This is a genomic window from Gluconobacter sp. (assembly GCF_047722525.1).
In the GTDB taxonomy this organism is placed as follows: Bacteria; Pseudomonadota; Alphaproteobacteria; order Acetobacterales; family Acetobacteraceae; genus Gluconobacter.
The window spans coordinates 112,729-343,414 of sequence record NZ_JBDNYY010000001.1; the positions used below are offsets into that span (position 1 = coordinate 112,729).

Below are 230,686 nucleotides of genomic sequence, written 5' to 3' on the forward strand. Positions count from 1 at the left end.
CTTCTCGCCGTCCGCATCATCGCGTCCGGGTCGCAGCGTCTTGCCGAGCCGCCCTTCATTATGCGCAATCAGCCCCGCCGCAGCCGCAAGGATCTGCGCCGTCGAGCGGTAATTCCGCTCCAGACGCACGACTTCCGCCCCCGGAAAATCCTTCTCAAAGCGCAGAATGTTCTCAACTTCCGCCCCGCGCCAGGAATAGATGGACTGATCGTCATCCCCCACGCAGGCAATGTTGGACGGTCCATGCTCGCGCTTGGCCAGCAGACGCAGCCACAGATACTGGACCGTGTTCGTGTCCTGATACTCGTCCACGAGAATATAGCGGAAAATCCGATGATACTGCGCCAGCACGTTGGGCTGGTTGCGCAGGATCTCCGTCACATGGAGCATCAGATCGCCGAAATCGCACGTATTGAGTGCAATCAGACGCTCCTGATACGCCCGGTAGATCGCCAAGGCATGACCATTCGCAAAATCAGAATCCTCGGCCGGCGTGACCCGGTCAGGCGTCAGTCCGCGATCCTTCCAGCGCTGAATGATCCCCATGAGCTGGTTCGGCGGCCAGCGCTTGGTATCGATCTTCCACGGCTCCATCACCTGCTTGAGAAGCCGGATCTGATCATCCGTGTCGAGAATATTGAAGCTGCTCGTCAGACCGACATATTCCGCATGACGCCGCAGCATCCGTGCGCAGATCGCATGGAACGTCCCCAGCCATAGTCCCTCGGCCGGCTCGCCCAGAATCGCACTGACACGCTCGCGCATTTCGCGCGCGGCCTTGTTGGTAAACGTCACGGCCAGAATCTGGCTCGGATAGGCACGGCCCGTCAGAAGAATATGGGCAAACCGCGTCGTCAGGACGCGCGTCTTGCCCGTTCCCGCCCCAGCGAGAATGAGGAGCGGCCCTTCGGTTGTCTCGATGGCACGTCTCTGCTCCGGATTAAGGCGGGAGAGATACTCGGGGGTGGGGGAGGGTAGGTCTTGCGGCACCCTCCCGATATAGAGTGAGATACCGTCATGGCCAACACATATCCCCGGATCGATCTTACGCGTGGCACCGGCCCTCAAGGGCATCGCGCCAGAATGCGCGCCCGCGTGCTGGCCAACGGCGCCCACACGCTCGCCGATTATGAAATCCTCGAAATGCTGCTGTTCGCAGGTGTGCCACGCAAGGATACAAAACCGCTCGCCAAGGGACTGATCGGCCATTTTGGCAGCCTGGTGGACGTTTTCCGCGCGCCCACACACGCCCTCCGGGCTGCAGGACTGAAAGATGACGCCATCCGCGTCCTGCGCCTTCCCGGCGTCGCCGCCGAGCGACTGGCGTCTTCAGAACAGCGCGAACGCCCGACCCTGAGCAACTGGGAGCAGCTCATGGCCTATCTCGAACAGGCGCTCGAAGGCGGCATCCCGGGACAGTTCCGGCTGCTCTATCTCGACAATCGTAACCGACTGCTGGCGGATGAAGCCGCACCCGATGCTGACAGCCTTCCCGCACTTAACCGCGCCATTGCCATCCGGGCCCTCGCACTGCATGCAACGGCCCTGATCGGTTTCCATATCAGCCCCACGCAGCGTCCGGCCAATCTTTCACAATCAGCACGGCAGCTCGATTTTGCCATGCGCCCCCTGTCCATCACGCTTCACGACGTACTCATCACGAGCGAAGGGCAGCCAACCAGCCTGCGTCAGGAAGGGCTGTTGTAAGATGGATGACAAAGACGCCAGCATGAACGGATTTTCGGATGGCGTGACGGGCCTTTCCTCAGCCGATCTGCGACAGATCACGGCGCTGACGGAGGTTCTTCCCGAAATGGAGCCCCCGCTTGCATTGCTGACGGGACGGGGGCGGCATCTGGACGATGAGACCCTGCTGCATCTCCTGACAATCCTGTTCACCGGGCGTGAAACGGGCAGCGTCGCACTGTCACACAATCTCTTTGCGCGTTTTGGCTCTCTGGCCGCCGTCCTGTCCGCTACCGATCGGGAACTTGAAGGCGTCACGGATATGGGCACGCATATGCTCCCCATGATCCGTGTGCTTCAGGAAGCGGCCCTGCGCTACAATCGCGCGCGCCTGCCGCCTGAGGATGTTCTCGACAACGAGCAGAAACTCCTCGACTATCTCACGGCACGTCTGGCCCGGGAGAACATCGAGCAGTTCCGCATCCTGTTCCTCAATGAAAAAAACAGCCTGATCGCCGACGAGGCGCAGGCCAGGGGCACGGTCAATCATACGCCCGTCTATCCACGGGAAGTCGCCAGACGCGCCGTGGAAATTGGCGCCACCGCACTCGTTCTGGTCCACAACCACCCGAGTGGCGATCCTACGCCTTCGGAAGCCGATCTTCAGATGACCATGCAAGTTCAGGCGGCACTCGAAGTGGTTGGCGTCACAATCGCGGACCACTTCATCATCGGCAATGGCCGCCACACCAGCTTTCGCCGCAACAACCTGCTCTGAAGCCTCAGGCGCGCGGCGGAAGAAGCCCCTCAAGTGCCAGTTCGCCCGGAAGAGCTCCGCGTGGAAAAATGGTGTTCACATGCCCCATCTTCCGGCCCGGACGGGCTTCCGACTTGCCGTAAAGATGAAGTGACGCCCCATCCGTCGCAAGAATGGCCGGAACACGCCCCATGTCTTCGGGGCCAATCAAATTGTGCATGACCGCATCGGAATGCCGACGTGCGGGCGGCAACGGCAGACCCGCAACCGCCCGCACATGCATCTCGAACTGGTCCACCAGACATGCATCCATGGTCCAGTGTCCGGAATTATGCGGGCGAGGGGCGATCTCGTTCACCATGAGACTGCCATCGACGGCGTGGAACATCTCCACACCCATGATCCCGACCAGACCCAGCGCCTCGGCAATCTGCGCCGCCATATCCTGCGCCTGCTGCGCAAGATCGGGCATCACGCGGGCAGGGGCCAGCGTTACGTCCAGAATGCCGTTGCTGTGCCGGTTCTCGACCGTATCAAAACACCGTACGGTCCCGTCCAGACCACGGACCACCATCACGCTGAGTTCGCGCTCGAAATCGATCATCTTTTCCGCAACGAGCGGATAGGGCAGGTCTGTCAGCGCACCAAGGGTCTCGGCATCCGGTACGCGGAACTGACCCTTGCCGTCGTAACCAAAGCGCGTTGTCTTCAGGATAAGTGGAAAACCGAGCGTCTCAAGCTCCCCCAGATCCTCCGGCCCGCTGACCGCCCGCCAAGGTGCCAGACTGACCCCGATCCCGGACAAGCGCGTCTTTTCCGCAATCCGGTCCTGACTGATCCGCAGGATCTCGCCCCCAGGCCGCACCGGCCGGTGTTTCTCCAGCAGAGCCAGTCCTTCGGCACTGATATTCTCAAACTCGAACGTCACGACGTCACAGCGCGAGGCAAAATCCTCAAGCGCCGCCGGATCGTCATAGGCCCCTACGGTAACTGACGCCGCAACTTCCGTGGCCGGACTCGTGGTCTTCGTGCTGAAGACATGTGCATGATAGCCGAGCTTGGATGCCGCCACGGCCGACATGCGACCAAGCTGGCCGCCCCCGATGATCCCGATCGTACTGCCGGGAGCAAAAACCTTCTGGTCCGTCATTCGACCGGAACATCCGCGACAGCCGCAGTCTGCGTCGCCCGCCACGCATCCAGCCGCGCCATGACTTCTCCATCCGAAACCGAGAGGATTGACGCGGCCAGAAGCCCTGCATTGATCGCCCCGGCCTTGCCGATCGCCAGTGTCCCCACAGGCACGCCACCGGGCATCTGCACGATGGACAGGAGGCTGTCCTGACCACTCAGAGTCCGGCTCTGCACCGGAACACCGAGCACGGGCACGCTCGTCCAAGCGGCACACATTCCCGGAAGATGGGCCGCACCGCCAGCGCCGGCAATGATCACATGCAGGCCCCGCTGCCGCGCCGTCTTCGCATATTTTACGAGACGGTCCGGCGTCCGGTGCGCCGATATGATCCGGCGCTCATGCGCAATTCCCAGATCATCGAGGATTTCACAGGCATGACGCATGGTATCCCAGTCGGACTGGCTTCCCATGATCACACCGACCCGGATCGGCATGTCGTCCTGGAGGGTTTCGTCGTCGGCAGAGAGGATCTGGCTCATCAGGCAATGTTATCCGGGATGAGACGGGTCTCGATCCAGGAAATCTCATCTTTGAGCTGAAGCTTGCGCTTCTTGAGGCGCTGAAGCTGGAGCTGGTTGAGGGGATGATGGACGAGACGCTCGATGACGGTATCAAGGTCGCGATGCTCGCTGCGCAGTTCGTGCAGACGTTTCAGCATGGCATTGTCGTCAGTCATCATGGCATCCGGTCCCGGAGAACGGTCAGGCGTCGTGGAGAGACTGATTCTTTCCACTCTTTTCATTGCAGTATCATGCCTGACGGGCACCGGACCAGTACCCCTCAGGTATTCATCCGGACCAAGCCCTTCCAGGCCTCGTCCGGAAGCTGCAATCAGCCGTGACTGTCGCTGTCGGCTACATAGGCTTCCACGACCGGAAGTGCATGGCCTTCGCGTGCCAGACGGTCATTGGCAGCCGTGACGGCGGCGTGCAGATCGGTCTGGGTGCACAGGCCCAGAATGACGGGATCACGCGGCTTGATGTTGGCGCTGTTCCAGTGCTGGCGGTCACGGACCTTGGTGATGGTGTCCTTGGTCGTGCCCAGCAGCTTGACGATCTGTGCTTCGGACAACTGCGGGAACTGGCGCAGGACGAAGGCGATGGCATCCGGGCGGTCATTGCGCTTGGCAACCGGCGTATAGCGGGCACCCTTGGCGCGACGCTTCACCGGACTGGCCGTCGGCATGATCTTCAGCCGTGCGTTTGTATCCGCTTCACAGCGTTTGATTTCGGCTTCGGCGAGCTGGTGGTTCTTGACCGGATCATAGCCGTTAATCCCGGCAGCGACTTCGCCGTCTGCAATCGCCTGGACTTCAAGCGGGTGCATGCCGCAGAACTCTGCGATCTGGGTGAAGGTAAGACCAGTTTTCTCGATCAGCCAGACGGCCGTGGCCTTGGGCATCAAAGGCAGGGTCATGTCGGTGCGTTCCTTGTGGGACACGGATGGAGCCAGCTTCCGCAGGCACCGATCGGGCGTATCCGGCGAGGAACCGATCCCGCCCGGGATATGATCGCGGCACCTGCTGGATGCTCTGCGATAATGCAGACGGGTATGGGCCACTGACACTGCGGCGGTCAAGCACCAAAAAGGAACGGGCGTGCTTTTAAGGCACGCCCGTTCCAGTTCTCAGGCCGCCTGAGCGGCCTCAGCGTGAGCAACGGATTCCGTTCCGCTGCGCACGGGGATACGGCGCGGCCTGCTTGCTTCGGGCACAACCTGACGGACGGCAATGGACAACAGGCCATTCACCAGATCCGCCCGATCGATTTCTGTATGATCGGCCAGAACAAAACGACGTTCAAACGCGCGGGTGGCGATGCCACGATGCAGCCATTCCCGGTCGCGACTGTTCTCGGGCACGCTGCCACGCACGACGAGCGTGTTGTCTTCCTGAAGAACTTCCACGTCTTCGGGGCGAAAGCCCGCAAGAGCCATCGTCAGGACATAATTCGTCTCGCCGGTTTTTTCGATATTGTACGGGGGATAGCTTGGAATTGCCTGGGCATTGGCAACATTGCCAGCCATGGTGGCAAGTCGGTCGAAACCGATCGCGCTGCGAAACAGCGGGGTAAAATCGTAAGTCATTGAAACCTCCTTCTGGCAGGAATCATCTGGCGCATTTCCCGGTAAGGCAAAATGCTATGGTCAAACCAGCCGCGACCCGAACGGCATCGCGGCTGGTTTTCCAGATAGGTTCCGACCCGACCGTCTTCAAGAGGAGACGGCAGGGAGGTGCGCCGAATTACTTCGTGCGCGTACCGATACCAGCAAAGCGCTTGTTGAACTTTGCAACCTGGCCTCCGGTATCCATCATGCGCTGGACGCCCGTCCAGGCCGGATGGGACTTCGGATCAACGTCGAGACGCAGCGTCGCGCCCGGTTCGCCGTAGCAGGAATGGGTCTTGTACTCAGTCCCGTCGGTCATGATGACGGTGATCTCGTGGTAGTCAGGATGGATGCCGGATTTCATGAATTTCTACTCCATAAAGAAAGCCCCGATGCCGACCGGAGCGAATCATGAGGCGCGTATAACGGAAACCGCTCCCGGATGAAAGTGGCCTTTACTGGATCATGCAAGTCCGTTTATCCCTTGCAATGAATGCGGGCTCGAATGTCAGGCCTGCGACCGTGGTTCCCACGGATACCGAGAAAGGTTTGATATGAGCGAAACCAAACACAAGCTGCACACCCCGGGCTGGGTCAGCGATTTCCAGAAATTCATCATGCGCGGCAACGTGCTCGACCTCGCCGTCGGTGTCGTGATCGGTGCGGCGTTCAGCGCGATCGTCGGCAGTGCTGTCAAGGACATCCTGACGCCCTTCATCGGCCTGCTCACGGGTGGCGTCGACTTCTCGAACCTTTTCATCACGCTCAAGGGCCCGGTCAAGGATACGCTCGCCGAAGCCCAGAAGGCTGGCGCAGTCACCGTGAACATCGGCGTCTTCCTCAATGCCGTGATCCAGTTCCTGATCGTTGCGTTCTTCATCTTCTGGCTGACGCGCATCCTCAGCAAACTGAGCCGCAAGCAGGAAGCCGCTCCTGCTGCGCCGCCGCCGCCGAGCAAGGAAGAAGTTCTCCTGACGCAGATCCGCGACCTGCTGGCTCAGAAAAACTCCTGATGAGCGATATGAAAGCATCCCGTCCCGCAGTGTGGCGCCCTGTCCTTGCGCTGCTGGTGGCGGGAGGCTTTCTGGCTGGATGCGTGGCCCGCCCTGCAATGACAGGGCTGCCACCATCGCCAAACTCCCGGCTTTATGCGTATCTGATCGCACACGGCATGGCCCGTGGTGCGCTCATGACTGGCCAGATTGGCCCTGAGGGGCTTACGCGACTGGTCACTCTGGACAGGGCCGCGCAGCAGGCCACAGTGAATGCCCTGAAGCTGCAAAGTTCTTCGGCCAATCGTCAGGCCGATCAGGCGCTCTCCAGTCTTCTTGCGGACCTTCCCCAGAAGACGCCCTCTGCACCACCATCGAATCCATCAGAGCAGACACAAAAAAACCGGCTCCCCTGAGGGACGCCGGTTTTTTTTGTGTCTGAGACCGGCCCTGTCAGCCTGCCTCCGTTTCCTTGCGCAACCGCTTCTCGCCCATCAGGAGTAACAGCGGAGCCGCAATGAAGATCGAGGAGGATGTTCCCACAACAATCCCGAACAGCATGACCGTCGCAAAACCGGTCAGCGTGCTGCCACCAAACAGGGCCAGCGGCAGGGCAGCCAGAAAGACCGTCATGGACGTGCCAAGCGTCCGGTTCAGGGTTTCGTTGATGGACAGATCCAGCAGTTCCCGCAGCGGCATCGTACGATACTTGCGAAGATTTTCGCGGATCCGGTCGTAAACCACCACCTTGTCATTGGTGGAATAGCCCAGAATCGTGAGAAGGGCGGCAACCATCACCAGATCAAACTCGAAGCGCGTGATAGCCAGAAAACCAACCGTCTTGGTCAGATCCAGAATAAGCGTCACCACCGCACTGATGGCGAACTCACGTTCGAAACGGACCCAGATATAGATCAGGATCATCGCAAGACTGAAGCCCAGCGCCAGCAGACCATCACGGAACAGCTCGGACGATACCGAAGCGCCGACGGCATCGGCCCGCAGAACCTGTGTGCCGGGTTCAGCCGCTGCAATCGCGGTCTTGACCCCGTCAACCAACTTCTGGGTCTGGGCTTCCCGATCCGCACCTTCGGGAGCGTTGATCGAAATGCGGACGTCCCGCGGTGATCCGAAAGCCTGCACGGCATCCGGATGGATGCCGGCATGATCCAGAGCCGCGCGGAGCTTTCCGAAATCAGCAGGGCCGGGGGTCTGGGCCTCGACGATGATACCACCCCGGAAATCCAGCCCCAGCTTCAGGCCGGGCTGGAAGAAGAGGATGACGGAAGCAATGGAGAGGACCGCCGAAACGATCAGCCCCATGTGACGGCCGCGCATGAAATTGATGCGCCGATCGTCACGGACAAAACGGAAAAGGGGACGTGACAGCATGACGATCAGACCGGAAGTTCTTTGGGACGGGCGAGGGCGTACCACCGCACGACCAGAAGGCGTGACAGCAGGAGGGTCGTAAAGAGGGTCGTGGCGATACCGATGGTGATCGTCAGGGCGAAGTTGCGGACTGGCCCCGTTCCGAACACGAACAGCATGACATGCGCCAGAAACGCCGTGGCGTTACTGTCGATAATCGTGCCGGTCGCGCGGTCAAAACCGGCCTGCAGAGCCTGAAGCGGACCACGGCCGCGCTTTACTTCCTCGCGGATACGCTCGTTGATCAGGATGTTGGCATCAACGGCCATACCCAGGGTCAGCAGCATACCCGCCATGCCCGGCAGGGTCAGTGTTGCCTGGAACAGCGAGAGGATCGCCACCATCAGGATCAGGTTCGCAAACAGGGCGACATCCGCATACAGGCCGAAGCGGCCGTAGAACAGCACCATGAACACGATGACCAGAAGCAGTCCGGTCAGCAGGCTGATGACACCGGCATGAATGGAAGCCGCACCAAGGCTCGGGCCGATGGTCCGCTGCTCGACGACCGAAAGCGGGGCGGGAAGAGCGCCGGCACGCAGCAGAAGCGCCAGATCCGAAGCACTGCGGGCATCGAAACCACCCGTGATCTGGCCGCTTCCGGCCGTGATCGGGTTGATGATGTTCGGAGCCTCAATGACCTTATTGTCCAGCACGATTGCAAAGCGCTTGCCGACATTGGCCCGCGTGACGTTCGCAAATGCCGTCGCTCCCGCGCTGTTGAGCTGAAACGTGACAGCCCAGCCACCGCTCTGCTGATCAATGACAGCACCTGCGTTGGTCAGATCCGTCCCATCGACATCGATGTGATCCTGAACCGCGACCTGCGTGTGAACGCTCTCGTCCTCCAGCATCGTCGAGCCGGGGCTTGCGACACTCGGGTTCGGGGCCAGCAGGCGGAAGGTCAGACGGGCCGTCGTTCCCAGCAGGCTCTTGATACGCTCGGGATCGCTGACGCCCGGAAGCTCCACGACAATCCGGTCATCCCCCTCGCGGGCAATGCTCGGATCGATCGCACCCGTTGCGTCGATACGACGGCGGACGATCTCGATCGATTGTGCCACGGCCTCGCGCGCACGGGCGAGCATGGCCTCATGCTGAAGCGTCAAAACGATCCGCCCGTCCTTTTCGGACGTCGTGAACTCGTTCGGCACGACAGGAGGCAGGGACTGCATGGCCTTGAGGGCTGCATCACTCTCGGCATCCGAACGTGGCACGAAGCTCAGGCTGGCCGTCGCATCGTCCCTGGCGAAATCGCGGTATCCCAGCGAGCGATCCAGAAGGGTCTGGCGCGCCTGATCCTGAAGGGACTGGAGGCGGTCATGCTCAAGGGATTTCAGATCAAGCTGAAGGAGAAGGTAGGACCCACCCCGCAGATCGAGCCCCAGATGAATCTGCCGCCAGGGCAGGGACGGTGCGGGAGAACGCATAAAATTGGGCAGACACAGGAGCACGCCGATCAGGCAGATGCCCGCGACGCCCAGCAGTCTGAGCCGGCTGTAATACATCATATCAGGTCGAGACGTCCTCGGCGGATTGGGACAGATCGTTTTTCAGATCATTTTCAGGCCGGGACCATGCCGTTTCCGCCATGCCGATGCAACCTTTTGCCTGTTTGAAGGGCGCCTGTCTTTGCGGAGATCGCTGTGCCTGATAAGCGTGTCAGCATGAATACAGCGCAACAGCTTCGCGTCGGCATCGTCGGAGCAGGACATTTCGGACGGTTTCATGCCCTCAAGTCTGCCGCAAACCCGGCGGAGCATCTCGTTGCGCTCTTCGACCCCGATCCGGCCCGCGCAGCGATTGTGGCGCGTGAAGCTCGTTGCGGAATTGCCACAAATTACGAGAATCTTCTGCAGGAGGTCGATGCGATCATTGTCGCAGCACCCGCAGAGTATCATTTCGCCCTGACAAGTCAGGCGCTCAGGGCCGGGCGACACGTTCTGGTTGAAAAGCCGATCGCTGCCACCCTGGACGAAGCCCATGCGCTTGCAGATCTGGCAGCGCAGACGGGCAGGGTTCTTCAGGTCGGCCATCTGCTGCGCTATTCCGCCGAGCATCAGGCCATTACTGAACGGATCAAGGCCCCTCTGTATATCGAGGCCACCCGCATTGCGCCTTACAAGCCACGCGGGACAGACGTTTCGGTCATTCTGGATCTCATGATCCATGACCTCGACCTCGTTCTGGCAATCGTGGACAGCCCGATTGCGGAAATCGATGCGCTGGGAGCGGCTGTTTCAAGCGCGCATGAGGATATTGCCAACGCTCGCGTCCGGTTTGAAAACGGATGTGTGGCTGCCATTACCGCCAGCCGGATTTCGTTGAAAACAGAACGGCGTATGCGGCTCTTCTCACAGGATGGTTATCTTTCCGCTGATTTCGTGGAACGCAAGCTGAGCTTCATTGGCCGCGAAAGAGGAATGCCTCTTCCAGGGACAGGCGGCTTCCGGCGTGAGGCCATAAGCTGGAAAGATCATGACAATCTGGCCGTAGAGCATGAGGCCTTTGCCGCCTCCTGCCTCCATGGCGCACCGGTTCTGGTGGATGCTCAGGCGGGCATCAGGGCACTGGATGCGGCCATCCGGGTGACGGACAGCATTCAGCGATCGCGGCAGATCATGGAACTCTCAGGTCTGATTCCAGCATCAGACCCAAGATGACATTTTCCTCTTAAATCACTGATTTTCGAGAATTTCTTTTTTCATTTCCAGTTCAAGCCATTCTTCTTCCGACTGGGTCAGGTCCCGCTCGGCACTTTCCAGAAGCTGGGTTGTCTTCTCGAACTTCGCTGCATCCCGGCTATACAGACCCGGATCGGCCAGAACATCACGATACATCTGGATCTTCTTTTCCAGATCCGCCATTTTCCTAGGAAGAAGATCCAGTGCACGCTTGTCGTTATAGCTGAGCTTTTTCGCCTTTTTCTCTGTTTTCAAAGCAGATTTCGGCGCGATTTCTTCTACTTCCGCGGATGAAGTTTCACGACCTGCCGGAACATCCCCGCGCTGGATGAGCATGTCGGAATAACCACCGGCATACTCGATCCAGTCTCCACCACCATCGGACACCAGAACCGAACTTGCGACCCGGTCGAGGAAGTCACGGTCATGGCTCACCAGCAGGACCGTGCCGGCATAATCAGCCAGCATGTCCTGAAGAAGATCCAGCGTCTCAAGGTCGAGATCGTTGGTTGGCTCATCGAGCACCATGAGGCTGGACGGCTTGGCCAGAGCACAGGCCAGCGCCAGCCTTCCGCGCTCACCGCCTGAAAGTTTTCCGACGGGTGTCCGGGCCTGTTCCGGACGGAAAAGAAAGTCCTTCATATAGCCGATGACGTGACGCTTTTCGTCCCCGACCTGCACCATGTCCCCGCTGCCCCCCGCCAGGGTTTCGGCAAGGGTCTTTGCCGGATCGAGACTTTCACGCTGCTGATCCAGCGTAACCATTGCCACGGAAGGACCCATCTTGATGGTTCCCGACTGCGGCTCCATTTTGCCTGTCAGCAGCCTCAGGAGGGTTGTCTTTCCCGCTCCATTCGCACCAACCAGACCAAGCCTGTCCCCACGCAGGATCCGCAGGTCAAGATCCCGGACGATGGCGCGGTCATCATACGCCCAGTTTACACCCTCGGCAGCGATCGTGATCTTGCCTGCGCTCTCGGCATCCGTTGCAGCCATGCGCAGCGTGCCCTTGCTACGTGAGGCAAGCTCCCTGCGCTGTGCCCGCAGCGCCGCCAGTTCTCCCACACGCCGGACGTTGCGCTTGCGCCGCGCCGTCACGCCATAGATCATCCAGTCTTCCTCACGCGCAATCTGGCGGTCCAGCTTGTGCGCATCACGCTCCTGCTGTTCCAGCACCTCGTCACGCCAGGTTTCATAACGGGAGAACCCCTGATCCAGCCGACGCGTCACGCCGCCTTCCAGCCAGACCACACTCCGGGACAGGGTCTCCAGCAGCCGTCGGTCATGGCTAATGACGATCATGGCACAGCGACAGGCAGCCAGTTCCTTTTCCAGCCATGTGATGGATGGCAAATCCAGATGGTTGGTCGGCTCGTCGAGCAGCAGAAGGTCGGGCTCGGCCGCAAGAGCGCGGGCGAGGGCGCAACGACGGACTTCTCCGCCGGAAAGGTTCTGACAGCTTTCCTCGCCCGTCATGCCGAGTTCGGCCAGCATGGAGCGGGCGCGATAGGTCTCGGTCTCATCCAACCCTTCGGAGGCATAATCGAAGGTCGTGGCGTAGCGCGAAAGGTCCGGCTCCTGCGCCAGATAATGAACCTTCGTTCCCGGCTGGACGAAACGCTTTCCGGAATCCGCCACGATGTCGCCGGAGGCGATCTTCAGCAGCGTGGATTTTCCGGAGCCGTTGCGTCCGACCAGACAGATCCGCTCACCGGGCAGAACGCCCAGTTCCGCCCCGTCGAGGAGCGGGCGTCCGCCGAGAGTGTAGGTAATGTTCTGCAGAGAGAGAATGGGTGCCGACATGGCTCCCTATGTGTCGCAGCCAGACGTCCGCTGCAAGCCACCTCCAGCCCGAAATGCCCTCAAACGGGCGTAACGCCGCCCGTGACGGCCTGATAGGTGGCGACGGCCAGCGTCATTGGCTCGAACGGTTTCGTGATGACGAAGGACGGTTCCTGCGTTTCGCCTGTCAGAAGGCGCTCCGGATAGGCCGTGACAAAAATGACCGGGGCTTCGTGCGTACGCAGGATACGCCCCACGGCCTGCATCCCATCACCGCCGCCGCCAAGATTGATGTCCGCAAGAATGAGACCGGGCTTTGTTTTTGCCGCAAGCGCAACGGCATCCGCCTCAGTATGGGCGACACCTGCGATTTTGTGGCCACAGCGCTCCACCAGATCCTGGATGTCCATCGCAATGATCGGTTCATCCTCGATGATGAGAACACTGGTCTGCGCGATCCCCTGAAGACCTTCGCGCGCCCTGTTCAGCTCAGCCGCAGCCTCTTCCTCCGTAATCCCCAGAGCCTGCGCGCTGGAAGACAGGGACTGCTCTTCCAGAGACGTCAGGAGCAGGAGCGCGCGCTGACGCAGCGGCATGCCGACCGAAGCATCCGCGCCGTGCCGGTCCACGAAAGCACTCACGAGCAGCCCGTAAAGGGCCTGCCGTGCGGAAAGACCGCTCCTGCGCGGTGTCTCCATCAGTTCTTTCAGGGCCACGGCCACCAGTTGATCGCCCGTTTTCTGGTCCCCCACCAGGGCGCGGGCAAAACGGCGTGCGTAGGGAAGCGCCTTGACGAGGTCCTGACGTGCCAGATCAGTCATGAGTCCATGGCCTCCTGAAAAGATATCTGCCGACCCATCCCGGACGGGATGCATCCTGTTATGAAGGTTGAATAGTCATGGCACGATGCCCAATCTCCGTATAGTCTTTGTGGCCGCTCCGGTCGTCTGCAATGTCGCGTGAAGGATTCTCTTCTGAGCACACCAGCGCCCGAGGGCCACCCGGTCCACCCGCCTTCCAGAAAGGCAAGCTTCCACCGCGGCCTGCTTCAGACCCTTCCGGATCTGCGGGGTTTCGCGCGCTTTCTGACGCGGGATACTGCGGCGGCGGATGATCTGGTGCAGGACACGATCGTCCGTGCCCTGGCGGCACAGGACCAGTTCCAGGAAGGAACGGTCCTGAAAGCGTGGCTGTTCACAATCCAGAGACATGCCTTCTACGAACAGACGCGCCGACGGAGCCGCGAGCAGGAAATCATGCTCGATATCGAACTCGACATGCAGCCTTCCACCGCCGTGCCGTCACGTCAGAATGCCCGCGATGCCGTCCAGGATCTGGGGGAGCTTCTGTGGAAGCTGCCGGATCTTCTGCGGGAGGCCCTGATTCTCGTCGGAGCTCAGGAACTCTCCTATGAGGATGCAGCCCGCGTCTGCGATGTGCCGGCTGGAACAATGAGGGCCCGCGTTTCCCGTGCCAGAACGCAACTTGCGGAGCTTGCAGCGGGAAATACGGCTGAGCCGGCAACAGATCCAGAAAAAAATACCGCCTGATTTTTGGCTGTTTTCTGCGGTTTTCATTCAAGAAAATATCTTTTCCGGCAAATTTCTTGCGTCCGGATGCAACATTTTCTCCTGACCGTTCATTGATCCCATGAAAACAGAACGAAATCAGGAGTCAGTTCCATGACGTTCCACGATCAGGTCATTGCCATTCTTCCGAAGCTGCGTGTTCAGGCTCTTTCGCTGACCCGCAACCGCGCCGCCGCCGAAGACCTCGTACAGGACGCCGTGTGCAACGCTCTGGCCGCCCAGAACAGCTTTATCCCGGGAACGAATTTTTCGGCCTGGATGCATCGCATTCTGCGCAACCGCTTCATTTCCGACCTGCGCAAGCGTCGTGAGACGACCGACATTGATGATGTGCCGGCCTCCTCGTTTGCCAGCCCGGCAACTCATGAAGACAGTCTCGCCCTGAAGGACCTGTCGATGGCGCTCTCCCGCCTTCCGGCCGATCAGCGCGAAGCACTTGTCATGGTCGTGATCCAGGGCATGAGCTATGAGGCTCTGGCCGAAGCAACAGATTGTGCTGTCGGGACGGCCAAGAGCCGCGTCTTCCGCGCCCGTCGTCAGCTGGAAGCCTGGATGAGCGGAGAACTGCCAGCCAACGACAAGCTGCGCGTCAAGGTCAAGGCTCTGCGCGATGCCATGGATGCGCGCCGTCGTGCAGGCCAGTCATCTGACGATCTGCTGCTTTCCTGACATCAGCTTTCACAGTGAATGGAATCTGCGTCCATTGCGGATTGGTAGCGATTGCAGAAAACGAGTTGTTTCCGTAAGACTGGATCAGCAGTTCATCCCACAGCGGCCTCTTCAGGAGAGCTCGGAGTTCGCGTCACAGTCAGTAATCAGGGGTGCAGGATGTGCATCTTCTGACGTCACAGGAAGGTTCAGGACCAGCCAATGACCGCAGGAGACAAGCGGAAGTCCTCAGCGAAGGATACCAGGGCGGAGGAACAGGATTCGCCTTTTGGTATCTGGCTGAGCCGGGGCCTGCATCAGCTTTTTGATGATGTTGCAAACGAGCCGATCCCCGATGAGCTTCTCCGACTGATCGAGGAAGATCGAAACAAGTGACTGTTAGCCGGTCTGGTTTCCCAGACCTGAATCCGCGGCGCTGGCGCCGTCTGTGGTACAGACGGGACGCTCTGCGCCATATCCGGATGCTTGATACCGTCGGCGCCCGGGTCATGGCGCTCATCGTCGCAACAACACTTCCCCTCGCAATCATCGCCTCCCTCCTCGCATGGCACAGCTATCAGCAGAATGTTGGTAACGGTGCCATGCGCACCGAAGGCGACATGCAGCTTGCGATTTCGGAAATCACCACGGATCTCGACCAGACCCATACCCTTCTGGACATGCTTGCGGACGGAGACATCTCCTCCGGAAATGCCCTGCGGGAATTTGCCCTGGTCCAGACGGTGTCCCAGCATCATTACTGCCTGCTGATGTTGACGGACGTGGCTGGACGGCCCTCTGTCGTGCTGCCCCCGGCCTCCACGCAGGACGCAGCCATCTGCCATTCTCCGGAACTGGCGACTCCTTCGATGATGTCCCCGTCTGCGAAGCTTCCCGTTGTCGGCGTTGATGTTTTGAAGGGGGACCGTGGCCCGCTCCTGAAATTTGTCATTCCCATTCTCAGCAACAATTCTGTCTCCGGCTACATCATCGCCGTCCGCACCCTCGGCTGGCAGCGCAGCCATCTTCCCAAAGGGGACAGCCGCCTTCTTTTCGGGACGACTGACAATGCACGGCATTTTCTGGCGATGCCGGATGGCTCCCTCTACTCGCTTTTCCCCGATCGGCCTGTCGTTGCGAATCTGCCTCCGAAAGCGCTGGCGCGTCTGAAAAGAGACATCTCCTCTCTCAACCTGCATGATGTCTTTACGAGCCAGGGCATCACATATGCCTTTCAGAACGCCTATGGGCCGGTCAGTCTGATCGTTGCGACCGAGCGCACTGCCGAAGAAAGCCACGCGCTCAATGTCTTCCTGATTCGGGTCAGCCTGATCGTCGGTCTGCTGGTTCTTGAACTGATGGCCGTTGCACTGGGCGCACGGCTTTTTCTGGTCGATCCCCTGGAGAAACTTGCCCATGCCGTTGCGGACTGGCGGCGGGGAGCTCCGTTCGCACCGAGAAGCAGTCATGCGATCCCGCTCGAAATCCGGCATCTGGAAAAAGCATTTCTTCGTGCCACACGACGGCTGGGCCAGCATGAGCAAGACCTGGAACAGTCGGCGCGCAACCAGGACATGCTGATCCGCGAGATCCATCACCGCGTAAAGAATAACCTGCAGGTCGTCGCATCGCTGCTGAACCTTCAGGCAAGCCGTATCCGTTCCCATGAAGCCCGGGAGGAATTCCGGCTTGTCCGCGACCGGGTGAGGGCGCTCGCAACGCTGCACCGCTATCTCTATTCCGAAAGCGGGCTTTCGGCGCTGGACGTTCAGAGTTTTCTGGAAGAACTCTGTAGTATCCTGCTTTCGGCGAACGGCATGAATGCCCAGACCCGCATCAGGCTTCAGCTCGATATCGAGCATGTCCTGATATCACCCGATCAGGCTGTCCCGATTGCCCTGATCGTGACCGAAGTCGTCAGCAACGCCCTGCGCTATGCCTTTCCCGAAGGAAGGACAGGCCATATCGCGATTGGCCTGCACAAGGTCGTCCCGGCCCCCGCCGAAAAGGAAGGGCTGGTGGAACTGAAGCTCGGTGACAACGGAATCGGCATTGATGCCGGTCAGGCCACCGAGTCCCGGACACGCCGGGAAGGGATCGGGATGCAGCTCATCCGCGGGTTTGCACGGCAGATCAATGCGGAGATGACGGTCAGTAATGAAAACGGGACGTGGTATACCCTGCACTTCATTCCGGAGCGTCCGTCCCTGACGGCACTGGCGATGGCGCGCAAAGCCATCAGTCACGGCAAGGACTCGGGCGTGTAAAGGCAGGAGCGCGTCAGGTTCCACCCGCAAATCCACGAAAAAACCTAAATAAGCGGCAAGAATTGCTCGAAGCACTGTCTTGTGAAGCTTTTGCGACCTATATGCAGGGGTCATGAAGGCCGACAAGACAATCGCAAAAGCGTGGGTAAAGGCACAGGGACGAGCAAGCCGCTCCCGGACCTCTGTCGTGGTATTGTTAGGGTTGCTCTCGACCCTGCTGGGACTCCTGCAGGCCTGGGCACTGGCCCGGACACTCGCATCCGTTCTGACGCACGATACGGACAGCACCGGACCGGCAATCGCCGTCTTTCTTCTCGTCTGTGTTCTCAGGGTTGTCCTCTCCACCGTGCAGGACATGACGGCCGCATCAGCCGGAATCCAGGCCCGTCGCCGCTTGCGCGCGGAAGTTCTGAACCGGATCATCGGGGAGGGACCGGCCCTTCTGCGACGTCATCACAGCGCGGCCATTGCAGCCACACTGGTTGACCGTATCGAGGCGCTGGATGGGTATTTCGCCCGCTGGCTGCCTGCCGCATCGCTCTGGCTGGTGTCGCAGTGGCTTGTCGTGATCGCGCTCTATGTGGAAAATCATCAGGCGGGTCTTATCCTTGCTGCCTGCTGTGCTGCCCTTCCCATCCTGCAGGCCGTTTTCGGAATTGCCACCGCGGTTGCGTCCCGCAGGCAGTTTCTGGCCATGAACCGCCTGCAGACGCGCTTTCTCGATCGGGTGAAGGGCATTGCCACCATCGTCCTTTCAGGGGGAACCGAACGCGAGACACAGGCTCTGGCAAAAAGTGCCGATGATCTGCGTCAGCGCACAATGAAGGTCCTGCGGATTGCCTTTCTGGCCTCGGCCACCACGGATGTCGCCATGGTCGTGGCCCTCGTGCTCATCGTTGTGACACAGGCTCACACCCTGATGGGGCACCCTACTGACGCCGTGCTGACCCGCGCGCTCTATGCCGTCCTGCTGGTGCCTGAAGCCTTTGCCTCCTTCCGAGCGCTGTCGGCTGCCTATCAGGATCGTGCCCATGCGACTGCTGCCGCAGAAGCCATGCACGAACTGGCACCGCTGACCGCTCGGACAGCGCAGGGGCCTGAGCTCATTCATGTCGAGGGCGGCATTTCCGTCACGGCAGAGCATGTCTCTTTTGCCTGGAATGAGCAGCGCGGGACCGTCATTCATGACGTCAGCTTTGCCCTGCCCGCAGGTGCGACACTGATCCTTGAAGGCGCATCCGGAGCGGGGAAATCCACACTCTTGGAACTGCTGCTCGGCTTCGTGTCACCATCACAGGGCCGCATCCTGTTTGACGGACAGGACATGCAGGACCTTTCCCCGCGCCAGATTTCCTCACGGATCAGCTGGATCGGGCAGAAACCCGTCCTGTTTGCGGGCACCATTCGTGAGAATATTCTTTTTGCACGTCCTGACGCCTCGGCAGAGGACATGAAGCGCGCGATTGTTGCCGCGGCCGTCGATCAGTATCTGCCTTCCCTGCCAGACGGGCTGGAAACGCGGATCGGTGAGGGAGGGTTCGGTCTTTCTGGCGGTCAGGCCCAGCGCATCGCCATCGCCCGCGCCTATCTCAAGGATGCGCCCCTTCTGCTTCTCGATGAGCCGACATCCCATCTCGATCCTAAAACCGAGGCCGAAATCCTTGTCAGCCTGAAAGAGCTGGCCAAGGGCCGGACCGTCATCCTGTGCAGTCACTCCGCGCAGGCCCGTCAGTTCCAGGGACGGCATCTTGTCCTTGATGGTGGGCGCGCCGTCGCCTTTACGGGAGAAGCCGCATGAGCACCCCGCTGCCTACAACCCCGGTCGCAGAAACGAATAGCGAAACGGCGCTCTCCCGCATCCTTCAGGTCTGGCGTCCGCAATATACACGCCTCATCACTGGCATTGTCATCGCAGAACTGGCTGTCTGTGCCGGACTGGCCCTGATGGGGCAGGCAGGGGGACGAATTACCGGCGCGGCCGTCGGGGCAGGAGCTGCCTATCTTCTTCTGCGTCTTTCAGGTGTGGCTCAGATCGTTCTGCGTTATTGCGAACGCTTTTATACGCATGACGCCATGTTCCGCGCCTTGGCGGATCTGCGGGTCTGGTTCTATCGCAAGCTCGCAGGAGGCGCCGCGGCAGGACTGGGTTTTCAGCGTTCGGGAGACCTGCTGACACGTCTGGTGTCAGACGTGCAGACACTGGACAACCTGTATCTGCGCATCCTTGTTCCACTGATTTCGGCACTGCTCACACTCCCGATTGCAACGCTCGTCTGGATACGGGCGGGAACCGAAGCGGGCCTGCTGACCGGCGCATTGTTTGCTGTCCTCGCGTTCTTACTGCCCCTGATGGGCGCGCGTCTGTCGCGCCGCTTTGGCCCGGATATTCTCCGGGCGGAATCAGAACTTCGTGTGGCCGCACTCGACCTCACCTCCGGCCTCCGCGAGGCCCGGGCCTTTGGCGCTGAAGATGTTCTTGCCGCAGCCGTCACGGACCGTCAGGAAACGCTTTTCAGAGCCCAGCGCCGCCAGCAGACCCGCATGGCGCTCATGCACGGTTTCGCAGGTCTGATCGCCAAGGCCGGAATTGCTGTTATCCTTTGTGCCGTGGCGGGCATCCTTTTCCCTCAGGCCCCCGCCATTGCTGGCATTACCGCGCTTTTCGTGGCGATCACTGCCCTTGAAAGTGTTACGGGCCTTGCGCGGGCGGGTCTGCTGAGCGGGCAGGTCAGTCACGCGGCGCAACGGATTGTCGAAATTGCCGACCGTGCTCCCCCCGCGCCGGAGGGCAACGCACCGCTACCGGCCGGTCGGGATCTGCGTCTTGAGAATGTGACGTTCCGCTGGACGCCGGACCGGGCCCCGATCTTCCGGGATCTGAACCTCACGCTCCGACAGGGTGAACGCGCGGCCCTGATCGGCCCTTCGGGTGCCGGAAAGTCCAGTCTGGCCGCCCTGATCCTCAAGGCCGCATCGCCGGAGCATGGACGGATCCTGCTGGGTGGCACGGACATCACTACCCTGCGCGACAGCGATCTGCGGTCACAGGTTGCATGGCTGTCGCAGGCCAGTCACCTGTTCGATGATACAGTGCGTGGGAACCTGCTGCTCGGCCGGACAGACATTCCGGACACCTCTCTGTGGGCCGCGCTTGAGCAGGCCAGGATCGCGGATGTCGTGCGTGACCTCCCCGATGGGCTGGACACCTGGATCGGGGAAGGTGGCTCGAAACTTTCCGGCGGCCAGGGACGACGCATCGCGCTTGCACGTGTGCTGCTGTCCGATGCACCCATCCTTGTTCTTGACGAACCGGCAACCGGACTGGACGCGGAGACCGAACGCGCTTTCCTCGAAACACTCAATAATGCAACCGAGGGCCGCAGCGTCCTGCTGATCGCCCATCGTCTGACTGGCGTGGAAAAACTTGACCGCATCTGGCGCCTTGAGGACGGACAGGTTATTTCCAGTTCGTGCTGAACGGCCCGCGCCGATCCAGCTTCACGCTTATTCATCCTGACAGGACGCTACGCCATGGCACGTTTCCTTTCCCTCATCCGCATCGCGGCCCCGGTTGTCGTTCTGTCAGCTACGCTGGCAGGATGTGCCGAACAGCCGTCACGTGACAGCTACGTCGTTTTCTTCGAGCGTGAGTCCGTGACGCTCAGCCCGGTTGCCCAGGCTGTCGTCACAAAGGCCGCCACGGCAGCCCGCGCAGAACATGCAAGCGTCGTCCGCGTCTCGGGCTCCGCCGGTGCAAACGGTGATGCCGCAGTTCTGAAAGAACTGGCCACGAGCCGGGCCCAGACGGTGGCCACGCAGCTCAGCAATGACGGGCTCAATGGTGCACGGATCGAAATGACGCCGTACAAGCCCAGCGAGCTTGAAGACTCCCACGTCGCCCTGCGTCGCGTCTCCATCACCATCGTTCCGGGTCACTGATCCGGGGCCCGGGATGACGCAGGCGCAGAACAGCCCTCCCGTCGCTCCGGGATCGAATCAGCCTCCGACGCCTGAAGGCGTGCTGGCGGAAGTTTTCGGCTTCCCCGGCTTCCGCGGCCTTCAGCAGGACGCCGTTGAAACGGTCATGCGGGGCGAGGACGTGCTCGTCCTCATGCCGACGGGTGGCGGCAAGAGCCTGTGCTATCAGGTTCCCGCCCTCTGCCGGGATGGCATGGGGCTCATCATTTCGCCCCTGATCGCCCTGATGGACGATCAGGTGGCCGGCCTGCGACAGCTTGGCGTCCGCGCGGCCGCCCTGCATTCCGGACTTGAGCTGGATGAACGCGACGCGCTTCAGAGCGACCTGCGGGATGGCAGGATCGACATTCTCTACATTTCTCCAGAACGTCTGCTTCAGCCCGCAACCGCGAATTTCCTGTCAAAACGCCAGATCTCGCTGATTGCGATTGATGAAGCGCACTGCATTTCGGCCTGGGGGCACGAGTTCCGGCCGGAATACCGTGCGCTGGCAAGTCTTCCGGAAATGTTCCCCGGCGTCCCGCGCATTGCCCTGACCGCCACGGCGGATCCCCGCACGCGAGACGATATTCTGAATGCCCTCGGGATGCCGGACGCGCGGGTTCTGATGGCGAGCTTCCATCGTCCCAACCTGATCGTGGAAGCCCGGGCCAAGGCAAGTGAGAGCCGTCAGCTTCTGGAAACCCTTCAGAGCCACCGGGAAGGGGCCTCCATCGTTTATTGTGGCAGCCGCAACAAGACGGAACGCGTCGCGACCATGCTGCGCGACAAGGGCCTGACGGCCCTGCCATTTCATGCCGGTCTCTCATCGGTCGAAAAGCGGGCGACCCTGCTACGTTTCCGCTCTGGCGAAGAAATGGTGATCGTCGCGACAATCGCGTTCGGAATGGGAATCGACAGGCCTGATGTGCGGTGTGTGGTTCATCTGGACATGCCTTCGTCTCCGGAAGCCTATTACCAGCAGATCGGGCGGGCAGGGCGCGATGGCGAACCTTCCGACACGCTTCTGCTCTATGGCGGCGAGGACATGGCGCGGGCGCGCTACTGGCTCGAACAGTCCAGCGCGCCAGACCACGAAAAGCGCGTCATGCAGGCCCGGCTGGAGAGCATGATCGCGCTCACGGAAACCACGGGCTGTCGCACTCAGGCGCTCCTGGCGTGTTTCGGGGAGAACCTTCCTCAGCCCTGTGGCCATTGCGACAACTGCATCAGTCCGGTTTCGACATTCGATGGCACCCAGGCGGCCCAGAAAGTGCTATCGGCGATCTATCGCACCGGGCAGCGACTTGGTGCCGTCCAGCTCTCCAACGTGCTGCGGGGAAAGCTCAACGAAACGATCGAGCGCAACGCCTATCAGCATCTTTCCGTGTTCGGGATTGGCAAGGACCATAGCGAACAGTGGTGGCGTGCCGTCATTCGCCAGCTTATTGCACGCGGGGCTATCCGGATGCACGGCGAGTACGGTAGTCTGGCACTCCAGAGCGAGATTGCCCGCCCGATCCTGCGCGGCGAGGAGCGCGTGGCCCTGAGGCTTGAAGCCAAAGCTGCCCTGACCGCCAGCGCGGGATCGGATGGCAATACGGAAAATGATCGTCTGTCACCGGACGAAAAGCTGTTTTTCGACGCCCTGCGCCAGTGGCGCCTGTCCGAAGCGCGGGAGCAGGAAATCCCGCCTTACGTCATTTTCCACGATTCGGTTCTGCGCGATATCGCCCGCGAACAACCTGCCAGTCGTGAGGAACTGGGCGGCATCAAGGGTGTCGGCGCATCAAAGCTGGATCGTTACGGGGCAGCGGTCCTGACCGTGCTGCGCGAAATCCGCGAACCCGCCGCAGCCCGGTAAAAACCTGCCCCCCGGGTGCCTAGTCGTGGGTCAGCTCGTCAGGAGTCGTCACGATGAAGCTGACGGTGATGCTGCCGCCATTGAGAATATCGAACGTGAACGGCACCCTTGTACCCGGAGCGGGCATCTGCCGGATTCCCATGCACATCATGTGATATCCTGAGCGCGGAAAGATCATCGTGGAATCGTGAGGCAGGGCCAGATGCGTAAAAAGGTCGTTCGCCCCGTCGGTCTGCTGCTGGTTCGTATGATGCGCGACGACATTCTGGCAGAGCGGGGACGTGATGCCCTTCAGCAGATGATCGACACTGTCGTCGTTACGAATCGTGAAATAGCCGGCGCCACGGTTCGGAAAATAGGCTGAGGGGCGAAAAGTTCCGTCCATGACCACAACCCGCTGCGCATTATGATCGGCATCCGGCGCCACCGTCTGTGGAGCAGGCTGCTGGGCCATCGCCCGCGCAGTGGAAAGAGCAAAGAGGGCGGTCAGGACAGTTACCCGTTTCAACGACAGTCTCCCGGTATTATGCGCGATCTCACGGGCCCCGTTTGGGCCGGAACGCATCATCCGGTAAAGTGCTCCCATTTCCCCGGCCGCGACAAGGCCCGAACACTCAGGATCGCGAATGCGTTGCCCTTTTTGCGGACATGATGATACCCAGGTCAAGGACAGCCGCTCCACGGAAGATGGCGTTGCGATCCGCCGTCGACGGGTCTGTTCAGCATGCACGCAGCGTTTCACCACGGTCGAACGGGTGCAGCTCCGCGAACTCTCCGTTACCAAGGCGGATGGCCGACGTGTTCCCTTCGACCGAGACAAGCTTGCCCGCTCCATCCGCGTCGCCCTGCGCAAACGCCCGGTTCCCGAAGAACGTCAGGAACGTCTGGTCAACGGACTGGTCCGACAGCTCGAAGCCTCCGGGGAACACGAGATTTCTTCCCACCGCATCGGCCAGTTGGCGATGGACGCATTGCGCGAAGTGGACGGTGTGGCCTATGTCCGCTTCACCAGCGTCTACCGCGACTTCCGCGAGGTCGAGGCGTTCTCGAAAATCCTTGCCGACATGAAACCCATTCCCGGGGAAACGGACACACCGTCCCCCGACGACTCCCAGGAGACACCATGACCGTCACCGACGCCCCCGCCGCCAACCCGACGCGCCGCAGCCGGACCGTTGCCCGCGTTGCTGCCGTTCAGGCTCTGTTCCAGTGCGAACAGTCCGGTGACACGGCGGAAACCGTCATCAGCCAGTTCATCCGGCACCGTCGCGTGAGTTCCACGGCTTCGTTCGAAGATGGCCATATTCCCGATGCCGACCTGAAGCTGTTTCAGGAAATCGTTCTTGGCGTCACCCGCCGTCAGGACGATATCGATGCGAAGCTGAGCGATGTCCTCCCAGAGCAGTGGCCTCTCCCGCGTCTGGACCCCGTCCTGCGGGCTCTGCTGCGCGCTGCCGTGTTCGAACTGATCGGTACCGATACGCCAGACCGGATCATCATCAACGAATATCTGGATGTTGCCCACGGCTTCTTCTCCGGCGATGAACCCAAGATGGTCAACGGCATCCTCGATACCCTCAGCCGCCGCGGCAACGACGGCAACGTCTGATCCGTGACGGGCGCGTCAGACGACAAAAAAGCCGGATCAGGCGAATTCGGCTTCATCGCCCGTCATTTCCGGCCCCTGGCCGGAGCGGAAAGCCTCGACCTGCGGGATGACTGCGCCTTGATGCGCTGCCCCGAAGGCGAGGAATTCGCCATCTCGACCGATACCATGGTCGAGAACATCCATTTCCTGCCCGATGACCCACCGGAAACGCTCGGGCGCAAGCTGCTGCGCTGCAATCTGTCGGATCTGGCCGCCATGGGGGCACGACCCCATGCTTACACGCTGAACGTCACGGTGCCGCGCGGTGGCCGACACGATGAAAACTGGTTTGTCGCATTCTCACGCGGGCTCGCCAAAGACCAGCAGCGCTACGGTATCCATCTGATCGGCGGCGATACCACATCCATTTCCGGACCGCTGGTCCTCTCCGCCACGGTATTCGGATTACTCCGGCAGAATACGGCTCTCCGCCGAAACAACGCCCGCCCCGGAGACGGGATCTGGGTCACGGGCACCATTGGAGATGCGGCGCTAGGGCTGCTTGTCCTGCAAGGCAAGCTGAAAGACCCATCAGGCTTTCTGGCGCGACGATATCATCTCCCCCAACCCAGAACGGGTCTTCAGCTTCATGGTATCGTCAGTGCGGCGATGGATATTTCAGACGGCCTGATTCAGGATTGCGGCCATATCGCCGAAGAATCTGGCGTTCAGCTTGTCATTGAAGCGGACGCCGTCCCGGCGTCGTATGCTGCGGCATCGTTAGGGCACGACTGGCTCATGCAGCGGCTTTGTGGTGGCGATGACTACGAACTGCTGCTCACATGTCCGCCAGAGCGTTCCGAAGCCCTTCAGGCTGCGTGTCAGACTGCGGATATCCCCGTTCATCGCGTTGGAACGGTTCGAACCGGGACGGGTGTCAGGCTTCTGAATGCAGACGGACGCGAAACTATCCCGCAACAGGGCGGCTGGCAGCATTTCTGACAGCTACCCCGTGAGGGCCGGGATTCACGCCGGATCGTCGATGGGACGTTCGTAGAGCCGGTAGCGCTTGTACGGCTCGGGCACGATGCTTTCGGCGAGATTACGCATGTTGGAATCGGAGGCCTGGATCCAGCCCAGTTCCACCCAGGAATAGGGCAGGGACTTCCGCCGGCGCATCAGTTCCGCAATCGCAAGCGAGGGCAGCAACGCACCCAGAACCGTCCCGCGAAGCCTCTGTGTCACACCAAGAAGGATCACGCGGGCCGAATGGAAGCGGTGCGTGGTCAGGCGGGCTGCCAGTTTAACCCAGCCCAGAGGCGAAGGAGCGCCGCCGAGATCGCCTGCGATATCATAAAGATTGGGCACAACCAGTGCCATGGCGACGGGTTCGCCATTCTGGTCGATCTGGACGTAGTGTTCAGGGCGAAGGACCGGACCAAGCTGCTTGATCATGGCCTTCATTTCATAGTCCTGCAGCGGTACGAAATTGAACTTGTCGCTCCAGGCATCATTATAGAGCTGACGCAGGATCTCTCCCTGCTGGGCAATCTGCTTCTTGGAGAGACGGCGGATCGCAATGGCACCAAGCCGTCCCTCACCAATCTTGAGATCGCCGGGAACCTTGAAACGCGACTCCGTCTGATCATCCAGATCGAGCTTGTAGCTGAGAAGATCCTCGACCGGTGTATAACCCGCCTCTTCAACCAGCCTGCCAAGCAGACGTGGATGCCAGGGCATGGCAACCATCAGCGGCTGATCCTGCCCCTCGATCATCAGGCCGGATTCGCCATTGCCGCTCAACGTGACAGGCCCGCGCATCGTCTGCATGCCCTGCAGGCTCAGCCAGTGCCGCGCGGTCTCCAGAAGGGCGCTGACAACGCTTCCTTCAGGAACGGCATCCAGCGCACCGAAACAGCCGATCTTCATACCCCAGTGCTCGATGGCACGATGGTCCACGATCGCGGCGATACGCCCTACAGCCGTTTTGCCACGCCAGGCCAGAAAATACCGGATGCTCGCATGGCGGAAAATCGGTGCTTTCTTCGGATTGAGCAGCTCATCCTGTTCCATGTCGAAAGCCGGGACAAAGCCCGCCATTCCGGCATAGATCCGACGCGGCAGCGTCATGAACAGCTTGAGGTCAGCCCGCGTGGTCACTGGCCGGACCACAAGATCATCATGCGGCGCAGGGATGTCAGTCCTGTCGGGCAGTGTCATAATGGCAGGTGTACCTCTGATCGAAAAAAACATCCCGTCCGGCGGGGTGATGTGCCAGTACGGCACGGGGTCGCATCTTGTTGCATGGGAGGGCTATACCCTTCCAGCCCCGATCCGACCACGAATAAAGCGGTTTTCCATGCCAGATGCTTCCGTTTCCCGTTCCCGCGCTTCATTTCACGTCCTTATTACCGGAGGATCCAGCGGCATAGGCGCCGCACTGGCCCTCCAGTATGCACGCCCGGGGACGCATCTGACGTTATGGGGACGTAATGCCGCCCGTCTTCACGATGTTGCCGCGCAGGTTGTCCGCAGAGGAGCCTCGGCAGAGATCCTGTCCCTCGATCTGTGTCAGACCGACGACGCCCTGGCAGCGCTTCGCAGAACGGATGATGCACATCAGATCGACATCCTGATCCTGGGAGCGGGACTGGGAGACATCCGTCCCGAAGGCGCGCTCACCGAAACAGCCGAACAGGTCCACAACATTTCCCTCGTCAACTTCACGACCCCTGTCACCCTTGCGACCGAAATGGCATCGCGCATGGCGGCCCGCAAAGGGGGGCGGATCGCACTTGTAGGCTCAGTGGCCGCATTTCACGACCTGCCGGTCGCCACGGCCTATAGTGGCTCAAAAGCCGGTCTGGCCCGGTTCAGCACGGCACTTCACGCCGCCATGACCCCACACCATGTTTCCGTGACCCTCATTTCTCCGGGCTATGTCGACACCCCCATGAGCCAGCGTCTTGAAGGAGCGAGGCCATTCCTCGTCTCATCCCAGCGCGCAGCACGCATGATCGCGCGCGCCATCGGGCAGGGAAGGGCGCATCTTCTCTTTCCGTGGCCTTTCGCCATTGCCCGGTTTCTTGAAATGATCGTGCCACGCGCCATCGTTCACCGACTGCTCAGAACAGCAGAGGTGCGGCAGCGTCCCGCACGCTGAAGCCACCACAGAGGCATCAGGAACTTGACGCGACGGAACCGGTAGGCAACTCCTGCGCATGGGAAAAAGCGCGGGCCACCAGCCAGCATTGCAGAGGATTTGAGGTGCCATGAGGGAAATCGTAGCCGTCGATATCGGTGGAACGCACGCAAGGTTTGCAATCGCGACCATCGAGGATGGCAAGGTCGTCACGCTGGGTGAGGCCACGACGCTGAAATGTGCGGAACATGGCAGTCTCGCTCTGGCGTGGGAAACATTCGGTCGATCCCTGAACCGCACCCTTCCGCGCGAAGCCGGGATTGCGGTGGCCTGTCCGGTGAGTGGTGAAATCCTCAAGCTGACCAACAATCCCTGGATCATCCAGCCCAGTCAGCTTGCTGCGCGCCTGCATCTCGACAATTTCGTACTCGTCAACGATTTCGGCGCTGTTGCTCACGCGGTGGCGCAGGTCGATTCGTCTCATATGAAGCATCTCTGCGGCCCGGACATCGACCTTCCGACCGAGGGGGCCATCACCATCGTCGGCCCCGGTACCGGGCTGGGAGCGGCCTGCCTGCTCCGTCGCAGCGACCGGTATTTCGTCATGGAAACCGAAGGCGGCCATCTGGACTACCCACCTCTGGACGAACTCGAAGACAAGATCCTCAGCGCCCTGCGCCTGCGTTTTCGGCGTGTTTCGGCAGAACGGATCGTATCGGGTCCGGGTCTGACCAACCTGTATGAAGTCATTGCTGAAATGCAGGGCTGGCCCATCACCCTGCGTGACAATCGCACATTGTGGAAAAACGCCCTCGACGGCTCCGACACCGTCGCCGCTGCCGCACTGGAACGCTTCTGCCTCAGTCTGGGCGCCATTTCCGGCGACCTGGCTCTGGCGCATGGTGCCCGGGGCGTTGTGATTGGCGGAGGTCTGGGACTGCGTCTTGCGGACAGCCTCGGCCAGTCCGGATTCGCTGAACGCTTCGTGGCGAAAGGCCGTTTCGAGGCGATGATGACCGAAATGCCGGTCAAGATCATCACCCACCCACAGCCCGGACTCTTCGGAGCTGCCGCGGCATACGCGGAAGCTCATCCGTAAAAACGGAAACAGGCCTGGATTTTCGGAGAAATCTCTGGAGGTCCGGGCGGGAATCGAACCCACATACGCGGATTTGCAGTCCGCTACATCACCATTCTGCCACCGGACCTCGATGGAGACAGGGGCTATATCCTCTCTGCGGCGCGATGGGTCAAGACCGATAATTGATCTTCGGAAGGATTTTTCTTCTTCCTCCCAACAGGCTATTAAGGACTGATTCACATAATGCTGTGATATGGTGCATACTTAAAGAGCAGGAAAACCCATGACTTCAGGATGCAATGGCGCGATGAAACTGACAGCCCCACTGGGGCTCGGTCTGCTGTCGCTTCTCCTGAGCGGAACTGCTCTTGCACAGAAATATGACGGCAGCGGTTCACCGAATTTCGTCCCACATACGCTTCAGGAAGCTCTCGCCACAGCGTATCAGACCAACCCGACGCTTCGTGAAGAACGGGCTCATCTGCGGGCAACCGACGAACAGGTTCCCACCGCTCTCGCCGGCTGGCGTCCCACCGTCCAGACCAGCCTGAACCTGACTTACTACGATGGCAGCACCAATTACGCTTCAAAAGGCGGCTATCTCGGCAGTTCCCGCCGCTATCAGACGCCTGGATACATGGGTAGCGTCGCCATCACCCAGCCGCTCTATCAGGGCGGCAAGACTGTCGCCAGCGTACATGCCGCAACCAATCAGGTCATGGCTGAACGTGCTCACCTGATCCAGACGGAGCAGGAGGTCTTCACCAATGTTGTCAACGCGTATGTCGGAATCATTGAAGACGAGCAGTTGCTGCAGATCGCCATCAACAACGAACACGTCCTGCAGCAGCAGGTTGAGGCGACACAGGAACGTTTCCACGTCGGTGAAATTACCCGGACTGATGTCGCGCAGGCACAGGCGGCTCTCGCCAGCGCCACGGCTGAACGCCAGCAGGCCGAAGGAACACTGCAGAGTGCCCAGGCGACCTATCTTCAGGTCATCGGGATTGCCGCACCCTCCAACCTTGAAGCGCCTCAACCTCTCAATCTTCCTGTGCATACTGAGCAGGAAGCCGTGTCCATCGCTGTTCAGAATAATCCTCAGGTCGTCAATGCGCTCTTTCTTGAAGCCCAGCGCAAGGACAATATTTCCGTCCAGATTTCACAGATTATGCCCAAGGTTTCTGCAAGCCTGAATTACCAGCATCAGGTCAACCAGGCGTACGGCGACTCACTTCAGGACAACAAATTCGGCGAAATCGAATTTTCTGTTCCCCTATATCAGGGTGGATCGGAATATGCGTCGATCCGCGGTGCGCGGCAGGATGCACAGGCCGCGCACCGCGAAGTCGATGTCCAGCGCAGAACAGCTCTTCAGAAAGCTGCATCAAGCTGGCAGCAGATGGTCTCCTTCAAACAGTCCATTTCCAGTGACCGTATGGCCATTTCGGCTAACGTGATCGCCTTGGACGGTGTGGAGCGGCAGGCCCTTGTTGGAACAAGCACAACGCTCGCAGTCCTTCAGCAGCAGCAGACCCTGTTGCAATCCCAGCGGACGCTCGTTCAGCATCTTTCAAATCTCGTGACCACTTCCTATGCGGTTGCGGCCGCGATCGGGCGTCTGACGGCTGTCGATCTCAAGCTGGGCGTCCCGCTTTATGACGAAAAAGCCTATTACAATGCGGTAAAGAACAAGCTCTGGGGCTTGAGCGACTATGCCATCAACCAGCCCGGTCGATAAATTTTTTCAGTAAATACGGAATATTCAAAATCCATGACTTCTTCTGATCCGGCCCAGCACGAACACCATAATGATGAAGCCGTAACAGATGTCCTGAGTTCAATCAGGCGCATTCTTCATGACGATCCTTCCCCTGCACAGCCTCCAGCAACCGAGGAGACATCAAGCGTGTCACCCCAGGAAGAAGAACTGACACTGGATAATTCCATGATGGTCGCACCTCCTGCGCCGTCTGCAGTCGCCGAAACAACGCCCCCTTCGGCAGCGCCGTCTTCTGTGACCTCTTCCGCGGGAAGTGAGCAGACCAGGGATGATCTCATGAATGCCCAGACAGTGGCAGCGGCGGAGCGCTCCCTGGATGAACTGCATGCAGCGTTCACCGGAACAACGCCACTTGCATCGGATACGGTCATCAGCCGCAGCAGCGGCCTTACGATTGAAGACATGGTTCGGGGCGAAGTCCGGAGCATGGTTCGCACCTGGTTGGATGCCCATCTGCCGTCACTGGTTGAAATTCTTGTCCGTGCGGAAATTGCCCGTCTGCGTCCACGAGAGTAAGAAGGGCGGTGGAAGCACATTCTTCCACCCGCTGTACTGACTGTCCTGGATAACCATGCTCGAAAAAAGCTTCGTCCCCGCCGACCATGAAAATGCCCTTTACAACGCGTGGGAGAAAAGCGGCGCTTTCCGGGCTCATCCGGAAAAGCCGGGTGAGCCTTTCTCGATCATGTTTCCTCCGCCGAACGTCACGGGAACTCTGCATCTCGGTCATTCCCTGAATTTCGTCCTTCAGGACATGCTGATCCGCTGGAAACGTCAGGAGGGGTTCAACGTCCTCTGGCAGCCCGGGACGGACCATGCCGGCATCGCAACGCAGATGGTTGTGGAACGTGCTCTCGACAAGGAAGGCACCAGCAGGACCGCTCTCGGACGCGAAGGTTTTCTCGAACGTGTCTGGGACTGGAAGAAGGAATATGGCGGCACCATCGTCCAGCAACTCCGCAAGCTCGGCGCTTCAGCGGACTGGGAGCGTGAACGCTTCACAATGGACGAAGGATTGTCCCGCGCCGTCCGCAAGGTTTTCGTCACTCTTTACAACGAAGGCCTGATTTACCGCGACCGGCGTCTGGTGAACTGGGATCCCAAGTTCCGTTCGGCCATTTCGGATCTGGAAGTGGAAAACCACGAGACCAAGGGGTCCATGTGGTACATCCGCTATCCGCTGGAAGACGGCCGGACTATCACGGTGGCCACAACACGCCCTGAAACCATGCTGGGCGATGTCGCCGTGGCCGTTCATCCCGAGGATGAGCGCTATGCCGACATGATCGGCAAAACCGTGATCCTGCCGCTCACGGGACGTCGCATTCCCGTTGTCGCCGATCTGCATTCCGATCCGGAAAAGGGAACAGGTGCGGTCAAGATCACGCCTGCCCATGATTTCAACGACTTTGAAGTTGGCAAGCGTCACGATCTTCCTGCTCCGACTGTTCTTGATGAAACAGCGTGTCTCTGGATTGACGAGATCCGCCCCGAACTGCGCGATGTGGAAGGGCTGGCCTCGGTCGCATTCGTCGAATCCATCAACGGACTGAGCCGCGAAGAGGGCCGCAACCAGGTTGTTGCTGAGCTTGAGCGTCTGGAATGGCTCGAGAAGATCGAGCCGCACAAGCTTCAGGTTCCCCACGCGGAACGCGGTGGTGCCATTGTCGAGCCGCGCCTGACCCTTCAGTGGTACTGCGACGCCAAGACCCTCTCGCGCCCTGCTGTGGAAGCGGTCGAAAGCGGAAAGATCGCTTTCGAGCCACGCCAGTGGGAAAACACGTTTCATGCCTGGATGCGCGACATCCAGCCCTGGTGCATCAGTCGGCAGCTCTGGTGGGGACACCGGATCCCGGCCTGGTACGGGGCGGACGGCAAGGTCTATGTCGCCGAAAATGAACAGGATGCTCAGGCGCAGGCGGGTGAAGGCGTGAGCCTCTCGCAGGATGAAGACGTTCTGGACACATGGTTCAGCTCAGCTCTGTGGCCTTTCACCACGCTGGGATGGCCCGACAAGACGGAAGAGCTCGCCCGCTACTACCCGACCAGCGTGCTGGTGACGGGCTTCGACATCATTTTCTTCTGGGTCGCCCGGATGATGATGATGGGGCTGCATTTCATGGACGATGTTCCGTTCCGAACTGTCCTGATTCATGGACTGGTCCGGGACGAAAAAGGGCAGAAGATGTCCAAGTCCAAGGGCAATGGTCTTGATCCGCTGGATCTTGTTGCAGAATTCGGTGCCGACGCGACGCGGCTGGCGATCTGTGCGGGCACGGGGCCGGGGCGGGATATCAAGCTTGGGCGCAAGCGCGTCGAGGAACACCGGGCGTTTGTGACCAAACTCTGGAACGCGGCACGTTTTCTGGAAATGAACGGCGCCACGCCGACAGAGGGCTTCGATCCGGGCAGCGTCAAAAGCGCGCTTGGACGGTGGATCCTGACGGAAGCAAACGATGCCATCGCGGAAGCGGGACGAGCACTTTCGGTCTATCGTTTCGATGAATATGCCAACTGCTGCTACCGTTTTGTCTGGAGCCGGTTCTGTGACTGGTTCGTGGAGTTCTCCAAACCCGTTTTTGCGGCAGACAATGAAGAAACCATCGAACTGCGGGCTGTCAGCGCGCATGTTCTGGGACTGATCCTGCGCCTGATGCAGCCGGTCATTCCGTTCGTGACGGCGACGTTGTGGAAGGAACTCGGTTACCCGGGTACATTCGAGGAGATCCGCTGGCCGGAGATCATGACCGTTTCCCAGGCCGATGAAGCCCGGGCGGAACTGGACTGGGTCATCCGGCTGATCGGGGATGTGCGGACGGTGCGTTCGGAAATGAACATTCCACCATCGCAGAAAGCGCCCCTTCTGCTGCGCGATGCCACTGCGGAAAATCTGGAGCGTGCAAAGACCTGGGCGGAAGCGATTGGCCGCATGGCCCGTGTTTCCGAAATCGGCGTTGTGGGAGATGAACTCCCGCGCAACGCGGCCCAGATCGTCCTCGACGAGGCGACAGTCTTCATTCCGCTTGAAGGACTGATTGACCTTGATGTGGAGCGGGCGCGCCTTGCCAAGGAAGCCTCCCGTATCGAAGGGGAGATCCTCAAGGTGACGCGCAAACTGGACAATGCGGACTTCGTTGCCCGCGCCAAGCCGGAAGTCGTGGAAGAAAACCGTGATCGTCTGGCAACGTTCCAGAGCGATCTGGCCCGGCTCAGGGCCGCTCTGGGGCGTCTTGCCTGAGTTGAAAAAGATTGTCCGTCTTGGCGGAGCCATCCTTGTTTTCGTAACGGGAGTGGCTCAGGCCAGGGGGATACCCGAAGGTCGCAGCCTTGAAAAAGCTGCTATCGTCGGTGAACAACTGGACGTTTCGGTCTTTCGACCTGCGGCCTGTCAGATCCGTGCGATCCTGATTGTGCTCGCCGGGAAGGACCGGAACAGTGCCTCTTACCGCGACGATGCCATTCCGCTCGCCCGGCATGAATGTGCTCTGGTGTTCGCACCTGATTTTCCCCTGTCGCGTTTCCCCGTCCAGCAGTATCAGCGCGGCGGTTTTCCCGCCTCGCAGCAGACAACGCCTGCCGCTGCCTATATGAGGCCGCTGGAGCAGTGGGCCCGCATCGTGTCCGATGAGCCGCGCGTGCCGATCATTCTGGTGGGGCACTCGGCCGGAGCGCAGTATCTGGAACGGGTCGCGGCCTATGCTCCGGGGGAGGAGATCATGACGGTCATCATGAATCCCTCGACGTATGTGGAGCCGGAAACGGACACTGCTGTCCCCTATGGGTTCCGCAACTGGCCCGAGCCGGCCAGTCTTCCGGATCTCAGGCGTTATCTTTCAAGCAAAATCGCGGTCATTCTGGGGGCGGACGATACTGAAACGTCGTCAGCCACCTACCATAGTCCCGCAGCCGCGGAACAGGGCCGCAATCGTCTTGAACGGGGCCAATGGGCCTATGCGCAGGCCCGGGAACAGGCTGACAAGCTCGATGTTCCCTTCGGCTGGACGATTACGCTCGTCCCGGCGACCGGGCATAATGCCTCAAAAATGCTGGCGTCCGCCGAATTGCAGGACGCCGTTGAGGCTGCAATCAGGTCCGCGTCTTCACGATGATCTGCGAGAGATCACGGACGGCGCCGTGTGCCGCACTCGTGGTCATCGCGGCATAGGCCTGAAGCGCTCGGGATACGACGCGCTCACGGTTCGGCTTCCAGGCGCTTTCACCGCGCGCGTTCATGCGCTCACGCCGATCGGCGATGTCTGCGTCCGACACTGCGAGGTGCAGGCTGCGGTTCGGGATGTCGATCTCGATGCGATCACCTTCCTCGACCAGACCGATCAGGCCGCCTTCGGCGGCTTCAGGGGACATGTGACCGATGGACAGGCCCGAACTTCCGCCTGAAAAACGGCCATCCGTGATCAGCGCGCAGACTTTGCCAAGACCCTTCGATTTCAGATAGCTCGTCGGGTAAAGCATTTCCTGCATGCCCGGGCCGCCCTTGGGGCCTTCATAGCGGATGACCACGACGTCTCCGGCCACGATGCGGTTGCCGAGAATGGCCGCCACGGCGTCGTCCTGGCTTTCGAACACCCGCGCCGTTCCCGTGAAGGTCAGGATGCTGGCTTCGACGCCGGCCGTTTTGACGATGGCTCCGTCTTCGGCGAGGTTGCCGTACAGCACGGCCAGACCGCCATCCTGCGAGAAGGCATGGGCCTTGTCACGCAGGACGCCGGCTTCGCGGTCCTGATCCAGTTCATGATAGCGGCTGGACTGGGAGAAGGCATGGACGGTCCGGACATTGCCGGGAGCGGCCTTGAACAGATGGGCGGCTTCCTCGTCGCCGTTCAGGATGTCCCATTTCTTCAGTGCATCACCGAGTGTGGGCGCATGAACGGTCGGAACATCCGTGTGGATCAGGCCCGCGCGGTTCAGCTCACCCAGAATGGCGGGGATGCCACCTGCGCGATGGACGTCTTCCATGTGCACGTCGTTCTTGGCGGGTGCGACCTTGCACAGATTGGGCACACGGCGGGACAGGCGGTCGATGTCGTGCATATGGAAATCGATCTCGCCCTCACGGGCGGCCGCCAGAAGATGCAGGACCGTGTTGGTGGAACCACCCATGGCGATGTCGAGCGTCATGGCGTTCTCGAAGGCCGCGCGTGTTGCGATGCTGCGGGGCAGGACGGATGCGTCATCCTGTTCGTACCAGCGGCGTGCCAGTTCCACGACCAGACGGCCGGCGCTCAGGAAGAGTTCACGGCGGTCGCTGTGTGTGGCGAGCAGCGAGCCGTTTCCAGGCAGGGAGAGGCCCAGGGCCTCGGTCAGGCAGTTCATGGAATTGGCGGTGAACATGCCCGAGCAGGAGCCGCAGGTCGGGCAGGCGGAGCGTTCGATCTGTTCGGACTCGCTGTCCGAAACTCCCGGATCGGCGGCTGCCACCATCGAATCAACGAGGTCCAGCTTGCGTGTCACACCCGGGCCATTGATCTTGCCGGCTTCCATCGGGCCGCCCGAGACGAACACAACGGGGATGTTCAGGCGCATCGACGCCATCAGCATGCCCGGCGTGATCTTGTCGCAGTTGCTGATGCAGACGATGGCATCGGCGCAATGCGCGTTGACCATGTACTCCACGGAATCCGCGATCAGTTCACGCGAGGGCAGGGAATAGAGCATTCCCCCATGGCCCATCGCGATGCCGTCATCCACCGCAATCGTGTTGAATTCCTTGGCGATCCCGCCCACTTCCTCGATCGCGGACGCCACCAGACTGCCCATGTCCTTCAGATGGACGTGACCGGGGACGAACTGCGTGAAGGAATTGGCAATGGCGATGATGGGCTTGCCGAAATCGCCGTCTTTCATGCCCGTCGCCCGCCAGAGCGCACGTGCGCCAGCCATGTTGCGGCCATGTGTGGTGGTGCGGGAACGATAGGCGGGCATGGAAGATACTTTCATGACAGGAGAAGGCCCTGATCCATAGCGAATCAGGCGCGGAGAAGCCAGTGCGGGAAAGATGTGAAAACCCGGCGCCGCTCCCCTTGCCCGAAAGACTCCGTCCGGTCCAAACTTGCAACAAAGATCAGGAGCCTTTCGTGAGACGTCATTTTCTGAGCCTCGGCACCGCTCTGGCCGTGACCTGCCTGTGTGCAGCCCGGGCCGCCGAACCCGCAGCCTCCACCCCTTCGGTCACACCTGACATGATCCAGACGGGCAGCGACATTCCCGCCCATGTCAGCATGCCAACGGATCAGCGCGACTACATCAAGCGTGACGTGATGATCCCCATGCGCGACGGGATCAAGCTGCACACGGTCATCGTGATCCCCAAAGGTGCGAAAAACGCGCCGATCCTGCTGACGCGTACGCCTTATCACGCCAGCGAACGCGTCAATCGTATTCCCGATGCCCCGACCATGCGTGCCATCCTGCCGCAGGGTGACGGCGTGTTCGTGGAGGAAGGTTATATCCGCGTCTTTCAGGACGTGCGCGGCAAGTATGGCTCACAGGGCGACTATGTCATGACGCGGCCGCCGATCGGGCCGCTGAACCCGACCAAAACGGACGACACGACCGATGCCTGGGATACGATCGACTGGCTGGTGAAGAACCTGCCCGAAAGCAACGGTCGTGTCGGCATGACGGGATCGTCCTATGAGGGCTGGACCGTCGTCATGGCACTGCTTGATCCGCATCCGGCCCTGAAGGTCGCGGCTCCGGAAAGCCCGATGGTCGATGGCTGGATGGGCGATGACTGGTTCCATTACGGTGCGTTCCGTCAGCCGGGTCTGGACTACTTCACGGCCCAGATGACGGAAGCGGGGTCCGGTCCATCCATTCCCCGCCCGGATGCGGACGACTACACGACGTTCCTCGCGGATGTCTCCACGGGCAATTTCGCAACAAAAGCCGGGCTGGATCAGTTCCCCTGGTGGCGCCGCATGAAGGCTCATCCGGCCTATGATGCCTTCTGGCAGGAGCAGGCACTCGACCAGCTGATCGTGAAGAAGCCACTCAAGGTTCCGACCATCTGGGAGCAGGGGCTGTGGGATCAGGAAGACATGTGGGGCGCGATCCATTCGTGGATGAACCTCAAGGCACATCACACGCAGGTTCCGAACATCCTCGTCATGGGGCCATGGCGTCATAGCGGCGTGAACTACGATGGCTCCACGCTTGGTCCGCTGCATTTCAATGGCGATACGGCACTGTGGTATCGCGCCAATGTCATGCGTCCGTTCTTCGATCACTATCTGATGAACGCGCCCGATCCGCATCTGGATGAAGCCATCATCTACAATACGGGCGAGAACCACTGGGATCATTTCCGTAACTGGCTGAGCGACTGCGGGACGACCTGCATGCAGAAGGGCGAGCGGCTGTATCTCCAGCCGGGTCATGGCCTGGCTTTCAAACGCACGCTGCCCGGCACGGACAGCTATGTCTCCGATCCGGCCCATCCGGTGCCCTTTGTCGAACGTCCTTACACGATGGGCGAGGATCCGCGCTGGAAAGCCTGGCTTGTCACCGACCAGCGCTTTGCCGAAAGCCGCCCGGATGTCCTGACCTACGAGACGCCCGTGCTTGATGCTCCGGTTACGGTGTCGGGCGTGCCGACGGCCGATATTTTCGCCAGCACCACGGGAACGGATGCGGATTTTGTGGTGAAGATCATTGACGTCCAGCCGGGTCTGACGCCCGATAATCCGCAGATGGGCGGGTACGAACTGCCGATGTCGATGGATATTTTCCGGGGCCGCTACCGGCAGAACTTTACCCATCCGTCCGCCATTCCGGCAGGGCAGGTGCAGGAATACCGCTTCACGCTTCCGGCGATGAACCATGTGTTCCAGAAGGGGCACCGGATTATGGTGCAGATCCAGTCGAGCTGGTTCCCGCTCTATGACCGCAACCCGCAGACCTTCGTACCGAACATCTTCGACGCCAGGGCCTCGGACTATCATGTCGCGACCCAGACCATCCATCGCGGTGGCGATCATGCCAGCGCCATCTGGCTGCCGACGGTGACGCCGGCGCCGTAATTGCAGCCCATAACTCGTCAAACTGAGGCAGCCTTCCCATATGGGAAGGCTGTCTTTTAACGGAGCATCATCATGACGACCCAGTCCCCCAATCTGTCGTCCATTCTCCTTGGCGGCGGCTGCTTCTGGTGCGTGGAAGCCGTCTTTACCGGTCTGCGCGGTATTATTTCGGCCGAGCCAGGCTATGCCGGCGGCTCCGTCGATCATCCCAGCTATGAAGAGGTCTGCACTGGCCGGACGGGTCATGCCGAAGTTGTGAAAGTCGTGTTCGACCCGGCCGAAATCGGACTGGAGGACGTCCTGCGGGTTTTCTTCACGACCCATGACCCGACCCAGCTCAACCGTCAGGGCAACGATGTCGGCACGCAATACCGCTCTGTCATTTTTGCCGATGCCACACAGCAGGAAACGGCACGGAAGGTCCGCGATGAAATCGCAGCGGAAGGGATCTGGGCCGATCCGATCGTCACGCGGATCGAGGGACCGGTCCATTTCTGGCCGGCTGAAGAGAAGCACCACGACTATTTCGCCCGCAATCCGCAGACCGCCTACTGTGCGGCCGTCGTAGCCCCCAAGGTCGCCAAGGCCCGCAAGCTCTATCGGGACCGGCTTAAACAGCCCGACTGAGACGAAAAGGGGAAGCTTTGTTCCGGGGCTTTTTTCAGCTATCGTGACAAATTATGACAAAAGCCCCTTCATTGCCGCCACTCCGGACACGTCAGGACCGCTATGACGCCGGTGTCGCGCTGCGCAGGACCGTCAGGCGCAGCAGCCATGCCCTGTGGATGCCGCCAGCCGAACGCCCCGATCCGGTCGGCATCCTGCTGGAGCAGGGCCAGAGCCGGATCGCGGATCTGCTGCCCATCCGTCATCAGCGCATGAAAGCCTCGCCTCTGGCTTTCCTGCGGGGGGCTGCGGCTGTCATGGCTTCGGATCTGTCTTTCACGCCGCAGACGGGCCTTCGCGTCCAGTCCTGCGGGGACTGCCATCTGGCCAATTTCGGGTGCTATCCGTCGCCCGAAGGTCTTCCGGTCTTTGATATCAATGATTTCGACGAGACGGCCCCGGCGACCTTTGAATGGGATCTCAAGCGTCTGGCGACCAGTCTTGTTCTGGCCGGACGCGAGGCGTCTCTGGGCAGAAAGGCGTGTCATCGCCTGGCAGCTTCGGCCGTGCATCGTTACGTCGCGGAGATTTCCAGACTGTCAGAACTTCCACCGCTTGAAGCCTGGAACGAGCGGATTGATCTGCGTGCGGTCATTGATGGCATCGAGGATGACAGAACCCGCACGGGCATGATGGAGAAAATCCAGTCCAATCTGCGGGCCATTTCGGGTCATTTCGGCATGATTGATCCGAAATCGGCAGGGCGGCTGAAGGAGCATCCGCCGTTCGTCACGCGCCTGCCGCAGCACAATGACATCGTCCGCGCAGCCTTTGCGCGTTATGTCAGCGATCTGCCGCCCGAACGCAGGATCGTTCTGGAGCGCTATGCACTGCAGGACGTGCTGTTCAAGGTCGTGGGCGTCGGGAGTGTGGGGACGTTCTGTGCGATCGGACTGTTCACCACAGCCGATAACGAGCCCCTGATCCTCCAGATCAAGGAAGCCCAGAGCTCGGTTCTGGAGCCCTTTCAGGGAAAGGTGGAGATGCCCAATCATGGCGAGCGGGTCGTGACCGGGCAGCGCATCATGCAGGCCAGTTCGGATACGTTTCTGGGCTGGACCCATACCACCGGCAAACGCACCTCCGCCCAGACGGGCCGCAAGGCTGGCGGAGGCCGGGACTTCTACGTCCGGCAGACCAAGGATGCCCGTCTTGCCATGATCGGCGAGAAAATCGAGGATGATCTGCTGCCGGAATATGCCGCGTTATGTGGCCGGACGCTGGGGCGTTCGCATGGCCGTTCCGCTGATCTGCCTCTGCTGGCGGGCTATCTGGGGAAAGGGCATTCCTTTGGCCGCGCCATTGCCGATTTTGCCGTCCTCTATGCAGATCAGACCGAAAAGGACTGGAAAGCCTTTACAAAGGCCATCGCGGACAAGCGGGTCTGCTGTGCCTGACAGCGCGTCTTATTCCTCGTTTTCCAGATGGAAGCGGTCGGATTCCTCGTCATAGTCGAACAGTTCGGCGTATCGGGCCCAGCCAATGGCCGTTGTGAGGGTCTGGCGCGCATAGTCGGGCGACATGCTTTCTTCCATGGCCTTGCGGAAGCGGGCGGCGTCCACGACATGGCTCGAACGCTCGTCCAGTGTGCCGCGGATGGAGCGAAGCAGAGGCAGGTGATGCAGCAGGGCCGTCCGCATCAGGTCCTTGCGGGTGTCGGCATCGCCCTCGACGAACGCCTTGCCATCGGGTGTGAGGAGAATGTCGCCATCTTCCAGTTCGGCCAGATCCAGAAGCTGAAGCGATTCACCCAGCGGCAGAAGGTCATCCAGCGTCATCTGAAGTCTCTGCGCCAGTTCGGGCAGGTCGGCCCGACCCGAGAGCGGCTCGCTTCCCAGAACCTCCATGAGCCCGACCAGAACCTCGACGGCGAGATCAGGCAGGACGATGGAAAATGGCGGAAGGGCCATGCCTGAAGCCGACGAGGGCTGAACCGGTTCCGCCTCGGACACGATCGGCGCGCGGCGTGTCATGAGCGTGTAGATCTGGTCCACGAAGCGGCGGAAATCCTCGTCCTCGCGGTTGCGTGGATGGGGGAAAGGCACCGCGATCTCGTGGGTTACGCGGCCGGGGCTGGAGGAGAAGATGAGGATGCGGTCGCACATCAGGACCGCTTCCTCGATCCCGTGCGTGGCCAGCAGCATGGCCTTCAGCGGGAGGCGCTTTTCGTCCCACAGTTCGATCAGATCCGTCCGCAGGTTCTCCGCACTCAGGACATCCAGAGCCGAGAACGGTTCATCCAGCAGAAGCAGGGACGGCTGGAGCGCAAGAGCGCGGGCGAAGGAGACACGCTGGCTGAGGGCGTCTGACAGTTCTTTCGGATAGGCGTTTTCGTAGCCCTCAAGGCCCATGACCTCAAGGGCGGCATCGGTCATGGCCTCGCGTTCAGCGCGGGGCAGGCGGCGCATTTCCAGGCCCAGAGCCACGTTCTGGCGCAGGGTCAGCCAGGGGAAGAGTGCTCCGGACTGGAAGACCGTCGCAACGCCATCCAGAGGACCGGTCACGGGGGCACCCTGCCAGAAGACCTGTCCCGACATTGGCGGGGTCAGTCCGGCCATGATCCGCAGCAGGGAGGATTTCCCGGACCCGGAACGCCCGAGAAGACCGAGGATTTCTCCCGTTCGTACATCGAAGCTGACGTGATCGAGCACGACCAGATCCGTGCTGCTCTCCTTGAGATAGGTCTGGCGACATTCGCGAAGGGACAGGAGGGATTTCATGGGTCTGTGGTTTTCAGCCTGAGGTTCAGATCGTGTATTTCTGGGCCGCGTTCACGGCGAGAGGCTGGAGAACCAGACGGTCCAGCAGCATGGAAAGCAGCGTCAGCAGCATCAGCGAAAGGATCTGCGCGCCCACAGCGCCGCTCAGGGCCTCGGAGAGCAGGCGGGCACCCAGTCCACTATCGGCTGGCACAAAGGCTTCCGCCACCATCACGGCATTCCAGACGGGCACAACGGCCGTCAGAAGGCCGCCACAAAGCTCGGGGGCGATGGCGGGCAGCAGAAGCCGGCGCCATAGCAGGACGCCACGAAGCCGAAGGCCTGCCGCAACCTGTCTCAGGCCCGAAGGAATGGCTTTGGCCGCGTCCAGAACGACGATCCCGACCAGCCAGTGCGCGCCGAGGAACAGCAGCACGATGGCGGAATCCAGCCCGAGTTCCCGACACAGCGGATAGAGCAGCACGGCAGGAAACAGCCCGCAGGCCGCCACTGTCGCCCGGCACAGGTTCCGGAGGGAGGATCGGCTTTCGCTGAGGAGAAGACCCAGCGGAACCCAGACCAGCACGCACAGGACCAGCGTTCCGCAGACATGGAAAAGTGTCAGGACACTTTCGGCAAGATCCGAAGGAAGAAGTCGAAGAAGCCCGGCATGATAGATCGCATAGACAAGCAGGCCCAGCGACACGACAGGCAGGACAGCCTCCGGAATCTGTCGGGCTACCACATTCTGTTCGGAAAGAATGAGACGCGGACGGCCGATCCGCCAGTTCCCGATCCATGTCAGCGCGTGCCCCACGGCCCCGCTGATCCAGAGCATGGGTTTCGTCCGCCGCCAGACTGTCAGAAGCCATGACTGCGGGCGCGGACGCTCGTCGAAGGGGCCTTCGGGACGATAGCGCTGCGCCCAGCCCGTCATCGGCCGCATGACAGCCTGATCGATCAGGAGGATCAGCAGGAGAATAAGGAGGGAGACCTCGATGATCCGGGCCGGGTGATGCTCCAGCGTGGCCCGCAGGACCTCCGCACCACATCCCCCCGTTCTCTGATGGCTCATCAGCATCATCAGGCCTTCGGCGGACAGCAGCCGGACCCAGAAAGCCGGCATGGCCTGCATGGCCCGGAACGTCGTCAGCGGGACGGCGACAGGGATCTGCAGGCGCCAGAAACGCTGCCACCCCGTCATGCGCAGGCCGGTCGCCACCTCGTCGAGGGCAGCGGGGAGCGTATCTTCCGCGTCCAGAACGGCTGTCACGATGCGCCAGATCATGCTGGACGCGGCAACCAGCATGATCGTCAGGGCGGCCGGAAACATGACGGCCAGTATGCCGATCAGTCCAAGGCCGGGCACGGCACGCGCAACCGACAGGGCGGGGACCAGAAAAGCCCTGAAACGCGGCCACTGACAGGCCGCGCCGGACAGAAGGAGCGAGGCGGCCACGACAATCGCCAGTGACAGTGCAACATGCAGGAATGTCTGCGCCGCCACGTCCCACAGCGGAGCGTCGATGCCCGGATGGACGGCGGCCAGAACAGGCGCGACCGGACCGCGACGGACGACGAGGAGGGCAAAAGCAGTTACGCAGAACAGGATCGAAAGCTCGACGCCGCTCATGCGCTGGCGCCAGCGATGCATGATCCGCATGGGCATGGCCATCGGGCTGCCCGTCATGATGACTGCTGTCCTCGTTCCTGATGAAAACCAGAGGTTAGAAAGAGACGTCTGGAAGGCTCAAGTGTTTTCTGCATGTCCGAGAGCGGGATCAGTGCCCGGTGCTGCCAAAGCCACCCTGACCACGCGCCGTCTCGTCCAGCGTCTCGACTTCCGTCCAGCGCAGGCGCGAGACCGGGGCCAGCACGCCCTGGGCGATCCGGGTGCCACGCTCGACGGTGAAGGGTTCGGTGCCCGCGTTCATGACGATGATGCGGAGTTCGCCGCGATAATCCTCGTCGATGGTGCCGGGAGAATTGGGGAGTGTGATGCCGTGCTTGAGGGCCAGACCCGAACGCGGGCGCACCTGAAGCTCGTAGGCCGGCGGCAGGGCGATGCACAGTCCGGTGGGCACCAGAACGCGCTCACCCGGAGCGATCGTCATGGGGGCGTCCACAGCCGCAAGGAAATCGAATCCCGCGGCACCGGCAGTGGCATAGGCAGGGAGGGGAAGCCCCTCGGAATGAGGCAGGCGCGTGATGCGCACATCAATCAGGTCTGTCGTCATGACACCTGTCTTATCGCGGATCGTGATGCCTATGAAGACGGATCAGTAAAGAAGGCTGCGATCCGCTGGACGAGTTGCTCCGCAACATCCGTCTTGTCCATTTCCGGCCAGCTCTGAACGCCATTGTCGTCGATCAGGCTAACGGTATTGCGCATGGCACCGAAAACACCCTGACGCACATCATTGGCCACCAGCCAGTCGCATCCCTTGCGAAGACGCTTGGTCCGGGCGTTTTGCAGAACGTCATCCGTCTCAGCCGCAAACCCCACGACGAGACGCGGGCGTTGGGGGGCGCGGCAGAGGGTCGCCAGAATGTCCGGATTTTCCACGAGTTCGAGTCTGGGGGGACCCTCACCGGTCTTTTTGATCTTGCCGGGCGCGAGGTCCTTTGCACGCCAGTCGCTGACCGCTGCCGTACAGACGGCCGCATCGACCGGCAGGGCGGCTTCACAGGCTGCCAGCATTTCACGGGCCGTCTGGACGGAAATACGGTGAACACCTTTCGGCGCAGGGATCGAAACTGGCCCACTGACCAGCGTGACGTCCGCTCCCCGTGCTGCCAGAGCGGCCGCGATGGCATAGCCCTGTCGGCCGGAGGAGTGGTTCGACAGAAAGCGCACGGGATCGAGCGGCTCCACCGTCGGGCCCGCCGTCACCAGAACGCGGCGTCCGGCCAGAGAGCGGTCCGGCGTCAGGATGCGCAGGATGGCGTCGCGGATCACGGAGGGCTCGCTCAGGCGGCCAGCGCCGACTTCTCCGCAGGCCATGCTGCCCACGTCTGGCCCGACGACCGAGACGCCGCGTGCTTCGAGAGCTTTCAGACTGGCCTGCGTCGCGGGGTGTGCCCACATCCGCACATTCATGGCCGGAGCCAGCAGGATGGGAGATGTGGTCGCGAGCAGAAGCGTGGTCGCCAGATCGTCCGCCAGACCATGGGCCATACGCGCCATGATGTTGGCGGTGGCTGGACAGACGACTACGAGATCCGCGCTCCGGGCGAGGGCGATATGGCCGATCTCGCTTTCCTGCGTGGGTTCGAACAGCGCATCATGCACGCGCTCGCCTGCCAGCGTCTCAAGGCTGAGCGGGGTGACGAAGGCCTTGGCGGCCTCGGTCATGACGGGCGTGACGGCAATGCCCTCAGCCCGCAGCAGCCGCACCAGCTCAAGCGCCCGGAACGCCGCGATGCCGCCCGAAACGATCAGCAGGACGCGGCGCATGGTTTACAGACGCCAGCCGGAATGGATGGCGGCAATGCCACCCGACAGGTTGCGGTACTGGACCTGCTCCAGCCCGGCATCGCGCATCATCTGCGCCAGCGTTTCCTGATCCGGGAACATGCGGATGCTTTCGGCGAGATACTGGTAGCTCTCGGCATCCTTGGCGATGATCTGGCCCATTTTCGGCAGGACCTGGAAAGACCACATGTCATAGATGGGTGCGAGGGCTGCGACCTCGACCTGCGAGAACTCCAGGCAGAAGAAGCGCCCACCCGGCTTGAGCACACGACGCGCTTCACGCAGGACGGCCGACTTGTCCGTGCAGTTGCGCAGGCCAAAGGCGATGGTTACGCGGTCAACGGAGCAGTCGGGCAGGGGAATGGCTTCCGCGTCCACAACGCAGACCTCGATCTTGCCGATCAGCCCGGCCTTGATGGCGCGGTCACGCCCGACAGAGAGCATGGCGGCGTTGATGTCGGACAGGATGGCGGGGCCACCGCCGGCACGGAGCCAGCCGAAGGTGATGTCGCCCGTACCACCGGCAAGGTCGAGCAGCTTCATGTTGGGACGCGGATTGAGCATCCCGACAAAGATGCGCTTCCAGACGCGGTGAATCCCCAGCGACATCACGTCATTCATGATGTCGTATTTCCCGGCGACGCTCTCGAACACCTCCCGAACCATCGTTTTCTTCTGGCCGCGCGGAACACTCCGGTAGCCGAAATCGGTGGTGTCCTCGGTCTGGGCGGAGGACTGGAAGGGCGAGGCGTTGTGTTCTGCGCTATCGGTCATGGGGCAATCGATATATCTTTGCGCCCAGCCATGCCAGAGCTTCCAGAAGTCGAAACCGTCATGCGCGGATTTCGTGATGCCTTCGAAGGGCATCGAATCAGCCATGTTTCCGTCAACCGTCCAGACCTTCGATGGCCGTTTCCCGCAGATCTTCGGGAGAAGCTGGAAGGTCGGCACGTTCTCTCATTCCGCAGGCGCGCGAAGTATATTCTCATGCGTCTTGAAGGCGGGTGGAGCATGCTGCTGCACCTGGGCATGTCGGGCCGACTCACGATCAGCAGAGCCGGGATGAACGCGACTCCGCCCGCTCACGAGCATCTGGTTCTTGAAACGGAGAGCGGTGCGCGGGCAGGGCTGGTCGATCCCCGCCGCTTCGGCATGGTCGATCTTGTACGCACCTCCGAAGAAGAGAAGCACCGTCTTCTCGCGCATCTGGGGATGGAGCCGCTTTCCGACGCCATGACCGGCCCTGCACTGGCGGAACTCTTCCGGGGCAGGCGTACGCCGGTCAAATCCGCGCTGCTGGATCAGAAACTGATTGCGGGCCTTGGCAATATCTATGTGTGCGAGGCGCTTTTCCGCTGCGGTATTCATCCCGAACGCGCGGCCTGTACCCTGACGGGCGAAGAGTGTGAAGCGCTCGCAGAGGCCATTCCGCAGATCCTGCAACAGGCCATTGCCTCCGGAGGGTCTTCCCTGCGGGATTATGTGCAGGCTGATGGCACAAAAGGCGGGTTTCAGGACCTGCACCTCGTTTACGGTCGCGAAGGGGCTCCGTGCCCGAACTATGGAACCCACAGCCCGATCCGGCGCATCACCCAGTCGGGCCGTTCCACGTTCTTCTGCCCGACCTGTCAGAAATAGGCATGGCCGCAGGAAGATGCCCCCATCCTGTGTAAAATGTGCAAAACGCTTGACGGGACCCGCCCGGGCGGAGTAGAGGGCGCCAACCATTTACGCGATCAAAACGCAAACTGAACCGAAAGATCCATGGCAAACACAGCTTCTGCCCGCAAGCGTATCCGTCAGAATGAACGTCGCCGTGAGCGCAACATGGCCCGCGTGTCCCGTATGCGCACGTTCATCAAGAAGATCGAACTCGCCATCCAGGCCGGTGACAAGTCCGCTGCAGCCGAGGCCTTCAAGGTTGCACAGCCGGAAATGCAGCGCGCAGCAGGCAAGGGCGTGATTGCCAAGAACACGGTCAGCCGCAAGCTGTCCCGTCTGTCCGCTCGCGTGAAGGCTCTGGCAACCGCCTGAGCTTCACCTTCGGGTCGGAACTGAAGAACGCGCTCCCTTCCAGGAGCGCGTTCTTTTTTGAGCGCCTTTTCTCCTGAACTTCCAGCCCCGGTGGCTTATGGGGAACACCCTCATGAGATCCCGGTGAACCCTTCGTGTTCCAGCTTGCCTCAGGCAGGCCGGGCGCCTATTCTGGGGGTTCGACAAAAAAGTATCGGATGCTCTGGCTTCTCCGGAAATTCGCCAGCTTTTCTGCTGCAGATTTTCTGTCGAGAACACAATCGCCCTGCGCGCAGGGTAACCACAACTGATGCCCGCAGGTGCGGGGATGGATATGAAAGGGGGTACAATGGTGGAAAACGCTCAGTATCTGGACGCCAGCGCCTCCGCCCCCGGTTCGACGACACCGTTGGAGACCGCCTGGGTCCGCGTGCGTGAGAAACTGAAGAGTGAGGTCGGCGAGGTCGAATACCGGACGTGGCTCCGGCAGATCGTTCTGGGGCCGCTCGACGAGGATGAACTGACCCTCTATCTGCCCACGCGCTTCCTGCGCGACTGGGTCCGCAGCCAGTATGAGGAGCGTCTGCAGACACTCTGGCGTGCCGAGCGCGAAGACATCAAGGGCGTGGAACTTCAGGTCAAGCGTGGACTGCCGGAAGTCTCCATGGGCGATGGAGACGAAGCGGAGGAGGGGATCGGGGAAGCCGGCGAAATCGCACCACAGATTGCCGCCCCCGAGAATCGCAGCGATCTGGCTGTTCCGCTTGACCCGCGCTTCACGTTCGACACGTTCATCGTCGGCAAGCCGAACGAATTCGCTTATGCCTGCGCCCGTCGCGTCGCGGAAAAGCCATCGAGCCCCGGCTTCAACCCGCTTTTCCTCTATGGCGGCGTTGGTCTGGGCAAGACCCATCTGATGCACGCCATCGGAACGGAGCTGACACGGACAGGCAAGGTTTCCGTCGCCTATATGTCTGCGGAAAAGTTCATGTACCGCTTCATCGCGGCGATCCGCTCGCAGTCCACGATGGAGTTCAAGGAGCAGCTCCGTTCCGTTGACGTGCTGATGATCGACGATCTGCAGTTCCTGATCGGCAAGGACAATACGCAGGAAGAGTTCTTCCATACGTTCAATGCCCTGGTCGATGCGGGCCGTCAGATCATCGTCAGCGCCGACAAGAGCCCGTCCGACCTGTCGGGCCTCGAAGACCGCCTCCGCACCCGTCTGGGCTGCGGTATGGTCGCCGACATCCACGCCACGACCTTCGAGCTGCGCATCTCCATTCTGGAGGCCAAGGCCAAGGCATCGGGGACGCATGTGCCGTCCAAGGTTCTGGAATATCTCGCCCACAAGATCACGACCAATGTCCGTGAACTCGAAGGCGCGCTGAACCGCCTGATCGCCCATGCTGATCTCGTTGGACGCCCCGTTACGCTCGATACGACGCAGGATGTCCTCAAGGACATGCTGAAAGCGCATGATCGCCGCGTCACGATCGAGGAAATCCAGCGCAAGGTTTCCGAGCACTGGAATATCCGTCTGACGGACATGTCCTCCGCCCGTCGTGCCCGTGCCGTCGCACGCCCGCGGCAGGTGGCCATGTATCTGGCCAAGCAGCTCACGAGCCGCTCGCTTCCGGAAATCGGCCGCAAGTTCGGTAACCGCGATCACACGACCGTCATGCACGCCGTCAACCGCGTGACCGAGCTAATGGATCAGGATACATCCTTCGCCGAGGACGTGGAACTGCTGCGCCGGATGCTGGAAGGCTGACCGGGCAGGACCTCCGATCCCTCTCTTTCCCGAGGGGCGGGGGTCTGCTAGGTTCTCTCAATTAATTCAAGATCTTCGCCGAGGCTCGGAATGAAATTCAAGGTTGACCGTACCCTGCTGCAACGGGCTCTGGCGCATATTCACGGCGTTGCGGAAAAGCGGAATACCATTCCCATTCTGGCCAATGTCCTGATGAGCTATGAAGACGATGTGCTTCGTCTGACAGCGACGGACATGGAGATTGCCGTCGTGGAAGATGTTCCCGCGACTGGCGAGCGTTCCGGTTCCACGACCGTACCGGCTGCGGTGCTCTTCGAAATCGTGCGCAAGCTGCCCGATGGCGTGGCACTGGAATTCGATCACCAAGACAGTGAAGCGCCGCTGGCTCTCCGTGCGGGGCGGTATGCCACCAGCCTGAACGTGCTGCCCGTCGATGATTTTCCGGCCATGGTCGCAGGCGATCTGCCGCATCGCTTCACGATCCCTGCCGCGACTCTTCGTGGCCTGATCGACCGGACCAAGTTCGCCATTTCGAACGAAGAAACCCGCTATTACCTGAACGGCATCTATCTGCACGTTGCGGAAAACGGGTCCGTTCCAATGCTGCGTGCGGTTGCCACCGATGGCCACCGTCTGGCCCGGGTCGAGACGGATCTTCCCGAAGGTGCGCGCGGCATGCCGGGCGTCATCATTCCGCGCAAGACTGTCAACGAACTGCGCAAGCTTCTTGATGAAGGCGCGGCGGATCTGGAAGTCTCCCTGTCCGACACGCGGATCCAGTTTCAGGCCGGCCCCGTCCTTCTGACCTCCAAGCTGATCGACGGAACTTTCCCGGAATATGAGCGCGTCATTCCCAAGGGCAATGATCGTATCCTGCGCGTCGGAAAGCGCGATTTCGCTGCTGCCGTAGGTCGCGTCGCAGCCATCAGCCAGGAACGTTCGCGCCCGGTCAAGCTGTCCGTTACGCACAACATGCTGAACCTCTCCGCCACCAGTCCCGATCAGGGCGTGGCACATGAGGAACTGGACGAAAACACCGTCACCTACGATGCCCCTCCGATCGAAATCGGCTTTCAGGCCCGCTACCTGACAGACATCACCGATCAGATCGACGTGGAAGTGGAGTTCGCGTTTTCTGACAGCTCCGCCCCGACCGTCGTTCGTGACACGGCATCGCCTTCGGCGCTGTATGTCCTGATGCCCATGCGGGTCTGAACACGAGCCACGATTGAAACTGACCCGGCTCGCGCTGACGGATTTCCGGAACTACACCCATACTGTCTGGACACCGGATGCTTCCATTCTGGTTCTGACGGGGGATAATGGCTCCGGAAAAACCAATCTGCTCGAAGCCGTTTCCCTTCTGGCCCCGGGCCGGGGGCTTCGGGGGGCTTCGCTCCCCGCACTCTGTCGCAATGGCGCCGAGCACTGGGGCGTTGCAGCAACGCTCCGGTCAGGGCTGGATGAGTTCCGGATCGGAACCGGTAGCGACCTGACCCAGAAGCAGCGCCGGACCTTTCGTCTTGATGGCGAAAATGTCCGCTCCCAGTCCGCAATCGGGCAGAAATTTTCCTGCGTGTGGCTGACCCCGCAGATGGACCGGCTTTTTCAGGAAGGCTCCAGCGGCCGACGCCGTTTTCTGGACCGGCTGGTCATGGCACTGTCTCCCGATCACGGACGCCAGATTGCGGCCCATGACCGATCGGTGGTGAGCCGCAACCGGATCCTGGCCGAACGTCCCGCCGAAACCGCCTGGCTCGCGTCCATAGAAGATTCCATCGCCCGCCATGCGGTTGCGGCTTCGGCTGCACGGCTCGCCCTCATTGAGAGCATGAACAGACATCCTTTTGAAAATGAGGGATTTTCTTCCAGCACGCTTCATCTGGACTGTGTCATTTCCAGCCGCCTTGCCATTCATTCGGCTCTGGAAGTCGAAGACTGGATCAGGGACAGTCTGCAACAGACCCGCAGTGAGGATCGCCATCGCTCGACGACGTCGGTTGGCGCCCATCGGGCCGATTTCACGCTCTCGGATACCGCAACGGGACGGTCTGCCGAACTGTCGAGCAGCGGGCAGCAGAAAGTCATGCTGACCGGTACGATACTGTCCCATGCGCGACTGATGACACAGGAACGGGGGCATGCTCCGGCCATCCTGCTTGATGAGCCCCTTCTTCATCTGGACGAGAAGAGACGTTGTGCCCTCCTTGGCAGTCTCGAAGGACTACAGGCGCCCGTCCTGATTACCGGCACGGATATCGAACCGTTCTCGCCTCTGGCGGGGCGTGCCCAGTTTTTTTCCGTCAGGAACGGCACCATATCTCCGTCCTGACACAGCGCCGCCGCTGGCCTAACCCGACGGCGCAGGTTATACTGACCCAACAGTTTTTCAGAGTACCACGGAGACCGTCACGCGCATGTCAGAGACCCAGAACCAGCCCGAGATTCCAGGCGCAGACGGTGAAGATTACGGCGCTTCCTCCATCTCGGTACTGAAGGGACTGGATGCCGTCCGCAAACGTCCGGGCATGTATATCGGCGATACCGACGACGGTTCGGGTCTGCATCACATGGTCTTCGAGATCATTGATAATGCGGTGGATGAAGCGCAGGCCGGTCACGCCACGTACTGCATCCTGACCCTGAACGGGGACGGCTCCGTCTCGGTGCGGGACAATGGGCGCGGCATCCCGACGGACCTTCACCCCGAGGAAGGCATCAGCGCAGCCGAAGTCGTGCTGACCAAGCTCCATGCCGGCGGCAAGTTCAACCAGAATTCCTACAAGGTTTCCGGCGGTCTGCATGGCGTGGGTGCGGCTGTGGTCAACGCCCTGTCCGAATGGATGGAAGTGCTCATCTGGCGCAACGGACTGGAGCACAAGATCCGCTTCCAGCACGGTGAGCGCGACGAAGCCCTTCATGTCATCGGGCCGTCCACCGAAGACCGCGGCACTCTGGTCACGTTCAAGCCCAGCAAGCAGACCTTCACGAAGGTCGATTTCGATCTTTCCATTTTGGAACGCCGTGTCCGCGAGCTCGCATTCCTGAACTCTGGCATGCTGATCATCCTGCGTGACGAGCGTCATGCGGAGCCGAAGGAACTGCGCTTCCACTATGATGGCGGTCTGAGCGCATTCGCGGAATGGCTTGATTCTTCAAAAACTTCCATCGTCACTCCGCCGATCACGGGAGAGATCGACAATCCCGAAAGCGGTATCCGTGTCGAGTTCGCGCTGACCTGGAATGACAGCTATCACGAGACGATGCTGTGCTTCACCAACAACATCCCGCAGCGGGATGGTGGCACGCATCTGGCCGGTTTCCGTCAGGCCCTGACGCGCGTTGTGGGCAAATATGCGGAAGGTGTCGCCAAGCGGGAGGCGGGATCGTTGACGGGTGAGGACATGCGTGAAGGCATGACTGCAGTCCTGTCCGTGAAGGTGCCGGATCCCAAGTTCTCTTCCCAGACGAAGGACAAGCTCGTCTCGTCCGAAGTCCAGCCGGTCGTTCACGCTGCCGCTTCCGATGCGATTTCCCACTGGTTTGAGACGCACCCCAAGGAAGCCAAGGCCATCGTCGCCAAGATCATCGATGCCGCCAGCGCCCGTGAGGCTGCCCGTCGTGCGCGGGAGCTCACACGCCGCAAGGGCGTGCTGGATGTTTCGTCGCTTCCGGGCAAGCTTGCTGACTGTCAGGAACGCGATGCCTCCAAGGCCGAAATTTTCATCGTTGAGGGTGACTCTGCAGGTGGTACGGCGAAGCAGGGACGCGACCGACGCTTCCAGGCTATCTTGCCGCTGCGTGGCAAGATCCTGAACGTCGAGCGCGCCCGTTTCGACCGGATGCTGGGTTCAGCCGAAATCGGCACTCTGATCACCGCACTCGGCACCGGAATCGGTCGGGGTGAAGTCGATCAGGGCGGTTTCTCGGCTGAAAAGCTGCGCTACCACAAGATCGTCATCATGACCGATGCAGACGTCGACGGCTCGCATATCCGGACGCTGCTGCTGACGTTCTTCTTCCGTCAGATGCCGGAGCTGATCGAGCAGGGCTATCTCTATATTGCCCAGCCGCCGCTCTATCGCGCCAAGCGCGGTCAGGAAGAGCGTTATCTCAAGGATGATGCTGCTCTTGAGCAGTATCTTCTGGACAAGGCCCTGGCGAATGCTTCCCTGCGCTTTGCGGATGGTCGTGAGCTGACAGGCGAACCTCTGGCCGAAGAAATCACGTTCATGTCTGCTGCAGCTCGTCGCCTGCAGAGCATTGCCTCCAAAGTTCCGGTGTGGGTCATGGAGCAGGCCGCCATTTCGGGTGTGCTCGACAGCGATATCGCGGTCGCAACATCGCGGATGGCTGACTTCCAGCAACGTCTTGACGGTGCTTCACTGCCCAACGAGCGCGGCTGGAAAGTCTCGATTTCGGAGACTGGTCTGGAATGTGCCCGCTCTGTCCGTGGGGTGGGCGAGGTCTACCGGATCGAACCGTCGCTTCTGCGCTCGGCGGAGGCCCGCTGGCTGGTTTCGGAGTGGGAGCGTCTGGCCCGCGACTTTGCAAAGCCCGTCACGCTCACGCTCGACCCCACGGCTTATGAACTGTTCGGACCGGCAGCCGTCATGGAGCGCATCCTGCTTCAGGGTCGCCGCGGCCTGACCATCAACCGGTTCAAGGGCCTGGGCGAAATGAACGACGAGCAGCTGTGGCACACCACGCTTGATCCGGCGACCCGTACCCTGCTTCAGGTCCGGGTCGGGGATGTGGAAGATGCCGGGCAGGTCTTTTCGACACTGATGGGCGACGTTGTGGAACCCCGCAGGGACTTCATCGTCGGGAATGCCCTGAAAGTTGCCAATCTTGACGTTTAAGGCTCTTGCTGCTGGGGCGGCGCTTGTCCTGATGGCCGGACTGGGCTGTGGGCCGGCCCGCGCCGAAGGGCAGGTCAATGCCTCATATGCCGTTTACCTCAAGGGTTTTCATGTCCTGAACGCTCAGGCCTCTTATCAGGTTCAGCCCTGGGGGTATGGGGGCAGCACGCAGATCAAGCCGGCGGGTCTGATCCGCTGGTTCGTGACGATGGACGTAATCTCGCGCGTTCAGGGGCACTTTGCGCCCGACGGTAATGTGCAGCCGGTCCTGTTTGACAGTGGTGGCATTTCCCGTGGCAAGCACCGGCATGTTCGGCTGGAGTTTTCGAACGATACGCCCCGGGTCACGGATCTGCAGCCCCCTGAAAATGACCGGGAGCCCATTCCTGAAAGCTCTCTGCCACATACGGTCGATACCCTGAGCGGTATGGCACATCTGCTGCACTCGCTTGCGACAACAGGAAAATGCGACGGATCCCAGATTGTTTTCGACGGGATCCGGCTGAGCGAAATGGTCGTTCATGGCCCCGTCATGACGGATATTCCACAGGGGCAGGACGAGGCCTATTCCGGGCAGGCGCTGCGCTGCGATTTCATCGGCCGCCAGCTTGCCGGGTTCGTGAAGGATTCCCCGAACAGGGCGAAACTGGCCTCTCCCCAGCCGGGAGCGGTCTGGCTCAGAAAGATCGATGGTCTGGGACTGGTTCCGGTCCGGATCGAGTTCAATCACCCCAAGCTGGGACGTGTTCTGGTCGTCATGCAGCATCCCGTGACTCCGTGAACAGAGTATTCGAACGCCTTGCAATAATTGGCAATTCGAAGTGATGACACAGTCTGCGGGCTCCGTTTGACGCGGACCCGCGGTTTGGATACCCCGGGCAGGACATGACCGACAGCACCCCTCGCACCACTGCCATCATCCTTGCAGCCGGCCTCGGCACACGCATGAAGTCCCGTCTGCCAAAGGCGCTCCATCGTCTGGGGAACCAGCCGATGATCAACCATCTCATCGCAACCGCTCGGCAGGTCTTTGATGATGTGGTCGTCGTCACGGGGCCGGACATGCCGGAACTTGAAAAGGCCGTCCGTCCGTTCAGGGCCGTCACACAGGTCGAGCGGCTTGGAACGGCCCATGCTGCCAATACGGCACGGGATCTGTTTGGAAATGGCGATGTGGCCATCCTCTACGCTGACAATCCACTGATCACGGCAGACACGATGCAGCGCCTGCTTGAGGCGCGCAGGCAGGGGGCCAGTCTGGCGCTTCTGGGGATGCGACCAGCAGAACCGGGGCGTTATGGCCGGATTGTCGAGGACCACGGCAGGGTCGTGAAAATCGTCGAGTTCAAGGATGCCACGGAAGAAGAACGCCGGATCACGCTCTGCAATGCGGGGGTCATGTGTGCGGGTGCGGACGACTTCCGGACCTGGCTTGCCAATGTTCGCGATGACAACGCACAGGGCGAATATTACCTGACGGACGTTGTCGAAATGGCTGCGAAAGCCGGACCGGTCATTTGCGTGGAAGCGCCGGAAGCTGAACTGGCCGGGGTCAATTCCCGCTCCGAACTGGCGCGCGCCGAGGCGACCCTTCAGACCCGGCTGCGAAATGCAGCCATGGATGCCGGTGTCACGCTTGTCGCGCCCGAGAGCGTATTCCTCAGTACCGATACCGTTCTTGAAGCCGATGTGACGGTCGAACCGAATGTTTTTTTCGGTCCCGGCGTGACTGTCCGGTCAGGAGCCCTCATTCGTGCGTTTTCACACCTTGAAGGGTGTGAAGTTGGTGAAGGCGCCATGATCGGGCCCTATGCCCGACTGCGCCCTGGCACACTCTGCGCCGCACACACGCATGTCGGCAATTTCGTTGAACTCAAGAATGTGGAACTGGGTGAGGGCGCCAAGGCCAATCATCTGACCTATCTGGGGGATGCATCCGTCGGTGCAGGCACGAATGTCGGAGCGGGGACAATCACCTGCAATTACGATGGCGTGTTCAAACACCGGACCATGATCGGCGAGCGCGTTTTTGTTGGCTCGGATTCCATTCTCGTAGCTCCCGTAAGCATCGGAGACGATGCCCTTATTGCGGCCGGGAGCGTCATTACTCATGACGTTCCTGCGGGTGATCTGGCTCTGGGCCGGGCAAGGCAGACGCTGAAAAGCGGACGGGGCCTTCAGATCAAACAGTCTCTCAAAGCTCGGAAGGAACAGGGCTGATGTGCGGTATCTGCGGTATTGTTGGACACCAGCCTGCCAGTCCGATTGCGTTCGAGGCGTTACGACGGCTTGAATATCGTGGATATGATTCGGCCGGGATCGCCACGCTGACGGCCTCTGGCGATATCGAACGCCGCCGCGCAGCCGGCAAGCTCGACAATCTGGAGCATGTTCTAAAAGAGCATCCGCTGCCAGGCACGACTGGCATCGGCCATACGCGGTGGGCCACGCATGGCGCGCCGACGGAAAATAATGCCCATCCGCATGAAGCAGGCCGCGTGGCGATTGTCCATAACGGGATCATCGAGAACTTTGCCGAGCTCAAGAAAAAGCTTGAGGCGAAGGGACGTGTTTTCCGGACCGAGACGGACTCAGAAACCGTCGCCCATCTGGTCGATGACTATCTGGGACAGGGGCTGGCGCCCCGGGATGCAGCTTTTGCCGCGATCAGGCGTCTGGAAGGGGCCTATGCCATCGCCATGATCTTCAAGGATCATGAAGGTCTGCTGATCGGCGCGCGCCATGGCGCTCCTCTGGCGGTTGGCTATGGCAATGGTGAAATGTTCCTCGGGTCCGACAGCATTGCGCTGGCCCCGATGGCCCGCAAGATGACCTATCTGGAAGACGGCGACTGGTGCGAGCTTACCCCCGGACATGTCACGATTTTCGATATGACCGGGGCCGAAGTCAGCCGCCCGGTTCAGGATCTCACCTTCATGGCGGGGCAGGTCGGCAAGGACGGCTACCGGCATTACATGGAGAAGGAACTCCATGAGCATCCGGTTGCGATCGGGCAGACACTGAAACGGATCACGGACCCGGCCTCAAAACGCATCGCCCTGCCAGAGATGCCTTTCGATCCGGCAGAGGTGCCCCGCATCACGATCACGGCCTGCGGATCCGCCTATTACGCCGGCATGGTTGGCCGGTACTGGCTGGAATCCCTGGCGCGTATTCCGGTGGAAATCGATGTCGCGTCCGAGATGCGCTACCGCGAGCCTCCCCAGCCCGACAAGGGCGTGGCGCTGCTGATTTCCCAGTCCGGCGAAACTGCCGATACGCTTGGGGTTCTTCGGAGCCTGAAGAAGGCCGGACAGAGCATTGTTTCGGTTCTGAATGTCGAACATTCGACGATGGGACGTGAGAGTGATCTTGTGCTTGGTATGGATGCCGGGCCGGAAATCTCGGTTGCTTCCACCAAAGCCTTCACCGCCCAGCTCTCCGTGCTGGCTGCGCTGGCGATTGAATTTGCCCGTGCCCGTGGCACCATGGATCAGGCGCGCGAAGAACGTCTGACGGCCAGTCTGCTGGATCTGCCGTCCCGGGCGGCGGAAGTCTTCACGCGCACCAAAGATATTCAGGCGATGGCGGCTGTTGTCGCCCAAGCCCGGGATGTCCTGTATCTGGGCCGTGGCATCTGCACTCCGATCGCTTTTGAAGGTGCCTTAAAATTAAAGGAAATCAGCTACATCCACGCAGAAGCTTATGCTGCGGGTGAACTGAAGCATGGCCCTATCAGCCTGATCGACCAGACCGTTCCGGTTGTCGCCATCGCGCCGTCCACGATCCTGTTCGACAAGACTTTGTCCAATCTTCAGGAAGCAAAGGCACGCGGCGGACGCATCCTTGCCTTTACGGATGCCGAAGGGGCGAAGCGGCTTGAAGGCGTGGCGGAGCAGGTTGTCATCATGCCGGACGTGGATGCTTTCGTGGCTCCGATCCTCTACGCCATTCCTGTTCAGATGCTGGCCTATGAAGTCGCCCTGCTGAAAGGCACGGATGTGGACCAGCCCCGCAACCTTGCCAAATCCGTCACGGTGGAATGAAGGATTTTCCTATAGGAGGAAATCTTTTGCATACATTATAACAGCATTGAGAATAACATGCTGAAGGAGACGCAAAGATGGGTGGAGACGCAATATCCGGAACACTGACCGGAAATTCAGGCCTCTCTCCCAGCGCCTCCGAAATTGCCGTGCGTGAAGCTTTTGTCAGACGACTGGACGAGCAGGGCTTTGAAGGTGATATCGGGCTTCAGGTTTCTTCCCGTCTGGTCTCTTCCACCGATAACAGCATCTATCAGCGCCTTCCGGCCGCTGTCCTTCATCCACGCACGGGCGAGGATCTCAACCGGGCCGTCCGTGCCGCCGCTGATGGCCAGTTGACCCTTGCGATCCGGGGTGGTGGAACGGGGACCAATGGTCAGTCCCTGACGGACGGCGTGGTGGTTGATGTCTCGCGCCATCTGGACCGGATTCTGGATTTCGATGCTGCGGCAGGGACCGTCACGGTCGAACCGGGCGTCATTCTCGCGCGTCTCAATGCCTTCCTGAAACCTCACGGATTTTTCTTTCCTCCTTCCGTCTCGACAGCCACCAGAGCCACGATCGGTGGCATGATTGCAACCGATGCCTCCGGGAAGGGCTCGCGTATCTATGGCCGGACGTCCGATTACATCGAGACGATGGACGTTGTACTGGCGGACGGAAGTGATCTGCAGGTTGGTCACCTGACGGCTGCACAACTGAAAAATGCGATGGACGGGACGGGGCTGGCAGCGCGGGCGTACCGTGAAGTCCACCGCGTCGTCACCGGGCAGGCGGACGAGATCCGCCGCGTCTTTCCGGACATGAACCGCGGTCTGACGGGGTACAATCTCCAGAATGTCCTGCTTGAGGACGGGAGCTTTCATCTCGCCCGGCTTCTGGCGGGATCGGAAGGCACTCTGGCCCTGACCAAAAAGGTCGTCCTGCGCGTCAAACGACTACCCAAATACCGACAACTCATCGTTGTCCGCTATGCCAGTTTCAATGACACCCTGCGGGACGTTCAGACACTTCTCCCCGCCGATCCATCGGCGGTGGAAGTCCTGGATGATCGTGTTCTCGCCAAAGCCCAGCAGGACGTGACCTGGCACGCGCTGGAACGCGTCCTCGGCAACAGATCCGCACTCCCGGTCAAGGGAATGAGCTTCGTCGAGTTCGTGGGGGACGATCTGGAGGTCCTTCAGGCCCAGATGGTTCAGGCGGTTAATCTTCTTGAGAACTCTCCCCACCAACCAATTGATCATAAAGCAGTTTCAGATCCGGGGGTCATTGCGAACCTCTGGACGCTACGGGAAAAATCCGTCGGATTGCTGGGGCGCCCGGATGGCCACCGGCAGGGTGTGCCTTTCGTAGAGGACACTGCCGTTCCTCCGGACGTCCTGCCTGAATATGTCAGGGAGTTCCGGGATATTCTTGATGGTTACGGACTGTCTTACGGCATGTTCGGTCATGCCGACGTTGGCTGTCTGCACGTCCGGCCTTTTCTGGACATGCTCACTCCAGAAGACCGCGCGCTGATCCGTCCGATTTCGGACGCCGTTGCCAACCTGACGAAGCGCCATGGGGGTCTGCTCTGGGGAGAACATGGGCGCGGTTTTCGCGGCGAGTTCTCGCCGCTGTTCTTTGGTGAGACGCTGTTCGCGGAACTCTGCCGGATCAAGGATGTCTTTGATCCCAAAGATATTTTCAACCGCGGCAAGCTGGCTCCCGGCGGGGCGGGTTTTCCCGTGGACCGGATCGATGGCATCCCGTTCAAGGGTGGTTTCGACGAGGATATCGCGCCTGCACTGCGTGAGCCTTACGCGCTGTCGGTGAGTTGCAACGGAAACGGGGCCTGCTTCAACCGTGAGCCGGACATGGCCATGTGCCCGTCTTACAAAGCCACGAAGGACAGGTCACAGTCTCCCAAAGGCCGCGCACTGCTGATCCGGAGCTGGGCCAGACTGCGCTCCCTCCCAGAAGAGGCTCCCGACCGGGGAATGCTGGCGGCCCTGACGGACGAACTCAAGGCCTCGCTGGACACCTGCCTGTCCTGCAAGGCCTGTGCGACCCAGTGCCCGATCCGCGTGGACATCCCCTCCATGCGCTCGAAGTTCCTTGCCAGCTATTTCCGCCATCATCGCAGGCCCGTCCGGGATTATCTTGTCTACTGGCTGGAGCCGCTTCTGGCCGCGGGCCGGACGGTCCCCGCCCTGAGCAATCTCCTGATGCATAATCCGATCTCGCAGGCGGTTCTGTCCCGGATCGGACTTGTGGATCTCCCGCGCCTTCGCCCGGCACATCTGGACGCTGGCAGTCGGGTCAGTCGGTCATGGCTGCGTCGCAACCGTGGCAATCCTCGCGCGGTCGTCCTGATGCAGGATTCCTTTACCGGGAGTTTCGATGGAGGCCTTGTCGAGAAGGTTCATGCGCTCCTCACGACCCTCGGGCTGGAGGTGAAGGTCACACCCGTCTGGGACAACGGCAAGGCCCGTCACGTTCTGGGGTTTCGCAGGGGCTTCGGGATGACGGCCCGGCAGACACTGCGCAACCTGCGGACACTGGCAGCGTTCGATATTCCGGTTGTTTCGCTGGATGCCGCGACAGGACTCATGTTCACGCAGGAATACCGGGAGATCGCGGGAGACAAGCCCATCCCGGCCGTTATTCCGCTGGAGACCTTCCTGCGCAGGCAGATAGAGCAGGGGACGTTGCACACGCGCCAGACCGCGAGCGCGGCCCCTTCCATGACCGTCATTTCCCATTGTACGGAGCAGGCTGCGCGGCCGGAGAGCGCCGGAGACTGGGCCTTTATCCTGAGCCATTTCGGAGTTCAGGTCACAGCGGGAAAAGCGGGATGCTGCGGTATGGCGGGGCTCTTCGGGCACCAGAAGGAGCAGTCTGGCCTGTCACGGCAGATTTTCGATCAGAACTGGGCCGCGAAGGTTAGGACGCCTGTTCTTGCCACCGGGTTCTCATGCCGCTGCCAGACCGAGCGTATGGCCGGGTACCGTCCTGCTCATCCAGCGGAGGCCCTGATCTCAGCCCTGCAGGAACGGTCCTGAAAACAGGGCGTTGATATAAGGTGCCGTCCCTCTGGACGCACCTGGTCCAAGCTGTAACAGTGTTGCCCCGTCTGATGAGGCACGCTTCTGCGTGTCGGTCCCGTGGAGTACGAGCGTGATGTCTGCCCTTCCGTCAAAGATCTATGCCGTGGTCGATCATCCCCGCTGGGTGGAACGGCTTGGCGGAGCGGGTCTACGCTTCATCGAACTCTATCTGCGGGACCTTCCGGAGGAGGAAATCAGGGCCCAGGCTCTGCTGGCCCAGGAACTCGCAGCGCGTTTCAATGTTTCACTGGCTCTGAACCGCTACTGGCAAACGGCTATCGAACTGGGCTATGAATGGCTGCATCTTGGTCCTGAAGATCTGGAAACGGCCGATCTCGATGCGATCCGGACCGCTGGCATCAGATTTGGCATTTCGACCCATAACCATGAGGAACTGAAGACGGCGCTGGCCTGCAGGCCGGATTACGTTTCCTTCGGGCCGGTCTGGGCAACGCAGCTTCGGGGGGTACCACTGACGGGCCGGGGTCTCGAGAAGCTGGCGGAATGGCGCGGGCTGTGCGGAAACGTGCCCCTTGTCGCAATTGGCGGCATCACGGTCGCCCGTCTGGCGGAATGTCTGGAAGCAGGGGCCGACACGGTTGCCATCATGAGCGACTTCATCGGTCATCAGGACCCTGAAGGGCAGGTCCGCCGCTGGCTCGACGCCGTCTCTCAGGAGACCGCACCAACTTGAAACACGCGACGTCGTCCACGGACGATCTCATGAAGGGACAGAAGCAACGATGATGGTGACAGGACTGGCAGCCGTACTCCTAGCGCTTGCGTTCCTGCTCACGCTTGTCAGCATCATTCAGCCTCTCGCAAAACGTCTCGAGATTTCCGAAGCCGTCCTGCTGGCGCTGACGGGGATCGCGATCGGTCTTGTCGCGTCCCTTATCGTCCGCTCTTCCGCGACCGATCTGCTGGACGGGGCTGCCGAGGCCCTGATCTATTTCCCGGTCAACAGTGAAGCCTTCCTGCTGATCTTCCTGCCAGTCCTGGTCTTTCAGGGGGCGATGGCCATTGATGTGCGCCGTCTCGCCCATGAGACGGCCACGGTCCTCCTGCTGGCCGTGGTGGCGGTCGTCGTGTCCACGGCCACGATCGGCTTTGCGCTCTATCCCTTCGCCAAACAGAGCCTCGTCGTCTGCCTGCTTCTGGGCTCGATCGTCGCCACGACCGATCCTTCTGCCGTGGCGGGTATCTTCCGGGAAATCGGTGCGGCCTCCCGCCTGACGCGTCTCGTCGAAGGTGAGGCCCTCCTGAACGACGCCGCGGCCATTTCGATCTTCTCGATCCTTCTGGCGGCCGTCACTTCGCATCATCATATCCATCTGGCGGACGCGCTGATGGACTTCCTGACGGCCTTCATCGGAGCGATCGTGGTCGGCGTCTGTCTTGCCCGTCTCACGCTGCTGCTGATTGCCGGGCTGGGGGGATCCGCGGCTTCCGAAGTTACGCTGACGCTAGCCCTGCCGTATGCCGTCTATATCCTGTGCGATGAAATGCTCGGGTTCTCGGGCGTTGTCGCAACGGCAGCCGCGGGTCTGACGGTTTCGGCTTACGGACCATCCACCTTCCGCCCGCAGGTCTGGCGCTTCCTGAACGAAATGTGGGAACAGCTCGTCTTCTGGGCGGGATCGCTTGTGTTCCTTCTGGCCGCGATGCTGGTACCCCGGCTGCTGATCGGCATGACGAAATGGGATTTCGTGCTGATCCTGATCGCCAGTGTCGCCGGCCTGATCGCACGTTCAGCCGTGATCTTCGGCATGCTGCCGCTTCTGGCCATTACCAAACTGTCTCCGCCCGTTCCCAATCCCTTCAAGGCCACCATGGCCTGGGGTGGGATCCGCGGGGCCATCACGCTTGCCCTCGCTCTGGCCGTGACCGAAAACCAGAGCGTCTCAAGCCCCGTTGCCCATTTCGTGGGTATCATCGCAACAGGCTTCGTCCTCATCACCCTTCTGGTTAATGGGACGACGCTGCGGGCTCTGGTGCTGTTCTTCAAGCTGGATCAGCTTTCCCCCATCGATCAGGCCATCCGCCAGCAGATCGTGGGGATCGGACTGGGCGAAGTTGCGGAACGGACACGGGAACTCTCGGAGGAACTGGGCTTCAGCGAGCAGACACGCGCTGGTGTCATCAGTCGCCTCGAACGTCGTGCGGAGCAGGAGAGGGCAGCCAACAATTTTGAATCTGCCCTGAATGACCGCAACCGCGTCAATATCGCCCTGATTACCATCGCCAATCAGGAACGCTCCCTGCTGCTGGACCTGTTCCGGATCCAGGGGCTGTCCCGGCGTGTGATGGAAACGCTGCTGCGGACGGCCGAAGCCATGGCGGACGGCGCCCGTCTGGAAGGGCGTTATGGCTATGTCCGTGCCCTCAAGCGCCGCCTTCAGCCCTCCTGGCGCTTCCGGATCGCGCAGGAACTGCACAGCCGCCTGCATATCGACGAGCCACTGACGAACTGCATGATGGAGCGTTTCGAGATGCTCATCATCGCGCATCTCGTCTCACTTTCGCTGCAGCGCTTCATTCGCCAGCGCATGGAACCGACACTCGGCCCGCGCATCACGGAAATCGTTTCCGAAGTTCTGGGCCGTCAGCGCAAGCTGCTGGATGATGCGCTGGAAACTCTGCGCCTGCATTATTCCGGCTATTCCGAGGCTCTGGAGAGCCGGATCCTCCGTCAGATTGCCCTGCGTCTGGAGGACGAGGAATATGACGCGCTTGAAGCCGACAACCTGATTTCGGAAGAACTGCACCGCGAACTGCACCGCGAGATCGAACGCCAGCGCGCCCGGCTCGATGCGCCGCTGCGTTTCAACCTCAAGAGCGGCATCGAACAGCGCCTCAGGGCGTTTCCGGCCTTCAACGGTGTGCCTGACAGTGTCCTTCAGAAACTGTCAGGCAAGGTGTCCATGCATTTCGTCTCGCCCGGAGAGATCCTGTTCAAACGCGGGCAGCGGGTGCGTGTTGTCTATGCGCAGGTGGCGGGACTGGCGGAAGTCAATCTGGCCGAACGGGACCTGCTGTTCGGGAGCGGAGATCTGATCGGGGCGGCCTCCGTCATTCGTAACGAGGTCATGCCGGGAACCGTCCGTTCGTTGCAGTTCAGTCATCTGCTGGCCATCCCGCGCCCGGTGTTCGAGAAGCTGCTGAAGGAATATCCCATCGTTCAGCGCCTCATTATCCAGCGCAGCAAGAAAAGGGCGGATGGGCTGCTTACGCCCATCACGGTCCGTACGCTGGACGGCGATGCCGTTTCAACGGCCTCGGCTCCGGAAATGCGTCGTCTGGTTGCGCCTCCTTAAGAAACAGGCGGCGCAGTCTCTTTCACGGGGGCCAGAAGGTCACGGAAGCGCACGGCACAGAAGCCGAGGATCACGGCCGCCAGCAGGGCCGCTCCGGAATGCAGCAGCCAGAACGAGACATCCGAAATACGTCCCAGCAGCGTTGCCAGCTTTCCGATCAGAAGATTGGACAGGAACAGATGCAACGAGAAACACGCCACGAGGATCGTATTCAGGCTCACAGGCGCGGCCCGCGAGAAGAGGGCCATCCCGATCGCGTAGTTCATCGAAAAGCCGATATCATTGATGATGTGAAAGGCCAGCCCCCAGAACAGGCTGACCTCATGTGGTCCCGGACTGAACCATGCTCCGAAAGCCAGCATCAGCGGCGCAAAAGCCGCGATGAAGGTTCCAAGTGCCACCTTGGCAATCTCGGACAGATCCTGCCGGTGGCGCGCATAGACTTTCCAGAACCAGAGCACACCCGCAGCGCACAGGGTACTGATGAAACCATCCAGAGAAATGAGATCGCTCACCGGCATCTCATATCCCAGAAGGTGAAGCTGGAAATGCTCACGGCCCCATAGCAGATAGCCATCAAAGATTTCCGAATTGGGGACAGCACCGACAGCCAGGACGGGAACAAGCGCCAGAAGGAGCGCCGTCGTTTTCTTTTCCTGCGGGGTCAGGGCAGGGCGTATGGGTTTTTCTTTTTCAATCGCTGCGGATAGCGGCCGCGCAGAGAGAGACGGGACGGGGAGCCAGCGACGTCCCAGGAGATAGACGACAAGCCCGATCAGCATGCCCGTGCCAGCGGCCAGAAAGCCCCAGTGCCAGGCGACCTGCGCGAGGCTCGCACACAGGACTGGCGACACGATGACAGCAATCTGGAGGCCCATCATGTAAATCTGGTAGGCATCCGAGCGTCGGCGGTCGTCCAGCGCATACAGGGCTCCCACCTGCGCACGGAGGCCACCCGCCATACCGATACCCACCAGCAGCAACACAAGCGCCAGCACGAAGCTCCAGTCAAACGACAGGAGGAAATGCCCCGCCGTCATCAGAACAGCCCCAAGCAGGATGGTCTTTGTCTGGCCGAGGATGCGGTCCGCCAGAAAACCGCCGAGGAGAGGGGTGGCATAGATCAGGGCCAGAAACAGGCCCGTGATGGCGCCGGCGAGGGCCTGGGGCCCGACAGGCGCATAAAGCGCTGAAACCAGAGACTGAAGCGGTTTCAGACCCAGAACATGTCCCGCATGGTCCGGCTGCAGCAGATAATCCGTCAGATAGAGCGCGAGGATGGCCTGCATCCCATAGAGCGAAAAGCCAACCCAGCCTTCGGTCAGCGTCAAAACCCATAGGCCGATGGGATGCCCCCAGAGTTCGTGCTGTCTGTTTTGCGGGAGAACAGGCCGTTCAACAGCGAGGGATTCAGGAACGATCTCGGTCATGCGGCCTCATTGACGCAGGGGAAGACCATCCTGCGTAAAGGGAGAAACCTGGCGAGGTAAAGGGGCAGGGAAGAGAGATGGCAAAATGCCACAATCGCTTGGTGATGGCATTTTGCCATTGACCCACAGACTCTCTGTCGATCCAGGGCAAAATGCCATAGACCGGGCTTAGTGGCATTTTGCCATAGAGGTTCTGGTTTTTGGAAACTAGAGGGTTCATGTGAATGCCAATAGGTTATGTGGAAAGCTATTCAGCTAAAGAAAGAGCGTTAATGGCATTTTGCCATACGAAAGAAATGGCTGAAAACTGCGGCTATTAGCCGGTTCAGGCAATCCTGACGAACTGAGATCGGATCATGGATCACGAGGCAGGGTTACCCACACACGCATGTCGCATAAGATATATTATGCCAACTTACATATCACGAATGACCGAAGCCTCTGACGTTTTTGTGAGAACACATCCTATTGTGGCGAAGAATGTCTCCATTCACGCTAGGAAAAGCATTGTAGTCCATTCTACCGGTGAGAGCCCGCATTGCGATCACCGGCATATCCGCGGGAGCGGCTGTTTATATGCCATCTATGTCCCTGTACCGACTGAGTCTTCTGGGAAGCACCTTCTGCATTGCCGCACTCTCCGTTCTCCCGACTGTCGCACGGGCTGATGATTATACGGAACTGCTCGACATTCTCCGTGCCAAGGGGAGCCTGAGCCGCTCCGAATACAACGTGCTGCTGTCCCATCATCAGCATCACTCCCGTCCCTCGCTTCAGCGTGACGAGGATGGGTCGTCTCCGGCTCCCTCACGACATCGCAACCGCTACATGCGCTATGGCCCCCAGAACGAAGGCAGCAGCCTCGAAGCCCCCCCGGATGTGACGACCATTGCCGCTGTTTCCGCCGCGCGCCGCGCCGCCATGGAAGCCTCCGCCAGCGCGCAGGACGCGCGCAACTCCCTGATGGAAGCCCGTCGAACCTACAACCCGGACAGCGTCGTGCGCGTGAAGCCCTATGTCGCGGGCAAAGGCGTCACCATTCAGGCGGGCCAGATCGACATCAATATCTCCGGCTTCGTCAACGCCTACTATACCTACAACAGTCCGGGCGGCGGTCGTCCGGTGGCCGGTGGTGTCTCGACCGGCAGCAGCGGTTTTGACTCCTCCTCGGTTCGTAACGGACTGCTGCCGGGTGGCCTGATCCTGAAACTGAACACCGTCCAGAGCGGGATCAAGCTTGGCGCGGTCTTCGGCATGTACCCAGGCATCAACAACAACAATCCCAGTACCTTCAACGCCAATTCCGGCGGCAGTCCGGTCGGCCTTGGAACGGCCGGCCTCGATTTCCGTCAGGTTTACATGACCGCGGGCACCGATGATTTCGGTACGGTCAAGCTCGGCCGTGACATCGCGCTGTTCGCGTCTGACGCCATTCTCAATGATGCAACGCTCCTCAGCGTTGGCAGCACCGGCAGCAATGCCAACCCCGCCAACACGTCTCTCGGCCGCATCGGCGTGGGCTACGTGTATACGGACTGGCTGCCGCAGATCACCTATATCTCGCCGAAATGGAAAGGCTTCCAGGCTTCCGTCGGTATCATGACGCCGCTGGACGAGTTCAACTTCGCCGGCGGGGGCCTGTCCGCGACCACGAGCCAGCACAGTTCACCCATGCTTCAGGGCAAGCTCACCTATGACGGCAAAATCGCCGGCTTCACGACCCGCTTCTGGACCAGCTTCCTCGTCCAGCACCAGCAGAACCTGACCAGTTCCACTCTCGGCAGCAACAGTCGCAAGGGCACGACGGTTGAAGCCGGGGACGTTGGCGTAAAACTCTCCCGGGGCCCCTTCGAAGGCGTGGCCTATTACTATTACGGCAGTGGCCTTGGTACGACCGGCATCTTCTTCGACGGCGTCTCGCCCGACGGGCGCAAGCGTGATTCCGAAGGCTATTACGTTCAGGCCGCTTACAAGATCCTGCCGAAGCTCAAACTTGTTGGCAGTTACGGTGTCAGCAATCTCTATCAGGCGCCCGGTGAGGACAATCCCTCACTGGTCCGTCGTAATCAGTCGGAAGTCGGTGCGGTCTATTACAACGTGACGGACTGGTTCACGATCGTGGGCGAATACGCCCATACGGAATCCGATTCCCACAGTATCGCCCATGAGAGCGACCACACCATGTCCGCCGGTGCGATGATGACGTTCTGAGCCTGAAAGACCGGGCGGCCTCCCTGCCCGGTCCTTCAAAAGGAAGTGTCCATGAAAATGTCTGTCGTCTCTGTCCTGTGCATCCTGTTTGCGCTTCATGGGCAGGCTGGGGCGGCACCTTCCGCCAGAGTGCAGAAGATCATAGCGTCGACGCTCGGAGTATCCCGTTATCAGGGAGCAGATGTGGCGCTGGACGCGACCGGTGCGACACGGCAATATCTTGTCTATGCCCGGGACAGCGAGTGGTGTGGAGCAGCCGGGGGCTGCACGCTCTTCATTCTCACGAACGCTGGCGAGGGCCGGCGCGTCGTGTCGCGCATGACGCTGGTTCACCTGCCCGTTCGCGTCCTGCCTTATCTCTCACATGGCTGGCACGATCTCGAAGTTTCCTATTCCGGACAACTGTCGGATGGGCGCCCTGCCCTTGTCACCAGTCGCATGCGGTTTGACGGCGCGCGGTATCCGCTCAATCCATCAGTCCCTCCCGCCGAACCGGTCATGTTCCCGTCAGGAGATCGTGTTCTCGCACCCGACAATCCGATACAGAGCAGCGTCATGCATTAACCCGGAAGATCGAGAACCATCCCGTCATAAGCAGGTTCAACACCGTTCGGCAATGTCCTTCGCAGGGACTGGTAATCCATATCCGGGCCCATATGAGTCAGGATCACATGACGCACGCCGAGCCGTTCCCGCCATTCCAGCACCCGTTCAAGCCAGGCATGGGCCGGATGCGGATCGTACTGGAAACAGTCCACGATCCATGTCTGTACGCCTTCAAGGTGCGACAGCGCCTCGTCTGAAAGTGTCTCGACATCCGTGCTGTAGGCGAAGGTTCCGCAACGGACGCCGAGAGACGTGATCCGTCCGTGTCGCTGTTCGAAAATCCGTGCGGTCAGACCCGGAAAGGTGACTGTTTCTCCAGCCTGAACGATCCGTTCGTCAAAAACCGGCCGGTAAAACTCCGGGCCATTCCAGGGGGCGAACGCATAGGCATAACGCAGTCGCAGCTCCTCCAGAACCTCCGGAGTAGCCAGCAGTGGCAGGGGCGTACCGATCACGCGGTTGATGGCCCGCAATTCGTCCAGACCGCCGATATGGTCGCTATGCGGATGCGTGTAGAGGACTGCATGGACATGGCTCAGGCCACAGCCCAGCATCTGGTCCCGAAAGTCCGGCCCTGAATCCACCAGAAGCCGGAAACCGCCCTCACCTTCTATGATGACTGATGCGCGCGTGCGCCGGTTGCGTGGCTCGGCCGGGTCACACGCGCCCCAGATCCCGGTATGTGGCCCCTCCTCGCCCCCGATCATGGGGACGCCGGCAGAGCCGCCACATCCAAGGACCGTTACCTTCACGCAGCGATCCTCGTGAACAGACGACGGGCGTTTTCAGTGGTGATCCGCGTGATCTCATCGAGCGACACGCCCCGCTCTTCAGCCAGCCGAGCAGCCGTGTGCGCGACGTAACCCGGCGTGTTGGGCTTGCCACGCTTCGGGACTGGCGCGAGGTACGGACTGTCTGTCTCGACCAGAATGCGATCTTCCGGCACCATCCGCGCGACTTCACGGATTTCCTCGCATTTCGGGAAAGTTAGCAGGCCGGAGAAGCTGATATAGCCCCCCAGTTCCAGAGCGGCTTCTGCCAGTTTCAGACCGGACGCAAAGCAGTGGATCAGGAACGGAAACGCTCCCCTGGCATGTTCCTTACGCAGGATGGCGATCATGTCATCATCGGCGTTGCGGGTATGGATGACCACCGGCAGCCCCGTCTGGCGCGCGGCCGCGATATGGGTGCGGAATGCGGCGTGTTGGGCGGGCTTGGCTTCATCTCCGCTATGGAAATAATCCAGCCCCGTCTCCCCGATTGCCACGACGGAAGGCGCCTCGGTCTTGGCAACAAGCTCCTCGACCGACGGCAGACGCTCCTCGCCCGCATAATCCGGGTGAATGCCGATTGCGCACCAGATCCGCAGATCCGGCATGTCATGCTGCGTCAGGGCAATTTGCGTATCCGCCTTGGAAAACCGCGTCCCGATCGTAATCATGCCAGACAGGCCGGACTCCCGCGCCAGCTCGAAAGCGGGCGCGAGATCGTCCAGCTTGTCCAGATGACAGTGGGTGTCGATCAGTCCTGTCATGCCTCTTCCTCGACAAAACGCGGGAACAGACCTTCCGGCTTGGGAAGAGTCCGGCCAGCGGGGATCAGCGTCTCAAGGGCTGCGAACGTCCGTTCGTCGTCCCGCACGCCGAGCTGTGTCAGCATCCGGTCCATCGTGTTCGGCATAAAGGGCTGAAGCATGGTTGCGATCCCACGGATCATGTCCACGAGAACCCGCAACACGTCCGCCATACGCTCCGGATCGGTCTTTTTCAGGGCCCAGGGAGCCTGACGGTCGATATAGGAATTGGCGGCGCGGATGACCTTCCAGACTTCTTCCAGCGCATCCGTGATCGCCTTGCGCTCGATCTGTTCGGACATGATCGTCGGCAGCAGCGTCACCATTGCAAGCATGGCCTGATCGTCTTCGGTCAGCGTGCCACGCTCGGGCAGAATGCCATTCAGATTGCGGGCAACCTGGCTCAGCGTGCGCTGGCACAGATTTCCGAGATCGTTCGCCAGTTCGACATTCGTACGCGTGATCATGGAGCGGCGGCTGAAATTGGAATCGCCGCCGAACGGCACTTCCCGCATCAGGAAGAAGCGCAGCGCATCCAGTCCGAATTCGTCAGCGAGTGCTTTCGGGTCGAGGACGTTGCCGAGAGACTTGCTCATCTTCTCGCCCTCGACCGTCCACCAGCCATGGGCAAAGACGCTCTTCGGAAGGTCGATACCAGCCGCCATCAGGAAGGCCGGCCAGTACACGCAGTGGAAGCGTGCGATTTCCTTGCCCACGATATGGACATCCGCCGGCCAGAACTTTGCCCGCGGGTCATCGAGGTCGGGATAGCCCACGGCCGTCAGATAGTTCGCCAGCGCGTCGAACCAGACATACATGACATGGTCCGGATCGTTCGGAACCGGAACGCCCCATTTGAAGCTCGTGCGGCTGACGGACAGGTCGCGCAGGCCCTGACGCACGAAGCTTTCGATTTCACGACGCGGGCCGACAGGGCCGATGAAGTCGGGATTGTCTTCGTACAGCTTCAGAAGCCGGTCCTGAAAATCGGACAGGCGGAAGAAGTAGGATGGTTCCTTGACGCGCTCCACCGGTGCACCGGACGGCGCCACGAGCGTTCCGTCAGGCTTCTTGACCAGTTCGTCCTCGCCGATGAAGGCTTCATCGCGTGTGGAGTACCAGCCTTCATAGGCGCCCAGATAGATATGCCCGTTCGCCGCGACCTTCTCCCACAGCGCCTTGGCCGCGCCCTTGTGGCGCTCTTCGGTGGTGCGGATGAACTCGTCGGTCGAGATCGCCATGTCCTTCTGCATCTGGCGGAAGGAGGCCGAAACCTCGTCGGCATAGGCCTGCGGATCCATACCCTTGGCGACGGCCGTCTGCTCGACCTTCTGGCCATGCTCGTCGGTGCCGCTGACGAACAGAACCTCTTCGCCGTTCAGGCGATGGAAGCGGGCCAGAACGTCGGCCGCGATGGAGGTATAGGCATGCCCGATATGCGGAGCGCCGTTCACATAGAAGATCGGGGTCGTGATGGTGAAGCGCCGCGTCATGTCCACTCGTTTCATAACGCCCGGACCATCTCAGCTGCCGGAAGCGAGTTCCGCTGCCTGACGGATGGCCTGGGCCTTGTCCAGGTTTAAGCCTTCGGTCTGACGCCTCAGCGTGTCCAGTTCGGAACACTGACGCGCCGCCAGATCGGCCTTTGCAAGATCCCCGCGCCGCGCTGCCGAGCGCGCACGGTCTGCCAGTCCCTCGCCTAGCAAATCGCAGAGCAATGCGAAACCTTCAGCCTCTCTCGCAATACGCTCGCTCAGGGCCATGGTTTCCGAAGCACGCACCTGTCCAGCGAGGATTTCCGCCACAAATGACGCAATCGCGCCATCCCGGTCGTGGGACAGAAAGAGTGCCCGGCCCGGCGATCCGTGGGCCCGCGCCAGCACATCCGCAGAGATGCCAGGCAGCGCGGCGCGCATATCCGCATCGGACAGCGCGGACAGCGTCAGCATCCGGCACCGGCTGCGGATCGTGGGCAGGAGCGCGCCGGGAGAAGACGTCGTCAGCAGCAGGACACAGCGCGGCGGAGGTTCTTCGAGGATCTTGAGCAATGCGTTGGCCGCGAAGCGGTTCAGATATTCCGCCCCGTCCACGATTACCATGCGCCAGCCCCCTTCGGTCGCCGTATGGTGCAGGAACGTCTGGACCGGGCGGACATCCGCCGCCGTGATCTCCCCGCGCAGACGGCCTTTTTTCTCGTCCACGGCCCGCGAGATTTCCAGCAGGTCCCCGTGCGTTCCGGCTGCAATGCGACGCGCCTGCGACGAGTCCGGATTTTCCGCATTCAGAAGCAGTCTGGCCAGACGGAAGGCCAGCGTTGCCTTGCCGATCCCCGCCGGGCCGCAGATCAGCCAGGCATGATGCAGCTTGCCACTGGCCAGCGCCTGCCGGAACGTCGCTTCCGCCTCACCGTGACCGTACAGGTTCAGAGTATGCCGCGGATCGCTCACACGCCCTGAACCGACAGGCTTTCATGCACGGCCTGCAGAAGTGCCGCACTAACGGCCTCCGGCGTCTGGCCCGCATCCACACGTTTCACCCGCGCCGGATCAGCCGACGCAATCGCCTCGAACCCGGCCAGAACGCGTTCATGAAACGCTTCCGCCTGACCTTCATAACGGTCCGTCTGGCCGCCACGCGCTTTCAGACGCGCGAGCGCCTGCGTCCGGGGGAGTTCCAGCATCAGCGTCAGATCCGGCTCGAAATCCACGAGTTTGCGGGCGCCCTTCAGGAACGCCAGAACCTCCGGCGCCCCCTGCCCGACGCCATAGCCCTGATAGGCCAGTGTCGAATCATGGAATCGGTCACACACCACGATTGCCCCGCGCTCAAGCGCCGGCAGAATGGCGTTGTCGAGATGGTCCGACCGGGCGGCCATGTGCATCAGGATTTCGGCCCGCCAGGAGAGATCGACTTTCCCGAACAGCAGCAGGTTACGGATTTCCTCCGCGCCCGGCGTGCCACCGGGCTCCCGCGTCAAAAGGACGTCGTGTCCTTCCGCGCGCAGGGCTTCAGCCAGAAGGCGGGCCTGGGTGGATTTTCCAGCACCCTCTCCGCCTTCCAACGTAATGAACAGTCCTTTTCCAGCCATGCCCTTACTGCGCGGGGCCGTGGCCCAGACGCGTCATGGCGCGGGCGACCAGTCCAAGTTTCGCAACCGATTCGCCTGCCTCAAGCGGCACGCGGATATCGGCCATGTTGGGCGCAGAAATCACCAGCGCGCCGCAGACCTGCCCTTTCGTCACCGGCGCGATCACCGGAGAGGCATAGTCCACTCCGATATGGGAACGCTGCTGCCAGCCGACGGGTAGCGTCATGACGATATCGGCCCCTGCGACCAGCGGGACCTGACGGTGTTCGCCCATCCAGACGGGTGCAGAATCCACGACCTGACCGCGACGGAACAGCGTGGCGTTCTCGAAATTCGCAAATGCCCAGGACATCAGACGCTCGCCTTCATGGGCACGCTCGTTGCTCGACGACGTGCCGTTGATAACGACAATGACGCGGTTGCCGTTGCGCTTGGAACTGGCACAGAGGCCGAAGCCGCCCGCATCCGTATGACCGGTCTTCAGACCGTCAGCGAGGCCCTTGTCCACCAGCACGTTCCGGTTGCCCTGACGGATCCGGTTATAGGTGAACTCAAGCTCACCGAAATAATGATAATACTGTGGGAAATCGCGGATCAGATGCGAAGCGATCGTCGCGACATCGCGCGCCGTCATGTAGTGCCCGTCTGCCGGCAGACCCGTCACGTTGACGAAATGCGAGTTCATCATGCCGAGTTTCGGCGCTTCCTCGTTCATCATTGCAACGAAGCGCTCTTCGGAACCCGCAATACCTTCCGCGAGGACGATGCAGGCGTCATTGCCGGACTGGATCAGCATGCCCTGAATGAGGTCGGACACCAGAACGCTCTGGCCCAGCGGCACGAACATCTTGGAACCCTGCGTACGCCAGGCCTTTTCGCTCACCGGCAGGCTCTGCTCCAGACGGATGCGACCCGTTGCCAGCATGCCGAACACGATATAGGCGGTCATCATCTTCGTCAGCGAAGACGGGGCCATGCGCTCGTCGGAAGCCTTGTCGAGCAGGACAGCACCCGTGTCGTAATCGACGACATAGGCCCAGCGCGCGACCGTATCGAATGGCCCGATCGGCGTGTTCGCAGGTGTGCCTACAGGAGCATCAGCCGCAGTGGCAGCAGCAGCCTTTGCTGCATGGGCTGCGTGACGGTGCGGGCGCGCAAACGCCTTCAGGGGTCCCGCAAAAGAAGCACAGGCCGCAATGCCTGCCACCCCACCGAAAAGAGAGCGTCTAGTCCGCACGTTCGTCCCCAGTTCCACGGCCTTCATACAACCGGCCGTCATTCCACAATGATCCGCGCGCCCTCTACCCCGCACAGGCGGGTGTGGTCCAGTGCCGCATCAGCCTGTGCGATGTCGGCATAGGGTCCACCAAGAACGCGCCACTCAAGCCCTACGGTCTCCCGGGCATGCAGGACGGTGCCGCCACAGCGCGCCGCAACACCTGCCGCGGTTGCCCGGCCAGAAAATATTCCCATCAGGATATACAGCCCCGAAGGCCCCGGACTGCCCTGCATCCACGTCGCAGGCAATGGCCCGATGGCGACAGAGGTCGTCGCAGCGGACGAGTCGTTGCCATAGACCTGCGAGGAACCATCACTCAGCGATGTCGCCCGGACTTCACCGACCGGCGCTGCCGAGATGTTCTGTGCTGGCGCCTTGACCAGCCCTTCCGCGAGCGAGCGGCTGGCCGCTTCGTCTTCGGTAACCTCGATGGGCGTGTCCGCCGTCATGCCCAGCAGGTCTGCCGCCTTCGGAGACAGGGCGATGATGCGCCCCGGATCAGCCGGTCCGCGATCCGTCAGGCGGATGCGCACGATGCGGCCGTTCACGAGATTGCGGACACTGACGATTGCCGGAAGCTGAAGCGTCTGGTGCGCGCCTGTCATCCCGTCCGCAGACCAGGCTTCGCCATCCGCTGTCAGACCGGAGGCAGGTGCCTGCTGGCGTGTTGCCAGTCCTGTTGCGTGATAGTCGAACTGCTCGTTCGGATAGAACCATCCATGCGTTCCATGCCACGCATCCCCAAGTTCGTAATGCGGATGGACGACAGGCGCGGGTTCATCGCGATGGCAGGCTGCCAGAAGCGGCAGGAGAGCCAGAGCGGCCCCGTACTTACGCAGAGACAATTCCGCTCCCCAGAAGCCCGACACCGAGCGCATAGTAGTCCGACGGGTTGTAGCGGCGGATCACGTTGAAGTTGTGGTAGACCATGAAGGCCTGTGTTCCCGGCCCATCCGGCTGTACGACAGCGCCCTTCACGTCCGGGCGCGAGAACGCCGTCCCGTCGGCCCGGCGCACGCCCAGCGCCATCCACTCACCCAGCGTCCGCTGATGGGTCCGGCCGATTTCCGCCTTGTCGAGCGCCCTGGCCAGCGTGATTTCCTGCCCCCACGGTTCATTGGGCTGCCAGCCACATCTGCCGAGATAATTGGCGATGGAGGCGAACACATCGGCCTCGGAGGTCCAGATATTGCGCTTGCCATCTCCGTCCCCATCCGCCGCATAAGGCAGATAGGCGCTAGGCATGAACTGCGCCTGCCCCATGGCACCGGCGTAGCTGCCAATCATGGCGGCAGGTGCGATATCGCCGTCATTGAGGATCTGAAGGGCCTTCATGAGTTCGTTGCGGAAAAAGGCAGATCGACGTCCGTCAAAGGCCAGCGTCGCCAGCGCGTCGATGACGGAATAGGTCCCGTCATGCGCACCAAATCCCGACTCGAGCCCCCAGATCCCCATGACGGCACGATCGTCACATCCGAAGCGCGCGCTCACGGGAGACATCACCGCCTGCTGGGCCGCATAGACGGTCCGCCCTTTCGCAAACCGCGACTCCGGCAGGACACGATCACGATACTGCGCCCAGGTCAGGGTGAACTCCGGCTGATGACGGTCCAGCTTGAGGACGGAGGCGTTAGGCTGCGTTGTCAGGCTGAGCGCCTGCGAGACGATCGAGGGGGAAAGGCCCTGCGCCAGGGCCTGCGCCCGGACACTGGCGAGAAAACCGCTGTAACTCTGCACAGAGGCCTGCGCGCGGGCGGACGAGGACCCGACTGCCGCCGAGCCGGCAACGGAGGTCAGGGCGGCAAGCAGATGGCGTCTTTGAAGCACGGTCAGGATCAGTCCCTTACGGGTGAAAATGGCAGAACATACGCTAGCAATCCGCGACACGGATCACCAGCCTCCGCAGGAGTGTCGCAGGTTATTCGCACCGAAATATGGCAGGGCAAGATTGTCGTTGGCGCGCTGGCGTGCGAAACCGGCGCCTCAATGTTCATGGAACCTCCCCACTCGTGATCGCCATCGGCCCCGCCATGGCCTCGCAGCCAGCCTGGCTGAAGGCAGCCACCATCGTCGTTGGCACCTTCATTCTCGAAGACGTGGCAACGGTGCTCTCCGCCATTGCAGCCCGTGCCGGTGAGGTCAGTATTCCCCTTGCCCTGGGCGCACTGTATTTCGGCGTGGCGGTCGGAGACATGGGGCTGTATGGCCTCGGTGCCGCCGGAGCCCGCTGGCCCTTTCTCAAGCGGTTCCTGACCCTTCCCAAACGCGAACGCACACAGGACTGGTTCAGCACGAACGTCATCCGCGTCGTGGCCATCTCCCGCTTCGTGCCCGGCGCCCGACTGCCGCTTTATACCGCATGCGGTTTTTTCCGCGCGCCGTTCCTTCCCTTTGCCATGACCGCAGTTCTGGCTACGCTGGTCTGGACGACGTGTCTTTTCCTGCTCGCCATGAGAGTCGGGGGCTGGCTGCTCGCCCATCAGGGCGGCTGGCGCTGGGCCGGGCTTGCGGGGTTCGTCCTGTGTATCGTTGTCGTCGGGCGCCTGATCGCCCGTCTCCAGACCGTGAGCCAGTAACAGCAATGTCCAAGTCAGAAGCCGACCAGAACCCGCTCTCCCTTTTCGAATTCTGGCCTGGATCCATCTTCTACACCCCCATCGTCCTGTACTGGATCGCCATGGGGATCAAATACCGCGACCTCAGCATCTCGACCGCCGCCAATCCGCGTATCGAAACGGGCGGCCTGTGCGGCGAGAGCAAGTCCTCCATCCTCGACATGGGCGGTTCCACGGCACAGTCCTATATCGCGCCTTACGTTGTCTTCCGCAGCGGCAAGGGTTCCGTTCGCCGGGCGCTGGACGCCATGGAGCGCAAGGGCCTGTCCTTCCCCGTCGTCATCAAGCCCGATATCGGCTGCAATGGCACGGGTGTGAAACTCGTCCAGTCCCGCGAACAGCTTGAAGCCGTCCTGCCGCAATTCCCCGATGACGTGGACATGCTGGTTCAGGAACTCATTACCTATCCGGTTGAAGCGGGTCTGTTCTACATTCGCCACCCCGACGAAACCCGCGGGCGCATCACCTCGATCACCTACAAGGAAGCGCCGGTCCTGACGGGTGATGGCGTGTCCACGATCGAGGAACTGATCCTGCGGGATCCCCGGATGAGTCTCGTCCCGCAGATCTATCTTCCGCGCCTGGCCGGGCGGGAGAAAAACGTTCTCGCCAAGAGTGAGGAAATGCCGCTGGTCTTTGCCGGGAACCACTGCAAGGGGTCCGTCTTCCGCGATGGCCGCGCCGATACGACGGAGGCCCTGACCGCCCGGCTCGATGCGATCATGAAGGATATTCCCGACTTCCATTTCGGACGGGTGGACGTCAAGGCGGCGTCCATCGAAGATCTGCGCCGGGGTGAAAACTTCCAGATCATCGAGATCAATGGCGTCGGATCCGAAGCGACCCATATCTGGGACCGGCGGACGACGCTCTGGGAAGCGTATCGCGCCCAGTTCTCACATTACCGTCAGACCTTCCTAATCGGGGCTGCCAACAGGGCGCGCGGCTGGAAGACATCGGGCGCGTTCTCGATGCTGCATTCCTGGCGCAAGCAGCGTCGGCTTCTGGCGTCCTATCCGCTGAACGACTGAACCCGAAGCGGCAGGCGGGCCTTACTGGCCCAGCTTGCCGCCGCCAAAGATGTAGTTGCTGACCTGCTGTTCCAGCGAAAGCTGATCGCGCGTGTCGGTGATCTTGCCCTCGCTGGACAGTGTCGTGTGAGAATGGCCCGGCTGGATCTGCAGGGCATTATCCGCCGTCATAGTTGGCGCCCCGATGCCCACGGCCGTATCAACGGGCAGATGCAGGCGCTGATCCACCGTAAAGGCCACGTCAGCCATCTGCGTTCGCGGATCAAGCGTGATGGACACGACACGTCCTACCGGCACCCCTGCGAGATCGACATTGGCACCCGCATGAAGTCCGTTCGCGGAATTGAAGGCCGCATGCAGGGTCGCGCCCTGAAAGTCAGGTCCCTTGCGAAGCGCATTGCCATAGACGAGGAATGTCCCGGCGATCGCCAGAACGAGACCACTGGCCAGGATGGCGCCCCCACGGCCGCTCAATGTTGACTGCATGCCAGCCTCGCCTTCCGGAAAATCTTGAACAGAACGGGAGTTAGTCCTCCCATGACCGCCCGGTCAAGGCGGAGACCAGGGTTACCTCCAAGGTTGCGTCCCCTGCCGCCATCAGGCAAGTGATCTGCTTTTCCGCCTTCGTGACGAAGGCCACCACCCGATACAGGCTCCATGACGCTTCTTCAGGCCCTCATCCTCGCAGTCGTTCAGGGTATTACCGAGCCCTTTCCCGTAAGCAGCCTCGGCCATGCCGTTCTCCTCCCCGCGCTCCTGCACTGGGATCTGGATGAACATGCTCCTATGTTCCTGCCGTTCCTGACCATGCTGCATGTCGGCACGCTCCTCGCGCTGGCTGGTGTGTTCTGGCGGGACTGGATGGCCATTCTGGGCGGCATGTTCGGCCGTTACGGGCGCTATGCACAGATAGAAGCGATTCGGATCTTCGGACTGCTCGTTATCGCGACCATTCCCGCCGTGCTGGTCGGCTGGCTGCTGGAGCACCGCCTGCGTGCTGTATTCGGCACGCCTCTCGCCGTCGCCGGGTTCCTGATCCTCAACGGTTTCCTGCTCATGGCGACGGAATGGCTCCGGCGCCAGAAAGGGCATCGCGATCACAAGCCCATCGCCACCCTTGCTCCTAAAGACGCAGTCATCATCGGCATCTGGCAGTGTCTTGCGCTTCTGCCTGGCCTGTCGCGTTCGGGGGCAACCATGAATGGTGGCCTGCTGCGCGGTCTGGACCATGAAACGGCAGCCCGCTTCTCCCTACTGATGGCCCAGCCCATCGTGCTGGCAGCCACGGTCCGTGAAGCCTGGCAGATGCGCCATATGACGATTTCGCACGACATCATGGTGCAGTGCGTCGCCGGTGCCGTCGTCGCAGGACTGACCGCGCTGATCTGCTCGCTGCTGATGCTGCGCTTTTTTCGCAACCATGATGGCTGGGCGCTGACACCGTTTGGAATCTACTGCGTCGTGGCGGGCCTTTTTGCCGGTGCCGTCATTCTTCTCTGACCTTTCCAGCCGCCGTTTTTCGCGGCACATTGCGGATCATGCCAGCTTCGATACAATCTTCTCCCGATGCCTCCGGCCCCAGTCGTCGCAAGACCCTTGAACAGGTCCTGTTCGAGAACGACACGAATGGCCTCAAACGAAGCCTGACGGCAACGCAGCTTATCATCCTCGGCGTCGGTTCCACGATTGGCGCTGGCATTTACGTCATGACGGGAACGGCGGCCGCGGAGTATGCGGGCCCCTCCGTCCTGATCTCGTTCGTCATCGCTGCCCTGGCCTGCCTGTTTACGGCATTCTCCTACGGGGAGCTGTCCTCGACCCTTCCCGTGTCAGGCTCGGCCTACTCCTATGCCTATATCTCGATGGGGGAGAAAGTCGCCTGGATGGTCGGCTGGCTGCTACTGCTGGAATACGGCATCTCGTGTTCAGCCGTCGCGGCCGGTCTGTCGGGTTATGCCAGTTCCCTGCTCGACCTCACGGGCCTCCACCTGCCCGCCGCATTGACTCATGCGACACTCCAGCCCGTTCCGGACACCGCAGGCGCACGGATCAGCGCCGGATGGCGGTTCGACCTGATCGGCTTTACCGCGACGCTTCTTGTGACCGCCCTTCTGGTGCGGGGCGTCGAGGAATCGGCCCGGGTCAACACCCTCATCGTCGCACTCAAGGTCGGGGTGCTGTTCGTATTCGTGGCGCTGGGCATCGGTGCGGTCAATCCGGCGAACTGGCACCCGTTCATCCCCGCCAGCGAAGGCGGGTTCCATTACGGGGTCCGCGGCATTTTCCGCGCCGCATCAGTAATTTTCTTTGCCTATGTCGGGTTCGAGGCCGTCTCCACGGCCTCGGCCGAAGCGCGCAATCCCACCCGCGACGTCCCGATCGGCATCATCGGCAGCCTGCTGATCTGCACCGTCGTCTACATGATTGTGGCCACAGTCCTGCTGGGTATCGTGCCCTATCGCGAGCTTGATGTGCCGGATCCGCTCGCCATCGCTGTGAAGATCATGCACACGCCCTGGCTGTCGCTGCTGGTCAATATCGGCGCGACGATCGGTCTGTGCTCGGTCCTGATGGGCCTGATGTACGCCCAGTCCCGCGTTCTTCTGACCATCAGCCGCGACGGGCTGATCCCGGGGATCTTCTGCCTGATCCATCCGACATTCCGCACGCCCTGGATCGGGACGATTGTCCTCGGTCTCGTCGTGGCCCTCATCACCGCCACGCTGCCCATCGACATCATCAGCGATCTCGTGTCCATCGGCACGGCCGCCGCCTTCGGGATTGTGTGCTTCACGGTCATCTGGCAGCGCAACACGCGCCCGGACATCGTGCGCCCCTTCAGTGTTCCGCTGGGCGGCATCCGCATCCGGGGTTTCTGGATCGGCACCACACCCGCGCTCGGGATCGTGTTCTGCCTGATCATGACCATTCCACTGATCTCGGACATGGTTCACGCCGTCACCAGCGGCAACCCGGTCCCGCTGATCCTTCTGGTCACCTATCTGGCACTGGGAACGGCCACCTACGTGTTCTACGGCCGACACCACTCCAGGATGCGCCCCGAACTTCCCTCAGCCTGACGACATCGACGAACTGCCGGGCCCCATTCCGGACCCCATTCCCGGGCCCATATAGCTTCCCGGTGGGGGACGTCCGATCGGAGGGGCCATCCTGTCCCATGGCTCCTGCCCTCCCGCGCCGGGCGGCATCATGGAAAAACGGGCCCGCGGCAGAGCTTCGGGGCATTCATCGCGGATCCGGGCGATGATCTTCTCGCGGATGTCACACCGCAGATCCCAGCTCTGAAGCGCCGTACGCGCGCTGGCGATAATCCGGATGGACATGACATGCGCGTCGCAATCGGCCACCTGCACGTCGAACACGCGCCCGTCCCAGAGCGGACAGCCCCGCACGATCTCGTTCAGCATCTCGCGGATTTTGTCCATCGGCGCCTGATAATCGACCCACAGGAACACGACGCCGATGATGGCCGCCGAATTATGCGTCCAGTTCTCGAACTGGTTTTCGAGAAAATACGAGATCGGCACGATATGCCGCCGCCAGTCCCAGACCCGCAGGACCACATAGGTCGCGTTGATTTCCTCCACCCAGCACCAGTCGCCATTGATGATGATGAGGTCTTCCATGCGGATCGGCTGGGTCAGCGCAATCTGCACACCCGCGATCAGGTTCGTCAGCAATCCGCGCGCCGACAGGCCGACGATCAGCGAGGCCGCACCGGCGGACGCAAACAGCGATAAACCGTACTGCTTGACGGACGGGAACAGCATCAGCGCTGAGGCCACCGTCACGATACCCACGAGGATTTCCGTCAGCCGCCGCAGGACGCGGATCTGCGTCTGGTGCGAGCGGATCATGATGTCGTCGGTCTCCTCGCGCGCTGCGAGGCGGTTGAGATAGACCTCCGTCATGATCCGGAAGACCATGATCGCCGAAAACCCGAATGTCAGGATCAGCAGGAACAGGAAGAAGAGCTGAAGATCGTCTTCCTGCGCCGCCGTGAACCCCGTTGCAGCCGGCAGGGCGGACAGCATGGCCAGAAGAGCCACCATCAGGCGCGTCGGCCGTCTCAGGGACGAGACGATACGCCGGATCAGCGCGGCCTTGCGTGAGCCCGGGATGCGCAGAAGCTGCGTCGTGACAAGATTGCCGCAATAAAACGCCAGCACCCCCACAACCACCAGCATCAGCACCGAAACAACGGAAGCCGGCAGCCAGGTGAAATAGGACCGTATGGCAAACAGGGTGCTGACGAAATATTGCGTCACCAGATGAACGACTCCTTGCATCGGGAGGAATTGAGAAAAGGCGGAAGAGACCGGGCACTATGGAAAATGGTGATACTCCAAATGCCATGAGCACCCACGCCAGCGCGACCCGAAAAAACATCTTATTTTCCCGGGACTAACGTGTTGACACCCTGAAAGATCCCCCTTAAAACCCCGCGACAACGCCGGTTAACCCCGGCTGGATGGCGGTGTAGCTCAGTGGTAGAGCAGGGGAATCATAATCCCTTGGTCGGCGGTTCAAATCCGTCCACCGCTACCATCTTTAGGGGATCGTTTCCTGTATTCTGCCGGATATGATCAAGAAACCCCTCGCCGTCGTGACGATGGTTTACAACGAGCCGGAACACCTTCAGGTGTGGCGCCGTCACTACGGTGCACAGGTTGGGGAAACCGCCTGCTATGTCATTGATCATGGTTCGGATGATGGCTCGACCGCGCATCTGGGACAGGTCAATGTCGTCCGGATCCCCCGCTCCCCGCAGGATGACGAACGCCGTACCCGTGCAATCGGCAAGTTCTGTGACAGTCTGCTCGAATGGTATGACAGCGTCATCTATACGGATGTGGACGAAATCCTTCTCGCAGATCCTGCTCTCGTCCCTTCCCTGACGGAATTCGCACTCCTGAACCGCAGCCCGGTGGTCACGGCCACCGGCTTTGACGTCATTCATGTCCCCGACGAGGAAGCGCGGTTCGACTACAGCCGCCCCTTTTCCCTGCAGCGCCGTCACCTCCGCTTTTCCAGCGCGATGTGCAAACCGGTCCTGACCCGCATTCCCGTCACATGGGCCCCTGGCTTTCACTGCTGCGAAGAAGCCGTTCCCAGTCTCGAAGCGCCTCTTTTCCTGTTCCATCTCCGTTACGCAGACCTGCCTTCGGGGCTGGAGCGTCTGGAGCGCACTCGCAGACAACCCTGGGTCTCAGACGAGGTGGGGCGTCACCAGCGCCTTGAAAACACGGACTGGGAGAACATGCTGCGCGCCATGGCGGGCCTGCCCCGGGTGGACAGCACCCTCGACAACCGTGATGGACGCCTGACGCAGTGGCGTCAGCAGGTGGAGGACAGCGCCCAGATGCGTCTGCATGAGCGCTACCGTCTCGATCTGCATCTGAGCGGAAGCGAGTTGTGGCGCCTGCCCGACCGCTTCGTGGGCCGCGTCTGAGGCATAAAAAAACCGGCCCTTCTGCGGGGCCGGTTTTCCTTTTTTCGAGCTGAAGCCTCAGTCTGCCTCGGCTTCCGCCGTGCGACGATCCTGATCCTCATCGGAAGAGCGTTCGGAGCCGTAATCCCCCTCCGGCTTCTCGTGCTCCTCCTCGCCACGCGGCTCCCGGCGATCCTCGTAGGCCCGCTGACGCTGCTGCTGGCGTTCGTTGCGCTCCTGCTGGCTTTTCTCGGCGGCCTGGTTCATGGCGTTGAGAATACGGAAGTAGTGCTCCGCGTGCTGGAAATAGGCTTCTGCAAGAATGCGGTCGCCAGTTCCGGTCGCGTCGCGGCCAAGCTGGAGATACTTCTCGAACAGCTGCTGCGCCGTACCACGAACCCGGAGATCGGGCCCGTTACTGTCAAACACATGGTTGCGGTTCAGAGGTGTCTGGGCATTGCTGCTGCGTGATGGCCCACTGCCCGCACGATGATGCCGGCCTCTTATGCGCTTCATATTCATCGACCCGTGATGCACTTTCATGATGACGTGGACCGTTCTGCAACCGCAGAAAGTTCCGACCGCCGCTGTCGGAAAAGACGTCTGTCTGTTCCGCTATGGCTGAACCCGGCTCAGCCAGTCTTCCATCGTCAGTGCATGATGACATGAGCGATGGGCAAAGATGCGTCTGACAGTGCTGGTAAAACACCCTCAATTCGCATGCATTGGCTTTAGCAATACCAAGTTCCGTCAGTCAAGCCAACGGTTTTTCGGCAAAATCCATCCTCACCTGCCCGATTGCAGCACCAGGGCTCTTTCAATGCCGCCGAGATCCGTCTTATGCGCCACATCCCGCAGCCCGTTCGCGGCGCCGAGCGCAGAGACCGCATTGATCTGCCCGATCCCCATCTCCAGGATCGCATGTCCGCCCGGAACCAGAAGATCCGGCAGCGCAGCGCAGAGGATGCGATAGGCTTCCAGACCATCCGCCCCACCATCCAGAGCCCGGGCGGGCTCATACTGCACGACTTCAGGCATCAGCCCGGCCAGATCCCCGGTCTCGATATAAGGGGGGTTGGACAGGACAACATCGAACCGGCCCGTCAATGCATCCGCCCAGCTTCCAGCCAGAAAGGCGCTGCGTTTTGTCAGTCCGGTGCGGATGGAGTTGCGCCGGGCCAGAGCTGCCGCCTGGGGGGACAGATCCACGCCCACACCTGTGGCCTGCGGATATTCCGACAGGGCCGCCAGCAGCAGACAGCCTGTTCCCGTGCCAAGGTCCAGAATGGAGAGCGGTGCATTGCGGTCCGGGCAGACATCCAGCAGCGCTTCGATCAGGGCTTCGCTGTCGGCACGGGGGATCAGCGTGTCACGCCCCGTCTCCAGATCCAGCGTCCAGAAGCCCGTCTCGCCCGTGATGAACGCCAGAGGCTCCCGATCAAGACGCCGCTTCAGGGCTCCGGCGAATCGCGAAGCCTGCGCAGGCTCCACACCGTCCAGAGACAACAGGCCGCCCAGATCCCGTCCCGTCGCCCAGCCCAGCAGAAGGCGCGCTTCACGACGAGAATCTTCGATCCCGGCCTGCTCAAGCGCCTGTGAGGCCTCGCGCAAAAGATCATCTTTGGCCATCATCATCGAAGCGAACCTGTTATAGTTGGTGTCATGAAGTCCAAACGCGCCTTCCTCTATTCCGCCCTGCTGCTTGGCTGCACGCTCAATCCGGTTCACGCCCAGTCGGAACTGTCCACGGAACTGCCCCCGTCCTTTAGCGTGACGGACGAGCGCGCGCCCGAAGAAATTTCCGAAGTCTCCCGACTCTATCTGGATGGCAATCTGGTTGCGACCTTCAGACTGGGGCTTTCCAAGGCGCGTGAAACAAAAACGATCCCGCTTCCGGTTGGGCGCTTCGATGTCGATTACGCGCTGTGTGGCGAAATCACCATTGTCCGCAACGGCCATCAGGAAACCCATCAGGTCAGCAGCGAAGGCCAGCTCCACCACCCCGAAGGCCATTCGCTTGATGCCGTGGGGACCAACAATTTTACCGATTTCTTCTTGGTCGATTACGATGATGCCGCCGTGGCAACGCACCGGCATGGGCGTGCCGCTGTCTGCGCAACACCCAATACCTGACGCTCAGAACCCTTCAGCGGCAAGCAGTTCCGTCTGTTCCTCACGGGTCAGGGCGTCGATGATCTCATCGAACTCACCGCCCATAATCCGGTCGATCTTATAGAGCGTCAGATTGATCCGGTGATCCGTCACACGTCCCTGCGGAAAATTGTAAGTCCGGATCCGCTCCGAACGATCCCCTGTCCCGACCTGTGACTTCCGGTCTGCGGCCCGGGTGGCATGGAGCTGCGCGCGTTCCCGCTCATAGAGCCGGGCACGCAGGATCTTCATGGCCTTGGCCTTGTTCTTGTGCTGGCTTTTCTCTTCCTGCATTGCCACCACAATGCCGCTGGGCATGTGGGTTACGCGCACTGCACTCTCGGTCTTGTTGACGTGCTGTCCACCTGCGCCCGAGGCCCGATAAACGTCGATCCGCAGGTCGTCATCATTGATTGTGACATCAACCTCTTCGGCTTCCGGCAACACTGCCACGGTCACGGTAGACGTATGGATGCGGCCTTGGCTTTCCGTCGCCGGAACGCGCTGCACCCGGTGCACGCCGGATTCGTATTTCAGGCGCGCAAAAACCGAACGGCCGGAAATGGTCGCCATGCCTTCCTTGAGGCCTGCCACCTCGTTCTCGGCATATTCCATGACCTCGAAACGCCAGCCGTTCTGCTCCGAAAAGCGACGATAGGCGTCAAACAGTTCCGCAGCGAACAGTCCCGCTTCGTCGCCACCCGCTGCGGGGCGGATTTCAAGGATGGCACTGCGTTCATCCGCCGCATCTTTTGGCAGGAGCGCCAGACGCAGGGCATGTTGAAGATCCGGCAATGTCGCCTCGATCTCCGAAAGCTCCATCTGGGCCAGTTCGCGCATTTCCGGATCATCAAGCAGGGCCTGCGCCCCGGCTTTCTGCTCCTCGGCACTTTTCCAGGCCTGAATGGATGCGACCACCGGCTCCAGTTCGGCATATTCCTGCGACAGACGGGTGAAATCCTCACCCGTCAGTTCGCCGGAAGACATCAGGGCCTGAACTTCCTCCGAACGTGCGACAATCCGCTCAAGCCTGTCATCAAACGCCATGTGCTCAGGCGCGTCCTGCGCTCAGAACACGGACCAGATCCGCGAACGGGACTTCCTGCTGCTCGCGGCTGGCCAGATCCCGAAGCTGCACGACGTCTTTGGCGATTTCCTCATCGCCCAGAACGATTGCATGAGACGCACCGGACTTCACCACGCGCTCCATCCGCTTCTTCATGTTGCCACGTGTCTCGATCTCGGCCCGTAGACCCGCAGAGCGTAGAGCGCGCGCAATGGATGCGGCCTTGAGAACGGCTTCATCTCCCATCGGCACCAGCGCGATTCCGGCCGGAAGCTCAGGAACACTATCCAACAGCATCGCCAGACGTTCGATCCCGCCAGCCCACCCGATCGCCGGAATGGCCGGGCCACCCATCTGCTCCACAAGACCTTCATACCGGCCACCGGCCAGCACCGTGCCCTGAGCACCAAGCTTCGAGGTCACGAACTCGAACGCCGTGTGGCTGTAGTAATCAAGGCCGCGAACGATACGGGGATTTTCGACAAATTCCACGCCGAAGGCCTGCAGGCTGGAGCGCAGCGTATCCCAGAACTGGCGGGATTCATCGTTCAGATAGTCCGCAAATGCCGGCGCATCGTCGAGCAGTTTGCGGTCCTGTTCGGACTTGCTGTCCAAAATCCGCAAAGGGTTGGCTTCGAGCCTGACCCGGCTTTCTTCCGACAGCGCATCGGCATGGTCGCGGAAATACGCCACCAGAGCTTCCCGCCAGGCCTGACGGCTGGCGAGATCGCCGAGTGTGTTGAGTTCCAGCGTGACATGCTCGCCCAGACCCAGCTCGCGCAGGATATCCTGCGCCATGGCAATCGTCTCGGCATCGCGCAGGGGGCTTTCCGCGCCGATCAGTTCCGCACCGATCTGGTGGAACTGACGGTAGCGTCCCTTCTGCGGGCGTTCGTAACGGAACATCGGCCCATGATAGAACACCTTCTGCGGCAGGGACTGCGTCAGGCCATTCGTGACCAGAGCCCGGCAGATCGCCGCCGTGCCCTCTGGCCGCAGGGTGATGCTCTCACCGCCACGATCCTCGAACGTGTACATCTCTTTGGACACAACATCGGACGTTTCGCCGAGCGTGCGCGAAAAGACGCGCGTGTCCTCGAAGATGGGTGTGCTCCATTCCTCAAAACCATAGGTCCGCAGAACCCTGCGGGCCGTCTCCACGACATGGTGGTGACGGCGCATGGTCTCGCCGATGAGGTCATGGGTGCCGCGTGGGGGCTGAAGTCCTGACATCAGCTGGCTGCCGGGTCCATCTGCTTGGCCGTGGACGCCTCGACCTTGCCAGCCTCGATGTCCGAAACCTTCTTTTCGACCAGGTCCACGATATGCTCGATCATGTCACCAGCCGGCATCGTGTGATCCTGGCGGCCTGCGGCATAGACCATGTGACGGCCATTGCCGCCGCCGGTTACGCCGATATCGGTCATCAGAGCCTCACCGGGGCCATTCACCACGCAGCCGATGATGGACAGCGTCAGCGGCGTCTTGATGTGCTGCAGGCGGTCTTCCAGCGTCTGCACCGTCTCGACAACATTGAAGCCCTGACGCGCACAGGACGGGCAGGAAATGATCTTCACGCCGCGATGACGCAGGCCGAGGGACTTCAGGATGTCCCAGCCGACCAGCACTTCCTCTTCCGGAGCAGCAGAAAGCGAGACGCGCATCGTGTCACCCACGCCGGCCCAGAGCAGGTTGCCCAGACCGATGGAGGACTTCACGGTGCCCGCACGCTTGGAGCCGGCTTCGGTGATGCCGATATGCAGCGGGTGATCACAGCAGTCCGCAAGCTGCTGATAGGCTGCGACCGCCATGAACACGTCGGACGCTTTCACGCTGATCTTGAACTCGTGAAAGTCGTGATCCTCAAGGATCTTGGCGTGTTCCAGAGCGCTCTCGACCAGGGCTTCGGGGTTGGGCTCACCGTACTTCTCGAGCAGGTGCTTCTCGAGAGAACCGGCATTCACGCCGATCCGGATGGAGCAGCCATAATCCTTGGCGGCGTTGACGACTTCACGCACGCGCTCGGCGCTGCCGATATTGCCCGGGTTGATGCGCAGGCAGGCCGCACCGGCCTTGGCGGCCTCGATGGCGCGCTTGTAGTGGAAGTGGATGTCCGCGACGATGGGGACGTTCACTTCATGCACGATCTCTGCCAGGGCAGCCGTGCTGGCCTCGTCCGGACAGGAAACACGCACGATGTCCACGCCAGCCAGTTCGGCCAGGCGGATCTGCTCGATCGTGGCCTGTGCGTCGGACGTCAGGGTGTTGGTCATGGTCTGCACGGAGATCGGGGCATCACCACCGACCGCAACCTTGCCGACATGGATCTGGCGCGACTTGCGACGCTCGATGTGCTGATAGGGACGGTAGCTGCTCATGATTTACCTCTTCGTGCCCGGAAAGGACCGGGAGCTCTGACTCAGTGGGCTGTATTCAGGGGCACTGAGCCCCCCTGACGGGTATACGGGTTTAATGCGATGGCGACGATTGTTCCAGCGGCTGATGTTCAAGCTGCCGGGCATTCAGGTCATCAGCCGAAACTTCAGGTGTTGGCGGCGCTTTCCGGGCGGCGGGTGCCGGGGCCGGTTTTGCGACCGGGACTGTAGACGGCACCACCTGCGGTCCGGGAGCTGGTGCATTGGGCTGAACCGGCAGCGCGATCCCCGATCCGAAAGCACCGGAGCGGATGGCGTCCGCCGTCACTTCAACATTGCGCCGGACCTGCCCTTCCTTTCCCAGCGGCGCGCTGGTCGCCCCGGCCGTAGTCAGAACCACACCACCGGCATTGCCAAAGGACATGCGGAACGGAGCCCCGGCGGGATCGCCCTGCCAGCTTTCCCCCGGCTGCATCACACGCGACATCAGGACATGGCCGTCATGGTCCCGGACCTGTGTCCAGACCTGAGACAGCGTCCTGACCACCACGGCGCCTTCCGGAACGGCTGGCGGCAGATCGGTGGCCGGCTGGCCAACCGTTGCGTTGTTCGCAGTCGGCACGACTTCGCCCGGCGGGGGGGCTTCCGCTTCATCCTCCGGGCCCGTCTGAACAGAAGAGGGCACGACTGTCTGAGGCGGCAGTTGCGTGGGCGACGGTGATGGAGCGGTCTCTACAACAGGACCGCCTTGGGCCGGTACGGGACTGGTCGATGTCGGTGTCACCGCAGGGGCAGAACCTGCGGTGACAGGCGGCTGAGGCTCGGGCGTCGGAGCGCGTCCAGGCATCACGGACGCCACCTGTGGCGATGTCGTGGCGGGCGTTGCAGCACCCGACATCAGTTCCGTTACGGCAGGAACCTGCCGCTGCGCAGGCGTGTCATGCGCCGTGAAACGGTACCAGCCCACATAGGCCGCAACCACGACCACGAGCCCTGCCCCGACCAGAACGCCGATCGGCAGTCCCCGATCTCCTTCCGGCTGGGGGAACACCAGTTCCGGCTTGCGGGTTACAGCACCGCGCGTATCCCGACGGAAACGCTCGACCAGCGCATCCGCATCAAGCTGCATGGCGTGGGCATAGGTGCGCAGAAATCCCACCGCATAAGCGACGCCCGGCAGTTTCGCCAGATCGTCCGCTTCAAGCGCTGCCAGCAGTTTCGGACGGATGCGCAGCCATTCCGCCACGTCCTCAAGCCGCCAGCCAAGTTCCTCGCGACGCTCACGCAGCACCGTTCCGACACTGGGCTGGTCGGAAGGCTGCGAAAACGGGCGGTTCGAGGACGGAGGGGACATGACCGGAAAATCCGTTAGCTTGGCGCGTGGATGCGGGCTTCACGCTGCTTTATGGCATCAACCGCCTGCTGCACCAATGTCGCGATGATTTCGGCGACCGGACGGACGTCCTTGACCATGCCCACGGACTGTCCGGCCATGACGGAACCCGTCTCCACATCACCCTCAATGACGGCACGACGCAGAGCGCCGGCCCAGTAATGCTCGATCGAGAGCTGGGCTTCTTCCTTCGTCAGCTCACCGCTCTGGAACTTCTGGAGCGCCTCGCCCTGAAGGCGCGCATACCGACGGCCACCTTCATTCGAAAGTCCCCGCACCGGAATGACCGGGAACAGCTCGTCAAGCTGTACGGTCGTCACCGCATCGCGGGCATTGGCGCGCAGGAAGGCCTTCTTGAAGTTCTCATGCGCGATGCTCTCTTCGGATGCCGCAAACAGAGTTCCGAGCTGCGCACCGGCCGCCCCCTGCTCCAGATAGGACAGGATCGCGTCACCGCGTCCGAGCCCACCCGCGACGAATACGGGTACATCGCGGATATGCGGCAGGATTTCCTGCGCCAGAACCGTCAGCGAAACCGGCCCGACATGGCCGCCCGCTTCCGACCCCTCGATCACGAGGGCCTCGATGCCCATGCGCACCAGACGCTTGCCCAGAGCCAGCGCCGGGGCAAATCCGATGGCCCGCGCTCCGCCATCACGTACCTTGCGGATCGTGGCGCTGTTCGGGACGCCGCCCGCCAGCACGATATGCGAGACATCATGCGCAAGACACACATCCACCAGCCGGTCGAGCTCGGGATGCATGGTGATGAGGTTCACGCCGAACGGGCGCTTCGTCATGGCCTGCGTGGCAACGATTTCCTCTTCCAGACGCTCCGGAGACATCGCACCGCAGGCAATGACGCCGAATCCGCCAGCATTGGAAATCGCCGAAACCAGATGCCGCTCGCTGACCCAGGACATGGCCCCGCCCAGGATCGCAACTTCGCTCCCGAGGAAGTCACAACCCGGCTTCCACAGCCGGTCCAGCGTCGCCCGGGCGTCCACGGTCTCGCTCAGGGTTTCGCTCACGCGTCGGCTCCCTCTTGTGAATCAAGGCCATACGCCGTGTGCAACGCGCGCATGGCCAGTTCGGTATATTCGGAATCAATCAGCACGGAGATCTTGATCTCACTCGTGGAGATGACCTGCACGTTGATGCCGCGATCGGCGAGTGTGCGGAACATCCGCGCGGCCAGACCGGCATTCGAACGCATGCCGATGCCCACGACACTGATCTTCACCACGTTGTGGGACGTGATCAGTTCGCCATACTGGACGTATTCACGGGCCTTCTCCAGCACGGCACGCGCGGCGGCCTCGTCGGCCTTGCTGACCGTGAAGGTCATGTTCGTCATGTTGTCCACGCCGACGCTCTGGACGATCATGTCGACATTGATGTTCGCGGCTGCCAGGGGGTCGAAAATCGCAGCGGCGATGCCCGGACGGTCCGGAATGTTCCGCACGGAGATTTTCGCTTCGTCATGCGAGTTGGCAATCCCCGCAACCAGTTCCTTCTCCATGATCTCGTCCTCATCAACCACAATCGAACCGCTGTCGTCATCCGTCTCGGCGAAGGATGACAGCACCCGCACCCGCACGCCCTCGCGCATGGCGAGACCGACGCTGCGGGTCTGAAGTACCTTGGCGCCTACCGAAGCCAGTTCAAGCATCTCTTCATAAGTGATGCGATCCAGCTTTTTGGCGCGTTTCACGATGCGGGGATCTGTCGTGTAGATCCCATCCACATCGGTATAAATATCACACTGATCGGCATTGATGGCAGCCGCGACGGCCACGGCGGACGTATCTGATCCTCCGCGTCCCAGCGTCGCAATGCGGCCATCGGGGCCGACGCCCTGGAACCCGGCCACGACCGGCACCACGCCGTCATCCAGACAGTCCAGCAGCGCCGTGCCGTCCACGCTCTCAATGGCGGCCTTGCCATGCGCGTCGTCCGTCACGAGCGGGATCTGCCAGCCTTGAAACGAACGCGCCTTCACACCGAGCGCCTGAAGCGCGATGGACACGAGCCCGCTCGTCACCTGCTCGCCGGCCGCGACAACGGCATCGTATTCCTTCGGGTCGGCCAGCGGATCCAGCTCGGCGCAGTATCCGACCATCCGGTTCGTCACACCCGCCATCGCCGAAACCACGACGGCCACACGGCGGCCACGGTCATGTTCCGCTTTCACGCGTTTTGCAACGTTCCGGATACGCTCGATATTCCCGACGGACGTGCCGCCGAATTTCATGACAACCGTCTTCCGTTTCCCGCCTTCAGCCTGAATGGCGGCATGGGGAACGGCACGACCGGAAAGCTGGTCGTGGACGGGAGTATCGGGCATGGACATCGCGGATAAGGCTCCAGTACGTGTCTGGCGTTGTGCGCTCGGGTCTGGCATCGGGTACGGCAAAGACATGCAAACTGCCCGGCACCTGAACAGACTCTGCCGGTCCACATACTCGCCTCGCACCGCCACGTCCAGATGACGCGCGGCAGACAGGTACACAGAAGGAGGGTTCTGATGCCCACAGAAACGTCCCCGGGACAGAATTCCAGACGCTCATCCGTTTCGGAATCCGAAATCGCCCATTTCAGCGCCCTTGCCGAAGACTGGTGGAATCCGCGCGGCCCCATGGCTCCCCTTCATGCCATGAACCCCCTGCGCACCGAATGGGTCAGCCGCCATGTCGCGCCCCTGCGCAAGACGTCTTCCGGCCCTCTGAGCCTGCTCGATATTGGCTGTGGAGCCGGTCTGGCCAGCGAGGCTTACGCCAAACTCGGGTTCGATACGCTCGGAATCGATGCCAGCGCCGCCGGTATCCGCGCGGCTGAAGCGCATCTGGCCGCCCATCCCCTGCCACCAGAGGCAGCCTCCCTGTCCTATCGCAATGGCAGCGCGGAAGATCTCGTTGCGGAAGGCGCGCGCTTTGATGTCGTCAACGCCCTGGAAGTCATCGAGCATGTCAATGATCCGCAGGACTTCCTGATCATGCTGGCTACGCTGACGAAGCCAGGCGGCATGGTCGCGGTCTCCACCCTGAACAGGACTCCGCGCTCCTTCGCTGTCGCCAAGCTCGGTGCGGAATATCTGCTGCGGATGCTCCCTGTAGGTACGCATGATTGGAAGAAATTCATCAAGCCTGATGAACTGGCTGCCATGGCCCGCCGTGCAGGTCTGCGGATGCTGGACATCGCGGGGATGAGCTATGTGCCGTTCGAATGGCGCGCAACCCGCGATACCGGCATCAATTACATCGCGATTTTCCGCAGGGACTGAACAAAAAAAGGCGCTTCCGGCGGATTATCCCACCAGAAGCGCCCTTCCATGAAAAGCAGTCGATCAGACCTGCGTGTTCATGAACGCAAAGGTCGTCGGGCTGCCGACGGGTGTGAAATTGTTCGTAAACGCAATTTCGCCCGTCTTCTTGTCCACCTTGAAGGACGTGACGGCATCCGAACGCTGGTTGGCGCAGAACAGGAATGCCCCGGACGGATCGAACATCAGGGCGCGTCCGTAATCCGCATGCATCCAGACCTCGTCCTGAAGCGTCAGCGTCCCGTCCGCTCCGATGGCGAAGACGGCAAGCGAATCACCCAGACGATTGGAGACGTAAACGAACTTGCCGCTGGCCGAGATCAGGATTTCCGCAGCAAGCGTCGAGCCGCGGAAATGCGACGTCACGGTGCTGACCGTCTGGATGTCATTGATCGCACCCGTTGCCGGATCGAAATTGGAAACGACGACCTTCGAGTCCTGCTCGCACAGATTGTACAGGATGCGGCCGGAATGATTGAACTGGAAATGCCGCGGCGCCGATCCCGGTTCCATGTCGTAATAGGGCGTCTTGGCCGGGATCAGTTTTCCGGTATCGATGTTCAGCGTCCACACATACACCCGGTCCAGCCCCGCATCATCCGCCAGCACGAACTTGCCGCTCGGGTCGGAATGGATCATGTGCGGATGCGACCCGGAATGGTCGGAGACGGCAAAATTGCCCTGCGGATTGTCCGACGCCCGCTCCGGCTGTCGCGGTCCCGTGTTGTGCACGACATCGGACGCCTCACCCAGTGACCCGTCCGAGCGGATCGGCAGAACCGCCACACAGCCGCCCATATAGTTGGCAACCAGCACGTACCGGCCCGAATGATGGATGCTCAGATGTGCCGGAACGGCACCTTTGGAGCTGACAACATTCAGCTTGCGCAGTGAGCCCGTCTTCGGATCGATTGCAAATGCCGTAACGGAGCCATCGCCATCCTTGTTGAAATCGTCGATCTCGCTCAGCGCATACAGGAAACGCTGGTCCTTCGAGATCGCGAGAAAGGACGGGCTGGCAATATCCGTGAATGTCGTGATCGGCGTCAGAACACCCGTGTCCCGATCCATATCGAAAACGGAAATGCCCTGCCCGTTTCCAGCACCTCCCGGTGGCCCATGCTTCGTATATCCGCCGACAAAACAGATTGTCCTCGAAACGGGCTTCGGAGGGGGCGGCGGTGTCGGAACGGTCTTTTCGGGGTCAGCGGCACCGGCAGCGCCGGTACCGGCTGCAGCAACACCGGCAACCAGCCCGACCGCAAAGCTGCGACGGGAAACAGGATGGGACATGATGGGTCTGCATTCCTTTCAGTGTGGCAGGGATAACGCCCGCTGCCAGGAAAAGGCACATTCCCGCCCCTGACGTCGGTTTCCCGGCGAGGGATTCAATGGGCGTCCTTTGGCAGTTTGCATTGCGGCCCCACAGGTGGACCAGTATAGCGGCTCCAGGTCTGGGTTTCACCCAGAAGGGGCATTCCCAGAACGAATCCGCGCAGTTTCAGAACATTGGGCGCGGACACCCATATCCGCGCCTGATAGACCCGTCCTGTTCGCGGATCAAGAATATGACCCTGCCACTTGCGGTCTTCGATTGGAACAAAGTCTGTCAGCATGCGGATTCCGCACTGCGACCGGCCCCAGACATCCTTTGGAACGGTTGTGTCATAAGCCATGCCGACGAGCTGCCCACACAGCATGTGACCGCAGGGCTCAATGGAAAACAGCCCGTCATGTCCTTCCGACAGCCACAGACCTTCTTCAGGAATGTCTGACGGGGCCGCCGGGGCCGTCTGGGCCTGCGCACTGGCAAAGGACGTCACAGCCAGCAGGACAGCCGCAAAAAAGCCTGCTCCCCGCATTCAGACCTTGCCCAGCAGGGCATCAAGACGCCCCGCACGATCAAGCGCCATCAGATCGTCGCAACCTCCCAGACCCGTACCGTCAACAAAGGTCTGAGGCACCGTCCTGCGTCCGGAGCGGCGGATGGATTCCTCACGCTCGGCTGAACCATGCGGGGCATTGATTTCCTGAAACTCCACACCCTTGGAGCGGAGCAGGCTGACAGCGTGCACACAGTAGGGACATCCAGGCTGGGTAAAAATCTCGATTTTCGGCATAGGATCCTCATTCCTGGACAAAGCGCGGGTTCTGTTCATCCACTCTCCCGGTCCGCGCTGCAACCAAAATATCCACGCTCGCTGCACCAGCCTTCATCAGGGCCACCGTACAGGCTGTCGCGGTAGACCCCGTCGTCAGCACATCATCTACCAGCAGAACGGCCTGTCCATGTACCCGCGTCCCGCAGCCTTTCCTGACCCGAACCGCGTGTTCCATCTCCCGTTCCCGCTCCCCGGCAGACAGACGGGCCAGAGCCTTTGTGGAGCGAATGCGCTGAAGAGCATCCACCACACAGGGCAGCCCTGCAAGGCGGGAAATGCCCTGCGCCATCAGCGCCGCCTGATTGTAACGTCGTTTCCACAACCGGGCGCGATACAGGGGAACAGGCACGACAACGGTGGCATTCCTCAGCAGGTCCTCCCCCGCAGAAGCCATCTGCCGGGCAAGGACAGCGGCATTTTCGGTGTGATCGGAATATTTCAGCGGCAGGATCAGACGCCGCGACCAGGCGTCGTAAACGAAAGCCGCCCGCGCCGAACGCCAGAGCGGCGGATGCGCGTGACAGGCTGCACAGCAGTTCTGCGTGCCGCCGAGACCCTCGTTTTCCAGCGGAACACCGCAACGATGACAGCAGGGGGAAACAATCCGGTGAGCAGTCTGGAAGCACGTGCCGCAGAATGCGCCCTCCGTCATGACTTCCGTACCGCAGGCCGCGCAGGTCGGAGGCAGGAGCGTATCCAGCACGACATGCGCGCCACGGGTCAGAACCCTCTTCACCGTGATCTTGGCACTAGCTTGAGCGTGATGCGGGAGGCGTCGATCAGGACCTTGCCCTGATGCTGGAAATTGACGGTTACCCGTTCTCCCACGGCAGACTGCACCTGCCCCCAACCCCATTCGGGATGATCGGGGTGTTCGACAATCTGCCCGGGCTCAAGAAAGGACTGGAACGGCCCCGTCACTGGCAGAACTGCCAGAAGACCGGAACCGATCGTGATTCAATAACCCGCATTCTCACCAGAGAAGTCGGGAACTTCGAGGCCGGAGGCTTCAAGCTGCGCGGCCAGAGCCCCCTTCAGACGATCAAGCCCGGCTTCGTCGCGGGCTTCAGCGCGCGCCACCAGAACCGCCTGCGTGTTGGAGGCACGCAGCAGCCACCATCCATCGGACGTGTTGACGCGCACGCCGTCGATTTCGGAGACATCGGCGCCTTCCGTGCGCAAACGGGCTGCCACCTCCCTGATGACCTCGAACTTGCGGGTATCATCGCAGGTAAAACGCAGTTCCGGCGTCGTGACCGTCACCGGCAGGCTGTCACGGAAATCTGAAAGCGGCCCCGGCAACCGTGAAACGATCCCCAGAACCCGCACGGCCGCATAAAGCGCATCATCAAAGCTGTACCACTTGTCGGCAAAGAAGATATGCCCGGACATCTCCCCGGCGAGTGGTGAGCCGGTTTCGGCCATCTTGGTCTTGATGGGCGAATGGCCCGTCTTCCACATCAGCGGCTGACCGCCGGCTTTGGCGATCTCATCGAAAAGGATCTGGCTGGCCTTCACATCCGCGATGATCGTGGCACCCGGATGACGGCTCAGAACGTCCTGTGCCAGCAGGACCAGCATCTGGTCCCCCCAGAAGATCTGCCCGCGATTGTCGACAATGCCGATCCGGTCCGCGTCGCCATCAAAGGCAATGCCGAGATCGGCCTGCTTTTCATCGACGACCCGGATCAGGTCCTGGAGATTCTTTTCGACTGTCGGATCAGGGTGGTGATTCGGAAAATGCCCGTCGATATCCCCGAAAAGAATGGTGTGTTCTCCGGGAAGACACTCTGTCAGGCGTTTCAGAACCTCGCCCGCAGCGGAATTGCCATTGTCCCAGACAACCCGCAGCGGCCGGATGCCATCGTAATCCTGCACCAGACGGTCAATATAGCGGCCGGAAATATCGGCCCTGACAGACGTGCCCTTCGCAACTGGCAGAACATCACCCGAAGCGGACAGAAGGCCCAGTTCACGGATCTGATCGCCGTAAAACGGCTTGCCGCCCATCATCATCTTGAAACCGTTATAGTCGGGCGGATTGTGGCTGCCCGTGACCATGACGGCACCGTCGGCACCATCGGCGACGGATGCGTAATAGAGCATGGGCGTCGGCCCGCAGCCGATCCGCGTGACATCCGCACCCGATTCGACCGCTCCCCGGACCAGCGCCTCTTCCAGAGCGGGCGAGGACAGACGCCCGTCATACCCGACCACGATCCGTTTCCCGCCCGCGCGGATCACCATGCTTGCAAAGGTGCGACCAATGGCAAAGGCGTCGGCAGGATGCAGCGTCTTTCCGACGACCCCGCGGATATCGTATTCCCGCAGGCTCGTCGGATCGAAATCATGCCGAAATGGCATCAGGGCGCATCTACATACTGCTTGTATTTCTTGAGGAATGCTTTCACGGACGCACCAAGATCCTCGCGGTCGATCGAGAAGGCGATCTGCGCTTCGAGGAAGCCGGCCTTGTCGCCACAGTCATAGCGAGTGCCTTCATAGCGCAGGCCATGGAACGGCACTTCACCGATCGTCTTGGCCATCGCGTCCGTCAACTGGACCTCATTGCCCGCGCCACGCTCCAGCTTTGCCAGATACTTCATGACGTCCGGCGTCAGCACATAGCGGCCGATGATGGACAGGTTCGAGGGAGCATCTTCCGGAGCCGGTTTTTCGACCAGTCCCTTCACTTCGACCAGCTTGCCATCGTCGCTGCCGACATCGAGAATACCGTAGCGGTTCGTATGCTCGGGCGGCACTTCCGTCACTGCCACGACATTGCCGCCGGTCTGGTTGTAGGCTTCGACCAGCTGGCCGATACAGCTCCGTCCCTTGACGATGTCGTCCGGCAGCAGGATGGCGAACGGATCGTCTCCGATGAAGGATCGTGCACACCAGATCGCATGACCCAGGCCCAGCGGCTCCTGCTGACGCACGGCCACGAGCGAACCGGCCTGCACGCTGCTCGGCGCAAGCGCTTCAAGCGCGCTTTTCTTGCCACGTTCCTTGAGAGTCGCCTCAAGTTCATAGGCAATATCGAAATAGTCGATCAGGCTGTCCTTACCGCGTCCGGTCACAAGACAGAACTCTTCGATCCCCGCTTCGCGGGCTTCATCGATCGCGTACTGGATCAGGGGCTTATCGACGACAGGAAGCATTTCCTTCGGCATGGCCTTGGTCGCAGGCAGGAACCGCGTACCGAGACCGGCAACAGGAAGGACAGCTTTTTTCAGTGGCTTGATCACGAAACCTCACACATCAGCCGAAATGACGCCCGACCGCCGAACCGGAAGTCCGGACGCTCTCAGGGACGTAAGAGCCATAACCCTGTCTCAATAGTCTGGCAACAAGATGGCACAGACCAGAAGACGAGCCAGAAACGCGCTATTCCCCGGAGGGGTTTGTTTTTCTGATATGTGATTTTGTACTGGGATACACCGACATCTGAATGTCAGTGGTGCGGCCGAGAAGACTCGAACTTCCACGGGGTTGCCCCCACAAGCACCTCAAGCTTGCGCGTCTACCATTCCGCCACGGCCGCCCCGTGACAAACGATCCTGCGTGGTGCATGACCGTCCGGTGTGGGAGGGGCTATAGCGGATGCCGAAAACAAGGGCAATGACCCGAAATGAGATTTGTGAAGAAATTTTGTGGAAGTCCTCTCCGGGACTGACATCCTATCCGGATGCCCTGGCCTTCATGGAAGGGCGCGCGCGCGCCATCCATGAAGGTGCGGCGGAGCCTCTGGTATGGCTGGTCGAGCATCCACCCGTCTTTACGGCGGGCACATCGGCAAAGGATGACGATCTCTACAATCCCCATGGCTACCCGACCTTTGCCGCCGGGCGCGGAGGGCAGTGGACCTATCATGGCCCCGGCCAGAGGCTCGGCTATGTCATGATGGACCTGACGCGCCAGAATGGAACCGTCCCGCCCCGTGACGTACGGGCCTTCGTGGCGGGACTGGAAGGCTGGATGATCGATTCCCTCGCCCGGCTCGGCGTCACGGCCTTCACCCGCGAGGGACGGATCGGCGTCTGGACGATAGACCCTCTCACGGGTCTTGAAGCCAAGATCGGCGCATTGGGTATCCGCGTCAGCCGCTGGGTGAGCTGGCATGGCGTCTCCATCAATGTCAGCCCGGATCTGAATGACTTCGATGGCATCGTCCCCTGCGGCATCCGCGAGTTCGGCGTCACCAGCCTCCAGCGATTCGACAGCAGCCTGACGATGAAGGACCTGGATGACGCCCTCGCCGCCTCATGGCCGGGGCGCTTCGGCTCTATCCCGCGGGCGGCGTAAAGACGGAGGGCACGATCATCACCCCCTGCCGCACGTCTGAGAGCAGAACGCCAAAATGATGCTGCCGGGCATCCACGCCCTGCAAGCCGAGGAGGCTGAGCTGTCCATTCACGTCCGAGAACTGGATCGTCAGCAGACCCTGTGACGGGTTGTCCGCCTGCGCCACGGAGATCTGGAGCGATCCGTTGCCATGGCGCACATCGGTGACCTGCACGTCCCCGTCAAAGCGGATCGGGTATTTCAGCAGCAGACCGAGCGGATTATGGCGGAGCGACAGATGCGTGACGGCGCCCGTCGCCTGATCGTCCAGCACGAGATGTCCCTCACCGGCCACCAGTTCCATGGGATGCGGCACGATGTAATCGAGCCTCAGATGCCCCGGCACATAGGAAAAACGCCCTTCGCTCTGTCCCGCATCAGGTCCCCGCTGCACAAAGGCGGCCTGCAATCCCCGGAGGCCGTTCAGATAGGCCTCGATACGCTTCACATCGTTCTGGTCCGATTTGGGAAGATGACCATAACCGCCTGTCGCACAGCCCGAGAGCAGCAGAAGGGCCAGAAGAGCGCGTTTCATGGGGTTTTCTCTCCATGGAGGACCAGTGAAAGCGCATGAAGTCCGGAACTGAACTCATCCGCCAGCAGACCATTGACCAGTCGGTGGCGCGCCACCCGGTTCAATCCGTCAAAACGGGCACTCGTGATGGCGATATTGAAATGCGTCTCCCCGCCGCCGCCAAGCGCCTTTGCTCCGGCATGATGGGCATGACGGGCGCTGTCATCGTGGATTTCCAGACGGGTCGGTGCCAGTTCCCGTTGAAGGATGGCTGCAATCCTCTCCCTTCGGGTGGATGGCGACGTGGAAGACCGTGAAGCTGTTTCAGGCATGATGAAAATCGTCCGGCTTGAGGAATGCCCGCTTGCATCGGGCCACTGTGATTGCCCATATCAGACACCATGCAGCGCAAATCCACCAGACACCGGGCCTTCGATCCCGATCCTGACGCGCCGGAACAGGTCTGTGACCATCCGGGCTGCAATGAATCTGCCGGCTATCGGGCGCCGCGCGGGCGTGATGCCCTGCGCTCGTATTTCTGGTTCTGCCTCGACCATGTCCGCGAATATAATTCCCGCTGGGACTTTTACCGCGGCATGACTCCGGGGCAGATCGAGGCGCATCTTCGCGCAGACGTCTCATGGCAGCGCCCCTCCTGGAAACTCGGCACCGGCACGGCCAACAAGGCGGAGTTCAACGAGGAGGACATCCTCGATCCGCTGGACATTCTTGGCGCCTCCCGGCACAGCCGCGCGGAACGTGCGAAGGATGCGGCCCGACAGCGCGCCTCCACACAGGCGGCCGGAATCCCCGAACCCCTGCGCCAGCCGCTGGCCACGCTGGACCTGACCTGGCCGGTCTCGTTCGATGACGTGAAGAGCCGTTACCGCGCCCTCGCCCGGCAGCATCATCCGGATGCCAATATCGGCGATGCGAAATCCGAGGAGCGCTTCAAGGCCATCGGCTCGGCCTATGCCGTGCTGAAAGTGCATTTCACGCGTCAGGACGATTTCGTTTCCTGAATTTTTAGACTGGAACAGATCGCGCCAAAGCCCCATCTTCACGGGACATCTCCTGCTCCAGAGACCTAACGAAAGCCTGTCAGACCCATGAGTGATTTCGCAACGATCGAGACCCCGGAAGCCGTGACCACCGCTGAAAGCACAGCCGTCCCGACCAGCGTTCTCGGCGTCCCGGACCTCACGGTGTCTTCAGCCGAGGTCTTCGGCATCCGCACCGACATGCAGGTCCCGGCCTATTCGGTGCGTACGGAACACGTCCCCGACATCGACCCGTCCTACAAGTTCGATGAAGACACGACCCGCGCCATTCTCGCGGGATTCGCCTTCAACCGTCGCGTCATGGTCCAGGGCTTCCATGGCACCGGCAAGTCCTCCCATATCGAACAGATCGCCGCACGCCTGAACTGGCCCTGCGTCCGCATCAACCTCGACAGCCATGTCTCGCGGATCGACCTGATCGGCAAGGACGCCATCGTGCTCAAGGACGGCAAGCAGGTCACCGAGTTCCGCGAAGGTCTGCTGCCGTGGTGCCTCCAGCATCCCTGCGCCCTGATCTTCGACGAATATGATGCGGGCCGTCCGGACGTAATGTTTGTCATCCAGCGTGTCCTGGAGGCTGAAGGCCATCTGACGCTTCTGGACCAGAACCGCGTCATTCGTCCCAACCCGGCCTTCCGTCTCTTCGCCACGGCCAACACGGTCGGCCTGGGCGACACAACTGGCCTGTATCACGGTACCCAGCAGATCAATCAGGGCCAGATGGACCGCTGGAACATCGTGGCGACCCTGAACTACCTGCCGCTCGAACAGGAAGTCGGTATCGTCACGTCCAAGCTGAAGATCCCTGCGGACGACAAGGACGCCACGACGCTGGTCGAGCGCATGGTTGCGCTGGCGAACCTCACCCGCTCCGGCTTCATGGCGGGAGACATCTCCACCGTCATGTCGCCGCGCTCCGTGATCGCCTGGGCCGAGAACAACCGCATCTTCAATGATGTGGCATTCTCCTTCCGCCTGACCTTCCTCAACAAGTGTGATGAAGCCGAGCGCGGTATCGTGGCTGAGTACTATCAGCGCTGCTTCAACGCTTCGCCGCTGGCCTGATCTCTTGTCCACTCCCCCGACTTCCCTTACCGACGAGCAACGGCAGGAACGCTTCCGTCAGGCCACCGTCGCCACCCTGCGTGCCATGGGCGGTGCGCCGGAACAGGGCGTGGACTTCCAGGGTGCCGTCAACGGAAGCCGCCAGAACCAGGCCGATGCCGGAAACGTGGAACTTCCCTATCTGTCGCGCCACATGCACGACTGGGAAATCCGCAAGATCCGCGGGGCTGCGGACGCCGCCGCCCTGCGAATGCGCTATCATGCCGAAAAGGGCACGAACACACCCTCCGAGCCCATAGCCCGACAGGCTTTCGATGCGCTTGAACAGGCCCGCTGCGAAGTCTACGGCTCGCGGCACATGGCTGGTGTCCGCGCCAATCTGGAACAGCGCGTGGCCCAGCAGTGCGCCGAGCTGGGCTGCAACCGCATGAAAACGCGCGAGGACATGCCGGCCCCCGTGGCACTGGACCTCCTCGCCCGTGAAGCCATGAGCGGCCACCCCATGCCGGTTCAGGCCGGAGCGGCGCTGGACGAATGGCGCGCCTCCCTGACACCCGCCGCCACGGCGGCACTTGCCGAGATGGCCCGCACCCAGAGCGACCAGACAGCCTTTGCCCGCGCCACAACCCGCTTCCTCGGCGCCTGCCATCTCACGACCGTGCCTGATGAGGACGAGGAGCAGATGGCCCCGTCCGACCTGCCCTCCGACGAAGAGGAAACTACGGACAGCGAAGCCCCTGAAACCGACGGTCAGGATCAGCAGGCCCCCGCGGCGGACGAGGAAGAAGACGGCTACCAGCCCGAGAGCGGTGAAACAGGCCTGTCTGGCGAAAGTGAAGCCACCGAATCCGCTGATATGTCGGAAGACGGCACTGAAGAAGCCGCCGGCCCCTCCGACCAGCAGGCCGAAACGGCTCCCTTCGAAGCAGCGAACACCTACAAGGCTTACACAACGGATTTTGACGAAGAAGTCAGCGCTTCGGACCTGTGTGACCCCGATGAACTGGACCGCCTGCGCCAGAAACTCGATCAGCAGATGTCCCAGTTGCACGGCCTTGTTTCCCGGCTGGCGCACCGCCTGCAGCGCCGCCTCATGGCGCAGCAGCAGCGCCGCTGGGAGTTCGAGCAGGAAGAAGGCATTCTCGACGCCGGGCGTCTCTCCCGCGTCGTAACCAATCCCACCCTCCCGCTCTCGTGCAAGCATGAATGCGAGACGGAGTTCCGCGACACGGTCGTTACGCTCCTGATCGACAATTCCGGTTCCATGCGCGGCCGGCCGATCGGAACGGCGGCCATCTGCGGTGATATCCTGGCCCGTACGCTTGAGCGCTGCGGCGTGAAAGTCGAGGTCCTCGGCTTCACGACACGGCAATGGAAAGGCGGCCAGAGCCGCGAACGCTGGCTCAAGGCCGGGCGCCCCCCCGAACCCGGCCGACTGAACGATCTGCGTCACATCATCTACAAGGATGCCGATACGCCTTTAAGGCGTGCCCGGCGTAATCTGGGGCTGATGCTGCGCGACGGCCTGCTTAAGGAAAACATTGACGGTGAAGCCCTGCTCTGGGCCTGGAAACGCCTGCGCCGCCGTTCGGAGCATCGCCATATCCTGATGGTGATTTCCGATGGTGCGCCCGTCGATGACAGTACGTTTTCCGCCAACCCGCACAACTATCTGGAAGATCATCTCCGGCAGGTGATTGCCCGGATCGAGGCGGATCGCAGCACTGAACTTCTGGCCATCGGTATCGGGCATGACGTGACGCGCTATTACCGCAACAGCGTCACCATCAGTTCCGCCGAAGATCTCGGCGGAACCATGATGTCCCAGCTCAGCGCCCTGTTTGCGCCTTCAGCCGGTCGTCGCGCAGCGCGATAACCGCGTCCAGCATCCGGTCGGTATGGACGGTCGTGGTGCGGTGATTGACGATCGCCGCCCGCACTGCCAGCCGACCGTTGATCTTCGTCGTGGACGGTGCGGCAATCCCGCTTTCCTGCAGATCCTGTACCAGTTCCGAAACCTCCGTATCCTCAAGACCGTCGATCCCGAAACAGACGATATTCAGCGTCACGGGTGCCAGCAGCGTCAGCCCCTCCGTCCGCTCGACCCTCCGTGCCAGATCAGCCGCAACATCACAGCAGGTCTCGACCATCTGCCCCATGCGTTCGGCGCCATAATGCCCCAGCGTCATCCAGACCTTGAGCGCACGGAAACCACGGGACAGATCCGGCCCGAAATCACAGAACCATGGAGCTCCGGCCGCCAGTCCGCGATCTTCGCGCGTCAGGTAATCCAGAGACTGGGCAAAGGCCGCGGCGTGCTTTCGGCTGTCACGCACCAGCACACAACCCGCATCATATGGAACCTGCGCCCATTTATGGAAATCGAATGCCAGACTGTCCGCTTTTCCAATTCCGGAAAGCTGAGGCTGAAAATGCTCTGACAGGCAGGCCAGCGCCCCGAACGCCGCATCGACATGGAACCAGAGCCCGGCCTCCCGGGCGACCCCCTCGATCGCCGCCAGATCATCAATTGCGCCACAATCGACTGTTCCAGCCGTTCCAGCCACCATGAACGGCACCAGACCGGCTTCCTGGTCCGCTGCAATCATCGATCGTAGCGCCACAACATCCATGCGGTGATCCGCCAGAACCGGCACCCGCCGAAGCGCATTGCTACCCAGGCCGGCCAGATCGAACGCCCGCGGCAGACATCCATGGGCTGTCGTCGCGGCATAACCCACCAGGCCACGTCCCCCGACACCATCCCTGCGGATGGACAGATCCTGCGCCCGGCTCGCAGTAATGACGCTGATGAAATTGGCCATGGATGAACCCGTCACCAGACAGCCCGATCCATCCTGCGGCATCCCGACCATCTCCAGGGCCCAGCGGATCACCTCACGTTCGACCTCGATCGGCGCGTGATCACGCCCGCCACAGTTGGCATTCAGCCCACCGGCCAGCATCTCCGCCAGCATCCCGACGGGTGTCCCCGCGCCATGCACCCATCCCATAAAACCGGGATGCGTGTTTCCCACGCCATAAGGCACGACCAGTTCAAGGTATCGCCCATACAGTTCGTCGAGCGAATGTCCCTTTTCCGGAAGACCTTCCTTCAGGGCCTGACGCGCATCAGGCGGCATCGGACGCCAGACCGGCCCCTCTCCCACATGCTCCATGCGGTCAAAGACCTCATCGAGCATCCGGTGTCCCATGTCACGGATGCCGCTCCAGTCCGTGGGGTCCAGTCCGGCCATGAGATTATCCCTCTACCTGAAATCCATCAGGTGTCTGCGATACAGGCCCTCTCGCGCGATGTCACGCCAGGAAAAACGCTCAGAACAGGGCAGAATATAATGATGAACCGCTGTCGCTGCCGGAGTTTCCGGTAAAGAGCGACAGGATGCCCGTCGTGGAACCATTTCCCCCATACAGGGTCAGCATGCTTGCAGGCGTCGTGGTCGCCGTGGGATGAATCTGCAACAGGGCAAGATACTGCTGTGCGAACTGCTGGATCCCCTTGGTCGTGCTGAGCTTGGACATGTCGAGTTTCGATCCCAGCAGACGCACCTGCTGATCGTAATCCAGCGCACCAAACTGCGTGGTATCGAAACCGGAGACGACTTCCGCAACCTTGAGAAGCTTCGGGTCAGCCATCACGTTCTCGAGACTCATGTTCGTCGTCGCAGTCCGCGTAAAGTACAGCGCGTCCCCCAGACCCGGCGTCTCTGTTTCCAGACTGTCTTCGTAACTGTTGGTCAGATAGCTTTGCGTGATACTCTGGATGGTGTCGGACGATGCCAGAGGAGACGTCGACCAGTCGGAAAATGCCTTCGCAAACGCCTTCCAGGACGCGTTTCCACTGGTCTGGGCAAGAGATTTGGCGGAGGTCGGATCCTGCGTCATGAGCTTCGTCAGGACGGCCGTCTCACCAATCGCCTTGGACATTCCGTAAGCCCCAAGAACAACCTTGAGCGCCTTATAGTTTTTCAGGAGCTGCTGAGGCGTCTTGATCGAAGAGGCATCCTTCTGGAAAGCCGTGACAGCCTGCTGGGCGGAAACGCTTGTTTTTTCCCACTTGTTCGCCGAAGCCTGTTCATCCTTGATGATCGAGACATACTGCGGAATGGCGGGCATGGCGGAAATGGAAGAAGACATGCGTATTTCTCCGGAAAAGGAGTAGGTCCGTCATTCTATCCCTTCATTCCCTAAGACAGTCTTAACGTTCTCACCCTTCTCTCCAGCACCCGGAATCCCTTTATGTTCAGTCGCCTTACGATCCTTGCCGCGACGGCCGCGCTTCTGATGCCTGCCATGGCCGGCGCCTCCACGCTCTCCAATCTCCCGGCGTCCTGCTTTACCTATGAACTCGCTGGCACAAAGAGCGCCGCGCATGACCTGACTGCAAAAACCCTTCATGCCACGCTGACCGGAACTGACATCACGCTCGACATTCATGGTGTGACCCTGTCCGACCCATCGGGTCATGTGGAAAGCGCTACGCTGGAGCGCTTCAATGCCGTTGCCGCCTATGCCGCTCTCAGTGCCTTTCGGGGAGGCATCAGTGCCGCCTGCAGGGACCAGAGCCTCGGGATCAACAGCAGCGATATCCGTACAGGTACGCCACAGGCAACGTGGACAAATGTCACACTCGCCCGTCCCGGCCACGACATGACCATCCGCAGGGCGTCGATCCAGGCTGTCCAGACCACACCGGATCTGCGCCTGAAGGTGGAGGGCACGGGCATCCACGACACCAAACAACCGCTTATGCCCACACAGCTCTCGGCTGATCTCACGGTCCAGGGCCTCGATACCGCACGTCAGCAGATCACGATCAACGCCCTGCATGCCATCTCCGGCACCAGCGCCATTGATGGCAAGGGCACCATCGAGCCCGGCGCCACGGCGTCAACCTCGGCGGCGGATCTCCATGTGAGTGTCACGAATGTCGAAACCCTGATCGGCGAAATCCGTGACACCGCACCGAAGAAGGTCGTGGCTGCCCTGACCATTGCCCGGCTGATGGGACGTCAGAGCGGAGACGCGACCCTGTGGGACATCGGACTGAGCGGCGGTGTCGTGACCGTCAACCGCATTCCGCTGCCGTTCTCAGTCCCCTGAGTTCGCCGCTTCAAGTTTGCGGATCATCTTGCACAGAACGGTCGTGACCTTCTTGGCATAGCCAATGCGGGTCGCGTTCGTCATCTCGCGGATGACTGCAAGCTTGTGATCGGGGCGGATCTTCACGCCCGACTCCTTCTTGCGCGTCACCCAGTCAATCAGCGCAGCCGGATTACGGAACCGGTTGCGGCGGAACTGGATCACCATCCCCTTCGGTCCGGTTTCAAGACGCTCCACCCCGGCTTCCCGGCACAGACGCTTGATCAGCACCACATCGAGCAGATTGCCGACTTCCGGCGGAAGCGATCCGAAACGATCCACCAGTTCGGCGCGCATGGCCTCGACCTCGGCCTCGTTCGTCAGCGATGCAATGCGCCGGTACAGCCCCAGACGCACCGGCAGGTCTGGCACATAGGCTTCGGGGATCAGCACCGGCAGGCCGAGAATGATGGTCGGGGTCCAGCTATCTTCGTCGTCCTGACGCTTGCCGCGCTCACGACGCATATCAATGACGGCGTCTTCGAGCATCTGCTGATACAGCTCGATCCCGACTTCCTTGATATGCCCGGACTGTTCGTCACCCAGCAGGTTGCCCGCACCACGCAGATCCAGATCATGGGAGGCCAGCGTGAAGCCAGCGCCCAGTGAATCCAGCGTCTGCATGACCTCAAGCCGCTTTTCCGACGCCGGAGACAGCGGACGTGTCTGCGGCCAGGTCAGATACGCATAGCCACGCTGCTTGCCCCGCCCGACACGTCCACGAAGCTGGTAGAGCTGCCCCAGTCCGAACATGTCCGCCCGATGGATGATGATCGTGTTGACGCTCGGCATATCCAACCCGCTTTCCACGATATTGGTGGAGAGCAGGATGTCGTATTTCCCGTCCGCGAACTCCGTCATGACACGTTCGAGTTCCGTGGGCGTCAGGCGTCCATGGGCCTGAACGGTCTTGGCGTCCGGCACGATTTCCGTCAGGCGCTCGGCCATCCGGTCCATATCCGCCAGCCGCGGTACGACGCAGAAAATCTGGCCGCCGCGGAACCGCTCCCGCTGGATCGCCTCGCGGATCATGACGCTGTCGAAGGGCGTTATGAATGTGCGTACCGCCAGACGGTCCGTTGGCGGCGTTGCGATGAGGCTCATTTCCCGCACGCCAGACAGCGAAAGCTGAAGCGTTCTGGGCAGTGGCGTGGCCGACAACGTCAGGACATGCACGTCCTCACGCAGCGCCTTCAGACGTTCCTTATGCGCCACGCCGAAATGCTGCTCCTCGTCGATGATCAGAAGGCCCAGCCGATCAAACGCGACGCTCTTGGCCAGCAGCGCATGGGTGCCAACGACGATATCCACTGTACCATTCGCCATGCCCTCGCGGACCTTCGTGGCTTCTTTGGGCGTTATTAGACGTGAGAGCTGCGCGACATTGACCGGAAAGCCCTCAAAGCGTGTCGAGAAACTGCGGAAATGCTGGCGGGCCAGAAGTGTCGTCGGCACCACGACCGCGACCTGCATCCCCGAAAGTGCGGCCACGAACGCCGCCCGCAGTGCCACTTCCGTCTTGCCGAAACCCACATCACCACAGACCAGCCGATCCATCGGCCGCCCGGCGCTCATGTCTTCCAGCACGTCCGCAATCGCGCGGGACTGGTCTTCGGTCTCCACGAACGGGAAGCGCGCGCAGAACTCGTCCCATAGCCCTTCAGCCGGTGCGAGCGTCGGCGCATCCTTGAGCGCACGGGCTGCGGCTGTCTTGATCAGCTCACCCGCCATGACGCGGATGCGGGACTTCATCTTGGCCTTGCGCGCCTGCCAGGCGGTCCCGCCCAGCTTGTCGAGCTGCACCCCGGCCTGCTCGGAACCGAAACGGCTCAGAAGTTCGATATTCTCGACCGGCAGAAGAAGCCGCTGTTCTCCATCATAGAGGATCGACAGGTAGTCGTGCGCGACGCGGCCTTCGACAACCGTCTCCAGCCCGACATAGCGCCCGATCCCGTAATCGGAATGAACGACCAGATCCCCTTCCGCGATCTCGCCCACCTGCGAAATGAACTGCTCGCCACGCTTGCGACGGCGGGGCGGTCGGGAAATCCGCTCCCCCAGAAGATCCTGCTCGGAGACGAAGCACAGACGATCCGAGACGAACCCGCGCTCCAGCCCCAGCGTCAGCAGGCCGGTCGTGCCTTTCGGCATTCCTGCTGCATCCGGCCAGTCCTCATAGGACGTGGCCGTGACGCCATGCTCTGCCAGCAGATGCGAGATCCGTTCCCGCGACCCACGGCTCCAGGCCGTGACATAGGTCCTGCGCCCTGCCTCGGCCCAGGTTTTCACCTGCTGCCCGAAAGCTTCGAACATCCCTGCCCGGCTTCCGTCCTTGGCGCGGGCAAACAGCGGGCCGGGCCGGTATCCTGCGTCCACGCCCTGAGCTGTGTCCGGCATGGCAAACGCATTGAGGATGACGGAGGGCACATCCGCCAGCATCGCCTCCCAGCCGTGAGCATCCAGATACAGCCGGTGCGGCGGCAGCGGGCGGTACGGGATCTCGCCTTCCCGCGTTGGGACACGTCGGGCCTGATAATGATCGGCGATCATGTCCAGCCGGGCCTTGAGGATTTCCGGCGCATGATGGTCGAAACTGACCGCCCCGCCCGGCAGGTAATCCAGCAGCGTTTCCATCTGGTGTCCGTCACCATCATGGAAAAGCGGCAGATAATGCTCCAGCCCCGGATAGCGGCGCCCGTCCGAGACGTTCTCGTAGATCGTATCGGATGTTGCGGCTGGGCCGAACGAATCGCGCCAGCCTGTCCGGAAGCGGCTGATGCTGTCCGGGCCGAGCGAGAACTCGGACACCGGGCGCAGCTCGAAGCGCTTCAGCGTTTCGGTGGAACGCTGCGTGCCGACATCGAACGCGCGGATATTCTCGACTTCATCCCCGAACAGGTCCAGCCGGATTGGGTCGCTTTCGCCGGCTGGGAACAGATCGAAAATCCCGCCCCGCGTCGCGAACTCACCTGCCTCCATGACCGTATCGGTCCGGGTGTAGCCATTGGCCACCAGCAGCTCGATCAGCATGGCCTGATCGAGGCTCTCGCCCGTCTTCACACTGATGGACTGTCCCCGGAACGCCGAGCGCGGGGGCACGCGCTGCACCAGACTGTGCACGGTCGTCAGAACGATCCGCCGCGCTTTCGTGGGCTCCAGCAGACGACAAAGCGTCCCGGCCCGTTCGGCGATCAGAACCGGATTGGGCGAGACGCGGTCGTAAGGCAGGCAGTCCCAGGCCGGCAGACGCAGAACCTCCACTTCCGGCATGAGCCAGGCCAGCATGTCGGCCAGCGCGGCCACGGCGGCGTCATCGCGCGCAACGTGAAGCAGGGGGCCGTCATGCTCGGCAAGGCGCTGTCGGAGAAGAAAGGCCACACTGCCATCCGGCACGCCCCAGACGGTTGGGCCAAAAGACCTGCCGAAGGAGGCTGTGGACATTTCACGGGTCATGGTTTCGTTTTGTTCCATCCTGCTAATGCCCTATACCTGCCGTTCCATCGCCTGTCAGCCCGAGGAGCACGGGAAGCGCCCGTTGTCACGATGCCGTCCGAACCGTTCCCGCAGTCTCTCCCCTCCCATCCCGACACGGAACAGCGCCCCGAAGCCCGGGACGAACGTCTCGCCCCCCTCTTCGCACCGCTGACAAGCCTGCCCGGCATCGGTCCCCGGCACGCTACCCTGCTGGAGAAGATCGCGGGCGGCCGCCGCGTGCTGGATCTGCTGTTCACCCTGCCCGAACGGGTTGTTGACCGGCGCATTCTGCGCACAGTCGCAGAAGGACACAATCTCGCACCCGGCGAAATCCTGACAGCCCATGTCCGCGTCCTCTCCCTGCGCAAGGCCGGCCGCCCCGGACAGCCGTCCATCATCCGCACCGAGGACGACACCGGGAAGCTCGATCTGGTCTTCTTCCAGACGCGCAACATGCCCAGCCCGACGGTTGGCGCCGAACTCCTCGTCTCCGGCAAGACCGGAACCTTTCAGGGCGATCTGACGATGCCCCAGCCCGACCATGTCGTAAGCTGGGCCAAACGCGACAGCTTTCCCTCGCTCGAACCCGTCTGGCCCCTGACCGCAGGCCTGTTTCCCTATACGGTTCGCAAGGCCATGCGCGCCGCCCTGACGCTCCTGCCCGATCTCCCGGAATGGCTGGACCCGGCTCTCGTCACCCAGCGGAAATGGCCGTCTTTCACGCAGGCCCTGCGCCTGATGCAGTCCCCCGAGATCATTCCGCCCGAAATCGCCTGGGAGCCTGTCCGCAACCGCGCCCTGTCCCGCCTCGCCGCCGATGAACTTCTGGCCGATCAGCTCTGTTTCGGGCTTGCGCGCCTTAAGGCCCGGGAGCGGCACGGACGCAGCTTGCCCGGCACCGGCGAACTCCAGGCCGAAATGCTGCGCCGCTTCGGCCACAAACCGACCCACGCCCAGACCATCGCCATTGCCGAAATCGCCGCCGATCTTTCGGCCTCAACGCCCATGATGCGGCTGCTTCAGGGCGATGTCGGCGCGGGCAAAACCTTCGTGGCCATGAACGCCATGCTTCAGACCGTCGAGTCTGGCGCGCAGGCTGCCCTTATGGCACCCACAGAAATTCTTGCTCGCCAGCATTTTGAAACGCTCTCCCGTCTCTGTCCGACCGAATGCGTCTATCTGAGCGGCACCATCAAGGGCGCGGCCCGGCGCAAGGCGCTTGCGGCCATCGTAGATGGAAGTGCGAAAATCGTCGTCGGCACCCATGCCCTGTTTCAGGATGGCGTGACTTTCCATGATCTCGGCCTCGCCGTCATTGACGAGCAGCACCGATTCGGCGTTCGCCAGCGCATGAACCTGAGCGCCAAGGGCGAAGCGACGGACATTCTCGTCATGACCGCAACGCCCATTCCCCGCACACTCCAGCTCATGGAATGGGGTGAAATGAGCGTCAGCCGACTGGACTCGAAACCGCCGGGCCGCCAGCCGATTCGCACGACCCTGCACAGCATGGACTCGCTCGACAGCGTGCTCGCGGGAATCAGCCGCGCCCTGCGTGACGGAGTTCAGGTCTTCTGGGTCTGCCCTCTCATCGAAAACAGCGAAACGCAGGCCGCCGCAGCGGCGGAAGAGCGCTGGGCCTCACTGGAGCAGCGCTTTGAGGGGCTTGTGGGTCTCGCGCACGGCAAACAGGACATCACCGTCCGACAGGACGCGCTGGACACGTTCCGTCTCGGCAAAACGCGCCTCCTCGTCGCTACGACCGTCATCGAAGTGGGTGTGGATATCCCCGCTGCCTCCGTCATGGTCATCGAACAGGCCGAACGCTTCGGTCTGGCCCAGCTCCACCAGCTTCGCGGACGCGTCGGGCGCGGCTCGAAACAGTCTTTCTGTCTGCTGCTCCACGACAGGGCCGCCACACCGACCGCCGTCCGGCGTCTGAGCCTTCTGCGCGACACGAATGACGGCTTTCTGATCGCCGATGAGGATTACCGGATCCGCGGCGGGGGAGACATCGCTGGCGACCGGCAGTCCGGACTTCCCGGCTTCCGTCTGGCGCAGGGTGCGCGTCTCAGCCTGCTCCTGACCGCCATGCAGCAGGACAGCGAGCGCGAAATCGCCCGCAATCCACATCTGGAAGGTCCCCGGGGCCATGCGCTCAGACTTCTTCTGGAAATATTTGACCGAAATGACACGGACAGACTTCTGATTTCCGGTTAGACAGAAAAGTTCATGTGGACATCATTCTGTCCCTTGATCAGTAATGCATTCAACTGAATTTCATGGAGTACACGCGTGATGAGCAGTCCTGCCAGAGACGCTCAGAAAGAGACCCTGCACGAATACTCTGGCACCTCTTCGGAAAGCCGCTCCCTCCTCTTTCGCCTGCTGCTGCCCGCGACGGGGGGATCCGCTGTCGCCCTGCTGGAAATCACTGCCATCGGCACACCGTGTCTCCTCCAGTCCGCCGGAACCATTCCGGCAGTGCTGCACGAGGCGGCCGCAGGCAGGATCATTCTTGCGGCGAATCAGGAGCAGGGTGGTTCCTCCGTGTTCTCCTGCCCGTTTCCTGAGAACTGCTCCCTCATCGGGCTGGCTCTCCCGAACAGGTCGGTTGAAGGCAAGGCCCCGCAGTTCCTCATCGCCCTCTGCCCCTCTGGCAAAAGCTTCTCTCCAACGGCCCGATGCTCCCTTCAGGACGTCGCGGCCCAGCTTGCCAGTGAAACGGCAGGACATCCGGGCAAGTCAGCCCTTCCCGCCCGGGAGGAAAGCCTCCGCGTCCTGCACCAGTTCATGGAAAAGACGGCGAAGCTCTCCAGACGGGCCGTTTTCAGCCTGATCCATCTCAATCTGGATCATCTCTCGCTGATCAACGAACGTTACGGATGGGACACGGCTGATCTGATCCTTGCGGAAATGATCCGGCGTCTCAAAGCCGTTCTGCCCGAAGGCTGTTTCCTGAGTTCGATCGGGGGCGGTCATTTCATGGTCCTGACCCCTCCGGGAACGACGGCCGTCACGACGCGCTCGCTGGTCAACGCAATCCTGCGGATTTCCAGCACACCCGTCTCGCTGGATATGGGGGCCATTCCCTTCTCGATTTCCGCAGGCTGGAGCGTCTACCCGCAGGACGCCGAGGACGCGAACCAGTTGATCCTCGCCGCCCGCGCCGCCTTGACCGAGGCCAACCGCACCGGCGGCGGACACGAGCGTCGCGCCAGTGCGGAACTCACCAACGCGTATGCCATCACCTCCAATCTCGAGCAGGATCTGCTCAAGGCGGTCGGGGATGATGCTCTTTTTCTGAAATGGATGCCCATCGTCGATACGGCATCCCAGAAAATCGTCGGGCATGAGGCCCTTCTGCGCTGGAACCGCCCCGGTCATGGCGAAGTCGCCCCGAACCTGTTCATCCGCTACGCCGAGGAAGTCGGCATGATCGAGGCACTCGATAGCTGGAGCCTGCGCAATGCCTGCCTGGCCGCCCTGCGCTGGCCAACTCCCCTACGGGTCTGTGTGAATGTCTCGCCCGTCTGGCTGGTCAACGAGCGGCTTGCACCCCTCGTCGATACTGTTCTGACGGAAACCGGCCTTCCTCCCGGACGCCTGCAGATCGAACTGTCGGAATGCAGGCCCTTCGGTCCGTCCGATATCGCCTTTCGCGAACTCTCCCGCGTCCGCGCCCTGGGCGTACGCCTTGCCATCGATGATTTCGGGGCGGGCTATTCCTCACTGGAACGGCTGCGGATCTACCCGCTGGACCAGATCAAGCTCGACCGGGCCTTCGTCCAGTATCTGGGTGAGGACATGCGTGCCGATGAGATCATGTACGCCATCCTCTCCCTTGCCCGTTCCCTGAACATCACCTGCTGCGCGAAAGGGGTGGAAACGGAGCACCAGATGGCGCTGCTCGATGCCAATGGCTGCGAGGAAGTCCAGGGCTATCTGCTGGGAGCCCCGGTCCGGGACAGCCACGTCCCGCATCTCGCCCAGATATGAAAAAAGGCCACTTCCCGTAAGGAAAGCGGCCTTTTCAATTCCCGATCCCGGAAGCGTCAGAACTTGACCGAGAGCTTGAGCGATCCGTAGTTGAACAACCCGGCCTTCTGCGTCTGGAACTGGGCCGTCTGCCAGTTCTGGCTGTAGGACAGGCGGACGCCATGCCACATCACGGCAACGCCCGCGTGGATCTCACCCACATCCCAGACCTTGTCGACATGCGGTGCATTGGGACGGACCGTGCTGCCCTGAAGCGTCACGTCATACCCCACGGCCTGTCCTTCGACGCCGCCATAGAAATACCAGGCGAAAGGACGAGTCGCGCGGAAGGCATCCGTGCCGTCCAGCCCCGGTCCGATCGTCGCGTTGCCAAAATCACTGTCGAGCCCCTGCCCGATGCGGAACGTCGTCGCAACATCGGCATAGGTCCGATAATCACCCGCCGCACCCGAAATCGCCGGCAACACGTCGGCATGAATGCCATAGACATTCAGGACCGGCAGACGCCAGATCCGGCCAGCCTGGACCTGAAAGATCGGCTGGTTCGCAAGCTGGTGCCCCCAACCCGTGCTCGGGGTATCGCTGATGGCCTTGTGGAATCCGTTCTGGACCTGACGCCCGAGTCCTGACGGACCAAGCATGCCGAACTGGATTCCCATTACGGTCCGGGAAAGGTCGGTATCGTTGATGAGGTTCACCGTCCCCAGAAGCAGACCGGCATAGGGCCGGTCGCCCTTCGGCGGATTATCGGCCTGCGTGTCGCGCGGCGTATCGATGATCTGCTGCAGACCGATGCTGATACGCTGGACACCCTCACCCATGAGAGTGCGGTTCAGCTTCGCGATCGGGCGGGGTAGATTATCCGTCCCGGACGTCCAGTTGATGCGCAGACCAGACGTATAATACTGATCCGACGTCCCTTTCAGTGTTGAAATGGCGTCATTTTCACCCTGGACGGTCCAGGTTCCGTACGGATCCTGCAACGGCGTGGCCATGGCAGTGGAAGACAGCGCCAGCACGGCAGTGGCTCCAATGGAAAAAGTCAGTCGGCTTCGCATGGGCACCTCTGTTACGCGCGGGATCGGGAACCACCAAGTACTGGGAAACGTGTGTATGTCATTTTCACGACCGGAATCAAAGTGTCGACGGGTCTCATCCCAATCTTAAAATTAGCGCGAGTTATGTTTCAGCCCCATATTCCCTGTGGCAGAGAAGGAAAAAAGCGTGCTAGGGATTGCTGCAGGAGAGAAACAGCGTCGTTTTTTTCCAAATTTTTGAAATTACGTCACGGCAGGGTCCGCCCTATCATGACACCCCAGTCTCGGGATTAGACCGTTGAGAAACAACAGAACCGACCGCAGCAGCTTCAACTCACCTCGCCGCGGCGGGTTTGACGACACATACTCGTCCCAGCCGTCCTATGGCGATCGTGGAGGCTTTGGTGGTGGAAATGGTGGTGGCGGCTACGGCGCGCCCCGTCGTAACAGCTTCGTCGCAGCTTCAGGCCCGGAAATCAGCTCCCGCGTGAAGTGGTTCAACACTGAAAAGGGCTTCGGCTTCGTTGAACTGTCCGATGGCTCGGGCGACATCTTCCTGCACGCCAACGCCCTCACCAATGCTGGTGTCAGCAACGTGAACCCGGGCGCGACCGTTGTGGTCCGCATCGGCCAGGGTCCGAAGGGCCGTCAGGTCGCTGAAGTCCTCTCCGTTGACGAGAGCACTGCAGAAGCACCGCGTCCCCGCGCTGCTTTCGGTGACCAGCCCCGCTTCGGTGGTGCACGTCCGGGCCGTCCGGCTCCTGACCTGTCCCGCGCTGAAGACATGCGTGGCACGGTCAAGTGGTACAACGCCACGAAGGGCTTCGGCTTCATCACGCCGGAATCCGGTGGCAAGGACATCTTCGTTCATGCGTCCGCTCTCGAGCGCTCCGGCCTGCCGACGCTTGACGAAGGCCAGACGATCAACGTCAAGGTTGTTCAGGGCCAGAAGGGTCCGGAAGCTGCTGAAATCAGCGCTGACTGAATGATCCGGACTTCGGTCTGACTAAAAAGCCGCTGCCAGCCTTTGCTGCAGCGGCTTTTTTTCATGTCTTCATCCCGGCAGCAAGCATGAAAAAAGGCCGGGAAATCCCGACCTTTCCCACCATTATTCCCAGATCGAACCGGATCAGTAGTCCTTGCCGCTACTCCGCACCAGTCTGGCCTTGTCGCGTTTCCAGTCACGCTCGGCAATGGCATGCCGCTTGTCTTCCTTGCGCCGCCCCTGACCCAGACCAAGCGTTACTTTCGCCATGCCACGGGCATTGAAGTGAATATCCAGCGGCACAAGACTGGCGCCCGCACGACTGACCGCCCCAAGAAAATGAGCGATCTGCTTGCGGTGCATCAGCAGCTTGCGGGGTGCACGAGGCTCGAAACGGGAAAGAACGCCCCCCTGATATTCCGGAATATAGGAATTGAAGAGCCAGATTTCCCCATCACGCTCGGCTGCATAAGCCTCCGTGATCGTCGCCCGTCCGAGACGGAGGCTTTTTACTTCCGGCCCTTTCAGGACGATTCCCGCTTCCGTCGTCTCCAGAATCGTATAGTCAAACCGCCCTTTGCGGTTCTGGGCGGCCATTCCATGAGAAATCATGCCGCTCTTGGTTTTCTTTCCCGCCATACCTGCAATCAGTCCAGAAGCTCGAGGGAACGCAGAGCCTCGTCGATTGCCCGGCGCGTTGCCTCCTGTGGCTCGACCAGAGGCAGGCGCAGCGTCGCGTTGCACAGACCCAGACGCGACAGGGCGTATTTCACCGGTCCGGGATTGCTTTCCATGAACATGGCATCATGCAGCGGCGTCAGATGATCCTGAATGGCGATCGCATCCTCGATCCGCCCTTCCTGCCAGGCCAGATGCATGTCGGCGCACAGATGCGGCACGACATTGGACGTCACACCAATGCATCCGTCACCCCCCGCGGCAAGGAATGACAGGACACTGTTGTCGTCACCTGAAAGCTGGTTGAACGGCTTGTCTACGACACGACGTACCGCAATCGGCCGGGCCATGTTGGCCGTGGCGTCCTTGGTTCCAACGATATTCGGGTGTTCAGCAAGACGCGCCATGGTCGCGACCGAGATGTCCACGACAGAGCGGCCCGGAATGCAGTACAGGAAGAGCGGCAGCGGTGTTGCATCGGCGATCGTCATGAAATGACGGTACAGCCCTTCCTGCGATGGTTTGTTGTAATACGGCACAACCACCAGCACGCTGTCGGCTCCGACAGAATGGGCATGTTTGGCCATGATGACGGCTTCGGACGTACTGTTGGAGCCGGCGCCGGCCATGACCCGCACCCGGCCATTCGCCGTCTCGACGCAATGCGCCACAACACGCCCATGCTCTTCATGTGAGAGCGTCGGGCTCTCGCCCGTCGTGCCGGCCGGGATGAGACCTGTGGTACCCGCTTCGATCTGACGCTCGATCAGCTTTGCCGAAACGTCGAAATCAATCCGTCCGTCAGGATGCATCGGAGTGACGAGAGCCGTCAGCGACCCCTGATACATGCTCGTGTCAGCCATTGTTCCGCCTTCTGTCATGGGCTCTGCCTGTCCTGCCCTCACGCCTGACGCGAGAGGCTGCTTGGGTAAACACCCAGAATTCTCAGATCGTCGCTGACCTGCTCCAGTTCCGTGAGCGCCGCCGCCAGAGGGGCCTGTTCCGGATGCCCTTCGACATCCATCAGGAACTGCGTCGCCGCGAACGAACCGTCCAGCATATAACTTTCGATCCGCGTCATATTGATACCATGCCGGGAAAATCCACCCAATGCCGCATAGAGCGCGCCCGGACAGTTTCCAACCCGCATCAGCAGGGTCGTGAGCACATCTGTGCGTTCAGGGGAAGGAATGCAAGGTTTTCGGGCGACGCGATAAAAACGCGTCGTGTTGTGCGAGGCGTCCTCCACATTGCTGCGCAGCACCACCAAGCCGTTCAGTTCCGCTGCGAGCGAAGACGCAATCGCCGCATCCTCCCTGCGGCCCCACTGCGCGACCATTTCCGCCGCGCCAGCCGTATCGAACTGTATGACGGGCTCTACACCCAGTTCGCTGATCAGCTTGCGGACCTGACCCATCGCGACCGGATGCGTGTGAATCCGCCGTACGTCCCCGATTTCTGCCCCCGGCACGCCAAGCAGGCAGTGCTCCACACGCTGGAAATATTCCCCGACGATATGAAGTCCGGCATCGGGCAGGAGCGAGTGAATGTCCGGCACCCGCCCGGCGAGTGTATTCTCACACGCCAGCAGTGCCTCGTCGGCCCGGCCGTCATGGACCGCATCGATCGCATCGGCAAAGGTCGGACAGGGCAGCGTCGTCCAGCCGGGTCGCGCCTGACGGCAGGCCAGATCGGAATAGGCGCCGGGACGGCCCTGAAATGCAATGACCGACATCAGGCCAACCCTCTCACATGTTCCAGATCAGCAGGCGTATCCACGCCCTGAGGTGCATGGTCAATCCTCGCACAGCCGATCGTCATACCTGCCTCCAGCGCGCGAAGCTGTTCCAGACTTTCCCGCCGCTCCAGCGCGGAAGGGGCAAGAGACACGAAACGCTCCAGCGCCTGCCGCCGCCAGGCATAGACCCCCACATGATGCCAGTGCGGCCCCTCGCCCCAGGGAATGGGCAGACGTGAGAAATACAGCGCCCGCGTCACGTCATTCTCACCGAACGCACAGGCAATTTTCACGACCTGCGAGGCCTCGCGCTCGGTCTCGCCCGTCACCGGAGCCGCCAGCGTGCCTATGTCGAACGCCGGATCTTCCAGCGGCTTCAGGACAGCCGTAAGACTGGACGGCTCAATCAGCGGCAGATCCCCCTGAAGATTGATCACGACATCATGCACGCCATCCGGGTCCACCTTCGCCAGTGCCGCATGAACCCGGTCCGAGCCGCTCGCCAGCGCCGAGTCGGTCAGAACGCCGTGGACGCCGGGAATATCCCTGACGACATCAAGGATCTCCGCATCTCCCGCCGCCACGACCACCGGCCCGATCTTTGCCGCCAGCGCCCGACGGACAACACGGACGATCATTGGAACACCACCAATATCAGCGAGGGGCTTGCGCGGCAGACGGGTCGAAGCAAGTCTGGAGGGAATGACGATGATCGGATACATGGCCCCTCTGATGCCGCCCGCCACAACGGGCGTCAATCTCAGGCCATGCTCAAGCGACGGGAATAGACGAAAATCATGAGTGAAACGGTTCTGCAGACTGCCATCGAAGCCGCGACAGCCTGCGCAGACATCGCCCGCAGGACCGTTCTGCCCCATTTCCGGACGTCCCTTCGCGCCGATGCCAAATCCGACGACAGCCCCGTCACCATCGCGGACCGTCAGGCTGAACAGGCCATGCGCACCATCCTGGAAGAACGCCTGCCCGAACACGCGATTCTGGGTGAGGAAAACGGCATGAGCGGCGCCAGCAGCGACTGGCTCTGGGTGCTCGATCCCATCGACGGCACGCGTGCCTTCCTGACCGGACGCCCCACTTTCGGCACGCTCATCGCCCTGTTTCACAAGGGCCGTCCCGTTCTGGGGGTGATCGACCAGCCCGTCACCGGCGAACGCTGGATCGGCGTTTCCGGCCGCCCGACCCAGTTCCTCTCCGACCGTCTGCCCGGCACCATCGGCACACGTCCCTGCCCGAAGGCCGCCGAAGCCGAACTCTCCTGCACGGCCCCCGAAATCATGACCGCGGGGCATGCCCCGCGCTTTGCCAAGCTGCAGAAACACACCCGACGCACATCATGGGGTGGAGACTGCTACGCTTACGGCCTCCTCGCTCTCGGTCAGATCGACGTCATCGCCGAATGCACCATGAAACCCTGGGACTGGGGGGCGCTCGTTCCGGTCGTGGAAGGAGCGGGGGGCCGCATCACGGACTGGCAGGGACAACCGCTCACCCTTGAAAGTGACGACACCGTCCTGGCCTGCGGAGACGCAACCCTGCTTCCCGAAATCGTCCGCCACCTTTCCTGAATCCCGCCAATCGGCTAGGGAGAGGGCCCCGGCGGACATGGCGGCAGACATGAGCCGGGACCGGTCTGGTCACGGCCAGATCTGATGGAACCAGTTTGAATTGAAACCGGAGCCTTCCGGTTCATGACCGGGACGGATTTATGGAAACGCAGTTCTCTCTCCCCAAGAACAAGATCCGCATTCTTCTTCTGGAAGGCATTCACGAAAGCGCCGCAGCCCATTTCGCCGCAGAGGGCTATACGGAAGTCACGCGCGTCAAGGGTGCACTCGAAGGTGATGCCCTGAAGAAAGCCCTTCAGGGCGTGCATATGGTCGGCATCCGCAGCCGGACGCAGTTGACCCGTGAAGTCCTTGAAAGCGCAGACCGCCTCATGGCTATCGGCTGCTTCTGCATTGGCACGAATCAGGTCGATCTGGGTGCTGCGCGCATGCTTGGCATTCCCGTATTCAACGCACCGTTCAGCAACACCCGTTCCGTGGCCGAACTGGTGATGGGCGAGATCGTCATGCTGCTCCGTCGCATCCCGTCGCGCTCGGAAGCCTGCCACAGGGGCGGCTGGGACAAATCCGCCACCAATGCCTGGGAAGTTCGCGGCAAGACGCTCGGCATCGTCGGCTATGGCTCCATCGGCTCACAGCTTTCGGTTCTGGCCGAAGCCTTCGGCATGCGCGTGCTGTATTTCGACGTGATGCCGCGTCTGCCGCATGGCAATGCCATCGCCGTGTCCACCCTGCACGATCTGCTCGCGCAGTCCGACATCGTCAGCCTGCACGTTCCGCAGACGCCGGAAACCGATCTGCTGATCGGAGAGACGGAAATCCGGGCCATGAAGCCCAATTCCATCCTGCTCAACAATGCGCGCGGCAACGTCGTAGACCTTGAGGCCCTCGCGGCTGCACTGAAGGACGGCCATCTGATGGGCGCGGGCGTAGACGTATTCCCGGTCGAACCCAAGAAGGCCGGTGAAGAGTTCAAAACCCCGCTTCAGGGCCTCGAAAACGTCATTCTCACGCCGCATATCGGCGGTTCCACCATGGAAGCGCAGGAACGGATCGGCGTTGAAGTGGCCCGCAAGCTGGTGGATTACTCGGACGTGGGTTCCACGATCGGGGCTGTCAACTTTCCCAGTGTCCAGCTTCCGGAGCGTCCCCGGGGCACGCGCTTCATGCATGTCCATGCCAACCGTCCCGGCATCATGCGCCAGATCAACGACCTCTTCGCCTCGCAGAACTGCAACGTGACCGCCCAGTACCTCCAAACGGATGGTGAAGTCGGTTACGTCGTCGTCGAAGCCGAGTCGGAAGGCCCGGACATGGACACGACGCTGCTGGATGGTCTCAAGGCCCTCGACGGCACCCTTCGCGCGCGTCTGCTGTACCAGCGGTCCTGACACCCTTTCCGTTAACCAACAGGAAATAATTTCGGGCTAGGATTTGTCTCATGACGAGTCCCAGCCCGCACACACCTGCCCTTGCCCGCATCCAGAGCTTCGCGTTTTCCGGAATCGAAGCTGTCCCGGTCACGGTCGAGGTTCAGGTGTCCAGCGGCCTTCCGGCGTTCCTTGTCGTGGGGCTGGCGGACAAATCCGTCGGGGAAGCCCGCGAACGCGTCCGCGCTGCCCTGACGGCCATGGGACTGGCGCTTCCCCCCAAACGCATCCTGGTCAACCTCGTCCCTGCCGATCTTCTCAAGGAAGGCGCGCATTTCGACCTTCCCATCGCTCTCGGCCTGCTCTGCGCCATGGGTATCCTGTCCTTCGAGGCCGTCTCGGCCTACGCCGCTGTTGGAGAACTGTCTCTGGACGGCCGCATCAACCCCGTTGCAGGCGTCCTGTCCGCCGCTATTGGTGCCGTTGCCGAAGATCTCGGACTGATCTGCCCGGCTGCACAGGCTCTGGAAGCACGATGGGGAAATGACAGCACGGACGTTCTCGGCGCCCCCACTCTCGCGGCCCTTGTTTCCCATTTTCAGGGACAGCAGATCCTATCCCCGGCACCGCTGCCAACCGAGCATGTCATCGAATACGGTCCCGATCTCGCAGACGTCAAAGGCATGACACTGGGACGGCGCGCTCTGGAAATCGCTGCCGCCGGAGCGCATTCCATGCTCATGAGTGGGCCGCCGGGGGCCGGAAAGTCCATGCTCGCCAGCCGTCTGCCCGGTATTCTGCCCCACCTGACACGCGAAGAAGCTCTGGAAACGAGCCGGATTCACAGTGTTTCAGGTATTCTGCAAAACGGAAGACTGGTCGTCCGGCCGCCCTATCGCGCGCCGCATCACAGTGCGAGCCTCCCCGCCATTGTAGGTGGCGGCGCAAAAGCCCGGCCCGGCGAAGTCAGCCTTGCCAATAACGGCGTGCTGTTCCTCGATGAACTCCCGGAGTTCTCACGATCCTGTCTGGAGTCTCTGCGTCAGCCCATCGAAACCGGCAGTATTTCCATCGCGCGTGCCGCCCATCATACGACGTACCCCGCGCGCTTTCAGTTCATCGGTGCCATGAATCCGTGCCGTTGCGGCTATCTGGGTGACCCAGAGCGGAGCTGTCGCAAGGCTCCCCGCTGCGGCGAGGATTACACGGCGAAGATTTCCGGCCCGATGCTCGACCGCATGGACCTGTGCGTGCAGATCGAACCCCTCTCTCCGATCGACATCAGCCGCGCACCGAAGGGCGAGAACAGCGCCAGAGTCCGGGCCCGTGTCGAACTGGCCCGCCAGCGTCAGATCGACCGTCAGGGCGTTCCCAACTCGCAGGTCTCTCCCGACCAGCTCGACATGGATGATGATGCCCGTTCCCTGGCTGAACAGGCCGCCGAAAAGCTGCGCCTGTCCAATCGCGGGATCACGCGCCTGATCCGCGTCTCCCGCACCATCGCCGATCTGGAAGGCACACAGAGCATTCAGCGCCATCATGTCGCCGAAGCCCTGACTTTCCGCCGCCGTTAAGGTTCAGAACTGAAGGCTGTCCAGCCCTCGTGCCAGATCGGTCTTCAGATCCTTAACATCCTCAAGCCCGATATGCAGCCGGAACGTCGCGGAGGTCGGACCGCCCTCACCCGTCACGCGCCGGATATGCCCTGTTGTCGGCAGAACCAGACTTTCATATCCGCCCCAGGACGCGCCGATCCCGAACAGGCTCAGCCCGTCGATCATGCGCTCGGCGGCCTCAACGGAGATTTCCGGCTGAAGCTCCACCCCGAACAGTCCGCAGGCCCCGGTAAAGTCGCGTTTCCAGAACTCGTGCCCCGGACAGTCTTCCAGCGCCGGATGCAGAACCCGCGCGACTTCGGGCCGCGTTTTCAGCCACTGCGCGATTTCCAGTGCCGAACGCGACTGATGCGCCAGCCGCACGCCCATCGTCCGCAGCCCCCGCAGTGTCAGCCAGCAGTCATCCGGCCCCGCACACTGCCCAAGCTGGATCGCGGCATCCCGCAGCGTCTTCCAGTGGGCTTCATCGTTGACCGTGACCGATCCCATGATGACGTCCGAATGCCCGGCGGGATATTTCGTCAGCGCCTGGATCGACACATCCACCCCATGGACGAAGGGCTGGAACACCCCGATCCCCCAGGTGTTGTCCAGCAGCAGCAGGGCCCCTGCCTCATGGGCCACCTCTGCCAGCATCGGCACGTCCTGCACCTCGAACGTATGGCTGCCCGGGCTTTCCGCGAACAGGATCTTCGTCTCCGCCCGTACAAGGGCCGTGATCTCGGCGCGGGATGCCATCGGAGGGTAATATGTCGTCACCACACCCAGCCGCTGGAGCATCGTGCCTGCAAAGCGGCGCGTCGGTCCATAAACCGAATCGGGCAGCAGCAGATGATCCCCGCATCCCAGAAACGCCAGAAGCGGCATCGTGCAGGCCGCCAGACCCGAATTGACGACCTGCGTATGCGTCCCGCCTTCGATCCGGCTCAGCATTTCCTCAAGCTGGTGCTGGATCGGAGAACCCATCGCCCCATAAACCATCTTGTGCGCGTGACTGCGTCCATCCGTCCGGTTCATGGCTTCCAGCGTCGGAAACAGGACCGTCGAGCCGCGACTGACCGGCGCGTTCACAAACTCTCCCGTCTCCGGCAGATCATGTGAACGCCCCTCACGCACCAGCATGGAGCCCATCCGGCTCCACCCTGCGCTCACCCGCTTTTCCAGATCGCTCATGCTCCTTCTTCTCCCGTCACAACCGGCGCGTCAGGGTCGCTGCCCCATTCCGCCCAGGATCCATCATACAAAGCCGCATCGCCATATCCCGCGATCGACAGCGCCGCCACGATCGTCGCCGCCGTCAGCCCGGAGCCGCAGCTTGCGATTACGGATCGCCCTTTTGCAGCGCCCAGAATCCGCTTCAGCTCGGGTGCGGGCAGAAAACAGCCATTCCCATCCACAAGGCGCGTCCAGTCCATGCTCTGGGCACCCGGCATGTGGCCGCCACGCACGCCAGGTCGAGGCTCCGGCACGGTCGCGGCGAACCGGCCCGCACTTCTGGCATCCAGCACCAGAGCGTCCGTCCGCTCCAGGGCCTGACGCACATCGCCCGCACCCGCGAGCAGCCCGTAACGGGGCCGGGGCCGGAAAACCGCAGGTCTGATTCCGGAAGGTGCACCGCCCTCAACTGCACCACCGGCCTTCACCCAGGCCTCAAGCCCACCATCCAGAATCCGTGCGTTCCGATGCCCGAAGAGTCGCGCCAGCCACCAGCCCCGACACGCGCCAACACTCCCGCGCCCGTCATAGAACACGACCGGCATATCCTCACTTACGCCCAGCCCACCCATCAGCCGGGCAAACCGCGCGGCCCCCGGCACCGTATGCGGCAGCGGACTGTCGGGGTCCGCAAACACATCAATGTCGAATCGCTGTGCGTCAGGCAGATGGCGTTCAGCGAACGCAGCATCGGGATCGCCTTTCTGCCCCGGCAAAAGCACGCTGGCATCAAGGGGAATGAACCGGCCAACCTCGGGGATCAGGGTCGCGGCATCAACAAGTGGCGAGATCGTCATGCCCACACCATAGGTCGAGGGATGCGCCGGACGCCAGAGCGTGCCAAAGTAGCATTCCATGAACACGCATCGCACAGAGTCATGCGAGCCGGGGCGCCAGTCCGGCCATTATCGGGATAGCGCGTCCGCATGACGACCGAGCGGATCCTTCTCGGCCTCATCCTGGCCGGAATCGCCTATGGCTGCGGCATCATCCTGTGGCCGTTCCTCTCGGCCATCATGTGGGCGGCCATCCTCGCCTTCACGACCTGGCCGATCTACCGCCGGATGCGCCGTCATGTGCGTCCCGCGCTGGCCGCTCTTGCCATGATGGCCCTGAGCGCGCTGTTCATTGTCGTTCCCCTGGCTGTCCTGACCAGCGCCGGCATCAGCGATATTCCCGCCACGATCTCGGAAATCGACGCCCTGATCCTGCACGTCACCAGCGCGAACCCACCGCCCGCCTGGCTGAACCGCATCCCGATGGCCGGCCCCCATCTCGTGAATGCCTGGCATCATTTCAGCCATGACGTCGGTGCCTTCGCGACCGAAGTCCTGCGCCCCTATGCGGGACAGATCGCCCATGTCACCCTGACGGTCCTGCTGCGCCTCGCAGGCGGGCTCGCCGAACTCGTCATGGCGCTGTTCGTGGCCTTCTTCCTCTGGCTCAATGGCGATACGCTCGGCAACACCATCACGGCCCTGATCGACCGCATTGCCGGTCCCCGTACCACGCCCCGCCTCATCAACATCATCGGTCGCACAGTCCGTGGGACAGTCTACGGCATCCTCGGCACGGCCCTGATCCAGGGCATCCTTACGGGAATCGGCCTCATGCTGGCGGGTGTGCCATCCCCCGTCCTGCTGGCCGGCATCACCGCCTTCGTCGCCGTCTTCCCCATTGGCGCACCGCTGGTCTGGGTGCCTGCTGCCATCTGGCTGGGCATGACCCACCATTTCGGACATGGCCTGTTCCTTGCCATCTACGGCATCCTCATCATCTCCGGTGCCGACCACGTCATCCGCCCGGCATTCATCGCCCGCGGTGCGCAACTCCCCTACCTGCTGACCGTGCTCGGCGTTCTCGGCGGCATCGTGACATTCGGAGGCGTCGGTATTTTCCTCGGTCCCGTGCTGCTGGCTGTCGGCTACACCCTGACCAGCGAATTCGCCGCCGGTCCCCATCACCGCGAACGCAATCCCCTCTACCTGCCGGAGCCTCCGAAATGACGACATCCCTTCTGTCCGGAGCTTCTTTAAAAGTCCTGAGCTGGAACCTGTACCGCTGGGAAGGCGCATCGCTGGAAGATGTCCTCACCGTCATCCGCGCGGAAAATCCCGACATCGTCGTCATGCAGGAAGCGCAGGAAGCCGTGGATGAACTGCCCGAAATCCTGGGTGGCTATTATGACCGCATTCCGCTTCCCGGACGTCCGCACGGTACTGCCTGCTGGAGCAGCCTGCCCTTTACGCGGCCCCCCTCATTCTGCCGCCTGCCGCGCGGCCTTCTGGTCAAACGGACGGCCCAGCTCATTGATTTCGGCAGTTTCTCGCTGGCCAACGTCCATCTGTCGCATGGCCAGATCCTGAACCGGCGCCAGCTTCGCAGCATCAGCGCCAATATGCGTCACCGCGCCGTCATCATGGGGGATTTCAACCTCGTGGGCCCTGTCCTGCTTCCCGGCTTTCTGGATGTGGGCCCAAAGGAAAAGACCCACCGGATGCTGAACCACGTTCCCCTGAGGCTGGACCGCTGTCTCGTTCGGGGTCTCTCAAGGCTCGAAGCCCGTGCCCTCCCACGCTTCGGCTCCGATCACCGTCCAATCTCCGTTACGCTGCGACTGGGCGCGTAACAGCCTTACAGATATGGCAGCAGAAGCCTGATTGCGGAATTGCGCATCCGGATCAGGAACGGCAGGCGGTCCAGATCGTGATGTGTCAGCCGGTTGCGACGGTGTGTCTCCATGAATGAGGACAGGTCTTTGGCCACGGCCCGGTCGTAGATTTCCAGATTGATCTCGAAGTTCAGCCGCAGGGAGCGCATGTCGATATTCGCACTTCCCACAAAGCTCCATTCATCATCCACGACCATCAGCTTTGAATGATTGAACGGCGGATCGGCCATCCATACCCGGCAGCCGGCATCCAGAAATGGTCGCAGATTGGCATCCCGCGCATTGTCGATCAGCGCATGGTTACTGCTTTTGGGTACGACGATATCGATCACCACGCCCCGCAGCGCCGCCAGAATCAGTTCGGTTGAAAACCGGTCATCCGGCAGGAAATACGGCGTCATCACCCAGATATGCGAGCGAGCCAGCGAAAAGGCCTGCAACATCCCGTATTCGATCTTCTCCAGATCCGCATCCGGCCCGGACGTCACGATCCGCATGGGCACATCCCCCACCGGTGACGGCTCGGGCAGATAACGCTCACCTTCGAGTTCCTCACCCGTCGTGAACGACCAGTCCCATGCGAACGCCACCGCAAGCTGATGCACGATGGGGCCCTGAAGACGGAAATGCGTATCCGCGACCGGCAGCTTCGTCCGCAACCGGAGCATGTTCTCCTCGCCGATGTTCAGGCCGCCCATGAAACCGACTGTCCCGTCCACCACCAGAATCTTGCGATGATTGCGCAGATTGATGAACGGCATGCGCCAGGGCCAGACAGAATGCATGAACCGCGCGCACGCCACGCCCTCACGCCGAAGCCGACGCTCGATCCCGCAGCGGAAATATCCGCTCCCGATCCCGTCCACCAGCACCCGGACCTCGACCCCGCGACGCTTCGCCGCCACCAGAGCTTCGGCAAAACGCTGGCCCACCTCATCATCGCGGAAAATGTACGAGCACAGGATGATCGATTTTTTTGCCTGACCAATTGCTTCCAGCATGACCGGATAGGCATTGTCCCCATCATGCAGGCAGGTGACCGAATTGCCCCGCATCAGCGGCCGTTCCGTCAGCCGTCCCAGCATCTTCGACAACGGAGCAAGATTGCCATCCACCGTCTGACGGTACTGTGCCAGCGGATCGCGCCCCTCCCACAGATGCCGGTTGACCATCTTCTGCGCCCGGCGCCGGACACGGTTGATCCCGAACATCAGATACAGCACCGTGCCCAGCATTGGCGCGATCCAGCAGATGCCGATCCACGCCGTGCAGGAAACCGTGTCACGCTTGTGCACCAGGGCATGAACCGTCACGAAAAGAGGAAGGATCCAGCGCAGGACCTGCACAAGAATATGGAAAAAGGGCCAGTGCGTCATAAATCTCCCTGCGCCGGAGACGGCACACACGCCCCCGGATATTCTCTCTTCATCCTTTCGCAAAGATGAAGGATGCGCCAGCCCCCGTCATTGCGATAGGATCGTCTTCCGGCCCAGTCTTTCGAAAAGGAGAGCGTCTCATGCAGCACCGCCCACAGCTCTTCTACACGACGGCTCCGGCCCCGTGCCCCTACCTGCCCGACCGGACCGAGCGCAAGGTCCTGACCGAGCTTGCCGGCCCTGAAGCCGTATCCCTGCACAACCGCCTTTCCCAGGCTGGCTTCCGCCGCAGCCACACCATTGCCTATGCGCCTGTCTGTGTTGGCTGCCGTGCCTGCACGCCCATGCGCATTCCGGCCGCGACCTTCGCACCGACCCGGACCCAGAGGAAAGTCCGTAACCGCCATGCGGACCTTCAGGTCGCCATGGTTCCTCCCGTGCCGACCGACGAGCAGTTCCGTCTGTTCGAAATGTATCAGGCAGTCCGCCACGCCGACGGCGAAATGGCCCATATGTGCTGGCGCGATTACGTTGATCTGATCGCCAACACACCGGTCGAGACCTTCCTGGCCGAGTTTCGCCGCCCGGACGGTACCCTTGTCTGCGTCAGTCTTGTCGATCGCCTCTCGGATGGCCTGTCCGCCGTCTATACGTTCTATGACGTCAACGATCTGACGGCCTCATGGGGCACGTTTTCAATCCTGTGGCTGATCGAACAGACGGCAAGAATGGGGCTGGAACACCTGTATCTTGGCTATTACGTCCCCGGCAGCCCCAAGATGGCCTACAAGGCCGCCTTCATGCCCGCCGAAGTTTTCCGAGACGGCCACTGGATCCCGCTATCAGCACCGCTCCCGGCCTGAAAAAGCCGGGACCATCTTTCCCCACCCTCAGTTTTTGCGCAGCATCCATTGGGGGGCCGCCCGACCCACGGCCCCACGGCGTCCTTCAAGCGCTACCAGATCCGCCGTTCCCCGAACGCGCTGCCCTTCCTGCCACAGAAGACCCTCGGATACTGTCAGCGTCCGGATATCACGCAGCGTACTGTCACCCAGTTTCTGGAACGCCACACCGCCCCCACGCGTCATTTCCGGCACCTGCTCCATCGGGAAGATCAGCGCCCGCTTGTTGTGCCCCAGCGTCAGCACATGCGTGCCCCCGACCGGGATGCAGGCAAAGACCTCATCGCCATCCTTGACGTTGAAGACCTGCTTGCCCGTCCGCTTCTCCGCCACCAGTCCCGCTTCGGAGACGATCATGCCGCGCCCCGATGCCGAGGCGATCAGACGGCGTCCCTCGTCCGTAACCGGGAACAGTGTCACGATCCGGTCTTCCTGCGGCACCTCCACCACAGTCCGGAACGGCTGGCCGAACCCACGCCCGCGCGGCAGATCGGCCGCCTTGATGGTATAGGCCTTGCCGCTGCTGGAGATCAGGCACAAACGATCCGTGCTCTGACACTCTACGGAAAGCCAGCCCTCGTCGCCTTCCTTGAAGCGGTGTCCCTGCGGATCAAGCCCATGGCCCTTCATGGCGCGGATCCAGCCCTCGCGTGACAGCAGGACCGTCAGTGGCTCACGGTCAATTTCCAGCGCCGCGGAAATATCAACAGGCTTCGGAGGTTCAGCAATCAGCGTCCGGCGATCACCCAGCGGACCGGACCCAAATTTTTTAATGATCCCGTCCAGATCCTTGCCAATCCGCGTCCAGCGCCGACGCTCCGATCCCAGCAACGTCTCAAGCGCTTTCTTCTCGTCCGCAAGCTTGTCCCGCTCACGTCGGATTTCCATTTCCTCAAGCCGCCGCAGCGAGCGCAGTCGCATGTTCAGCACCGCTTCGGCCTGAATATCCGTCAGGCTGAACGTCGCCATCAGGCTGACCTTGGGCTCGTCTTCCTCACGGATGATCCGGATCACTTCGTCGAGGTTCAGGTAGACCGCAAGGAAGCCTTCAAGAATCTCAAGCCGTCGCAGCACTGCTGCCAGACGGTGATTCGACCGCCGCACCAGCACTTCATGCACGTGATCCAGCCAGGCCCGCAGAACCTGCTTCAGCGACAGCACGCCCGGAACACGGTCGCCGCCCAGAACATTCATGTTCAGGCTGAAACGGTTCTCGAGCGCCGTGTTGCGAAAGAGTGTCTCCATCAGCACATCCGGCTCGACGCCCTTGGTCTTGGGCTCCAGCACCAGACGGATATCGGTCGTGCTTTCGTCGCGCACATCGCCCAGAAGCGGCAGCTTGCGCTGCTCCATCAGGTCCGCGATCTGCTCGATCAGGCGCGATTTCTGCACCTGATACGGGATTTCAGTGACGATGATGACCCAGGTGCCGAACCGCCCCTGCTCGACGTCCCAACGTGCCCGCGTGCGGAAACTGCCACGCCCCGTTTCGTAAGAGCGGATGATGGACTCCCGCTCCTCGACCAGAGTGCCGCCCGTCGGGAAATCCGGACCCGGCATCAGATCAACCAGTTCGGCGATCGTCACATCCGGCTTTTCGATCAGAAGCTTCGCCGCCCGGCAGATTTCCGCGGCGTTATGGGGCGGGATACTCGTCGCCATGCCAACAGCGATACCGGCTGCCCCGTTCGCCAGCAGATTCGGGAACATTCCCGGCAGCACGATGGGCTCGTGATCTTCGTTGTCGTAGGTTGCCCGGAAATCGACTGCATCATCCTGGATGCCATCGAGCAGCGCCTGCGCCACTTCCGTCAGACGGCTTTCCGTATACCGCATGGCGGCCGCACCATCACCATCGATGGAGCCGAAATTGCCCTGTCCCTCGACCAGCGGATAACGGACCGCAAAATCCTGCGCCAGACGCACCAGCGCCTCATACACGGAGGCATCGCCATGTGGATGGAACTTACCGATCACATCACCGACGACACGTGCACACTTTTTAAACCCTGATGTGGGATCAAGGCGTAGCTGCTGCATCGCATAAAGGAGGCGGCGGTGTACCGGCTTCAGGCCATCACGTACGTCCGGAAGGGACCGCGACATGATTGTCGACATCGCATACGCAATATATCGCTCGCTCAGAGCCTCAGCGAGCTTGGTATCCTCGATATGACCAGCCAGATCCGTTCCCATGCATCTCCCCTCTTTCGTGCAGGACTTAGACACTGGCGTGCCATCCTGTCCAGCGCTCTCCTCATCAGCGCGACAGCCTGTTCACCCTATCGTCCTGTCCAGAAGGCGGAAGTCTCGTTCGCGCTGGCCGGCTTCAGGGCACATCCTGCCGATACGACTGCGCGCTGGGCGATGATGAACCTCCTGCCCCCCAACACCCTGACCTACCGCATGCAGAACGGGCAGCCAGTCCTGCTCTATGCCGATCCCATCGCCTGCGGCTGCGTTTATATGGGCGACAAAAGCGCTTATGCCGCATACAAGGCCAGCCATTCCGTCGATGTCGCGCAGGAGCAGCACATGACGGCCGAAATCAACCAGCATCCCGGCTGGGACTGGTCCGTGTGGGAAAGCACGGCTGACGTGGATGTCGTCAGCGGCCTGCGCCCCGGCCCCAGCCATGTGTTCTACTAAGCGGGATCAGCCTTCACGTCCGGAACCGGCAGAAGCCGCTGCACATACTCCACCAGTCGCTCCCGCGCTGCGGGCAGCGGCTGGTGCCGGACGCCAAAGACCCAGCGCGACAGGAAATGTCCCGTCAGCGTCAGCCCCTCCATCCAGTCCGCGGGTGTTCCATCCTGTGCTTCATCCATCATCAGGGCCGGTAGAGACAAAAGCCTGTCCCGCCATTCTCCCGCGCCTTCCCGGCTTACAGCCCGCCCTGACCGTGGCGACACATAGGCCAGATCTTCCCGTGTGCCTGTCACTGCACATTCCGACAGATCCAATCCGTACCCGAGCCCGGCCAGAAGCTGCGCCTCCCAGCGCAGGTACGCCCCCATGGGCGGTGGCTCAGGCGCAACGCTGATCAACGTCAGAAGACGTACCAGCCGCATGAAGAGCTCCGGATGTGCCTCACCCTGCGGCAATGCCCCATCCACCAGCGCGCACGCACTGCTCACCATCTCAAGCTGTAGCGGGGCGTCCAGAATCCGTGCTGCCACACACTGCACCGGCTCGGCCGTCAGCGTTCCAAGCTGATCCGCCAACCGCGCCCGCCAGCGCGCCATGACCAGATTGCCCGTCTGCCACAGCGACGCCTGACGACGGGAGGCCCCGCCCCGCGCCATGCCGTGCGACACGCCGTGCTCCTCGCTGAACAGATGAACCAGCGCACTGCCCTCGCCATAAGGCCGGACCGACAGAACCAGCGCCGCCGCTTCCCATTCCATCATCGATCCTCCCGGTATGACCAGAAACGCAAAAAGCCCCCGAACGCCGGAGCGTACAGGGGCCTTTCTACAGACTTTCGCCTCCGACCTGAACCGGGCTGACCCGGCTCAGGACAGGAACGGAAAACCTTACTTGGTGCCGGCAGCAGCCGCGACTTCAGCAGCGAAGTCGCTCTCTTCCTTCTCGATGCCTTCACCGAGCTGGAAGCGCTCGAAACCAACCAGCTTTGCGCCAGCCTTCTCAACAACCTTGGACACGCGGCTCTCGCCGTCCAGAACCCACACCTGCTCCAGAAGAACGACTTCTTCATAGAACTTGCGGATACGACCTTCGACCATCTTCTCGATGATGGCTTCCGGCTTGCCGGACTCACGGGCCTGTTCGATCAGAACGGCACGCTCGCGCTCTAGGGCCTCCGGATCGACGCTGGCAACATCCAGGGCAGCCGGGCGGGTCGCAGCGACATGCATGCCAACCTGACGACCCAGCGTGAGCAGTGCATCGGATTCGGACGGAGCTTCCAGAGCGGCCAGAACGCCGATCTTGCCGATACCCGGACGCAGAGCGCTGTGGACATAGCTTGCGACAACGCCAGACTCGACCGACAGGACCTTGGCGCGACGGATGGCCATGTTCTCGCCGATCGTGGCAATCAGGTGCGTCAGTTCGTCAGCAACCGTACGGCCGGACGGAACCTTGCCAGCCTTGATGGCGTCCAGATCGTCGCCGACTTCGAGCGCAACATGGGCAACCTGCTCGACGAATGCCTGGAACGCTTCGTTACGGCCAACGAAATCCGTCTCGGCATTCACTTCAACCATCGCGGCGCGGTTCTTGCCGGACACAACACCGACCAGACCCTCAGCCGTCGTACGGCCGGACTTCTTCGCAGCCTGGGACAGACCCTTCGTGCGCAGCCAGTCGATGGCGGCGTCCATGTCGCCGGCAGCTTCCGTCAGGGCCTTCTTGCAATCCATCATGCCGGCGCCGGTGGCTTCGCGCAGTTCGCGGACCAGGGCTGCTGTGATTTCTGCCATTTATCTCATCCCTCAAAAAAGATCATGCGGCCGGACGAATTCGCCCGGCCGCATGCCATGTTTCAGTTGCCGTTTTCCATGACCGGATCCCGGCAGTCTGTTCAGCCTGCGGAAGCGGGAGCTTCTGCGCCTTCAGCTGCGGCGGCTTCCAGAACAGCCGTCTCAGCCGGCAGTTCCTCAGCAGCACCGATATCCTGACCCGAAGCAGCCAGCTCGGCGGAAATACCGTCGAGAACCGCACCGGAAACCAGATCACAATACAGGGTGATGGCACGGATGGCGTCATCGTTGCCCGGGATCGGATAGGTCACGCCAGCAGGGTTGGAGTTGCTGTCCAGAACGCCGATGACCGGAATGCCAAGCTTCGTGGCTTCTTCGATCGCCAGCTTTTCCTTGTTCGTGTCGATCACGAACAGCAGGTCGGGCAGGCCACCCATTTCCTTGATGCCGCCGAGGGAGCGCTCGAGCTTCTCGCGGTCACGCGTGATGTCGAGAACTTCCTTCTTCGTCAGGCCAGCCGTGTCACCGGAGAGCATTTCGTCGATCTGGCGCAGACGCTTGATGGAACCCGTGATGGTCTTCCAGTTGGTCAGCATGCCGCCGAGCCAGCGGTGGTTGACGTAGTACTGGCCGCAACGCTGTGCAGCTTCAGCAACGTGGTCAGCCGCAGCGCGCTTGGTGCCAACGAACAGGACGCGACCGCCATTGGCGACCGTGTCACGGACAACCTTCAGGGCGCGGTCCAGCATCGGAACCGTCTGCTGCAGGTCGATAATGTGGACCTGGTTACGCACACCGAACAGGTACGGCGCCATGGCCGGGTTCCAGCGACGGGTGTGGTGACCGAAATGAACGCCGGCTTCAAGGAGCTGGCGCATGGTGAAATCAGGCATTGCCATGATTCAGAATTCCTTGCGTCTGGTTGAACCTCCGCATGGCAACGTCCTGAAATCAGGACACCAGAAAACCCGAGAGCCATGCGTGCGGATTGCCCTTCATCGAAGAAATCTCCGAAGAAGAACGGTCGCGATATGGCGGAAAACACCCTGAAACGCAAGACCTGTCAGCGGATTTTCACATTATGCGCGACCAGATCCGTTACCAGCCCTCAGACCTGCTCCGCCTTTTCGACACCCCGCAGGGTTCGCAACCGCTCGGCAAGCCGGGGCGTCACCCGATAAACCCCGGGAATGGAAATCTCCACATCCCGTGTCTCTTCTACCGACGGCAACAGTTTTATCCGCCCGAATCCGCCCTGAACTTCTTCCAGCAGAGCAGACAGATCCGGCAGAAGCGCATCCTCCTTCAGCCAGACCCGGAGTTCCGAACGCTCGGCAGCGGCCGCGACCTCCAGATCCATGACACTCTGCGCCGTAATCCGCAGCGCATCCCCGTCCACCTTGAGTTCCGCATTCACCAGGATGGCCTGTCCTGCCACCAGCAGGTCCCGGCAGGATGTCAGCGTCTCAGAAAACAGTGTAACCTCACATCCGCCACCACTATCCGACAGATTGACCCAGGCCATCTTCTTGCCCGTCCGGGTCGGACGCTCTTTCCGATCCACGACACAGCCTGCGATCTTGACGCGGGTTGTCCCTGTTTTTGCAGCATTTTCAAGCGCGTTGGACGGCGTGACACCCAGCCGTCGCAATACACTCCGATAAGCGTCCAGCGGATGCGCACTCATATGGAACCCGATGGCGGACGCTTCCAGCGAAAGCCGCTCGAAATCCGGCCAGGGACGCCCCTCGTTCAACCGCAGGATCTCGCGTTCCTGTCCCACGCCTCCAAACAAGCCAGCCTGACCCATCTGCTGTTCCTGCGCCCGTGCCTGCGCGCGGCGCAACAGGATATCGGCGCTTGAGAAAACGATATGTCGTTCCTTGAGGAGACTGTCGAAAGCTCCTGCTTTTGCAAGACTTTCAAGCTGGATCTTGTTCAGGCTCTTCGGATCACACCGTTCAGCAAAATCCGTCAGATCCTGAAACGGGCGATCTCCGCGCGATGCGACAACACTCTCCATCGCCGCAGCGCCCACGCGCTTGATGGCCGAAAGCGCATAGCGGATCCCCTGACGCCCATCCTCCAGCGTCTCAATAGAAAAATCTGCCATAGATCTATTGATATCAACAGGTAACACGGAAATCTTCATACGACGCGCTTCCTGGCACAGAGCCGCCAGCTTGTCCGTCTTTTCCCGGGCCAGAGACATGCAACCGGCGAGGAAGGCCACCGGATGGTTCGCCTTCATCCATGCAGTCTGATAGGACACCAGCGCATAGGCAGCAGCATGCGACTTGTTAAAGCCGTAATCCGCAAAACGAGCCATAAGATCAAAGACTTCAACCGCTTTTTCCTGCGGGATACCGCGCGCCGTCGCCCCTTCGGTAAAGATCGCGCGCTGCTTCTCCATTTCAGCGGCAATCTTCTTGCCCATTGCACGCCGCAGCAGATCCGCGCCACCCAGACTGTAGCCCGCCATCTTCTGGGCAATCTGCATGACCTGTTCCTGATAGACCATGATGCCGTAGGTCTCTTCAAGAATATCGCGGATTTCCTCGTGCGGTGGCTCCCAGGGCTCGCCATGCTTGCGCCGGCAGTAATCCGGAATATTCGCCATCGGCCCCGGGCGATACAGCGACACACCCGCAATCAGATCCTCAAGGCGACTGGCTGCCATCTGCTTGAGCATGTCCCGCATGCCTGCACCTTCGAACTGGAACACACCGGCGGTATCGCCCTTGGCCAGCATCTCGAACGTCTTTTCATCGTCCAGAGGTATACGTGAGAGATCGACTGTAATTCCTTGTTCTTTAAGGAAATCCAGACCACGCTTGAGAATGGTGAGCGTCGTCAGGCCAAGAAAGTCGAACTTCACCAGCCCGGCCTGTTCGACATATTTCATGTTGTACTGCGTGACGAGCATGTCGCTCTTCGGATCGCGATACAGCGGCACCAGTTCCACCAGTTCGCGATCACCGATCACCACACCCGCGGCATGAGTGGAGGCGTGACGGTACAGGCCTTCGAGCTGCAACGCGATTTCCATGAGTCGCTTGAGCGACTCATCACTGTCCCGCATTTCCTGAAGCCGCGGCTCACCATCAATCGCGTCAGACAGCGAGACGGGTTTTGCGGGATTGTTCGGGATCAGTTCGGCAACGCGGTTGACCATGCCATAAGGCAGCCCCAGCACACGCCCGACATCACGTACAGCAGCCTTGGCCTGGAGCTTTCCGAAGGTGATGATCTGCGCTACCCGGCTCCCGCCGTACTCTTCGCGCACGTACCGGATCACCTCATCGCGACGGTCCTGACAGAAATCGATATCGAAATCCGGCATGGACACACGCTCGGGATTCAGGAATCGCTCGAACAGAAGTCCGAACGGGATGGGATCAATGTCCGTAATCGTCAGGGCATAGGCCACCAGAGATCCTGCGCCTGACCCACGCCCCGGCCCGACCGGAATGTCATGCGCCTTTGCCCACTGGATGAAGTCGGCAACGATCAGGAAATAGCCCGGGAAACCCATCCGCGCGATGATGTCGAGTTCGACCTGCAGGCGCTCGGAATACAGCGTCCGCTTTTCCTCATCCGCATTCATCGCCTCAAGACGTTTTTCCAGCCCTTCCCAGGCCATCGCCCGAAGGGTCTCTTCCTCCGTCGAACCTTCCCGGACCTTGGGGCAGATCGGCAGGAGTGGTTTGCGTGTGCAGGCTGCCACGGCACATTTCTGCGCGATGATCAGCGTATTGTCACAGGCTTCCGGCAGATCATGAAAAACGGCCCGCATCTCGGCCGGTGTCTTGAACCAGGCCTGCGGCGATACATGCCAGCGATCCTCTTCCGCAATGGTCCGGCCCTGCGCGATACACAGCAGTGCATCATGGGCTTCATGCATTTCCGGCTTTGGAAAGAAGCACTCATTGGTTGCCACCAGCGGAATGTCCATCTGATCCGCCATCGGGACCAGAATGCTTTCAACCTCCCGCTCCCCGGCCTCGCCCAGCCGGTTCAGTTCAACCGCAATGTTCCCCCGGAATGCCTCTTCCAGCCGCGTCAGCAGCGCCTGCGCCTCAGCCTTCTGTTCTTCAAGGATCAATTTATTGATCGGCCCGCGATTGCCTCCCGTCAGCAGAAACAGTCCTGCCGCATGCTGACACAGAAAATCGACCGCTATGGAAGGATCGGCCGGATCGCCATTCAGAAATCCCTCGGATGACAGGATCTGAAGATTGGCCAAGCCTTCCTCGTTTCGCGCCAGAATCACCAGAGGCTCGGACATCGCACCCGGCTTTGTCGAACGCGGCGGCAGGGAAATCTGACAGCCCACGATGGGCTGCACGCCATTATTGCGACAGTAAAGCGAGAACTCGAGCGCACCGAAAAGATTGCCGCTATCCGTCAGCGCAACGGCTGGCATCCCGTTCTTGGCCGCCAGACTGACAAGCTCCGGAATCCGGATTGCCCCCTGGCTCAGGGAGTAGGCAGAATGATTTCTGAGATGAACAAAATCGGCATGTGACATACCCCTATTCTATCAGGGACACGCATCCGATGCAGAGTATTTTGATACCCCCCCTGCTCCGATTCATCCCCTCAGAACGGCACCAGCTTCCCATCCCGCAATGTTACGGTCCGGTCCATGCGGGAGGCCAGTTCATCATTATGCGTGGCAATCAGCGCTGCCGCGCCCTCTTCCCGCACGACGCGCAGAAGCTCGCCAAACACATGATCCGCCGTTCCGATATCCAGATTGCCTGTCGGCTCGTCTGCAAGAAGCAGCTTTGGCTGATTGGCGAGTGCCCTCGCAATCGCCGTCCGCTGCTGCTCGCCACCCGACAGGCGCCCTGGCAGCGAATCAAGGCGGTGTGACAGGCCGAAGCGTCCGAGCAGATCCCGTGCGCGCTCCCGCGCCTTGCGTGGCGCCACGCCAGCGATGAGCTGAGGCAGCATGACGTTTTCGCACGCCGTGAACTCACCCAGCAGATGATGAAACTGGTACACGAATCCGATCTGATCGCGCCGGATTGCCGTCCGGATGGTGTCGCTCAAGCCGCTGGCCGGGCGATCCGCTACAAAGACGGTGCCTTCCGAAGGCGCTTCCAGCAGGCCCGCCAGATGCAGAAGCGTGGATTTCCCGGTTCCACTCGGCGCCACCAGCGCGACAATTTCCCCGCCCCGAAGCTCAAACTCCGCACCACTCAGGATTTCCAGCGTCTCTTCGCCCGACCGAAAACGCCGTGTCAGCCCTTCAAGGCGCAGGGCGCTCGCACCTGTTGACACTTCACTCATGACGCAGCGCCTCGATTGGATCAGTTCTGGCCGCCCGCCAGGACGGATACAGCGTCGCCAGAAGCGACAGGATCAGCGACATCCCGATCACTTCCCACACCTGCGACCAGACCAGCTTCGCCGGCAGCCGCTCCAGAAAATAGACTTCCGGATTGAACAGGTTCGTCCCCGTGAGCGACTGCAGCCACTGGCGGATCCGCTCGATGTTCAGGGCAAACGCAATCCCCAGCGCCGCGCCCGCCACAGTCCCGACAACCCCGACCGAGGCACCGCACATGAGGAAAATCCGCATGATCGCCCCCCGGCTCGCGCCCAGCGTCCGCAACACGGCGATGTCACGTGTCTTGTCCTTCACCATCATGATGAGCGACGAAATCACGTTGAACGCCGCCACAAGAATGATCAGCGTCAGGATCAGGAACATGACGTTCTGCTCAACCGTCACAGCATCCAGAAAACCGTTCGCGCTCTGCGTCCAGTCCAGCACCCGCAGACGTGGATCTTCCAGACGTGCGGCAATCGCCTTGCGTGTTGGCTGCACATTGGACGGGTCGACCGTCGAAACCTGAATGAGCGAAACAGCGGACGTCCCGAGCATCAGAAATTTCTGCGCTGCAGGCAGCGGCATCAGGACAATGCTGGAATTGTAGTCGTTCCAGTTGGCATCAAAAATGATCGCGACATGATAGGTTTTCACTCGCGGCATCGTTCCGAACGGCGTGGCCTGCCCGTCCGGAGACAGCAGCGTGATCGGAGAGCCGATCGTCAGCCCGGCCCGGTCTGCCATCGTCGTCCCGATGGCAACTGCATTATCACCGGTAAAGTCATTCAGACTTCCCGCGATGATTCCACTGCTAAGCGCCGTCCAGTCCCGGAGCGACTGCTGAGACACGCCCTGCATTTCTGCACCAGACGAAAAACGCCCTGCCTCCACCAGCACAGTGCCCTGCGCCATGGGAATGACGGACCGCACGCCCGGAACCTGCCGGATCGCCGCGACGTCGTTTTCGTAAGCCTCAATGGGACGCCCGTAGCCATATACGGTCAGATCACCGTGCAGCCCCAGGATCCGCCCCATCAGATCGGCCTTGAACCCGTTCATCACCGACATGACGATGATGAGCGTCGCCACTCCAAGCGCAATCCCGATCAGGGAAAAAATGGCAATGATCGAGGCGAAACGTTCGCCACGGCGGGCGCGGAGATACCGTCCCGCCACCATGCGCTCGAAGCGGCCGAACATCAGGCTGCTCCGATTTTCGCCAGAGCTTCCTCGACCGACAGCTCGAACCGCTCGCCCGTGGCGCGCTGCTTGAGCTCGACCTTGCCTTCCTTGGCGCCACGGGGTCCAACGATGATCTGCCAGGGATGCCCCATCAGATCCGCATCGTTGAACTTCACGCCGGCACGCTCGGCACGGTCATCATACAGCAGGTTCTCGGGATCGGTGCCGTAGATGCGGTCACAGATCGCATCACAGGCTTCATCACCCTGACGCAGGTTCAGGATCGCGGCGCGATAGGGCGCGACCGATGCAGGCCAAATAATACCTGCGTCATCGTGCGACGCCTCAATGATCGCACCGACCAGACGCGACACGCCAACGCCATAAGACCCCATGTGCGGATGGAACGGCGCACCGTCCGGACCACTCACTTCAATCCCCATGGACGCCGTGTATTTCGTCCCGAAATAGAAGATGTGGCCGACCTCAATGCCACGGCCTTCGCGCTTGCGCTCGTCCGGGACCTTGGCCCATTCAGCCTCGTCGTGCTTTTCGTCCGTCGCCGCATAATGATCGGTTACGGTTGAGAAGAACGTGGCGAGGCTTTCAGCGTCGTCACAATCGACCGGGCGGCTCAGCCAGTCCTGCTCTTCAAGTGCGGCATCGAAGAACACGCCGCTTTCACCCGTGGGGGCCAGAACCAGGAACTCGTGGCTCAGATCTCCGCCAATCGGCCCGGTATCGGCCACCATGGGCACAGCCCGCACGCCCAGACGCTGGAAAATACGCAGATAGGACAGCATCATCCGGCGATAGCTGGCGACGGCACCTTCATAGGACGCATCGAAAGAGTAAGCGTCCTTCATCAGGAACTCACGTCCACGCATCACACCGAAACGGGGGCGAACCTCGTCACGGAACTTCCACTGGATGTGATAGAGCGCCTTGGGCAGCTCCTTGTAGGACTTCACGGACGATCCGAAGATATCCGTGATCATTTCCTCGTTCGTCGGCCCGTACAGCAGGTCGCGGCCATGCCGGTCCTGAATCCGCAGCATTTCCGGACCGTAGGCATCATAGCGCCCCGACCGGCGCCACAATTCGGCCGACTGAAGCGTCGGCATCAGGACTTCCTGCGCCCCGATGGCGTCCTGTTCTTCGCGCACGATCTGCTCGATATTGCGCAGAACCCGCAGCCCGGCCGGCAGCCAGGCATAGATGCCCGAAGCGGTCTGGCGCACAAGGCCAGCCCGCAGCATCAGGCGATGAGACGCAATCTGCGCCTCGGCCGGAACTTCCTTCAGCGTCGGCTGGAAGGCTTTCGTCAAACGCATATGTATTTCTCTCAGACGCGCAGCAGATGGACATCAACGAGCGGACGCTTCTGAAGCTTGCGCCCCAGAGCACGGCGCAGGGCCGTCTTGGCCGCATCACGGAAAGCCGCATCGTCCTGACGCAGTTCATCCGGAATCTGGTCGATGGAGTCCGCAAATTCTTCCTGGATCCGGATGCTTTCGGGATCGTCAGATTCGAGCAGACCCGGCGCGCTGATCTTCGGCTCGCCGATGACATAGCCTTCGTCATCAACCGCGAAGCTTGCCAGCACGATGCCGTTGAACAGCATCTTGCGACGGGCTGCGAGAACACCGCCCGTCATTGGCAGCAGACGGCCACCATCCAGTGCAAGACGCCCAGTCGGCGCCGTATCCACGACCTTCACTTCACCCGGGGACAGGTTCAGGATATCGCCGTCTTCCAGCAGGATCGGGTCAGCCCCCATCTCATGAGCCAGCGCAGCATGCGCCGTCAGGTGACGCCATTCGCCATGGGTCGGGATGCTGTATTTCGGCCGGACGACCCGGTACAGCGTGCGAATATCCTCGCTTGTGGCATGACCGGACGTGTGGACCTTCGCATCCTTGTCCGTCAGGACAGTCACGCCGCGACGCGACAGATTGTCCTGCACGGCCATGACGGCCTGTTCATTGCCGGGGATCATCCGCGAACTGTAGATCACGGTATCCCCCTCACCGAGGGCGATGTTCGGATGCGTGTCCGAAGCAATGCGCGACAGCGCCGAACGCGGCTCGCCCTGGCTGCCGGTGATGATCATCAGCAGGCTGTCATCGTCCACGTCCCGCGCATCCTGCTCGGTCAGGAACGGCGGCAGGTCCTTGAAATAGCCGCACTCACGCGCCGCCGTCTCAAGATTACGCAGCGAACGCCCGACGATCATGACCACACGGCCGGAAGCCTGGGCCGCCTTGGCGATGCTCTCGACGCGCGCCACGTTACTGGCAAAGCACGTCACGGCAATCCGGCCTTCCAGCCCCGCGATCAGTTCCGTCAGACCCTTGCGCACATCGGCTTCGGACTCCGACTTGCCCGGCTTGAGCACATTCGTGCTGTCGCCGACCATGGCAAGCACGCCCTCGTCGCCCAGCTTGCCGAACGTCTCCAGATCCGTCACCGGACCCACCAGCGGATTCTCGTCCAGCTTCCAGTCACCTGTATGAACGATCAGACCATGCGGCGTCCGCAGTGCCACGGCCTGCGCCTCGGCCACGGAATGCGTCACGGACACGAACTGCAGATCGAACGGCCCCACGTCAAAGCGCGAGCCCGGACGGATGACATGGATCTTCACCTGATTGTTCAGGTGTGCTTCCTGCAACTTGCGTCGCAGAACGGCAGCCGCGAACGGCGTAGCGTAGACCGGGCAGCGCAGATACGGCCACAGATGCGCAACCGCACCCAGATGATCCTCATGCGCATGCGTGATCACCAGACCGCAGAGATCCTTCGCACGGTCGGCGATAAAGGTCGGGTCCGGCATCAGAACTTCGGCTTCAGGCGTATCGTTACCCGAGAACCCGATGCCGCAGTCGATGGCAAGCCAGGTATCGTGACCGTTCTTCGTCAGACAGTAGAGATTGAAATTCATGCCGATCTCGCCCGTCCCGCCCAAGGGCAGGAAAGACAGACCGTCCGGTTTTTCTGTCATGATTGTTCCTTGCAGATATGACACATAATCAGAGTGATATTCATTGCCCGACGCCCTGTGAGCGTTCGGGGGAATAGGAAAGCGGCGGACCCGTATTGCGGTCCGCCAGAAGGCGCAGGCCATCCAGCGTCAGATCGGGCGCCAGCACATCAAAAAGCGGCGTTCCCTCAGAAAATAGCGGGGCCAGACCACCCGTTGCGATGACGGTCGGCTTTGCGTCCATTTCATCGGAAATGCGGCGGATCAGCCCCTCGACGAGCCCGACATACCCCCAGAACAGCCCCGAACGCATCGCCACGCTCGTATTGCGGCCAATCGCCGTGATGGGACGACCGATGCTCATCCGCGGCAGGCGCGCGGCCGCACGATGCAGCGCATCAATCGACAGGTTCACACCCGGAGCAATCGCCCCCCCACAGAATTGCCCCGCACTGTTCACGACATCGAAAGTCGTCGCGGTTCCAAAATCGACAACGATCAGGGGCGTTCCGTACAGTTCGCGTCCCGCCAGACCATTCAGGCGCCTGTCCGCCCCAAGCTCATCCGGGTTATCCACCAGAACGTCGATGCCCCAGTCCAGCCTTGCATTGGCGACAAGAGGCACGACATCCAGCCATTCACGACAGAAACGGCGCAATTCATAGAGCGCCACAGGCACAACAGTCCCGATAATGGCGCGCGTGACACCTTCCGTGTCCAGACCCAGCCTGTCAAACAGCGTCAGAAGCCAGGCCGCATATTCGTCCGCCGTCCGTGCTTCATTCGTCGATATTCGCCACTGTCCCAGCCACGACTCTCCATCGTGTACAGCAAACACGATGTTGGTGTTTCCGGCATCAATGACGAGAAGCACGTTGCGGTCCGGTCCTTCAGTCCAGCAGGATATCGCCGGTTACAACCGGAATGGTTTCACCGTTGGGCAAGGCAAGCAGCAGGCGTCCCTGCGCATCAAGCCCTGAAAACGAACCTGTAATATAGGTTTCACGCCCCTGAACCGCAAGCGGAGACCCGACCGGATGTGCCCGCGCAAGCCATGCGGCCCTGACAGGCGCAAATCCTTCCTGCTCCCGAATGGCATTCCACCGACCGATCTGCAGCACAAGCGCCTTCCCGAAAGCCTCCGCAGAGGGCGCAACAGTTTTTTCGGAAAGCGCCGCAAGCCGACGGCCCGGGATCTCTGGCGCCTGCCTCAGATTGGCGCCAATTCCAACGACAACCCACGGGTTATTCTGCGGGCCGCCCGTCTCGATCAGCACGCCCGCCATCTTGCGGCCATCCAGCAGCAGATCGTTCGGCCACTTCACCATGAAAGGTGATGGACCCGTTGCCGTCGGACAGAAATGAATTGCGGTCTCAAACAGGGAGATTGCGACAACAAATGGCAGGGCAGCAATAAACGCTGTCGGATTGGCCGGGCGGAAGAGCAGCGAGATCGCAAGATTGCCCCCCGGATCAGTCCAGCTCCGTCCGCGCGTGCCGCGCCCTGATGTCTGGGAAAAGGCCTGAATGGCCAGATGTTCGGGTTCACCTGCTTCGGCTCTGGCCTTGCACAGATCAGAAGTGGACCCGAGCGTTTCATGATATTCGAAACGCCAGCTCATGGCTGCATGGTGTTCTTCATGGTGGGCGATGACGGGATTGAACCGCCGACCCTCTCGGTGTAAACGAGACGCTCTACCGCTGAGCTAATCGCCCTCAGACTGTGTGTGCGGTCTATATACACGGTTTCGGATAGCGGTAAAGCCACCCGAAACCGTTTTGTGAGCTTTCTCAGCTCACGGCGTCCTTCAGACCCTTGCCCGGCTTGAAGCGGACCGAGGTGGAAGCCGGAATATCGATCTCTTCGCCCGTACGCGGGTTGCGGCCCTTGGCAGCCTTACGCGTTGCGGTCACGAAGCTGCCGAAACCGACGAGACGGACTTCCTGCTTCTTGGCAAGCGTCGCTTCGATCGTGCTGAACACCGCATCGACAACTTCGCTGGCCTTGGCCTTCGGAAGATCGGCAGCGTCTGCAACGGCGGCGATCAGTTCCTGCTTGTTGAGGGGCTTCTCCATGATGTGCCTTTCTGGTGTTAGAGCGCCTGAGCCGGGCTCTGATGAGTCCCTTCTGGCTCAGGCGCCTTGTTCGATCTGCGGCCGCACTATGAAGCGGATTTTGCCCGCGTCAACTGCTAGAATCGCAGAAGCTCGTCCGTGTTAGTGCGGAAGTGCCTGCGGAGCCGCTTTATCCACCGTTATTTCACTGATCGGATCAACATTTTCATCCCATTCAATGGCTTCCGGCATACGAGTCAGTGCAATCTTGAGCACTTCATCCACATGGCTCACGGGAATGATCTTGAGCGCGTGCCGGACATTATCCGGAACCTCCGCCAGATCCTTCTCATTGTCCTTGGGAATCAGGACCGTCTTGATCCCGGCCCGCAGAGCCGCCAGCAGCTTCTCCTTGAGCCCCCCGATCTCCAGGACACGGCCCCGCAGGGTGATCTCACCCGTCATGGCCACATCCTTGCGGATGGGGATCTGCGTCATGATGCTCACCAGCGATGTCGCAAGCGCAATACCGGCTGAAGGACCATCCTTCGGCGTCGCGCCCTCGGGAAGATGGATATGGATATCCCGCTTCTCGAACAGCGGTGGCCGGATCCCGAAATCCTGAGCCCGCGAACGGACATAGGACAGCGCGGCCGAGATGCTTTCCTGCATGACTTCCCCGAGCTTGCCGGTCTGCTTGACCTGCCCCTTGCCCGGAACCATCACGCTCTCGATCGTCAGGATTTCGCCACCGACCTGTGTCCAGGCAAGTCCCGTCACGACGCCAACCATGTCTTCCGTCTCGGTCTCGCCATGACGGAAACGACGCACGCCCGCATATTTCTCAAGGTTTTCCGGCGTGATCTCGACATGCTTGACGCCCGTCGTGATGATTTCCTTGACTGTCTTGCGTGCGAGCTTGGCCAGTTCGCGCTCAAGGTTCCGAACGCCGGCCTCGCGGGTGTAAGAGCGGATCAGTTCGCGGATCGTATCATCCGTGACAGTCCATTCCTCTGGCTTCAGGTTATGCGCCTCGGCCTGCTTGCCCAGAAGATGACGGCGCGCGATCTGCACCTTTTCATCTTCCGTGTAGCCGGACAGGTTGATGATCTCCATGCGGTCCAACAGCGGCTGAGGCATGTTCAGGCTGTTGGCGGTCGTGACGAACATCACGTCCGACAGATCGTAATCCACTTCCAGATAATGATCGGCGAACGTGGCGTTCTGTTCCGGGTCCAGCACTTCCAGCAGCGCGGAAGACGGATCGCCCCGCCAGTCGGCCCCCAGCTTGTCAATCTCATCGAGCAGGAACAGCGGATTGGACGTCCGCGCCTTCTTCATGCCCTGGATGATCTTACCCGGCATGGAGCCGATATAGGTCCGCCGATGCCCCCGGATTTCGGACTCATCGCGCACGCCACCCAGTGACATGCGGATGTAGTTCCGCCCCGTCGCCTTGGCGATGGACCGTGCCAGAGAGGTCTTGCCAACACCCGGAGGCCCGACCAGGCAAAGGATCGGCCCCTTGAGCTTCTGCGAGCGCGTCTGCACCGCCAGATACTCGAGGATGCGCTCCTTGACCTTTTCCAGACCGTAGTGCTCGGCCTCAAGCACGTCTTCGGCGTGCTTGAACTCGCGCGTGATCTTCGAACGTTTTTTCCAGGGAATACCCAGCAGCCAGTCGAGATAATTGCGCACAACCGTGCTTTCGGCCGACATCGGGCTCATGCCCCGCAGCTTCTTCAGCTCGGCATGGGCCTTTTCCTTGGCCTCACGGCTCAGACGGGTCTTGTTGATTTTTTCTTCAAGCTCGGCATTTTCGTCCTTGCCGTCCTCACCCTCGCCGAGTTCCTTCTGGATCGCCTTGAGCTGCTCGTTCAGGTAATACTCGCGCTGCGTTTTCTCCATCTGCCGCTTCACGCGGTTACGGATGCGCTTCTCGACCTGCAGAACGCCGATTTCCGTCTCGATATGCGCGAAAACCTGCTCCAGACGACGTGCAGCCGAAGCGGTCTCAAGAATTTCCTGCTTTTCGGAAATTTTGAGATTCAGATGGCTGGCAATCGTATCCGCAAGCTTGGAAATATCCTCGATCTGGTTGATCGAGACCATCACCTCAGGGGGGATCTTCTTGTTGAGCTTGATGTACTGCTCGAACTGAGAAACCGTCGAACGGCTGAGCGCCTCGATCTCGCTTCCCGGAGCCGCATCAACGGGCTCTTCTGGGATTTCCTCGATCTCAGCCTCGAAATGTCCATCAACATCGAACAGACGCGTGATATGCACACGCCGCGTTCCCTCGACCAGAACCTTCACGGTCCCGTCAGGGAGCTTCAGCAACTGCAGGATCGTCGAGACCGTACCGTACCGGTAGATGTCATCGACCGAAGGGTCGTCCAGCGAGACGTCCTTCTGCGCGACAAGCAGGATCTGCTTGCTTTCGCGCGTCACGGTCTCCAGCGCCTTCACAGACTTCTCGCGCCCGACGAAGAGCGGCACAATCATATGCGGGAATACGACAATATTCCGCAGCGGAAGCACCGCCATCACGTCATGGCGCACAGGCTCCTGCACCACCGGCACATCCGCCTCGGGCTTGGCTTTACGCGTCGTAGCCCGGGGCTTGCGCGCCACTTTCTTCGGCGCAGCGGCAGCCTTTTCGGAAACGACGGCTACATCATCCGTCTTCTTCGTGCGGCGGCGGGTTTTCGGCTTGGTATCGTCAGTCATTCACTTGATCTCCAGAGGGACGATCTTGCGATACCGACCTGCCTTGCAGCGCCGGCATCGCATTACTTTCATGCTTGAACGGCATGAATTCGGACAACCTCAGTCAGTTATGTCGAAACCCGAGAGGTCCTGTGCAAGAGCCAGCCGCCTTTTTCACGCAGACTGTTCAGCGGGTTCGGATTTGCCTTTTCCGTAGACATAGACCGGCTGGGCCTTGTTCTCGGCCACGTCCTTGTTGATGACGACTTCCTCGACACCTTCAAGGCCCGGCAGATCGAACATCGTTCCCAGGAGGATGTTTTCCATGATCGAGCGCAGACCGCGCGCACCGGTCTTGCGCTCGATGGCACGCTTGGCAATGGCCGCCAACGCATCTTCGGTAAAGGTCAGCTTGACGCCTTCCATTTCGAAAAGACGGCCATACTGCTTGATCAGGGCATTCTTGGGCTTGCTCAGGATCTGGATCAGGGCTGCTTCATCCAGATCGTTCAGGGCCGCGATGACCGGCAGACGCCCGATGAATTCCGGGATGAGACCGAATTTCAGCAGATCTTCCGGCTCGACACTCTGGAGGATCGCACCGAGACGCCGTTCATCATCAGAGCGGACATCCGCGCCGAAACCGATGCCGGAGCCCTTGCCACGGGCAGAGATGATCTTGTCCAGACCAGCGAAGGCACCACCGCAGATGAAGAGCATGTTGGTCGTATCGACCTGCAGGAACTCCTGCTGCGGATGTTTGCGGCCACCCTGCGGGGGCACGGAGGCCACGGTACCTTCCATGAGCTTCAGAAGGGCCTGCTGCACGCCTTCGCCCGAGACATCACGCGTGATGGACGGGTTGTCGGACTTGCGGGAAATCTTGTCGATCTCGTCAATATAGACGATCCCGCGCTGGGCCCGGTCCACGTTGTAGTCCGCAGACTGAAGCAGCTTAAGAATGATGTTTTCCACGTCCTCACCGACATAGCCGGCCTCGGTCAGGGTCGTGGCGTCCGCCATCGTGAAGGGAACATCGAGAATGCGCGCCAGTGTCTGAGCCAGCAGGGTCTTGCCCGAGCCGGTTGGACCGATCAGCAGGATATTGGACTTCGCGATCTCGATGTCATTGCTCTTGGTGGCATGGGCGAGGCGCTTGTAGTGGTTGTGAACCGCCACGGAGAGCGCACGCTTGGCCTCGAACTGACCGATCACGTAATCGTCAAGAACCTTGCAGATTTCCTTGGGAGTCGGAACACCGTCACGGGACTTCACGAGATGGGTCTTATGCTCTTCACGGATGATGTCCATGCAGAGCTCGACGCACTCATCGCAAATGAAAACCGTGGGGCCAGCGATCAGCTTGCGGACTTCGTGCTGGGATTTCCCACAGAACGAGCAATACAGGGTGTTTTTGGAATCGCCGGTTTTGTTGCTCATCACTGTTCCCTTTCCCTTGCGCACGACCTGACCACATTCACGCAGCAGACATGCGAAAGAACTTTAACTTTAGGCCGAGGTCGAAGCCTTCGGCAAGCCCGGAGCCAAAATGCCCCAAGACACGAAAAGCGGCATATCGGTATGCCGCTTTTCCGTTCCAAGGGGAGCGCCGGGCTCCCCTGCCCCGAAAGACGCCTCAGCTCGGATCGGGTGTGGTCTCGTGCGGATTACGCTCGACAACCTTGTCGATAAGACCGAATTCACGGGCTTCGCCAGCAGAGAGGTAGCTGTCACGCTCGAGCTTCTGCTCGATCTGCTCCAGCGTCTGGCCGGTATGTTCGCGATAGATCTCATTCAGCCGCTGACGGATGATCAGGATTTCGCGGGCCTGGATCTCGATGTCCGAAGCCTGTCCCTGTGCACCACCAGAGGGCTGGTGAACCATCACGCGGGCATTCGGAAGGGCATAACGATGCCCCTTCTCGCCACCGGCCAGAAGCAGGGAGCCCATGGATGCCGCCTGACCGATGCAGACCGTGCTGACAGGGCAGCGGATGTACTGCATGGTGTCATAGATCGCGAGACCAGCGGAAACGACACCGCCCGGGCTGTTGATATAGAACGAGATTTCCTTGGTGGGATTCACGCTCTCCAGATAGAGAAGCTGCGCGCAGATCAGGGACGAGACCTGATCGTAGACGGGTCCGGTCAGGAAAATGATGCGCTCCTGAAGGAGACGCGAAAAGATGTCGAAAGAGCGCTCTCCGCGGGCAGTCTGCTCGACCACCATCGGCACCAGAGAGTTGCTGAACACCTCGAGGGGATCACGATCCCGAATGGCCATGCTGTCTGTTCCTCAATGCCCGATGGGCTTTCTTCTGATCCCTAACATGGACCCGGCATGCCGTTCCGTCAAAGGGAGCAGGCAGGAAAAAACGGGCACCCCGAAGAGTGCCCGCTGGTTCCCGCGCCGAAAGATCAGAGTTCGGCAGGCGGGATTTCTGCCAGTTCTTCCGGCGTCACTTCCTTGTCGGTGACATCGGCCAACTCGATCAGGTAATCGACGACCTTGTTTTCCAGGATGGGGCCACGGAGCCCTTCAACGGCCTGCGGGTTCTTGGAGAAGAACTCGAAAACCATCTGTTCCTGCCCCGGGTAACGCTGGGCTTCCTGCTGCATCGCACCAAGGAGTTCTTCACGAGAGACCTGGATTTCCTGCTTGCGGCCGATTTCAGCCAGCAGCAGACCCAGCTTCACGCGACGCTCTGCGATGCGACGGTAATCAGCATTGAGGGTCTCTTCGTCCTTGCCGGCATCTTCCTCGTCCAGACGACCAGCCTTGCGGTCTTCTTCGACGCGGGCCCAGATCTGGTTGAACTCGGCATCAACCATGCTGGACGGAGCTTCGAAGTCCGTCTTCTCGGACAGGGCGTCCAGCAGGTCACGCTTGATGCGCAGACGCGAAAGCTGCTGGTATTCACCCTCAGCCTGCTCGGTGATGATCTTGCGGATCTGCTCGAGGTTCTCGAAACCGATCGTCTTGGCCAGTTCGTCGTCGATGGCCGGATCAACGGCCTTCTTCAGGGACTTTGCCTTGACGTCGAAGGTCACGGCCTTTCCGGCCAGTTCGACAGCCTGATAATCGGCCGGGAACGTCACGTTGATGACGCGCTCTTCGCCAGCCTTCATGCCTTGCATCTGCTCGGCGAAACCGGGGATGAAGCCTTCCCCGCCGATTTCGACGTTCACATCATCAGCCGTGCCGCCGTCGAACGGCGTGCCGTCCAGCTTGCCCACGAAATCGACGCACAGGATATCGCCCTGGGCGGCCGGACGGTCTTCCTCGATCGTCTCGAACTTGCGGCTGCGACGGGCAACGTCGTTCAGGGCCTTGTCGACGGTCTCTTCGCCAACCTTGGCGCCAAGGCGCGTCAGCTTCAGGCCGGACAGATCGGGGACTTCGATTTCGGGAAGAACTTCGGTCTCAACCTTGAATTCGAGATCCTTGCCGTCTTCGATGGCGGAAACCACTTCGACCTTCGGCTGCATGGCCGGGCGGATCTTCTGTTCTTCGAACAGCTTGGCGGTGGCGTCATTGACGGCTTCCTCAAGCAGTTCCGCGTTCACGGACTCGCCGTAACGCTGCTTGACGAGGGTTGCCGGCACCTTGCCCGGACGGAAGCCAGGAAGCTTGATCGTCTTGGCGACTTCGGCGAGTCGTGCATCGCGACGGGCCTGCAGGTCGGCAGACGGGACAACGACGGTGAAGGCGCGCTTAAGTCCTTCGTTGAGCGTGGGCGTAACCTGCATGAGCCAGGCGATCCTCTCGGTCGGTAGGTTAGTCAAATCTCTTTCTCGGGAAGCCGGGTTGGTGCGGGCGGAGGGACTTGAACCCCCACGACTTGCGCCACCAGAACCTAAATCTGGCGTGTCTACCAATTTCACCACGCCCGCAGCGCTCGGCTTCCAGGCTCGTGTTACCGAACCTCGGAAGCGCGGCCTTTAGCGCATGAAACGAGACTTCACAACAGGGAGCAGGTGGGGTTTTTGCGTCCGGCCTCCCGTGCAAGGCGTGTGGCCGTGGCGCGGGCCGGGCCCAGCGGCAGGTCCAGATCCTCGGCCACCGGCCAGCCACCATGAGTTTTTCCAGCCTGGATTCCGGCTTCTCCATGCAGCCAGACACCAGCGCAGCAGCCTTCCCAGACATCCATCCCCGCAGCGAGGAGCGTTGCAATCACACCGGTCAGTGTATCGCCCGAACCTGCGGTCGCGAGTGCAGAAGAGGCATGGGTGTTGATGGCGAGCCGACCGTCCGGAGCAGCGATGATCGTATCGGGGCCTTTCATGACAACCACCGCATCCATGCGTTTTGCAGCCGCAAGCGCAGCATCCAGACGATTGCCTTCCACCGGACCGAAGAGTCTGCGGAACTCTCCGACATGAGGCGTGATGACCGCGACACCTTTCAGGCGGGAAAGATCCTGCGCGCCCCATGTGAGCGCCCCGGCATCCGCAAGTACGATCCGACCGGATTTCAGAAGCTGTGGGAGAGTTTTTGCAACTTCGTCTTCCGTGAGACCGGGGCCGCAGATCCAGACCCTGCGTCGCGCATCTTCCAGCAGTTCGGACAGCGGAGCATCGTCCACGATCAGGCCTGGGTCTCCGAGTCGATAGGCCGGAGCCCCCTCACCTGCCGAGATCCGGACGAGCCCCGCACCGCTGCGTCGGGCGCCCCGGGCCGACAGCCGGGTAGCGCCGGGCATTTCAGTGCCACCACACAGACTGACGACGCCTCGGCGGTATTTGTAGTCACCGTCACCAGAGACCGGCAGAGTCCACAGACCGGGCTGGTTGTGCTGCACGACAGGCGCGATGCCCTCCCAGACCTGTTCGGGCATGCCGATATCCACACAGATCACCTCACCACACAGATCAGAACCGGGTTGCAGGACGTGGCCAGGACGCGGACGGACGAAAGTAACGGTGAGAACGCAGTCACGGGCCTTGCCGAGGACTTCGCCCGAAGCCCCCGCGACACCGCTGGGCATGTCGATTGCAACAACCTGACGGGCAGCAGCAAGAACTGACGCGACATCATCGCTGACGGGACGCTTCAGCCCGGAGCCGAACACGGCGTCCACCACCAGATCGGCATTCGCTACTTCCTCCGCCGCAAACGGGACGGTGGGCCCGGTCCATCGGGCCGCCATTTCGGCAGCAGGGGTACCGGATTTTGGAGGCGCCAGAGCGGCGATGCGAACCGACCATCCCCATTGCGCCAGATTGCAGGCGACGACATAGCCGTCCCCCCCGTTATTTCCGGGCCCACAGGCGACCGTAACACGACAGGGCGAGAAGCGGTTGCGGATGACGCGCGCAACAGCCCAGCCGGCATTTTCCATGAGGCGGGTGGAGGGAAGAATGGCCGCGGCGGCACGGTCCATGCGATCACTTTCCTCAGGGAGGAGCAATGCGAAAGGATGACTGGGCATATCGGGACGTTCTCCTGCTATGTCTTATGACAGAAAGCATGACCGGCTTGTGCGTTGCCTCTGTCGGACTGCCTCTGGCGGGTTCCCTCTGGCGCTGAGGGGGCTGCGTCGGGTATTCAGGGAAATGCTTCGGGAATGTTCTTCCCCTCTTTTCCCCTTTGCAACCATGACGAGGATCAATGACAGGATCGATCATCTGGAGCCTCGTGCTCGCAATTCATGTGCTGTGCATGACATACTGGGTCGGCGGATCAATCTATTCGACGCTCGTTGTCCGCTCCACGGTCGGACTGCTGGATCCGGGACCACGCAACTCCGTCCTGCTTCAGGGATACACGCGTTTTTTCCGCGGTCTCTATCAGGTCGTGCCGTTCTCGCTGCTGAGTGGCTGGGCCCTCGTTTTTCATGAAGGCGGGTTTGCTGCCGTACCCTGGCCCGTCAATGCGATGCAGCTTCTGGGCCTTGTCATGGCCGTGGTTTTCATCCTGACCGTTCAGGGACCGTTCCGCCGGGCGAGACGCGCCATGCGTCCTCAGCCAGCCCTGTTTGACACGCTGCGTAGCCGGACAGCCATGATGGCGGGACTAGGTGTACTGACCATTCTTGTCGCCGCAATGGCACGCGGCATCTGAAATCGTATGCGATACGGCGCTTTTCAGGCCGTATCGCTTGCCATTCCTGCCATTTATCGATAACGCACCAGTTATAGCTGCGGGTAATTATCCCGCCCTCAACTCCGGTCCACACCTGTTCAGGTGCACACCGTCAACGAGAGTCTCGAGAGTCATTTGAGCGCGAAAACGACCTCCGGTCCTTCCAAGCCCCGTACGACTGCCCCCTCCAGACGCGGACGCCCTCCCGCTTCGCGTACCGTTGCAGCCGAAATTTCCCCAAACATTGCGGATACCGGTGAAATTCCTCCGGCAGAGGAAGCTCCTGCAGCCAAGGCTCCGCGTGCCCGACGCACCAGAACTACGCCGTCCGCTACGGAAGAGACGGGTGTGGTGAAAGCCGCCGTGCGCCGCTCTCGCAAGACGGTGTCCCCTGCGGCTGAGCCTGTCGCTGAAGCCGAAGCGCCTGCCGCAAAGCCCAAGCGGGGACGCAGAAAGACCGTTACGGAACCGGAAACTGCCATCGAAACCATTGAGGCCGCTCCCGCTCCGCGTCGTCGGCGTTCCACCAAGGCTGTAGCAGAGGCAGATGTGACCGCCGTTGCCGAGACGGCTCCCAAACGTCGTGGCCGTCCCCGCAAGACTCCGGTCGCAGAACAGCCCGCTGCGGAAGTTCCGTCTGAAGAGACTCCCGTGGCACCACGCCGTCGTGGCCGTCCCCGCAAGGCAGATGTCGCTGCTGCCGGGCTTCCTGTGGAAGCGCCCGTGGAAAAGACGGCGCGTCCGGCCCGTCGCAAGGCCGCAACGCCCCTCAAGGAATCGGCTACACCCGTCGCTGAAGAGAAGACCACCGTTCAGGCTGAGCCGGTGAAGACCGAAAAGGCTCCGGCCCGTCGTCGGCGTACCAAATCTGTTGCGGAAACTCCGGTTGCTGTTGAGGAAATCGTGGCTGCTCCTGCCGCCATCGAAACCCTGATCGTCGCCGAAGAGGTTTCGGACAGGCCGCGCTTTGCTGATCTGGGACTGGGCGAGCCCATCATGCAGGCCATTCAGGAACTGGGTTACGAACACCCCACTCCCATTCAGGCACAGGCGATTCCCGAGGTCCTGAAGGGACACGATGTTCTGGGTGTCGCCCAGACGGGAACCGGCAAGACGGCGTCCTTCACGCTGCCTATGCTGCAGAAACTGGCAGGCTCCCGGGCACGCGCACGGATGCCGCGTTCGCTGATCCTGGAGCCGACGCGGGAACTGGCTCTGCAGGTTGCCGAAAACTTCAAGCTTTACGGCAAGTATCTGCGCCTCACCCATGCCCTGCTGATCGGCGGCGAGAGCATGGCCGAACAGCGCGATGTGCTGAACCGTGGTGTGGATGTGCTGATTGCGACTCCGGGCCGCCTGCTTGATCTGTTCGGACGCGGCGGCCTGCTGCTGACGCAGACCAGCACGCTTGTGATTGACGAAGCCGATCGCATGCTGGACATGGGCTTCATCCCCGATATCGAGAAAATCGTGGGACTGCTGCCGGCCCATCGTCAGACACTGTTTTTCTCCGCCACGATGGCGCCGGAAATCCGTCGCCTGGCCGATGCCTTCCTCAGGCACCCGGTGGAAATCACGGTTTCGCGTCAGTCTTCCGTCGCCACGACCATCGAGGAAGCCCTCGTCATCGTGCCGGAGGACGAGAAGCGCCGCACGCTCAAGAAGCTGCTGCGTCGTGAGAACGTCCAGAGCGCAATCGTGTTCTGTAATCGCAAGCGCGATGTGGACATGATCCAGCAGTATCTGACGAAGCATGGGATCGAAGCCGGGCATCTGCATGGAGATCTGGCTCAGTCGCTGCGTTTCTCGACGCTGGAGCGTTTCCGCTCCGGGGAACTGAAGTTCCTTGTCTGCTCGGATGTCGCTGCGCGCGGCATCGATATTGGCGGCCTGTCGCACGTTTTCAATTACGATCTTCCGTTCAATGCGGAAGATTATGTCCACCGCATCGGTCGTACCGGACGTGCAGGCAAGGAAGGCCACGCCTTCAGTCTGGCAACGCCGCGTGATCGCAGGCTTCTTGAAGCCATCGAGACGCTGACAGGCAAGGTGATTGCGCGTCCGGATCTCGAAGGTATCACGACTGTGGACTGGGCTCCGGAAGAGGGTGAACGCCGCCCGGCTGAGACTGTGGCCGCACCTGTACCACAAGAAACTGCAGAGGAAGGCGAGCAGCGGGGACGCAAGCGCCGTCGTGGCGGCCGCAAGCGTAATCGTGGTGACCGTGAAGACAACGAGATCGTTCAGCAGGACGCTTCGGTCCCTGCTTCTACCCCGTCTGTCGCGGTGATCGAGGATCCTGTCAGCCACCGCTCGGTTGAACTGGCTCCCGCTTTCGAAAACGATGGTCCAAAGACAGGCTTTGGGGGCGATACCCCCGCTTTCATGCTGGTCCCGCGCCGCAGGAAAGTGACGGTTTCCGGTAGCACCGATCCTGCTGCCCCTGTCCAGCATGACGGGCGCCATTACGGTAATGAATGATACCCTGACCGGAGTTGCAGAACTCCGGATTGAAGGACTGGGTGCGGCAGGCGACGGCGTTGCGCATCTTGATGGCCAGAGCATTTTCATCCCGGACACTCTGCCCGGGGAAGACGTCCGGGTCCGCCTTGCTCCCGGTCACCCCGAACTCGTTGACATCATTCACGTCTCGCCCGACCGCGTAACACCCCCGTGCGACCTGTTTGGCGAATGCGGCGGCTGCGCTCTGCAGCATCTTTCCCTCCCGGCCCTGCTGGACTGGAAAGCGCAGCGCGTCATACAGGCCCTCACCGCAGCGGGTTTCACGGACCTGCCGCGTGCGCGGATGTTCCAGACAATGCCGAAAACCCGGCGCCGCATGGATTTTGCTGTCCAGCGCGTGCCGGGTGGCGTGATCATTGGGCTGCATCGCCGCAATGGCGATCCCGTGGATATGACGGAATGTCACGTCCTGCACCCTGCGATTTTCGGACTTCTCGCGCCTTTGCGTGACGTTCTGGGCAGTCTGGGAGCGCTGACGGGACGCGGGAGCCTGATGGTCAACCTGCTCGATAGTGGGCCAGACCTGACTCTTCAGACCCCTGCTCCGCTGACGAGTGCGGATCGAATCAAGCTGGCAGCCTTTGCCCGCGAGCACGATCTGTCGCGGATTTCCTGGCAGGATCCGAAAGATCTGGGCATTGAGACGGTCGCCCAGTCCGGAGCAGTCCGGGAAGACTTTGGCGGTGTAGTCGTCTCGCCACCGCCTTCCGCGTTCCTTCAGGCCACGGCCGATGCGGAAAAAGCCATTGTCACGGCTGTTGTGAACGGATTGCCGTCACTCAACAAAAAGGACGTGACGGTAGAACTGTTTGCTGGTTGTGGCACGTTGACATTCCCCATGTCTGAAAAAGGCCGCGTCATGGCCTATGAAGGCAATCTGGCGGCCGCGAACTGCCTGAAAGCCGCGGCCGGTGGACGTCGCGTCGATGGATTTCATCGGGATCTGGGGCGGCAGCCGCTTCTACCGCATGATCTGAAATCGACGCGGGCCGTGGTTCTCGATCCGCCTTACGCGGGTGCCGGCGCGCAGACCGTGCCTCTGGCAAAGTCGGCCGTGCCGGACATCGTTTATGTGAGTTGCAACCCCGCCGCGCTTGAAAAAGACGGCAAGGCTCTGTGGAACGCAGGCTTCTCCGTCATTGGCCTAACGATCGTGGACCAGTTCCTGTGGTCCACGGAAGTCGAAGCCGTGGTCGTGCTGTCACGTGACGTGAAGCGGATCAGACGTGAAAACTCTCGCCGCAGCCGCAGCGACCTTTCTCGTTCGGATTCCTGAATGTAAAACCGGATTCGAGGTCCTTGACCTCGTAATCCATAACAGTACCGGTCAGGAACAGGGTGGCCTTGCGGTCCACCAGAAGGGTAACGCCCTGGTCCTCGACGCGCTCATCGGTTGGCTCTGGCGCTGTCACGAAATTCATTTCGTAGGACAGACCAGAACATCCGCGGGTTCCCACGCTGATGCGCAGAAGCTGACCCTGATGGGAGCCTGCGTAGAGGGCCTTCAGACGTTTGGCAGCCTGATCGGACAGGGTCATGAGAGCGGGCAGCGGGCGGCGCGTTGCGACGTCGGACATGATGGTTCTTTCCGGATCAGAACATGTTGAGGGCAAGACGGGCGTCGTCGCTCATGCGGCTCATGTCCCAAGGCGGATCCCACACGATTTCAACCGTGGCCTGAGTGACGCCCGGAACATGGGAGACGGCGTCGCGTACCATTTCCGGCAGTTCCTGTGCGCTGGGACAGTTGGGCGCGGTCAGGGTCATCTCGATATGGACGCGGCCATCATCATGCAGGTCGATCGCGTAGATCAGGCCGAGTTCGTAGATGTTGACCGGGATCTCCGGGTCATACACCGTCGCGATCGCCGCGATGATCGCTTCCTGATCAGGCGCTGTTCCCGCCGCCGGAGCGGTGGCTGTGTCTTCACTGGGGGTGATATCGATATCGGTCATGGCTTCACTCATGTGAGCATCATCCGGGCCCGTTCAAGGCCTTCGATCAGCGCATCAATCTCTTCAGTCGTGGTGTAGATACCGAAACTGGCGCGAGCGGTGGCATGAACGCCGAGGCGACGCACCAGAGGTTCGGCACAATGCTGCCCGGCACGAATGGCAATTCCAAGCTGATCGAGCAGTGTTGCAAGATCATGCGGATGCGCACCATCCATGACGAAAGAGATCACGCCCCCCCGCTCTTCAGGCTCGCCAAGGATGCGCAGGCTGTTGATGCCACGCATCTTTTCAAGCGCATAGGACGTCAGTTCGGCCTCATGGCGGGAAATGGCGTCATAGCCGATCTCTTCCACAAAGCGAACGGCAGCACCCAGACCGATCGTTTCCAGAATGGCGGGCGTTCCGGCCTCGAACTTGTGGGGAACATGCGCCCAGGTGGCGCGCTCGAAAGAGACGTTCTGGATCATGTCACCGCCGCCCATGAAAGGCGGCATGATGTCCAGCAGTTCCATCCTGCCCCAGAGCACACCGATCCCAGTGGGGCCGTAGAGCTTGTGCCCGGTGAAGGTGAAGAAATCTGCCCCCAGGGCTTGCACGTCGATTTTGCGATGCACGACTGACTGAGAGCCATCCAGCAGGATGCGCGCGCCATAAGCGTGGGCAATGTCCGTCAGCTTTTTGGCCGGAGTGATCGTTCCCAGCACATTGGACATGTGCGTGACGGCAACAAGCGCCACTTTACCGTCCGACAGGAGGGCTTCGTAAGCATCCAGATCAATATCGCCAGCGTCATTGATGGAAGCGACGCGCAGTTCGATGCCGGCGCGATCCCGCAGCATGAGCCAGGGCACGATATTGGCGTGGTGCTCAAGCTCGGAAATCAGGACCGCCTGCCCCGGCTTCAGCATGCTGCCGAAACTATGCGCCACGAGGTTGATGGCCTCGGTGCTGTTACGGGTGAAGACAATTTCCCGATGATCGGGCGCATTCAGAAGACGGGCTACGTCATGACGGGCCCGCTCATAGGCTTCCGTCGTGCGCTCACTCATCCAGTGGAGACCGCGATGGATATTGGCATACTGGTGATAGGCCGCGTCCCGCATGGCTTCGATCACGACATCCGGCTTCTGGGACGAAGCCGCGCTGTCGAGAAAGACCAGAGGCCGACCATGAACGGTTTCGTTCAGGATGGGGAAATGAGCGCGGATATCTACCGTCGTTATCCCCGACGTGCTGTTGCTAGCGGTCATGACATGATGCTCCGCAGCAACAGGTCACGCAGGGCTTCGTCGGCCACGAGATCCAGCGCATCGATCAGAAAGGCACGAACCAGAATGTCACGCGCAGCAACCTCCGGAATACCACGGGAGCGCAGATAGAAAAGCTGCTCGTCATCAAGCGCACCGACAGTGGCACCATGGCTGCACTTGACGTCGTCAGCGTAGATTTCCAGCTCCGGCTTGCTGTTGATCTGCGCCTTTTCAGAGAGCAGGAGCGCCTGATTCATCTGGTAGCCGTCGGTTTTCTGGGCAATGCGATCGACAAGGATCTTGCCCTGGAAAACGCCCTGCCCGGCGTCGGACAGCACCGTCTTGACGGTCTGGCGCGAACTGCCATCAGGAGCGGCATGATGGATCATGGAGGTCAGGTCATTCAGGCGCTGGCCGTCGACGATCTGCACGCCATTCACATGCGCCATGGCGTGAGGTGCGCCCAGCGTCACGACGGCTTCATGACGGGCAAGACGACCGCCATGGTTCAGAGTGAAGCTGTCATATTCACCCTTCTCCGCTACATCGACCGAAACGATGGCGAGATGGGTACCGGTCAGGCTTTCGCGCTGCGCCTTGACGTGACGCAGGGTAGCGCCTTTGCCGACGACGATATCGAAGCGCGGATTGGCGATATACTGCCCCTCACCTGTACTGACATCGTAGAGCGTCAGGGAAGCGCCATCCTCCAGCACAATGCGGTGCTGCAGATGCGTGGAAATGTCCTGACCATCGGATAGGCTGACAAGTGTCAGCAGACCGGCATCCGTTCCTGCGGGGACGCGGATATCGAGACCTTTTTCACCCAGCCCCGTGTTCAGCGTGGCGGAAAACAGCCCTGTGAGGGGAGAGACGTTTTCCGAAGCCTGACGAACTACTTCCGGCAGGGCCGACAGACTGCCCAGAAGCTGGCCATTGCCATAGACCATGCGGGCACCGGTTTCAGGCAGAGCCAGACGACCGAGCAGCGTGGTGGCTGTTTCGGACGACAGTGGCGTAGCCTTCCGCCATGCCGTATCCGCAATGGAGCGCAGCGGGGTATAGCGCCAGGCTTCGACACGCCGCGTCGGCAGGCCCGTTTCAGCCAGCACGCCGCCCTGCCCGGCGGCCCGCGCGACGAACGCCTCCAGCGCCTGGTCAGCGTTCCGCATCACAGTTGGCGCTCCACTCACGCTGCCGCCTCGAGGAACTGGGTATAGCCCTGCTTCTCAAGCGTCTTGGCGATGTCAGGGCCGCCGCTATGGATAATGCGACCATGCGCCATGACATGCACGCGGTCGGGCACGATGTAGTCGAGCAGACGCTGGTGATGGGTGATGACCAGAGCGGAGAAATCCGGGCTACGCAGGGAGTTCACGCCTTCCGCGACGATGCGCAGGGCGTCAATATCCAGACCGCTGTCCGTCTCGTCGAGGATGGCGAAGGAGGGCTGGAGCAGGCGCATCTGAAGGACTTCATTGCGCTTCTTCTCACCGCCCGAGAACCCCACATTGACGGCACGCTTGAGCATGTCATCCGACATGGAGAGGTGCTTGGTCTCGGCGCGAACGGCCTTGAGGAAAGCCACGGCGTCCAGTTCGGCTTCACCACGCGCCCTGCGGACGGCGTTCACGGCCGTACGCAGGAAGTTGGCGTTGTTCACGCCCGGCAGTTCCACCGGAGACTGGAAAGCCAGGAACAACCCGAGAGCAGCGCGTTCTTCGGGTTCCAGGGCAAGGAGATCCTGCCCCTTGAACGTGGCGGAACCACCTGTGACTTCGTAGTCGTCACGACCGGCAAGCACATAGGACAGCGTGGATTTACCCGAGCCGTTCGGCCCCATGATGGCGTGAACTTCGCCCTTTGGGACTTCGAGATCGAGGCCCTTGAGAATGTCCTTGGGCGTGCCGTCGGCGTCGATGCGGGCCTGAAGACCCTGAATTTTCAGAAAATCGCTCATTTTAACCCACACTTCCTTCGAGGCTGATCTGCAGAAGTTTCTGCGCCTCGACCGCGAATTCCATCGGGAGCTCCTTGAGCACCTCGCGGCAGAAACCATTGACAATCAGACCGACTGCATCTTCTTCCGAAAGGCCGCGCGAACGGCAGTAGAAGAGCTGGTCTTCAGAGATTTTGGACGTGGTCGCTTCATGCTCCACGCGCGCCGTCATGTTGCGGCTTTCGATATAGGGCACCGTATGCGCGCCACACTGGTCGCCGATCAGGAGGCTGTCGCACTGCGTGAAATTACGCGCATTGCGGGCCTTCGGCTGCATCCGGACCAGACCGCGATAGGTGCTGTCAGAGTGCCCGGCAGAAATGGTCTTGGCGATGATCGTTGAGCGCGTGTTCGGCGCCAGATGGATCATTTTCGTGCCCGTATCGGCCTGCTGGTGGTTGTTGGTCACCGCAACCGAATAGAACTCGCCGACCGATCCCTCACCGGCCAGCACGCAGGACGGATATTTCCACGTGATGGCGGAGCCGGTCTCGACCTGCGTCCAGGAAATCTTGGAGCGCGCGCCGCGGCAGATGCCACGCTTGGTGACGAAATTGTAGATGCCGCCACGACCTTCATCATCGCCCGGATACCAGTTCTGGACGGTGGAATATTTGATGGAGGCGTCTTCCATCGCAATCAGCTCGACCACGGCCGCATGAAGCTGGTTCTCGTCACGCTGTGGCGCCGTGCAACCTTCCAGATAGGAGACGGTCGCGCGGTCTTCAGCGATGATGAGGGTACGCTCGAACTGACCCGTGTTCCGCGCATTGATGCGGAAATACGTGGACAGTTCCATTGGGCAGCGCACACCCTCAGGGATGTAGACGAACGAACCATCCGTAAAGACGGCAGAATTCAGGGCTGCGAAGAAGTTGTCGCCAGCCGGGACAACGGTGCCGAGATATTTGCGGACCAATTCGGGGTATTCGCGAATGGCATCGGAAATCGGGCAGAAGATCACGCCGGCTTCGGCAAGCGTTTTGCGAAAAGTGGTCGCAACGGACACGCTGTCAAAGACTGCATCCACGGCGACGGGCAGACGCTGCTCTTCTGCACCTTCCACACCCGCCAGAAGGGCCTGTTCATGCAGGGGGATACCCAGCTTGGCATAGGTCTTGAGCAGTTCGGGATCGACTTCGTCGAGGCTCTTGGGGCCAGGCTTCTTCTTCGGCTGCGCGAAGTAATGCGCATCCTGATAATCGATCGGCGGATGATGGATATGGGCCCAGGTCGGCTCTTCCATTTCCAGCCAGGCGCGGAAAGCCTTCAGACGCCAGTCCAGCATCCACTGCGGCTCGCCCTTGCGCTCGGAAATCAGGCGCACCGTCTCTTCGTTGAGGCCCTTGGGCGCGATATCCATCTCGATATCGGTCTCGAAACCCCATTCGTAGCTGGATTTCGCGAGCTTTTCGACTGTCTCGCGGGTTTCCGTCACGGCTGGCATGGCATGTTGTCCTTAACTGACCGCGTCGGTCACGGAGGAGGTCTCCGCTCCAGCGGGGGCGGCAGGTGGGAACGCGGGGCCGCGCCTTGGCAGGCGCTCCGCGTGGCGACCCATATCCGCCAGTGTGATGCTGTTGAGTGTGTTGAGGATGGCATCATTCACGACATCCCATTGTCCGGACAGGCCGCACAGGGAACTGTGCTCGCATTCCCGGCCGTCACAGCAGGCCGTGATCGCAATAGGCCCATCCACCGCAGCGATAACGGCAGCAACGGTGACTTTTTCAAGCTCGCCGGAAAGACGGTAACCGCCCCGTGCCCCCCGATGGGAGAGCACCAGACCACTGGAGGCCAGTCCCTTGAGAAGCTTGGCAACGGTGGGTTCGGGAACGCCGGTTTCGACTGCAAGGGCTGCGGCTGTTGCCAGTCCTTCGTGACGACCGAGATGGACCAGAAGGACAGTGGCGTAATCGGCCAGTTTTGACAGCCTCAGCATCGCTTGCACACTCACATCTTGTTCTAATTCAAGACTTGCTAAGTCCTGATTTTCTTCAAATGGCCCATACCGGAGCAAAGGTCAAGACTTCTGTGCCCAGCCTGCCACCAGACATGGAGTGTTACACACCAAAAAACAGTCGTGAAACGCCATCCAGCGCCGCGCCGGCAAGAAAACCGACGACTGTGCCATTTATGCGGATATAGGCCAGGTCACGGCCAACACGCGACTCCAGCCGGGTCGCCAGGTCATTCCCGTCCCAGCCGGCCATGACTGCCGCAATGAAACCCGACAGCTTTTCGCGCAGGCCCGGCAGGATCCTCTGGACGGTGCTTTCGACAGCCTGATTGACCTTCAGGCGCAGGGACTCATTGGACCGCAGCGCGCTGGCAAGCTGGATGATGGCAGCATCAATGACGGTGGCGCTCCAGCCATCTTCGCGCCCACTGTCTTCCTCTACCATGCGGCGCAGTCGTTCCCACAGTTCCGAACTCCACCCCTTGAGACTGGTATGGGTCAGAACCGATGTGATGGTGTCGGCCATGTCCTTGCGACGCGCAGGATCATTTTCGATGCGGTCGATCTCGCCCCGGACCCACGTGGTAAAACCGTGTCGCAGATCCGAGTCCATGGGATCGACCCGCTCGAATTCGGCGTGAAGTGCCATGAGAACACGGCTGGCGACCGAGCCACCGATTGCCCAGCCCAGAAAGCGTCCACCCTGCTCGCGGACACGCTCTTCGACGAAATGGCGCAGATCCGACTCCCGGGACGTCACTGTGGTCTTGATGCGCTCAAGCAGGAAGGACAGGACTTCCTGATGCATTTCGCTGTCCACCATGGCCCGCATACCGCGCGAAACCAGCGGCGCCATTTCCTCGCCATTCAGCAGGACAGGCAAAGCCCGGGACAGGGCGGCCTTGGCGCGCCCGTCTTCCATGCGATCGAACATCAGCGGAATGGCGGAGCGCATGCTGGTGACGAGCGTCTGGCGGGTTGCCGGTTCGCTCAGCATATCGGCAATCAGGCCCGAAAGGTCGATTTTCGACAGGGCGCGGCGGACATCCTCCTCGGTGAAGAACTGACCTGAGATGAACCGCCCCAGCGCCTGTCCGAGGCGTTCCTTCTGCCGCGGCAGAATGGCAGTGTGAGGGATGGGCAGGCCCATCGGGTGACGGAACAGGGCCGTGACCGCGAACCAGTCGGCAAGGCCACCGACGACCCCTGCCCTCGAACCTGCACGCAGCAGGCCGAACGCCAGACTGCCATCGCCGATGTGACGGGCGGCGGCGAGTGTCGTGCCGGCTGCGAGAACGCCCATGCCAACGAGCAGACCGCCGGCCATGAATCTGGGCGAGAGACCTGTGAGGCCGGATTTCCGGGAAACGGGAGGGGTCGTGTCCACGTGCATGAACGCACCGATAGCACCATCCTGACGTGCTGTCGCGTTCAAGCACGGTTGCGCTTGGCGGCAGGGCGTGAAAAGTATTGCGGCCCCGTTTTCGTTCCACTTTCTTTTCCGCAGAAGCGAGACTGCTCCCGATGTCTGACTGCGCCTCCCGGCTCGATCCGTCCCTCCATGACCGCATTGACGCCATGACGTCACGACTTCTCCATGAGCGCGATGGCCTCTCGGATCTGATTGCATCCATTGGGCAGGGCCTGTCCGAAGATGACCGGATTGAGGACAAGACGCAGCTAACTGAAATCGAGAATGTCGTCCGCGCCCTGCGTGATGAACATTTCGTGGAGCGGGCTGCCCATCTGCGATCCTATGTCGGCCTGGATGTGGCTGATCCGCAGGAGCGGCTTGAGGCCGTGGCGAAGCGTCTGGTCGATCAGGCTCCGGATGCGGCCTCGCTGACAGTGCCGAAAATTGCTGCCGTTTTCACCGCGCATCCGACCTTCGCGCTGGCGGATCGTGTCTATGATATCCTGACCGAGCGCGCTGAAAATCCGGAGCTTGCGATTCCATGCCTGAAAACACATCGCCGTCCCGCCCCCCCGACGCTGGCACAGGAACAGGCTCTGGCACTGGCAGCCATTCTGCGCGGGCGGGATGCGCTTGACGACCTGACAGCGGCACTTCTTCGGGAGATGTCCCAGCGATGGTCAGGTGAAGCGGGACAGGTCGATCCATCTCCCGTAATTCTGGCGAGCTGGGTCGGGTTTGATACCGATGGACGTAATGACATCGGCTGGTGGGACACGCTGCGGATCCGGCTTGAGCTGAAATCCTCCCAGCTTCACCGTCTGACCGACGGGCTGGAACGGCTGGGGCTGCAGGAAAGTGCGCTGGCCATGCGCGCGCGCCGTGCGATCGAGGCGGTAAAGACGCAGCATGCCGCCTGCCCGACCGGACGGGATGCAAGCCCGGAGACGATCCGCGATTTCGCACAGACGCTGATTTCCCACCGTGAGAAGGCGCTGCTGGAGGCAAGCGAGCTTGTCCCACTGTTCCAGGACGCGGCAGCCGGACTGAATGAGGAAGACCGGCTGCAACTGCGGACCATCCGTGCGGGATTCATGAACCACGGACTTGGGATTGCGCGCATCCACACACGCCTGAATGCCGCACAGATCTACAACGTGGCACGGACGAGGCTCGGACTGACCGATGATCCTGCCCTGCCCTCCCGCCGGCGTGTGCTGCTGGCAAAGATCGACGAGGCCCTTTCGGATCTGACACCCCGCGCCGTGGATTTCGGCGCCCTGCTGGTCGAACCGGCCTCTGCGGCGCGCCTGATGATGACGATGGCGCAGATCCTCAAGCACATCGATTCAGGATCGCCCATCCGCTTCCTCATCGCCGAAACCGAGAGCGGCTACACACTGCTGGCCACCCTGTGGCTGGCGCGGCTGTTCGGCATCCAGGATCACCAGATCGAGATCTCTCCGCTGTTCGAGACGGAAAGTGCTCTCGAAAATGGCGAGACCATTCTGGAAGAGGCGTTCCGTTCGAGTCACTGGCGCGACTATCTGCGGGCGAACGGGCGTCTGTCGCTTCAGTTCGGGTATTCCGATTCGGGACGTTATGTGGGGCAGTTGGCCGCAACCAATCTGGTCGAGCGTCTGCGGATGCGAACCCTCTCCCTGCTGGCAGAGCACGGACTTGAAGACGTCTCCCTGACACTGTTCGACACGCATGGCGAAAGCATCGGGCGGGGCGCGCATCCGTTCAGTCTGCGCCAGCGCCTCGATTATTTCTCCCCTGCCCGCACACGTCTGGCCATGCGGGAAGCCGGGATCGGCTGTCGCGTTGAGACGGCATTTCAGGGCGGTGACGGCTACACGCTGTTTGGCACCAGAGCCATTGCGGCATCAACAATCGCGACCCTTGCGGAACATACGGCCGAAGTTCCACAGGACACGAAAGATCCCGTCTATACGCGCCCTGACTTCGCAGCGGATTTCTTCTCCACGATTGCGCTGGACATGGGAGCCCTGGTCGATGATCCGGGTTATGCGGCGCTGCTGAGCGCATTCGGGCCAGCCCTGATCGACAAGACGGGATCGCGCCCTTCGGCCCGTCAGTCGGACGCGGCCACGGTGACGCGCATCACCCATCCGGGTCAGCTCCGCGCCATTCCCAACAATGCGATCCTTCAGCAGCTCGGCTGGTGGGCGAATGTGCTGCATGGGCTGGGCAATGCAGCACAGCGGCACCCGGAGACGTTCGAGCAGTTTGCCACGGAGTCATCACGCTTCCGGGAGGCCATGGATTTTGCGCGTCAGGCGCTGGCCCATTCCGATCTGGATGTTCTTCGGACCACGATCCATCAGCTCGATCCGGGAACCTGGCTGGACCGGGCGGCGAAGGCGCAGAGCGATGAAGAACGACAGAGCCTGCTGGCCATTTCACATGGCCTGGAACTGCTGCGCTTCTGGGCCAGTGGCCCCGCGATGTTCCGCCGCGTTCAGGCGGATCATATCGCCCTGCGTGCAGCATGGCCGGATGCCCCGCGCATGGACGCCCGCGAGAAGCTGCTCCATGCGATCCGCTTCGCCCTGATCGACCGGCTGTGGGAACTCTCGACGCGTATTCCCTATTTCGGACCGCGAAACAGCCTGACGCGGGAAGCCATCACGAACCTCATCCTCTGTCTGGATGTGCCGCATGCGCTGCACCTCCTGGAGGATCTGTTCCCCGTGACAGCCCCCAGCGTTGCGAACCTTGATTTCGGAGAACCGGGGGGCGCCGCCGAAGCCGCAGGTTTTGCGCGCGAACATGAGGAAATCTTCGAGCCGCTGTCGCGCTGTTTTGCGCTGCTGCGTGAAGTCGGCATTGCGATCATGCACGCCAACCGGGCTTTCGGCTAAGGCAGGACACAGGGGCCGGAACTCTTGTCGATAAGGGCAGCGTGCGTTTAGAAAGCTCGCGTAACAAACCCTAACGGAAAGTTCCCTGCATGCTTCGCAAGGCCCTCCTTCTGGGTGCAGCCATAATGGCTGTGCCTGCTCTGGCCGCAGGTCCCGCGACACCGGCACCCAATGCTGACAGCGTGACGAACGGAACGGTGACCGTGAATGGCGCGACCATCCCTTACCGGGCGGTCGCGGGCACCATTCTGGTTCATGGCGCCGATTACAACGATTCCCGCGACGTGCTGGCCAGACGCGGCACCAAGCTTGATGGCGGCAAGGATGACGACAGCAAGAATGCGCCGGTCGCGTCCATGTTCTATACTGCCTATTTCAAGGAAGGCGTGCCGTCCGAAAAGCGCCCCATCACGTTCCTGTATAATGGCGGCCCGGGCTCGGCCTCCGTCTGGGTGCATATGGGGACATTCGGTCCGCGTCGTGTGAACACGCCGGGGGATACGCATCTGCCGGCTGCCCCCTACGCGCTCATCAACAACCCGCAGTCTCTTCTGGACGTGTCGGACGTCGTTTTCGTTGATGCGCCGGGGACCGGCTTCTCGCGAATTGCCGGCAAGGATGCTGCCAAGGAGTTTCTGGGCGTCGATGGTGACGGCGAGGCCTTCACGCATTTCATCTCGAAGTTTCTGGCCAAGTATCACCGTTACAACTCGCCGAAATACCTGTTCGGCGAAAGCTACGGCACGATGCGCTCGGCCGTGGTCATCAATGACCTTGAGCAGGACGAAAACATCGATTTCAACGGCGTAATCCTGCTGTCGCAGATCCTGAACTACGACAACAGCGATGACAGCCCTCAGTTCAATGCCGGCATGGACGATCCCTATGTACTGGCCCTGCCGACCTATGCGGCAACGGCCTGGTATCATCACTGCCTGCCTGCCGAACATCCGGATCTGAAAGCGTTCCTGCATGAAGTCGAGCATTTTGCGATGACCGACTACACACTGGCCCTGCGTCAGGGTGCGGATCTGCCAGCCGATCAGCGTCAGGCAATTGCGGCGAAGCTGCATGACTATACGGGTCTGCCGGTCGATTACATCCTGCGTGCTGACCTGCGGGTCAATGGCGGCGAGTTCGACCAGCAGCTTCAGGCCAAGACAGGCATGGCAACCGGCCGTCTGGACACGCGCTATTCAAGCCCGACAATCGACCCGATGAGTCAGGAGGTGGACTACGATCCGCAGTCCAGCGCCATCAGTTCGGCCTATGTCACGGTCTTCAACGACTATGTCCGCAACACGCTCAAATATGGCACGGACGAGGACTATCGCCTGTATAACAGCGAAGGACACTGGGACAGCCATCACCGCCAGCCCGGCCACGGCTATCAGCCGAAGGGCGAGCCGAACGTCATGACGGATCTGGCCATGGCGATGAAGACCAACCCGAACCTGCATGTGATGCTCAACGCGGGCTATTACGATCTCGCAACGCCATATTTCGAAGGCGTGTATGAGATGAAGCATCTGCCGATGCCAACCAGCCTGCAGAAGAACATCGAGTACGCGCAGTACACGTCCGGCCACATGGTCTATGTGGATCCGACGACCCTTCAACAGCTTCATGACAATGTCGCGGCATTCATCCGTCGCACAGACAACCTGCACTGATTCCTGACGGGACACGAAAGGGCGGCGGAGGGGCAACCTTCCGCCGCCCTTTTTTGTGCTCAGCTCTTACGGACAGGCCAGCCGATCCGCACAAGGACGCCGTCAGGCCCATTGACCGCAAATTCGTAGATGCCCCAGGACCTGATCGATGGCCCTTCCTTCTCAAGGACCTGATCCGCGAAGGCCGGCGCCAGCGCATCCACATCCGGGCGACGAATATAGAGACTAAACGGATTGCGCCCGATCTCCACCCAGCCGGGAAAAGCCTGCGTCAGATGGAGTTCTTCGCCTTCTGCCATCCAGCCGCCTGTATTCGGTCAAACTCCCGTCATGAAACGAGAAACCGAGGACCGCAAAGAACTGCTCGGTCTGCGCGAGATCGTTCACGGACAGAATGGCGATGACGGATCTCCGGGGTTCAGACTGAAACATCAGGTCTTTCCTTGAAGGAGGAACACAAAAAACCCCGCCAGATTGCTCTGGCGGGGTCTGATGTATCACCGGAGTGAAGAAATCAGGCGGACTTCGCGATGATTTCTTCAGCCACGTTGCGCGGCACCGGATCGTAGTGATGGAACTGCATGGTGAAGGACGCACGACCCTTCGTTGCAGAACGCAGGTGCGAGATGTAGCCAAACATTTCCTTCAGCGGCACCTGTGCACGGATCATGACGGTCGAACCAGCAGTTTCCTGGCTCTGGATGATGCCACGGCGACGGTTAAGATCGCCCACCACGTCACCGACGTGATCGTTCGGCGTCGTGATTTCCACGTCCATGATCGGCTCGAGGATCACCGGACCGGCGTTCTTCATGCCTTCACGGAAGCAGGCCTTGGCGGCGATTTCGAAGGCCAGAGCCGACGAGTCAACGTCATGGTACTTACCGTCGAGCAGCGTGAACTGGAAGTCCACGGTCGGGAAGCCGGCGAGAACACCCGTGGTGCTCTGCATGCGGATGCCCTTTTCGACTGCCGGGATGTATTCCTTCGGAACCGTACCGCCGACGACCTTGTTCGTGAAGATGATCTCGTCCGGCTTGTCAGACGGAGCGAACTCAATCTTGACTTCAGCGAACTGACCCGAACCACCCGACTGCTTCTTGTGGGTGTAGGTCTCGATATGCGGCTTCGTGATCGTCTCACGATAGGCCACCTGCGGTGCACCGATGTTGGCATCGACGCCGTATTCACGACGCAGACGGTCAACGATGATGTCGAGGTGAAGCTCGCCCATGCCGGACAGGATGGTCTGACCCGTTTCCTGATCGGTCTTGAGATGCAGGGACGGGTCTTCGGCCGTCAGCTTCTGCAGAGCCAGCGTCATCTTCTCGACAGCGTCCTTGGTCTTCGGCTCGACGGAGATGTCGATGACCGGAACCGGGAACTGCATACGCTCCAGAACCACCGGATCGGCAGCATCGGCAAGCGTGTCACCCGTGACGGTGTCCTTGAGGCCCACGAATGCGGCGATGTCACCGGCACCAACGGACTTCACTTCCTGACGCTTGTCGGCGTGCATCTGGAACATGCGGCCAACGCGTTCCTTGTGACCCTTCGTCGTGTTCAGGATGGTGTCACCGGAGTTCAGGACGCCACGATAAACGCGAACGAAGGTCAGCGTGCCGTACTTGTCGGAAATGATCTTGAAGGCCAGACCAGCGAACTTGCCATCCGGATCGACCGGAACGATCGGCAGGAAGTCTTCATCGACTTCTTCGTCTTCCGGCGGAGCAATACGGATGCCTTCGACTTCGTCAGGAGCCGGCAGGTAGTCGATAACGGCGTCGAGCAGGGGCTGCACGCCCTTGTTCTTGAAAGCCGTACCGCACATGACGGGACGGAATTCACCGGAAATCGCGCCCTTCTTGATGCACTTCTTCAGGGTCTCGACGTCAACGTCGCCCTTCTCGAAATACTCTTCCATGGCAGCGTCGTCCATGGCGAGAGCCGTATCGAGCAGCGTCTGGCGGGCTTCGGCAGCCTTTTCCTTCAGATCGTCAGGAATCTCTTCGTAGTGGAACTTGGCACCGAGTTCGCCGCCTTCCCACACGATGGCGCGCATCTCGACCAGGTCGACCACGCCCACGAAGTTTTCTTCGGCACCGATCGGGAGCTGCAGCGGCACTGCAACGATATCGAGCTTCTCCTTCAGCGTGCTGAAGGCGTAGTAGAAGTCCGCACCGGTACGGTCGAGCTTGTTGATGAAGATGATGCGCGGAACGTTATAACGGTCAGCGAGGCGCCAGTTCGTTTCGGACTGCGGCTGCACGCCGGCCACGCCTTCGATCACGAAGATCGCGCCATCGAGCACGCGGAGCGAACGGTTGACTTCGATGTTGAAGTCGATGTGGCCCGGGGTGTCGATGATGTTGATGCGGTGGTCGTTCCACTCACACGTCACGGCAGCCGAGGTGATCGTGATGCCACGCTCACGCTCCTGCGCCATGTAGTCGGTGGTGGTGTTGCCTTCGTGGACCTCACCGATCTTGTGAGAGACACCCGTGTAATACAGGATACGCTCGGTCGTCGTGGTCTTACCGGCATCGATATGCGCGGTAATACCGATGTTGCGAATCTTCGAGAGAGCCGACTTGGCTTCCTGAACGCTTTCGGACACGGAGAACCTCCAAAATACAATGAAAGGTGTTTCAGCCTGAACCGAAACACCTCCGCTGCGGTCCTGTGAAAGGACCGAACCTGATTTATCCCAGTGGCGGCTGAATGACGCAGACCGCCATGGTTTTCAAGAGCAATCTTGTTGCCAAACCGAAGTTCGGCAAAGATTTCTCAGGCGGTCTGGGCAGCCTTGCGTTCCTGGGCGCGCAGGATACGGCGCTTGATGACCTGGGCTTCCGTCGGAAGCTTGCGGTTCGGCGTACCCAGCAGGAACGAATCCAGCCCACCATTGTGCTCAACCGTGCGGATACCATTGGTGGACAGGCGCATACGCACCGAAGCACCGAGAATATCGGAGATCAGCGTGGTCTCCTGCAGGTTCGGGAGAAAACGACGGCGGGACTTGTTATTGGCGTGGCTGACGTTGTTGCCCGTCAGCACGCCCTTGCCCGTGATCTGGCAACGGCGAGACATGGTGGTACTTTCCTCGATGCTGGATGACGCAGGACAGCGAGGTCCGGCGTGTTCCGTAAATCAGGCGCGGCTTATGACGTAAGGTTGGGGCCTTCGTCAACCCCTGACTACGTTTTCTCCGGCCTGTGCGGCCCACATTGCGGCATAATGGCCACCTGCGGACAGCAGTTCCATGTGACTTCCCTGCTCCACCACACGCCCGGCGTCAAGCACCACGATGCGGTCGGCGTCCTGAACCGTGGAAAGGCGATGCGCGACAATAACCGTGGTACGGGCCTGTGAGAGCACTGCAAGCTCCTGCTGGATGGCGACCTCCGTGCGGGTGTCGAGTGCGCTTGTAGCTTCGTCCAGCAGCAGGATACGGGGATCCTTGAGAATAACCCGGGCAATGGCCACGCGCTGCTTTTCGCCCCCGGAAAGCTTGAGGCCGCGTTCGCCAACAACCGTATCATACCCATCAGGCAGTTCGCGAATGAAGACATCGATCTGCGCGCTGCGGGCGGCTCTTTCAATGTCCCCGGACGATGCCGACAGGTCGCCATAGGCAATATTCTCGCCGATGCTGGAATTGAAGAGCACCGTATCCTGCGGAACCGTACCGATGATGTTCTGGATGTCGGTCGGGGCAATGTCACGCAGATCGTGACCATCAATACAGACAGCACCTTCCGTCGGGTCGTAGGCGCGGGTCAGCAGACGCCCCAGAGTGGATTTGCCCGAGCCTGTGTGGCCGACGATGGCCAGGGATGTCCCTGCGGGCACATTGATGGAGACGTCATGCAGAATCTGCCGGGCCGGGCTGTAGCCAAAGGAAACATGCCGGAACTCGACGGCTGCCGCGCCAGCTTCCGACAGCTTGCCGGGCAGATGCACGGGCTGGGGGGCACGGGTGATTTCAGAGCGAATGGCGAGCAGTTCGAGATAGTTCTCCAGATCGACACGGGCATTCCGCCAGCCCGCACTGACATAATTGAGTGCGCCCACGGATGAATAGAGACCACTCAGATAGCTGCCGATCAGAACGAACTGCGCCACGGCCAGACGATGCATCACGATATCATGGGCCGCCATAGCCAGAAGGGTTGTTGTGGTCGCCGCGATCAGAAGGCCACGGCTGACCTGGGACAGGCTGACATAACGCTGGAGGCTGATCTCGGCCTGACGAAGATCTTTGCGGGCAGCATCGTAACGGGCGATTTCATGAGGCTCATTGGCAAAACTGCGGACCGTCTCGAAATTCAGAATGCTGTCCACCAACTGGTGCTGGGCATGATTGCTGGCACGGTTGCGGGCGCGTCGTGCTGTCATCCGCAGACGGGTAAAACCATAGGAGACGGCGGAATACAGTCCGAGCGCAATCAGAAGGAGCACGACATAACGCCAGTCGAATATCTTCAGAATGACCGTCAGCGTCATGATGAGTTCGATGACGTTTGGCAGGACGCTGAACAGGGCCAGTGACAGGAGTGTTCCGACGGCATCCGCGCCCCGGTCGAGGGTCCGGGTCAGGGAACCGGTCTGGCGGTCCAGATGGAAGCGGACACTCAGGTCATGCAGATGCCGAAGGCCGAGAACGGCAACGCGGCGCTGAAGGTCCGTTTCGACGGGCTTGACCAGGAGTTCCCGTAACGGCGTCGCCAGCCCCGAGATGACGCGGATGACCGCATACTGGCCAATCAGCCATACCGGAACAGCCAGCAGGGTTTCCGGGCGCGAGAGGCTGCTGACCATGCGGCTGAAGAGCCAGGGCGTGGCCACGGCGGTGGCACTTTCCACCAGAAGAATGATCAGTGCAAAACTAATGCGTGTGGCGTCGGGCCAGAGTTTCTCGGGACGGATCAGGGGCCACAGAACCCGCAGGGGAAGCGCTTCAGACGTCGAATCGGTTTTCTTGAGCATGTGCAGACTATGGGAAGTGCGGGCAATGCTTTGCAAATACCTGTCTGCGTGCGACATATCGGCCTGTGTCTGACAAATATCCTCCCCCTGCCCTCAAGCCTTTTCTCCAGCATATCGCGGCCTGCAACAGCGCGGTCCTGCCGGGCGGCCGCAGCCCGTTTTCCTGCGCGGCCGAACAGATCGGCTGGGTCAGTCCTGCGACAGCGCAGATGCTCGAAACCCTCGGCCTTCAGCAGGGTCCGGGTTTTGGGGTGAAAGCCGGGTCAGAGCTTTTTCCGCTCTCCCGCACACTTTGCGAGATGGGGCTTTATGCTTCCCATGACGAGGCTTTCGACGTCCGCAGCGACAGCGGGCTTGTACTGGGACAGGTGGACCGGGGAGCCATTCCGGTTCTGGGGCTGGCCGCCGAGGGTGTCCATCTGAACGGACTGGTCGAACGTGCGGAAGGCCTGTTCCTGTGGGTGGCCCGTCGCAGCATGAGCAAGCGGCTGGACCCGGGAAAGCTGGATCATCTGGTGGCCGGCGGCATGAGCGCAGGACTTGATCCGCAGACAACTGTCATCAAGGAAGCTCAGGAGGAAGCCGGTATCCCGGCCGAACTGGCCGCGACGGCGCGCTATGTCAGCCGGATCGAATATGCGCTCGAGCGGCCCGAGGGACTGCGCCGCGATGTGCTGCACTGCTATGACCTGCTGCTGCCTGAAGAATTTGTGCCGGTTGCGGAGGATGGCGAGGTGGAGAGTTTTCACCTTCTGCCGATCGATGAGGTCATGGCGCTGGTGCGTGATACCGATGCGTTCAAGTTCAATGTCAATCTTGTGCTGATTGACCTCTTCATTCGCCGGGGCCTGTTCGAACCTGCCGAAGCCACTCTTCTGAGGAACGCCCTGAAGGGGCAGGCTGCGTGAGAAAGGCGCTTGCTCTGCTGGTGCTGACGGCGCCTCTGCTGGGTGGCTGCATCGTACCGGTCAGTGTGACCCCCAATCTGTGCCGTGAAATCCAGACCCGTGACGGATTGCAGATCCGGCTGATGTTCGGTCTGACGCGGCCCGATGGCAGCGTGATTGATGGTGACGACTGGCAGGGATTTGTGGACCGTGAGATCACACCGCGCTTTCCGGCAGGTTTTACCGTCTTTGACAGTCAGGGCCAGTGGTATGATGCGGCTGGGCACAGAGTGATCCGTGAAGCGTCCCGAATCGTCTGGATTGTGGCCCCCTCTTCAGACCGTAATCTACAGCCTTACCTGAAGGCCATCCGTCAGGCCTATCAGAAACGGTTTAGCCAGCAGGCCGTTGGACTGACCATCCAGACGGGCTGCTCTTCATTCGAAAGCGTTCCCGTGGAATAATTCCGCAAGGCAGTAATCCCATTATGCGGAACGACGTTTCTCAGGCTTTCTATATTTTTCCTCATCCGGACTTCTCTCGTCGGGCCAGAACTCTCTGGGCAGGACGACAGTTCAGGCATGTTTTCACTCCGGAATTCTCATGACCGACCTTTCTCCCTCTCCTTCGCCCGACACCATCACAATAGAGGCCTCAGCCTCAACCGGAACGATCCAGCGGCGCGCCAGGGGCTTTCTGGCGCTCTTCTTCGTGGCGATCGGCCTGTACACACTCAAGGGCTTCCTGCCGGCGCTCCTGTGGGGCTGTGTCTTTACCATTTCGATCTGGCCGCTCTACCGGCGCGCCGAACTGCGCTTCGGTCGGAGCGACTGGCTCCCTCTGGTCTTTACACTGGCCGTGGCGCTGATCTTCCTGGTCCCGGTCTCGCTGGTGGGCGTGAAGGTTGCGGATGAGGCCCGGAGCGCACTGGAATGGATTGACGATGTGCGGAACAACGGTATTCCGATGCCGGAATGGGTGCCGCATCTGCCGTTCCTGTCTGCTCAGGCGACCAACTGGTGGCAGAACCACATGACGAGCCCCCAGCGCCTCTCCCATCTGCTTCATTCGGTGGATGTGGGACATGGAATGCAGATGACCAAGCAGGTCGGTTCACAGCTTGCCCGCCGCGGAACGCTGTTCGCCTTCTCGCTCCTGACGCTGTTCTTCCTGCTCAAGGATGGCGACAGCGTGATCCGCAAATGCCTGCTCGGATCCCAGCGCCTGTTCGGTGAACAGGGCGAAAGCCTGGCCAAGCAGATGATCTCTTCGGTTCACGGTACGCTGGCCGGACTTGTTCTGGTGGGTCTGGGAGAAGGCGCCATCATGGGTATCGTCTACATGGCGACGGGCGCCCCCCAGCCTCTGCTGTTTGCGATGGTGACAGCCGTGGCAGCCATGATCCCGTTTCTGGCATGGCCGACAGTCGGACTGGTCGCCGTGCTGCTACTGGCAAAGAGCAGCATGATCGGAGCGATTGTCGTCGCGGCCATCGGATCCGTCGTGATCTTCATCGCGGACCATTTCATTCGCCCTGCCCTGATTGGCGGCAGCACGAAAATGCCGTTTCTGTGGGTTCTGCTGGGGATTCTGGGTGGTGCCGAGACCTGGGGCCTGCTGGGCCTGTTTCTTGGGCCGGCCATCATGTCGGCGCTGCACCTGCTCTGGACACTGTGGACAGAGACCAACCCCCGCAAGGGCGTCTATGCAGCGGAGACAGATTCGTAAGGAAAGGAAATTACCGCAGGACTGGTCGGGCAGGCGGGATTCGAACCCACGACCCCCAGTCCCCCAGACTGGTGCGCTACCAGGCTGCGCTACTGCCCGTCGTCCTGCGGTGGCGGTGGTTTAGCAGTGTCCCGCCATCACCGCAATGGGGGATTGTGACTAGATGGGCAGAAGATTTCTCAAATTCTGAAGCTCTTCGAGAATCTCACGGAGTTCCGAACGCAGCAGACCGTTTTCAGCCTCGGTTTTTTCCAGTGTGCTGAAAAGAAGCTCGTTTTCATCGCGCAGGGTCATCAGCAGCGCAGAATCGGGAGCTTCGGCTTCGGCTTCGGCTTCGGCTTCGGCTTCGGCTTCGGCTTCGGCTTCGGGGATCGCAATTTCTGCCGGGATGTCAATCGTTTCCGTCACTGTGACGTCATGAGCGGTTGGCGGAAGCTCCGGGAAAACGATTTCGTCGGCAGGATCTTCTACAGGTGCGGGAAAATCCTCTTCGCTTTCAATCACCACATCTGCGTGCGCGGTTTCTCCGGACACCGGAACACCCTCCTCCGGCAGCGCAATCGTGACCACTGGAGGAAGAGCGGCTTCGGTCACTTCCAAAACACTGTCTTGAGGTCCAGTCGCGGCAGTGACGGCGGGAAGCTCTTCAGCACTAGTCTCCGGAAACGCTTTCTGTGCCGAACGGACCTTCTGCGCACGCCGTTCCCTCAGAACCCGGAGAACCCCCTGCCCCTTGTAACCCTGCACGTAAAGCAGATCCGAAATCAGCCGAAGCGTTTCAATATGCTCGGGGCTGTAATAACGGCGACCGCTTTCTCCCCGGAACGGCTTTACGCCCGGATAGATGGTTTCCCAGGAGCGCAGACGATGCTGGGGAATATGAAGTTCTTCGGCAACTTCGCTGATGGTACGGTAGGCTTCAGGCGCCTTTTTGACCTTCTCGGGACTGGTGGAGAATTCGTCGTTTGACGACACCATAATCGCCTGGGCGCTGGAATTATCTGTCATGGGACGAGGCCTCGGCCGCTGCGGCATTTTCGGAACCGTTCATGCGGTCCCTCAGCAGTTGGGAAGGTCTGAACACCAGAACGGACCGTGGCAGAATGGGAACTTCCACACCGGTCTTGGGATTACGCCCGATGCGCTCGCCCTTCTGGCGGACGGAGAATGTTCCGAATCCGCTCAGTTTCACGGATTCACCTGCTTCTAGACGGTCTGAGATCACGCCCAGAAGGCTTTCGAGAATCATGGAGGAATCGTGCCGGGAAAGACCGACACGACTATAGAGGTGCTCAACAAGATTCGCGCGCGTGACTGTGCTCATGTCACTTGCGTATCATGACGCTCAGAACAGTCAAAGGAATCAATCATTAACCTGCTCTATGACGAAGAGCAGCCTTACATCCGGATGAGAGCGGACCCCCAGGTCAGGCCACCCCCCAGTGCTTCCATCAGCACCAGATCGCCCTTCTGGATACGCCCGTCACGCACCGCTTCGTTCAGGGCCAGCGGGATCGAGGCCGCCGACGTGTTGGCATGACGGTCCACGGTCACGACGACCCGATCCGATGGAAGCGCGAGTTTCTTTGCCATCCCGTCGATGATCCGCAGATTGGCCTGATGGGGCACCATCCACTGGATATCCTGCCCGGTCAGGCCATTGGCGGCCAAAGCCTCATCCACGGCCTGCGAAAGCTTGACGACAGCATGACGGAACACCTCACGTCCCTGCATGCGCAGATGCTGCGATGTGGACGGACAGCCCACAGCACCGTCCACGTAAAGGATATCCCCGGTCCGGCCGTCCGAATGCAGATGCGTGGACAGGATCCCTTCACCTTCCTCCCCACCGGTTTCGAGCAGGACCGCCCCCGCACCATCGCCAAACAGAACACAGGTGGAGCGGTCATTCCAGTCGAGCAGGCGTGAGAAGACTTCGCTGCCGATCACCAGGATTTTTTTCGCCTGTCCGGACTGCATCAGGGCCCGAGCGGTGGCCAGAGCATAGACGAAGCCCGAGCAGGCCGCACTGATGTCGAAGCCGAATCCCGCAGTCATGCCAAGCAGGGCCTGAACCTGTACGGCAACGGCCGGAAAAACCTGATCAGGGGTGGAAGTGGCAACCAGAATGGCGTCGACGTCCGAAGCCGCAACTCCGGCATGATCCAGCGCCTGACGGGCGGCTTCTGCGGCCATGCTGGCTGTGGTCTCATCACCGGAGACGATATGCCGCTGGGCTATCCCGGTGCGGGTCCTGATCCATTCGTCCGAGGTTTCGATGCTGTATTTCCCCGCCAGATCGTCATTGGTGATGACGTCGCGCGGCAGGTAGCCCCCGACACCCGTCAGGCGGACACGAATGGGATCGGACATGTTTTTCAGCTCACAGGTTCAGGGGCGGCCTTGACGGACACGGGAACGACCGGCGCGGGAGCCCCCATTCCCAACTGCTCCAGACGATCGCGGATCTTGTCATTGAGATGGTGCGTGACGGCGTCCATGGCAACATCCACGGCTGCGGCAAAACCTTCACCATCCGCGCCACCATGCGACTTCACGACAATACCGTTCAGCCCGACAAACAGGGCGCCGTTGTAGCGACGGGGGTCAATCCATTCCCGCATCCGCTCCAGCCCCGGTTTGACCAGAAGATACCCCAGACGGGTCAGCAGGTTTGTCTCGAACACGCGCCGAAGAAGGCTGAAGGCCAGCTTGAGCGCGCCTTCACCGGTTTTCAGGGCGACATTGCCCGTAAAACCATCCGTCACAACCACATCCGTGGTCCCGGCCGTGATGTCATGTCCCTCGACGAAACCATGGAACTGGGGGGCGAGTGGACTGGCCCGCAGGCGTTCGGAAGCCTGCCGCAGACGGTCATCACCCTTCAGCTCTTCCGAGCCAACATTGAGAAGGCCAATCGTGGGAGACGGAAGACCAAGAGCCGCCTGCGCAAACGCCTCACCCATGATCGCGAATTCGACCAGGTTGCGGGCATCGCAGGCAATGTTTGCCCCCAGATCGAGCATCACGATATCGCCGCGGGCGGAAGGCTCGACAGCGATCATGGCCGGACGGGAAATGCCGGGAAGTGCTTTGACGATGATCTTGGCCAGCGCCAGCATCGCACCGCTGTTGCCCGCAGAGACGACCCCCTGGGCTTCACCGGCGGCGACAGCTTCCATGGCCATACGCATGGACGATCCGCGGACGCGAAGCGCCGCAGTCGGTTTCATGTCCATGGGAATACTCGCCGCAGAATGGCGGATATCGCACAGACGGGCAGCTTTGGGATATTTTTCCAGAGCCGGCTTGAGAAGGCTTTCGTCTCCGATCAGGAGAATCCGGGCCTTGGGATGCCGGTCGGCGGCCAGATCGAGTCCGGCAAGGACGATATCCGGAGCCCTGTCACCACCCATCGCATCGACGGCAAGGGCATAAGGCCCGGAGGCCGCGATGTCACGTTCGGGCGTGACAGGCGCTTTGGTCATTGAGACAGTTTCCCGGACAGCATCACAGATGCGGGCCGCGCTCTCTGGAAGCTACGGACCCGCAGGTAGGGATCAGGCGCGGACGGCGGTCTTCAGGCCCTTGCCGCTGTTTCCAGCAACGACCACTTCACGGCCGTCGTAATGGCCACAATGGCTGCAAACATGGTGCGGACGCTTCATCTCGCCACAGTTCGAGCACTCTGCATGAGCCTCGACACCCAGGGCTTGGTGGCTGCGACGCATGCCACGACGGGACGGCGTAGTCTTTCTTTTAGGGACGGCCATGGCTTTTATGCCTCTTTCTGCTTCAGTGTCGGCACCCCTGCTCCGCTCCCCGCGGCATCCGGTGCCCTGTTGTTCGTCGTCTCGTAATTACGTCGAGTTCAGGCGGGCGGCTCTAGCAGAGCCCGGGGCAACCCGCAAGTCAGACGTGGGATTTTATTCTTTCTTGTCCCCGTTTTTCAGCACGGAAAGTGCCGAAAACGGGTTGGGACGGCGTGGGCCATCCGGCCCCTCGCCAGACAACTGTGCCCCTTCTTCCCCTTCCGCAGGGGCCACGTCAACTGCATTTTCCAGTCCGACGCCGGGTTTACGCGGATATGGGTCCAGCATCAGGGCAAGCTGTTCGGCCGCAGCCTCTCCGATATCGAGGGCTTTTCCGTCATGAGGAACCTCATCCGGACCGTCCAGATCGATGGAATCGATGTCGAATTCGTCTTCCGGCATATCGGCTTCAGGGATGAAGCGCAGGAAGAACGTCTCAGCCAGCATATCCTCGAAAGGTTCGGACGTGATGACACAGACCTGCGTGACCCTGGCCGAAAGATGGCCTTCCGCAAGAACGCTCCGGTTATCGGAAGGCGTCAGTCGGAAACGACAGGTCAGGCTTTCGATCTCGGGGATTCCCAGACGCGCCGCCAGGGCCTTGCGCTCAGCGGACGAAGCCTCGATCGTCTCGTCCAGTCCCGATCCCAGCCGATTGAAGGGGATACGTCGGGAAAATTCGGGGGAATGGGACATTCAGGTACTCCAGCCCCCGGAAAATGGGGGAAATCGTTGACATGCAGGCGGCATTCGGGCACGCGCTCATTTGAGCGGTTCTCTTGCACAGGATAGTTTCCGGATCCATGAATAACGCATCTTCCCCGACGCCCCAAAGCAGAACACGCCTCCTTCGCCGTTTCGCACAGGCCGGCGTCGCATGTGTCCCGCTGCTGCTCGGCGGATGCTCGTTCTTTTCCCCGATTCCCGAGCCGAGGGGCTCCCTGATCGAAAAGACCGATTACGCACAGCTCATTCCCGGAACGAGCACCCGTACGGATGTGCTGGACCTGCTCGGTTCGCCGACCGCCCATGCGACCTTCGACGACAACACCTGGATCTATGTGTCCATGATCACGTCCCCAACACCGCTGACCTTCCCGAGTGTGAAGAAGCAGCAGGTCGTGGTCCTGAATTTCGACAACGGCGGAGTCCTGCGCAAGATGGACACGCTGAACAAGAAGAACGCGATGTATGTCGGGATGGTCGGGGCCAAGACACCGACCCCGGGCACCAGCTCTTCCATCCTGCAGGAACTGCTGGGCAATGTCGGCCGCTATAACCCGATGAGCGGCATGAGCAGCCAGTTCGGTGGCAGCACAGGACCGCTTGGCAATCAGGGCACCGGCAATGGTGGCGCAGGCAACAGCCTGCCCTGAGCCTCTGGAGACATGACTATTTCGGGAGACTGAGCATAACGCCCAGACCTCCCAGCGGGCTGTCCATCAGGCGGATTGATCCACCATGGGCGTGAATGATGTCCCGTACGATCGTCAGCCCCAGACCGCTTTTTCCGTCCTGACTTCCGCTGGTCGCGTTGAGTTCCGAAATGGCAGCCCGACGGCTGGCTGACAGTCCTGGGCCATTGTCTTCAACCGTGATCTCGATATTCCGCTCTCCTTCACGCAGGGAGAAGCGCATCGCGCCCCCATGACGGCGTGCATTTTCCGCAAGATTCGTCAGGACGCGCCGCAGGGCATCGGGACGCACCACAGCTTCCACGCCCTCCCGCCCCTCGACACCCAGAACCTCTCCCCCGGCCCGCACAGTGGCGGCGGCGACATCATCCAGCATTCCCCGGAGATCAATCGGGACAGGCTCCTCCGCGCCCTCTCCACGTGCAAATGACAGGTAGCTGCCAATCAGGCGTTCCATATCCTCAATATCAGTGACCATATCCGCAAGATCCGGCCTGAGAGTTTCGGCGCGGAGCGTGCCGGACGTCGGGATCATGGCAACGGTGAGGCGTAAACGGGTCAGAGGCGTCCGCAGATCGTGCGAGACGCCAGCGAGAACCGCCGTCCTCTGCGCTACGAAGCGATTGACGCGCGCCTGCATGCGGTTGAAAGCAATGGCGGCCTGACGGACTTCCCGCGCGCCCTGAGGACGGATAGGCCCCTGGTCCCGCCCCATTCCGAACAGTTCAGCAGCATGACCCAGACGACGGATGGCCCGCACCTGATTGCGCATGAACAGGCCCGCAATCAGGAACAGCAGAATGGAACTGCTGACGGCCCAGACGACAAAGAGCCAGATCGGCCCGATATTCAGCCGCTTCACCGGCACCATGACCACCATCACGCCGTCCGGAAGCTGGATGGATGCCCGGACGGTCTGGAAAGACTCCGACCAGTCCACATTATAGGGGCGGCCAAGATTCTGCCTGATGGAGCGCGCGAAATCATCGTCCATCGGACCGAGCACGTGGTTGGTTCCCTGCCGTACCAGCTTTTCGCCCGCATGGAAGGAGAAGCCCATCTGGGTCCGGGACGAGGCGTCCTGAAGCGTGAGGTCCCGTTCAGCTTCGGAAGAACTGTGCTCGATCATCGCCATGACGAGCGAGACTTCGCCCGTAACGCCATCTGACAGGCGCCGGGAGACGACATTCAGGTAAGTGCCGTAGAACAGGCCCAGCGCAATAGCCTGCGTGACAAGCAGCGGAATGAGGACGATCAGCATTGATCGTCCCATCAGGGAACGCGGCAGAAAACGCCTCAGGGGACGATCCAGTTTCTGCCAGACGTCCTCCCGTTCTGGGGTCGGATCAGCGTCCAGGTTTGAGAACATAGCCCTTCCCGCGAACGGTATGAAGAAAACGCGGTTCCTTGGGATCGGGTTCGATGCGACGACGCAGACGGGTGACCTGAACATCGACCGCACGCTCACCGATCTCATCCATTTCAAGCGCCCGGGCAATGGCTTCGCGAGACAGGACCGTCCCGGGCCGGGTGGTCAGGACGCCCAGCAGGGCAGCCTCGCCTCCGGTCAGATGGACCGGACCATGGGGACCGCTGAGGAGGCCGCGTTTGACGTCAAAGTCCAGTTCTCCCAGACGTAGCGTGTCAGGCATCTCATCGACCACCGGCAGAGCAGGCACGACCCTGCGGAGATGGGCACGCAGACGCAGAAGGAGTTCGCGAGGCTCGAAAGGTTTGCCCAGATAGTCATCAGCCCCCGCTTCCAGGCCGCCGATCCGGTCCGCGGGTTCGCCACGCGCCGTCAGAAGCAGAATCGGGAGCGACAGCCCGTCCCTGCGCAGGCTGTTCGTCAGGGACAGGCCATCCTCGCCCGGCATGGTGACGTCGAGGACGAGAGCGTCGGGCTGGATGCGTTGCAGGACTTCACGGGCGCTCAGGGCATCCAGCGCCGTACTGACACGGTAGCCGTTCTCGGACAGGTAACGCTGGAGCAGACGCAGGAGACGCGGGTCGTCATCGACGACCAGAATATGCTCGTCGCTCATCGTGCAGGGCTTTCCACTGGAACCTGAAGGGGTGTGAGGACGCGTCGGAACCCCTCCACAGATGTCATTCCGGCTTCCCGATAGGCCCGGGTCATGACTTCGCGAATCATGAGGAACAGTTCACGCTCAAGTGCCTCCCCCGTCTCCGTCAGTCGCAGAGGGCGTCTGCGGCGGTCGTGGAGGTCTTCTTCCTGCGTCAGCAGTTTGCGCTCCCGCAGGTCTCCCAGAGCACGCCCCAGAGACTGTTTTGTAATGCCAAGGCTGTTCAGAAGGGCGCCGGGTGTAATGCCGGGATGGGCGGCGGTCAGGAAAAGGATGCGATGATGGGCCGGACCCAGCCCCTTTTCACGCAGAAGGATTTCGCAGTCGGCATTGAGGGTCCGCCAGGCCAACATCATGGCTTCGTAGGACTGACGGATACGGTCTTCCCGCAGATAGAGATGCGCGGTGGCGGATGAAGGTGCTTCCATGAGGCGGGAGGTCACCGGAGAATTTCCTCCACATATCCGAAGCGGTTAAAATCGGTGATGCGCTGCGGGTAGAGGATACCGTTCAGGTGGTCGTTCTCATGCTGCAGCACATTGGCGTGAAAACCCGTCGCCTCGCCTTCGACCGCCTCGCCGTTTTCGTCCAGCCCGGAATAGCGCACCTTCGCATGACGCGGCACATCGGCACGCAGACCCGGAATCGACAGGCATCCTTCACTACAGATCATCATGTCATCGCCGACCGGCGTGATTTCGGGGTTGATGAGCACACGGGGCAGCAATGCCTCTTCGGGATTCGCGACACGGTTCGTGGGAACGTGATAGACGAAGATCCGCAGGGGCTGATGAACCTGGGGCGCGGCAAGCCCGGCGCCGCGGGCATCTGCCATCGTTTCCATCATGTCCGCGATGAGCGACTGGATTTCCGGGCTTTTCGGGTCAGAAACGGCCTGTGCCACCTGATGCAGGACGGGGTTACCCATGCGGGCAATCTTGAGCAGGGCCATGAAATTGTCTGTCCTTCGAAAGAGGGTGGCATCTGGTCAGCCCAGAGTGCGCGTTAGGAATAATCCATTCAAGCGCGGCTGAATGAATTGCGTTCCCGGCAAAAGATGTGTTAAGGGCACCATCCTTAGTTGGATTGCCATATCACGGGTGGCGCTGAAGAGCGGGCCCATAAGGAGTTGACGGCACCGTGCAGGTTCTCGTTCGTGACAACAATGTTGACCAGGCGCTTAAGGCGCTCAAGAAGAAGATGCAGCGCGAAGGCGTGTTTCGTGAGATGAAGCTGCGTCGCCACTTCGAAAAGCCCTCCGAGAAGCGCGCCCGCGAAGCAGCTGAAGCTGTTCGCCGCGCCCGCAAGATGGAGCGTAAGCGTCTGGAGCGTGAAGGCTTCTAAGTCTTCCCGTCCTCCGAACGGAAAAAGAGCCGCGTCCTTCGGGACAGCGGCTTTTTTTTATGTCTTCCCCCCTGAGGTGGCGCCCCTGCCCGCTTTGAACGGGCAGAGGATGGGTCAGGACGTTAATGGACGTCCATCAGCCTGTGGCTGAGATAGATGGCTTCGAGAGCCCGCTCATGGGCGACCTCTGCGGCATTGACCGTGCCGCCATGTCCACCTTCCACATCTTCGTAATAGAGGAATGGCAGTTTCAGGCTCTCCAGCCGGGCCGCGAACCGTCGGGCATGAATCGGGCCAACCCGGTCATCCCGTGTTGACGTAAAGATGAACGGCTCCGGATAGGACACGCCAGCTTTCAGATTTTGCAAAGGCGACATCTTTTCCCAGAAGGCGCGCGGCCCTGGCTCGGAGATGCTGCCATATTCTGCAGCCCAAGACGCACCAGCCGCCATCTGCTCGTAATTCATCATGTCCAGCAGCGGGACGCCAATGATCGCCGCATTCCACAGGTCAGGATGCTGGGTGAACTCCACACCCGCCAGAAGACCGCCATTGGACCGCCCCCGCAGTCCCAGATGCTTCGGCGAGGTGATATGCCGGGCGATCAGATCGCGGGCAACGGCGGCGAAATCGTCATAGGCTTTCTGACGCCCTTCCCGACGTGCGACCTCATGCCATGCGGGCCCGAATTCTCCCCCGCCGCGAATATTGGCCATCACATACACACCACCACGGTCAAACCATGTAATTCCAAGGTCTGGATGATAGACCGGCAGATAGGACAGTCCGAAGCCGCCATAAGCTGTCATCAGCGTCGGGCGGGCGCCATCCTTTTGCCAGTTCTTTGCATGGACGATGAAATACGGGATGGCCGTACCATCCGTACTGGTGGCCGACATCTGTTCCACAACCAGACTGGACGCATCGAACAGGTCTGGCTGTCGGTACAGGGGCTGTACGGTCTGTGAAGCTGTATCCAGACTCCAGAGCTGGGGCGGTTGAATGAATCCTTCAAGCTGAAGATAGGCCTGCGAAAGCTTCGGGTCTGACGAGACGATTTCCGCCGTCATGTTCCGGGGAAGCGGAATGGAGCGGGCAGTCCACGCCCCGTTCCCCTCATGACGAAAGAGCTTCAGAACAGGCTGGACGTTGTCATACAGCACCGCCACCAGACCGCCCCGCGTTACGGCCAGTGCCTCCCCCATTCCGTCCCCGATGGTCTGCCGGGAGGTAGGCGCCAGGATGAGATGGGGAGCAGCAGGATTTTTCAGATCCAGAGCGATAAGACTGTCGGCCTGGAATGTCTGGCCGGGCAACACCCAGTTCTGCAACAGATGCAGGACCAGTTGACCGTCGAGATACGACAGGCTGTCGTATTTCTCAGGAAGCGACAGCCGGGTCAACTGACGTGTAGCGGGATCGAAAAGGCTGAGTTCCGTGTGGAAAAAATCACGGTGACGGCTGATGAGAAAAAGCTGCCACCCCTTTTCATCACGCAGACTTTCCGGGGACACATCCATGTCTGTCGGCTGTCCACGATAGACCTCGACAGCCTGATTCAGTGGCTGGCCACGATGCAGCAGCCGGACCGAATAGGGATAGCCTGACCTGGTGAGCCCAACATCGCCAGTACCCCAGTCACGGGAAACAAGAATTGTATCGGCATCAACCCATGTGACGGTCTGTTTGCCAGACGGCAAGGCGAAACCGTCTTTTACGAAAGTATCGTTCTGCGTGTCATATTCCCGCACGACATGCGCATCCTCCCCCGCCCGGGACAGGGACATAAGACAGAAGCGCTCCTCCGGGGTGAGGCAATCCAGACCTTCCATGACCCAATTTTCATGCTCTGTACGCGCCAGGGCATCGAGATCAAAACGCGTTTTCCAGTCCGGATGACCGGAGTTGAAGGACGCGGTCGAAGCGCTGCGCCAGATACCGCGGACATGGACATCATCCTGCCAGAAGTTCCAGATCTCGCCCCCCTGCTGCCGGGGCACGGCAAGACGCGCCGGGGACTGCTGGGCACTCAGGATTTTCTGATAAAGCGGCCTGTAACGCGGGTCAGAGGTCAGCGTCGCTTCAGTATGGGCGTTCTGCGCTCTGACCCAGGCCAGGGCTTTGGCTCCATCTGTCTGGCTCAGTTCAGCCGGAGATGGAAGAGAGGAAGTGCCCGCATAAGCTGCCAGCGGCAGGATGGAAAGCGAGAGGCAGAGTGCTCTCGCAAAAACAGGAAACATGGAAAGCCTTTACGATACCGACGATATCGGCATCGTAAAGAGATCTGACAGATCAGGCCACAGCCGCTGCACTGACGGCTTCCTCGACGTCCTGAAAGCTCGGCATCAGATCGGAGGGAATACTCTTGCGGCCGATCTCGACGCTGACCTGCGGTGCATTCCCCTGAAGATGCGCCACGACAACGGAGCGGACGAGGTCGAGATAGGAAGCTTCTTCCTCGACCACACCCCCCAGCCGGCTGGCGATCGGCGCAACAATTCCATAGGCCAGAAGAATACCCAGAAATGTGCCGACCAGCGCTCCTGCAATCATTTCACCCAGAATGATGGGAGGTTTGCTGATGGAAGCCATGGTCTTGATCACCCCCAGAACCGCAGCCACGATCCCCAGAGCCGGCAGTGCATCGGAGACGGACTGAAGCGCATGGGGGAGATGCATTTCCTCGCGCATGTTCTTCTTGAGTTCGTTCCCCATCACTTCGTCCATCTGGTACGGATCAGTGGCGTTCATCCCCGCCATGCGCAGATAATCGCAGATGAAGGAGCAGACATGGGGATTGTCGCGGATTTTCGGAAAAGCTCCGAAAATCGTGCTGCCCTGTGGATCTTCGATATGGGATTCCAGCGCCATGAACCCTTTGGAGGAAGCCAGTTTCACGATATGGAACAGCAGACTCAGGAGATCGACATAATCTGCCCGGTCGTACTGGGAGCCTTTCATGGCCTTCTTGATCCCGGCCGGAAGATGCTTCACGGCAGCAATGGAATTGGCCATCAGAAAGGTTCCGATGGCAGCGCCCAGAATGGTCAGAAGTTCGAAAGGCATTGAGGATACGAGAGGGCCAATGGCGCCTCCGGAAGCCACGAACGATCCGAAAACACAGCCCAGAACAACGACCAGACCGATAATGATGAACATCCGAAAATTTCCTGACTGACTTGTAATTTATTGCGAAATATCGGGCGACAGCACCAGAACGATGCGACGGTTCCGGGGACTAAGGGGCTGAGCGGGATCAAAAAGGTTCCGGTCGGCATATCCGCTGACGGACTTCAACCGCCCGTCCGGAAAACCACTCTGGACAACGAGATCCCGCACGGCGACCGCACGTGCACTCGACAGGCTCCAGTTGCTCATTTGTCCGGGGCGATAGGGCGCGGCGTCGGTATAACCGGCGATGGACAGTTTGCCGTGCAGTTTTTCGAGATAAGGTACAATTGCTTTGATCAGTTGGACGGCATGGGGGTTGGGAGAGGACTGTCCCATGGCGAACATCGGCTGATGGTCGGAATCTGCGATCTGGACATGCAGTCCGTCATCCCCAACCGTGACCGACACCTGTGAGCGGATATCGGCGAGTTCGGGCGTATTGCTGATGAGAGCCTGGATTTTCTGGGCCGCCGTAACTCTGGCCTCCTGCTCGGCTTTCCGGGCAGAGGGCGTGACAGGAGGCTCACCGGGCTGAATCTGACTGTCATGCAGGACGACGATCTGTGCCGTATGAATGCCGGGATCGGTCTGATCCGCCTTTTGCTGGCCGCTGGCGCCACCCCGGGGCTGTTTGCCGTACTGGTCTTTTCCCGGCTTCAGGGCAACCGGCTTCGTTTCCAGAGAGACCGGCTCGGGTGCCGCGGGCAGGACGTTATCCACTGGTGGTGGCATGTCTTTCCAGACAGCCATCGGATTAAAGAAATTGGCGATACCCTTGCGCTGTTCTTCGGTCGTGGCGTTGATGAGCCACATGACCAGAAAGAACGCCATCATGGCCGTAACGAAATCGGCGTAGGCAATTTTCCACGCACCGCCATGATGACCGCCTTCGACCACATCAAAACGCTTGATGATGATCTTTCGAGCTTCTTTGCCGTTCTGGTTGGACATCCCGCCTCCTGAGTGATTTCAGTATGGCAGGCGAGTCTTAAGGAGAGGTTTAAGAACGGCCTGGAAGCTGCACGCCGACAAGCGAAGCTGGTGGGCTGACGGTATAACAGCGGACGGCCTGATCCCGGACTTCCCGACAGAGTGTCACGGCTTTTTCCGGCGACACGTCATGCCGCTGTTCTGCGATCCTCACTGCTTTTACAGCGGCTGTTCCGGGAAGACGGAAGAGATGCCAGCGCGGATCTGTCCCGATGACGGGCAGGATATCCTGTGTGAACGCCAGCCGGGCAGCCAGACCATAATCCTCAACAGCCAGAGCGGTGGCGCCTTCTGCCTTGGCCTGCAAGGCAACCTGTCGGGAAAACCCGTCCCAGCCGCCGGTCAGACGCAGCACCGGATCCCGATGCGGCACAAGATGAAGGGGCGAAAAAACAGCCTGTATGCAGACGATGAGGGTTATGACCATACCGCTGATAACCGGCCAGCGGATGCGCCAGCCTGCCTCAATGGCAGCGAGAGCAAGAACCGGATAGATCACGGCCGGCCAGTTCGGCTGAACCCTGTCGCCAAAAGCATGGGTAATGAACACGATCGTCGGAACCAGGGCCAGCCATGCCAGAAGCCGATTGCGCTTCAGGCAGGCCCAGACCCCGGCTGCAAACAGAATGAAAATAAGGGGCGTGGCCAGACCGACCTGCCCTCCCAGCAGTTCCCCCAGAAACTGGACTGCCCGTGCAGGATGCCAGTCCCCTGCCCGACCACCCTGCCTGAGAAAACTGGCCCAGTGATGGCAGGCGTTCCACAGGATGACGGGCGACATCGCCACGAACAGCCCCGGAATCGCCAGCCAGGGACCAGGTTGCCGGCGCAGGCGGCCGGTCGTGAGAACGGCGCCTCCTAGTCCGAGGCCGATCAGAACGGCAGTATATTTTGAATCGAAAGCCAGCCCCAGCAGAACACCCGAACCGATCCACCATGGAAGCGCTGCACGCGACGTCACGCCCGGATCGATGGCGCGGCTGAGCGTGTAAAGAAACAGCGTAATAAAAAACAGCAAAGGTGTGTCGGGCGTCATGGTGGCGGCACCCAGCCCCAGCATGAGCGTCGCGTTCAGCAGGAGCGCGGCGCTGAGCCCGGATTGGGGCCATGGGCTACCCGGCAGAAGCCGGCGGGCAGCCTGACAGAGCGCCCAGCTTCCCGGCAGGACAGAGAGCGGACCAAGCAGGCGCACACCCAGCGGCGTATTCCCGCCCACCCAGGTTCCGATGCGTATCCACAGGGCCACCATGAACGGGTGATCCAGATAGCCCGGCTGGAGGTTGCGGGACCAGACCCAGTAATATGCTTCGTCCGGTGTTAGCGGAACGCTGGCGGCAAGGAACAGACGGACAATCGTCAAGGCAGCGAGAAGCGCCCAGAAAAGCCGGAGTTGCCGTGTGGTATCGGTCAAGATTTCAGCGCCAGACGAGGGTGGAAGAGACCGCGTAATTCCAGACAACGCCAACAACGGCCCCGGCTGCGGAAGAGCGCTCCCAGTGACCATGACCCGCACTATCCAGCATCATGCGGGCAATCCCGATATTGGCGACCGCGCCCAGCGAGCAGACCGCGACGAAAATAACCAGCCCTCTCCAGAGTTTCGCTCCCGTGAGACGCCGGTCATGATAGGTGAAACGGTTGTTGAGAAGAAAGTTCGTCAGAATGGCGACAGCGGTTCCCGCCAGTTGGGCCCAGGAAAAACCGAGGCCGCAGGCCCCTGCCAGATTCAGAACGGCCACATTGACCGCCACGCCGATCAGCCCGACCAGCGCAAATGCCATGAACCGGGTGGGCAGCCAACCGCGCGTCAGCTTGTCGAGCAGCATGGTCGCGAACTGCAGCAGGACCACAACATCGAGTTTGCTCTCCCCTGCCAGACGCGGGCGGAAAACGAACGGCACTTCGACGATCCGGACCGTCCGGGGCGCGGACATCACCAGATCGAGCAGGATCTTGAAGCCCGTTCCGGACAGACGGGGCAGCAGGGTGTCAAAAAGGTCTCGCCGTATGGCAAAGAAGCCACTCATCGGGTCGTTCAGCGGGTGCGGCATGAGAACCTGTGCGGCCCTGATACCCGCATTGGACAGGAGATGCCGCCAGTGTCCCGCCAGACCGGAACTGTCCCCACCCTCGACATGCCGACTTGCCACAACGATTTCGGCACCAGCCTGTAATTCGGCCAGCATGGTGCGCAGAACGGTCTCGTCGTGTTGCAGGTCGCCATCCATGACCGCAACCCACGGCGCACTGGAGGACAGAATGCCTTCGATTACGGCTGAGGACAGACCACGGCGACCAACCCGACACAGCACCCGGACCCGCGGGTCCAGTTGCGCAAGACGGGAAACCTCGGCAGCCGTGCCATCCGGGGAATTGTCATCGACGAAAACGACTTCCCATTTCCGGCCTTCAAGCGCGCTGTCCAGCGCCGCGACCATCGGCGCCACATTGGCGACCTCATTGTAGCATGGGACTATGACGCTCAGTTCGGCCGGAAGAGGCAGCAGCCGGGAAGCGGTCATGGAATCAGCCGTCAGATCGGCACGCCGGCAAGATCACGGCTTGTATGGATGGTCTGGAGGGTCTGGACGCGGACAACATGAGGACTGTCGGTCAGCAGGCGTGTGAGGGCGTTCTGATGGGCGGCGTCACGGGCGACGAGGCGCACCAGAAAATCTCCACCGCCCCGGATCATGTGGCATTCACGCGTTTCGGGCCATGCGCCCACCTGCGCTTCGAAAGCCTCGAGGACACTCCCTTTCTGGCTCTCAAGGCCGATCAGGGCATAGAAATTCAGGGACCAGCCCAGCAGGGGGGCGTCCACTTCGGCGTGATAGCCCTTGATGATTCCCAGTTCCTCAAGTCGTCGGACACGTCGCAGACAGGGAGGCGCGGAAATGCCGGTCCGACGGGCGAGTTCCACGTTGGTCATGCGTCCATCGGCCTGGAGTTCGGCAATGATCTGCCTATCAATGGCATCCAGTTCAATCGGTGCGGGGTGTGAAGAAGCGTTCATTTCAATTCGACGTATATGGCACGTGACATGATCCGCAAAGATGGCACATGCGTCCGAAGTCTTTATATGAGGGGACCAGATACCCACTGAGGACCAATCATGCCCGAAATCCATCATACGGATCTGCTGGTCGTTGGCGCTGGCCCTGCTGGCTACACGGCAGCAATCTACGCTGCCCGTGCAAGTCTCAAGCCGATTCTCGTCACTGGAATGCAGCCAGGCGGCCAGCTCACCATCACGACTGACGTTGAAAACTACCCTGGCTTTGCGACTCCTGTGCAGGGGCCGTGGCTGATGGAACAGATGCGCGCACAGGCCGAACATGTCGGGACACGCCTGATCTATGATCTGATCGTGAAGGCTGATCTGAAGAACGGTCCGGGACCAGATGGTTATTTCCGGCTAGTCGGGGATTCGGGAGACGAGTTCCGGGCCCGGACAGTCGTGATTGCAACGGGCGCACAAGCGAAATGGCTTGGGCTCGAATCGGAAAAGCGCCTTCAGCGCGGCGGTGTGTCGGCCTGTGCGACCTGTGACGGGTTTTTCTATCGGGGCAAGACGGTCGCCGTGATTGGCGGCGGCAATACGGCCGTCGAGGAAGCGCTTTACCTGACGCATCATGCAGACAAAGTACATCTCATCCATCGCAGGGACAATCTGCGGGCCGAGCGCATCCTGCAGGAACGTCTCTTCTCCAACCCGAAGATCGAAGTGCATTGGAATCAGGCCGTCGAGGAAGTGTTGGGCTCCGGAGAACCGGAAGTGGTCTGTGGAATCGTGCTGAAGGATACCCGGACCGGAGCACTTTCAAAGCTGGATGTGGATGGCGTTTTCATTGCCATCGGTCACACACCCAATACAGGTCCGTTCCGGCATGAAGTCACGTGTGACGAAGACGGATATATCCTGACCGAAAGCGCCGGAACGGCAACATCCGTCAAAGGTGTGTTTGCCGCTGGCGATATTCAGGACCGGATTTTCCGTCAGGCCGTGACGGCAGCCGGAACGGGCTGTATGGCCGCGCTGGAAGCCGAACGATATCTTTCTGGCATACCTGCCATGACAAAAACTTGACCCTCGCGTGCGGTTCAGACAGTTTCGTCCATTCAACGACATATCTTGACGGATAACGCCGGGACATATGGTTAAGAAGGACGAGGACCGTCGCATCAGCGAACGGGGAGAAAACCAGATGGACTGGGACAAGCTGCGCATTTTTCATGCCGTGGCGGAAGCCGGGTCCTTTACCCATGCCGGTGACCGGCTGGGCCTGAGCCAGTCGGCGGTCTCGCGTCAGATCTCCGCCCTTGAAGACGTTCTGCGCGTGCCACTTTTCCATCGGCATGCGCGCGGACTGATCCTTACGGAACAGGGCGATGTCCTGAACCGTACGGTGCGGGAGGTGTTCTCGAAACTGGCGCTGACCCAGGCATTCCTGAGCGAGAGCAAGGAACGCGCGGCCGGAAAGATCAAGATCACCACGACGACCGGGTTCGGGCTGTCATGGCTGTCTCCGCGACTGAACCGGTTTCTGGAACTGCATCCCGATATCGAAGTCACGCTTCTGCTCGAGGATGCGGATCTGGATCTGGGAATGCGCGAAGCGGATGTTGCCATCAGGCTGCATCCGCCCACGCAGCCCGATCTGGTACAGCGTCATCTCGCGAACTTCCCCATGCCGATCTACGCAAGTGCCGAGTATCTTGAACGCCACGGCACACCGCACTCCCTGGAAGACTTGGCCAATCACCAGATCATCAGTTTCGCGGGCTGGCACCTGCCGCTCCCGAACGTGAACTGGTTGCTTGACCTGCTCCGTCAGGAAGGTGTGGCGCGACAGGGCAGCCGTCGGTTGGCGATCAACAATATTTCTGCGGTCGCAAATGCCATTGCAGCGGGAACGGGCATCGGGTCCCTGCCCCTCTATGCTGCGACAGGCTATCCCGGTCTGGTCCGGATCTTACCTAACCAGCAGGTCCCGCTGGTGGAAGCCTATTTCGTCTATCCGGAAGAACTGCGGACATCCAAGCGGATCGCGGTTTTCCGCGATTTCCTTCTTTCGGAAATCAGCAACCTCAAGGGCCACGACTAGGAAATGGGCGGGCGGGAAGGACCGCCCCTATCCCCTGCGTCCATGCACCGAAGAACACGCATGAACCCGGTTGTTGGAGCGGAACACTGCCTCCCCGATCGGAGCAAACCCGCTGCCACGCCCTAAACGCCGGGCACTGTTGGGCATCTGTTCAAGCACTATGACCCCAGAGGCGAGCCGGTAGCAGACTTTTGCCTGTGACAGCCTCGCTGTCGCGCTGTGATGAATCTGGCTCTTTGCCGGGGATTTTACGGCCCCATGCGCTCGTGCCACGGATGACACCGAGAGGGAGAGGCTGACAGCACAGCCGCATATAGCCAGAAAACGGGGAACAGGCTTCATGGCCTTACGATACCGCAAAACCGGTTTTCTGAACCAGCCCCAACAGGCTGGCAAAGCGTTCTGTCAGGATCCTGATGCAGCGCGGACACAATTCACTCAATCGCCAGTTTTCCGCGAAGACAGACGCTGGTTGACGCGCTCCCTGAGTTCTTTGCCTACCTTGAAGAAGGGGACACTTTTTTCCTCGACAGGTACAACATCACCAGTTCGAGGGTTACGTCCGGTTCTGGCCGCCCGCTCACGCGGAAGAAACGCCCCAAATCCCCGCAGTTCAACACGATCGCCGCGCGCCAGTGCGGCGCCGATCTCGTCAAAAACAGCGTGAACGATGCGCTCTATGTCACGGGTGAGAAGATGCGGATACGCAGCAGCCAGTTCCGCGATAAGTTCGGATCGGGTCATGACAGTTCTTCCACCTGACTCCGCCTTCTGTAACAGGCCATCAGAGTTGCAAAATCGCAACGGCTCCGTCAAGACCTTCATGATCGATAGCACTGGAGAAAGCTCCCCCCAGCAGCCCCTTCAGAAGCGCCTTTTTGCCGGGCCATTGATACCAGGATCGCGAGGGCGCGGGGAGTAGCGGCAGAACAGGATAGGAGGCATTGCCAATCCTCAACTGCTTCCTGAGCCAGAGCCGTGCGGCATCTTCATCTCCCAGCTCATCAACCAGCCCAAGGGCGATGGCCTGCCGTCCCGTATAGGCACGCCCATCAGCCAGTGAGCGAACTTTCTCTTCGCTCATATGGCGTCCACTGGCCACCATGGAAACAAACTGTCCGAACAGGTCATTCACGAGCCCCTGCAGCATCTGGCGTCCTTCAGGCGTCAGGGTACTCGTCGGATCCGTCTGGTCTTTCATGGCACCTGAGGTAATGGCATCCATCCCGATTCCCAGTCGTCCAAGGCCCACCGAGACATCGGGACGCTGGAAAATCACACCGATCGACCCCGTCAGCGTGGAAGGCAAAGCCACGATGTGCTGTGCGGGAACGGAGAGCATATAGGCTGCGGACGCTCCCATATCCCCCATCGAGACAGCTACCGGCTTGACAGCGGCAAAACGCCTGACGGCTTCATGCAGGCGTTCCCCACCTGTCACGCCACCACCCGGGCTATCCACCACAAGCAGCAGTCCGGTCACATCCGACGCATTCTGCGCCTGTTTCAGCGCACGGACAGTGCGTGAAACGTCATTCTGGACGATACCCGTAATAGCCAGCCGAACGATATGGGGTCGGTGACTGAAACTCGCACCGGCAGAACCGCCCCGTCCTGCCATGCAAACGATAACAGCGGCAAAAAAGGCGACGAGAGCCCCGACCCGCCAGACCATCAGTTGCCGATGTTTTACATGTCCCGCCAGAAAGGTGTTCAGTTCAGAGTTAATGGAACTGCTCCCGTCTCGGCGGTCTGAAGGCGGTCAATTGACGATATCATGATCTGAAGGGATCTCATCAGCCAATCGTGAAGTCTTCAGTCTTCCTTCTTTGCCCGACGGCTCCGCGTGCCTTCTTTCTTGCCCTCACCAGCAGTTGCGCTGATTTTTCGTCCCAGACCGATTTCACGGGCCAACGCGGAACGACGCTGCGCGTAGTTCGGGGCGACCAGAGGGTAGTCTGAGGGAAGGCCCCAGCGTTCGCGATACTGTTCCGGCGTCATGCCATAGGCGCTCTGAAGATGGCGCTTGAGCATCTTCAGCTTTTTGCCGTCCTCAAGACAGATGATGTAGTCAGGAAAAACGGAGCGCTTGATGGGGACGGCCGGCTGGGGACGCTCGGACTGCGGCTCTTCTTCCGGAACTCCAGCCTTGGAGAGAGCGTCGTATACCTGACGGATCAGGGCTGGCAGAGCTTCTGCCTCAAGGGTACCGCGGGAGGCCTGAGCAGCAACGATCTTGGCCGTCAGTTCCAGAAGGCCGGTATTGAAAGTGTTTTCGGACATGATATTTCATCCCTCTGCTCGAATGAATTTTTTGAGTTCTATAACGCCTGCAAACGATCAGGTAAATGCTGCATGGAAATATTTGACATGTGCCTTCGCCGAGTCATGATTATCATCATATCAAAATAGCCCGCAAACAAAAAAAGGTAAGCGCAATTGCGGGAGTATTCAATCCTGCAGCTTACAACTGGGATGGTGACATGAACGGCGAAACTGTTGTGCTTGCAACCGCAAGTGATTTTTCCGGCTGGCGCGCGTGGTCGAGAAAACTGCTTCACGACAGGGTAGCCGCCGAGGCGATACGATGGATAACAGAGGCCCCGGCAGACCTGTATGCCCCCTTTGCCACACGCGTCCTTCCATCTGCACCTTCCACGACAAACATACCGCGATCTCTGGCATCCCTTTTCCCGGCCGTTTTCGTCTCCGAAGATTCTGACCGGTTCCGGTTACTCTATGAAACACTTCAGACCCTGCGTGACGGCATGTCCGTGCCCGACGGGCTTGTGAGACAGTTACAGGAACTCGCCGCACAGAGCCGGGAGCGGGCGCTCGACCTTCGTTGCCAGATGCCGGATGCACGCAATCCGGACTGGCAGGTCATCCGGACTTCTCACGCTGCTGCCGTGATCGACAGTCAGGCTACTGCCCTGTCCAACCTGCGCCCCACTCCATGGATTGTAATCGCTCCTGAACGGACACTGTGCTGGGACGGTCATGAATATCGCTTCGGGCCAGGACTGGAAAACGAGAGTTCTGACCCATCCGAAACCATTGCGGCCGCACGCACCCTCGCCACGGCAGGTGCCGGAAATGCCTGGTGGGATGGAATTGCTCCGGTGCGACTGCATCCACAGGCCGCTGACATTGCAGCATCTCCGTCGATGGCCAGCCTGCGGGCGAAAGCGGTTGACTGCAAGATGTGCGATCTCTGCGGACCGGCAACACGGACCGTTTCAGGAGAAGGGAAGCCAGAGGCCAGAATCATTTTTGTTGGGGAACAGCCCGGAGACCAGGAAGATCTTCAGGGACGACCGTTCGTCGGCCCGGCAGGTCAACTGTTCGATCGCGCCCTGAGAGAGGCTGGCGGAAACCGGCAGGACGCCTGGATCACCAATGCCGTCAAACATTTCAAGTTTGTTCCGAAAGGACCGCGTCGTATCCATCAGAAACCGGACTCGACGGAAATAGCGGCCTGCGCGCCGTGGCTGGCGAGGGAGCGCGAGGTCCTCGTCCCAAAAGTGACCGTGATGCTTGGCGTTACAGGAGCGAGTGCTGTCCTGGGACGTCAGGTCACAGTGTCACGTGAACGTTCAAGGCATATTCCTCTGGAGGATGGAAGTATCGGACTGGTAACCGTGCATCCGTCTTATCTGCTCCGCCTTCCGGATGAGGAGTCGAGGACACGCGAATATACAAAATTTGTAACCGATCTCAGAATGGCAATTTCCGCTCTCGCCGGATAATGCTGTTAAGGGTAAGAAACTCCCGCAATGAGTGGCAGCACCATCTCCTCGGGACAACCGACTCCGGATAACACGACCACACGGCCTGCACCTCTGCGGCCGCGCGCGCGTCCCTTTCTTTCATGGCTGTACGCTCCCAGCCCCTCCTCCGTAACCTTCGCCCTGCGCAATACCATCGCGGCCTGTCTGGCAGTGGGCATTGCGTTCTGGATGGAACTGGATGACCCGGCCTGGGCGGCCATGACCGTCTGGGCAGTTGCGCAGACCAGCCGGGGTGAAAGTCAGTCCAAGGCAAAATGGCGTATCGTCGGCACCATCAGCGGCGCCATCGCGGCCATCAGCATCATGGCCGCGGCTCCGCAGGCACCATGGATGTTCTTTCCCATGATCGCGGTCTGGATCGGCCTGTGCAGCGGATTTGCGACATTCGTCAGCAACTTCCGCTCCTATGCCCTTGTTCTTGCGGGATATACCTGTTCCATCATCTGCATGGGCGCGGCCTCCAATCCCGACAATGTCTTCATGATCGCAATGTCCCGTGGCACCTACATCGTGCTTGGCGTGCTGTGCGAAGCACTCATGGGACTCATTTTCGCCACCAGTCAGGAAAGACACGCCCGCGCACAGCTTCGTCAGAAGCTTGAGTCGGCACTGGTCCTTGTCACGACCACGCTGTGCAGCCTTCTTGGGGAAGAACGCGGGGCGCTCAACGCTGCCCGCCGTCAGTTCGGCACGATCCTGACGATCAATGACCAGATCGAGTTCGCTGAAGTCGAGATGGGGCCCCATGGTCATGAAGGCGACCATGCGCGTGCAGCGCTTGCGGCGGTTTCGGCCCTGCTTTCCCGTGGCTTCGGAATGGCCATGCGCCTTCAGGTGCTCAACCACGATCACCCGGACTTCACCCGGACGGCCGACGAGATTCTTGCGTTTCTGAAGCAGTTTCCTCAACGCCTCCCCGACCAGAATGCCGTCCCTGCCCTCCTTGCGGATCTGCAGCACTTTCGGGATATCTGCCGGCTGTATGCAGCCCCCCATCGTGAAAGCGATATCCGCCCTGATCATGAACCCATTCCCGGTCAGGAACCGTTTGACCTGACCGATGAAGGTCAGAAACAGCGCGGCGACAGACTGGATGAACGCATCCTGTTCGTCTCTCTGGGAGAACTTCTGGGAGATCTCGAACAGGCCATCAAGGAATACGAAGCCAGTACCCATCGCATCCGGGGCGATCACTTCCATTTCCAGCTCGAAACCCATCGCGACACCCGCGAAGCGGTCCATAACGGTCTGCGCGGTGCCTGCGCGGTGCTGATCACGGCCTATATCTATGAAGTGACGGCCTGGCCGAACGGCCTCGGCTTCATCGCCATCACGACACTGGTCTGCGGTCTTTTCGCCACCAAGGAAAATCCGGTTCTCGGCACGACAGAGTTCCTCAAGGGCGCCGTGGCTGCCTATTTCATGGCCTGGATTCTGGTCTTCGTGCTCATGCCGAAAGTCACGACATTTGAGACCCTGGCGCTCTTTCTCGGTCCAGCCATGTTTCTGGGCGGACTGGCAAAAGGCAATCCTGCCACCGCAGGCGGTTCAGCCGCCTATGGCCTGCTGCTTCCGGCAATGCTGGGCCTCCAGAACCATCACGTCATGAACGAAATCGCCTTCTACAACGGCAACATGGCGACCGTTCTGGCCGTGGCCGTCAGTGTCATTGTCTTCCGGAGCGTGCTGCCATTCAGCAGCGATGCCGAACGTTTCCGTCTGCGCCGTATCATGCTGGGAGAGTTGCAGCGTCTGGCCCATCCGGGCTTTACCCCCCGGATCAGCGTATGGATCGGCCGCAATACGGATCGCTTTGCCCGCCTGATCCGCCATGCCGGACCGACGCCTGCCCCACTGATCGAGGCCTGTATCCTCGGAACACTGGCAACACTGACCCTTGGCCTGAATGTCATCAGGCTGCGTACCCTGCTGGACCGTGAATATCTGCCAGAGAGCGCGCGACGCCCGATCCTGCTGGTTCTGCATTATGTGGAACAGTCCACCCGGCGCCATGACAAGGCGGCCCGTATCGCGGAAGCCGCCGTCCGCCGTCTGCGCGTTCTGGATGCCCAGGAAACGGATCTGGTGACACGCCTCGAACTGACGCGCGCCATCACCTACCTCGTCGTCATTGCCTATACCATGCGGACAAACGAAGATTTCCTCGACGCGAGCAAGCCTTTCAGGGGAGAAAAAAACAGCCGCCTGCTCAACTCAGGCCAGGGCTGAAGCGGGATTCCTTAAACTTCTGAACCCCGGGAATACTGGAGTTCACCTTACCAGACAGCATCCCGGTACCTGTACCGCTTCCCCTACAGGGGAGCAGGAACAGGCGCGGCCGCGGCAATCAGCTTTTTGTGCTTGAGGTCATCCCAGAAGCCGGCGGGGATGGAAACTTCCATGGACCGTGCATTGGCCTGCATCTGGGCAGCGTTGCGCGCCCCGGGAATGACAGCCGAAACCGTCGGATGAGCCGCCGCGAACTGTAGTGCAGCCGTCCGCAGATCAATCCCATGCTGTCTGGCGATGTCGTTCATGGCTGCACGCTTGCGCGCCATCCCGGATGGAATTGTGTTTCCATAATCGTATCGATTGCGCCCGGCCGCGTAGCCGGCATTCAGCGGCGCACCGATAACAGCCGACACGCCCCGGGAAGCGAGGGCCGGCAAGGTATGGGTCAACGCTTCGTCGTGGCGCAGGATGGAATACTGCGTCGCCAGAAGAACGATATCCGGATCTGCGATCTCAAGGGTCCGCAGGACGGCCTGAGGCGTATTGACCCCAAGCCCCCACCCCTTGATGAGACCTTCCTGCCGCATTCTGGTCAGCTCTGGAATGGCACCCTTGGCGGCCTGCTCGAAATAGGTCGTCCATCGTGGTCCCATATCCTTGTTTTCAGGCGACAGGTCATGAATGTAGACGATATCGAGCCGGGAAATACCCAGCCTCTGAAGACTGTCCTCGACCGAACGCCGCACGCCATCCGCCGTGTAGTCATAGCGGTAGGCGAAAGGGGACGGATCGTGCCACATCGTCCCCCCGGGCGGCTGGGGAGCGGCGGTCAGCAATCGGCCAACCTTGGTGGACAGGACGAATTCATCCCGCGGCCGCGTATGCAGAAAATGCCCGAACCGTCGCTCACTCAGGCCCAGACCATACCAGGGCGATGTATCGAAATAACGCACCCCTGAAGCCCAGGCTGCTTCCAGCGCGGCTTCGGCATCCTCATCCGTACCGGCGGCAAAGCCGTTTCCAATGGGAACCCCACCCAGTCCTATGCGCGTCGGTGGACGAAACCGCTGACCCGTCTGAGCCACGTTCAGGGGCAATGTGTTACGGACCACGTTTCCCATGGTTGGGGTAACGTCTCCGGCATGTTGCGCATCCTGAGCCCGTCCGCTTCGGGGCATCAGAACTGCAGCACTTCCCAGAGCAGAAAGGGCGAGGAGATTGCGTCGGGTAGCGGTCATCGCGTCCTCACAATGATATGGATGTGACCTTTAATGCTCCGATCCGGTCAGGGTTCGAAACTCTCCGCCCCCGGGAGGGAAAGGTCACGTCATTGTGTCATCATTTCTTTCCCGCAAACGATTGATCCGGACGTTTCTTCTCGCGAAGACAGGGCGCTCTTCGCGCAGAATCTGCGCATGGCTTGAAGCGGCCTCTGACCGCCCTCATTTCTGTCGGATACGGCGAAAGGAAAGCGCGCAATGGGTCTGGAAGACAGCCTGAGAAGCGGACGCTGGCGACATATCTGTGTCGATATGCAGAACATGTTTTTCAGGAAAACGCCCTGGCATGCCCCCTGGCTCGCCCGTATTCTGCCCACAGTCCAGCGTCTTGTTTCCGCACAGCCAGAGAAAACGGTTTTCACCCGCTTCATTCCTCCCAACGATGTCGAAGATGCTTCAGGGGCCTGGCGGGATTATTATCGGCACTGGAACCAGATGACGCGCTCCCGCCTTGGAGAGGAAATGCTGGACATTGTCGATGACCTAAAAGTCTTTATTCCTCCAGCACAGGTTATCGACAAAAGAGGCTATTCGCCCTGGCATGAAGGAAAATTACAGAAACATCTTGAAGGCCAGGACATAGAAACACTCGTGATGACTGGCGGGGAAACGGACGTGTGTGTTCTGGCGACGCTGTTAGGCGCCCTTGATTACGATTACAGGGCCGTTCTGATCACTGATGGCGTCTATAGTTCGATAGATTCTACTCATGATCAGTTGCTGGGCTTCTATCGCCTTCGTTTTACGAACCAGATTACGACATGGACCGCAGAAGAGTTCAGCAGCCATTTGCAAAAGACCTGAACATGCCTGTGGATATTCCATACCCCTACCTCACCGCGATGGATCTCCGCCGCAGGCTCAAAGGCAGGAACATGAGAATATCCGTCACAACATTCGTTTTTTATCGGGCCGTTATCGTGTGGACAGAGCTTCCTGATAACGCTGCTCGACCCTCTCCCAGTTCACCAGATCCGTCAGGAAGGCATCCACATATTTCGGCCGCATGTTGCGGTAATCGATATAATAGGCATGCTCCCACACATCACATGTCAGCAATGCTGTCTGGCCATGAACAAGCGGGGTATCCGCATTGGCCGTCTTGGTGATGGCCAGTTTTTCACCGTCATGCACCAGCCAGCCCCAACCGCTCCCGAACTGGGATACACAGGCATTGCGGAATTCAGTCTTGAACGCGTCCAGGGAGCCAAAATCGGCCACAAGCTGCTTCTCGAGGGCACCGGGAATGGCGCCGCCGCCTTTCGCCTTCATGCTCAGCCAGAAAAAGGAATGATTCCAGTGCTGGCCGGCCTGGTTGAACAGAACCTTCTGGGCGGGATCCTGTGCTGATTCACGGATTACCGTATCCAGATCCAACCCATGAAACGGGCCGCTGGCAGTCAGTTCGTTCAGCTTGTCGACATAGGCCTTGTGATGCTTGCCATGATGATACTCTAGCGTCTCAGCCGACATGTACGGCGCCAGCGCATCCGGAGCATAGGGAAGCTCGGGAAGTTTGAACATTTTATTTCCAATCCTGTTTGGCTGATCTCTCATTTACGAGGGACGTCCCATTACCGGGGCGTCTTCCAGCCGGGTCTGCGCCGCGTAGCCGGCGATCTGATAAACCGAGAGCGCCGCGCTCCGCGCCCGAAGCACAAGGTTCTGCGTTTCCTGCTGTTCGGACACTGTTCTGTCCCCATGCTCCATCAGGGAGACAACGGCTGGCCGTAACTGCTCCACACATGCCAGTCGGGCCTGCAAAGGCAGAGCAGGCAGCCCTGCAAGGCGGGTCAGTTCCACGCAGGCATGGCGCAGAAAAAGAACTGCCTGTTCAGGTTCTTTCTGCCCGAAAAACAGATCAGCCAGATTATGACATGACACGACCAGCATAACGGGCGTCGAAAGAGGCAGCCCCGTCTCCTGAAACTGACACAGAAGACTCCGGGCTTCCTCCATGGCTTCTTCGTAGTGCGCCCGGGCTTTTCGCAGATTCTTGCGCGCGTAATCCCGATTACCCTCTCGGGTCAGACTCTGCCAGGTGGCGCTAGCTTCGGACGACTGGTGGAAGTGCGACATCTTACGGCGTTTCGTCCCGTGGCGTTGCAGCATTTACAGTCACATCATAGCAAGAACGTCACTTTATGCAATATACTATATTTATGCGCATAGCAAAACCGTTGCGCAACAGGAGGGGACACCCCTGCCCGGCCGCGACACAGCAAACTTCAGGATGAGTGAGAACTGGCCTTTTCAAAAACCAGTCCACAAATCTGTATTTTAAGGAAATCTGGCGGAGAGGGTGGGATTCGAACCCACGGTACCCGCGAAGGCACAACGGTTTTCGAGACCGCCCCAATCGACCACTCTGGCACCTCTCCGTACGGCTCTGCTTTTGCGCTGAACCTGATCGACGGAGGGGCTTATGGAGGGGTTTGTCAGACATTGCAAGAGGGCTGAAGCGCGATCCTGAAAGAAAGATATCTGGGCAGGGCTTTTTTCGCCATTTCTGATTGACTGAAAGCCTTCATATCTGTATCGACCGCGGCTGTTCCATGTTCCAATTCCTGTTGGTCGGCATGGAGCCAACGACAAAAAGCGACTGGGTCGCGCCAGATCGGGTCAACCCGGCAGAAGCGGCCACGAGATCGGAACAGAGAGAGTTTCCAGAATGTACGCAGTCATCCGCACCGGCGGCAAGCAGTATCGCGTTGCTCCCGAGAGCATCCTCAAGGTCGAGAAGCTCGAAGCTGAAGCCGGCAGCACCATCACCTTCACCGACGTCCTGATGGTTGGCGGCGAAGGCACCCTGACCGTTGGCGCACCGCTGGTCGCTGGCGCAACCGTGACGGCAACCGTTGTCGCTCAGGATCGTCTGCCGAAGGTGATCATCTTCAAGAAGCGTCGCCGTCAGAACAGCCGCCGCAAGAATGGCCACCGCCAGCCGGTGACCGTCCTGCGCATCAACGCGATCAACGCGGCCTGATCGGCCCGACACTCCAGGTAAGGATAAACAGCCATGGCACAAAAAAAGGCAGGCGGTTCGAGCCGTAACGGACGCGACAGTGCAGGTCGTCGTCTGGGCGTGAAGAAGTTCGGTGGCGAAAGCGTCATCGCAGGCAACATCATCGTCCGTCAGCGCGGCACGAAGATGAAGGCCGGCGCCAATGTCGGTATCGGCCGCGACCACACACTGTTCGCCCTGACGGACGGTCATGTGAAGTTCCAGCGCCGCGCAGAAGGCCGTGTCCACGTTTCCGTGGCACTGCCGGAAGCTGCTGAATAAGCAGCCCGCGTTTTCCAGCGCGAGCGGAAGGGGCCGGTCCTGTTCGGGACCGGCCTTTTTGCGTATAAAGCGCCCCTCACCTTTTCTTGCGGACAATACGATGAAGTTTCTCGACCAAGCCAAGATCTATGTGCGTTCCGGTGACGGCGGTGACGGCGTGATCGCATTCCGGCGCGAGAAATACATCGAATATGGCGGTCCGGACGGCGGTGACGGCGGCCGTGGCGGTGACATCCTTTTCCGTGCGGTCCCCGGCCTGAATACCCTGATCGACTTCCGCTACACGCAGCATTTCAAGGCCCGCAAGGGCGGCAATGGCGCAGGCTCCAACCGGACCGGTGCGGCTGCGGAAAATGTCACCATCAATGTCCCGGTCGGCACGCAGATCTTCGACGAGGATCGCGAAACCCTGCTGGCCGATCTCGACGCCGAGGGCAAGGAAGTCCTTCTGTGCCGCGGCGGTGATGGCGGCCTTGGCAACACCCATTTCAAAAGCAGCACCAACCGTGCGCCACGCCGGGCTGACAAGGGCTGGCCGGGCGAAGAGCGGTGGGTTTGGCTGCGGCTCAAGCTGATTGCCGATATCGGACTCGTGGGACTGCCCAACGCCGGCAAGTCCACGCTTCTGTCCGTGGCATCGCGGGCTCGTCCGAAGATTGCCGACTATCCGTTCACGACCCTTCATCCACAGCTCGGCGTGGTACGCCTGAACAATACGGAAGAGTTCGTGATCGCCGATATTCCCGGCCTGATTGAAGGGGCCAGCGAAGGCGCCGGCCTTGGAGACCGCTTCCTCGGGCATGTGGAACGGTGTGCAACGCTGCTCCATCTGATCGACGGGACGGAGAGTCAGGTCGTCAAGCACTGGCGCCTGATCCGCAAGGAACTGGAAGCCTATGATCCCGAGCTTGCCGCCAAGCCGGAAATCATCGTTCTGAACAAGTGCGATTCCCTGACGCCCACCCAGCGCTCCGCCAAGAAGCGGGCTCTGGCAAAGGCTTCCGGAGCGGAAGTCATGATGCTGTCCGGGGCGACACAGGAAGGACTGCCCGAACTGCTCCGCCTGCTTCAGGATCGCGTGACCACTGCCAAAAAGGACCGGCAGGGATGATCGCTCCGGCTTCTGCTCCTCATCTGGCGCAGGCTCGCCGGATTGTCATCAAGATCGGAAGTGCACTTCTGGTCGACTCAGCCAATGCGACCCTGCGGCTTGAATGGCTGCAGAGCGTCTGCGCGGATATCGCAGACCTGCGCGCCCGCGGGACCCAGGTCATTGTCGTCTCTTCAGGCGCGATCTCACTGGCGCGCCATCGTCTCGGCCTGACATCCCGCCGTCTGCGGCTGGATGAAAAGCAGGCGATGGCCAGCGTGGGCCAGATCGGACTGGCACAGGGCTGGAGCACGGCGCTTGCGGGTCATGATCTGGTAGCGGCACAGCTTCTGCTCACACCGGACGACACGGAAAACCGTGAGCGCCACCTGAATGCACGCGCGACGCTTCAGACTCTGCTTGATCTGGGATGCGTTCCCGTCATCAACGAAAACGACGCCATTGCGACAGGCGAAATCCGCTTCGGCGACAATGACCGGCTGGGGGCCCGCGTAGCCCAGATGACAGGCGCGGACTGTCTGGTGCTGCTGTCGGATATTGACGGGCTTTATACGGCCGACCCGCGACAGGATCCCACGGCGCAGCATATTCCCGTCGTCGAACAGATGACAGACGAGATCATGGCCATGGGAGGCGAACCGCCACCGGGTTATTCATCTGGTGGAATGCGCACGAAGCTTCTGGCCGCGCGGATCGCGACACGCGCCGGCACGAACATGGTGATCGCGGCCGGGCAGGATCATCATCCGCTTCGCAGGCTGCAGAATGGCGGCCTCTGCACCTGGTTCATGGCGCAGACCGATGCCGGATCAGCCCGCAAACGGTGGATCGGGGGGAGCCTTCAACCCAGGGGAACACTCACGATCGACGCCGGAGCCCATCGCGCCCTTCAGGACGGCGCATCGCTCCTGCCAGCCGGCGTGACCGGAATTGAGGGGACGTTTGGCCGTGGTGATCTGGTCGTCATCCAGGATGCTGACGGAGTTGTTATCGGGCGCGGGCTGATCGCCTATGATTCGGAAGAGAGCCGCAAGCTGATCGGTCACCGTTCAGAGGAAATGGAACAGATTCTGGGGTATCGCGGGCGGGATGCCCTGATCCACCGGGATGATCTGACTCTCGACCACCTCTGAAGGGTCAGACCTGCGCCCTTTGCTCAGTCCCGGGTTTGCTCAATCCCTGGGAGGCCAGCGCAGCTTGGGTTCCGAACGCGACCGGTAAGCATCATCTTCCAACGCAACGGTTCGGGAAGACTGTTTCCTGTCCAGGCCACGTCCAAGCGGCTGGCGTCCGCCCCCCGAAGCATCCTGTTCCCACGGAGCACGGGACCAGATGCGCTCGGACGTGCTGGATCCCCCTTCCCCTGCAACCGGTGGCGAAACGCGACCACGACGCGGCAATGTTTCAGGATCGCCTGCCCCCGGACCATCCTCATAGGACGGCAGATCGGGACGGAGGCTCCGCGCAGGCATCAGGTAATCTTCATCCGGCCGGGCCGTAGACGGCGTGACAACGCGCGCTTCAGGCACGGGAGCCATCCGGGATACGGGCGTGGTCGCCGACTGTCCTTCGGGGTCTGCAGAGAGGCTTTCCGGGCGTAGCGAAACAGCCAGTCGCAGGTTCAGCGCACGGAGTTCCGCACGCATTTCCGCGATCTGGAACTCCAGATCCTGCAACCGTGGTTTGGTGCCGAAAACGGCGAAGGGCATGCAGAGCAGCGCCAGCGCAAACAGCGCGGCCACCACAGCCAGGCACCCGAAGGCCCAGCCTGGCAACCATGAGAAATCAGACATCATGAGGAGGCCTGGTCCAGTCTGAAGGTAGCGCGTTTGGAAGTCCGGAGGCCGGAATTACATTCCAAGGGCCCGACGGTAGATATCGAGCAGTGTTTCCTGCTCCTCGACCTCGGCCGGCTCCTGCTTGCGCAGACGGATGATCTGCTTGATGACCTTTACGTCAAATCCGGCGGATTTGGCTTCGGAAAAGATGTCCTTGATATCGCCGGCCAGAGCCTTACGCTCTTCTTCCAGGCGCTCGACACGCTCGATGATGGAGCGCAGACGATCCGCAGCGATCCCGCCCGTGGCAGCGCCTTCGCTTTTGCTTTCTGCATCCATGTCCGGTTTCCTTTTGTCGTCTGGGCTACGTTTCACCGACGCTGCGCAAACACAGCATCCGCCGCGCGGCTTATCGTGATGAGGGCAGGACGGTCAACGGAATTATGCGCACGTTTCATGAACGCGTGAGCATGACGAAGCTTTTCTCCCGATGTCGTGCAGGGCCCCTCCCTTGACAGAAACCCCTCTGACAGGGAACTAGACGGTGCCTGAAAGGGCCTGAACCCTAACCCTTTTTTCCCCGGTCCGCGGGTTCGAGAGGTCAGAGAGTCTTCCATGGAACATTTCCAGCAGGTCGAGCCCTTCGACTATGTCATCTTCGGCGCCACTGGCGATCTCACGATGCGCAAGCTGCTGCCCGCGCTCTACAACCGTCTCCGGATGGGCCAGATTCCAGACGATGCCTGCATCATCGGAGCTGCCCGTACGGAGCTGGACCGGGAGGCCTATGTCGCACGTGCCCGCGAGGCGCTTGAACGCTTTCTTCCCTCAGACATCCTCAGCCCGGGGCTGGTGGAGCGCTTTCTGGACCGTCTCGATTATGTGACGCTGGACAGCAGTCAGGAAGGCCCGCAGTGGGAGACGCTGAAATCCCTGCTCGCCAAGACGCAGCCTGACCGGGTGCGGGTCTATTATTTCGCAACCGCCCCACAGCTTTACGGCAGCATCTGCGAGAACCTGCACACCTACGGGCTGATCACACCCAATTCACGCGTGGTTCTCGAAAAGCCGATCGGAACGAACATGGCCACCGCGACCGCCATCAATGATGGGGTCGGCCAGTATTTCCCGGAAAAGCAGATCTACCGGATCGATCACTATCTCGGGAAAGAAACGGTCCAGAACATTCTGGCCCTGCGCTTTGCCAATCCGCTCATGAACGCGGCCTGGTCCGCCGAGCATATCGAAAGCGTCCAGATCACGGCGGTTGAAACCGTGGGCGTGGAAGGGCGCGCAGCCTATTACGATACGTCCGGCGCACTGCGGGACATGATCCAGAACCATCTGCTGCAGGTATTGTGTCTGGTTGCAATGGAGGCGCCGGATTCCCTTGAGGCCGATGCCGTCCGCAACGCCAAGCTCGCCGTCCTGAACGCCCTGCGTCCCATCACCGACGCAACCGCGGCCACCGAGACCGTCCGTGCACAGTACACGGCAGGCGTTGTCGGCGGCGAGAATGTTCCGGGCTATCTGGAAGAACTGGGCAAGCCAAGTGCTACGGAAACCTATGCCGCAGTCCGTGCCTGGGTCGATACCCCGCGCTGGAAGGGCGTGCCGTTCTACATCCGTACAGCCAAGCGCTCTGGCCGAAAGGTCAGCGAGATTGTCGTGACGTTCCGGCCGGCCGCAACCACGATGTTCGGCGCGACACCTGCCAGCAACAGGCTGGTTCTTCGCGTGCAGCCCAATGAGGGCGTGGAACTGCGCCTGAACGTCAAGAATCCGGCACTGGACGTGTTCAACCTTCACACAGCGGATCTGGACACGTCCATCCGCATGGAAGGCGGCATGCCCTTCCCGGACTCCTATGAGCGGCTCCTGCTCGATGCGGTGCGCGGCGATCCGGTGCTGTTCATCCGCCGCGACGAAGTAGAAGCCGCATGGCGCTGGGCCGAACCCATCCTGGATGCGTGGAAACATGACAAGGTACCCATGCAGACCTACAGCGCAGGCTCCTATGGCCCCGAACAGGCGACCCGTCTGCTTGCCGGCCATGGCGACACCTGGCACGAAGCCTCGGAGTGAGTGCATTTGAACGACGATAAAAGCGCAACGCCCCGTCTGGGCCGCGCGCCGGGCAGAGGCACACGCCGGCAGCCCCGCAGCTTCAAACAGCTTCTGCTGCGGCGGCTCCTGGTGGTCATCCCGGCCTTTCTGCTGATGTTCATTGCAGTCCGCACCGGACTGCTGGACATGTCCTACGACAAGATCACCTTCAGCAAACTGAGCTGGTTCGACAACACTGCCCTGGTGGAGCATCTGCGCCTGGTCGTGGTGAAAGACAATCTGACGGACCTGCCCCGTCACTGTCTGGTCTTCGTCGTCAACGGCAATGCTGCGGACAACACGCCAACGATGGACGTTCTGGGACGCCACGGAAATGGCTGCCCCGGCACCACGCCCTCCGCCGACAAACTGTTCAGCCTGAAGATCAACCGCTCCGCACGTACGGTGCAGACAGACGCAGGAACGCCCGGCGCGTTCCATAATCTACCGCTTTAACGCCTCCCGAAAAGGCGGCGCCTCCTAAGAGGCTCCGCCTTTCTTCTGCACGAATGCCTCGCGCAGGAACATCCCCCCTTCCCGCAGCGCCTGACGCCCGTCCCGAAACAGCGCATAGCCGTTCAGGAAACCGTGAATCATGCGCGGAAAGTTCTTCAGCCTGACGGGCACGTCCGCCTCATCAAGACGCCGGGCATAGAGTTCCCCCTCACCCCGAAGCGGATCAAATCCCGCTGTCACGATCATGGCCGGAGGAAGATCCCGGAAGCTGTCTGCCAGCAGAGGCGAAAATGCCGGATCGAAAAGCTCCTCGGGTGTGCTGAGCGTCTGACCACAATACCAGTACAGGAGTTCCGTGGTCAGCATGTAGCCCTCTCCATATGCCTGACGTGAGGGCGGTATGAACGGACCACTCAGCGCCGGATAATAAAGAAGCTGGGCAGTGAGAGGACGCCTTCCGCTGACCTGCACCCATTGCGTGAGGGCAGCGGAGAGATTGCCCCCCGCGCTGTCTCCGGCAACCGCGACAGGCACATCCGCGGGAACAGTTCTGAAAATCCAATCCAGTGCGGACTTCGCGTCTTCCAGCCCCGCGGGGAACCGGTATTCCGGCGCGAGACGATAATCCAGAGAAAGAACCATCGCCCCGGACGCTGCGGCGAGACGACAGCAGATCCCGTGATGGGAGACGAGACCACAGTGCACGAATCCTCCCCCATGCAGAAAGAGCACGACACCCCGGACTTTTCCACGCGGCCGATACAGCCGCGCCGTACGAGGGCCATCCGCGCCGGGAATATGGATTTCCCACCAGCGACGGATCCGCAGCGATGAGAGCCGGACCGGGAAACTCGGAAGCCCCGTCACGCGCCGGATCTGTCGCAGGATGTCCGCGGATGGCGGTACGGCGGGGATGGGCGGGATTTCATCCAGAGCAACCGTACGGGGTGTGACACCCCGCCTGCGGCCCTGTCGGGCGAGCCAGGACAGGAAAATCCGCAATGTCAGGGTCGGGCGCATTTCGCCATTATGCCGGGATCATACCGAAAAGTCTGCCCTTGACCCCACGGGCGTCCCGGAGCAGTGTCTGCGCCGCCAGACGGCTGGACGATCGCTGTGTGTGCGATGAGGATCGCATACAGGGAGGAAAGTCCGGGCTCCATGGGAAGACGGTACCGGTTAATTGCCGGCGGGGGCGACCCCAGGGACAGTGCCACAGAAAACAGACCGCCCGCCGGACTGTGCTCCACGCGTTCATTCGCCGGGGAACATGTTGCGGGTAAGGGCGAAACGGTGCGGCAAGAGCGCACCGCATCTCCGGCAACGGCGATGGTCATGGTAAACCCTACCGGGAGCAAGACCGAATAGGAACGGCAGGTTTCCGCAAGGAAACCGGGGGTTTCTCGCCCCGTCGTTCGGGTTGGTTGCGTGAGGCCTGCAGCAATGCAGGTCCCAGAGGAATGATCGTCCCGCCCTCGGGCGGACAGAACCCGGCTTACAGGCCGTCTGGCACCCTCTGAAAAAATCTGTTCTTCCAGTAATTGTTCCACCCACCAAAGAAGAACAAAAACAGAACAAATAACGGCAGGTATAGATCCGCTTTCGCGATTATCCCTGATAAACCCTAACAAACCGCAAAAATTTCCGTCACATTTCCATTTTCGAAAATGCCGCAGTTTTCTGCGGTTTTCTGACGATATCTGTTTGACGTCCCATGAAATCCCATGATATCCCAGTCAAGACCAAGCCAAATAACCAGAAGCCGCATGACCGGTTCTGATCGCAAGTAAGGAGGCACATCATTCATGAGCATGTTCCTCGGCACGCATCAGAACCGTTTCGATGCCAAGGGGCGTGTTTCCATTCCCGCATCTTTCCGCGCCGCCCTGAAATCGCAGGCCCAGCCGGGAGATCCTCTGGTCATCCTGCGCCCGTCCCATCTTCACCCCTGCATCGAAGGCTGGACGGTCGGTGCTTTTGCATCCCTTGCGACACCGCTCGACGAATACGATCCCTTTTCGGAAGATCATGAGGATCTGGCCGCGAGCCTCTATGCGGACGCCTATCCACTGGACAGCGACAAGGAAGGCCGCATCATCCTTCCCGAAACCCTGCGCACCCACGCAGCCCTGACGGACGAAGTCGCTTTCATGGGACTTGGCCGGACCTTCCAGATCTGGAATCCGACCGCTGCCGCAGAACGCCGTCAGGCCGCCCGAAGTCGCGCAAAGACCCTCGCAGGCAGCCGTCGCCCTGTCAGCACCAACACTTCGGGAGCAGCGGAATGAACGCAATCACCCTGGTCCATTCCGGTCACGTCCCGGTCATGCTGCACGAGGTTCTCGAAGCCCTCTCCCCGCGCGCCGGTGGACGTTATCTGGATGGAACGTTCGGTGGCGGTGGCTATGCCCGCGCCATCCTGAACGCAGCTGACTGCACCCTTGATGCGATCGACCGCGACCCCGCTGCCATCGAGCGCGGAAACGCCATGGCCATTCAGGCCAATGGGCGACTGCGGATGCATCAGGGGACGTTCGGCGACATGGAAGCCCTGGTCGGAGCAGAAGGCCCGTTCGACGGCATCGTACTGGATCTGGGTGTTTCGTCCTTCCAGATCGATCAGGCCGAACGCGGATTTTCATTCCGGAACGACGGCCCGCTGGACATGCGAATGGGCTCTGATGGCCCCTCCGCTGCCGATCTGGTGAACACCAGCAAGGAAGCCGACCTCGCGGACATCCTGTACCGTTATGGCGAGGAAAAGCTCTCCCGCCGCATCGCACGCGCCATCGTGGCAGCCCGCGCCGAGGCCCCGATCACCTCAACCGGCCAGCTCGCGCATATCATCCGCTGCTGCGTCCCCCGCGACCGCGCCAATATCGACCCCGCAACCCGCAGCTTCCAGGGGCTGCGCATTGCGGTGAACGACGAGCTTGGCGAACTGGAGCGCGCCCTTGAGGCCGCACCGCGCCTGCTGGCACCCGGTGGTGTTTTCGTGGTCGTAACCTTCCATTCCCTCGAAGATCGTCTGGCCAAGCGCGCCATGGCGGTGCTCGCAGGCCGGACAGGAAACCCGTCCCGTTACGAACCAGCCCCGCTCCGTCAGGAAGCGCCGGCCTTTTCCCTTCTTCATTCCCGTCCCCTCTCCGCCACGGATGAGGAATCCCGGGAAAATCCGCGCGCGCGCAGTGCCCGTCTGCGTGCACTGGTCCGCAATCCCGTCTCCAAGATGCCCGTCTCAGGAATGCCCTCATGATCCGGCCCTTCACCGTCGCCTGCGCTGTCCTTGCCGCAGGATCTGGCCTGTTTCTCTATACCAAGAAGCACGAGACCACGGTTCTGGACCAGAAGATCACGAAGATCGTCCAGGAAACCCAGCGCGTGCGTGGCCAGACCGCCATGCTCCGGACGGAATGGGCCCTCCTGAACCAGCCGGACCGCCTGAACACACTGGCAGCCCGTTTCGTGCCTTCCCTGCACCCGATGGAGCCGGACCAGTTCATCCGCATGGCCTCGCTCGAAGCCCGTCTGCCCGCCCCTGGTTCGAAGGCGCAGCCAGCCGATCCGCGTGAAGGACTGCACGAGGTCGTCAACCGCGCTGCCGAGGCGGCACACCTGCCGCTGCCAGCACCACAGGTTACCCATACGCCTGCACAGCCCGCTCCGGCGCCTCACCCAATGGTCGTCGCCGTGGCAACGCACCCCGCTTCGGCACCAAAGCCTGTGCTGGGTCAGCCGCATGTCTCCCATTCGCATAACGCCGACATGCAGGTGGCGTCTGCAGCGCCACGCACCGTTACGGCATCTACCCACAGCCATGCGGACAGCGCCCCCAGCGTCCGTCTCGTGAGCTATCGTGAGAGCCACCCTGCCCCGCTGATGGTCGCAGCCTGGCATCCGCAGACCGTGCGTGTGAGTCACGCCGCAGCACCGGCCCGTCTGGCTGAAGAGCATCCGCACCCGCATCACGCACAACTTTCCGCTCTGGGAAATGCGAATGACGCATTGCCCGCGCCTGTGCCGTTGGCTAACTGAGAGCTCTTCCATCATTAACCGCTCGTTCAGCATTTTCAGATAGCTTAGGGCGAGCCCTTCAACAGGACGCACCCCCGCACGATGCCCCAGGACGTGCCACCTTCTTCCGGTTCGCAGCGCCCCGAGCGTCCGGATGTGCCGTCTGGGCGTTCCCGGCAGACCGCGCCGCCACGGGGATCGCGCAGGCTGAATCTCGACCAGATGCACGGGCGCCTGCTCGGCGTCGGCATGGGCTTTCTCGCGATTTATGGCGCCGTGGCGCTGAAAGCGACCGTTGCCACCGTCCTGATGCCAATGGAACCGGAAAAGCGCCAGATCGCTCCACAGGTTCCCGAGATTCCCAAGAGTGACCCGCGCGGGGAGATGGCAGGCGATTTCGTCCTGCCGACCGTCAAACGCGCAACCATCACCGATCGAACAGGACAGGCGCTGGCGCTCTCGCTCCCTGTCGCTCAGGTCTATGCGAACCCGATGGAGCTGATCGACCCGGCCGATGCAGCCGACAAGCTGCGAAAGGTCCTGCCGCAGCTCGACCGGGACGAAACGATCCGTCGCCTCTCCCTGAAAAAGCAGTTCGTCTATCTGGCACGTGACATCTCGCCCGTTCAGGAAATCGCCATCAACAATCTGGGCATCCCGGGCATCTATTTCGAAGCCGGGGAACGCCGTCATTATCCGCTGGGCCGGACTGCCGCCCAGATCATGGGCAGCGTTGACATCGACGATCACGGCATCGCAGGCGTGGAGCGGTATTTCGACAAGCGCCTGAACTCCGACAAGTCGCCGCTGCGTCTGTCACTGGACGTCCGCGTGCAGACCGTCGCGCATGACGAGCTTCAGGCTGCAAAGGACGAGTTCTCGGCCATTGGCGCCAGCGCCATCGTCATGGACGTGCGCACCGGCGAGATCCTCGCCATGGTCAGCCTGCCCGATTATGACGCCAATGACTTCGGCCATGCGCCCAACGATGCCCGCTTCAACCGGGCCGTCACCGGCATGTACGAACCGGGTTCGACCTTCAAGCTTCAGACAGCAGCGATGGGCCTGCAACTCGGGATCGTCCATCTGTGGGACCGTTTCTCGACAATTCCCATCAAGGTCGGCCGCTTCACAATCCGCGATATGAAGACAGACCATTTCGCCCCCTGGCTCTCCCTGCCCGGCGTTCTGGCCTATTCGTCCAACCCGGCCGCAGCGCACATCGCCCTTGATGTCGGCGCCACCCGCCAGCAGGACTGGCTGCGGAACATGGGCTTCTTCAACCGTGTTCCCGTCGAACTGCCCGAAGCCGGGCGCCCACTCGTTCCCGCATCACGCAACTGGGGTATCTCCACAGTCATGACGGTCGGGTTCGGTCACGGTGTTGCCGAGCCGCCGCTGGCCATCGTGCGTGGCACGGCAGCAACCGTGAATGGCGGCATCCTGCTCAAGCCGACCCTCGTGGCGCGCGATACCGAAGACGACAGCAAACCCACCGCGGATACCGCTCAGCTCCGCCCGGTCGCCTACCGGCCCGATGCCGATGGAGACGATATCGGGGCGCAGACACCTGTGGGCACCCGTGTCCTGTCCGAACAGACGTCAGCGATCCTGCGCAAGCTGTTACGTCTGGACGTCACACTGGGAAGTGGCAAATCCGCCGAAGTGCCGGGCTATTACGTCGGCGGCAAAACCGGTACGGCGGAAAAAATCGGCGCACATGGCGGCTATCTGAAACACGTCAACGTCTCGGCCTTCACAAGCGTGTTCCCGATGAATAACCCGCATTACGCAGTCTATGTCATGCTCGACAGCCCACAGGGCACGGCCGCCACGCATGGCTGGACGACGGCTGCCTGGAACGCGGCACCCACGGTCAAGAAGATCATCTCGCGTGTCGGGCCGATCTTGAATCAGTTCCCCGATCTGGCGAACAAGGATGCGATCGACGCCTCCCTGGCCATTCCGATGAACCCGCCCGTTCCCGCCGGATACCGCGCCCTTGGTCCCGGAAATGATCCGGGTGACCCGCGCAATCAGGCCCACGCCCCCAAGACCCAGCCCTCAAAGACACAGCACTGAACCGTTTTATGCGCCTCTCCCAGCTCTTCGCCCTCTGCGGCACGTCCCAGCCCCTGACGGACGATCCCGATATCCTGTCCGTAACGGCCGATAGCCGGAAGGCCGGACCGGGCGCCCTGTTCTTCGCCCTGCGGGGAGTAAAGCAGGATGGCAGCGCCTTCATTGCACAGGCCGCATCGCAGGGGACTGCTGCGGTCATCGTGGATCACGAGACTACCAATGCGGGTGGCGCAATCCCCGTAGTCGTGCGTCCGAATGCCAAGCATCTTCTGGCCCGCATGGCGTCCGCCCTCGCCGGTCCGCAGCCGTCCTGCATCGCGGCCATTACGGGAACGAACGGAAAAAGCAGCACGGCCGATTTCCTGCGGCAGCTCTGGATCCTTCAGGGGCACCGCGCCGCCAGTCTGGGAACGCTGGGCCTGGTTTCCGATACGGACGTCCCGCCACCACCCAGCCTGACTACCCCCGATCCCGTCTCCCTGTCCCAAACCCTTGCCGCTCTGGCCCAAAACGGGGTTGAGCATGTGGCCCTTGAGGCGTCCTCGCATGGTCTGGAACAACACCGGCTGGACGGCGTCAGACTGACGGCCGCGGGCTTCTCCAACCTCACCCGCGACCATCTCGATTATCATCTGACGCTCGCAGCCTACCGCACGGCAAAGCTGCGCCTGTTTGACGGGGTTCTTCCGGCAGGAGGAATCGCGGCCGTCAACGCGGATATGGACGGTGAAACGCTCGCAGCCCTTCAGGCCATTGCAGAACGCCGTGGCCTGGACCTGCGCAGTGTCGGACGCAACGGAACGACCCTGCGCCTGATCGAGGCACGGCCCACGCCTTCCGGACAAATCCTGCGTTTGGCCCTGCATGGCGAGGAACTGCCCGAAATGTCTCTCTCCCTGCCCGGACGCTTTCAGGCCGACAACGTGATGCTGGCGGCGGCCATGTGCTGGGGCAACGACGCCGACGCCCGGCAGGTTCTCGCACTTCTGCCGCGTCTGACAGGCGTCCACGGACGATGCGAACGGGCGGTCGAACTGCCCGGCGGCGCGGCGGCCTATGTCGATTATGCCCATACCCCTGACGCCCTCGACTGCGTCCTGTCCAGCCTGCGTCCCCATACCAGCGGAAAACTGGTCGTGGTCTTCGGCGCAGGCGGTGACCGTGACCGTGGCAAACGCCCCCTGATGGGCGCCGTTGCCGCCCGGATGGCCGATGTAGCGATCGTCACGGACGACAATCCCCGCACGGAAGAGGCGGCCACCATCCGCTCCGAGATCAGAGCCGCCTGCCCTGATGCGCTGGAAATCGCAGACCGTCGCAGCGCCATCGCAGCAGGTCTCGAAACCCTGAATCCCGGCGACATTCTGGTCGTGGCAGGCAAGGGGCATGAGCAGGGCCAGATCGTGGGAACAGACGTCCTGCCCTTCGACGACCGTCTCGTCATCCGTGAACTGGCAGGTGCAGCGTGAGCGTCCTGTGGAACAGTGCAGACCTTCGGGCCGCAACAGGCGGAACCCTTGAAGCGGATGTCCGCGTCACGGGCATTTCGATCGACACCCGAACGCTCGCACCCGGAGACCTGTTCATTGCCCTGCGTGGCGAGACCAGCGACGGCCACGCCCACATCCGGCAGGCGCTGGACAAGGGCGCAGCCTGCGTCCTCGTGCATGACACCACCGGACTGGACGATCCGCGCCTCCTGACCGTTCCGGACACCATGACCGCACTGGTGGAGCTGGGCCGCTATGCCCGCGCCCGGTTTCGCGGCAAAGTCGTCGCCATCACCGGGAGCGTGGGCAAGACGACGACCAAGGACATGCTAAAGGTCGCGCTGTCCGCCATCGGCCCGACCCATGCCGCCGTCGCGTCCTACAACAATCACTGGGGCGTTCCCCTGACGCTGGCGCGACTGCCGCAGGATGCACGGTTCTGCATCAGCGAGATCGGCATGAACCATGTGGGAGAAATCGCTCCCCTTGCCTCTCAGGTCCGTCCCGATGTGGCCGTCATCACCACGATCGGCACAGCGCATCTCGGTCATATGGGCAGCATCGAGGCGATCGCGCAGGAAAAGGCCTCCCTGTTCGGCGCACTTGCGTCCGGCGGCATTGCGATCGTGCCCGATGATGCACAGGGGCAGGCATTCTTTACGGCCGCTCTTCCGAAAGGATGTGCCCTCTGGCGTTCAGGCTTCTCCGAAACAGCACAGCTTCAGATCCACAATCTGCACTGTTCGGCAGAAGGCAGTCATTTTTCACTTCACATGCCCGAAGGCCTCCAGAACGTGACACTGACCGCGCCGGGTGAGCATCTCGCCCGCAATGCCGCTCTGGCCCTCGGCGCCGTTGCGGCCCTTGGTGAAAAGGTCGGCGTGGCCGCTGAAGCCCTTCGGAGTTTCGTGCCGGGTGCAGGACGCGGGCAGATCCGTACAATCCTGAACGACGTCCGTCTTCTGGACGAAAGCTATAACGCGTCCACGCCCAGTGTTCGCGCGGCACTGGCCACACTGGCCCTTCTGCCGGCACAGCGCCATGTCGCGGCCTTGGGGGACATCCGTGAACTCGGCACATTCGCCGATGCCGAACACCGCTCTCTGGCAGACGCCGTGCAGGCCACCAAAGCCCTCGCCTTCTGTTGCGGCCCTCATATGCGCGCGCTCTACGACGCGCTTCCGCCCGAGTTGCAGGGAGGATACGCCGCTGATGCCGCCTCTCTGGCGCCCCTGCTCCTCAAAGCCCTTCGCCCCGGTGATCTTCTGCTCGTGAAAGGCAGCTTCGGCAGCCGGATGCGTGACGTGATCTCAGTCCTCGACAACGCTTCCAGCCCGGTTTCTGCCTGATGCTTTTCAATCTCATCGCCGCCCATGACACGTCCCATGGCGGGTTCTTCAACCTGTTCCATTACCTGACGTTCCGTTCGGGCTGCGCCTGCCTGACGGCACTGGTCATCTCGCTGGCACTGGGCAACCCCTTCATCGCACAGCTCAAGCGCATCCAGCGCGAAGGCCAGCCAATCCGCACCGTCGGCCCCGAGCGGCATATTCTGGAAAAGGCTGGCACCCCCACCATGGGCGGCATGCTGATCCTGATCGCGCTGTTCTCAGCCACCTTGCTCTGGGCAGATCTGACAAATGGCTTCGTCTGGGCAGTCATGCTGACCACGGCGGCCTTCGGGGCCGTCGGTTTTGCCGATGACTACCTCAAACTCTCCAAACGTAACACGACCGGTGTTTCCAAGCGGACCCGACTGGGCTGCGAGTTCCTGGCGTCGCTGGTTGCCGGGATCTGGCTCCAGTCCCTGACACCGCCGGAACTGCGCAACATGGTCGCCTTTCCATTCGTCAAGGACGTGCTGCTGCCGCTGGGATACGCCTTCCCGATCTTTGCGATGATCACCATCACAGGCTTCGGCAACGCCGTGAACTTCACGGACGGTCTGGACGGTCTGGCCATCGTCCCGGTCGTAATCGCAGCCCTGGTCTTCGCCCTGATTTCCTATCTGGTCGGCAACCACGTCTTCGCCGACTACCTGCAACTTCACCCGGTTCCCGGGACAGGCGAACTTGCGGTTTTCTGCGCGGCCCTGATTGGAGCGGGCCTCGGTTTCCTGTGGTTCAATGCCCCTCCGGCCGCCGTTTTCATGGGCGATACCGGCTCCCTGTCCCTCGGCGGCGCCCTCGGAGCCATTGCCGTCGCGACCAAGCATGAACTCGTCCTGTGCATCGTGGGCGGCGTCTTCGTGGCCGAAACCCTCTCTGTCGTCATCCAGATCTTCTGGTTCAAACGCACGGGCCGGCGCGTGTTCCTCATGGCACCGCTGCACCATCATTTCGAGAAAAAGGGATGGCAGGAGCCAAAGATCGTGATCCGGTTCTGGATCGTCTCCATCGTCCTCGGCCTGTGCGGTCTGGCGACGCTGAAACTGCGATGAGCGGCTTTTCACCCACCCTTCTGGCAGGCGAACGTTACGCCGTCTGCGGTCTGGGGCGCAACGGCACGGCTGTTGTGCGCGCGCTGCTGGACATGGGCGCACAGGTACAGGCCTGGGATGATCGCAATGCTGATCTGCCCGCGCACCCGAACCTGACGGTTGCACCCCTGACCGATCTGTCCGGCATGACGGCGCTGATCCTGTCGCCCGGTATTCCGCATCTCCTGCCCAAGGCTCATCCCGTCGCCGAGCTCGCACGCGCGCAGAATGTGCAGATCCTGTCTGACGCCGAGATCCTGTATCGCGCCGTCCGGAAATCCGGTTCAAAGGCAGCCTTCATCGCCGTTACCGGCACGAACGGGAAATCGACGACGACGGCCCTGATCGCCCATCTCTTCACGGTTGCCGGTCGCCCCTGTGCAGCAGGCGGCAATCTCGGAACGGCATCGCTGGCATTGCCGCTCCTGCCCGATGACGGTGTGTACGTCATCGAAATGTCGTCTTACATGCTCGAACGGCTGGACCGGTTTCATGCCAGTGCCGCCTGCCTGCTGAACCTCACACCTGACCATCTGGACCGCCACGGCGATATGGCTGGCTATGCCGCCGCCAAGGCCCATGTCTTCGATAATATGGGCCCCGACGATCTGGCCGTGATCGGCATGGACGACGACTGGTGCCGCTCTATCGCCACTCAGGTCGCATTACGCGGCGTGCAGGTCGTTGAACTGGACGCGGATGCCCTGCCACCATTTGAAGGCCCTGCCCTTCCCGGACGACACAATGCCCAGAATGTGGGAGCGACCTGGGCCATCGCACGCCATCTCGGGCTTGCCGATGATCAGATCTGCACCGGCCTGAAATCCTTTCCCGGTCTGGAGCATCGCCTGCAGAAAGTCGCTGAATGCGATGGTGTCTCCTTCATCAATGACAGCAAGGCCACGAATGCCGAGGCCGCATCCAAGGCGCTCGCGTCCTATGACAGGGTCATGTGGATTGCAGGCGGTGTCGCAAAAGCCGGTGGCATTGAAAATCTCACACCCTTTTTCGATCACATCGCGGAGGCCTTTCTGATCGGACAGGATGCAGATGTTCTGGCTGGAACGCTGGCAGCGCATGGCGTACCCGTCCATCAGTGCGGAACTCTGGAAAAAGCGGTTCCAACGGCCTTCAGCGCGGCGCTTCGGGCAACAATCCCCGTCGTCCTGCTCTCACCCGCCTGTGCAAGTTTCGATCAATTTCGCAGTTTCGAGGATCGTGGTTCACACTTTCTTCAGATTTGCGATAATATTGTGAAATCAGGTCATTCGGGCACCACGCTCACGCAGAAGCAGGAGGATTGACAGCATGTCGGGACTGTCCCGTGTCGATGCCTCTGCGATTGGCCGCTGGTGGCGCAACCTGGACCGTGTGACGCTGGCCTGTGTGGGGCTGCTGATCGGGCTTGGCTATGTCCTGATGCTCGCGGCCAGCCCTGCCGTCGCATCCCGCATTGGCGCCTCGCGCAACATGTTCATCCTCAAGCAGGTGATCTTCCTGACACTGGCCGGAGCGATCGTGCTTGGGACGTCCTACCTGTCCCGGCAGGCCATCAGGAAACTCGCCATCATCGGCGGCATCATTGCGCTGGGTGCTACGGCCATGACGCTGGTGCACGGCATGGAAATCAAAGGCGCGCGCCGGTGGATCGCACTGCCGATGATGTCGGTTCAGCCTTCCGAGTTCCTCAAGCCCTGCTTTGCTGTCGTGACCGGCTGGCTGCTTTCCGCGCGCCGTTCCGTCGTGATGTGGGGCAACGTCGCGTTTCCAGGCATGCTGATTGCCTTCCTGTGCTTCGGGGTCATTCTGGTGCTGCTGAAATCGCAGCCGGACATCGGCATGCTGTCCGTCATCACGATGGTCTTCATGACCCAGCTTTTCGTGGACGGCCTCAAGCTCTACTGGGTCGGACTGTGCGTCGCCGGCATGGCAGGCGCGTTCGCCGTGGCCTATATCGTTTTTCCGCACGTCCAGTCGCGCGTGCAGCGCTTCCTTCACCCCGACGTGGGCGACCATTACCAGATCGACACCGCTTTGCGCGCTTTCGGAAATGGCGGCCTGCTGGGTCGCGGTCCGGGTGAAGGCCGGGTCAAGGATCTGCTGCCCGATGCCCATGCCGACTTCGTCTTTGCCGTCGCTGGTGAGGAATACGGCCTGATCCTGTGCATCGGCATCATCCTGCTCTTCGGGATCATCGTCCTGCGCACCCTGCTCAAGCTGATGCATGAGGACGATCCGTTCGTCATCGTCTCCGCCGCGGGACTGGTGACAGGTTTTGGTCTTCAGGCTTTCGTCAACATGGGTTCGACATTGCATCTGATCCCGACAAAGGGCATGACGCTGCCCTTCATCTCCTATGGCGGCAGTTCGGCAATGTCGGTGGCCCTGACCATGGGTATGGTTCTGGCCCTGACACGTCATCACGTCGGCCAGAGCAGGATCGGTCAAAAAACCTCTGCTTCTTACAGGCAGGGCCCGCTGTTTGAGAGGAACGCGCCGTGAGCCGCCCCATCGTTATCGCCGCCGGTGGCACGGGCGGACATTTCTTCCCGGCCGAAGCCGTCGCAACCGTGCTCGCGGAACGGGGTCACGACCTTGTCCTGATGACGGACGCCCGGCATGGACGCCGCGAAACCGGCCTGTTCAAGGACCGCCCGCAATATGTGCTGGATGGCGCGGGCGTGGCCGGTAAAGGCATTGGCGGGAAAGTCCGTGGCGTACTCGCCCTGCTGCGCGGCATGATGGAAGCACGACGGGTTCTGAACACCCTTGATGCAGCGGCGGTCGTGGGTTTCGGTGGCTATCCGTCCATCCCGCCTCTGACCGCATCGCGCCTTCTGCCTTCCGCAAAGCGCCCGCAGATGGTCATTCATGAGGGCAATGCCGTGCTCGGGCAGGCCAACGCCTTCCTGTCCCGCTTTTCGCCGCTGATCGCCACATCCTACGCAAATGTCGCCCGGCTTCCCAAAAACGCGCAGACGACGCTGACTGGGATGCCGGTCCGCACAGGCATCGAGGCGCTGTTCGGACATGTCTATGTCCCTCCCCAAGACAGGATCAACCTTCTGGTCTGGGGTGGGTCGCTGGGCGCGCGGGTCTTTTCCGAGATCGTGCCACAGGCACTGGCTGCCCTTCCTGCCGAGTTCCGGAAACGCCTGAAAGTCACACAGCAGATCAAGGCCGATGATCTGGACCGCGTCCGCACCATCTATGAAAATGCGGGGATCGAGGTCGAGGCCGCCCCCTTCTTCACGGATGTTCCGGCCTGCCTGAAAAACGCTCATCTCGTGATCGGACGCGCAGGCGGTTCTTCGGTTGCGGAGCTGGCCATGTCCGGCCGACCGTCCATTCTGGTGCCGTTGCCCATCGCAGCCTCTGATGAACAGGGCGCGAATGGTCAGGCGCTCGTCGATGCTGGCGCTGCCTGGATGGTCCGCCAGCCCGATTTCACGCCCGCAGCCCTGACGGCTCTGCTGACAGACCTCTTTTCTCATCCAGAAAAGCTCGAAAACGCAGCAAAAGCTGCTCATCTGTGCGCGCGCCCTCATGCTGCCGCAAAAGTCGCTGATCTGATTGAGTCCGCCCTGCGGTCCTGATCCCTGTTTTTATCGTTCCTGCCCAAGAGTACCTGCCCCATGCGCGCCCTGCCCCTGAACATCGGAACCATTCACTTCGTCGGTATCGGCGGCATCGGCATGTCCGGCATCGCCGAGGTCCTGCACATGCTCGGCTACAAGGTGCAGGGTTCCGATATCGCCGAGGGCGCCAATGTCGAGCGCCTTCGCCAGGCTGGCATCATCGTGCATATCGGTCATGACGCAGCCAATCTCGGTGATGCTCAGGTCGTCGTGACGTCCACCGCTGTCAAGAAGGACAACCCGGAAGTCGTGGCGGCCCGCGCCAAGCTCATTCCGGTCGTACGTCGTGCGGAAATGCTGGCCGAACTGATGCGTCTGCGCTGGTCTGTCGCCATCGGCGGCACGCATGGCAAGACGACGACCACCAGCCTCGTGGCCTGCGTGCTCGAACATGCCCGTCTGGACCCGACCGTCATCAATGGCGGCATCATCGAGGCTTACGGCACCAACACCCGTATGGGTTCGGGCGACTGGATGGTCGTCGAAGCCGACGAAAGCGACGGCTCCTTCCTGCGCCTGCCAGCCGTGATTGCCGTCGTGACGAACATGGATCCGGAACATCTGGATCACTGGGGCACGGAAGAGGCCATGCAGGCCGGTTACGACCAGTTCGTCTCGAACATCCCGTTCTACGGTTTTGCAGTCCTGTGCGTGGATCACCCGCAGGTGCAGCAGATGATCCCGCGCCTGTCCGATCATCGCGTCATCACCTACGGCTTCAGCCCGCAGGCCGATATCCGCGCCGAGAAGGTCGTCATGGACAAACGGGGTGCCACGTTCGAGGTCGTGGTCACCAACCGCCAGCGCAACCGCTCGCGCCGCGCCGGTCCGTTCCGCCTGCCGATGCTCGGACACCACAACGTCCTGAACTCCCTCGCCGCCATCGCCGTCGCGCTGGAAATGGAAATCAGTGATTCCGTGATCGCGTCCGCCCTGACGACGTTCAAGGGTGTCAAGCGCCGCTTCACGCGCACGGGCGAATATAACGGCATCTCGATCATTGATGATTACGGTCATCACCCGGTCGAAATCGCCGCTGTACTCAAGGCCGCCCGTCAGGCTGGCGCGCGCAACGTCATCGCCGTCATGCAACCGCATCGCTATTCGCGCCTGAAGGTCCTGTTCAACGAGTTCTGCACCTGCATGAACGACGCCGACACGGTCATCGTGGCAGACGTCTACGCGGCAGGCGAAACGCCGATCGAAGACGCAGGCCGTGATGCGCTCGTCGAAGGCCTGCGCGATCGTGGGCATCGGTCCGTCGTGCCTCTTCCCAATCCCGCACACCTGCCGGAAATGATCAACGCCATCGCCAAACCCGGCGATTACGTCGTCTGCCTCGGCGCCGGCACCATCACCCAGTGGGCGCAGGCCCTTCCCGCCCAGCTCGAAGCCCTGAACCGCCAGACCGCGACCGAAGGCGCCGTATGACGGTCAGCAGCGATTTTCCCATCACGGGCCTGCGCGGCAGACTGACCCCGAACGCCCCACTTGGCCCCCGTGCCTGGTTCCGCGTGGGTGGTCCCGCGGACTGGCTGTTCGTCCCCGAAGATCAGGACGATCTGGCCCTGTTCCTGCGCGAAAAGCCGATCTCCATGCCGGTCACGGTTCTGGGTGCCTGCTCGAACGTCATCATCCGCGACGGCGGCATTGTCGGTACGGTCATCCGGCTGGCGCGTGGCTTTGCGGACATCACCGTTCAGGGCAACAGTCTGATCGTGGGCGCGGCCGCCCTCGACATCACCGTGGCCGAACATGCCGCCGCTGCCGGTCTTGCAGGACTGGAGTTCCTGGCAGGCATCCCGGGATCAATCGGTGGCGCCGTCCGCATGAACGCGGGCGCCTACGGATCGGATATCAATGCCGTTCTGGAATGGGCGGACATCCTGACGGCTGAAGGCGATCTGCGCCGCCTGTCCCATAACGACCTCGGTTTTGCGTATCGCCATTCGGACCTTCCAGAAGGCAGCCTGGTGATCCGCGCCAGCCTGCGCGGCACACCAGACAACGCAGACGCCATCCGCAACCGCATCGCGGATATCCGCGCCTCACGCGAGGCCTCGCAGCCCGTGCGGGCCCGAACCGGCGGCTCCACCTTCCGCAACCCCGATGGCCACAAGGCCTGGCAACTGATCGACGAAGCCGGCTGCCGTGGTCTGAAGATCGGCGATGCACAGGTCAGCGAAAAGCACTGCAACTTCCTGCTCAATCTGGGACAGGCCAGCAGCGCAGATCTGGAAACGCTGGGCGAAACCGTGCGCGAAAAAGTGCTGGCACAGAGCGGCGTGGACCTGCATTGGGAAATCAAACGCATCGGACGCAAATCCGAAGGAGAACAGACGGTATGAAGGTCGCAGTCCTGTTGGGGGGAACATCCAGTGAGCGGCCTGTCAGTCTCGTCAGTGGGGAGGCCGCGGTCGAAGCCCTGCGCGAAAAGGGACATGACGTCACGCCAATCGATGTCGGTCCGGATATCGCAACGACCATCGCCAGCCTGAAAGCCGCTGCCCCGGACGTCGTTTTCAACGCCCTGCACGGCCCGCGCGGCGAGGATGGCGCCATTCAGGGTGTGCTGGAATGGCTCAACCTGCCCTACACCCATTCCGGCATCCGTGCTTCGGCCGTCGCGATGGACAAGGGTGCCACTCGCATCCTGCTGGCCGCTGCCGGCCTGCCCGTGGCGCAGGGACGTGTCGTGACAGTCGATGAACTGGCCGAAGCCGACCCGCTTCCGGCTCCCTACGTCATCAAGCCGGTCGCCGAAGGCTCCTCCGTCGGGGTCGAGATCGTGCGGACGGGAGATAACCGCCGCACCGAGATCGCACAGACCTGGCGCTTCGGAAAAGACGCACTGGTCGAGAGCTTTATTCCCGGCCGCGAGCTGACCGCAGGCGTCATGGGAGACCGGGCTCTGGCCGTCACGGATATCCTGCCCTGCGAGACGGCTGCGTTCTATGATTTCGAAGCCAAGTACAAGGCGGGCGGTTCACGCCATGTGGTCCCTGCGGAACTGCCCAAAGCCGTGACGGACCGCGCGCTCGATTACGCCCTGCGTGCTCATCAGACGCTGGGCTGTCAGGGCGCCAGCCGCACGGATTTCCGCTACGACGAGGACACCGACACGCTTGTCATTCTCGAGGTCAACACACAGCCGGGAATGACACCGACCTCCCTGCTTCCGGAACAGGCGGCCTATTGCGGGATTTCCTATCCGGAACTGTGTGACTGGATGGTCCGGGAGGCACTGACGCGCTGATGCGGGAGGATCCGTCCTTTCAGAGAGACGATTTTGTCCGGGAGCGCTATTCCGGGGCCCTGCCGCCCCAGGAAGACCGCCCTTCACGGGCAAAGCTGTTCTGGCGCCGGCAACGGCGGCTGGTCCGGCCTGCGATCGTGTTTCTGGTTGTGATGGGGATTGCCGGGGCGGCCATGCGTCTTCTGTATGACGCGGCCTCCGAAGAGCGCTTTGCCCCGATGCGGGCCCGACTGGTCGAAATGGAGCCGCTGCCCATCCGCCATATCGTCATCAACGGTCGGGGCATGACCAGCGAAGCCTCGATCGGGGAGGCTCTGGGAACCTCGATCGGCCATCCCATCTTCGGATTTTCCGTCGAGGCCGCCCGTCAGAGGCTGGATGAACTTCCGTTCATTGATCACGCGACCGCCGAACGGCACATGCCCGATACGGTCATCATTACCCTTGTTGAGCGCACCCCGATTGCCGTCTGGCAGGACCGGGGGCACTTCATGCTCATCAACCGGGCGGGAGAAGAGGTTCCCGATCAGGGCATGACGGGGAAAAATGCCCAGGCATTCCTGCAACTGCCTCTGGTCGTGGGTGAAGGCGCGAATACGGCAGCAGCCAG

208 protein-coding genes, 7 tRNA genes and 1 other RNA gene (2 of these 216 running past the window's edge) are annotated in these 230,686 nt (G+C 61.0%); 98 read left to right on the top strand and 118 right to left on the bottom strand.

The window, feature by feature from the left end; translation table 11 throughout:
* On the bottom strand, positions 1–990 hold the start of the coding sequence (locus tag ABF859_RS00565; RefSeq protein ID WP_415525142.1) for an ATP-dependent helicase. It extends 1,233 nt beyond the left edge of the window; the window shows 990 of its 2,223 coding nt (coding positions 1–990); it begins with the start codon at positions 988–990; its stop codon lies off the left edge, out of view.
* Positions 991–1,017: 27 nt separating this feature from the next.
* On the opposite strand from ABF859_RS00565, the gene ABF859_RS00570 reads away from it, so the two are divergent.
* On the top strand, positions 1,018–1,707 hold the full coding sequence (locus ABF859_RS00570; RefSeq protein WP_415525144.1) for a JAB domain-containing protein: 690 nt from the start codon (positions 1,018–1,020) through the stop codon (positions 1,705–1,707).
* A gap of 106 nt (positions 1,708–1,813) precedes the next feature.
* Positions 1,814–2,464, top strand: a complete 651-nt coding sequence (radC, locus tag ABF859_RS00575) for a RadC family protein (RefSeq protein ID WP_415525639.1) — start codon at positions 1,814–1,816, stop codon at positions 2,462–2,464.
* Positions 2,465–2,468: 4 nt separating this feature from the next.
* Here radC and ABF859_RS00580 read toward each other — a convergent pair whose 3' ends face one another.
* The 6 genes from ABF859_RS00580 to rpmE all read right to left on the bottom strand — a co-directional run bounded on the left by ABF859_RS00580 (position 2,469) and on the right by rpmE (position 6,108).
* Positions 2,469–3,593: a 5-(carboxyamino)imidazole ribonucleotide synthase gene (locus ABF859_RS00580; RefSeq protein ID WP_415525146.1), complete on the bottom strand. Its 1,125-nt coding sequence runs from the start codon at positions 3,591–3,593 to the stop codon at positions 2,469–2,471.
* Entirely contained in the window at positions 3,590–4,117 is a 528-nt protein-coding gene (gene purE, locus ABF859_RS00585; RefSeq protein ID WP_415525148.1) for a 5-(carboxyamino)imidazole ribonucleotide mutase, read from the bottom strand. Before purE ends, ABF859_RS00580 begins: the two co-directional genes overlap by 4 nt.
* Positions 4,117–4,317 carry a YdcH family protein gene (locus ABF859_RS00590; protein WP_011253895.1) on the bottom strand — a complete coding sequence of 67 codons (201 nt, stop codon included), beginning with the start codon at positions 4,315–4,317 and terminating at the stop codon, positions 4,117–4,119. The genes purE and ABF859_RS00590 overlap by 1 nt, the downstream gene beginning before the upstream one ends.
* Before the next feature lie 152 nt (positions 4,318–4,469).
* A complete protein-coding gene (locus ABF859_RS00595) occupies positions 4,470–5,054 on the bottom strand; it encodes a DUF1013 domain-containing protein (RefSeq protein ID WP_415525150.1) in 585 nt (194 codons plus the stop codon).
* Positions 5,055–5,264: 210 nt separating this feature from the next.
* Entirely contained in the window at positions 5,265–5,723 is a 459-nt protein-coding gene (locus tag ABF859_RS00600) for an Hsp20 family protein (protein ID WP_415525152.1), read from the bottom strand.
* A 157-nt stretch (positions 5,724–5,880) separates the two neighbouring features.
* The gene (gene rpmE / locus ABF859_RS00605; protein ID WP_062028708.1) at positions 5,881–6,108 is read right to left on the bottom strand and encodes a 50S ribosomal protein L31; all 228 of its coding nucleotides are present in this window, start codon (positions 6,106–6,108) and stop codon (positions 5,881–5,883) included.
* A gap of 190 nt (positions 6,109–6,298) precedes the next feature.
* On the opposite strand from rpmE, the gene mscL reads away from it, so the two are divergent.
* Together mscL and ABF859_RS00615 are read left to right on the top strand one after the other, a co-directional pair.
* Positions 6,299–6,757 (top strand): large conductance mechanosensitive channel protein MscL, encoded by a 459-nt coding sequence (gene mscL / locus ABF859_RS00610; protein WP_415525154.1) that lies wholly within the window; start codon positions 6,299–6,301, stop codon positions 6,755–6,757.
* Positions 6,757–7,152: a hypothetical protein gene (locus ABF859_RS00615; RefSeq protein WP_415525156.1), complete on the top strand. Its 396-nt coding sequence runs from the start codon at positions 6,757–6,759 to the stop codon at positions 7,150–7,152. The genes mscL and ABF859_RS00615 overlap by 1 nt, the downstream gene beginning before the upstream one ends.
* A 37-nt stretch (positions 7,153–7,189) precedes the next feature.
* On the opposite strand, the gene secF is transcribed toward ABF859_RS00615, so the two are convergent.
* Both secF and secD read right to left on the bottom strand, forming a co-directional pair.
* Positions 7,190–8,128, bottom strand: coding sequence for a protein translocase subunit SecF (secF, locus tag ABF859_RS00620; RefSeq protein WP_415525158.1), 939 nt, complete (start codon positions 8,126–8,128; stop codon positions 7,190–7,192).
* A 5-nt stretch (positions 8,129–8,133) separates the two neighbouring features.
* Positions 8,134–9,675, bottom strand: coding sequence for a protein translocase subunit SecD (gene secD / locus ABF859_RS00625; RefSeq protein WP_415525641.1), 1,542 nt, complete (start codon positions 9,673–9,675; stop codon positions 8,134–8,136).
* A gap of 159 nt (positions 9,676–9,834) precedes the next feature.
* Between secD and ABF859_RS00630 the strand changes: the two genes are divergently transcribed.
* The gene (locus tag ABF859_RS00630; RefSeq protein WP_415525160.1) at positions 9,835–10,830 is read left to right on the top strand and encodes a Gfo/Idh/MocA family protein; all 996 of its coding nucleotides are present in this window, start codon (positions 9,835–9,837) and stop codon (positions 10,828–10,830) included.
* Between the two features lie 15 nt (positions 10,831–10,845).
* Here ABF859_RS00630 and ABF859_RS00635 read toward each other — a convergent pair whose 3' ends face one another.
* Together ABF859_RS00635 and ABF859_RS00640 are read right to left on the bottom strand one after the other, a co-directional pair.
* Positions 10,846–12,654, bottom strand: coding sequence for an ABC-F family ATP-binding cassette domain-containing protein (locus ABF859_RS00635; protein WP_415525162.1), 1,809 nt, complete (start codon positions 12,652–12,654; stop codon positions 10,846–10,848).
* A gap of 59 nt (positions 12,655–12,713) precedes the next feature.
* Positions 12,714–13,454, bottom strand: a complete 741-nt coding sequence (locus ABF859_RS00640; protein ID WP_415525164.1) for a response regulator — start codon at positions 13,452–13,454, stop codon at positions 12,714–12,716.
* A 222-nt stretch (positions 13,455–13,676) separates the two neighbouring features.
* Between ABF859_RS00640 and ABF859_RS00645 the strand changes: the two genes are divergently transcribed.
* From ABF859_RS00645 to recQ, 8 genes are all read left to right on the top strand, one after another.
* A complete protein-coding gene (locus ABF859_RS00645; RefSeq protein ID WP_415525643.1) occupies positions 13,677–14,183 on the top strand; it encodes a sigma-70 family RNA polymerase sigma factor in 507 nt (168 codons plus the stop codon).
* A gap of 132 nt (positions 14,184–14,315) precedes the next feature.
* Positions 14,316–14,891: a sigma-70 family RNA polymerase sigma factor gene (locus ABF859_RS00650; RefSeq protein ID WP_415525166.1), complete on the top strand. Its 576-nt coding sequence runs from the start codon at positions 14,316–14,318 to the stop codon at positions 14,889–14,891.
* A gap of 201 nt (positions 14,892–15,092) precedes the next feature.
* Positions 15,093–15,266, top strand: coding sequence for a NepR family anti-sigma factor (locus ABF859_RS00655; protein WP_415525168.1), 174 nt, complete (start codon positions 15,093–15,095; stop codon positions 15,264–15,266).
* A complete protein-coding gene (locus ABF859_RS00660; protein ID WP_415525170.1) occupies positions 15,263–17,137 on the top strand; it encodes a sensor histidine kinase in 1,875 nt (624 codons plus the stop codon). Before ABF859_RS00655 ends, ABF859_RS00660 begins: the two co-directional genes overlap by 4 nt.
* Before the next feature lie 112 nt (positions 17,138–17,249).
* Positions 17,250–18,935 (top strand): thiol reductant ABC exporter subunit CydD, encoded by a 1,686-nt coding sequence (cydD, locus tag ABF859_RS00665; protein WP_415525172.1) that lies wholly within the window; start codon positions 17,250–17,252, stop codon positions 18,933–18,935.
* Positions 18,932–20,614, top strand: a complete 1,683-nt coding sequence (gene cydC, locus ABF859_RS00670) for a thiol reductant ABC exporter subunit CydC (protein ID WP_415525174.1) — start codon at positions 18,932–18,934, stop codon at positions 20,612–20,614. Before cydD ends, cydC begins: the two co-directional genes overlap by 4 nt.
* Before the next feature lie 54 nt (positions 20,615–20,668).
* Complete coding sequence (locus tag ABF859_RS00675; protein ID WP_415525176.1) at positions 20,669–21,076, top strand: OmpA family protein; 408 nt, start codon at positions 20,669–20,671, stop codon at positions 21,074–21,076.
* Positions 21,077–21,089: 13 nt separating this feature from the next.
* Positions 21,090–22,958 (top strand): DNA helicase RecQ, encoded by a 1,869-nt coding sequence (recQ, locus tag ABF859_RS00680; protein ID WP_415525178.1) that lies wholly within the window; start codon positions 21,090–21,092, stop codon positions 22,956–22,958.
* A gap of 19 nt (positions 22,959–22,977) precedes the next feature.
* On the opposite strand, the gene ABF859_RS00685 is transcribed toward recQ, so the two are convergent.
* Positions 22,978–23,466 carry a copper chaperone PCu(A)C gene (locus tag ABF859_RS00685; protein WP_415525180.1) on the bottom strand — a complete coding sequence of 163 codons (489 nt, stop codon included), beginning with the start codon at positions 23,464–23,466 and terminating at the stop codon, positions 22,978–22,980.
* A gap of 118 nt (positions 23,467–23,584) precedes the next feature.
* Here ABF859_RS00685 and nrdR point away from each other — a divergent pair, with 118 nt between their 5' ends.
* Genes nrdR through thiL form a run of 3 tightly spaced genes read left to right on the top strand, consistent with a single transcriptional unit; the run spans position 23,585 to position 25,548 of the window.
* Positions 23,585–24,085 (top strand): transcriptional regulator NrdR, encoded by a 501-nt coding sequence (gene nrdR, locus ABF859_RS00690; RefSeq protein WP_011253914.1) that lies wholly within the window; start codon positions 23,585–23,587, stop codon positions 24,083–24,085.
* A complete protein-coding gene (nusB, locus tag ABF859_RS00695) occupies positions 24,082–24,567 on the top strand; it encodes a transcription antitermination factor NusB (RefSeq protein ID WP_415525182.1) in 486 nt (161 codons plus the stop codon). Before nrdR ends, nusB begins: the two co-directional genes overlap by 4 nt.
* A gap of 3 nt (positions 24,568–24,570) precedes the next feature.
* Positions 24,571–25,548, top strand: coding sequence for a thiamine-phosphate kinase (gene thiL / locus ABF859_RS00700; RefSeq protein ID WP_415525184.1), 978 nt, complete (start codon positions 24,571–24,573; stop codon positions 25,546–25,548).
* Positions 25,549–25,572: 24 nt separating this feature from the next.
* On the opposite strand, the gene ABF859_RS00705 is transcribed toward thiL, so the two are convergent.
* Complete coding sequence (locus tag ABF859_RS00705; protein ID WP_415525186.1) at positions 25,573–26,766, bottom strand: hypothetical protein; 1,194 nt, start codon at positions 26,764–26,766, stop codon at positions 25,573–25,575.
* 139 nt (positions 26,767–26,905) lie between these two features.
* Here ABF859_RS00705 and ABF859_RS00710 point away from each other — a divergent pair, with 139 nt between their 5' ends.
* Both ABF859_RS00710 and glk read left to right on the top strand, forming a co-directional pair.
* Positions 26,906–27,709 carry an SDR family NAD(P)-dependent oxidoreductase gene (locus ABF859_RS00710; RefSeq protein ID WP_415525188.1) on the top strand — a complete coding sequence of 268 codons (804 nt, stop codon included), beginning with the start codon at positions 26,906–26,908 and terminating at the stop codon, positions 27,707–27,709.
* Between the two features lie 109 nt (positions 27,710–27,818).
* Complete coding sequence (glk, locus tag ABF859_RS00715; RefSeq protein ID WP_415525190.1) at positions 27,819–28,787, top strand: glucokinase; 969 nt, start codon at positions 27,819–27,821, stop codon at positions 28,785–28,787.
* Positions 28,788–28,822: 35 nt separating this feature from the next.
* Here the strand turns inward: glk and ABF859_RS00720 are convergent.
* Positions 28,823–28,896 (bottom strand) — tRNA-Cys (locus ABF859_RS00720).
* Between the two features lie 180 nt (positions 28,897–29,076).
* On the opposite strand from ABF859_RS00720, the gene ABF859_RS00725 reads away from it, so the two are divergent.
* The 4 genes from ABF859_RS00725 (at position 29,077) to ABF859_RS00740 (ending at position 34,661) form a co-directional block, all read left to right on the top strand.
* A complete protein-coding gene (locus ABF859_RS00725) occupies positions 29,077–30,510 on the top strand; it encodes a TolC family outer membrane protein (RefSeq protein ID WP_415525645.1) in 1,434 nt (477 codons plus the stop codon).
* A 168-nt stretch (positions 30,511–30,678) separates the two neighbouring features.
* Positions 30,679–31,068 (top strand): DUF2497 domain-containing protein, encoded by a 390-nt coding sequence (locus ABF859_RS00730; RefSeq protein ID WP_415525192.1) that lies wholly within the window; start codon positions 30,679–30,681, stop codon positions 31,066–31,068.
* Positions 31,069–31,123: 55 nt separating this feature from the next.
* A complete protein-coding gene (locus ABF859_RS00735) occupies positions 31,124–33,790 on the top strand; it encodes a valine--tRNA ligase (RefSeq protein WP_415525194.1) in 2,667 nt (888 codons plus the stop codon).
* A gap of 1 nt (position 33,791) precedes the next feature.
* Entirely contained in the window at positions 33,792–34,661 is an 870-nt protein-coding gene (locus ABF859_RS00740) for an alpha/beta fold hydrolase (RefSeq protein ID WP_415525196.1), read from the top strand.
* Here the strand turns inward: ABF859_RS00740 and ilvD are convergent.
* Entirely contained in the window at positions 34,639–36,495 is a 1,857-nt protein-coding gene (gene ilvD / locus ABF859_RS00745; protein WP_415525647.1) for a dihydroxy-acid dehydratase, read from the bottom strand. The genes ABF859_RS00740 and ilvD overlap by 23 nt on opposite strands.
* A 152-nt stretch (positions 36,496–36,647) precedes the next feature.
* Here ilvD and ABF859_RS00750 point away from each other — a divergent pair, with 152 nt between their 5' ends.
* The 3 genes from ABF859_RS00750 (at position 36,648) to ABF859_RS00760 (ending at position 40,657) form a co-directional block, all read left to right on the top strand.
* Entirely contained in the window at positions 36,648–38,594 is a 1,947-nt protein-coding gene (locus tag ABF859_RS00750) for a CocE/NonD family hydrolase (RefSeq protein WP_415525198.1), read from the top strand.
* Between the two features lie 72 nt (positions 38,595–38,666).
* A complete protein-coding gene (gene msrA / locus ABF859_RS00755; RefSeq protein WP_415525200.1) occupies positions 38,667–39,221 on the top strand; it encodes a peptide-methionine (S)-S-oxide reductase MsrA in 555 nt (184 codons plus the stop codon).
* A 53-nt stretch (positions 39,222–39,274) separates the two neighbouring features.
* Positions 39,275–40,657: a DUF2252 domain-containing protein gene (locus ABF859_RS00760; RefSeq protein WP_415525202.1), complete on the top strand. Its 1,383-nt coding sequence runs from the start codon at positions 39,275–39,277 to the stop codon at positions 40,655–40,657.
* A 9-nt stretch (positions 40,658–40,666) separates the two neighbouring features.
* Here ABF859_RS00760 and ABF859_RS00765 read toward each other — a convergent pair whose 3' ends face one another.
* From ABF859_RS00765 to ABF859_RS00785, 5 genes are all read right to left on the bottom strand, one after another.
* A complete protein-coding gene (locus tag ABF859_RS00765; RefSeq protein WP_415525204.1) occupies positions 40,667–41,980 on the bottom strand; it encodes an AAA-associated domain-containing protein in 1,314 nt (437 codons plus the stop codon).
* Between the two features lie 25 nt (positions 41,981–42,005).
* On the bottom strand, positions 42,006–43,649 hold the full coding sequence (locus ABF859_RS00770) for a transporter (protein ID WP_415525206.1): 1,644 nt from the start codon (positions 43,647–43,649) through the stop codon (positions 42,006–42,008).
* 91 nt (positions 43,650–43,740) lie between these two features.
* Positions 43,741–44,196, bottom strand: coding sequence for a dUTP diphosphatase (gene dut / locus ABF859_RS00775; RefSeq protein WP_415525208.1), 456 nt, complete (start codon positions 44,194–44,196; stop codon positions 43,741–43,743).
* A 29-nt stretch (positions 44,197–44,225) separates the two neighbouring features.
* Entirely contained in the window at positions 44,226–45,416 is a 1,191-nt protein-coding gene (gene coaBC / locus ABF859_RS00780; protein ID WP_415525210.1) for a bifunctional phosphopantothenoylcysteine decarboxylase/phosphopantothenate--cysteine ligase CoaBC, read from the bottom strand.
* A gap of 3 nt (positions 45,417–45,419) precedes the next feature.
* The gene (locus ABF859_RS00785; RefSeq protein WP_415525212.1) at positions 45,420–46,208 is read right to left on the bottom strand and encodes a class I SAM-dependent methyltransferase; all 789 of its coding nucleotides are present in this window, start codon (positions 46,206–46,208) and stop codon (positions 45,420–45,422) included.
* 30 nt (positions 46,209–46,238) lie between these two features.
* Here ABF859_RS00785 and mutM point away from each other — a divergent pair, with 30 nt between their 5' ends.
* The 12 genes from mutM (at position 46,239) to ABF859_RS00845 (ending at position 64,535) form a co-directional block, all read left to right on the top strand.
* Complete coding sequence (gene mutM / locus ABF859_RS00790; protein WP_415525214.1) at positions 46,239–47,072, top strand: bifunctional DNA-formamidopyrimidine glycosylase/DNA-(apurinic or apyrimidinic site) lyase; 834 nt, start codon at positions 46,239–46,241, stop codon at positions 47,070–47,072.
* A 126-nt stretch (positions 47,073–47,198) separates the two neighbouring features.
* On the top strand, positions 47,199–47,468 hold the full coding sequence (gene rpsT, locus ABF859_RS00795; RefSeq protein WP_415525215.1) for a 30S ribosomal protein S20: 270 nt from the start codon (positions 47,199–47,201) through the stop codon (positions 47,466–47,468).
* 313 nt (positions 47,469–47,781) lie between these two features.
* The gene (dnaA, locus tag ABF859_RS00800) at positions 47,782–49,221 is read left to right on the top strand and encodes a chromosomal replication initiator protein DnaA (protein WP_415525217.1); all 1,440 of its coding nucleotides are present in this window, start codon (positions 47,782–47,784) and stop codon (positions 49,219–49,221) included.
* A gap of 90 nt (positions 49,222–49,311) precedes the next feature.
* A complete protein-coding gene (gene dnaN / locus ABF859_RS00805) occupies positions 49,312–50,436 on the top strand; it encodes a DNA polymerase III subunit beta (protein WP_415525219.1) in 1,125 nt (374 codons plus the stop codon).
* 13 nt (positions 50,437–50,449) lie between these two features.
* The gene (gene recF, locus ABF859_RS00810) at positions 50,450–51,553 is read left to right on the top strand and encodes a DNA replication/repair protein RecF (protein WP_415525221.1); all 1,104 of its coding nucleotides are present in this window, start codon (positions 50,450–50,452) and stop codon (positions 51,551–51,553) included.
* 85 nt (positions 51,554–51,638) lie between these two features.
* Entirely contained in the window at positions 51,639–54,083 is a 2,445-nt protein-coding gene (gene gyrB / locus ABF859_RS00815) for a DNA topoisomerase (ATP-hydrolyzing) subunit B (RefSeq protein WP_415525223.1), read from the top strand.
* Positions 54,073–54,864 carry a DUF3108 domain-containing protein gene (locus ABF859_RS00820; protein WP_415525225.1) on the top strand — a complete coding sequence of 264 codons (792 nt, stop codon included), beginning with the start codon at positions 54,073–54,075 and terminating at the stop codon, positions 54,862–54,864. The genes gyrB and ABF859_RS00820 overlap by 11 nt, the downstream gene beginning before the upstream one ends.
* A gap of 104 nt (positions 54,865–54,968) precedes the next feature.
* Entirely contained in the window at positions 54,969–56,303 is a 1,335-nt protein-coding gene (gene glmU, locus ABF859_RS00825) for a bifunctional UDP-N-acetylglucosamine diphosphorylase/glucosamine-1-phosphate N-acetyltransferase GlmU (RefSeq protein ID WP_415525227.1), read from the top strand.
* Entirely contained in the window at positions 56,303–58,129 is a 1,827-nt protein-coding gene (glmS, locus tag ABF859_RS00830; protein ID WP_415525229.1) for a glutamine--fructose-6-phosphate transaminase (isomerizing), read from the top strand. Before glmU ends, glmS begins: the two co-directional genes overlap by 1 nt.
* 77 nt (positions 58,130–58,206) lie before the next feature.
* On the top strand, positions 58,207–61,173 hold the full coding sequence (locus tag ABF859_RS00835) for an FAD-binding and (Fe-S)-binding domain-containing protein (protein ID WP_415525231.1): 2,967 nt from the start codon (positions 58,207–58,209) through the stop codon (positions 61,171–61,173).
* A 118-nt stretch (positions 61,174–61,291) separates the two neighbouring features.
* Positions 61,292–61,912, top strand: a complete 621-nt coding sequence (locus ABF859_RS00840; RefSeq protein WP_415525649.1) for a thiamine phosphate synthase — start codon at positions 61,292–61,294, stop codon at positions 61,910–61,912.
* A gap of 49 nt (positions 61,913–61,961) precedes the next feature.
* Positions 61,962–64,535: a cation:proton antiporter gene (locus tag ABF859_RS00845; RefSeq protein ID WP_415525233.1), complete on the top strand. Its 2,574-nt coding sequence runs from the start codon at positions 61,962–61,964 to the stop codon at positions 64,533–64,535.
* On the opposite strand, the gene ABF859_RS00850 is transcribed toward ABF859_RS00845, so the two are convergent.
* A complete protein-coding gene (locus ABF859_RS00850; RefSeq protein ID WP_415525235.1) occupies positions 64,532–65,965 on the bottom strand; it encodes a peptide MFS transporter in 1,434 nt (477 codons plus the stop codon). The two genes, ABF859_RS00845 and ABF859_RS00850, sit on opposite strands and share 4 nt — an antisense overlap.
* 585 nt (positions 65,966–66,550) lie before the next feature.
* Between ABF859_RS00850 and ABF859_RS00855 the strand changes: the two genes are divergently transcribed.
* Positions 66,551–68,176, top strand: a complete 1,626-nt coding sequence (locus tag ABF859_RS00855) for a porin (protein ID WP_415525651.1) — start codon at positions 66,551–66,553, stop codon at positions 68,174–68,176.
* Positions 68,177–68,227: 51 nt separating this feature from the next.
* Positions 68,228–68,740, top strand: coding sequence for a hypothetical protein (locus ABF859_RS00860; RefSeq protein WP_415525237.1), 513 nt, complete (start codon positions 68,228–68,230; stop codon positions 68,738–68,740).
* Here ABF859_RS00860 and ABF859_RS00865 read toward each other — a convergent pair.
* Genes ABF859_RS00865 through ABF859_RS00900 form a run of 8 tightly spaced genes read right to left on the bottom strand, consistent with a single transcriptional unit; the run spans position 68,737 to position 76,549 of the window.
* Positions 68,737–69,534 (bottom strand): MBL fold metallo-hydrolase, encoded by a 798-nt coding sequence (locus tag ABF859_RS00865; RefSeq protein ID WP_415525239.1) that lies wholly within the window; start codon positions 69,532–69,534, stop codon positions 68,737–68,739. The two genes, ABF859_RS00860 and ABF859_RS00865, sit on opposite strands and share 4 nt — an antisense overlap.
* Positions 69,531–70,316 carry a TatD family hydrolase gene (locus tag ABF859_RS00870; RefSeq protein ID WP_415525241.1) on the bottom strand — a complete coding sequence of 262 codons (786 nt, stop codon included), beginning with the start codon at positions 70,314–70,316 and terminating at the stop codon, positions 69,531–69,533. Before ABF859_RS00870 ends, ABF859_RS00865 begins: the two co-directional genes overlap by 4 nt.
* Positions 70,313–71,848: a methionine--tRNA ligase gene (gene metG / locus ABF859_RS00875; RefSeq protein ID WP_415525243.1), complete on the bottom strand. Its 1,536-nt coding sequence runs from the start codon at positions 71,846–71,848 to the stop codon at positions 70,313–70,315. The genes ABF859_RS00870 and metG overlap by 4 nt, the downstream gene beginning before the upstream one ends.
* Before the next feature lie 30 nt (positions 71,849–71,878).
* Positions 71,879–72,802 carry a DNA polymerase III subunit delta' gene (locus ABF859_RS00880; RefSeq protein WP_415525245.1) on the bottom strand — a complete coding sequence of 308 codons (924 nt, stop codon included), beginning with the start codon at positions 72,800–72,802 and terminating at the stop codon, positions 71,879–71,881.
* Positions 72,799–73,443: a dTMP kinase gene (gene tmk, locus ABF859_RS00885; protein ID WP_415525247.1), complete on the bottom strand. Its 645-nt coding sequence runs from the start codon at positions 73,441–73,443 to the stop codon at positions 72,799–72,801. The genes ABF859_RS00880 and tmk overlap by 4 nt, the downstream gene beginning before the upstream one ends.
* 4 nt (positions 73,444–73,447) lie before the next feature.
* Positions 73,448–74,722 (bottom strand): D-alanyl-D-alanine carboxypeptidase family protein, encoded by a 1,275-nt coding sequence (locus tag ABF859_RS00890; RefSeq protein ID WP_415525249.1) that lies wholly within the window; start codon positions 74,720–74,722, stop codon positions 73,448–73,450.
* On the bottom strand, positions 74,719–75,567 hold the full coding sequence (locus ABF859_RS00895; RefSeq protein WP_415525251.1) for a septal ring lytic transglycosylase RlpA family protein: 849 nt from the start codon (positions 75,565–75,567) through the stop codon (positions 74,719–74,721). Before ABF859_RS00895 ends, ABF859_RS00890 begins: the two co-directional genes overlap by 4 nt.
* Positions 75,554–76,549: a lytic murein transglycosylase gene (locus ABF859_RS00900; RefSeq protein ID WP_415525653.1), complete on the bottom strand. Its 996-nt coding sequence runs from the start codon at positions 76,547–76,549 to the stop codon at positions 75,554–75,556. Before ABF859_RS00900 ends, ABF859_RS00895 begins: the two co-directional genes overlap by 14 nt.
* 182 nt (positions 76,550–76,731) lie before the next feature.
* On the opposite strand from ABF859_RS00900, the gene ABF859_RS00905 reads away from it, so the two are divergent.
* The gene (locus tag ABF859_RS00905; RefSeq protein ID WP_415525655.1) at positions 76,732–77,298 is read left to right on the top strand and encodes a DedA family protein; all 567 of its coding nucleotides are present in this window, start codon (positions 76,732–76,734) and stop codon (positions 77,296–77,298) included.
* Positions 77,299–77,303: 5 nt separating this feature from the next.
* The gene (locus ABF859_RS00910; RefSeq protein ID WP_415525253.1) at positions 77,304–78,368 is read left to right on the top strand and encodes a D-alanine--D-alanine ligase; all 1,065 of its coding nucleotides are present in this window, start codon (positions 77,304–77,306) and stop codon (positions 78,366–78,368) included.
* Between the two features lie 21 nt (positions 78,369–78,389).
* Here the strand turns inward: ABF859_RS00910 and ABF859_RS00915 are convergent, their stop codons facing one another.
* Positions 78,390–78,854: an MlaD family protein gene (locus ABF859_RS00915; protein WP_415525255.1), complete on the bottom strand. Its 465-nt coding sequence runs from the start codon at positions 78,852–78,854 to the stop codon at positions 78,390–78,392.
* Between the two features lie 171 nt (positions 78,855–79,025).
* On the opposite strand from ABF859_RS00915, the gene ABF859_RS00920 reads away from it, so the two are divergent.
* Both ABF859_RS00920 and ABF859_RS00925 read left to right on the top strand, forming a co-directional pair.
* A complete protein-coding gene (locus ABF859_RS00920) occupies positions 79,026–79,868 on the top strand; it encodes an undecaprenyl-diphosphate phosphatase (protein ID WP_415525257.1) in 843 nt (280 codons plus the stop codon).
* A 38-nt stretch (positions 79,869–79,906) separates the two neighbouring features.
* Positions 79,907–81,448 carry an APC family permease gene (locus ABF859_RS00925; RefSeq protein WP_415525259.1) on the top strand — a complete coding sequence of 514 codons (1,542 nt, stop codon included), beginning with the start codon at positions 79,907–79,909 and terminating at the stop codon, positions 81,446–81,448.
* On the opposite strand, the gene ABF859_RS00930 is transcribed toward ABF859_RS00925, so the two are convergent.
* Entirely contained in the window at positions 81,440–82,657 is a 1,218-nt protein-coding gene (locus tag ABF859_RS00930) for a mechanosensitive ion channel family protein (RefSeq protein WP_415525262.1), read from the bottom strand. The genes ABF859_RS00925 and ABF859_RS00930 overlap by 9 nt on opposite strands.
* 205 nt (positions 82,658–82,862) lie before the next feature.
* Here ABF859_RS00930 and ABF859_RS00935 point away from each other — a divergent pair.
* Positions 82,863–82,937 (top strand) — tRNA-Met (locus tag ABF859_RS00935).
* Between the two features lie 34 nt (positions 82,938–82,971).
* Positions 82,972–83,841, top strand: coding sequence for a glycosyltransferase family 2 protein (locus ABF859_RS00940; protein WP_415525264.1), 870 nt, complete (start codon positions 82,972–82,974; stop codon positions 83,839–83,841).
* Positions 83,842–83,898: 57 nt separating this feature from the next.
* Here the strand turns inward: ABF859_RS00940 and ABF859_RS00945 are convergent, their stop codons facing one another.
* Entirely contained in the window at positions 83,899–84,342 is a 444-nt protein-coding gene (locus ABF859_RS00945; RefSeq protein ID WP_415525657.1) for a DUF4167 domain-containing protein, read from the bottom strand.
* Between the two features lie 264 nt (positions 84,343–84,606).
* Positions 84,607–85,452 (bottom strand): peptide chain release factor N(5)-glutamine methyltransferase, encoded by an 846-nt coding sequence (gene prmC / locus ABF859_RS00950; protein ID WP_415525659.1) that lies wholly within the window; start codon positions 85,450–85,452, stop codon positions 84,607–84,609.
* A gap of 30 nt (positions 85,453–85,482) precedes the next feature.
* Between prmC and ABF859_RS00955 the strand changes: the two genes are divergently transcribed.
* Positions 85,483–85,953, top strand: coding sequence for a hypothetical protein (locus tag ABF859_RS00955; protein WP_415525266.1), 471 nt, complete (start codon positions 85,483–85,485; stop codon positions 85,951–85,953).
* Positions 85,954–85,956: 3 nt separating this feature from the next.
* Here the strand turns inward: ABF859_RS00955 and prfA are convergent, their stop codons facing one another.
* The 6 genes from prfA to ABF859_RS00985 form a co-directional block, all read right to left on the bottom strand.
* Complete coding sequence (gene prfA / locus ABF859_RS00960) at positions 85,957–87,018, bottom strand: peptide chain release factor 1 (protein WP_415525268.1); 1,062 nt, start codon at positions 87,016–87,018, stop codon at positions 85,957–85,959.
* Between the two features lie 4 nt (positions 87,019–87,022).
* The gene (gene hisS / locus ABF859_RS00965) at positions 87,023–88,270 is read right to left on the bottom strand and encodes a histidine--tRNA ligase (protein WP_415525270.1); all 1,248 of its coding nucleotides are present in this window, start codon (positions 88,268–88,270) and stop codon (positions 87,023–87,025) included.
* Positions 88,270–89,415, bottom strand: coding sequence for a flavodoxin-dependent (E)-4-hydroxy-3-methylbut-2-enyl-diphosphate synthase (gene ispG, locus ABF859_RS00970; protein WP_415525272.1), 1,146 nt, complete (start codon positions 89,413–89,415; stop codon positions 88,270–88,272). The genes hisS and ispG overlap by 1 nt, the downstream gene beginning before the upstream one ends.
* Before the next feature lie 91 nt (positions 89,416–89,506).
* Positions 89,507–90,766: a RodZ domain-containing protein gene (locus ABF859_RS00975; RefSeq protein ID WP_415525274.1), complete on the bottom strand. Its 1,260-nt coding sequence runs from the start codon at positions 90,764–90,766 to the stop codon at positions 89,507–89,509.
* A gap of 14 nt (positions 90,767–90,780) precedes the next feature.
* Entirely contained in the window at positions 90,781–91,824 is a 1,044-nt protein-coding gene (locus ABF859_RS00980; protein ID WP_415525661.1) for an NAD(P)H-dependent flavin oxidoreductase, read from the bottom strand.
* 8 nt (positions 91,825–91,832) lie between these two features.
* Positions 91,833–93,158 (bottom strand): aspartate kinase, encoded by a 1,326-nt coding sequence (locus ABF859_RS00985; protein WP_415525276.1) that lies wholly within the window; start codon positions 93,156–93,158, stop codon positions 91,833–91,835.
* A gap of 174 nt (positions 93,159–93,332) precedes the next feature.
* On the opposite strand from ABF859_RS00985, the gene ubiG reads away from it, so the two are divergent.
* On the top strand, positions 93,333–94,088 hold the full coding sequence (gene ubiG, locus ABF859_RS00990; protein WP_415525278.1) for a bifunctional 2-polyprenyl-6-hydroxyphenol methylase/3-demethylubiquinol 3-O-methyltransferase UbiG: 756 nt from the start codon (positions 93,333–93,335) through the stop codon (positions 94,086–94,088).
* Positions 94,089–94,151: 63 nt separating this feature from the next.
* On the opposite strand, the gene ABF859_RS00995 is transcribed toward ubiG, so the two are convergent.
* The 8 genes from ABF859_RS00995 to ABF859_RS01030 form a co-directional block, all read right to left on the bottom strand.
* A complete protein-coding gene (locus ABF859_RS00995) occupies positions 94,152–95,420 on the bottom strand; it encodes a lactonase family protein (RefSeq protein ID WP_415525280.1) in 1,269 nt (422 codons plus the stop codon).
* Between the two features lie 95 nt (positions 95,421–95,515).
* A complete protein-coding gene (locus ABF859_RS01000) occupies positions 95,516–95,989 on the bottom strand; it encodes a DUF2147 domain-containing protein (RefSeq protein WP_415525282.1) in 474 nt (157 codons plus the stop codon).
* Positions 95,990–96,247 carry a glutaredoxin 3 gene (gene grxC, locus ABF859_RS01005; RefSeq protein WP_415525284.1) on the bottom strand — a complete coding sequence of 86 codons (258 nt, stop codon included), beginning with the start codon at positions 96,245–96,247 and terminating at the stop codon, positions 95,990–95,992.
* A 7-nt stretch (positions 96,248–96,254) separates the two neighbouring features.
* The gene (locus ABF859_RS01010; RefSeq protein WP_415525286.1) at positions 96,255–97,025 is read right to left on the bottom strand and encodes a double zinc ribbon domain-containing protein; all 771 of its coding nucleotides are present in this window, start codon (positions 97,023–97,025) and stop codon (positions 96,255–96,257) included.
* Positions 97,022–97,216, bottom strand: coding sequence for a DUF3553 domain-containing protein (locus tag ABF859_RS01015; RefSeq protein WP_415525663.1), 195 nt, complete (start codon positions 97,214–97,216; stop codon positions 97,022–97,024). Before ABF859_RS01015 ends, ABF859_RS01010 begins: the two co-directional genes overlap by 4 nt.
* A gap of 30 nt (positions 97,217–97,246) precedes the next feature.
* Positions 97,247–98,653 (bottom strand): phosphoglucomutase/phosphomannomutase PgmG, encoded by a 1,407-nt coding sequence (gene pgmG, locus ABF859_RS01020; protein ID WP_415525288.1) that lies wholly within the window; start codon positions 98,651–98,653, stop codon positions 97,247–97,249.
* Positions 98,653–99,537, bottom strand: a complete 885-nt coding sequence (gene galU, locus ABF859_RS01025; protein ID WP_215745578.1) for a UTP--glucose-1-phosphate uridylyltransferase GalU — start codon at positions 99,535–99,537, stop codon at positions 98,653–98,655. The genes pgmG and galU overlap by 1 nt, the downstream gene beginning before the upstream one ends.
* Before the next feature lie 210 nt (positions 99,538–99,747).
* Positions 99,748–99,833, bottom strand: a tRNA-Leu gene (locus ABF859_RS01030).
* A 59-nt stretch (positions 99,834–99,892) separates the two neighbouring features.
* Here ABF859_RS01030 and lipB point away from each other — a divergent pair.
* Complete coding sequence (gene lipB, locus ABF859_RS01035) at positions 99,893–100,594, top strand: lipoyl(octanoyl) transferase LipB (RefSeq protein ID WP_415525291.1); 702 nt, start codon at positions 99,893–99,895, stop codon at positions 100,592–100,594.
* Here the strand turns inward: lipB and ABF859_RS01040 are convergent.
* Positions 100,575–101,168: a LolA family protein gene (locus ABF859_RS01040; protein ID WP_415525293.1), complete on the bottom strand. Its 594-nt coding sequence runs from the start codon at positions 101,166–101,168 to the stop codon at positions 100,575–100,577. The genes lipB and ABF859_RS01040 overlap by 20 nt on opposite strands.
* Entirely contained in the window at positions 101,165–101,479 is a 315-nt protein-coding gene (locus ABF859_RS01045; protein ID WP_415525295.1) for a BolA family protein, read from the bottom strand. The genes ABF859_RS01040 and ABF859_RS01045 overlap by 4 nt, the downstream gene beginning before the upstream one ends.
* A 69-nt stretch (positions 101,480–101,548) precedes the next feature.
* On the opposite strand from ABF859_RS01045, the gene ABF859_RS01050 reads away from it, so the two are divergent.
* The 3 genes from ABF859_RS01050 (at position 101,549) to ABF859_RS01060 (ending at position 105,149) form a co-directional block, all read left to right on the top strand.
* Entirely contained in the window at positions 101,549–102,169 is a 621-nt protein-coding gene (locus ABF859_RS01050; RefSeq protein ID WP_415525297.1) for a DnaJ domain-containing protein, read from the top strand.
* 87 nt (positions 102,170–102,256) lie between these two features.
* Positions 102,257–103,273, top strand: a complete 1,017-nt coding sequence (gene cobS, locus ABF859_RS01055) for a cobaltochelatase subunit CobS (RefSeq protein WP_415525299.1) — start codon at positions 102,257–102,259, stop codon at positions 103,271–103,273.
* Entirely contained in the window at positions 103,206–105,149 is a 1,944-nt protein-coding gene (locus tag ABF859_RS01060) for a cobaltochelatase CobT-related protein (RefSeq protein WP_415525301.1), read from the top strand. The genes cobS and ABF859_RS01060 overlap by 68 nt, the downstream gene beginning before the upstream one ends.
* Here the strand turns inward: ABF859_RS01060 and ABF859_RS01065 are convergent.
* Both ABF859_RS01065 and ABF859_RS01070 read right to left on the bottom strand, forming a co-directional pair.
* Positions 105,103–106,530, bottom strand: coding sequence for a pyridoxal phosphate-dependent decarboxylase family protein (locus ABF859_RS01065; RefSeq protein WP_415525303.1), 1,428 nt, complete (start codon positions 106,528–106,530; stop codon positions 105,103–105,105). The genes ABF859_RS01060 and ABF859_RS01065 overlap by 47 nt on opposite strands.
* Before the next feature lie 79 nt (positions 106,531–106,609).
* Entirely contained in the window at positions 106,610–107,431 is an 822-nt protein-coding gene (locus ABF859_RS01070) for a DUF1217 domain-containing protein (protein ID WP_415525305.1), read from the bottom strand.
* 102 nt (positions 107,432–107,533) lie between these two features.
* Between ABF859_RS01070 and ABF859_RS01075 the strand changes: the two genes are divergently transcribed.
* A complete protein-coding gene (locus ABF859_RS01075; RefSeq protein ID WP_415525307.1) occupies positions 107,534–108,397 on the top strand; it encodes a DUF2125 domain-containing protein in 864 nt (287 codons plus the stop codon).
* Here ABF859_RS01075 and mfd read toward each other — a convergent pair.
* Positions 108,386–111,907, bottom strand: a complete 3,522-nt coding sequence (mfd, locus tag ABF859_RS01080) for a transcription-repair coupling factor (protein ID WP_415525309.1) — start codon at positions 111,905–111,907, stop codon at positions 108,386–108,388. The two genes, ABF859_RS01075 and mfd, sit on opposite strands and share 12 nt — an antisense overlap.
* A gap of 72 nt (positions 111,908–111,979) precedes the next feature.
* Here mfd and recG point away from each other — a divergent pair, with 72 nt between their 5' ends.
* Both recG and ABF859_RS01090 read left to right on the top strand, forming a co-directional pair.
* Complete coding sequence (recG, locus tag ABF859_RS01085; protein ID WP_415525311.1) at positions 111,980–114,130, top strand: ATP-dependent DNA helicase RecG; 2,151 nt, start codon at positions 111,980–111,982, stop codon at positions 114,128–114,130.
* 78 nt (positions 114,131–114,208) lie between these two features.
* Positions 114,209–115,909, top strand: coding sequence for a putative bifunctional diguanylate cyclase/phosphodiesterase (locus ABF859_RS01090; protein WP_415525665.1), 1,701 nt, complete (start codon positions 114,209–114,211; stop codon positions 115,907–115,909).
* 56 nt (positions 115,910–115,965) lie between these two features.
* On the opposite strand, the gene ABF859_RS01095 is transcribed toward ABF859_RS01090, so the two are convergent.
* Positions 115,966–116,967, bottom strand: coding sequence for a lipid A deacylase LpxR family protein (locus ABF859_RS01095; RefSeq protein ID WP_415525313.1), 1,002 nt, complete (start codon positions 116,965–116,967; stop codon positions 115,966–115,968).
* A 277-nt stretch (positions 116,968–117,244) separates the two neighbouring features.
* Between ABF859_RS01095 and ABF859_RS01100 the strand changes: the two genes are divergently transcribed.
* A complete protein-coding gene (locus ABF859_RS01100) occupies positions 117,245–117,931 on the top strand; it encodes a cold-shock protein (protein ID WP_011251660.1) in 687 nt (228 codons plus the stop codon).
* Positions 117,932–118,075: 144 nt separating this feature from the next.
* On the opposite strand, the gene smpB is transcribed toward ABF859_RS01100, so the two are convergent.
* From smpB to ABF859_RS01120, 4 genes are read right to left on the bottom strand one after another with little or no spacing between them, the layout of a single operon-like run.
* Positions 118,076–118,570, bottom strand: a complete 495-nt coding sequence (gene smpB, locus ABF859_RS01105) for an SsrA-binding protein SmpB (protein ID WP_011251661.1) — start codon at positions 118,568–118,570, stop codon at positions 118,076–118,078.
* A gap of 8 nt (positions 118,571–118,578) precedes the next feature.
* Positions 118,579–119,472 (bottom strand): 4-hydroxy-tetrahydrodipicolinate synthase, encoded by an 894-nt coding sequence (dapA, locus tag ABF859_RS01110; protein ID WP_415525315.1) that lies wholly within the window; start codon positions 119,470–119,472, stop codon positions 118,579–118,581.
* 38 nt (positions 119,473–119,510) lie between these two features.
* Complete coding sequence (locus tag ABF859_RS01115) at positions 119,511–120,344, bottom strand: prephenate dehydratase (RefSeq protein ID WP_415525317.1); 834 nt, start codon at positions 120,342–120,344, stop codon at positions 119,511–119,513.
* The gene (locus ABF859_RS01120) at positions 120,344–121,069 is read right to left on the bottom strand and encodes a 3-deoxy-manno-octulosonate cytidylyltransferase (RefSeq protein WP_415525319.1); all 726 of its coding nucleotides are present in this window, start codon (positions 121,067–121,069) and stop codon (positions 120,344–120,346) included. Before ABF859_RS01120 ends, ABF859_RS01115 begins: the two co-directional genes overlap by 1 nt.
* A gap of 75 nt (positions 121,070–121,144) precedes the next feature.
* Here ABF859_RS01120 and ABF859_RS01125 point away from each other — a divergent pair, with 75 nt between their 5' ends.
* The 3 genes from ABF859_RS01125 (at position 121,145) to ABF859_RS01135 (ending at position 124,877) form a co-directional block, all read left to right on the top strand.
* On the top strand, positions 121,145–121,933 hold the full coding sequence (locus ABF859_RS01125) for an inositol monophosphatase family protein (protein WP_415525321.1): 789 nt from the start codon (positions 121,145–121,147) through the stop codon (positions 121,931–121,933).
* Positions 121,934–122,073: 140 nt separating this feature from the next.
* Positions 122,074–123,324 (top strand): phosphoglycerate dehydrogenase, encoded by a 1,251-nt coding sequence (serA, locus tag ABF859_RS01130; protein WP_415525323.1) that lies wholly within the window; start codon positions 122,074–122,076, stop codon positions 123,322–123,324.
* Between the two features lie 50 nt (positions 123,325–123,374).
* On the top strand, positions 123,375–124,877 hold the full coding sequence (locus tag ABF859_RS01135; RefSeq protein WP_415525325.1) for a YifB family Mg chelatase-like AAA ATPase: 1,503 nt from the start codon (positions 123,375–123,377) through the stop codon (positions 124,875–124,877).
* Between the two features lie 3 nt (positions 124,878–124,880).
* On the opposite strand, the gene metC is transcribed toward ABF859_RS01135, so the two are convergent.
* Positions 124,881–126,092 carry a cystathionine beta-lyase gene (metC, locus tag ABF859_RS01140; RefSeq protein ID WP_415525327.1) on the bottom strand — a complete coding sequence of 404 codons (1,212 nt, stop codon included), beginning with the start codon at positions 126,090–126,092 and terminating at the stop codon, positions 124,881–124,883.
* Complete coding sequence (locus ABF859_RS01145; protein WP_415525667.1) at positions 126,089–126,931, bottom strand: sulfurtransferase; 843 nt, start codon at positions 126,929–126,931, stop codon at positions 126,089–126,091. Before ABF859_RS01145 ends, metC begins: the two co-directional genes overlap by 4 nt.
* Before the next feature lie 129 nt (positions 126,932–127,060).
* Here ABF859_RS01145 and ABF859_RS01150 point away from each other — a divergent pair, with 129 nt between their 5' ends.
* Positions 127,061–128,140 (top strand): AI-2E family transporter, encoded by a 1,080-nt coding sequence (locus tag ABF859_RS01150; protein WP_415525329.1) that lies wholly within the window; start codon positions 127,061–127,063, stop codon positions 128,138–128,140.
* On the top strand, positions 128,137–128,763 hold the full coding sequence (locus ABF859_RS01155; protein WP_415525331.1) for an endonuclease/exonuclease/phosphatase family protein: 627 nt from the start codon (positions 128,137–128,139) through the stop codon (positions 128,761–128,763). Before ABF859_RS01150 ends, ABF859_RS01155 begins: the two co-directional genes overlap by 4 nt.
* Before the next feature lie 5 nt (positions 128,764–128,768).
* Here ABF859_RS01155 and cls read toward each other — a convergent pair whose 3' ends face one another.
* Positions 128,769–130,181, bottom strand: coding sequence for a cardiolipin synthase (gene cls / locus ABF859_RS01160; RefSeq protein WP_415525333.1), 1,413 nt, complete (start codon positions 130,179–130,181; stop codon positions 128,769–128,771).
* Between the two features lie 140 nt (positions 130,182–130,321).
* On the opposite strand from cls, the gene ABF859_RS01165 reads away from it, so the two are divergent.
* On the top strand, positions 130,322–131,044 hold the full coding sequence (locus ABF859_RS01165; protein WP_415525335.1) for an arginyltransferase: 723 nt from the start codon (positions 130,322–130,324) through the stop codon (positions 131,042–131,044).
* 27 nt (positions 131,045–131,071) lie between these two features.
* Here the strand turns inward: ABF859_RS01165 and parC are convergent, their stop codons facing one another.
* A complete protein-coding gene (gene parC, locus ABF859_RS01170; protein ID WP_415525337.1) occupies positions 131,072–133,279 on the bottom strand; it encodes a DNA topoisomerase IV subunit A in 2,208 nt (735 codons plus the stop codon).
* On the opposite strand from parC, the gene ABF859_RS01175 reads away from it, so the two are divergent.
* Positions 133,256–133,732, top strand: a complete 477-nt coding sequence (locus ABF859_RS01175) for a hypothetical protein (protein WP_415525339.1) — start codon at positions 133,256–133,258, stop codon at positions 133,730–133,732. The genes parC and ABF859_RS01175 overlap by 24 nt on opposite strands.
* On the opposite strand, the gene recO is transcribed toward ABF859_RS01175, so the two are convergent.
* The 18 genes from recO to ABF859_RS01265 all read right to left on the bottom strand — a co-directional run bounded on the left by recO (position 133,729) and on the right by ABF859_RS01265 (position 155,230).
* Positions 133,729–134,490 carry a DNA repair protein RecO gene (gene recO / locus ABF859_RS01180; RefSeq protein WP_415525669.1) on the bottom strand — a complete coding sequence of 254 codons (762 nt, stop codon included), beginning with the start codon at positions 134,488–134,490 and terminating at the stop codon, positions 133,729–133,731. The two genes, ABF859_RS01175 and recO, sit on opposite strands and share 4 nt — an antisense overlap.
* Positions 134,491–134,619: 129 nt before the next feature.
* Entirely contained in the window at positions 134,620–135,528 is a 909-nt protein-coding gene (gene tsf / locus ABF859_RS01185) for a translation elongation factor Ts (protein WP_415525341.1), read from the bottom strand.
* Positions 135,529–135,629: 101 nt separating this feature from the next.
* A complete protein-coding gene (gene rpsB, locus ABF859_RS01190; protein ID WP_011251676.1) occupies positions 135,630–136,427 on the bottom strand; it encodes a 30S ribosomal protein S2 in 798 nt (265 codons plus the stop codon).
* A 209-nt stretch (positions 136,428–136,636) separates the two neighbouring features.
* Positions 136,637–140,059, bottom strand: coding sequence for a DNA polymerase III subunit alpha (dnaE, locus tag ABF859_RS01195; protein WP_415525343.1), 3,423 nt, complete (start codon positions 140,057–140,059; stop codon positions 136,637–136,639).
* A 71-nt stretch (positions 140,060–140,130) separates the two neighbouring features.
* Positions 140,131–140,826: an ABC transporter ATP-binding protein gene (locus tag ABF859_RS01200; protein ID WP_415525345.1), complete on the bottom strand. Its 696-nt coding sequence runs from the start codon at positions 140,824–140,826 to the stop codon at positions 140,131–140,133.
* Complete coding sequence (locus ABF859_RS01205; RefSeq protein WP_415525347.1) at positions 140,819–142,069, bottom strand: lipoprotein-releasing ABC transporter permease subunit; 1,251 nt, start codon at positions 142,067–142,069, stop codon at positions 140,819–140,821. Before ABF859_RS01205 ends, ABF859_RS01200 begins: the two co-directional genes overlap by 8 nt.
* Positions 142,069–143,385 (bottom strand): proline--tRNA ligase, encoded by a 1,317-nt coding sequence (gene proS, locus ABF859_RS01210; protein ID WP_415525349.1) that lies wholly within the window; start codon positions 143,383–143,385, stop codon positions 142,069–142,071. The genes ABF859_RS01205 and proS overlap by 1 nt, the downstream gene beginning before the upstream one ends.
* Before the next feature lie 11 nt (positions 143,386–143,396).
* Positions 143,397–145,055: a ribonuclease J gene (locus tag ABF859_RS01215; protein ID WP_415525351.1), complete on the bottom strand. Its 1,659-nt coding sequence runs from the start codon at positions 145,053–145,055 to the stop codon at positions 143,397–143,399.
* A 40-nt stretch (positions 145,056–145,095) separates the two neighbouring features.
* The gene (locus ABF859_RS01220) at positions 145,096–145,908 is read right to left on the bottom strand and encodes a type III pantothenate kinase (RefSeq protein WP_415525353.1); all 813 of its coding nucleotides are present in this window, start codon (positions 145,906–145,908) and stop codon (positions 145,096–145,098) included.
* Between the two features lie 16 nt (positions 145,909–145,924).
* Positions 145,925–146,656, bottom strand: a complete 732-nt coding sequence (locus ABF859_RS01225; protein ID WP_415525355.1) for a biotin--[acetyl-CoA-carboxylase] ligase — start codon at positions 146,654–146,656, stop codon at positions 145,925–145,927.
* 19 nt (positions 146,657–146,675) lie between these two features.
* Positions 146,676–146,750 (bottom strand) — tRNA-Val (locus tag ABF859_RS01230).
* A 75-nt stretch (positions 146,751–146,825) separates the two neighbouring features.
* Entirely contained in the window at positions 146,826–147,110 is a 285-nt protein-coding gene (locus tag ABF859_RS01235) for an HU family DNA-binding protein (RefSeq protein WP_011251684.1), read from the bottom strand.
* 141 nt (positions 147,111–147,251) lie between these two features.
* Positions 147,252–149,819: an endopeptidase La gene (gene lon / locus ABF859_RS01240; RefSeq protein WP_415525357.1), complete on the bottom strand. Its 2,568-nt coding sequence runs from the start codon at positions 149,817–149,819 to the stop codon at positions 147,252–147,254.
* A gap of 153 nt (positions 149,820–149,972) precedes the next feature.
* On the bottom strand, positions 149,973–151,238 hold the full coding sequence (gene clpX / locus ABF859_RS01245) for an ATP-dependent Clp protease ATP-binding subunit ClpX (protein ID WP_415525358.1): 1,266 nt from the start codon (positions 151,236–151,238) through the stop codon (positions 149,973–149,975).
* A gap of 196 nt (positions 151,239–151,434) precedes the next feature.
* Positions 151,435–152,082, bottom strand: a complete 648-nt coding sequence (locus ABF859_RS01250) for an ATP-dependent Clp protease proteolytic subunit (RefSeq protein WP_415525359.1) — start codon at positions 152,080–152,082, stop codon at positions 151,435–151,437.
* Positions 152,083–152,216: 134 nt separating this feature from the next.
* Positions 152,217–153,548 (bottom strand): trigger factor, encoded by a 1,332-nt coding sequence (tig, locus tag ABF859_RS01255; RefSeq protein ID WP_415525361.1) that lies wholly within the window; start codon positions 153,546–153,548, stop codon positions 152,217–152,219.
* A 59-nt stretch (positions 153,549–153,607) separates the two neighbouring features.
* Positions 153,608–153,692 (bottom strand) — tRNA-Leu (locus ABF859_RS01260).
* 68 nt (positions 153,693–153,760) lie between these two features.
* Complete coding sequence (locus tag ABF859_RS01265) at positions 153,761–155,230, bottom strand: NAD(P)H-hydrate dehydratase (RefSeq protein WP_415525363.1); 1,470 nt, start codon at positions 155,228–155,230, stop codon at positions 153,761–153,763.
* A gap of 179 nt (positions 155,231–155,409) precedes the next feature.
* On the opposite strand from ABF859_RS01265, the gene ABF859_RS01270 reads away from it, so the two are divergent.
* The 3 genes from ABF859_RS01270 (at position 155,410) to ABF859_RS01280 (ending at position 159,682) form a co-directional block, all read left to right on the top strand.
* On the top strand, positions 155,410–155,862 hold the full coding sequence (locus tag ABF859_RS01270) for a hypothetical protein (protein ID WP_415525365.1): 453 nt from the start codon (positions 155,410–155,412) through the stop codon (positions 155,860–155,862).
* Positions 155,863–156,267: 405 nt separating this feature from the next.
* Positions 156,268–158,364, top strand: a complete 2,097-nt coding sequence (locus ABF859_RS01275) for a DEAD/DEAH box helicase (protein WP_415525671.1) — start codon at positions 156,268–156,270, stop codon at positions 158,362–158,364.
* Positions 158,357–159,682 (top strand): class I SAM-dependent RNA methyltransferase, encoded by a 1,326-nt coding sequence (locus ABF859_RS01280; RefSeq protein ID WP_415525367.1) that lies wholly within the window; start codon positions 158,357–158,359, stop codon positions 159,680–159,682. Before ABF859_RS01275 ends, ABF859_RS01280 begins: the two co-directional genes overlap by 8 nt.
* On the opposite strand, the gene ABF859_RS01285 is transcribed toward ABF859_RS01280, so the two are convergent.
* From ABF859_RS01285 to ABF859_RS01320, 8 genes are all read right to left on the bottom strand, one after another.
* Entirely contained in the window at positions 159,627–159,983 is a 357-nt protein-coding gene (locus ABF859_RS01285) for a HesB/IscA family protein (RefSeq protein WP_041110498.1), read from the bottom strand. The genes ABF859_RS01280 and ABF859_RS01285 overlap by 56 nt on opposite strands.
* A gap of 16 nt (positions 159,984–159,999) precedes the next feature.
* Positions 160,000–160,374, bottom strand: a complete 375-nt coding sequence (locus tag ABF859_RS01290; protein ID WP_415525369.1) for an SUF system Fe-S cluster assembly protein — start codon at positions 160,372–160,374, stop codon at positions 160,000–160,002.
* Positions 160,371–161,612: a cysteine desulfurase gene (locus tag ABF859_RS01295; RefSeq protein WP_415525371.1), complete on the bottom strand. Its 1,242-nt coding sequence runs from the start codon at positions 161,610–161,612 to the stop codon at positions 160,371–160,373. Before ABF859_RS01295 ends, ABF859_RS01290 begins: the two co-directional genes overlap by 4 nt.
* The gene (sufD, locus tag ABF859_RS01300; protein WP_415525373.1) at positions 161,609–162,784 is read right to left on the bottom strand and encodes a Fe-S cluster assembly protein SufD; all 1,176 of its coding nucleotides are present in this window, start codon (positions 162,782–162,784) and stop codon (positions 161,609–161,611) included. The genes ABF859_RS01295 and sufD overlap by 4 nt, the downstream gene beginning before the upstream one ends.
* A 17-nt stretch (positions 162,785–162,801) precedes the next feature.
* Positions 162,802–163,572: a Fe-S cluster assembly ATPase SufC gene (sufC, locus tag ABF859_RS01305; protein ID WP_011251696.1), complete on the bottom strand. Its 771-nt coding sequence runs from the start codon at positions 163,570–163,572 to the stop codon at positions 162,802–162,804.
* 1 nt (position 163,573) lies between these two features.
* The gene (sufB, locus tag ABF859_RS01310) at positions 163,574–165,058 is read right to left on the bottom strand and encodes a Fe-S cluster assembly protein SufB (protein ID WP_415525375.1); all 1,485 of its coding nucleotides are present in this window, start codon (positions 165,056–165,058) and stop codon (positions 163,574–163,576) included.
* Between the two features lie 12 nt (positions 165,059–165,070).
* Positions 165,071–165,553, bottom strand: coding sequence for an SUF system Fe-S cluster assembly regulator (locus ABF859_RS01315; protein WP_415525377.1), 483 nt, complete (start codon positions 165,551–165,553; stop codon positions 165,071–165,073).
* 121 nt (positions 165,554–165,674) lie between these two features.
* Positions 165,675–166,964 carry a DUF445 domain-containing protein gene (locus ABF859_RS01320; protein ID WP_415525673.1) on the bottom strand — a complete coding sequence of 430 codons (1,290 nt, stop codon included), beginning with the start codon at positions 166,962–166,964 and terminating at the stop codon, positions 165,675–165,677.
* Between the two features lie 131 nt (positions 166,965–167,095).
* Here ABF859_RS01320 and ABF859_RS01325 point away from each other — a divergent pair, with 131 nt between their 5' ends.
* Positions 167,096–169,873, top strand: coding sequence for a phosphoenolpyruvate carboxylase (locus ABF859_RS01325; protein ID WP_415525379.1), 2,778 nt, complete (start codon positions 167,096–167,098; stop codon positions 169,871–169,873).
* A gap of 89 nt (positions 169,874–169,962) precedes the next feature.
* Positions 169,963–171,546, top strand: a complete 1,584-nt coding sequence (locus ABF859_RS01330) for a S10 family peptidase (protein WP_415525381.1) — start codon at positions 169,963–169,965, stop codon at positions 171,544–171,546.
* A gap of 59 nt (positions 171,547–171,605) precedes the next feature.
* On the opposite strand, the gene ABF859_RS01335 is transcribed toward ABF859_RS01330, so the two are convergent.
* The 4 genes from ABF859_RS01335 to ABF859_RS01350 form a co-directional block, all read right to left on the bottom strand.
* Positions 171,606–171,845, bottom strand: coding sequence for a hypothetical protein (locus ABF859_RS01335; protein WP_415525383.1), 240 nt, complete (start codon positions 171,843–171,845; stop codon positions 171,606–171,608).
* A 215-nt stretch (positions 171,846–172,060) separates the two neighbouring features.
* On the bottom strand, positions 172,061–174,163 hold the full coding sequence (fusA, locus tag ABF859_RS01340) for an elongation factor G (protein WP_415525385.1): 2,103 nt from the start codon (positions 174,161–174,163) through the stop codon (positions 172,061–172,063).
* Between the two features lie 170 nt (positions 174,164–174,333).
* Positions 174,334–174,636, bottom strand: coding sequence for a 50S ribosomal protein L28 (rpmB, locus tag ABF859_RS01345; protein WP_062510124.1), 303 nt, complete (start codon positions 174,634–174,636; stop codon positions 174,334–174,336).
* A gap of 96 nt (positions 174,637–174,732) precedes the next feature.
* The gene (locus tag ABF859_RS01350) at positions 174,733–176,535 is read right to left on the bottom strand and encodes an ABCB family ABC transporter ATP-binding protein/permease (RefSeq protein ID WP_415525387.1); all 1,803 of its coding nucleotides are present in this window, start codon (positions 176,533–176,535) and stop codon (positions 174,733–174,735) included.
* 65 nt (positions 176,536–176,600) lie between these two features.
* Between ABF859_RS01350 and ABF859_RS01355 the strand changes: the two genes are divergently transcribed.
* The 3 genes from ABF859_RS01355 to ABF859_RS01365 all read left to right on the top strand — a co-directional run bounded on the left by ABF859_RS01355 (position 176,601) and on the right by ABF859_RS01365 (position 179,150).
* Positions 176,601–177,443: an NUDIX hydrolase gene (locus ABF859_RS01355; RefSeq protein ID WP_415525389.1), complete on the top strand. Its 843-nt coding sequence runs from the start codon at positions 176,601–176,603 to the stop codon at positions 177,441–177,443.
* Complete coding sequence (locus tag ABF859_RS01360) at positions 177,440–177,886, top strand: DUF3574 domain-containing protein (protein WP_415525391.1); 447 nt, start codon at positions 177,440–177,442, stop codon at positions 177,884–177,886. Before ABF859_RS01355 ends, ABF859_RS01360 begins: the two co-directional genes overlap by 4 nt.
* A gap of 139 nt (positions 177,887–178,025) precedes the next feature.
* Entirely contained in the window at positions 178,026–179,150 is a 1,125-nt protein-coding gene (locus ABF859_RS01365; protein ID WP_415525393.1) for an AI-2E family transporter, read from the top strand.
* A 22-nt stretch (positions 179,151–179,172) separates the two neighbouring features.
* On the opposite strand, the gene ABF859_RS01370 is transcribed toward ABF859_RS01365, so the two are convergent.
* The 7 genes from ABF859_RS01370 to ABF859_RS01400 form a co-directional block, all read right to left on the bottom strand.
* Positions 179,173–179,249, bottom strand: a tRNA-Pro gene (locus tag ABF859_RS01370).
* Between the two features lie 60 nt (positions 179,250–179,309).
* On the bottom strand, positions 179,310–180,158 hold the full coding sequence (locus ABF859_RS01375) for a MerR family transcriptional regulator (RefSeq protein ID WP_415525395.1): 849 nt from the start codon (positions 180,156–180,158) through the stop codon (positions 179,310–179,312).
* Complete coding sequence (locus tag ABF859_RS01380; RefSeq protein ID WP_415525397.1) at positions 180,148–180,474, bottom strand: integration host factor subunit alpha; 327 nt, start codon at positions 180,472–180,474, stop codon at positions 180,148–180,150. The genes ABF859_RS01375 and ABF859_RS01380 overlap by 11 nt, the downstream gene beginning before the upstream one ends.
* A 74-nt stretch (positions 180,475–180,548) precedes the next feature.
* Positions 180,549–181,523 (bottom strand): beta-ketoacyl-ACP synthase III, encoded by a 975-nt coding sequence (locus ABF859_RS01385; RefSeq protein ID WP_415525399.1) that lies wholly within the window; start codon positions 181,521–181,523, stop codon positions 180,549–180,551.
* 5 nt (positions 181,524–181,528) lie between these two features.
* Positions 181,529–182,638, bottom strand: coding sequence for a phosphate acyltransferase PlsX (gene plsX / locus ABF859_RS01390; protein WP_415525401.1), 1,110 nt, complete (start codon positions 182,636–182,638; stop codon positions 181,529–181,531).
* A 72-nt stretch (positions 182,639–182,710) separates the two neighbouring features.
* Positions 182,711–182,923, bottom strand: coding sequence for a 50S ribosomal protein L32 (gene rpmF / locus ABF859_RS01395; RefSeq protein ID WP_415525403.1), 213 nt, complete (start codon positions 182,921–182,923; stop codon positions 182,711–182,713).
* 153 nt (positions 182,924–183,076) lie between these two features.
* Positions 183,077–183,658 carry a DUF177 domain-containing protein gene (locus ABF859_RS01400; protein ID WP_415525405.1) on the bottom strand — a complete coding sequence of 194 codons (582 nt, stop codon included), beginning with the start codon at positions 183,656–183,658 and terminating at the stop codon, positions 183,077–183,079.
* Between the two features lie 107 nt (positions 183,659–183,765).
* Between ABF859_RS01400 and ABF859_RS01405 the strand changes: the two genes are divergently transcribed.
* On the top strand, positions 183,766–184,338 hold the full coding sequence (locus ABF859_RS01405; protein ID WP_415525407.1) for an outer membrane protein assembly factor BamE: 573 nt from the start codon (positions 183,766–183,768) through the stop codon (positions 184,336–184,338).
* Between the two features lie 16 nt (positions 184,339–184,354).
* Here the strand turns inward: ABF859_RS01405 and ABF859_RS01410 are convergent, their stop codons facing one another.
* Genes ABF859_RS01410 through def form a run of 4 tightly spaced genes read right to left on the bottom strand, consistent with a single transcriptional unit; the run spans position 184,355 to position 187,416 of the window.
* Entirely contained in the window at positions 184,355–185,746 is a 1,392-nt protein-coding gene (locus ABF859_RS01410) for an ATP-binding protein (protein WP_415525409.1), read from the bottom strand.
* Positions 185,724–186,422: a response regulator gene (locus tag ABF859_RS01415; protein WP_415525411.1), complete on the bottom strand. Its 699-nt coding sequence runs from the start codon at positions 186,420–186,422 to the stop codon at positions 185,724–185,726. The genes ABF859_RS01410 and ABF859_RS01415 overlap by 23 nt, the downstream gene beginning before the upstream one ends.
* A complete protein-coding gene (locus ABF859_RS01420; RefSeq protein ID WP_415525413.1) occupies positions 186,419–186,907 on the bottom strand; it encodes a MarR family winged helix-turn-helix transcriptional regulator in 489 nt (162 codons plus the stop codon). The genes ABF859_RS01415 and ABF859_RS01420 overlap by 4 nt, the downstream gene beginning before the upstream one ends.
* Complete coding sequence (gene def / locus ABF859_RS01425) at positions 186,904–187,416, bottom strand: peptide deformylase (protein WP_415525415.1); 513 nt, start codon at positions 187,414–187,416, stop codon at positions 186,904–186,906. The genes ABF859_RS01420 and def overlap by 4 nt, the downstream gene beginning before the upstream one ends.
* Positions 187,417–187,604: 188 nt before the next feature.
* Between def and rpsU the strand changes: the two genes are divergently transcribed.
* A complete protein-coding gene (gene rpsU, locus ABF859_RS01430; RefSeq protein ID WP_011251722.1) occupies positions 187,605–187,808 on the top strand; it encodes a 30S ribosomal protein S21 in 204 nt (67 codons plus the stop codon).
* 122 nt (positions 187,809–187,930) lie between these two features.
* Here the strand turns inward: rpsU and ABF859_RS01435 are convergent, their stop codons facing one another.
* Genes ABF859_RS01435 through ABF859_RS01460 form a run of 6 tightly spaced genes read right to left on the bottom strand, consistent with a single transcriptional unit; the run spans position 187,931 to position 194,985 of the window.
* The gene (locus tag ABF859_RS01435; RefSeq protein WP_415525417.1) at positions 187,931–190,048 is read right to left on the bottom strand and encodes a prolyl oligopeptidase family serine peptidase; all 2,118 of its coding nucleotides are present in this window, start codon (positions 190,046–190,048) and stop codon (positions 187,931–187,933) included.
* Between the two features lie 52 nt (positions 190,049–190,100).
* Positions 190,101–190,967 carry a flagellar motor stator protein MotA gene (gene motA, locus ABF859_RS01440; protein ID WP_415525419.1) on the bottom strand — a complete coding sequence of 289 codons (867 nt, stop codon included), beginning with the start codon at positions 190,965–190,967 and terminating at the stop codon, positions 190,101–190,103.
* 27 nt (positions 190,968–190,994) lie between these two features.
* Complete coding sequence (locus ABF859_RS01445; RefSeq protein ID WP_415525421.1) at positions 190,995–191,930, bottom strand: flagellar motor protein MotB; 936 nt, start codon at positions 191,928–191,930, stop codon at positions 190,995–190,997.
* Positions 191,931–191,979: 49 nt separating this feature from the next.
* Positions 191,980–193,380 (bottom strand): ArnT family glycosyltransferase, encoded by a 1,401-nt coding sequence (locus tag ABF859_RS01450; RefSeq protein ID WP_415525423.1) that lies wholly within the window; start codon positions 193,378–193,380, stop codon positions 191,980–191,982.
* Positions 193,381–193,384: 4 nt separating this feature from the next.
* Positions 193,385–194,491 carry a glycosyltransferase gene (locus ABF859_RS01455; protein WP_415525425.1) on the bottom strand — a complete coding sequence of 369 codons (1,107 nt, stop codon included), beginning with the start codon at positions 194,489–194,491 and terminating at the stop codon, positions 193,385–193,387.
* An 11-nt stretch (positions 194,492–194,502) separates the two neighbouring features.
* Positions 194,503–194,985: an Lrp/AsnC family transcriptional regulator gene (locus ABF859_RS01460; RefSeq protein WP_415525427.1), complete on the bottom strand. Its 483-nt coding sequence runs from the start codon at positions 194,983–194,985 to the stop codon at positions 194,503–194,505.
* Between the two features lie 99 nt (positions 194,986–195,084).
* On the opposite strand from ABF859_RS01460, the gene trxB reads away from it, so the two are divergent.
* Both trxB and ABF859_RS01470 read left to right on the top strand, forming a co-directional pair.
* A complete protein-coding gene (gene trxB / locus ABF859_RS01465) occupies positions 195,085–196,059 on the top strand; it encodes a thioredoxin-disulfide reductase (RefSeq protein WP_415525429.1) in 975 nt (324 codons plus the stop codon).
* Positions 196,060–196,177: 118 nt separating this feature from the next.
* Entirely contained in the window at positions 196,178–197,077 is a 900-nt protein-coding gene (locus ABF859_RS01470; protein ID WP_415525675.1) for a LysR family transcriptional regulator, read from the top strand.
* 438 nt (positions 197,078–197,515) lie between these two features.
* Here ABF859_RS01470 and ABF859_RS01475 read toward each other — a convergent pair whose 3' ends face one another.
* From ABF859_RS01475 to ABF859_RS01485, 3 genes are all read right to left on the bottom strand, one after another.
* Entirely contained in the window at positions 197,516–197,821 is a 306-nt protein-coding gene (locus ABF859_RS01475) for an integration host factor subunit beta (protein ID WP_415525431.1), read from the bottom strand.
* Positions 197,822–197,861: 40 nt separating this feature from the next.
* Positions 197,862–198,806, bottom strand: coding sequence for a signal peptide peptidase SppA (gene sppA, locus ABF859_RS01480; RefSeq protein ID WP_415525678.1), 945 nt, complete (start codon positions 198,804–198,806; stop codon positions 197,862–197,864).
* 86 nt (positions 198,807–198,892) lie between these two features.
* Complete coding sequence (locus ABF859_RS01485) at positions 198,893–199,360, bottom strand: MucR family transcriptional regulator (protein WP_415525433.1); 468 nt, start codon at positions 199,358–199,360, stop codon at positions 198,893–198,895.
* A gap of 200 nt (positions 199,361–199,560) precedes the next feature.
* Here ABF859_RS01485 and ABF859_RS01490 point away from each other — a divergent pair, with 200 nt between their 5' ends.
* The gene (locus tag ABF859_RS01490; RefSeq protein ID WP_415525435.1) at positions 199,561–200,826 is read left to right on the top strand and encodes a UdgX family uracil-DNA binding protein; all 1,266 of its coding nucleotides are present in this window, start codon (positions 199,561–199,563) and stop codon (positions 200,824–200,826) included.
* A 27-nt stretch (positions 200,827–200,853) separates the two neighbouring features.
* Positions 200,854–203,097 carry an FUSC family protein gene (locus tag ABF859_RS01495; protein WP_415525437.1) on the top strand — a complete coding sequence of 748 codons (2,244 nt, stop codon included), beginning with the start codon at positions 200,854–200,856 and terminating at the stop codon, positions 203,095–203,097.
* A gap of 83 nt (positions 203,098–203,180) precedes the next feature.
* Here ABF859_RS01495 and ABF859_RS01500 read toward each other — a convergent pair whose 3' ends face one another.
* Positions 203,181–204,338 carry an aldo/keto reductase gene (locus ABF859_RS01500; protein ID WP_415525439.1) on the bottom strand — a complete coding sequence of 386 codons (1,158 nt, stop codon included), beginning with the start codon at positions 204,336–204,338 and terminating at the stop codon, positions 203,181–203,183.
* Between the two features lie 240 nt (positions 204,339–204,578).
* Between ABF859_RS01500 and ABF859_RS01505 the strand changes: the two genes are divergently transcribed.
* Positions 204,579–205,184, top strand: a complete 606-nt coding sequence (locus tag ABF859_RS01505; protein WP_415525441.1) for a cysteine hydrolase family protein — start codon at positions 204,579–204,581, stop codon at positions 205,182–205,184.
* 111 nt (positions 205,185–205,295) lie between these two features.
* Here the strand turns inward: ABF859_RS01505 and ABF859_RS01510 are convergent, their stop codons facing one another.
* The 3 genes from ABF859_RS01510 to ABF859_RS01520 form a co-directional block, all read right to left on the bottom strand.
* Positions 205,296–205,904, bottom strand: a complete 609-nt coding sequence (locus ABF859_RS01510; RefSeq protein ID WP_415525443.1) for a superoxide dismutase — start codon at positions 205,902–205,904, stop codon at positions 205,296–205,298.
* A 33-nt stretch (positions 205,905–205,937) separates the two neighbouring features.
* Complete coding sequence (locus tag ABF859_RS01515; RefSeq protein WP_415525445.1) at positions 205,938–206,492, bottom strand: hypothetical protein; 555 nt, start codon at positions 206,490–206,492, stop codon at positions 205,938–205,940.
* 179 nt (positions 206,493–206,671) lie between these two features.
* Positions 206,672–206,761, bottom strand: a tRNA-Ser gene (locus ABF859_RS01520).
* A 290-nt stretch (positions 206,762–207,051) separates the two neighbouring features.
* Here ABF859_RS01520 and rplU point away from each other — a divergent pair.
* The 4 genes from rplU (at position 207,052) to proB (ending at position 209,910) form a co-directional block, all read left to right on the top strand.
* Positions 207,052–207,366 (top strand): 50S ribosomal protein L21, encoded by a 315-nt coding sequence (rplU, locus tag ABF859_RS01525; RefSeq protein WP_011251736.1) that lies wholly within the window; start codon positions 207,052–207,054, stop codon positions 207,364–207,366.
* Positions 207,367–207,399: 33 nt separating this feature from the next.
* A complete protein-coding gene (rpmA, locus tag ABF859_RS01530) occupies positions 207,400–207,666 on the top strand; it encodes a 50S ribosomal protein L27 (protein WP_062494730.1) in 267 nt (88 codons plus the stop codon).
* A gap of 100 nt (positions 207,667–207,766) precedes the next feature.
* A complete protein-coding gene (gene obgE, locus ABF859_RS01535) occupies positions 207,767–208,777 on the top strand; it encodes a GTPase ObgE (protein WP_415525447.1) in 1,011 nt (336 codons plus the stop codon).
* Positions 208,774–209,910, top strand: coding sequence for a glutamate 5-kinase (proB, locus tag ABF859_RS01540; RefSeq protein WP_415525449.1), 1,137 nt, complete (start codon positions 208,774–208,776; stop codon positions 209,908–209,910). Before obgE ends, proB begins: the two co-directional genes overlap by 4 nt.
* A 39-nt stretch (positions 209,911–209,949) precedes the next feature.
* On the opposite strand, the gene ABF859_RS01545 is transcribed toward proB, so the two are convergent.
* The gene (locus ABF859_RS01545; RefSeq protein ID WP_415525451.1) at positions 209,950–210,573 is read right to left on the bottom strand and encodes a hypothetical protein; all 624 of its coding nucleotides are present in this window, start codon (positions 210,571–210,573) and stop codon (positions 209,950–209,952) included.
* A 54-nt stretch (positions 210,574–210,627) separates the two neighbouring features.
* Positions 210,628–210,894, bottom strand: a complete 267-nt coding sequence (locus ABF859_RS01550) for a DUF2312 domain-containing protein (protein ID WP_062510070.1) — start codon at positions 210,892–210,894, stop codon at positions 210,628–210,630.
* A 276-nt stretch (positions 210,895–211,170) separates the two neighbouring features.
* Between ABF859_RS01550 and zwf the strand changes: the two genes are divergently transcribed.
* On the top strand, positions 211,171–212,640 hold the full coding sequence (gene zwf / locus ABF859_RS01555) for a glucose-6-phosphate dehydrogenase (protein WP_415525453.1): 1,470 nt from the start codon (positions 211,171–211,173) through the stop codon (positions 212,638–212,640).
* Positions 212,641–213,117 carry a hypothetical protein gene (locus ABF859_RS01560; RefSeq protein ID WP_415525455.1) on the top strand — a complete coding sequence of 159 codons (477 nt, stop codon included), beginning with the start codon at positions 212,641–212,643 and terminating at the stop codon, positions 213,115–213,117.
* 24 nt (positions 213,118–213,141) lie between these two features.
* On the opposite strand, the gene ABF859_RS01565 is transcribed toward ABF859_RS01560, so the two are convergent.
* On the bottom strand, positions 213,142–214,137 hold the full coding sequence (locus ABF859_RS01565) for an alpha/beta hydrolase (RefSeq protein ID WP_415525457.1): 996 nt from the start codon (positions 214,135–214,137) through the stop codon (positions 213,142–213,144).
* Between the two features lie 75 nt (positions 214,138–214,212).
* On the opposite strand from ABF859_RS01565, the gene rnpB reads away from it, so the two are divergent.
* From rnpB to ABF859_RS01640, 15 genes are all read left to right on the top strand, one after another.
* Positions 214,213–214,631, top strand: an RNA gene (gene rnpB / locus ABF859_RS01570) — RNase P RNA component class A.
* Between the two features lie 291 nt (positions 214,632–214,922).
* Positions 214,923–215,405: a division/cell wall cluster transcriptional repressor MraZ gene (gene mraZ, locus ABF859_RS01575; RefSeq protein ID WP_415525459.1), complete on the top strand. Its 483-nt coding sequence runs from the start codon at positions 214,923–214,925 to the stop codon at positions 215,403–215,405.
* A complete protein-coding gene (gene rsmH, locus ABF859_RS01580; protein WP_415525461.1) occupies positions 215,402–216,373 on the top strand; it encodes a 16S rRNA (cytosine(1402)-N(4))-methyltransferase RsmH in 972 nt (323 codons plus the stop codon). Before mraZ ends, rsmH begins: the two co-directional genes overlap by 4 nt.
* Entirely contained in the window at positions 216,370–217,152 is a 783-nt protein-coding gene (locus tag ABF859_RS01585; RefSeq protein WP_415525463.1) for a hypothetical protein, read from the top strand. Before rsmH ends, ABF859_RS01585 begins: the two co-directional genes overlap by 4 nt.
* 81 nt (positions 217,153–217,233) lie before the next feature.
* Positions 217,234–219,213 carry a peptidoglycan D,D-transpeptidase FtsI family protein gene (locus ABF859_RS01590; RefSeq protein WP_415525465.1) on the top strand — a complete coding sequence of 660 codons (1,980 nt, stop codon included), beginning with the start codon at positions 217,234–217,236 and terminating at the stop codon, positions 219,211–219,213.
* 8 nt (positions 219,214–219,221) lie between these two features.
* Positions 219,222–220,682 (top strand): UDP-N-acetylmuramoyl-L-alanyl-D-glutamate--2,6-diaminopimelate ligase, encoded by a 1,461-nt coding sequence (locus tag ABF859_RS01595; protein ID WP_415525467.1) that lies wholly within the window; start codon positions 219,222–219,224, stop codon positions 220,680–220,682.
* Complete coding sequence (locus tag ABF859_RS01600) at positions 220,679–222,052, top strand: UDP-N-acetylmuramoyl-tripeptide--D-alanyl-D-alanine ligase (RefSeq protein WP_415525469.1); 1,374 nt, start codon at positions 220,679–220,681, stop codon at positions 222,050–222,052. The genes ABF859_RS01595 and ABF859_RS01600 overlap by 4 nt, the downstream gene beginning before the upstream one ends.
* A complete protein-coding gene (gene mraY / locus ABF859_RS01605) occupies positions 222,052–223,143 on the top strand; it encodes a phospho-N-acetylmuramoyl-pentapeptide-transferase (protein ID WP_415525471.1) in 1,092 nt (363 codons plus the stop codon). Before ABF859_RS01600 ends, mraY begins: the two co-directional genes overlap by 1 nt.
* The gene (gene murD / locus ABF859_RS01610) at positions 223,140–224,486 is read left to right on the top strand and encodes a UDP-N-acetylmuramoyl-L-alanine--D-glutamate ligase (RefSeq protein ID WP_415525473.1); all 1,347 of its coding nucleotides are present in this window, start codon (positions 223,140–223,142) and stop codon (positions 224,484–224,486) included. The genes mraY and murD overlap by 4 nt, the downstream gene beginning before the upstream one ends.
* Positions 224,487–224,490: 4 nt before the next feature.
* Positions 224,491–225,684 carry an FtsW/RodA/SpoVE family cell cycle protein gene (locus ABF859_RS01615; RefSeq protein WP_415525475.1) on the top strand — a complete coding sequence of 398 codons (1,194 nt, stop codon included), beginning with the start codon at positions 224,491–224,493 and terminating at the stop codon, positions 225,682–225,684.
* Positions 225,681–226,778: an undecaprenyldiphospho-muramoylpentapeptide beta-N-acetylglucosaminyltransferase gene (murG, locus tag ABF859_RS01620; RefSeq protein WP_415525477.1), complete on the top strand. Its 1,098-nt coding sequence runs from the start codon at positions 225,681–225,683 to the stop codon at positions 226,776–226,778. Before ABF859_RS01615 ends, murG begins: the two co-directional genes overlap by 4 nt.
* Positions 226,779–226,817: 39 nt before the next feature.
* Positions 226,818–228,251 carry a UDP-N-acetylmuramate--L-alanine ligase gene (murC, locus tag ABF859_RS01625; protein ID WP_415525479.1) on the top strand — a complete coding sequence of 478 codons (1,434 nt, stop codon included), beginning with the start codon at positions 226,818–226,820 and terminating at the stop codon, positions 228,249–228,251.
* On the top strand, positions 228,248–229,168 hold the full coding sequence (gene murB, locus ABF859_RS01630) for a UDP-N-acetylmuramate dehydrogenase (RefSeq protein WP_415525481.1): 921 nt from the start codon (positions 228,248–228,250) through the stop codon (positions 229,166–229,168). The genes murC and murB overlap by 4 nt, the downstream gene beginning before the upstream one ends.
* Positions 229,165–230,076: a D-alanine--D-alanine ligase gene (locus ABF859_RS01635; RefSeq protein ID WP_415525483.1), complete on the top strand. Its 912-nt coding sequence runs from the start codon at positions 229,165–229,167 to the stop codon at positions 230,074–230,076. The genes murB and ABF859_RS01635 overlap by 4 nt, the downstream gene beginning before the upstream one ends.
* On the top strand, positions 230,076–230,686 hold the 5' portion of the coding sequence (locus tag ABF859_RS01640; RefSeq protein WP_415525485.1) for a cell division protein FtsQ/DivIB. 328 nt of this gene lie beyond the right edge of the window; the window shows 611 of its 939 coding nt (coding positions 1–611); the start codon lies at positions 230,076–230,078; its stop codon lies off the right edge, out of view. The genes ABF859_RS01635 and ABF859_RS01640 overlap by 1 nt, the downstream gene beginning before the upstream one ends.

Coding starts and splice junctions, on each gene's coding strand:
- ABF859_RS00570 (WP_415525144.1), top strand. CDS start 1,018: ATGGCCAACACATATCCCCGGATCGATCTTACGCGTGGCACCGGCCCT.
- radC (WP_415525639.1), top strand. CDS start 1,814: ATGGAGCCCCCGCTTGCATTGCTGACGGGACGGGGGCGGCATCTGGAC.
- ABF859_RS00580 (WP_415525146.1), bottom strand. CDS start 3,593: ATGACGGACCAGAAGGTTTTTGCTCCCGGCAGTACGATCGGGATCATC.
- purE (WP_415525148.1), bottom strand. CDS start 4,117: ATGAGCCAGATCCTCTCTGCCGACGACGAAACCCTCCAGGACGACATG.
- ABF859_RS00590 (WP_011253895.1), bottom strand. CDS start 4,317: ATGATGACTGACGACAATGCCATGCTGAAACGTCTGCACGAACTGCGC.
- ABF859_RS00595 (WP_415525150.1), bottom strand. CDS start 5,054: ATGACCCTGCCTTTGATGCCCAAGGCCACGGCCGTCTGGCTGATCGAG.
- ABF859_RS00600 (WP_415525152.1), bottom strand. CDS start 5,723: ATGACTTACGATTTTACCCCGCTGTTTCGCAGCGCGATCGGTTTCGAC.
- rpmE (WP_062028708.1), bottom strand. CDS start 6,108: ATGAAATCCGGCATCCATCCTGACTACCACGAGATCACCGTCATCATG.
- mscL (WP_415525154.1), top strand. CDS start 6,299: ATGAGCGAAACCAAACACAAGCTGCACACCCCGGGCTGGGTCAGCGAT.
- ABF859_RS00615 (WP_415525156.1), top strand. CDS start 6,757: ATGAGCGATATGAAAGCATCCCGTCCCGCAGTGTGGCGCCCTGTCCTT.
- secF (WP_415525158.1), bottom strand. CDS start 8,128: ATGCTGTCACGTCCCCTTTTCCGTTTTGTCCGTGACGATCGGCGCATC.
- secD (WP_415525641.1), bottom strand. CDS start 9,675: ATGTATTACAGCCGGCTCAGACTGCTGGGCGTCGCGGGCATCTGCCTG.
- ABF859_RS00630 (WP_415525160.1), top strand. CDS start 9,835: ATGAATACAGCGCAACAGCTTCGCGTCGGCATCGTCGGAGCAGGACAT.
- ABF859_RS00635 (WP_415525162.1), bottom strand. CDS start 12,654: ATGTCGGCACCCATTCTCTCTCTGCAGAACATTACCTACACTCTCGGC.
- ABF859_RS00640 (WP_415525164.1), bottom strand. CDS start 13,454: ATGACTGATCTGGCACGTCAGGACCTCGTCAAGGCGCTTCCCTACGCA.
- ABF859_RS00650 (WP_415525166.1), top strand. CDS start 14,316: ATGACGTTCCACGATCAGGTCATTGCCATTCTTCCGAAGCTGCGTGTT.
- ABF859_RS00655 (WP_415525168.1), top strand. CDS start 15,093: ATGACCGCAGGAGACAAGCGGAAGTCCTCAGCGAAGGATACCAGGGCG.
- cydD (WP_415525172.1), top strand. CDS start 17,250: ATGAAGGCCGACAAGACAATCGCAAAAGCGTGGGTAAAGGCACAGGGA.
- cydC (WP_415525174.1), top strand. CDS start 18,932: ATGAGCACCCCGCTGCCTACAACCCCGGTCGCAGAAACGAATAGCGAA.
- ABF859_RS00675 (WP_415525176.1), top strand. CDS start 20,669: ATGGCACGTTTCCTTTCCCTCATCCGCATCGCGGCCCCGGTTGTCGTT.
- recQ (WP_415525178.1), top strand. CDS start 21,090: ATGACGCAGGCGCAGAACAGCCCTCCCGTCGCTCCGGGATCGAATCAG.
- nrdR (WP_011253914.1), top strand. CDS start 23,585: ATGCGTTGCCCTTTTTGCGGACATGATGATACCCAGGTCAAGGACAGC.
- nusB (WP_415525182.1), top strand. CDS start 24,082: ATGACCGTCACCGACGCCCCCGCCGCCAACCCGACGCGCCGCAGCCGG.
- ABF859_RS00705 (WP_415525186.1), bottom strand. CDS start 26,766: ATGACACTGCCCGACAGGACTGACATCCCTGCGCCGCATGATGATCTT.
- ABF859_RS00710 (WP_415525188.1), top strand. CDS start 26,906: ATGCCAGATGCTTCCGTTTCCCGTTCCCGCGCTTCATTTCACGTCCTT.
- glk (WP_415525190.1), top strand. CDS start 27,819: ATGAGGGAAATCGTAGCCGTCGATATCGGTGGAACGCACGCAAGGTTT.
- ABF859_RS00725 (WP_415525645.1), top strand. CDS start 29,077: ATGAAACTGACAGCCCCACTGGGGCTCGGTCTGCTGTCGCTTCTCCTG.
- ABF859_RS00735 (WP_415525194.1), top strand. CDS start 31,124: ATGCTCGAAAAAAGCTTCGTCCCCGCCGACCATGAAAATGCCCTTTAC.
- ilvD (WP_415525647.1), bottom strand. CDS start 36,495: ATGCCCGCCTATCGTTCCCGCACCACCACACATGGCCGCAACATGGCT.
- msrA (WP_415525200.1), top strand. CDS start 38,667: ATGACGACCCAGTCCCCCAATCTGTCGTCCATTCTCCTTGGCGGCGGC.
- ABF859_RS00760 (WP_415525202.1), top strand. CDS start 39,275: ATGACAAAAGCCCCTTCATTGCCGCCACTCCGGACACGTCAGGACCGC.
- ABF859_RS00765 (WP_415525204.1), bottom strand. CDS start 41,980: ATGAAATCCCTCCTGTCCCTTCGCGAATGTCGCCAGACCTATCTCAAG.
- ABF859_RS00770 (WP_415525206.1), bottom strand. CDS start 43,649: ATGACGGGCAGCCCGATGGCCATGCCCATGCGGATCATGCATCGCTGG.
- dut (WP_415525208.1), bottom strand. CDS start 44,196: ATGACGACAGACCTGATTGATGTGCGCATCACGCGCCTGCCTCATTCC.
- coaBC (WP_415525210.1), bottom strand. CDS start 45,416: ATGCGCCGCGTCCTGCTGATCGTTTCGGGCGGCATCGCGGCGTTCCGG.
- ABF859_RS00785 (WP_415525212.1), bottom strand. CDS start 46,208: ATGACCGATAGCGCAGAACACAACGCCTCGCCCTTCCAGTCCTCCGCC.
- mutM (WP_415525214.1), top strand. CDS start 46,239: ATGCCAGAGCTTCCAGAAGTCGAAACCGTCATGCGCGGATTTCGTGAT.
- rpsT (WP_415525215.1), top strand. CDS start 47,199: ATGGCAAACACAGCTTCTGCCCGCAAGCGTATCCGTCAGAATGAACGT.
- dnaA (WP_415525217.1), top strand. CDS start 47,782: ATGAAAGGGGGTACAATGGTGGAAAACGCTCAGTATCTGGACGCCAGC.
- dnaN (WP_415525219.1), top strand. CDS start 49,312: ATGAAATTCAAGGTTGACCGTACCCTGCTGCAACGGGCTCTGGCGCAT.
- gyrB (WP_415525223.1), top strand. CDS start 51,639: ATGTCAGAGACCCAGAACCAGCCCGAGATTCCAGGCGCAGACGGTGAA.
- glmU (WP_415525227.1), top strand. CDS start 54,969: ATGACCGACAGCACCCCTCGCACCACTGCCATCATCCTTGCAGCCGGC.
- glmS (WP_415525229.1), top strand. CDS start 56,303: ATGTGCGGTATCTGCGGTATTGTTGGACACCAGCCTGCCAGTCCGATT.
- ABF859_RS00835 (WP_415525231.1), top strand. CDS start 58,207: ATGGGTGGAGACGCAATATCCGGAACACTGACCGGAAATTCAGGCCTC.
- ABF859_RS00840 (WP_415525649.1), top strand. CDS start 61,292: ATGTCTGCCCTTCCGTCAAAGATCTATGCCGTGGTCGATCATCCCCGC.
- ABF859_RS00845 (WP_415525233.1), top strand. CDS start 61,962: ATGATGGTGACAGGACTGGCAGCCGTACTCCTAGCGCTTGCGTTCCTG.
- ABF859_RS00850 (WP_415525235.1), bottom strand. CDS start 65,965: ATGACCGAGATCGTTCCTGAATCCCTCGCTGTTGAACGGCCTGTTCTC.
- ABF859_RS00855 (WP_415525651.1), top strand. CDS start 66,551: ATGTCCCTGTACCGACTGAGTCTTCTGGGAAGCACCTTCTGCATTGCC.
- ABF859_RS00860 (WP_415525237.1), top strand. CDS start 68,228: ATGAAAATGTCTGTCGTCTCTGTCCTGTGCATCCTGTTTGCGCTTCAT.
- ABF859_RS00870 (WP_415525241.1), bottom strand. CDS start 70,316: ATGACAGGACTGATCGACACCCACTGTCATCTGGACAAGCTGGACGAT.
- metG (WP_415525243.1), bottom strand. CDS start 71,848: ATGACGCGGCGCTTCACCATCACGACCCCGATCTTCTATGTGAACGGC.
- tmk (WP_415525247.1), bottom strand. CDS start 73,443: ATGGCTGGAAAAGGACTGTTCATTACGTTGGAAGGCGGAGAGGGTGCT.
- ABF859_RS00890 (WP_415525249.1), bottom strand. CDS start 74,722: ATGACGGCCGGTTGTATGAAGGCCGTGGAACTGGGGACGAACGTGCGG.
- ABF859_RS00910 (WP_415525253.1), top strand. CDS start 77,304: ATGTCCAAGTCAGAAGCCGACCAGAACCCGCTCTCCCTTTTCGAATTC.
- ABF859_RS00915 (WP_415525255.1), bottom strand. CDS start 78,854: ATGCAGTCAACATTGAGCGGCCGTGGGGGCGCCATCCTGGCCAGTGGT.
- ABF859_RS00920 (WP_415525257.1), top strand. CDS start 79,026: ATGACGCTTCTTCAGGCCCTCATCCTCGCAGTCGTTCAGGGTATTACC.
- ABF859_RS00925 (WP_415525259.1), top strand. CDS start 79,907: ATGCCAGCTTCGATACAATCTTCTCCCGATGCCTCCGGCCCCAGTCGT.
- ABF859_RS00940 (WP_415525264.1), top strand. CDS start 82,972: ATGATCAAGAAACCCCTCGCCGTCGTGACGATGGTTTACAACGAGCCG.
- ABF859_RS00945 (WP_415525657.1), bottom strand. CDS start 84,342: ATGAATATGAAGCGCATAAGAGGCCGGCATCATCGTGCGGGCAGTGGG.
- prmC (WP_415525659.1), bottom strand. CDS start 85,452: ATGATGGCCAAAGATGATCTTTTGCGCGAGGCCTCACAGGCGCTTGAG.
- ABF859_RS00955 (WP_415525266.1), top strand. CDS start 85,483: ATGAAGTCCAAACGCGCCTTCCTCTATTCCGCCCTGCTGCTTGGCTGC.
- prfA (WP_415525268.1), bottom strand. CDS start 87,018: ATGGCGTTTGATGACAGGCTTGAGCGGATTGTCGCACGTTCGGAGGAA.
- hisS (WP_415525270.1), bottom strand. CDS start 88,270: ATGTCAGGACTTCAGCCCCCACGCGGCACCCATGACCTCATCGGCGAG.
- ispG (WP_415525272.1), bottom strand. CDS start 89,415: ATGAGCAGCTACCGTCCCTATCAGCACATCGAGCGTCGCAAGTCGCGC.
- ABF859_RS00975 (WP_415525274.1), bottom strand. CDS start 90,766: ATGTCCCCTCCGTCCTCGAACCGCCCGTTTTCGCAGCCTTCCGACCAG.
- ABF859_RS00985 (WP_415525276.1), bottom strand. CDS start 93,158: ATGTCCATGCCCGATACTCCCGTCCACGACCAGCTTTCCGGTCGTGCC.
- ubiG (WP_415525278.1), top strand. CDS start 93,333: ATGCCCACAGAAACGTCCCCGGGACAGAATTCCAGACGCTCATCCGTT.
- ABF859_RS00995 (WP_415525280.1), bottom strand. CDS start 95,420: ATGTCCCATCCTGTTTCCCGTCGCAGCTTTGCGGTCGGGCTGGTTGCC.
- ABF859_RS01000 (WP_415525282.1), bottom strand. CDS start 95,989: ATGCGGGGAGCAGGCTTTTTTGCGGCTGTCCTGCTGGCTGTGACGTCC.
- grxC (WP_415525284.1), bottom strand. CDS start 96,247: ATGCCGAAAATCGAGATTTTTACCCAGCCTGGATGTCCCTACTGTGTG.
- pgmG (WP_415525288.1), bottom strand. CDS start 98,653: ATGCCATTTCGGCATGATTTCGATCCGACGAGCCTGCGGGAATACGAT.
- lipB (WP_415525291.1), top strand. CDS start 99,893: ATGCCGAAAACAAGGGCAATGACCCGAAATGAGATTTGTGAAGAAATT.
- ABF859_RS01040 (WP_415525293.1), bottom strand. CDS start 101,168: ATGAAACGCGCTCTTCTGGCCCTTCTGCTGCTCTCGGGCTGTGCGACA.
- ABF859_RS01045 (WP_415525295.1), bottom strand. CDS start 101,479: ATGCCTGAAACAGCTTCACGGTCTTCCACGTCGCCATCCACCCGAAGG.
- ABF859_RS01050 (WP_415525297.1), top strand. CDS start 101,549: ATGCAGCGCAAATCCACCAGACACCGGGCCTTCGATCCCGATCCTGAC.
- cobS (WP_415525299.1), top strand. CDS start 102,257: ATGAGTGATTTCGCAACGATCGAGACCCCGGAAGCCGTGACCACCGCT.
- ABF859_RS01060 (WP_415525301.1), top strand. CDS start 103,206: ATGAAGCCGAGCGCGGTATCGTGGCTGAGTACTATCAGCGCTGCTTCA.
- ABF859_RS01065 (WP_415525303.1), bottom strand. CDS start 106,530: ATGGCCGGACTGGACCCCACGGACTGGAGCGGCATCCGTGACATGGGA.
- ABF859_RS01070 (WP_415525305.1), bottom strand. CDS start 107,431: ATGTCTTCTTCCATTTCCGCCATGCCCGCCATTCCGCAGTATGTCTCG.
- ABF859_RS01075 (WP_415525307.1), top strand. CDS start 107,534: ATGTTCAGTCGCCTTACGATCCTTGCCGCGACGGCCGCGCTTCTGATG.
- mfd (WP_415525309.1), bottom strand. CDS start 111,907: ATGGAACAAAACGAAACCATGACCCGTGAAATGTCCACAGCCTCCTTC.
- recG (WP_415525311.1), top strand. CDS start 111,980: ATGCCGTCCGAACCGTTCCCGCAGTCTCTCCCCTCCCATCCCGACACG.
- ABF859_RS01090 (WP_415525665.1), top strand. CDS start 114,209: ATGAGCAGTCCTGCCAGAGACGCTCAGAAAGAGACCCTGCACGAATAC.
- ABF859_RS01095 (WP_415525313.1), bottom strand. CDS start 116,967: ATGCGAAGCCGACTGACTTTTTCCATTGGAGCCACTGCCGTGCTGGCG.
- smpB (WP_011251661.1), bottom strand. CDS start 118,570: ATGGCGGGAAAGAAAACCAAGAGCGGCATGATTTCTCATGGAATGGCC.
- dapA (WP_415525315.1), bottom strand. CDS start 119,472: ATGGCTGACACGAGCATGTATCAGGGGTCGCTGACGGCTCTCGTCACT.
- ABF859_RS01115 (WP_415525317.1), bottom strand. CDS start 120,344: ATGTCGGTCATTGCATTTCAGGGCCGTCCCGGCGCCTATTCCGATCTG.
- ABF859_RS01120 (WP_415525319.1), bottom strand. CDS start 121,069: ATGTATCCGATCATCGTCATTCCCTCCAGACTTGCTTCGACCCGTCTG.
- ABF859_RS01125 (WP_415525321.1), top strand. CDS start 121,145: ATGAGTGAAACGGTTCTGCAGACTGCCATCGAAGCCGCGACAGCCTGC.
- serA (WP_415525323.1), top strand. CDS start 122,074: ATGGAAACGCAGTTCTCTCTCCCCAAGAACAAGATCCGCATTCTTCTT.
- ABF859_RS01135 (WP_415525325.1), top strand. CDS start 123,375: ATGACGAGTCCCAGCCCGCACACACCTGCCCTTGCCCGCATCCAGAGC.
- metC (WP_415525327.1), bottom strand. CDS start 126,092: ATGAGCGATCTGGAAAAGCGGGTGAGCGCAGGGTGGAGCCGGATGGGC.
- ABF859_RS01145 (WP_415525667.1), bottom strand. CDS start 126,931: ATGACGATCTCGCCACTTGTTGATGCCGCGACCCTGATCCCCGAGGTT.
- ABF859_RS01150 (WP_415525329.1), top strand. CDS start 127,061: ATGACGACCGAGCGGATCCTTCTCGGCCTCATCCTGGCCGGAATCGCC.
- ABF859_RS01155 (WP_415525331.1), top strand. CDS start 128,137: ATGACGACATCCCTTCTGTCCGGAGCTTCTTTAAAAGTCCTGAGCTGG.
- cls (WP_415525333.1), bottom strand. CDS start 130,181: ATGACGCACTGGCCCTTTTTCCATATTCTTGTGCAGGTCCTGCGCTGG.
- ABF859_RS01165 (WP_415525335.1), top strand. CDS start 130,322: ATGCAGCACCGCCCACAGCTCTTCTACACGACGGCTCCGGCCCCGTGC.
- ABF859_RS01175 (WP_415525339.1), top strand. CDS start 133,256: ATGACCAGCCAGATCCGTTCCCATGCATCTCCCCTCTTTCGTGCAGGA.
- parC (WP_415525337.1), bottom strand. CDS start 133,279: ATGGGAACGGATCTGGCTGGTCATATCGAGGATACCAAGCTCGCTGAG.
- recO (WP_415525669.1), bottom strand. CDS start 134,490: ATGGAATGGGAAGCGGCGGCGCTGGTTCTGTCGGTCCGGCCTTATGGC.
- tsf (WP_415525341.1), bottom strand. CDS start 135,528: ATGGCAGAAATCACAGCAGCCCTGGTCCGCGAACTGCGCGAAGCCACC.
- rpsB (WP_011251676.1), bottom strand. CDS start 136,427: ATGGCAATGCCTGATTTCACCATGCGCCAGCTCCTTGAAGCCGGCGTT.
- dnaE (WP_415525343.1), bottom strand. CDS start 140,059: ATGTCACATGCCGATTTTGTTCATCTCAGAAATCATTCTGCCTACTCC.
- ABF859_RS01200 (WP_415525345.1), bottom strand. CDS start 140,826: ATGAGTGAAGTGTCAACAGGTGCGAGCGCCCTGCGCCTTGAAGGGCTG.
- ABF859_RS01205 (WP_415525347.1), bottom strand. CDS start 142,069: ATGTTCGGCCGCTTCGAGCGCATGGTGGCGGGACGGTATCTCCGCGCC.
- proS (WP_415525349.1), bottom strand. CDS start 143,385: ATGCGTTTGACGAAAGCCTTCCAGCCGACGCTGAAGGAAGTTCCGGCC.
- ABF859_RS01215 (WP_415525351.1), bottom strand. CDS start 145,055: ATGACAGAAAAACCGGACGGTCTGTCTTTCCTGCCCTTGGGCGGGACG.
- ABF859_RS01225 (WP_415525355.1), bottom strand. CDS start 146,656: ATGAGCTGGCGTTTCGAATATCATGAAACGCTCGGGTCCACTTCTGAT.
- ABF859_RS01235 (WP_011251684.1), bottom strand. CDS start 147,110: ATGGAGAAGCCCCTCAACAAGCAGGAACTGATCGCCGCCGTTGCAGAC.
- lon (WP_415525357.1), bottom strand. CDS start 149,819: ATGACTGACGATACCAAGCCGAAAACCCGCCGCCGCACGAAGAAGACG.
- clpX (WP_415525358.1), bottom strand. CDS start 151,238: ATGAGCAACAAAACCGGCGATTCCAAAAACACCCTGTATTGCTCGTTC.
- ABF859_RS01250 (WP_415525359.1), bottom strand. CDS start 152,082: ATGGCCATTCGGGATCGTGATCCCCTCGAGGTGTTCAGCAACTCTCTG.
- tig (WP_415525361.1), bottom strand. CDS start 153,548: ATGCAGGTTACGCCCACGCTCAACGAAGGACTTAAGCGCGCCTTCACC.
- ABF859_RS01265 (WP_415525363.1), bottom strand. CDS start 155,230: ATGCCCAGTCATCCTTTCGCATTGCTCCTCCCTGAGGAAAGTGATCGC.
- ABF859_RS01270 (WP_415525365.1), top strand. CDS start 155,410: ATGACAGGATCGATCATCTGGAGCCTCGTGCTCGCAATTCATGTGCTG.
- ABF859_RS01280 (WP_415525367.1), top strand. CDS start 158,357: ATGAATGATACCCTGACCGGAGTTGCAGAACTCCGGATTGAAGGACTG.
- ABF859_RS01285 (WP_041110498.1), bottom strand. CDS start 159,983: ATGTCCGACGTCGCAACGCGCCGCCCGCTGCCCGCTCTCATGACCCTG.
- ABF859_RS01290 (WP_415525369.1), bottom strand. CDS start 160,374: ATGAGTGAAGCCATGACCGATATCGATATCACCCCCAGTGAAGACACA.
- ABF859_RS01295 (WP_415525371.1), bottom strand. CDS start 161,612: ATGACCGCTAGCAACAGCACGTCGGGGATAACGACGGTAGATATCCGC.
- sufD (WP_415525373.1), bottom strand. CDS start 162,784: ATGCGGAACGCTGACCAGGCGCTGGAGGCGTTCGTCGCGCGGGCCGCC.
- sufC (WP_011251696.1), bottom strand. CDS start 163,572: ATGAGCGATTTTCTGAAAATTCAGGGTCTTCAGGCCCGCATCGACGCC.
- sufB (WP_415525375.1), bottom strand. CDS start 165,058: ATGCCAGCCGTGACGGAAACCCGCGAGACAGTCGAAAAGCTCGCGAAA.
- ABF859_RS01315 (WP_415525377.1), bottom strand. CDS start 165,553: ATGCTGAGGCTGTCAAAACTGGCCGATTACGCCACTGTCCTTCTGGTC.
- ABF859_RS01320 (WP_415525673.1), bottom strand. CDS start 166,964: ATGCACGTGGACACGACCCCTCCCGTTTCCCGGAAATCCGGCCTCACA.
- ABF859_RS01325 (WP_415525379.1), top strand. CDS start 167,096: ATGTCTGACTGCGCCTCCCGGCTCGATCCGTCCCTCCATGACCGCATT.
- ABF859_RS01330 (WP_415525381.1), top strand. CDS start 169,963: ATGCTTCGCAAGGCCCTCCTTCTGGGTGCAGCCATAATGGCTGTGCCT.
- ABF859_RS01335 (WP_415525383.1), bottom strand. CDS start 171,845: ATGGCAGAAGGCGAAGAACTCCATCTGACGCAGGCTTTTCCCGGCTGG.
- rpmB (WP_062510124.1), bottom strand. CDS start 174,636: ATGTCTCGCCGTTGCCAGATCACGGGCAAGGGCGTGCTGACGGGCAAC.
- ABF859_RS01350 (WP_415525387.1), bottom strand. CDS start 176,535: ATGCTCAAGAAAACCGATTCGACGTCTGAAGCGCTTCCCCTGCGGGTT.
- ABF859_RS01365 (WP_415525393.1), top strand. CDS start 178,026: ATGACCGACCTTTCTCCCTCTCCTTCGCCCGACACCATCACAATAGAG.
- ABF859_RS01375 (WP_415525395.1), bottom strand. CDS start 180,158: ATGACAGATAATTCCAGCGCCCAGGCGATTATGGTGTCGTCAAACGAC.
- ABF859_RS01380 (WP_415525397.1), bottom strand. CDS start 180,474: ATGAGCACAGTCACGCGCGCGAATCTTGTTGAGCACCTCTATAGTCGT.
- ABF859_RS01385 (WP_415525399.1), bottom strand. CDS start 181,523: ATGTCCGATCCCATTCGTGTCCGCCTGACGGGTGTCGGGGGCTACCTG.
- plsX (WP_415525401.1), bottom strand. CDS start 182,638: ATGACCAAAGCGCCTGTCACGCCCGAACGTGACATCGCGGCCTCCGGG.
- rpmF (WP_415525403.1), bottom strand. CDS start 182,923: ATGGCCGTCCCTAAAAGAAAGACTACGCCGTCCCGTCGTGGCATGCGT.
- ABF859_RS01400 (WP_415525405.1), bottom strand. CDS start 183,658: ATGTCCCATTCCCCCGAATTTTCCCGACGTATCCCCTTCAATCGGCTG.
- ABF859_RS01405 (WP_415525407.1), top strand. CDS start 183,766: ATGAATAACGCATCTTCCCCGACGCCCCAAAGCAGAACACGCCTCCTT.
- ABF859_RS01410 (WP_415525409.1), bottom strand. CDS start 185,746: ATGTTCTCAAACCTGGACGCTGATCCGACCCCAGAACGGGAGGACGTC.
- ABF859_RS01415 (WP_415525411.1), bottom strand. CDS start 186,422: ATGAGCGACGAGCATATTCTGGTCGTCGATGACGACCCGCGTCTCCTG.
- def (WP_415525415.1), bottom strand. CDS start 187,416: ATGGCCCTGCTCAAGATTGCCCGCATGGGTAACCCCGTCCTGCATCAG.
- ABF859_RS01435 (WP_415525417.1), bottom strand. CDS start 190,048: ATGTTTCCTGTTTTTGCGAGAGCACTCTGCCTCTCGCTTTCCATCCTG.
- motA (WP_415525419.1), bottom strand. CDS start 190,967: ATGTTCATCATTATCGGTCTGGTCGTTGTTCTGGGCTGTGTTTTCGGA.
- ABF859_RS01445 (WP_415525421.1), bottom strand. CDS start 191,930: ATGTCCAACCAGAACGGCAAAGAAGCTCGAAAGATCATCATCAAGCGT.
- ABF859_RS01455 (WP_415525425.1), bottom strand. CDS start 194,491: ATGACCGCTTCCCGGCTGCTGCCTCTTCCGGCCGAACTGAGCGTCATA.
- ABF859_RS01460 (WP_415525427.1), bottom strand. CDS start 194,985: ATGAACGCTTCTTCACACCCCGCACCGATTGAACTGGATGCCATTGAT.
- trxB (WP_415525429.1), top strand. CDS start 195,085: ATGCCCGAAATCCATCATACGGATCTGCTGGTCGTTGGCGCTGGCCCT.
- ABF859_RS01470 (WP_415525675.1), top strand. CDS start 196,178: ATGGACTGGGACAAGCTGCGCATTTTTCATGCCGTGGCGGAAGCCGGG.
- ABF859_RS01475 (WP_415525431.1), bottom strand. CDS start 197,821: ATGACCCGATCCGAACTTATCGCGGAACTGGCTGCTGCGTATCCGCAT.
- ABF859_RS01485 (WP_415525433.1), bottom strand. CDS start 199,360: ATGTCCGAAAACACTTTCAATACCGGCCTTCTGGAACTGACGGCCAAG.
- ABF859_RS01490 (WP_415525435.1), top strand. CDS start 199,561: ATGAACGGCGAAACTGTTGTGCTTGCAACCGCAAGTGATTTTTCCGGC.
- ABF859_RS01495 (WP_415525437.1), top strand. CDS start 200,854: ATGAGTGGCAGCACCATCTCCTCGGGACAACCGACTCCGGATAACACG.
- ABF859_RS01500 (WP_415525439.1), bottom strand. CDS start 204,338: ATGACCGCTACCCGACGCAATCTCCTCGCCCTTTCTGCTCTGGGAAGT.
- ABF859_RS01505 (WP_415525441.1), top strand. CDS start 204,579: ATGGGTCTGGAAGACAGCCTGAGAAGCGGACGCTGGCGACATATCTGT.
- ABF859_RS01510 (WP_415525443.1), bottom strand. CDS start 205,904: ATGTTCAAACTTCCCGAGCTTCCCTATGCTCCGGATGCGCTGGCGCCG.
- ABF859_RS01515 (WP_415525445.1), bottom strand. CDS start 206,492: ATGCTGCAACGCCACGGGACGAAACGCCGTAAGATGTCGCACTTCCAC.
- rplU (WP_011251736.1), top strand. CDS start 207,052: ATGTACGCAGTCATCCGCACCGGCGGCAAGCAGTATCGCGTTGCTCCC.
- rpmA (WP_062494730.1), top strand. CDS start 207,400: ATGGCACAAAAAAAGGCAGGCGGTTCGAGCCGTAACGGACGCGACAGT.
- obgE (WP_415525447.1), top strand. CDS start 207,767: ATGAAGTTTCTCGACCAAGCCAAGATCTATGTGCGTTCCGGTGACGGC.
- proB (WP_415525449.1), top strand. CDS start 208,774: ATGATCGCTCCGGCTTCTGCTCCTCATCTGGCGCAGGCTCGCCGGATT.
- ABF859_RS01545 (WP_415525451.1), bottom strand. CDS start 210,573: ATGATGTCTGATTTCTCATGGTTGCCAGGCTGGGCCTTCGGGTGCCTG.
- ABF859_RS01550 (WP_062510070.1), bottom strand. CDS start 210,894: ATGGATGCAGAAAGCAAAAGCGAAGGCGCTGCCACGGGCGGGATCGCT.
- zwf (WP_415525453.1), top strand. CDS start 211,171: ATGGAACATTTCCAGCAGGTCGAGCCCTTCGACTATGTCATCTTCGGC.
- ABF859_RS01565 (WP_415525457.1), bottom strand. CDS start 214,137: ATGCGCCCGACCCTGACATTGCGGATTTTCCTGTCCTGGCTCGCCCGA.
- mraZ (WP_415525459.1), top strand. CDS start 214,923: ATGAGCATGTTCCTCGGCACGCATCAGAACCGTTTCGATGCCAAGGGG.
- rsmH (WP_415525461.1), top strand. CDS start 215,402: ATGAACGCAATCACCCTGGTCCATTCCGGTCACGTCCCGGTCATGCTG.
- ABF859_RS01585 (WP_415525463.1), top strand. CDS start 216,370: ATGATCCGGCCCTTCACCGTCGCCTGCGCTGTCCTTGCCGCAGGATCT.
- ABF859_RS01590 (WP_415525465.1), top strand. CDS start 217,234: ATGCCCCAGGACGTGCCACCTTCTTCCGGTTCGCAGCGCCCCGAGCGT.
- ABF859_RS01595 (WP_415525467.1), top strand. CDS start 219,222: ATGCGCCTCTCCCAGCTCTTCGCCCTCTGCGGCACGTCCCAGCCCCTG.
- mraY (WP_415525471.1), top strand. CDS start 222,052: ATGCTTTTCAATCTCATCGCCGCCCATGACACGTCCCATGGCGGGTTC.
- murD (WP_415525473.1), top strand. CDS start 223,140: ATGAGCGGCTTTTCACCCACCCTTCTGGCAGGCGAACGTTACGCCGTC.
- ABF859_RS01615 (WP_415525475.1), top strand. CDS start 224,491: ATGTCGGGACTGTCCCGTGTCGATGCCTCTGCGATTGGCCGCTGGTGG.
- murC (WP_415525479.1), top strand. CDS start 226,818: ATGCGCGCCCTGCCCCTGAACATCGGAACCATTCACTTCGTCGGTATC.
- murB (WP_415525481.1), top strand. CDS start 228,248: ATGACGGTCAGCAGCGATTTTCCCATCACGGGCCTGCGCGGCAGACTG.
- ABF859_RS01635 (WP_415525483.1), top strand. CDS start 229,165: ATGAAGGTCGCAGTCCTGTTGGGGGGAACATCCAGTGAGCGGCCTGTC.